The sequence below is a fragment of the Vreelandella salicampi genome (assembly GCF_013415105.1).
In the GTDB taxonomy this organism is placed as follows: Bacteria; Pseudomonadota; Gammaproteobacteria; order Pseudomonadales; family Halomonadaceae; genus Vreelandella; species Vreelandella salicampi.
The window spans coordinates 1-230,686 of the sequence record NZ_JACCDF010000003.1; the positions used below are offsets into that span (position 1 = coordinate 1).

General features: G+C 56.3%; 201 protein-coding genes, 1 tRNA gene and 1 pseudogene (1 of these 203 cut by a window edge). 88 read left to right on the forward strand and 115 right to left on the reverse strand.

The window, feature by feature from the left end; translation table 11 throughout:
* Positions 1–137 precede the first annotated feature (137 nt).
* A complete protein-coding gene (locus tag HZS81_RS05130) occupies positions 138–815 on the forward strand; it encodes an MFS transporter (protein ID WP_338401820.1) in 678 nt (225 codons plus the stop codon).
* Between the two features lie 290 nt (positions 816–1,105).
* Positions 1,106–2,104 (forward strand): virulence RhuM family protein/type II toxin-antitoxin system death-on-curing family toxin, encoded by a 999-nt coding sequence (locus HZS81_RS05135; RefSeq protein ID WP_179929493.1) that lies wholly within the window; start codon positions 1,106–1,108, stop codon positions 2,102–2,104.
* Between the two features lie 180 nt (positions 2,105–2,284).
* On the opposite strand, the gene HZS81_RS05140 is transcribed toward HZS81_RS05135, so the two are convergent.
* The 4 genes from HZS81_RS05140 to HZS81_RS05155 form a co-directional block, all read right to left on the reverse strand.
* A complete protein-coding gene (locus HZS81_RS05140) occupies positions 2,285–2,575 on the reverse strand; it encodes a DUF1330 domain-containing protein (protein WP_179929495.1) in 291 nt (96 codons plus the stop codon).
* Between the two features lie 112 nt (positions 2,576–2,687).
* Positions 2,688–3,209, reverse strand: a complete 522-nt coding sequence (locus HZS81_RS05145; protein WP_241697382.1) for a cupin — start codon at positions 3,207–3,209, stop codon at positions 2,688–2,690.
* A gap of 85 nt (positions 3,210–3,294) precedes the next feature.
* A complete protein-coding gene (locus tag HZS81_RS05150; protein ID WP_179929496.1) occupies positions 3,295–3,927 on the reverse strand; it encodes an HNH endonuclease family protein in 633 nt (210 codons plus the stop codon).
* Positions 3,911–5,287 (reverse strand): AAA family ATPase, encoded by a 1,377-nt coding sequence (locus HZS81_RS05155; protein ID WP_206679536.1) that lies wholly within the window; start codon positions 5,285–5,287, stop codon positions 3,911–3,913. Before HZS81_RS05155 ends, HZS81_RS05150 begins: the two co-directional genes overlap by 17 nt.
* Positions 5,288–5,711: 424 nt before the next feature.
* On the opposite strand from HZS81_RS05155, the gene HZS81_RS05160 reads away from it, so the two are divergent.
* Positions 5,712–6,458 carry a tRNA-uridine aminocarboxypropyltransferase gene (locus HZS81_RS05160; protein ID WP_179929497.1) on the forward strand — a complete coding sequence of 249 codons (747 nt, stop codon included), beginning with the start codon at positions 5,712–5,714 and terminating at the stop codon, positions 6,456–6,458.
* Here the strand turns inward: HZS81_RS05160 and HZS81_RS05165 are convergent.
* From HZS81_RS05165 to def, 8 genes are all read right to left on the reverse strand, one after another.
* The gene (locus tag HZS81_RS05165; RefSeq protein ID WP_179929498.1) at positions 6,435–7,331 is read right to left on the reverse strand and encodes an EamA family transporter; all 897 of its coding nucleotides are present in this window, start codon (positions 7,329–7,331) and stop codon (positions 6,435–6,437) included. The genes HZS81_RS05160 and HZS81_RS05165 overlap by 24 nt on opposite strands.
* The gene (locus HZS81_RS05170) at positions 7,328–8,560 is read right to left on the reverse strand and encodes a TraB/GumN family protein (protein WP_179929499.1); all 1,233 of its coding nucleotides are present in this window, start codon (positions 8,558–8,560) and stop codon (positions 7,328–7,330) included. The genes HZS81_RS05165 and HZS81_RS05170 overlap by 4 nt, the downstream gene beginning before the upstream one ends.
* A 45-nt stretch (positions 8,561–8,605) precedes the next feature.
* Positions 8,606–10,054: a TrkH family potassium uptake protein gene (locus HZS81_RS05175; protein WP_179929500.1), complete on the reverse strand. Its 1,449-nt coding sequence runs from the start codon at positions 10,052–10,054 to the stop codon at positions 8,606–8,608.
* 13 nt (positions 10,055–10,067) lie between these two features.
* A complete protein-coding gene (trkA, locus tag HZS81_RS05180) occupies positions 10,068–11,441 on the reverse strand; it encodes a Trk system potassium transporter TrkA (RefSeq protein WP_179929501.1) in 1,374 nt (457 codons plus the stop codon).
* 94 nt (positions 11,442–11,535) lie between these two features.
* The gene (locus HZS81_RS05185; protein WP_179929502.1) at positions 11,536–11,742 is read right to left on the reverse strand and encodes a dodecin; all 207 of its coding nucleotides are present in this window, start codon (positions 11,740–11,742) and stop codon (positions 11,536–11,538) included.
* A gap of 54 nt (positions 11,743–11,796) precedes the next feature.
* Positions 11,797–13,134, reverse strand: a complete 1,338-nt coding sequence (rsmB, locus tag HZS81_RS05190) for a 16S rRNA (cytosine(967)-C(5))-methyltransferase RsmB (protein ID WP_179929503.1) — start codon at positions 13,132–13,134, stop codon at positions 11,797–11,799.
* The gene (gene fmt / locus HZS81_RS05195; RefSeq protein WP_179929504.1) at positions 13,131–14,123 is read right to left on the reverse strand and encodes a methionyl-tRNA formyltransferase; all 993 of its coding nucleotides are present in this window, start codon (positions 14,121–14,123) and stop codon (positions 13,131–13,133) included. Before fmt ends, rsmB begins: the two co-directional genes overlap by 4 nt.
* Positions 14,124–14,126: 3 nt before the next feature.
* Positions 14,127–14,639, reverse strand: a complete 513-nt coding sequence (gene def, locus HZS81_RS05200) for a peptide deformylase (protein WP_179929505.1) — start codon at positions 14,637–14,639, stop codon at positions 14,127–14,129.
* 153 nt (positions 14,640–14,792) lie between these two features.
* On the opposite strand from def, the gene HZS81_RS05205 reads away from it, so the two are divergent.
* The 5 genes from HZS81_RS05205 (at position 14,793) to aroE (ending at position 19,591) form a co-directional block, all read left to right on the forward strand.
* Entirely contained in the window at positions 14,793–15,896 is a 1,104-nt protein-coding gene (locus HZS81_RS05205) for a LysM peptidoglycan-binding domain-containing protein (RefSeq protein WP_179929506.1), read from the forward strand.
* A gap of 56 nt (positions 15,897–15,952) precedes the next feature.
* A complete protein-coding gene (dprA, locus tag HZS81_RS05210; RefSeq protein ID WP_179929507.1) occupies positions 15,953–17,068 on the forward strand; it encodes a DNA-processing protein DprA in 1,116 nt (371 codons plus the stop codon).
* Positions 17,069–17,116: 48 nt separating this feature from the next.
* Positions 17,117–17,683 carry an L-threonylcarbamoyladenylate synthase type 1 TsaC gene (tsaC, locus tag HZS81_RS05215; RefSeq protein ID WP_179929508.1) on the forward strand — a complete coding sequence of 189 codons (567 nt, stop codon included), beginning with the start codon at positions 17,117–17,119 and terminating at the stop codon, positions 17,681–17,683.
* A 132-nt stretch (positions 17,684–17,815) separates the two neighbouring features.
* Complete coding sequence (hemF, locus tag HZS81_RS05220; RefSeq protein WP_179929509.1) at positions 17,816–18,748, forward strand: oxygen-dependent coproporphyrinogen oxidase; 933 nt, start codon at positions 17,816–17,818, stop codon at positions 18,746–18,748.
* 24 nt (positions 18,749–18,772) lie between these two features.
* On the forward strand, positions 18,773–19,591 hold the full coding sequence (gene aroE / locus HZS81_RS05225; protein WP_179929510.1) for a shikimate dehydrogenase: 819 nt from the start codon (positions 18,773–18,775) through the stop codon (positions 19,589–19,591).
* Positions 19,592–19,601: 10 nt separating this feature from the next.
* Here the strand turns inward: aroE and HZS81_RS05230 are convergent, their stop codons facing one another.
* Both HZS81_RS05230 and HZS81_RS05235 read right to left on the reverse strand, forming a co-directional pair.
* The gene (locus tag HZS81_RS05230) at positions 19,602–19,859 is read right to left on the reverse strand and encodes a hypothetical protein (protein ID WP_179929511.1); all 258 of its coding nucleotides are present in this window, start codon (positions 19,857–19,859) and stop codon (positions 19,602–19,604) included.
* 57 nt (positions 19,860–19,916) lie between these two features.
* Positions 19,917–20,720 (reverse strand): M48 family metallopeptidase, encoded by an 804-nt coding sequence (locus tag HZS81_RS05235; RefSeq protein WP_179929512.1) that lies wholly within the window; start codon positions 20,718–20,720, stop codon positions 19,917–19,919.
* 127 nt (positions 20,721–20,847) lie between these two features.
* On the opposite strand from HZS81_RS05235, the gene HZS81_RS05240 reads away from it, so the two are divergent.
* The gene (locus HZS81_RS05240; protein ID WP_179929513.1) at positions 20,848–21,717 is read left to right on the forward strand and encodes an ATP-binding protein; all 870 of its coding nucleotides are present in this window, start codon (positions 20,848–20,850) and stop codon (positions 21,715–21,717) included.
* Positions 21,718–21,735: 18 nt separating this feature from the next.
* Here HZS81_RS05240 and der read toward each other — a convergent pair whose 3' ends face one another.
* The 14 genes from der to trmJ form a co-directional block, all read right to left on the reverse strand.
* Entirely contained in the window at positions 21,736–23,181 is a 1,446-nt protein-coding gene (gene der / locus HZS81_RS05245; RefSeq protein ID WP_241697383.1) for a ribosome biogenesis GTPase Der, read from the reverse strand.
* Positions 23,178–24,344 carry an outer membrane protein assembly factor BamB gene (gene bamB, locus HZS81_RS05250; protein ID WP_179929514.1) on the reverse strand — a complete coding sequence of 389 codons (1,167 nt, stop codon included), beginning with the start codon at positions 24,342–24,344 and terminating at the stop codon, positions 23,178–23,180. Before bamB ends, der begins: the two co-directional genes overlap by 4 nt.
* The gene (locus tag HZS81_RS05255) at positions 24,341–25,000 is read right to left on the reverse strand and encodes a tetratricopeptide repeat protein (RefSeq protein ID WP_179929515.1); all 660 of its coding nucleotides are present in this window, start codon (positions 24,998–25,000) and stop codon (positions 24,341–24,343) included. The genes bamB and HZS81_RS05255 overlap by 4 nt, the downstream gene beginning before the upstream one ends.
* A 72-nt stretch (positions 25,001–25,072) precedes the next feature.
* Positions 25,073–26,389: a histidine--tRNA ligase gene (gene hisS, locus HZS81_RS05260; RefSeq protein WP_179929516.1), complete on the reverse strand. Its 1,317-nt coding sequence runs from the start codon at positions 26,387–26,389 to the stop codon at positions 25,073–25,075.
* A 72-nt stretch (positions 26,390–26,461) separates the two neighbouring features.
* A complete protein-coding gene (gene ispG, locus HZS81_RS05265) occupies positions 26,462–27,577 on the reverse strand; it encodes a flavodoxin-dependent (E)-4-hydroxy-3-methylbut-2-enyl-diphosphate synthase (protein ID WP_179929517.1) in 1,116 nt (371 codons plus the stop codon).
* Positions 27,578–27,585: 8 nt separating this feature from the next.
* Positions 27,586–28,641, reverse strand: a complete 1,056-nt coding sequence (locus HZS81_RS05270) for a RodZ domain-containing protein (protein ID WP_179929518.1) — start codon at positions 28,639–28,641, stop codon at positions 27,586–27,588.
* A gap of 74 nt (positions 28,642–28,715) precedes the next feature.
* Positions 28,716–29,411 carry a type IV pilus biogenesis/stability protein PilW gene (pilW, locus tag HZS81_RS05275; protein WP_241697384.1) on the reverse strand — a complete coding sequence of 232 codons (696 nt, stop codon included), beginning with the start codon at positions 29,409–29,411 and terminating at the stop codon, positions 28,716–28,718.
* Between the two features lie 135 nt (positions 29,412–29,546).
* Complete coding sequence (gene rlmN, locus HZS81_RS05280) at positions 29,547–30,710, reverse strand: dual-specificity RNA methyltransferase RlmN (RefSeq protein WP_179929520.1); 1,164 nt, start codon at positions 30,708–30,710, stop codon at positions 29,547–29,549.
* Between the two features lie 128 nt (positions 30,711–30,838).
* Positions 30,839–31,264 (reverse strand): nucleoside-diphosphate kinase, encoded by a 426-nt coding sequence (gene ndk / locus HZS81_RS05285; protein ID WP_179929521.1) that lies wholly within the window; start codon positions 31,262–31,264, stop codon positions 30,839–30,841.
* Between the two features lie 187 nt (positions 31,265–31,451).
* On the reverse strand, positions 31,452–31,778 hold the full coding sequence (locus HZS81_RS05290) for a HesB/IscA family protein (RefSeq protein ID WP_179929522.1): 327 nt from the start codon (positions 31,776–31,778) through the stop codon (positions 31,452–31,454).
* A 29-nt stretch (positions 31,779–31,807) separates the two neighbouring features.
* A complete protein-coding gene (locus HZS81_RS05295; RefSeq protein WP_179929523.1) occupies positions 31,808–32,968 on the reverse strand; it encodes a cysteine desulfurase family protein in 1,161 nt (386 codons plus the stop codon).
* Positions 32,969–33,000: 32 nt separating this feature from the next.
* Entirely contained in the window at positions 33,001–33,471 is a 471-nt protein-coding gene (locus HZS81_RS05300) for a Fe-S cluster assembly transcription factor (protein WP_179929524.1), read from the reverse strand.
* A 76-nt stretch (positions 33,472–33,547) separates the two neighbouring features.
* Positions 33,548–34,420, reverse strand: a complete 873-nt coding sequence (cysE, locus tag HZS81_RS05305; protein ID WP_179929525.1) for a serine O-acetyltransferase — start codon at positions 34,418–34,420, stop codon at positions 33,548–33,550.
* A gap of 134 nt (positions 34,421–34,554) precedes the next feature.
* The gene (gene trmJ, locus HZS81_RS05310; RefSeq protein WP_179929526.1) at positions 34,555–35,304 is read right to left on the reverse strand and encodes a tRNA (cytosine(32)/uridine(32)-2'-O)-methyltransferase TrmJ; all 750 of its coding nucleotides are present in this window, start codon (positions 35,302–35,304) and stop codon (positions 34,555–34,557) included.
* Between the two features lie 233 nt (positions 35,305–35,537).
* On the opposite strand from trmJ, the gene HZS81_RS05315 reads away from it, so the two are divergent.
* Positions 35,538–36,332 (forward strand): inositol monophosphatase family protein, encoded by a 795-nt coding sequence (locus tag HZS81_RS05315; RefSeq protein WP_179929527.1) that lies wholly within the window; start codon positions 35,538–35,540, stop codon positions 36,330–36,332.
* Between the two features lie 538 nt (positions 36,333–36,870).
* Here the strand turns inward: HZS81_RS05315 and secF are convergent.
* From secF to queA, 5 genes are all read right to left on the reverse strand, one after another.
* Positions 36,871–37,797 (reverse strand): protein translocase subunit SecF, encoded by a 927-nt coding sequence (gene secF, locus HZS81_RS05320; RefSeq protein ID WP_179929528.1) that lies wholly within the window; start codon positions 37,795–37,797, stop codon positions 36,871–36,873.
* 31 nt (positions 37,798–37,828) lie between these two features.
* Positions 37,829–39,685 (reverse strand): protein translocase subunit SecD, encoded by a 1,857-nt coding sequence (secD, locus tag HZS81_RS05325; RefSeq protein WP_179929690.1) that lies wholly within the window; start codon positions 39,683–39,685, stop codon positions 37,829–37,831.
* Positions 39,686–39,846: 161 nt separating this feature from the next.
* Positions 39,847–40,173 (reverse strand): preprotein translocase subunit YajC, encoded by a 327-nt coding sequence (yajC, locus tag HZS81_RS05330; protein WP_179929529.1) that lies wholly within the window; start codon positions 40,171–40,173, stop codon positions 39,847–39,849.
* An 87-nt stretch (positions 40,174–40,260) separates the two neighbouring features.
* The gene (gene tgt / locus HZS81_RS05335) at positions 40,261–41,379 is read right to left on the reverse strand and encodes a tRNA guanosine(34) transglycosylase Tgt (protein ID WP_194249294.1); all 1,119 of its coding nucleotides are present in this window, start codon (positions 41,377–41,379) and stop codon (positions 40,261–40,263) included.
* A 34-nt stretch (positions 41,380–41,413) separates the two neighbouring features.
* Positions 41,414–42,460, reverse strand: coding sequence for a tRNA preQ1(34) S-adenosylmethionine ribosyltransferase-isomerase QueA (queA, locus tag HZS81_RS05340; protein WP_179929531.1), 1,047 nt, complete (start codon positions 42,458–42,460; stop codon positions 41,414–41,416).
* Positions 42,461–42,697: 237 nt separating this feature from the next.
* Between queA and HZS81_RS05345 the strand changes: the two genes are divergently transcribed.
* Positions 42,698–48,973: a hypothetical protein gene (locus HZS81_RS05345; protein ID WP_179929532.1), complete on the forward strand. Its 6,276-nt coding sequence runs from the start codon at positions 42,698–42,700 to the stop codon at positions 48,971–48,973.
* 31 nt (positions 48,974–49,004) lie between these two features.
* Entirely contained in the window at positions 49,005–49,364 is a 360-nt protein-coding gene (locus HZS81_RS05350; protein ID WP_179929533.1) for a RidA family protein, read from the forward strand.
* 18 nt (positions 49,365–49,382) lie between these two features.
* On the opposite strand, the gene HZS81_RS05355 is transcribed toward HZS81_RS05350, so the two are convergent.
* Genes HZS81_RS05355 through HZS81_RS05370 form a run of 4 tightly spaced genes read right to left on the reverse strand, consistent with a single transcriptional unit; the run spans position 49,383 to position 56,040 of the window.
* Positions 49,383–50,252 (reverse strand): MurR/RpiR family transcriptional regulator, encoded by an 870-nt coding sequence (locus HZS81_RS05355; RefSeq protein ID WP_179929534.1) that lies wholly within the window; start codon positions 50,250–50,252, stop codon positions 49,383–49,385.
* Positions 50,252–52,024, reverse strand: a complete 1,773-nt coding sequence (locus tag HZS81_RS05360; RefSeq protein WP_179929535.1) for a GGDEF/EAL domain-containing response regulator — start codon at positions 52,022–52,024, stop codon at positions 50,252–50,254. Before HZS81_RS05360 ends, HZS81_RS05355 begins: the two co-directional genes overlap by 1 nt.
* Positions 52,024–54,627, reverse strand: coding sequence for an ATP-binding protein (locus tag HZS81_RS05365; RefSeq protein ID WP_179929536.1), 2,604 nt, complete (start codon positions 54,625–54,627; stop codon positions 52,024–52,026). The genes HZS81_RS05360 and HZS81_RS05365 overlap by 1 nt, the downstream gene beginning before the upstream one ends.
* Positions 54,628–54,675: 48 nt before the next feature.
* Positions 54,676–56,040 carry an aldehyde dehydrogenase family protein gene (locus HZS81_RS05370; RefSeq protein WP_179929537.1) on the reverse strand — a complete coding sequence of 455 codons (1,365 nt, stop codon included), beginning with the start codon at positions 56,038–56,040 and terminating at the stop codon, positions 54,676–54,678.
* A gap of 90 nt (positions 56,041–56,130) precedes the next feature.
* On the opposite strand from HZS81_RS05370, the gene HZS81_RS05375 reads away from it, so the two are divergent.
* From HZS81_RS05375 to lpxL, 12 genes are all read left to right on the forward strand, one after another.
* The gene (locus tag HZS81_RS05375) at positions 56,131–57,327 is read left to right on the forward strand and encodes a GNAT family N-acetyltransferase (protein WP_179929538.1); all 1,197 of its coding nucleotides are present in this window, start codon (positions 56,131–56,133) and stop codon (positions 57,325–57,327) included.
* A 92-nt stretch (positions 57,328–57,419) separates the two neighbouring features.
* A complete protein-coding gene (gene ftsB, locus HZS81_RS05380) occupies positions 57,420–57,806 on the forward strand; it encodes a cell division protein FtsB (RefSeq protein ID WP_338401813.1) in 387 nt (128 codons plus the stop codon).
* Positions 57,803–58,489 carry a 2-C-methyl-D-erythritol 4-phosphate cytidylyltransferase gene (ispD, locus tag HZS81_RS05385; RefSeq protein WP_179929540.1) on the forward strand — a complete coding sequence of 229 codons (687 nt, stop codon included), beginning with the start codon at positions 57,803–57,805 and terminating at the stop codon, positions 58,487–58,489. Before ftsB ends, ispD begins: the two co-directional genes overlap by 4 nt.
* Before the next feature lie 69 nt (positions 58,490–58,558).
* Positions 58,559–59,041 (forward strand): 2-C-methyl-D-erythritol 2,4-cyclodiphosphate synthase, encoded by a 483-nt coding sequence (gene ispF, locus HZS81_RS05390; protein WP_179929541.1) that lies wholly within the window; start codon positions 58,559–58,561, stop codon positions 59,039–59,041.
* A complete protein-coding gene (truD, locus tag HZS81_RS05395; RefSeq protein ID WP_179929542.1) occupies positions 59,038–60,087 on the forward strand; it encodes a tRNA pseudouridine(13) synthase TruD in 1,050 nt (349 codons plus the stop codon). The genes ispF and truD overlap by 4 nt, the downstream gene beginning before the upstream one ends.
* Positions 60,088–60,104: 17 nt before the next feature.
* Positions 60,105–60,851, forward strand: coding sequence for a 5'/3'-nucleotidase SurE (gene surE / locus HZS81_RS05400; RefSeq protein WP_179929691.1), 747 nt, complete (start codon positions 60,105–60,107; stop codon positions 60,849–60,851).
* Positions 60,838–61,515 (forward strand): protein-L-isoaspartate(D-aspartate) O-methyltransferase, encoded by a 678-nt coding sequence (locus tag HZS81_RS05405; RefSeq protein WP_179929543.1) that lies wholly within the window; start codon positions 60,838–60,840, stop codon positions 61,513–61,515. Before surE ends, HZS81_RS05405 begins: the two co-directional genes overlap by 14 nt.
* Entirely contained in the window at positions 61,512–62,477 is a 966-nt protein-coding gene (locus tag HZS81_RS05410; protein ID WP_179929544.1) for a DUF368 domain-containing protein, read from the forward strand. The genes HZS81_RS05405 and HZS81_RS05410 overlap by 4 nt, the downstream gene beginning before the upstream one ends.
* A 7-nt stretch (positions 62,478–62,484) precedes the next feature.
* Positions 62,485–63,522, forward strand: coding sequence for a peptidoglycan DD-metalloendopeptidase family protein (locus tag HZS81_RS05415; protein ID WP_179929545.1), 1,038 nt, complete (start codon positions 62,485–62,487; stop codon positions 63,520–63,522).
* 103 nt (positions 63,523–63,625) lie between these two features.
* Positions 63,626–64,603, forward strand: coding sequence for an RNA polymerase sigma factor RpoS (gene rpoS, locus HZS81_RS05420; RefSeq protein ID WP_179929546.1), 978 nt, complete (start codon positions 63,626–63,628; stop codon positions 64,601–64,603).
* Between the two features lie 32 nt (positions 64,604–64,635).
* Positions 64,636–65,745: an alanine racemase gene (alr, locus tag HZS81_RS05425; protein WP_179929547.1), complete on the forward strand. Its 1,110-nt coding sequence runs from the start codon at positions 64,636–64,638 to the stop codon at positions 65,743–65,745.
* A gap of 58 nt (positions 65,746–65,803) precedes the next feature.
* On the forward strand, positions 65,804–66,718 hold the full coding sequence (gene lpxL, locus HZS81_RS05430; RefSeq protein WP_179929548.1) for an LpxL/LpxP family Kdo(2)-lipid IV(A) lauroyl/palmitoleoyl acyltransferase: 915 nt from the start codon (positions 65,804–65,806) through the stop codon (positions 66,716–66,718).
* 85 nt (positions 66,719–66,803) lie between these two features.
* Here the strand turns inward: lpxL and speD are convergent, their stop codons facing one another.
* From speD to HZS81_RS05450, 4 genes are all read right to left on the reverse strand, one after another.
* Complete coding sequence (gene speD / locus HZS81_RS05435) at positions 66,804–67,598, reverse strand: adenosylmethionine decarboxylase (RefSeq protein ID WP_179929549.1); 795 nt, start codon at positions 67,596–67,598, stop codon at positions 66,804–66,806.
* A 164-nt stretch (positions 67,599–67,762) separates the two neighbouring features.
* A complete protein-coding gene (locus HZS81_RS05440) occupies positions 67,763–68,182 on the reverse strand; it encodes an OsmC family protein (protein WP_179929550.1) in 420 nt (139 codons plus the stop codon).
* Between the two features lie 93 nt (positions 68,183–68,275).
* Entirely contained in the window at positions 68,276–68,935 is a 660-nt protein-coding gene (murU, locus tag HZS81_RS05445; RefSeq protein ID WP_179929551.1) for an N-acetylmuramate alpha-1-phosphate uridylyltransferase MurU, read from the reverse strand.
* Positions 68,932–69,957 (reverse strand): aminoglycoside phosphotransferase family protein, encoded by a 1,026-nt coding sequence (locus HZS81_RS05450; protein WP_179929552.1) that lies wholly within the window; start codon positions 69,955–69,957, stop codon positions 68,932–68,934. The genes murU and HZS81_RS05450 overlap by 4 nt, the downstream gene beginning before the upstream one ends.
* A gap of 70 nt (positions 69,958–70,027) precedes the next feature.
* Between HZS81_RS05450 and HZS81_RS05455 the strand changes: the two genes are divergently transcribed.
* Genes HZS81_RS05455 through HZS81_RS05485 form a run of 7 tightly spaced genes read left to right on the forward strand, consistent with a single transcriptional unit; the run spans position 70,028 to position 77,832 of the window.
* Entirely contained in the window at positions 70,028–72,475 is a 2,448-nt protein-coding gene (locus HZS81_RS05455; protein WP_179929553.1) for an LPS-assembly protein LptD, read from the forward strand.
* A gap of 44 nt (positions 72,476–72,519) precedes the next feature.
* The gene (locus tag HZS81_RS05460; protein ID WP_179929554.1) at positions 72,520–73,545 is read left to right on the forward strand and encodes a peptidylprolyl isomerase; all 1,026 of its coding nucleotides are present in this window, start codon (positions 72,520–72,522) and stop codon (positions 73,543–73,545) included.
* A complete protein-coding gene (gene pdxA, locus HZS81_RS05465) occupies positions 73,545–74,621 on the forward strand; it encodes a 4-hydroxythreonine-4-phosphate dehydrogenase PdxA (protein WP_179929555.1) in 1,077 nt (358 codons plus the stop codon). Before HZS81_RS05460 ends, pdxA begins: the two co-directional genes overlap by 1 nt.
* Positions 74,622–74,638: 17 nt before the next feature.
* Complete coding sequence (gene rsmA / locus HZS81_RS05470; RefSeq protein ID WP_179929556.1) at positions 74,639–75,454, forward strand: 16S rRNA (adenine(1518)-N(6)/adenine(1519)-N(6))-dimethyltransferase RsmA; 816 nt, start codon at positions 74,639–74,641, stop codon at positions 75,452–75,454.
* Positions 75,451–75,828, forward strand: a complete 378-nt coding sequence (gene apaG / locus HZS81_RS05475; protein WP_179929557.1) for a Co2+/Mg2+ efflux protein ApaG — start codon at positions 75,451–75,453, stop codon at positions 75,826–75,828. The genes rsmA and apaG overlap by 4 nt, the downstream gene beginning before the upstream one ends.
* 46 nt (positions 75,829–75,874) lie before the next feature.
* Positions 75,875–76,690, forward strand: a complete 816-nt coding sequence (locus tag HZS81_RS05480) for a symmetrical bis(5'-nucleosyl)-tetraphosphatase (RefSeq protein ID WP_179929558.1) — start codon at positions 75,875–75,877, stop codon at positions 76,688–76,690.
* Positions 76,687–77,832, forward strand: a complete 1,146-nt coding sequence (locus HZS81_RS05485) for a tRNA nucleotidyltransferase/poly(A) polymerase-related protein (RefSeq protein WP_179929559.1) — start codon at positions 76,687–76,689, stop codon at positions 77,830–77,832. Before HZS81_RS05480 ends, HZS81_RS05485 begins: the two co-directional genes overlap by 4 nt.
* A gap of 21 nt (positions 77,833–77,853) precedes the next feature.
* On the opposite strand, the gene folK is transcribed toward HZS81_RS05485, so the two are convergent.
* The gene (gene folK / locus HZS81_RS05490; RefSeq protein WP_179929560.1) at positions 77,854–78,396 is read right to left on the reverse strand and encodes a 2-amino-4-hydroxy-6-hydroxymethyldihydropteridine diphosphokinase; all 543 of its coding nucleotides are present in this window, start codon (positions 78,394–78,396) and stop codon (positions 77,854–77,856) included.
* Positions 78,396–78,764: a dihydroneopterin aldolase gene (gene folB, locus HZS81_RS05495; protein ID WP_179929561.1), complete on the reverse strand. Its 369-nt coding sequence runs from the start codon at positions 78,762–78,764 to the stop codon at positions 78,396–78,398. The genes folK and folB overlap by 1 nt, the downstream gene beginning before the upstream one ends.
* Before the next feature lie 111 nt (positions 78,765–78,875).
* On the opposite strand from folB, the gene plsY reads away from it, so the two are divergent.
* Complete coding sequence (gene plsY / locus HZS81_RS05500) at positions 78,876–79,451, forward strand: glycerol-3-phosphate 1-O-acyltransferase PlsY (protein ID WP_179929562.1); 576 nt, start codon at positions 78,876–78,878, stop codon at positions 79,449–79,451.
* On the opposite strand, the gene tsaD is transcribed toward plsY, so the two are convergent.
* Complete coding sequence (tsaD, locus tag HZS81_RS05505) at positions 79,435–80,499, reverse strand: tRNA (adenosine(37)-N6)-threonylcarbamoyltransferase complex transferase subunit TsaD (protein ID WP_179929563.1); 1,065 nt, start codon at positions 80,497–80,499, stop codon at positions 79,435–79,437. The two genes, plsY and tsaD, sit on opposite strands and share 17 nt — an antisense overlap.
* A gap of 245 nt (positions 80,500–80,744) precedes the next feature.
* Here tsaD and rpsU point away from each other — a divergent pair, with 245 nt between their 5' ends.
* The 3 genes from rpsU to rpoD all read left to right on the forward strand — a co-directional run bounded on the left by rpsU (position 80,745) and on the right by rpoD (position 84,991).
* Positions 80,745–80,960, forward strand: coding sequence for a 30S ribosomal protein S21 (gene rpsU / locus HZS81_RS05510; protein ID WP_160419605.1), 216 nt, complete (start codon positions 80,745–80,747; stop codon positions 80,958–80,960).
* A gap of 102 nt (positions 80,961–81,062) precedes the next feature.
* On the forward strand, positions 81,063–82,901 hold the full coding sequence (gene dnaG / locus HZS81_RS05515; RefSeq protein WP_179929564.1) for a DNA primase: 1,839 nt from the start codon (positions 81,063–81,065) through the stop codon (positions 82,899–82,901).
* Between the two features lie 239 nt (positions 82,902–83,140).
* Positions 83,141–84,991: an RNA polymerase sigma factor RpoD gene (rpoD, locus tag HZS81_RS05520; RefSeq protein WP_179929565.1), complete on the forward strand. Its 1,851-nt coding sequence runs from the start codon at positions 83,141–83,143 to the stop codon at positions 84,989–84,991.
* Positions 84,992–85,091: 100 nt separating this feature from the next.
* Here the strand turns inward: rpoD and HZS81_RS05525 are convergent, their stop codons facing one another.
* Positions 85,092–85,745 carry a hypothetical protein gene (locus HZS81_RS05525; protein ID WP_179929566.1) on the reverse strand — a complete coding sequence of 218 codons (654 nt, stop codon included), beginning with the start codon at positions 85,743–85,745 and terminating at the stop codon, positions 85,092–85,094.
* A 143-nt stretch (positions 85,746–85,888) separates the two neighbouring features.
* Between HZS81_RS05525 and HZS81_RS05530 the strand changes: the two genes are divergently transcribed.
* From HZS81_RS05530 to mtgA, 4 genes are all read left to right on the forward strand, one after another.
* Positions 85,889–87,256, forward strand: a complete 1,368-nt coding sequence (locus HZS81_RS05530) for an L-serine ammonia-lyase (protein ID WP_179929567.1) — start codon at positions 85,889–85,891, stop codon at positions 87,254–87,256.
* 90 nt (positions 87,257–87,346) lie between these two features.
* Positions 87,347–88,456, forward strand: a complete 1,110-nt coding sequence (locus tag HZS81_RS05535) for an S-(hydroxymethyl)glutathione dehydrogenase/class III alcohol dehydrogenase (protein ID WP_179929568.1) — start codon at positions 87,347–87,349, stop codon at positions 88,454–88,456.
* Between the two features lie 111 nt (positions 88,457–88,567).
* On the forward strand, positions 88,568–89,422 hold the full coding sequence (fghA, locus tag HZS81_RS05540) for an S-formylglutathione hydrolase (RefSeq protein WP_179929569.1): 855 nt from the start codon (positions 88,568–88,570) through the stop codon (positions 89,420–89,422).
* Positions 89,423–89,469: 47 nt separating this feature from the next.
* A complete protein-coding gene (gene mtgA, locus HZS81_RS05545; protein ID WP_179929570.1) occupies positions 89,470–90,195 on the forward strand; it encodes a monofunctional biosynthetic peptidoglycan transglycosylase in 726 nt (241 codons plus the stop codon).
* A 20-nt stretch (positions 90,196–90,215) separates the two neighbouring features.
* Here mtgA and HZS81_RS05550 read toward each other — a convergent pair whose 3' ends face one another.
* Together HZS81_RS05550 and HZS81_RS05555 are read right to left on the reverse strand one after the other, a co-directional pair.
* Entirely contained in the window at positions 90,216–90,989 is a 774-nt protein-coding gene (locus tag HZS81_RS05550; protein WP_479683526.1) for an EAL domain-containing protein, read from the reverse strand.
* 21 nt (positions 90,990–91,010) lie between these two features.
* Positions 91,011–91,964 carry a DMT family transporter gene (locus HZS81_RS05555; protein WP_179929571.1) on the reverse strand — a complete coding sequence of 318 codons (954 nt, stop codon included), beginning with the start codon at positions 91,962–91,964 and terminating at the stop codon, positions 91,011–91,013.
* Positions 91,965–92,141: 177 nt separating this feature from the next.
* On the opposite strand from HZS81_RS05555, the gene HZS81_RS05560 reads away from it, so the two are divergent.
* The 3 genes from HZS81_RS05560 (at position 92,142) to HZS81_RS05570 (ending at position 95,376) form a co-directional block, all read left to right on the forward strand.
* Positions 92,142–92,531, forward strand: coding sequence for a DUF4168 domain-containing protein (locus HZS81_RS05560; protein ID WP_179929572.1), 390 nt, complete (start codon positions 92,142–92,144; stop codon positions 92,529–92,531).
* Between the two features lie 200 nt (positions 92,532–92,731).
* A complete protein-coding gene (locus HZS81_RS05565) occupies positions 92,732–94,645 on the forward strand; it encodes a DUF294 nucleotidyltransferase-like domain-containing protein (protein ID WP_179929573.1) in 1,914 nt (637 codons plus the stop codon).
* Entirely contained in the window at positions 94,645–95,376 is a 732-nt protein-coding gene (locus HZS81_RS05570) for a 3'-5' exonuclease (protein ID WP_179929574.1), read from the forward strand. Before HZS81_RS05565 ends, HZS81_RS05570 begins: the two co-directional genes overlap by 1 nt.
* A gap of 141 nt (positions 95,377–95,517) precedes the next feature.
* Here HZS81_RS05570 and HZS81_RS05575 read toward each other — a convergent pair whose 3' ends face one another.
* The 9 genes from HZS81_RS05575 to HZS81_RS05615 all read right to left on the reverse strand — a co-directional run bounded on the left by HZS81_RS05575 (position 95,518) and on the right by HZS81_RS05615 (position 106,454).
* Positions 95,518–97,185 carry a BCCT family transporter gene (locus tag HZS81_RS05575; protein WP_338401814.1) on the reverse strand — a complete coding sequence of 556 codons (1,668 nt, stop codon included), beginning with the start codon at positions 97,183–97,185 and terminating at the stop codon, positions 95,518–95,520.
* A gap of 96 nt (positions 97,186–97,281) precedes the next feature.
* Complete coding sequence (locus tag HZS81_RS05580; protein ID WP_179929575.1) at positions 97,282–97,701, reverse strand: universal stress protein; 420 nt, start codon at positions 97,699–97,701, stop codon at positions 97,282–97,284.
* A 90-nt stretch (positions 97,702–97,791) separates the two neighbouring features.
* Positions 97,792–98,670: a glycine betaine ABC transporter substrate-binding protein gene (locus tag HZS81_RS05585; RefSeq protein ID WP_179929576.1), complete on the reverse strand. Its 879-nt coding sequence runs from the start codon at positions 98,668–98,670 to the stop codon at positions 97,792–97,794.
* A 192-nt stretch (positions 98,671–98,862) separates the two neighbouring features.
* Positions 98,863–99,696: an ABC transporter permease gene (locus HZS81_RS05590; RefSeq protein WP_179929577.1), complete on the reverse strand. Its 834-nt coding sequence runs from the start codon at positions 99,694–99,696 to the stop codon at positions 98,863–98,865.
* Positions 99,696–100,898, reverse strand: coding sequence for a quaternary amine ABC transporter ATP-binding protein (locus HZS81_RS05595; RefSeq protein ID WP_179929578.1), 1,203 nt, complete (start codon positions 100,896–100,898; stop codon positions 99,696–99,698). The genes HZS81_RS05590 and HZS81_RS05595 overlap by 1 nt, the downstream gene beginning before the upstream one ends.
* Before the next feature lie 249 nt (positions 100,899–101,147).
* The gene (locus HZS81_RS05600) at positions 101,148–102,314 is read right to left on the reverse strand and encodes a PQQ-dependent sugar dehydrogenase (protein WP_179929579.1); all 1,167 of its coding nucleotides are present in this window, start codon (positions 102,312–102,314) and stop codon (positions 101,148–101,150) included.
* A 43-nt stretch (positions 102,315–102,357) separates the two neighbouring features.
* Complete coding sequence (locus HZS81_RS05605; RefSeq protein ID WP_179929580.1) at positions 102,358–103,233, reverse strand: AEC family transporter; 876 nt, start codon at positions 103,231–103,233, stop codon at positions 102,358–102,360.
* Between the two features lie 65 nt (positions 103,234–103,298).
* Positions 103,299–104,267, reverse strand: a complete 969-nt coding sequence (locus HZS81_RS05610) for a LysR family transcriptional regulator (protein WP_179929581.1) — start codon at positions 104,265–104,267, stop codon at positions 103,299–103,301.
* Between the two features lie 153 nt (positions 104,268–104,420).
* Positions 104,421–106,454, reverse strand: coding sequence for a TonB-dependent receptor domain-containing protein (locus tag HZS81_RS05615; protein ID WP_179929582.1), 2,034 nt, complete (start codon positions 106,452–106,454; stop codon positions 104,421–104,423).
* 254 nt (positions 106,455–106,708) lie between these two features.
* Between HZS81_RS05615 and HZS81_RS05620 the strand changes: the two genes are divergently transcribed.
* From HZS81_RS05620 to HZS81_RS05650, 7 genes are all read left to right on the forward strand, one after another.
* Positions 106,709–107,635 (forward strand): ABC transporter substrate-binding protein, encoded by a 927-nt coding sequence (locus tag HZS81_RS05620; protein ID WP_179929583.1) that lies wholly within the window; start codon positions 106,709–106,711, stop codon positions 107,633–107,635.
* Positions 107,636–107,667: 32 nt separating this feature from the next.
* A complete protein-coding gene (locus HZS81_RS05625) occupies positions 107,668–108,636 on the forward strand; it encodes a FecCD family ABC transporter permease (RefSeq protein WP_179929694.1) in 969 nt (322 codons plus the stop codon).
* A gap of 15 nt (positions 108,637–108,651) precedes the next feature.
* Positions 108,652–109,767, forward strand: coding sequence for a FecCD family ABC transporter permease (locus HZS81_RS05630; RefSeq protein ID WP_179929584.1), 1,116 nt, complete (start codon positions 108,652–108,654; stop codon positions 109,765–109,767).
* A complete protein-coding gene (locus HZS81_RS05635; RefSeq protein ID WP_179929585.1) occupies positions 109,764–110,567 on the forward strand; it encodes an ABC transporter ATP-binding protein in 804 nt (267 codons plus the stop codon). Before HZS81_RS05630 ends, HZS81_RS05635 begins: the two co-directional genes overlap by 4 nt.
* Before the next feature lie 115 nt (positions 110,568–110,682).
* Positions 110,683–112,428: an ABC transporter ATP-binding protein gene (locus HZS81_RS05640; RefSeq protein WP_179929695.1), complete on the forward strand. Its 1,746-nt coding sequence runs from the start codon at positions 110,683–110,685 to the stop codon at positions 112,426–112,428.
* A gap of 129 nt (positions 112,429–112,557) precedes the next feature.
* Positions 112,558–113,340 (forward strand): tellurite resistance TerB family protein, encoded by a 783-nt coding sequence (locus HZS81_RS05645; protein WP_179929586.1) that lies wholly within the window; start codon positions 112,558–112,560, stop codon positions 113,338–113,340.
* Positions 113,340–113,819: a phosphatidylglycerophosphatase A family protein gene (locus HZS81_RS05650; protein WP_179929587.1), complete on the forward strand. Its 480-nt coding sequence runs from the start codon at positions 113,340–113,342 to the stop codon at positions 113,817–113,819. The genes HZS81_RS05645 and HZS81_RS05650 overlap by 1 nt, the downstream gene beginning before the upstream one ends.
* Before the next feature lie 98 nt (positions 113,820–113,917).
* Here the strand turns inward: HZS81_RS05650 and HZS81_RS05655 are convergent, their stop codons facing one another.
* The 4 genes from HZS81_RS05655 to HZS81_RS05670 all read right to left on the reverse strand — a co-directional run bounded on the left by HZS81_RS05655 (position 113,918) and on the right by HZS81_RS05670 (position 119,013).
* Positions 113,918–115,300 carry an NAD-dependent succinate-semialdehyde dehydrogenase gene (locus tag HZS81_RS05655; protein ID WP_179929588.1) on the reverse strand — a complete coding sequence of 461 codons (1,383 nt, stop codon included), beginning with the start codon at positions 115,298–115,300 and terminating at the stop codon, positions 113,918–113,920.
* A 219-nt stretch (positions 115,301–115,519) separates the two neighbouring features.
* On the reverse strand, positions 115,520–116,158 hold the full coding sequence (gene msrA / locus HZS81_RS05660; protein WP_179929589.1) for a peptide-methionine (S)-S-oxide reductase MsrA: 639 nt from the start codon (positions 116,156–116,158) through the stop codon (positions 115,520–115,522).
* 123 nt (positions 116,159–116,281) lie between these two features.
* Positions 116,282–118,009, reverse strand: a complete 1,728-nt coding sequence (locus HZS81_RS05665) for a methyl-accepting chemotaxis protein (RefSeq protein ID WP_179929590.1) — start codon at positions 118,007–118,009, stop codon at positions 116,282–116,284.
* A gap of 95 nt (positions 118,010–118,104) precedes the next feature.
* Positions 118,105–119,013, reverse strand: coding sequence for a LysR family transcriptional regulator (locus HZS81_RS05670; RefSeq protein ID WP_179929591.1), 909 nt, complete (start codon positions 119,011–119,013; stop codon positions 118,105–118,107).
* Positions 119,014–119,151: 138 nt separating this feature from the next.
* Here HZS81_RS05670 and HZS81_RS05675 point away from each other — a divergent pair, with 138 nt between their 5' ends.
* The 8 genes from HZS81_RS05675 to HZS81_RS05710 all read left to right on the forward strand — a co-directional run bounded on the left by HZS81_RS05675 (position 119,152) and on the right by HZS81_RS05710 (position 127,879).
* Positions 119,152–120,675, forward strand: coding sequence for a CoA-acylating methylmalonate-semialdehyde dehydrogenase (locus HZS81_RS05675; RefSeq protein ID WP_179929592.1), 1,524 nt, complete (start codon positions 119,152–119,154; stop codon positions 120,673–120,675).
* A 26-nt stretch (positions 120,676–120,701) separates the two neighbouring features.
* Entirely contained in the window at positions 120,702–122,348 is a 1,647-nt protein-coding gene (locus tag HZS81_RS05680; RefSeq protein ID WP_179929593.1) for a GMC family oxidoreductase N-terminal domain-containing protein, read from the forward strand.
* 337 nt (positions 122,349–122,685) lie between these two features.
* Positions 122,686–122,889, forward strand: coding sequence for a cold-shock protein (locus tag HZS81_RS05685; protein WP_009101184.1), 204 nt, complete (start codon positions 122,686–122,688; stop codon positions 122,887–122,889).
* A gap of 346 nt (positions 122,890–123,235) precedes the next feature.
* A complete protein-coding gene (locus tag HZS81_RS05690; RefSeq protein WP_179929594.1) occupies positions 123,236–125,005 on the forward strand; it encodes an SLC13 family permease in 1,770 nt (589 codons plus the stop codon).
* Between the two features lie 69 nt (positions 125,006–125,074).
* Entirely contained in the window at positions 125,075–125,743 is a 669-nt protein-coding gene (locus tag HZS81_RS05695) for an alpha/beta hydrolase (RefSeq protein ID WP_179929595.1), read from the forward strand.
* 80 nt (positions 125,744–125,823) lie between these two features.
* Entirely contained in the window at positions 125,824–127,026 is a 1,203-nt protein-coding gene (trpB, locus tag HZS81_RS05700; protein ID WP_179929596.1) for a tryptophan synthase subunit beta, read from the forward strand.
* Between the two features lie 75 nt (positions 127,027–127,101).
* Positions 127,102–127,178, forward strand: a tRNA-Ile gene (locus HZS81_RS05705).
* A gap of 218 nt (positions 127,179–127,396) precedes the next feature.
* Positions 127,397–127,879: a nucleoside deaminase gene (locus tag HZS81_RS05710; protein WP_179929597.1), complete on the forward strand. Its 483-nt coding sequence runs from the start codon at positions 127,397–127,399 to the stop codon at positions 127,877–127,879.
* A gap of 5 nt (positions 127,880–127,884) precedes the next feature.
* Here the strand turns inward: HZS81_RS05710 and HZS81_RS05715 are convergent, their stop codons facing one another.
* The gene (locus tag HZS81_RS05715) at positions 127,885–128,259 is read right to left on the reverse strand and encodes a septal ring lytic transglycosylase RlpA family protein (protein ID WP_179929598.1); all 375 of its coding nucleotides are present in this window, start codon (positions 128,257–128,259) and stop codon (positions 127,885–127,887) included.
* Positions 128,260–128,440: 181 nt separating this feature from the next.
* Here HZS81_RS05715 and HZS81_RS05720 point away from each other — a divergent pair, with 181 nt between their 5' ends.
* Positions 128,441–128,998 carry a cytochrome b gene (locus HZS81_RS05720; protein ID WP_179929599.1) on the forward strand — a complete coding sequence of 186 codons (558 nt, stop codon included), beginning with the start codon at positions 128,441–128,443 and terminating at the stop codon, positions 128,996–128,998.
* Between the two features lie 414 nt (positions 128,999–129,412).
* Here the strand turns inward: HZS81_RS05720 and HZS81_RS05725 are convergent, their stop codons facing one another.
* The 3 genes from HZS81_RS05725 to HZS81_RS05735 all read right to left on the reverse strand — a co-directional run bounded on the left by HZS81_RS05725 (position 129,413) and on the right by HZS81_RS05735 (position 134,497).
* Entirely contained in the window at positions 129,413–130,855 is a 1,443-nt protein-coding gene (locus tag HZS81_RS05725) for an NAD(P)(+) transhydrogenase (Re/Si-specific) subunit beta (protein ID WP_179929600.1), read from the reverse strand.
* Between the two features lie 16 nt (positions 130,856–130,871).
* Positions 130,872–132,443, reverse strand: coding sequence for a Re/Si-specific NAD(P)(+) transhydrogenase subunit alpha (locus HZS81_RS05730; protein ID WP_179929601.1), 1,572 nt, complete (start codon positions 132,441–132,443; stop codon positions 130,872–130,874).
* Positions 132,444–132,646: 203 nt separating this feature from the next.
* Positions 132,647–134,497 carry an ABC transporter ATP-binding protein gene (locus HZS81_RS05735; RefSeq protein ID WP_179929602.1) on the reverse strand — a complete coding sequence of 617 codons (1,851 nt, stop codon included), beginning with the start codon at positions 134,495–134,497 and terminating at the stop codon, positions 132,647–132,649.
* Positions 134,498–134,741: 244 nt separating this feature from the next.
* On the opposite strand from HZS81_RS05735, the gene HZS81_RS05740 reads away from it, so the two are divergent.
* Positions 134,742–135,302, forward strand: a complete 561-nt coding sequence (locus tag HZS81_RS05740; RefSeq protein ID WP_179929696.1) for a DUF1415 domain-containing protein — start codon at positions 134,742–134,744, stop codon at positions 135,300–135,302.
* A 19-nt stretch (positions 135,303–135,321) separates the two neighbouring features.
* On the opposite strand, the gene HZS81_RS05745 is transcribed toward HZS81_RS05740, so the two are convergent.
* Together HZS81_RS05745 and HZS81_RS05750 are read right to left on the reverse strand one after the other, a co-directional pair.
* The gene (locus tag HZS81_RS05745; protein WP_338401815.1) at positions 135,322–135,837 is read right to left on the reverse strand and encodes a GNAT family N-acetyltransferase; all 516 of its coding nucleotides are present in this window, start codon (positions 135,835–135,837) and stop codon (positions 135,322–135,324) included.
* The gene (locus HZS81_RS05750) at positions 135,834–136,826 is read right to left on the reverse strand and encodes an LLM class flavin-dependent oxidoreductase (RefSeq protein WP_179929603.1); all 993 of its coding nucleotides are present in this window, start codon (positions 136,824–136,826) and stop codon (positions 135,834–135,836) included. Before HZS81_RS05750 ends, HZS81_RS05745 begins: the two co-directional genes overlap by 4 nt.
* Positions 136,827–137,219: 393 nt before the next feature.
* On the opposite strand from HZS81_RS05750, the gene HZS81_RS05755 reads away from it, so the two are divergent.
* Positions 137,220–138,914, forward strand: a complete 1,695-nt coding sequence (locus HZS81_RS05755) for a methyl-accepting chemotaxis protein (RefSeq protein WP_338401816.1) — start codon at positions 137,220–137,222, stop codon at positions 138,912–138,914.
* A 113-nt stretch (positions 138,915–139,027) separates the two neighbouring features.
* On the opposite strand, the gene HZS81_RS05760 is transcribed toward HZS81_RS05755, so the two are convergent.
* Positions 139,028–139,747 (reverse strand): murein L,D-transpeptidase catalytic domain family protein, encoded by a 720-nt coding sequence (locus HZS81_RS05760; RefSeq protein WP_179929605.1) that lies wholly within the window; start codon positions 139,745–139,747, stop codon positions 139,028–139,030.
* Between the two features lie 94 nt (positions 139,748–139,841).
* On the opposite strand from HZS81_RS05760, the gene HZS81_RS05765 reads away from it, so the two are divergent.
* Entirely contained in the window at positions 139,842–141,521 is a 1,680-nt protein-coding gene (locus HZS81_RS05765; protein ID WP_241697386.1) for a L,D-transpeptidase family protein, read from the forward strand.
* Between the two features lie 142 nt (positions 141,522–141,663).
* On the opposite strand, the gene HZS81_RS05770 is transcribed toward HZS81_RS05765, so the two are convergent.
* Positions 141,664–143,364 carry a peptidoglycan DD-metalloendopeptidase family protein gene (locus tag HZS81_RS05770; RefSeq protein ID WP_179929606.1) on the reverse strand — a complete coding sequence of 567 codons (1,701 nt, stop codon included), beginning with the start codon at positions 143,362–143,364 and terminating at the stop codon, positions 141,664–141,666.
* A 238-nt stretch (positions 143,365–143,602) separates the two neighbouring features.
* A complete protein-coding gene (locus HZS81_RS05775) occupies positions 143,603–144,460 on the reverse strand; it encodes a pirin family protein (RefSeq protein ID WP_179929607.1) in 858 nt (285 codons plus the stop codon).
* Between the two features lie 158 nt (positions 144,461–144,618).
* Here HZS81_RS05775 and HZS81_RS05780 point away from each other — a divergent pair, with 158 nt between their 5' ends.
* Positions 144,619–145,539 carry a LysR family transcriptional regulator gene (locus HZS81_RS05780; protein WP_179929608.1) on the forward strand — a complete coding sequence of 307 codons (921 nt, stop codon included), beginning with the start codon at positions 144,619–144,621 and terminating at the stop codon, positions 145,537–145,539.
* 74 nt (positions 145,540–145,613) lie between these two features.
* Positions 145,614–146,612 (forward strand): glutathione S-transferase family protein, encoded by a 999-nt coding sequence (locus tag HZS81_RS05785; protein ID WP_179929609.1) that lies wholly within the window; start codon positions 145,614–145,616, stop codon positions 146,610–146,612.
* Between the two features lie 94 nt (positions 146,613–146,706).
* On the opposite strand, the gene HZS81_RS05790 is transcribed toward HZS81_RS05785, so the two are convergent.
* Complete coding sequence (locus HZS81_RS05790) at positions 146,707–147,204, reverse strand: PRC-barrel domain-containing protein (RefSeq protein ID WP_179929610.1); 498 nt, start codon at positions 147,202–147,204, stop codon at positions 146,707–146,709.
* 145 nt (positions 147,205–147,349) lie between these two features.
* The gene (locus HZS81_RS05795; RefSeq protein ID WP_179929611.1) at positions 147,350–147,547 is read right to left on the reverse strand and encodes a CsbD family protein; all 198 of its coding nucleotides are present in this window, start codon (positions 147,545–147,547) and stop codon (positions 147,350–147,352) included.
* A 559-nt stretch (positions 147,548–148,106) separates the two neighbouring features.
* Here HZS81_RS05795 and HZS81_RS05800 point away from each other — a divergent pair.
* Together HZS81_RS05800 and nfi are read left to right on the forward strand one after the other, a co-directional pair.
* The gene (locus HZS81_RS05800; RefSeq protein ID WP_179929612.1) at positions 148,107–149,810 is read left to right on the forward strand and encodes a DEAD/DEAH box helicase; all 1,704 of its coding nucleotides are present in this window, start codon (positions 148,107–148,109) and stop codon (positions 149,808–149,810) included.
* The gene (gene nfi, locus HZS81_RS05805; RefSeq protein ID WP_179929613.1) at positions 149,773–150,495 is read left to right on the forward strand and encodes a deoxyribonuclease V; all 723 of its coding nucleotides are present in this window, start codon (positions 149,773–149,775) and stop codon (positions 150,493–150,495) included. The genes HZS81_RS05800 and nfi overlap by 38 nt, the downstream gene beginning before the upstream one ends.
* A gap of 18 nt (positions 150,496–150,513) precedes the next feature.
* Here the strand turns inward: nfi and HZS81_RS05810 are convergent, their stop codons facing one another.
* Positions 150,514–151,248 (reverse strand): glutamine amidotransferase, encoded by a 735-nt coding sequence (locus tag HZS81_RS05810; RefSeq protein ID WP_179929614.1) that lies wholly within the window; start codon positions 151,246–151,248, stop codon positions 150,514–150,516.
* A 114-nt stretch (positions 151,249–151,362) separates the two neighbouring features.
* On the opposite strand from HZS81_RS05810, the gene tpx reads away from it, so the two are divergent.
* Complete coding sequence (tpx, locus tag HZS81_RS05815; protein WP_179929615.1) at positions 151,363–151,863, forward strand: thiol peroxidase; 501 nt, start codon at positions 151,363–151,365, stop codon at positions 151,861–151,863.
* 7 nt (positions 151,864–151,870) lie between these two features.
* Here the strand turns inward: tpx and HZS81_RS05820 are convergent, their stop codons facing one another.
* Positions 151,871–152,551, reverse strand: a complete 681-nt coding sequence (locus tag HZS81_RS05820; RefSeq protein ID WP_179929616.1) for a gamma-glutamyl-gamma-aminobutyrate hydrolase family protein — start codon at positions 152,549–152,551, stop codon at positions 151,871–151,873.
* 128 nt (positions 152,552–152,679) lie between these two features.
* A complete protein-coding gene (locus tag HZS81_RS05825) occupies positions 152,680–153,693 on the reverse strand; it encodes an amidoligase family protein (protein WP_179929617.1) in 1,014 nt (337 codons plus the stop codon).
* Between the two features lie 157 nt (positions 153,694–153,850).
* Between HZS81_RS05825 and HZS81_RS05830 the strand changes: the two genes are divergently transcribed.
* Positions 153,851–156,139, forward strand: a complete 2,289-nt coding sequence (locus tag HZS81_RS05830) for a mechanosensitive ion channel family protein (RefSeq protein ID WP_179929699.1) — start codon at positions 153,851–153,853, stop codon at positions 156,137–156,139.
* Here HZS81_RS05830 and HZS81_RS05835 read toward each other — a convergent pair.
* Together HZS81_RS05835 and HZS81_RS05840 are read right to left on the reverse strand one after the other, a co-directional pair.
* Positions 156,056–156,487, reverse strand: a complete 432-nt coding sequence (locus HZS81_RS05835; RefSeq protein WP_179929618.1) for a hypothetical protein — start codon at positions 156,485–156,487, stop codon at positions 156,056–156,058. The genes HZS81_RS05830 and HZS81_RS05835 overlap by 84 nt on opposite strands.
* 38 nt (positions 156,488–156,525) lie before the next feature.
* Positions 156,526–157,503, reverse strand: coding sequence for a J domain-containing protein (locus tag HZS81_RS05840; RefSeq protein ID WP_179929619.1), 978 nt, complete (start codon positions 157,501–157,503; stop codon positions 156,526–156,528).
* A 257-nt stretch (positions 157,504–157,760) separates the two neighbouring features.
* Here HZS81_RS05840 and HZS81_RS05845 point away from each other — a divergent pair, with 257 nt between their 5' ends.
* From HZS81_RS05845 to rloA3, 6 genes are all read left to right on the forward strand, one after another.
* Positions 157,761–158,450 (forward strand): CBS domain-containing protein, encoded by a 690-nt coding sequence (locus HZS81_RS05845; RefSeq protein ID WP_179929620.1) that lies wholly within the window; start codon positions 157,761–157,763, stop codon positions 158,448–158,450.
* A 165-nt stretch (positions 158,451–158,615) separates the two neighbouring features.
* Positions 158,616–158,780 carry a DUF2256 domain-containing protein gene (locus HZS81_RS05850; RefSeq protein WP_179929621.1) on the forward strand — a complete coding sequence of 55 codons (165 nt, stop codon included), beginning with the start codon at positions 158,616–158,618 and terminating at the stop codon, positions 158,778–158,780.
* Positions 158,780–160,192 (forward strand): DASH family cryptochrome, encoded by a 1,413-nt coding sequence (locus HZS81_RS05855; RefSeq protein ID WP_179929700.1) that lies wholly within the window; start codon positions 158,780–158,782, stop codon positions 160,190–160,192. Before HZS81_RS05850 ends, HZS81_RS05855 begins: the two co-directional genes overlap by 1 nt.
* Before the next feature lie 20 nt (positions 160,193–160,212).
* Positions 160,213–160,701, forward strand: a complete 489-nt coding sequence (locus HZS81_RS05860; RefSeq protein ID WP_338401817.1) for a DUF3429 domain-containing protein — start codon at positions 160,213–160,215, stop codon at positions 160,699–160,701.
* A gap of 63 nt (positions 160,702–160,764) precedes the next feature.
* Entirely contained in the window at positions 160,765–162,015 is a 1,251-nt protein-coding gene (locus tag HZS81_RS05865; protein ID WP_179929622.1) for a lytic murein transglycosylase, read from the forward strand.
* Between the two features lie 23 nt (positions 162,016–162,038).
* Positions 162,039–162,632, forward strand: a complete 594-nt coding sequence (rloA3, locus tag HZS81_RS05870; RefSeq protein WP_241697387.1) for a retropepsin-like aspartic peptidase RloA3 — start codon at positions 162,039–162,041, stop codon at positions 162,630–162,632.
* Between the two features lie 14 nt (positions 162,633–162,646).
* On the opposite strand, the gene HZS81_RS05875 is transcribed toward rloA3, so the two are convergent.
* Complete coding sequence (locus HZS81_RS05875; protein ID WP_179929623.1) at positions 162,647–163,360, reverse strand: 16S rRNA (uracil(1498)-N(3))-methyltransferase; 714 nt, start codon at positions 163,358–163,360, stop codon at positions 162,647–162,649.
* A 128-nt stretch (positions 163,361–163,488) separates the two neighbouring features.
* Between HZS81_RS05875 and phaR the strand changes: the two genes are divergently transcribed.
* The 5 genes from phaR (at position 163,489) to HZS81_RS05900 (ending at position 167,229) form a co-directional block, all read left to right on the forward strand.
* On the forward strand, positions 163,489–164,016 hold the full coding sequence (gene phaR, locus HZS81_RS05880; RefSeq protein ID WP_179929624.1) for a polyhydroxyalkanoate synthesis repressor PhaR: 528 nt from the start codon (positions 163,489–163,491) through the stop codon (positions 164,014–164,016).
* Between the two features lie 96 nt (positions 164,017–164,112).
* Positions 164,113–165,408: a phosphoribosylamine--glycine ligase gene (gene purD, locus HZS81_RS05885; protein ID WP_179929625.1), complete on the forward strand. Its 1,296-nt coding sequence runs from the start codon at positions 164,113–164,115 to the stop codon at positions 165,406–165,408.
* 78 nt (positions 165,409–165,486) lie between these two features.
* The gene (locus tag HZS81_RS05890; RefSeq protein ID WP_179929626.1) at positions 165,487–165,951 is read left to right on the forward strand and encodes an acyl-CoA thioesterase; all 465 of its coding nucleotides are present in this window, start codon (positions 165,487–165,489) and stop codon (positions 165,949–165,951) included.
* Positions 165,951–166,823 (forward strand): phosphoribulokinase, encoded by an 873-nt coding sequence (locus tag HZS81_RS05895; RefSeq protein ID WP_179929627.1) that lies wholly within the window; start codon positions 165,951–165,953, stop codon positions 166,821–166,823. Before HZS81_RS05890 ends, HZS81_RS05895 begins: the two co-directional genes overlap by 1 nt.
* A gap of 64 nt (positions 166,824–166,887) precedes the next feature.
* The gene (locus tag HZS81_RS05900) at positions 166,888–167,229 is read left to right on the forward strand and encodes a histidine triad nucleotide-binding protein (RefSeq protein ID WP_179929628.1); all 342 of its coding nucleotides are present in this window, start codon (positions 166,888–166,890) and stop codon (positions 167,227–167,229) included.
* Between the two features lie 116 nt (positions 167,230–167,345).
* Here the strand turns inward: HZS81_RS05900 and ettA are convergent, their stop codons facing one another.
* From ettA to HZS81_RS05920, 4 genes are all read right to left on the reverse strand, one after another.
* Positions 167,346–169,007 (reverse strand): energy-dependent translational throttle protein EttA, encoded by a 1,662-nt coding sequence (gene ettA, locus HZS81_RS05905; RefSeq protein ID WP_179929629.1) that lies wholly within the window; start codon positions 169,005–169,007, stop codon positions 167,346–167,348.
* A gap of 153 nt (positions 169,008–169,160) precedes the next feature.
* Positions 169,161–169,400: a PA3496 family putative envelope integrity protein gene (locus HZS81_RS05910; RefSeq protein WP_179929630.1), complete on the reverse strand. Its 240-nt coding sequence runs from the start codon at positions 169,398–169,400 to the stop codon at positions 169,161–169,163.
* A 151-nt stretch (positions 169,401–169,551) separates the two neighbouring features.
* Positions 169,552–169,989, reverse strand: coding sequence for a PAS domain S-box protein (locus HZS81_RS05915; RefSeq protein ID WP_179929631.1), 438 nt, complete (start codon positions 169,987–169,989; stop codon positions 169,552–169,554).
* Between the two features lie 177 nt (positions 169,990–170,166).
* Positions 170,167–171,480 (reverse strand): MFS transporter, encoded by a 1,314-nt coding sequence (locus HZS81_RS05920; RefSeq protein ID WP_179929632.1) that lies wholly within the window; start codon positions 171,478–171,480, stop codon positions 170,167–170,169.
* Between the two features lie 150 nt (positions 171,481–171,630).
* Between HZS81_RS05920 and HZS81_RS05925 the strand changes: the two genes are divergently transcribed.
* Positions 171,631–172,506 carry a DMT family transporter gene (locus HZS81_RS05925; protein ID WP_179929633.1) on the forward strand — a complete coding sequence of 292 codons (876 nt, stop codon included), beginning with the start codon at positions 171,631–171,633 and terminating at the stop codon, positions 172,504–172,506.
* Between the two features lie 162 nt (positions 172,507–172,668).
* On the opposite strand, the gene HZS81_RS05930 is transcribed toward HZS81_RS05925, so the two are convergent.
* Positions 172,669–173,280, reverse strand: coding sequence for an arylesterase (locus tag HZS81_RS05930; RefSeq protein ID WP_241697395.1), 612 nt, complete (start codon positions 173,278–173,280; stop codon positions 172,669–172,671).
* Positions 173,281–173,362: 82 nt separating this feature from the next.
* Here HZS81_RS05930 and HZS81_RS05935 point away from each other — a divergent pair, with 82 nt between their 5' ends.
* The 6 genes from HZS81_RS05935 (at position 173,363) to glyA (ending at position 180,420) form a co-directional block, all read left to right on the forward strand.
* Positions 173,363–174,115, forward strand: a complete 753-nt coding sequence (locus tag HZS81_RS05935) for an ABC transporter ATP-binding protein (protein ID WP_179929635.1) — start codon at positions 173,363–173,365, stop codon at positions 174,113–174,115.
* Positions 174,112–176,694, forward strand: a complete 2,583-nt coding sequence (locus HZS81_RS05940; RefSeq protein ID WP_179929636.1) for an ABC transporter permease — start codon at positions 174,112–174,114, stop codon at positions 176,692–176,694. The genes HZS81_RS05935 and HZS81_RS05940 overlap by 4 nt, the downstream gene beginning before the upstream one ends.
* A gap of 91 nt (positions 176,695–176,785) precedes the next feature.
* On the forward strand, positions 176,786–178,213 hold the full coding sequence (locus tag HZS81_RS05945; RefSeq protein ID WP_179929637.1) for a polyphosphate:AMP phosphotransferase: 1,428 nt from the start codon (positions 176,786–176,788) through the stop codon (positions 178,211–178,213).
* Between the two features lie 33 nt (positions 178,214–178,246).
* Positions 178,247–178,546: a nucleotidyltransferase domain-containing protein gene (locus tag HZS81_RS18265; RefSeq protein WP_179929638.1), complete on the forward strand. Its 300-nt coding sequence runs from the start codon at positions 178,247–178,249 to the stop codon at positions 178,544–178,546.
* Between the two features lie 29 nt (positions 178,547–178,575).
* A complete protein-coding gene (locus HZS81_RS05955) occupies positions 178,576–179,049 on the forward strand; it encodes a hypothetical protein (protein ID WP_179929639.1) in 474 nt (157 codons plus the stop codon).
* A gap of 105 nt (positions 179,050–179,154) precedes the next feature.
* Positions 179,155–180,420, forward strand: coding sequence for a serine hydroxymethyltransferase (gene glyA / locus HZS81_RS05960; protein WP_179929640.1), 1,266 nt, complete (start codon positions 179,155–179,157; stop codon positions 180,418–180,420).
* Between the two features lie 249 nt (positions 180,421–180,669).
* Here the strand turns inward: glyA and HZS81_RS05965 are convergent, their stop codons facing one another.
* From HZS81_RS05965 to HZS81_RS06020, 12 genes are all read right to left on the reverse strand, one after another.
* The gene (locus tag HZS81_RS05965) at positions 180,670–181,935 is read right to left on the reverse strand and encodes a glycosyltransferase (RefSeq protein WP_338401818.1); all 1,266 of its coding nucleotides are present in this window, start codon (positions 181,933–181,935) and stop codon (positions 180,670–180,672) included.
* Positions 181,936–182,157: 222 nt separating this feature from the next.
* Positions 182,158–182,979: a SapC family protein gene (locus HZS81_RS05970; RefSeq protein ID WP_179929641.1), complete on the reverse strand. Its 822-nt coding sequence runs from the start codon at positions 182,977–182,979 to the stop codon at positions 182,158–182,160.
* A gap of 36 nt (positions 182,980–183,015) precedes the next feature.
* Entirely contained in the window at positions 183,016–183,552 is a 537-nt protein-coding gene (gene rfbC / locus HZS81_RS05975; RefSeq protein ID WP_179929642.1) for a dTDP-4-dehydrorhamnose 3,5-epimerase, read from the reverse strand.
* A 22-nt stretch (positions 183,553–183,574) separates the two neighbouring features.
* Positions 183,575–184,456: a glucose-1-phosphate thymidylyltransferase RfbA gene (rfbA, locus tag HZS81_RS05980; protein ID WP_179929643.1), complete on the reverse strand. Its 882-nt coding sequence runs from the start codon at positions 184,454–184,456 to the stop codon at positions 183,575–183,577.
* A 102-nt stretch (positions 184,457–184,558) separates the two neighbouring features.
* Positions 184,559–185,251: an ATPase gene (locus HZS81_RS05985; RefSeq protein ID WP_179929644.1), complete on the reverse strand. Its 693-nt coding sequence runs from the start codon at positions 185,249–185,251 to the stop codon at positions 184,559–184,561.
* Between the two features lie 453 nt (positions 185,252–185,704).
* Positions 185,705–186,598 carry a dTDP-4-dehydrorhamnose reductase gene (gene rfbD / locus HZS81_RS05990; RefSeq protein WP_179929645.1) on the reverse strand — a complete coding sequence of 298 codons (894 nt, stop codon included), beginning with the start codon at positions 186,596–186,598 and terminating at the stop codon, positions 185,705–185,707.
* Positions 186,595–187,647, reverse strand: coding sequence for a dTDP-glucose 4,6-dehydratase (rfbB, locus tag HZS81_RS05995; RefSeq protein ID WP_179929646.1), 1,053 nt, complete (start codon positions 187,645–187,647; stop codon positions 186,595–186,597). Before rfbB ends, rfbD begins: the two co-directional genes overlap by 4 nt.
* 236 nt (positions 187,648–187,883) lie before the next feature.
* Positions 187,884–189,317 carry a mannose-1-phosphate guanylyltransferase/mannose-6-phosphate isomerase gene (locus tag HZS81_RS06000; protein WP_179929647.1) on the reverse strand — a complete coding sequence of 478 codons (1,434 nt, stop codon included), beginning with the start codon at positions 189,315–189,317 and terminating at the stop codon, positions 187,884–187,886.
* A gap of 92 nt (positions 189,318–189,409) precedes the next feature.
* The gene (locus HZS81_RS06005) at positions 189,410–190,723 is read right to left on the reverse strand and encodes a coiled-coil domain-containing protein (protein WP_179929648.1); all 1,314 of its coding nucleotides are present in this window, start codon (positions 190,721–190,723) and stop codon (positions 189,410–189,412) included.
* Between the two features lie 22 nt (positions 190,724–190,745).
* A complete protein-coding gene (locus tag HZS81_RS06010) occupies positions 190,746–193,742 on the reverse strand; it encodes a glycosyltransferase (protein ID WP_179929649.1) in 2,997 nt (998 codons plus the stop codon).
* Between the two features lie 57 nt (positions 193,743–193,799).
* Positions 193,800–195,662, reverse strand: a complete 1,863-nt coding sequence (gene glmS, locus HZS81_RS06015) for a glutamine--fructose-6-phosphate transaminase (isomerizing) (RefSeq protein ID WP_179929650.1) — start codon at positions 195,660–195,662, stop codon at positions 193,800–193,802.
* A 338-nt stretch (positions 195,663–196,000) separates the two neighbouring features.
* Positions 196,001–199,237 carry a heparinase II/III domain-containing protein gene (locus HZS81_RS06020; protein ID WP_179929651.1) on the reverse strand — a complete coding sequence of 1,079 codons (3,237 nt, stop codon included), beginning with the start codon at positions 199,235–199,237 and terminating at the stop codon, positions 196,001–196,003.
* Positions 199,238–199,292: 55 nt separating this feature from the next.
* Here HZS81_RS06020 and HZS81_RS18270 point away from each other — a divergent pair.
* Positions 199,293–199,636: pseudogene (locus HZS81_RS18270) on the forward strand (IS5/IS1182 family transposase); the annotation flags it as partial.
* Between the two features lie 184 nt (positions 199,637–199,820).
* Here the strand turns inward: HZS81_RS18270 and galE are convergent.
* The 12 genes from galE to HZS81_RS06085 form a co-directional block, all read right to left on the reverse strand.
* Positions 199,821–200,849: a UDP-glucose 4-epimerase GalE gene (gene galE, locus HZS81_RS06030; RefSeq protein WP_179929652.1), complete on the reverse strand. Its 1,029-nt coding sequence runs from the start codon at positions 200,847–200,849 to the stop codon at positions 199,821–199,823.
* A gap of 106 nt (positions 200,850–200,955) precedes the next feature.
* Positions 200,956–202,605: a hypothetical protein gene (locus HZS81_RS06035; RefSeq protein WP_179929653.1), complete on the reverse strand. Its 1,650-nt coding sequence runs from the start codon at positions 202,603–202,605 to the stop codon at positions 200,956–200,958.
* 57 nt (positions 202,606–202,662) lie between these two features.
* A complete protein-coding gene (locus HZS81_RS06040) occupies positions 202,663–203,658 on the reverse strand; it encodes a glycosyltransferase family protein (RefSeq protein ID WP_179929654.1) in 996 nt (331 codons plus the stop codon).
* 55 nt (positions 203,659–203,713) lie between these two features.
* Entirely contained in the window at positions 203,714–207,448 is a 3,735-nt protein-coding gene (locus HZS81_RS06045) for a glycosyltransferase (RefSeq protein WP_179929655.1), read from the reverse strand.
* A gap of 94 nt (positions 207,449–207,542) precedes the next feature.
* Positions 207,543–208,823, reverse strand: coding sequence for a UDP-N-acetyl-D-mannosamine dehydrogenase (gene wecC / locus HZS81_RS06050; RefSeq protein ID WP_179929656.1), 1,281 nt, complete (start codon positions 208,821–208,823; stop codon positions 207,543–207,545).
* 19 nt (positions 208,824–208,842) lie between these two features.
* On the reverse strand, positions 208,843–209,958 hold the full coding sequence (gene wecB / locus HZS81_RS06055; protein ID WP_179929657.1) for a non-hydrolyzing UDP-N-acetylglucosamine 2-epimerase: 1,116 nt from the start codon (positions 209,956–209,958) through the stop codon (positions 208,843–208,845).
* 20 nt (positions 209,959–209,978) lie between these two features.
* Positions 209,979–210,281 carry a hypothetical protein gene (locus tag HZS81_RS06060; protein WP_179929658.1) on the reverse strand — a complete coding sequence of 101 codons (303 nt, stop codon included), beginning with the start codon at positions 210,279–210,281 and terminating at the stop codon, positions 209,979–209,981.
* Between the two features lie 103 nt (positions 210,282–210,384).
* Positions 210,385–211,092 carry a hypothetical protein gene (locus tag HZS81_RS06065; protein WP_179929659.1) on the reverse strand — a complete coding sequence of 236 codons (708 nt, stop codon included), beginning with the start codon at positions 211,090–211,092 and terminating at the stop codon, positions 210,385–210,387.
* A complete protein-coding gene (locus tag HZS81_RS06070; protein WP_179929660.1) occupies positions 211,092–212,132 on the reverse strand; it encodes an AAA family ATPase in 1,041 nt (346 codons plus the stop codon). Before HZS81_RS06070 ends, HZS81_RS06065 begins: the two co-directional genes overlap by 1 nt.
* Positions 212,126–213,235 carry a DUF262 domain-containing protein gene (locus tag HZS81_RS06075; RefSeq protein WP_206679538.1) on the reverse strand — a complete coding sequence of 370 codons (1,110 nt, stop codon included), beginning with the start codon at positions 213,233–213,235 and terminating at the stop codon, positions 212,126–212,128. Before HZS81_RS06075 ends, HZS81_RS06070 begins: the two co-directional genes overlap by 7 nt.
* Before the next feature lie 113 nt (positions 213,236–213,348).
* A complete protein-coding gene (locus HZS81_RS06080; protein WP_179929661.1) occupies positions 213,349–216,006 on the reverse strand; it encodes a coiled-coil domain-containing protein in 2,658 nt (885 codons plus the stop codon).
* A complete protein-coding gene (locus HZS81_RS06085) occupies positions 216,003–217,052 on the reverse strand; it encodes a tetratricopeptide repeat protein (protein WP_179929662.1) in 1,050 nt (349 codons plus the stop codon). The genes HZS81_RS06080 and HZS81_RS06085 overlap by 4 nt, the downstream gene beginning before the upstream one ends.
* Positions 217,053–217,670: 618 nt before the next feature.
* On the opposite strand from HZS81_RS06085, the gene HZS81_RS06090 reads away from it, so the two are divergent.
* Complete coding sequence (locus tag HZS81_RS06090) at positions 217,671–217,931, forward strand: hypothetical protein (protein WP_179929663.1); 261 nt, start codon at positions 217,671–217,673, stop codon at positions 217,929–217,931.
* A 150-nt stretch (positions 217,932–218,081) separates the two neighbouring features.
* On the opposite strand, the gene HZS81_RS06095 is transcribed toward HZS81_RS06090, so the two are convergent.
* The 9 genes from HZS81_RS06095 to rfaH all read right to left on the reverse strand — a co-directional run bounded on the left by HZS81_RS06095 (position 218,082) and on the right by rfaH (position 230,403).
* Positions 218,082–218,366 carry a GIY-YIG nuclease family protein gene (locus HZS81_RS06095; RefSeq protein ID WP_179929664.1) on the reverse strand — a complete coding sequence of 95 codons (285 nt, stop codon included), beginning with the start codon at positions 218,364–218,366 and terminating at the stop codon, positions 218,082–218,084.
* 472 nt (positions 218,367–218,838) lie between these two features.
* The gene (locus HZS81_RS18005; protein ID WP_179929665.1) at positions 218,839–219,768 is read right to left on the reverse strand and encodes a hypothetical protein; all 930 of its coding nucleotides are present in this window, start codon (positions 219,766–219,768) and stop codon (positions 218,839–218,841) included.
* A 169-nt stretch (positions 219,769–219,937) separates the two neighbouring features.
* Positions 219,938–221,506: an AAA family ATPase gene (locus HZS81_RS06105; RefSeq protein WP_179929666.1), complete on the reverse strand. Its 1,569-nt coding sequence runs from the start codon at positions 221,504–221,506 to the stop codon at positions 219,938–219,940.
* Positions 221,507–221,618: 112 nt separating this feature from the next.
* Complete coding sequence (locus tag HZS81_RS06110; protein ID WP_206679539.1) at positions 221,619–222,221, reverse strand: class I SAM-dependent methyltransferase; 603 nt, start codon at positions 222,219–222,221, stop codon at positions 221,619–221,621.
* A 160-nt stretch (positions 222,222–222,381) separates the two neighbouring features.
* On the reverse strand, positions 222,382–224,838 hold the full coding sequence (locus HZS81_RS06115) for a glycosyltransferase family 2 protein (RefSeq protein WP_179929667.1): 2,457 nt from the start codon (positions 224,836–224,838) through the stop codon (positions 222,382–222,384).
* Positions 224,835–227,168 carry a glycosyltransferase gene (locus HZS81_RS06120; protein WP_179929668.1) on the reverse strand — a complete coding sequence of 778 codons (2,334 nt, stop codon included), beginning with the start codon at positions 227,166–227,168 and terminating at the stop codon, positions 224,835–224,837. The genes HZS81_RS06115 and HZS81_RS06120 overlap by 4 nt, the downstream gene beginning before the upstream one ends.
* A 242-nt stretch (positions 227,169–227,410) precedes the next feature.
* Positions 227,411–228,505, reverse strand: a complete 1,095-nt coding sequence (locus HZS81_RS06125) for a calcium-binding protein (protein WP_179929669.1) — start codon at positions 228,503–228,505, stop codon at positions 227,411–227,413.
* Between the two features lie 172 nt (positions 228,506–228,677).
* Positions 228,678–229,631 carry a hypothetical protein gene (locus HZS81_RS06130; protein WP_179929670.1) on the reverse strand — a complete coding sequence of 318 codons (954 nt, stop codon included), beginning with the start codon at positions 229,629–229,631 and terminating at the stop codon, positions 228,678–228,680.
* 247 nt (positions 229,632–229,878) lie between these two features.
* Entirely contained in the window at positions 229,879–230,403 is a 525-nt protein-coding gene (gene rfaH / locus HZS81_RS06135) for a transcription/translation regulatory transformer protein RfaH (RefSeq protein ID WP_179929671.1), read from the reverse strand.
* 183 nt (positions 230,404–230,586) lie between these two features.
* On the opposite strand from rfaH, the gene HZS81_RS06140 reads away from it, so the two are divergent.
* Positions 230,587–230,686: the beginning of a type I secretion system permease/ATPase gene (locus tag HZS81_RS06140; protein WP_179929672.1), read on the forward strand. The gene runs 1,661 nt beyond the window's last position; only the first 100 of its 1,761 coding nucleotides appear in the window; it begins with the start codon at positions 230,587–230,589; its stop codon lies off the right edge, out of view.

The following is a 230,686-nucleotide window of genomic DNA, read 5'->3' on the forward strand; positions in this document are numbered from 1 at the left end:
AGCGCCACACTTGGGCATTAATCCGTGTGTCATCACGCCATCGATACGGCTGTTGAAGACTGAAGCCGGCAACCAACGGCTCCAAAACGCTCAATCGACACTCTCATGAATGAGGCAGGTTAACCCTAATCACATTGTTGGTGATATGTTTGCTGCTGAATGAGAGGCACTCGGCGGTTAGAACGGTAACTGATTATAATATTAAGCCGAATAGTACATTTGCAGATGTCTTTATTAACTTAAAAGGGTTCGTGAAGAATAAGAAATTTTGGGTGATAGCGCTAGCATTCGGGATGTGTGGCGCCACTACAAATGGCTTGATGTGGAGTAGTTTTACGCCGGCAGCAACGTTAGAGGGGATATCGGTAGCGGACGCATCTTATTTGCTTTTGATAGTAGGCCTTTTAAATATTCCGGGTACGATTGGGGCAGGGTGGCTTTCAGATAGAGTCAATAAACAAGCATTGCTAGCGGTTATCTTCTTTTTACGTGGCGCGAGTTTGATTTGGCTGCCTTTTATTTTATCGCAACCCGTTGGGTGGGAGTTGATAGCCTTTGCCGTCGTGTTTGGTGTATTTGATGTTGCAACGGTTCCTCCGGTGATTAATTTGTGCAACCAGATATTTGGTGATCAAGGGCCTTCGGCTTTTAGCTGGATCAACGTGGCTCATCAGGTAGGCGCTGGGTTGGTTGCTTTTTTAGGCGGGTTGATAGCCTTTATGACGGGATCATATTTTGTGTTGTGGTTTATTGCAGGCGGGATTTGTTTCATTGCCGCTGTTATTGTACTTAGCCCCTATCATAGCGAGAAGTAATGCCGTTTTACGTATCTTGTGCGCGCGGACAATAGCATTTTGAAAGCTGGCCATGCCGCTGTTGGTGCCATTTCTGCATGTTGCCTACTGTCGTCGAGTGCTGATGTCGGCTAAATAGACCTGCCTTTGATCCCGCGTCGCCACTCACGATTTAAGCGATAGATGTTGAGGGCAATAATTTTTGGATAAATTTACTGTATTGGTATACAGTTTATGGGAAGATTATATTTATCTAATTAAGGAGTTGCGCTAGCGATGCGTTGGCCGCAACAAAATGGAGGCAGCAGTCGATGAAGGATCAACAAATACAGATATTCACCAGCGAAGACGGCCAAGCACAGCTGGAAGTGGCGCTGGAACAAGACACTGTTTGGTTGAGTCAGGCACAGATGGCAGAGCTTTTCGGCAAAGATCTGCGAACGGTTAACGAGCATATTGGCAACGTGTTCGCAGAGGGAGAGCTGGAGAGAGAAGGAACTATCCGGAAATTCCGGATAGTTCGCCAGGAGGGTAAGCGTCAGGTTCAGCGGGAAATAGACCACTACAATTTAGACGCCATCATCTCGGTTGGCTACCGAGTGAAATCTCAGCGTGGTGTACAGTTCCGCAAGTGGGCGACTCGCGTTCTGAAAGATCATCTGGTGCAAGGGTTTACCCTGAACCAACGTCGGCTAACCGAGCGTGGTATCGAGTTTGAGCAGGCGGTGAAGCTGCTCAGCCAAACTCTTACCAATCAAGGGTTGGTATCTAACGAAGGCGAGGCCGTCGCTCGCGTTATCAGCGATTACGCACGTTCCTGGAGCTTGTTGCAGGGCTATGATGAACAGCAGTTAGCCGAGCTAAACATCAAGCAGCCTGATATGCATTCGTTGGAGGTGGAAGAGGCGTTGAAGGCGATTGGTGAGTTAAAACAGACGTTAATCGCCAAAGGCGAGGCAACCGAGTTGTTCGGTCAGGTGCGGGGTGACGGACTGACATCGGCCCTGGCCACCATTGAACAGGGCTTTGGCGACGAGCTGTTTTACCCGAACGTGGCCACCCGTGCTGCGCATTTGCTTTATTTTGTGATCAAAAACCACCCTCTGGCTGATGGAAACAAGCGCTGCGGGTCGTTTCTGTTTCTTTGGTACCTGCGCCGCAATGCGGGGTTACTGGCCCGACCCGTTGAGCAATTGATCAACGACAATACCTTAGTGGCACTGGCGCTGCTGGTCGCAGAAAGCCAGCCTGATCAGAAGGCGCTGATGATTCGGCTGATCGAGCATTTTATACTGCTTAAAGAAAAATGAAGCTGAAGCGACTGAGGCAGCGCTGTGATCCAATTTCATGCCACGCAGAAGCTGAATACACGCTTTTAACTCTGAATAGTGATGGCCAGTTGTGTGACGCCACGCAGCGAGTGGCAGAGCGGGTTTGGCAACTAGCGAGGGGGACGTGGCTCTATGAGCCGAATATTTCAAATAATCGGCTCATTCAATCCCATCCACGATAAACACGCGGTAGTCGGCCCCCTGGAAGCGGTGCTGGCGGGCTTCCTGGTAGGCGGGGCTTTGGTACCAGGCGCGGGCGGCGGCCATATCGGGGAAGCGTAAAATCACCGCGCCTTCCATGGCGCTGCCTTCGAGCACTTTAACATCGCCGTAGAACGCGAGCGGTTCAGGGTCGTGACCTTCGCGAGCGGCTTTCGCCTTTTCGCTGTAGCGCTCCATCTCGTCAGTGTCGTGGGTGTGTTCTTTGATCATCACCACATAGGCGGTCATAGGGCTTTCCTTCGGTGTGAGAGTTGGAGGGTGGGACAGGTCGGCTTAGGCCGTAGTTCCTAGCTGCGTGTAGGTCTTTTGATAAGTCCGTTTATCGGCTGGATCAGCGTCATTACGGCGTTGGCGCCCACAGGGTTGTCAGCGAGCCGCCTACCGGGTCGCTTTCGGGCATCGCCACGCTATTCACGCGCGCCAGCGCCGATTCCAGCTCTGCCGGGTCGCCGCGCTCTATCGCCGGCTGTTGGCCGGGCGGGTAGGCGCCTACCATGCAGAAATCATCGTCCGCTTCCAGGCTGGCATGCCCAACGCCTGCGGGCAGCACCAGAACATCGCCTGCGCAAAGCATCAGTTCGCGCCCGTTAGGGCCACCCAGCCTTGCGCGGGCTTGCCCGCGGAAGATGCCCAATGCTTCATGGGCGGTGGAGTGGAAGTGGTCGAAGTCATACAGGTGGTAGCGCCACGCCGGCGGCCAGCCATGGCGCTTGAACATGGCTTCGAAGGTGGCGGCACACTCCTCTGGGTCACGAGTGTCGATAACGTCCCGGTAGAACAACACTGGCAGTGGGGAGTTGGGGTAGCCGGTCGTGTCATCACTGTCTAAATGGAGCGTTTCGGGCTGCTCGATACTCATCATGGCCTCCAAATGCTGGGTTTAGCTAACCTTATCTTGACCGAGGGTTCTCTCCTAAATCGCCAAGGTAGCTTTGACCATGAAATCTTCATGCTGCAATCCATTGCCTAAGCACATTCACAACAACAGGCGCATAGGGCTCTAATCGGTCATCTTTAGGTAGGGAGAGGTCGTTAATCAGCATGTTAAGTAAGTCGTCATCTTCTAGCCCTGCTTCGGGGTCAACACCATTCTCTAATAACAAGCTGTGAGCGAGGTATTTTCGCTTTTCTACCAAGCGTTTGTTATTTCGCTCATGGTCGCCGAGGTTGAGCACATCTATAGTGTTTTTTGCGCGCTCAGTTAGGCCGTTTACTCGCCCGCTGAGCATAAACTGAAGCTCGGTTTCGCACTCATCCATCAGCGGCGTGAGTGGCAGTGGTTGTGAGCCGTGTGCGTCGTCGCACTGATAGGGTGTAGTGCAACTGGCTACAATATTGTTGAAATCCAGGCTTTTGTTAGCGGCTTTGTCACGTGCTTCCACGTGTTCGTTCATGGTATCAGCAGTGGTGCCGCTGATTGTTTGGCAACAGTACGCACATAAATAATGCTGCTCGTGTGTACACGCTTCACGTATTGCCTGGCGTTCAGAATTGGTTAGCTGCTGATAACGTCCACTTGGGTTGGCGCGCTTCCACACTGTTAGCGGTGTAGGCTCGTTCCCTTTAATGATTTTTCTCATGCCGCAGTTCCTGTTTGCGTAAGAGTAGTTTGGCTTTGCTTAGCTCCAGGTTGCTTGAAGGCAAAATGTGCGCTAATTCGCTTAACAGGGTGCGCGCTTTATTCAGTTCACCGCGTTGAATACTATCCAGAGCGTTATTCAATTGCTCAGCAATCTCTGCGTTGCGGATATGAGTATCCATCACATCTAGTAAAACGGTATTGGCATCCTGACCATATTGAGAAGGAATCATGGTGATTTCGCCGTCGCTCAACGAGTAGATAAGCGCATCCTTGCACTCGCTAATAACCAGGGGCGAATGGGTAGTGAGTACAAATTGACAGTTAGGGAAAGTGTTCATTAATTGCTGGATGATACGACGCTGCCAAGAAGGGTGCAGGTGCATATCCACCTCATCAATCAATACAATGCCATCGCCTTGCAAAGGGTTGTCCATGTCTGGGTTCATCATTGCTAAACGGCGTGCAATGTCGCCGACTAAGGCGATTAGTGATTTTTCACCTTGGGATAGCTGCGAAACATTCAACGTTTTTCCATCTTTATCAATCGACATGTGTAAACGGGGTTTGCGGCGAACGCGCAGGTTCGAAAAATCTGGCATAAAGCTGGCGATTGCTGTGCGTACAGCCGTTAGTTGGCGATCCTTGGAAGAAACTTTCATATCTTGCAGCATGTTCCAGATATCTGACCCTTTACCTGCACTTTTTAGTAAAGTGTCGAGCGTCTCCTCTGGGAGCCCAGTTTCATTCTCGCTGTCTTCTCGCTCACGAAACCATTCAAAAAAGCGACGAAAGTCAACGCCTTGATTGAGCGAGTTATCGTAGCCGTCAAGCTGTAGAAAGCTGTGTTTGCTTTTGATTTTTAAAGGGATATCTAAAACAACCCGTTCTACTGGGTAAAAAGCAACCAAGGGTAAGCCGATATCTTCTTGTGCTGTTAGTCGGCGGCGGTAGTGCTCGGCAAGTCGCGTAGCATCTTGCAGGTTAGAACTGGCGCTTGCCTTTTTGCCCTTGGCGGTTTTGGTCAGCGTCCAGTGATAAAGATGATCACTGATATCGGCATCGGCGTTGCCGAACTGTCCTTGATCGTCGAATACCGCAATATCAATTGATGCCGATACTTGTCCATTAAGAATAGCGTCTTCAGGGATAGGGCTGCCGCTGCCTTTCTCACTACGCAGACGGGCTACAAACCAGCTCAGGCTGGTGGCTAGAGCCATCAGCACCGAGGTCTTTCCCGCGCCGTTGTTACCGATAAATACAGTTACGTTACCGCTAGACAGCTGTGAAGGAGTAAGGTCTGCTTCCAGCTGCTGGAAATGGCCTAGGTTGCTGATTCTAAAACGTTGAATATCCATCATTGGCCTCTTGTTTGCGGCTACCAGCTGTCAGGTTAGCCCTACGTTTCTCCATCAACAACTGCTGCATCAGGGCTTTTGTCTACTGTTGAGTTCATTCTACCAAACCCCAATTAGTACTTCGCTATTCCTTGAGCCGGATACAAGCCGTAATCGGCTCATAATATGATCTGAAAAGCGGGAGATCGTCTCTGTGTGGCAAGCGCAACCTGTATGAGACGAATCAGCCCTGCGGTCTACGCTATATGTAGTGCACCTGCAACATCTTCAAAGAGGAAGGTCAGGGCGAGGAGGCAACTACTAAGGATTTCTCGGTAGTTCGTCAGGAAAGTAAACGCGGGGTACGTCATCGGATTCAGCTAGACCGGCTCGCTTCTTGAACGCTGCTTGCATTATACTCGCGGGTTTTTCCGATCTGGGAGCGTAGATGCCTTCGCCACTCGATAACCATACCCCCGCCGAGATTGACCCGGCCACAGGGCATCCGCGGCGTGAGTTTAAGGCGCGGGGGAGTTTTGTTGAGCGCTGTGAAGGGTGCAATTTACCGGTGCTGAACTGCCTCTGCCCGTATAAAGTCACTGCCGAAAGCGAGGCACAGGTGTGGCTTTTGACCCATCGGATTGAGCATTACAAGCCGACCAATACCGGGCGTTTGATTGGCGATGTGCTGGCGCAAACGGAGGTGTTTACCTGGCACCGCACCGAGCCGGATGCGCGCTTGCTCGCGCTGCTCGCGGATGAGCGCTTTGCGCCGTTTGTGGTTTTCCCCGATGACCAACCCGACTACGCCGACCGCGTGGTATCGATTGACGCCGTGACGCAGGCAAAAGCCAGCGGTAAAACGCCAGTCTATATTCTCATTGATGGCACGTGGCGCCAAGCGCGGCGGATTTTTCGCAAAAGCCCTTACCTGGATGCGCTGCCGGTGCTGCCGCTTCGCACCGAACGGGAAACCCGTTATCGGCTCCGTAAACCGGCATCGAAAGCACATTTATGCACCGCTGAAGTTGCCGCCGAGCTGCTGCGCCAAGGGGGTGATGTTGATGCTGCCGATGTGCTTGATGATTACTTCGATGCGTTTAACGCAAGCTATGCTGCAAGCCGTAAGTACCATAAGATCAAAACGCCAACGGATGCCATGCAGCGTTTGTTAGCGCGGCAGCCAACGCAATAATACCTTACGTACCCAGTACCAGCGGTTGATGAGCAACGCGGTGAAAATCAGCCCGCAGCCGAGTAGCTGCAAAAGCGTCATGCTCTCGCCAAACCAGACGGCCGCCAAAAGCGCGGTCCATACCGCTTCGAGCATTAATATGACCGCCGCATGGCTCGGCGATGTCATCCCCTGGGCTTTCACCTGAAGAAAAAAGCGCAATGAGCTGGCGATCAGTGCGCTGGCTAAAAACCAGCCAATAATTGCCGGCGAAAGCGCTAGCGGCTCGTGTTCGAACAACAGGGAAAGCGTCGTCAGTACCACGCCCACCACCAGCAGTTGTAACGTGGTGAGCGGAAGGGCGGGAAGGTGGCGCACAACGCGGGTGTTAACGTTGATCAGTAGGGCAAACAGTAGTGCCGAGCAGACCATAAAAAGCTGGCTGGGCTCAATGCGAAAACCGGCGTTGAGCGATAGCAACGCAAAGCCACATAGCGCGATGGGCAGCGCGATCCATGTCGTGCGCGGCGGTTGGTCGCCAAACAGCAAGCGTGCCACCACCGGCACCAGCAAAATCCCCAGGCTATTGATGAAAGCGCTTTCGCCTAGGTGATCAGAGTATTCAAGACCCATTACCCAAAAGGCAATGGCGCCGCTGAACAACAGCCCGACCGCTGCGCCGCGGTATAGCTGCCGCGCCGGTAAACGGCGCAGTGCCGGCCAAGCAAAGCAGGCTAGCACCGCACTCGCGAGCAAAAAACGCGTGCCGATAAACCACAGCGGTGGCATGCCCGCAAGGGCTTCTTTAGAGAAAATCCAGCCTGCGGCGGCCACCAGCGTGACCAGTAGCAAAAGCGCATCCGCTTGCCACGGGGAGCGTGCCAAGGTGTTCACGACGCGCTGCCAAACAGTGCCCCGGCGATTCTAAACCCGGCAATCCAGGTGCCGGCAGCGGAGCCGAGGGTGGCAAGCATGAACACTAACAAGGTGCGCGAGACGCGGTTTTTCCACCAGCCTTTAAGGTGCGCAACATCGTGGCGCAGGGTCGAGAAATCGCGCACTTTCGGTTTGCGCATAAAGAGCTCGACCCCGGCGGCGACAAAGCCCGCGCCGATGGTGGGGTTGAGCGAGGTAAGCGGCGCAGCGAAAAAGGTCGCGATTACGGTGACCGGGTGGGCAAGTGCCGCGATGGTGGCTGCAGCGGAAAGTACACCGTTGATTAAAAACCACTCCAACACCAGTTGCCAGCCAAGCTCGGTATTGCGCGAAAAGCCAATCGCAAAGCCGATGAGTACCAGCGCGGTAATCGCCCACGGCAGCATTTTCCATAGTTTAGAGGGCGGTGGTGAGGCCTCTAGCGATGCAAGCTCAGCGGTAGGCGACTCAGGTAGCGGTGCTTCTAAATGCTCGCCAGTGCCTTTTAAGTGCCCGGCGCCAAGGATCACGAGTACGTGCTGGTAACGCCCGGGTGGCGTGTCTTCGGCCAGGCGCAGCGCCATGTAGCGGTCACGCTCACGGATCAGCGGGGTGTAGAGCGCCTCTGACTCAGCGGCAAACTCGCTAAAGGTGGCTTCAAGAATATCGCCTTCTTTGAGCTTTTCGATATCTTCCTGGGCAACGTCTTGGCGCGACAGCACGCTACCCAAAAGCCCGGAAAAGAGCGAAAAACGCTGCCACCAAGGCACGTTGCGGTAGATGCGTTTAAGTGTGATGCCGACATCGCGGTCAATCAGCACCAGCGGCAAGTCGAGGCGTTTGGCCTCTTCTACGGCGGCGCGCATTTCGGCGCCCGGCTGAATACCGGACTGCTCGGCAATGCGCTGCTGAAAAGCCCCAAGGGCTAAGCTTGCGGCGACCATGCCGGCCTTGCCCTGTTTGAACACCTGAAATAAATCTTGCTCGCCCATGGCATCAGGGTTGGCCATGCTGTGGTGGCGGGCATCGCAGAGCTCAATGGCCACGGCATCAAATTCACCGGTATCAATGAGTTTGCGCACATCGTCGGCGCTTTCAGCAGAGACGTGAGCGGTACCCAGCAGGGTATAGCGCGTATCCCCAATGGTGAAGGTTTTGAGCGGCCCGCTGGTGGCGGGAAGCGCGGAGGCGGTATCAGTTAGGCTCATTCAGCACTCGATAAAAAACATAATGAAAACGGGGCGAAAATGCGTTTAGCGGCGCCAGAAGGCGGGCGTAAACAGCACTAAGATCGTGAAAATTTCTAACCGGCCAAGCAGCATGGCCACCACTAAAATCCACTTGGCAAGCGTGGGCATATCGCCGTAGTGGCCACTGGCTTCGCCGAGTGCTGGGCCGAGGTTATTTAGCGCGGAGCCAACGGTGGACCAGGCAGTCACCTGATCCACCCCGGTCGCCATAACGCCGACCAGCATCAAAAAGAACAGCATGACGTAGGCCGAGAAAAATCCCCATACCGCCTGAGCAATGCCATCCGGTACACTGACTTTGCCCACTTTGACGGCGATGACGGCGTTAGGGTGGATCAAGCGCATAACCTCACGCATGCCCTGCTTCATGATCAAAATTATGCGGATGACCTTCATCCCGCCGCCGGTGGAGCCCGAACAGCCGCCGACAAAAGCGGCAACAAAAAGTAGAAACGGCAGCGCCCCGGGCCAGACGGAAAAATCGGCGACGGCAAAGCCTGCCGTGGTAGCCACGGAGACGACCTCAAACAGCCCGTGGCGCAGGCCGAGCTGAGTATCATACGTATCCGTCAACCACAGGGAAATCACGGTCACGGTGGTTAGCCCGAGTAAAAACAGCATTAAAAAACGGGCTTCGGGATCTTGGAAGTAATGGGTTAAGCGCTTCTCGCGCCAAGCGACGAAATGCAGGCTGAAACTGAACGCCGAAATTAACATAAAGCCGACGCAAATAAGCTCGATGGCGGCGTTGTCAAAGTGGCCGATGCTGGCGTCATAGGTGGAAAATCCGCCAATGGCGACGGTAGAGAAACTGTGCCCCAACGCATCGAACCAATTCATGCCCGCGAGCATATAAGCCACGAAGCAGGTGAGCGTCAGCGAAGCGTAGATGTACCACAGCGCTTTGGCGGTCTCGGTAATGCGCGGGGTGAGCTTGGAGTCTTTTAGCGGGCCTGGAATTTCGGTGCGATAGAGTGCCATGCCGCCCACGCCGAGTGTGGGCAAAATCGCCACGGCCAATACCACAATCCCCATGCCGCCCAGCCACTGCAGCTGCTGACGATAGTAGAGAATCGACTCAGGCAAGAAATCGATACCGGTAATCACCGTGGCCCCGGTCGTGGTGAGCCCCGAAAACGACTCAAAGACGGCATCGGTCAGCGATAAGGCGTCGGCGCCAAATAGCATCAGCGGCAACGAGCCGAATAGCGCCAGCACCGTCCAGAACATCGCCGCGATGATAAAGCCGTCGCGAATGCGCAGCTCTTTGCGCTCATGGCGGTTGGGCAGAAAGAGCAACAGACCCGTTAGCACGGTAATCGCGATGCCGATCAAAAAGGCATGCCACGCGCCGTCACGAAACCACAGTGAGATCAGAATGGGCGGCATCATGGTCAGGCTGAATAGCATCAGCAGCAGCCCTAATATACGCAGAATTACCCGCAGGCTCATTTACCTCGACTCCTTAGAAGAAGGTCAGCCCGACCTGGAACAGCCGCTCCACGTCGCGTATACGGCGCTTGTCGATGACAAACAGAATGATGTGATCGCCAGACACCACCTCCACGTTGTCGTGGGCAATGAGCACTTCTTTACCGCGCACGATAGCGCCGATGGTGGTGCCTTCGGGGAGATCAATCTCACCGATGGTGCGGCCCACCACTTTCGACGACTGTTTGTCGCCGTGGGCGATAGCTTCTATCGCTTCCGCCGCGCCCCGTCGCAACGAGTGAACGTTGACGATATCGCCCCGGCGCACGTGGGTCAGTAGGCTGCCGATGGTGGCCTGCTGGGGCGAGATGGCAATATCGATATCGCCCCCTTGAACGAGATCGACGTAAGCGGCGTTATTGATCAACGTGAGGACTTTTTTCGCCCCGAGACGTTTGGCCAAAAGCGACGACATGATGTTGACCTCGTCGTCGTTGGTCAGCGCACAAAAGATATCGCAATCTTCGATGTTCTCTTCTTCAAGCAGTCGCTTGCTGGTGGCGCTGCCGTGGAGCACAACGGTACGGTCGAGCCGCTCGGAGAGGTGGGTACAGCGCTCAAGGCTATGCTCGATGATTTTGACCTGATGGCTGTGTTCAAGATGTTCGGCAAGGCGCTCGCCAATATTACCGCCACCGGCGATTACCACCCGTCGGAAGTCGCGTTCGACACGCCGAAGCTCGCTCATTACTGCGCGAATATCGCGCCGCGCCGCGATAAAGAAGACTTCATCATCGGCTTCAATCACCGTGTCGCCACGCGGGATGATCGGCCGGTCGCGGCGGTAGATCGCGGCGACGCGGGTATCGACGTTGGGCATGTGGCGGCGCAAAAAGGCCAAGTCTTGCCCTACCAGCGGGCCGCCGTAGAAAGCTTTGACCGCCACTAACTGAACGAGGCCCCCGGCAAATTCGAGTACCTGCAGCGCCCCTGGGTGCTCAATGAGACGGCGCACGTGGTCGGTCACCACTTGCTCGGGGCTAATCAACACATCAATCGGAATCGCTTCGTGGGCGAATAGCCCCTTGCGGGTTAGATAGGCGGTAGAGCGCACCCGGGCAATTTTGGTCGGGGTGCGAAACAGCGTATGCGCCACTTGGCAGGCGATCATGTTGATTTCATCGGCGCTGGTCACCGCGATCAACATATCGGCGTCTTCGCATCCCGCTTGGCGTAACACCATGGGGTAGGAAGCCGCGCCCGTCACGGTGCGAATATCGAGTTTGGTGTGTAACTCGCGCAGCTTATTGGCGTTGGTGTCGACCACGGTGATGTCGTTTTCTTCTCGCGCGAGGTGTTCTGCCAACGTGCCGCCGACCTGGCCGGCGCCGAGAATGATGATTTTCATCAGATTGCCGTCCCCGTTAGTGCGCAAACGCTGCGCTGCAATAGAAAGCGGCGGCTAGTGTAAACCAGCCGCCGCTAAAAAGCAGGGTAGGGCGTTATTCCAGCGTGAAGCCGACCTTCACCGTCACCTGCCAGTGGGCAACGCGGCCATCCTCGATGTGGCCGCGGGTGTCGACCATCTCAAACCAACGCATGTTCTTGACCGACTCGGCGGCTTTGCCAATGGCGTTTTGAACCGCGTCTTCCATGCTCTTCTCTGAGGAACCGGTTAGCTCAATATGCTTATAAGTATGATGTGTCATATGTCGCTCCTTCGTGGTCTTTAATGAGTTGATCCGTCATGAAAAGTCGCCGCTTTACTTAGCGGTACGCTTTTCCAGTCTGGCATAAAAAAAGCCGTCGTGGCTGTTGGGTTGCGGGAAAAGTTGCCGGCCAGCGCCGCTTTTCTCCCCCCAGGCGACACCCGTTGGCGTGGTGACATGGGCATCGGACGTACGTTGCAAAAATGCCTCGATCTGGTCGGCATTCTCTTCGGGGAGCACCGAACACGTGGCATAGAGCAGTGTGCCCCCTTCGTTCAGAAGCGGCCAGAGGTTATTTAAGAGTCGCGTCTGAAGCTTAGCCAGCTGTTTAATATCCTCTTTGCGGCGCAACTTTTTGATATCCGGGTGGCGGCGAATCACGCCGGTGCCCGAGCACGGCGCATCAAGCAAAATGGCGTCAAAGGTGGTGCCCTGCCACCAATCACGGGTAGTGGCGTCGCCGTGGCGCAGCTCGGCCTCAAGCCCAAGGCGCGTTAGCGTGTCCTCGACCCGAGCGAGGCGTTGGTTGTCGCTATCCAAGGCGGTCAGAGCAATATCAAACTGCTCCAGAAGATGTGCGGTCTTGCCGCCGGGGGCGCAGCAGGCGTCAAGCACGTGGGCGCCGGGGCGCGGCGCGATGGCAGGGCCCAACAGTGCCGCAGAAAGCTGCGCGGCTTCATCCTGCACGCTGACCAAACCCTCGGCAAAACCGGGAAGGGCGCTGACGTCGCAGGGCGTGTCCAAGGTGATACCGTCGGGTGCGTGGGTGCAGAGATGAGCGTCTAACCCTTGTGACGCGAGTTGGGCTAAATAGGCTTCGCGATCATTGTGATGCTGATTGACACGCAGTGTCATCGGGCCGGGTTGGTTATTGGCCTCGGCGATATCGCGCCAGTGGTCGGGCCACGCCTCGCGCAGCGCGGTCAACAGCCACGGCGGGTGCTCCAGCGCAATATAAGGGTCGCGGTCGACGCGGGCTTGCAGGGCGCCGGCTTCGCGCTGCAGGCGGCGCAGGCAGCCGTTGAGCACACGCGTCGCCCACTCTTTGCCGATCAGCCGCGCCGCGCCGGCGGTTTCCCCCACTGCCGCATGCGCCGGAATGCGCATATAAAGCAGTTGATAAATCCCCAGTAGCAGCAGAGCCTGAATGTCCATATCACGTTTTTTGAACGGCTGTTTCAGTAGCTCATTGGCGAGCGCTTCTAAACGCGGTAGGCGGCGACAGGTGCCGTAGCAGAGCTCTTTGAGCAGCGCGCGATCACGGGTAATAACGCTATGTTCATCCAGCCCGGCGAGCGAGCCTTTGTCGCTGAGTACCGGTGTGAGCGCGCGGGCGGCGGCGGCGCGAACTTCCTGGCCGCTGCCGGTTTGGGGGCTGCGCGGTGAGTTCATCGAGCGTCTCCTTGCGGCGTGGTGCCAAGAACGTTACCCAGTACGCTGCCAGGGGCTAAGCGCGTATGGCGGGCATTGAGCAGATCCCGCACCGCCATCGCTTTGCCGCCGGGGAGCTGTGCGTTTTGCACTTGCAGCACCTCGTCGCCGTGTGCGCCGCAGGCAATACGCAGGCAGTCGCGCCCTGGCGCTAGCAGCGTACCGGGGGTGGCTGGGGGAAAAGAACCCGCTTCGGCACTCGCCATCAATAAACGCAGGCGCTCATCGCCCAGCGCACACCAGGCCACCGGCCAGGGGTTGAAGGCGCGGATTTTCGCCGCCAGCGCCGCTGCTGGCTGGGAGAAATCAAGTTCCGCCTCGGCTTTGGAAAGCTTGGCCGCGTAGGTCACGCCTTCTGCCGGCTGCGATTGGGCTTGTGCCCGGCCGGCGGCCATGGCATCCAGTGTGTCAATCAGCGTGGTGGCGCCAAGCTCGGCAAGTGTATCGTGTAATTCACCGCCGGTGGTGGTGGGCGTAATCGGCGTGCGCGCTTCACGCAGCACCGCGCCGGTATCAAGCCCCGCGTCCATCTGCATGATGGCAACGCCCGACTCACGATCCCCCGCTTCGATAGCGCGCTGAAGCGGTGCCGCACCGCGCCAGCGCGGCAAGAGCGAGGCGTGAACGTTGACACAGCCCAAACGCGGAATATCCAGCACCGCCTGGGGCAGCAGTAACCCATACGCGACGACGACCATGACGTCGGCGTCTAGCGCGGCTAGCTCCGCCTGAGCATCAGCACTTTTTAATGATGCAGGCTGGTAGACGGGCAAATCGCGCTCGAGGGCTCGCTTTTTTACCGGGCTGGGGGTGAGCTTACGACCGCGACCGGCAGGGCGGTCGGGCTGGGTGTAAACCCCCACCACTTCATGCTCGCTGGCTAAAAGTGCCCCTAAGCTTGCGGCAGCGAAGTCCGGCGTGCCGGCAAAAACAACGCGCAGTGATGACATGCGTTAAGCGTCCTGCTCCAGTTTGTGGCGTTTCTGCATCTTCTTGAGTACGCGATTACGTTTGAGCGGCGAGAGGTAATCGACAAACAGCACGCCTTCCAGATGGTCGAACTCGTGCTGAATGCAGTGCGAGAGCAGGCCATCGGCTTCAAGCTCATAGGGTTCGCCGTTACGGTCGAGCGCGTTGAGCTTCACTTTTAAATAGCGCGGCACTTCGGCGTAGTACTCGGGGATCGACAGGCAGCCTTCGGAAAGCGGCTCTTTTTCCTCGCCAAGCGGTGTATAGCTTGGGTTAATTAACACCAGCGGTTGGCCGCTTTCGTCGCTGACATCCATCACCACCACGCGGCGGTGAACATCGACTTGGGTGGCGGCAAGGCCGATGCCGCGGGCGTCGTACATGGTTTCGAGCATGTCATCGACAAGCTGGCGAACCTCATCATCGACGTTTTCAACCGGCGCGGCTTTCGTGCGCAGCCGCTCGTCGGGGTATTCTAAAATCGGAAGTTTAGCCATGGCGTTGCAAGTACCGTTATGCTGAATCTATAAAGCGAACAAGGCCGACGCGTTGGACGCATGGCCTATGTTCATTGTTACCGTTCATTATATCATGCTAGCAAGCGCTTGAGCATTGGGCGCCAACGGCAGGCAAGTCAAACGGGAGAGCGCATGGCAAGGGATGACAACGCGGGGCAGCGACGCTCCCGCTGGGCATGGCAAAAACGGGGCGCCGTGGCGCTCTTTAGTGTATTACTTGTTAGTGTTTTACTCGCCGCACCGGTAAGTGCCTGGGAACGTCTGCGCGACGATGCCCCCGAGCGTTACACGGTACAGACGGGGGATACGCTTTGGGATATCGCCGCGAGATTTCTGCACGCACCTTGGCAGTGGCCCGAGCTATGGCGTGAAAACCCGCAGATCGATAACCCGCACCGTATCTACCCCGGCGATGAATTGACGCTGCGCGATTGCCTAGGCGAGCCGTGTATCCGGCTTGAGCGCGGCCAGCATGTGGTCAAACTCTCTCCTGACGTACGCACGCTGCCCCATCGCGAGGCGATTGAGCCGCTGCCGCGCGACGCGGTTGAGGCGTTTTTACGCCAGCACCGGATTGTCGATAGCGCCGAGGCGCTTAACGAGCTTGCCTATGTGGTCGCCGGTGACGATAAGCGCCTGATCAGCGGCGCGGGGGATATGATCTATGCGCGCCAAACCGATCATGCGCGCGACGAAAGCGCAATGGTGCGCGGCGAATCGCTGGGCATCTATCGCCAGGGTGAGCCCTATGCGGGGGCCGACGGTGACGTGCTGGGGCTTGAATTGATCAGCGTGGGAGAGGCGGTACTGGTGCGCCGCGAAGACGACATTGCCCAGTTAGAGGTGCGCCGTGCCGAACAGGAAGTGCGCAATAATGACATTGTGCTGCCGCTGGAATCGCCCTTTTCGGATGCCCCCTTTATGCCCCGCGCGCCGCGTAACGAGGTGAGCGGCTCGATTCTCGCCGTGCCCGGCGGCGTGCGCTTTATCGGCCGGTTGCAGGTTGTGGCGATTGACCTGGGGACCCAAGACGGCATGCAGCCGGGGCATGTGCTGCGTGTCGATCAGCAAGGGGAGCGCGTGAACGATCCGCGCACCCAAGAGGTGTTACAACTGCCCGCAGAAGAGGCCGGGGCACTGATGATATTTAAGCCCTATGATCACGTCAGCTATGCCCTAGTGATGGAGGCCTCCCGCGTGCTGGCGGTGGGTGATCGCGTGAGAACCCCGCGCTAGGCGCAAACGTCGCCTATCAAGGATCGTATAAAAGGTTCTTAAAAAAGGAGAGTGTGATGGATGCCAAGGAGTGGTTGGTACTCAGTGCGTTACCGGGGCTAGGAGCACAGCGTATCGCGAAGCTCGCCGAACAAAGCCCCGAATGGCCGCACGGCTGGCTTGCATTGCTGCCACCGCAGGCGGCGTCTGAGCTGCGCTTGTGGCTCGATCACCCTGCGCGCAGCCCGCTACAAAATGTGGTGGAAGACAACCTTGCCTGGGAGGCCGCCGCCTCACATCGCGCATTGCTCTACCGCGGCCACCCCGCTTGGCCTGCGCTTTTAAACGAAATCGCCGACCCGCCGCCGGTTGTGTGGGCGCAAGGGGATTTGCAGGCGCTTGCGTTGCCGGGGCTTGCGATGGTGGGGACGCGGCGGCCGACGTCAGAAGGGGCGGCCAACGCGCAAGCATTCGCCCGCGATTTTGCCCGTCGCGGCTGGTGTGTGGTGAGCGGGATGGCATTGGGGATTGATGCGCTGGCGCAGCGGGCGGCGCTTGACGCTGGTGGGGCGAGTATCGCGGTGCTCGCCTGCGGCATTGATGTGATTTACCCGGCCCGCCACCGTGATTTGTATCAGCGCTTAAGCCAAACGCCCGGGGGCTTGGTGCTAGCCGAACACCCGCTGGGCACGGCCGCTCGACCGGCGTATTTTCCCCGGCGTAACCGTATTGTCACCGGCCTTTCATTAGGCACTTTGGTGGTCGAAGCCGCCGAGAAGAGTGGCTCGCTGGTGAGCGCGCGTTTAGCGCTTGAGCAGGGCCGCGAGCTTTTTGCCATCCCCAGCTCCATCCATAACCTTCAAGCCCACGGCTGCCTGCAACTACTGCGAACGGGGGCAACACTTGCCCGCAGTAGTCGCGATATTCTTGATGAGTTGCAGCACTGGGCAGAAACGTTTATTCCGCCGACGCTCGATGAACCCACCGCCGCGCCGCGTGTGGAAACGCCTCGCAATGAGCCGTTGCCGGATACGTTGCTAACCGTCCTCTCCGAGGTGCCGACGCCCATCGATACCCTGGTGCAGCAGGCGGCCATTTCGGTCAGCGAGTGCCAACAGCGGCTTTTAATGCTCGAGCTAGAAGGCTTTGTGGCGCAGCAAACGGGTGGTTGGGTGCGTTTGCCGAGGGCGTGATACGATGAATTCCATCAGCTTGTTAACGCGACACCGCTAGGAGCTCCTATGCCGAAAACCCCTGACGTCGCTGACCTTGCGCCTGCGGTTTCCGCTCTGCGCGAGGGGCACGTAATTGCCTGCCCCACCGAAGCGGTTTGGGGGCTGAGCTGTGACCCAGATAACGACGAAGCCCTGACCCACTTGATGCGCATGAAAGCCCGCGACCCAGCGAAAGGGGTGATTCTGGTCGCCGGTAGCATTACCCAGCTTCAGCCTTGGCTTGCAGGCTTGCCGCTTGAGCTGCACGCGCCACTGGTATCTAGCTGGCCGGGGCCTAATACGTGGCTCGTACCGGATAATGGCCGCAGCCACGCGCTGGTGCGCGGCGCCCATAGCCGTGTTGCCCTGCGGGTGACCGATCATCCGGTGGTGCGCGCGCTATGCGAGGCGTTTGGTGGGCCTCTAGTGTCGACCTCTGCCAACCGTGCCGGCGAGCCATCCGCGATGAGCCGCGACGAAGTCAGCGCCATTTTTGGCAGCGAGCTTGGCGCGGTGGTGGCGGGCGAACTAGGCGGTGATCCGCGTCCCAGCACTATCCGTGATGTGGTGAGCGGCCAGGTGCTGCGCCAATGAGTATGCTGTAAGCGCGAACGCTCGCAACATTCTCATAACACTCTCTCATGTAACACTCTCTCATGTAACACTCTCGCGACATTCTGTAATAACGCTATCCACTGCAATTGATAATAACGCCAGGAGCAACCCGTGGCTCACGAGCACCTTGAAGATGTAAAACGCTACCTTCTCGACCTGCAGGATCGCCTTTGCGACGGCTTGGCCGAAGCCGATGGCGGTGCCAGCTTTAAAGAAGAAAGCTGGACGCGCGAAGAGGGCGGTGGCGGTCGCTCTCGGGTTATTGAAAACGGCGCCGTGTTTGAAAAGGGCGGGGTCAACTACTCCCACGTTTTTGGTGCCACGCTTCCGCCCTCGGCCACCGCCGCGCGTCCTGAGCTTGCCGGGCGCAGCTTTCACGCCGTGGGCGTTTCCTGGGTATTGCACCCGGAAAATCCCCACGTACCCACCAGCCACGGCAACGTGCGGTTTTTTATTGCCGAAAAAGAGGGCGAAGCGCCGGTGTGGTGGTTTGGCGGCGGCTTCGATCTCACCCCGTTCTACCCGGTGATGGAAGATGTGGTGCATTGGCATCGCGTGGCGAAAGCCGCGTGTCAGCCGTTTGGCGATGATATTTATCCGCGCTACAAAGCCTGGTGCGATGACTATTTCTATCTTAAGCACCGCGACGAAACCCGTGGTGTTGGCGGGCTGTTCTTCGATGACCTCAATGCGGGCGGGTTTGAGCAATGCTTTGCTTTCCAGCGGGCGGTAGGCGATAGTTTTTTGGATGCCTATGTGCCGATCATTAATCGCCGCAAAAATGACCCCTGGGGCGAGCGGGAGCGGGATTTTCAGCTCTATCGTCGTGGACGTTATGTCGAATTCAATTTGGTGTGGGACCGTGGCACGCTGTTTGGTCTGCAAAGCGGCGGGCGCACCGAGTCGATTTTAATGTCGTTGCCACCGCTCGTTCGCTGGGAATATGGCTATACGCCCGAGCCGGGAAGCCCAGAGGCGCGCCTTACCGACGAGTTTTTGCGCCCCCGTGACTGGCTAGGTGTGTCTAGCCCAGACGACGCTTGATGGTTACACAATAGGAGCCGACACATGACGGACCGCTACGCGGTATTAGGAAACCCGGTGACGCACTCGAAGTCGCCGCTGATTCACGCTGAGTTTGCCCACCAAACCGGTGAGGCAATGGACTACACCGCCATTGAGGCACCGGATGAGGGCTTTGCCAGTGCTTGGCAGCAGTTCGCGGCGGAAGGTGGGCGTGGGGCCAATGTCACCGTGCCGTTTAAAGAAGACGCCTTTGCGTTGTGCGACACGGTAAGCCACCGCGCTAAACGCGCTAAAGCGGTGAATACGTTGATTCTCGGCGGTAACGGGCGCCTTTATGGCGACAATACCGACGGCGTCGGGTTGGCGCGTGATTTGGCCTATCATCGCGTCGTGCTCAAAGATAAACGGGTGCTTATTGTGGGCGCCGGAGGTGCTGTACGTGGCGCGCTAGAACCGCTTTTGGCCGAGACGCCGAGCGAAGTCGTCATTGCCAATCGCACAGCGGAAAAAGCCAGTGTGCTGGCTAGCGACTTCGCTGACCTGGGCAACATCTCAGGCGGCGGGTTTGACGCGATTGAAGGCGAGTTTGACCTGGTGATTAACGGCACCAGCGCCAGTTTGGCAGGGGATTTGCCGCCGCTGCCGGAGGGCCTATTTGCCAAGGGCGCCTGGGCCTACGACATGATGTACGATGTCGAGCCGACGGTGTTTCTGCAGTGGGCCGGCCCGCGTGGCGCGAGGCTTTTGGATGGCCTTGGCATGCTCGTCGAGCAGGCCGCCGAGTCGTTTTTCCTCTGGCGCAACGTTCGCCCTAACACCGTTCCGGTACGCGAAACGCTACGCCAATCGCTGAACTATTAAATTCCTCTATCTACCGCCGCTTTTGGTAAAGGCCAACTATACAAAGCACAAGCCCTAGTACGGAGACCAGCATGCCGCCGTTGACCAGAAGTGGCATACGCTCAACCCAAGGCACGAACGGCTGGGGTGTGTCGCGGCACACGCTGGCAAGATAGTTCCAGTGGCCGCCGTCAAGCTGGCAGGCGCGCACATCATTGAGCTCCCAGAAGAAGACGCCCATCAGCACAACAAGCGGCAGTATCAACAACAGTAAACCTAATCGAATCATAACGTCTCACATGCTCATTAGTATCAGGGGCTTAAAAGTGCCAGGGACGTGGGAGTATCAGGGGCGCGGGCAGTTGGGCGTGCGGCCTTGGCTTTGCGCTTGCTGGTAGGTTGCAAGCGCCTGCTGCATATTGGCATCAAGGCCGTCAACGCGCTGGCCGTGGCTTGGGTGGGTCGACATCCAGGCGGGCGGCTTACCTCCGCCAGTGGCGCGCTGCATATTCTCCCACACGTTGATGCTGGCGCGCGGGTCAAAACCTGCCCGGGCCATAAGTTCAAGACCGATGACGTCCGCTTCGCTCTCGTGGCGGCGTGAGAAGGGCAGAATGATGCCGTATTCAGCCCCCATGCCTAAAAGCCCCATTAACTGCTGACCTCCCGGCGTTTGCATGCCGGAGGTGCTGGAAATGACCGAAAGACCCATTTGCGTCGCGCTTTGTGTAGAGGCGCGTTCATTCGCGTGATTGGATAGCACGTGGGCAATTTCGTGGCCGATGACCGAGGCCAGCTGATCTTGGTTGGTAGCGACATCGAGCATACCGCTGTTCACGCCCATATAGCCCCCCGGTAGCGCGAATGCGTTGGGTTGCTCGGACTCAAATACACGAATTTGCCAATCGACTTGACGCTGCTCGGCAGGGAGCTCGGCAATAATCGCCGTGGCGATACATTGGGCATAGCGCTGGGTCGCCGCATCCGCCGCAGGAAGGTCTTGCTGGTACTGGCTGAATGCTTGTTGCCCCATTTGGTTGAGCTGGTCTTCCGAGAGCAGCAAAAGCTGGGAGCGCCCGGTAGGCGAGGTGGCACAAGCGGTGAGCGAAGCGCATAGCAAAGTGATAGTGAGCAGGCGAAGCCAACGCATAGGGAGCTTCCTTATTAACGAAAAGAGGTTTATGTACGCAAGATAGCCATTATCCTGAATCTTATCTGGCTATCATAGCGCGATGATGACGTGGAATAGCCCCTTTCCCTAAAGAAAAGAGATATGTATGGATGCTGAACTCACCCGCCGCTTATCGCAACTGCTTGATCGCGTAGAGCACTGGCTACCGCCGGTGCCGGAACAGGTCGATTGGAACAACCACGTCGCCGCTTTGTGGCAGCGGCATCCGCTAGGCGGGCGCCTAGTGCCAGTGGCGCCGCGTGATGCGCTGACGCTGGATGATCTACTCGGCATTGAGCGTCAAAAGCTGGCGCTGGTGGATAATACTCAGGCGTTTTTGCAAGGCTACCCGGCTAACCACGCATTGCTATGGGGCTCCCGGGGGAGTGGCAAGTCGTCGTTGATGCGGGCGCTTTTGAATTCCCTATCAGACGATGGACTGCGTATGATCCAAGTCGACCGCCACGATTTGGCAAGCCTGCCGATGTTAGTTGAAGAGCTGCGCGCGGTCCCGCAGCGGTTTATCGTCTACTGCGACGATCTCTCGTTTGAAGGCCACGATGACGCTTACAAAGCGCTCAAGAGCGTGCTCGATGGTGCGCTAACCGGGCCGCCAGAGAACGTGCTGCTCTACGCGACCTCCAATCGCCGCCATTTGCTGCCGGAATCCATGGACGATAACGCAGGCTCCCGCCTAGTGGGCAATGAGCTCCACCACGGCGATGCGGTCGAAGAAAAGATCTCGCTTTCTGATCGTTTCGGGCTGTGGCTAGGGTTTCATCCCTTCGATCAAGATGTGTACTTGGAGGCGTGTTGTCACTGGATTTCGCAGCTCGGCGACCCCAAAGATTGGAACGCCGAGTCGCGCGCAGAGGCCATTCGGTTTGCCACGCTGCGCGGTGGGCGAAGCGGGCGTGCCGCTTGGCAGTTTGCCACCCAGTGGGTGGGGCGCAAGCGCCTTCACGGCAAACGGTAACTCAAGCAGTTAAAAGGCTTAGCGACGGCTTTTGCGCGCCTCTTTGGTGCGGTTAAGCTCGCGCTTTTTGGCTTTTTCTTTGTCGCTTGCCCCTGCCATGTTGTCGTAGGGGTTGTCGCCTGAGCGGAACTCAAAGCGCATTGGCGTGCCGCGCACTTTTAGCACCTTGCGGAAGGTGTTGATCAAATAGCGGCGGTAGGCATCCGGCAGCGATTCCGTCTGGTTGCCGTGCACGACGATAATCGGCGGGTTGCTGCCGCCTTGGTGCGCCATACGCAACTTGATACGGCGCCCGTGCACCATGGGCGGCGCATGCTGGCTCACGGCATCTTGCAGCAGCGTGGTCAGCCGGTTGGTCGACCAGTGGGCGTTAGCGGCGTTGAACGCACGCTCGATCGAGGGGTAAAGATCGCCCACTGCGGTGCCGTGTAGCGCTGAGATAAAGTGCATCTCGGCGTAGTCGGCAAAGCCCAAACGGCGCTTGATGTCTGCGCGCATTTTTTCTTTGGCTTCACTCTCAAGGCCGTCCCACTTATTGACCGCCAGCACTAGCGCGCGGCCGGTGGTGAGGACGTAGTCCAGCAGGTGCAGGTCTTGCTCAACGAGCCCGCTGCGGGCATCGAGTACCATCACTGCGACATGGCACTCTTTGATCGCATCAAGCGTCTTGATGATTGAGAACTTTTCGGCAATCTCGCTGACGTTCTTGCGCCGCCGTACGCCAGCGGTATCCACTAGCACATAAGGCTTGCCACGGCGCTCGAAGGGGATTTCGATGGCATCGCGGGTGGTGCCAGCTTCGTCAAACACCACCACGCGGTCTTCCCCTAACAGACGGTTGACCAGCGTCGACTTGCCCACGTTGGGGCGGCCGATCACGCCAATACGAATGCCTTTAGTGCCGGTATCGGCAGGGATGCTCTCATCGCGCTCGGGAAAGGGCGCGAGCACAGTATCAATCAGCGTGGAGACGTTGCGCCCGTGCGCGGCGGCAATGGGCCACGGATCGCCTAGGCCCAGCGTCCAGAAGTCGGCCATGGCCGAGTGCTCTTCCAAACCATCGGTTTTATTCACCACCAGCCAGGTTTTCTTCTGGTTGACGCGCAAGTGGTTGGCGATGGCTTCATCGGCGACGTTAAGCCCGGCGCGGGCATCGACCATAAACAGTACGATATCGGCTTCGTCAATCGCAGCGAGCGACTGCTCGGCCATGGCCGCATCGATACCTTCTTCATCGCCGCTAATACCGCCGGTGTCGATCACCGTATACGCTTTGCCGCCGAGCATGCCGTTGCCGTATTTGCGATCACGCGTCAGGCCGGGGAAGTCGGCTACCAGCGCATCGCGGGAGCGGGTTAAGCGGTTAAACAAGGTCGACTTGCCCACGTTGGGGCGGCCGACTAACGCAATGACCGGCGTACTTGAACTTGAAGACGTATTTAACGACATAGCGTCCAGCGTCATGGAGAAATTACCAACGTTTCTAGATGGCCATTATTGGCCTGAACATGAATCGTGCCGCCTTCGGTCACGGGGCGAACGCTAATGCCGGCGCTATCCACGCGTGTCCGGCCGACGATCTCGCCATCGCGGGCGTTGAGTAGGTGTAGATACCCTTCCTCATCGCCAAACACTAGGCGGCCATCGGCGAAGGCGGGTGCGGTAATCCAGCGACCTTCGAGGGCCTCGTTGCGCCACACTTCGCGGCCGCTTTCGGCATCGAGCGCCACCACGTGGCTGGCATCGGTGGCGACAAAAAGATAATCCCCTACCAATACCGGGGTGTAGCGGCTGGAAAGATCGCGCGCCCACAAGACTTCACCGCGGGTGGCTTCCAGCGCCATAACGCGGCCATTGTAGCTGGTGACAAACAGGCGGCCGTCTTGCGTCAGTACCGGCTGCCCGGTGAGGTCTACCAAGCGGTCTACTTCGCTGCGCCCGCTGGGAATGGCCACTTGCTGATCCCACAACGGCTGGCCATTGCGGTTATCGAGCGTGGTTAAACGGCCATTGGCAAAGCCGGCAAAGGTCACCGGGTCAATGGTCAGTGGAGTGCCGGTGCCGCGCAGGGTTAATCTCGGCAGCGAACTGCTATACACCCAGTGCTCTTCGCCGCTGCGGCGGTCAAGGGCGGTGACGTGGCCATCGGTGCTTTGTACAATTAGCCACTCTCGGTTGGCTTGCGGCGCGGCAAGCACTTCGCTGGAAACGCGTGTGCGCCAGTCGACGCTGCCGTCTTGCTGATCAAGTGCTAGCACTTCGCCGTTGCGCGTGCCCACATAAAGCGCGTCGGCAATGGCGGTTAACCCGCTGGAAATCGGGCTTTCCAGTTCCACACGCCATTGGCGTTCACCGTTTTCGGCATCGAAGGCTTCCACGGTGCCTTCGGCATCGGCGGCAAACAGAATGTCGCCATCACGGGCCGGGGCGATGGGGTAGCGGGCGCGCCCGAACCCATCGCCCACGGTGGTGCTCCACTGCGCCTCCAGCGTAGAGGTTTCGTCAAAGGAGGTGAGCTCCTTGGGCGTATAGACCGGCTCACCTTTGCTGGCACAGCCGGCGAGTAGACTGATGGCGACAGCGCCTAGCGTTAGGCGCATATGCTGCGAAAAACGGACCGTCATCATAGTGCTCCCTCGTCGGTGCCGAGGTCATTCAGCTTAAGCTGAACGCCGTAAAGCGGTTGGTTCTGTTCTTGAGCAAGCGTCAGCGCCTGTTGCCACGCCTCGCGCGCTTGGGCTTGTTGCCCAAGCGCCATATGGGCATCGCCACGGACATTTGCTTGTTGCGCGGCAAGGGCATCGGTAATCGGCTCGTCAAGCAGTTCAAGCGCCTGCTCGGGGTCATCGCTTGCAACGGCCAGACGCGCCAGGCGCAACCAGGCGAGGCTTTGCACATAGCGGCGCGAGGAGCTTCCTGCGACGCTTTCGAGTGCCGCTTTGGCACCCTCTAGGTCGTCTTGCTGCACGGCTAGGCGTGCCTCGAGTAATTTGGCCAGCTCGGCGTAAAGCGTATCGGCATGGTTGTCGGTGATATCGTCGACCAGCGAGCGTGCTTCACTCAGCGTGGCGTCATCCAGCGCGTTACCTGCGGTCAGATTCACCAGCTGCTGATAGCGCACGGAGGCGGCTTCGGCTTGGTTGTCTTGATAATTCTGCCAAGCATTCCAGCCAAACACCCCCGCTGCCGCAAGGGCCACACCGGCAATCAGCGAGGTGCCGTTCTCTTTCCACCAGCGCTTAATCGCGTCTAGCTGCTCTTCTTCAGTTTTCAGCTCCGCCACGGGCGGCCTCCTTATATACGTTCAATGCGCGTTTATATGCTCACCACGGGGGAATGACGTCGCGCAGAGCATTTACCGCGTCGGTGATACGTCGAGTAATTGACGTAGCGTCGCGGCGAGCTCCAACTGGGTGACGCGCTGCTGTTCGCGATCATCGCGCAGGAATTTCAACGTGACCTGCTGCGCTTGCTGTTCATCTTCGCCGAGTAACAGCGCATAGGGTGCGCCGCTTTTATCGGCCTTTTTCATGCGGCTTTTGAAGCTGCCGCCGCCGCAGTGTAGCTGCAGGCGCAGTTCAGGTAATGCGTCTCTAAGCTGTTCCGCCAGAGTTAACGCCGTGGCGGTGGTGCTGGCATCCATCGGCACGAGATAAACATCGCAGCCGCCGAGCGCTTCGTCAGGAAACAACTCTAACGTTTCCAGTAGCAAAATCAGCCGCTCAATGCCCAGAGCAAAACCTACCGCCGGGGTCGGCTTACCGCCTAGCTGCTCGACCAGACCGTCGTAACGGCCGCCAGCGCACACCGTGCCTTGGCTACCGAGTGCGGTGGTGGTCCACTCGAATACCGTGCGGCTGTAGTAGTCCAGCCCGCGTACCAGGCGCGGATTGACGACGTACTTAATGCCCGCGGCATCGAGCATCGCTTTTAGCTGCTCGAAGTGCTCGCGCGATTCGGCGTCGAGGTGGTCCATGAGCTGTGGTGCGCCGTCGAGCATCTCGGCCATGGCGGGATTCTTGGAATCCAGAATGCGCAGTGGGTTGGTGGTTAGCCGGCGCTTGGAATCTTCGTCTAATACGTCGCGGTGCTGTTCAAAGTAGGCCACGAGCGTGTCGCGATAGGCGCTGCGTGCTTCGCTTGAGCCTAACGAATTGAGTTCGAGCGTCACGTGCTCGGCAAGCCCTAGCTCCTGCCACAAACGAGCGGAAAGCAAGATGACCTCGGCGTCGATATCCGGGCCGTCAAAGCCGTAGGTTTCCACCCCGACCTGATGAAACTGGCGGTAGCGGCCTTTTTGCGGACGCTCATGGCGAAACATCGGCCCCTGGTACCAAAGCCGCTGGGTTTGGTTGTGCAGAAGGCCGTGTTCCATCGCTGCCCGCACACAGCTGGCCGTGCCTTCGGGGCGCAGGGTGAGGCTGTCGCCGTTGCGGTCGTCGAAGGTGTACATCTCTTTTTCGACGATATCGGTCACTTCGCCAATCGAGCGGGCAAACAGAGCTGTTTGCTCAACAATCGGGGTGCGGATCTCGTCAAAACCGTAGCGCGTCATCAGCGCACGTACTTTAGCCTCAAAATACTGCCAGCGGGCACTTTCGCTGGGCAAAAGGTCGTTCATCCCGCGAATGGCTTGGATTTTTTTCGCAGGTTTAGCAGCGGACTGGCTCAATGAAAGCTCCTTTTTAGGTGCGCTTTTTCAGTACGTCTGTTGAATCGCGGCACGTGTGCTGGGTGCCCGCGTTCAGACGCTGCGGGCAATCGTATCTTTTTCGCGCTGCTCTTTTTCTTCGACCTTCTCGCGAATCAAACGCTCAAGGTCATCGACCAGATGGTCGTTGCGCAGCTTGCTGGCGGGCTTGCCGTCGATATACACCAAGTTGGCCGGCGAGCCGCCAGTGAGGCCGATGTCAGTCTCTTTGGCTTCGCCAGGGCCGTTGACCACGCAGCCAATCACGGAAACATCCAGCGGCGTCATCACATCTTCCAGACGTTCTTCGAGCTGGTTCATGGTGTCGATAACGTCGAAGTTCTGGCGCGAGCAGCTGGGGCAGGCGATAAAGTTGATGCCTTTGGCGCGCAGCTTGAGGCTTTTGAGCATATCAAAGCCGACTTTGATCTCTTCCACCGGGTCGGCGGCGAGCGATACGCGGATGGTATCGCCAATGCCATCCATCAATAGCATCCCAAGGCCAATCGACGACTTCACCGTGCCCGAGCGCAAACCGCCGGCTTCGGTGATGCCTAAGTGCAGCGGTTGCTCGATGCGGCTCGCAAGGTCGCGGTAGGCGCCCACGGCCATGAACACATCGCTTGCCTTAACGCTGACCTTGAAATCGGGGAAATCAAGACGTTCTAGGTGGTCGATATGGCGCATAGCGGATTCGACCAGCGCGGCGGGCGTGGGCTCGCCGTATTTTTTCTGTAGGTCTTTCTCAAGCGAGCCGGCGTTGACGCCGATGCGAATCGGAATGCCGTTATCACGGGCCGCGCTCACCACGGCGCGCACACGATCTTCACGGCCGATATTGCCGGGGTTGATGCGCAGGCAATCGACGCCTAAATCGGCGACGCGTAGGGCGATTTTGTAGTCGAAGTGGATATCCGCTACCAGTGGGACATCGACCTCGCGTTTGATCTTGCCAAAGGCTTCGGCCGCGTCCATGTCAGGCACCGAAACACGCACAATATCGGCACCGGCGGTTTCCAGGCGACGAATTTGCGCCACCGTGGCCGCCACGTCACAGGTGTCGGTGTTGGTCATGCTCTGCACGGAGATGGGGGCATCGCCGCCGACCGCGACGTTGCCAACGTGAATTTGGCGCGAAATACGGCGTTTGATCGGAGAAGGGGCGTGCATACGGCGGATCACTCTCCCAAGGTGAAGCGGGCAACATTGTTGGCGCCAGCGCGCTCTTCAAGGTCGACGATGTCGCCTTGATAGCGCAGCTCAACGCCGGTGGCGTTGCCCACGGTTAAACGAAAGGGCGGCTCACCTTCGACACTCGCGCTCGTGCCGGGTTCTTGAAGGCCGACTAAAACGCGCTGATTATTGGCGTCGAAAATTTCGGTCCAAGACTGTTGGTTGAAGGTGAGCTCAAGCGTGTTAGGCACGTTGCCAGCGCTGGCGTCATCGGCGCTATCTTCAGCGAGGACTTCCTCGTCCGACGCCTGCGGCTCTTCAAGCGCAGGCTCAACGGATTCATTTTGGTTGAGTGACGCCGCATTACCAGGCGTTTCGGTTGCCGTCGGCTCGCTGACGCCAGCGGCGGTGCTTTCTGCCAAGGTACTTTCTGGAACGGTACTTTCTGGCACGGTACTCTCTAACGCAGTATCTTCTAGCGCAGTGCTTTCTTCCACAGCACTCTCTTGCCCAGTAGTTCCTTGCCCTTGCCCAGTACTTCCATTTTCTTGAAAACTGCTGTTTTGCACAGCGCTTTCTGGCGTGGTCATTTCGGACAGAGCGTCGTTTTGTGTGGGTTCCTCTATCCCCGGCGGGGCACTACCGCCGCGGCTTTGCCACCACATCACTGTCACGGTAATCAGCCCCGCAATAATCAACAGCGTTACCAGCTTAAACAACAGCGCACCCATGCGGGAGGGCGGTTTGGAGGCGGAGACGGGCGTGATGGTGCGCTCGGCCTCTAACGAACCATGTCGCTCTTTATACGCCTCTAGCACTGGCGATTCATCAATGCCTAGATATCTGGCGTAGGCGCGTAGATAGCCACGGCGATAGGTGGCGATGGGGATTTCGTCGTAGTTGCCGCGCTCAAGTCCATCTATCACGGCGGGACGCAGATGTAAGGCGTCAGCCGCTTCTTGAAGCGATAGCCCTAACTGTTCGCGTTGAGACTTAAGCTGCTCCCCTGGGGAGGGGGTACGTGGTTCATCGTGTAGCTCTTTTGTGTATGTGTCGCTCATGGCTGAGCATCCTTCATTGAAAACGGGTGATCAGGGCAGCAATAACATTAACGTAGCGCACTACCATGGTGTGCTTAATTTAACTGACCCAGCTGGCGCTGATAATCGGCGGCCTTATCAAACTCACCGCGCGCATTGGCGATTTCAACCGCCAACTCAAGCGCTTCGCGATTGGGCGCTGCCAGCTGCATAAACGTTTGCAGTGGCGGCCAAGCTTGGGAAATATTGCCCTGTGAAAACGCTAACTCGGCTAATAAAAAATAACTGCGTGCGTGTCGCGGGTCGATCTGCTGAGCGCGCTCAAAACTCTCGCGCGCACGTTGTGTCTCTCCTAGCGCGGTATAACACTGGCCCAAATTGGTAAATAGCTGTGCCCGGCGTGCATATTGCGCATCTCCTGAGGCTTGCTCAAGCTGTTCACAGGCGCGCGGGTAATCGGCCTGCTGATAAAGAAAGGCGGCGTAGTTATTACGCGCCTGGGTGAAATTGGGGGCGGCATCTAGCGCTTTTTGAAAGTGCTTGTCGGCGAGCGCTGCTTCTCCTTGCTGCTGGTAAACCAGCGCCAGCGCTTGGAGTGCTTCAGGGTGCTCGGGGTCAATCTCTAAGGCGTGGTCGAGCGCGCTAAGTGCACGCGTTAGGTTCTCGCGTTCTAAATAGGCTACCCCAAGCTGGGTGTAAGCATTGACCGCCTCGGGCTGGTTCTCTGAGGAGGTTTCGCTTAACGATGCACAGCCAGCTAGCCATAGTGTGCTGACGATTACGGTCAGCATCGGTGCCCTTAACGGGCGGTTTGGCCGGCGGCGACTGATCATCGAGATCCTCAAAGGCAGCGTTAATAAAAAACCGTGTCCATCAAAGCGCCGTGGCCGACGTAAGTCAAGCCAACAGCGTAAGGCGAAGTCTATTTAGTCGGCGTCAAGCTGGATCGATTGGATATAGCGCGCACTACGCTTGGTGCGGTCTTTTACTCGTCCCACTAACTGGCCGCAGGCGGCATCGATATCGTCGCCGCGGGTCGTGCGTATCGGCGCGGAGTAGCCGAGCTCAAAAAGCCAATCCTGAAAGCGCACGCACTGGTTGCGCGATGGCTTTTCATAGCCGGAATGCGGGAACGGGTTAAACGGAATCAGGTTGATCTTGCAGGGCAGCTCGTTGAGCAGTGTGGCCAGTTCTTCGGCGTGGCGCTGCTGATCGTTGACGTCTTTAATCAGCGTGTACTCGATGGTCACATTGCGCCTAGCATCGCTTTTTGCCAGGTAACGGTGGCAGGCATCAAGCAGGCTGCGAATGTTGTACTTACGGTTGAGCGGCACGAGCTCGTTGCGCAGCTCGTCATTGGCGGCGTGCAGCGAGACCGCCAAGCTCACATCGAGCTCGTCGCCGAGTTTGTCGAGCATCGGCACCACCCCAGAGGTAGAAAGCGTCACTCGGCGCTTGGAGAGCCCGTAACCGTCATCGTCGAGCATCAGCTTCATCGCCGGCACGACGTTGTCGTAATTCAGTAGTGGTTCGCCCATGCCCATCATCACCACGTTAGTGACCGGACGGTTGGCGGTATCCCGGCGTGGGCCGACACTGCGTTGCGCCACCCATACCTGGCCGATAATTTCGGCGGCGGTCAGGTTGCGCTGAAAGCCCTGCTTGCCGGTGGAGCAAAAACTACAGTCCAACGAACAGCCGACTTGAGACGACACGCAAAGGGTGCGGCGCTTGCCATTATCCGCCGGGATCAGCACGGTTTCCACGTAGCTGCCGTCTTCCACCTCGAGCACCCATTTTTGTGTGCCGTCGTTGGAAGTGCCTTCATACACAACTCCCGGCCCGCGAACCTCAGCGACGCGGGCGAGTTTTTCGCGCAGCGCCTTGGAGAGATTGGTCATGGCCGAGAAGTCATCAATCCCCTCAAGGTGAATCCACTTCATCACCTGGCTGGCACGAAACTTCTTTTCGCCAATGGAGAGAAAAAACGCCTCCATCTGCTCGCGAGACATGCCTAGCAGATTTTCGCGCTCAGGCGTGGCGGAGGCCAAAGGTGCAGCGGGCGTATGTTGGACAACGGTGGTGGTCATGGCGGTCAGCGTTTAGGAAAGAGGCGGGAGTGGGGAGCCCGCGTAAATGGCCGGCAACAGACAAAGTGGCAGCGCAGGCCCGGCCCATAAAGTAAAGAGCGGGGGACCTGCGCCGCGAGCCAGCGCGTTTAGCGCGGGCAGATTTCGTCGTTACTGAAGAAGTAGCTAATTTCGCGCTCGGCGCTTTCCGGCGAGTCAGAGCCGTGAACGGCGTTGGCGTCGATAGTTTCGGCAAAGTCAGCGCGGATGGTGCCGGGCTCGGCGTCTTTCGGGTTGGTCGCGCCCATTAGATCGCGGTTTTTAGCGATGGCGTTCTCGCCTTCGAGCACTTGAACCACAACCGGGCCTGAGGTCATAAAACCCACTAGGTCGTTAAAGAACGGACGCTCTTTATGCTCGGCGTAGAAGCCACCGGCTTTGTCGTTGTCGAGGTGCAGCATTTTGGCAGCCACGACCTTGAGGCCGGCCTTTTCAAAGCGGGCGATAATCTCGCCAATCGCGTTTTTGGCTACGGCATCGGGCTTGATGATAGAAAGCGTACGTTCGGTCGCCATGTTGCACTCCTAGTGATGAATAAAAACAGCGGTATGAAACCGGTTGATAACAGAAACTGCCGCCCTGGTAGGCCAGGGCGGCACAGGAAAATGAGTCAGCAGCTTGGCTGAGTGGGAGCGATTATAGCGCTTCCCAGCGGCAATGAATACGGGTGTCTTGCACGGTGGGTATCCGCTGCCTTTTGCGCTACACCGTGAAGCTTTCGCCGCAGCCGCACTCATCTTTAATGTTGGGGTTGTTAAACCGGAAGTAGCGATTGAGCCCTTCGTTGACGTAGTCGACTTCGCTGCCATCGAGCATGTCGAGGGCTTCTTGATCGACGAAGACCTTGACGCCGTGCTCTTCAAAGCTCACGTCGCCCTCGTGGGTTTCATCGGCAAAGTCGAGCACATAGCTGTAGCCTGAGCAGCCGCTCGGCTTAACCGAAACGCGCAGGCCGAGACCCTGGCCGCGCTCGTCAAGTACGTGATGAATCTGCTTGGCGGCAGCGGGGGTAATATTGAGCGTTGCCATAAGGCACCTCCTAAAAAATCGTTCGCTGATTAGCGCAGGCCGGTGACCGCGTGGTGAAGTACGTGCAGTGCATGGTCGATGTCGCCGTCGCGGGTATAGCGACCGAAGCTAAAGCGCAGCGAGGCGAGAGCGAGCCGACGCGGCACACCGACGCCGAGTAATACATATGACGGGTCAACGCTTGCCGAGTTGCACGCTGACCCGGTAGAAACCGCAATATCGCGCAGTGCCATTAAAAGCGCTTCGCCATCCACACCATCGAAGGCGACGTTGAGAATATTGGGTACGGCATTGTCCGGTGGTGAATTGAGATACACCCCACCCAACGTTTCCAGACCGGCAAGAAAGCGCTGTCTGAGTGCGGTAATATGCGTCTGTTCGGCGGTGGCTTGCTCGCGCATCAAGGTAAACGCTTCGCCCATGCCGGCGATCTGGTGGGTAGGTAATGTGCCCGAGCGCATGCCACGTTCGTGGCCACCGCCGTGGATTAGCGCCTCGACGCGAATATCCGGGTGGCGTTTAACAAAAAGCGCGCCGACGCCTTTGGGGCCGTAAACTTTGTGCCCCGAGAGCGACATTAGATCAACCTGCTGGGCGGCCACGTCTAAATCGATGCGTCCAACCGCCTGGGCCGCGTCGGTGTGAAACGCCGCGCCAAATTCGTGCGCGACAGCGGCAAGAGCGGCGATGTCGTTGATACTGCCAAGCTCGTTATGCACCGCCATTAGCGATACCAGCGCGGTGTCATCGCGCATCGCCTCGCGCAGCTGATCCGGTTGAATGCGACCATCGCGCCCTGGAGTGAGCCAAGTCACCTCAAAGCCTTCTGTTTCTAGCGCTTTGGCAGTATCGACCACGGCTTTGTGCTCGATGGTCGAGGTCACTAAGTGCATGCCACGCTCGCGGTTCGCGCGCATAAAGCCTGTGAGCGCGAGGTTATCCGCCTCGGTGGCGCCGCTGGTCCAGACGATTTCGCGCGGGTCGGCGTTAATGCTATCGGCCACCTGCCGACGCGCTTGCTCAACTGCCTGCTCCGCTTGCCAGCCCAGCATGTGGCTGCGCGACGCTGGGTTGGCAAATAGCTGATCAACGGTCAAATAGCGCTGCATCACACTGACCACGCGTTCATCCACCGGCGTGGTGGCAGCGTAATCGAGATAAATCGGCAGTGAAGGCGTCGTTTGGGGCATGTTCAGTTCACGGTTAGGGTTGACGGCATGCGTTAGGTTACGTTGAGTGTCGATATACTGGCGTCGGCGCGTGCTTGCTGGCGCGTCGCTACCTTGCGCACGTCGCCACGCTGCATCAGCTGCTCAAGGTTGACGTCATCGAGGAACTGACGAATCTGCCCTGACAGCTCGCACCACAAGTGGTGGGTTAAACAGGTATCGCCCTCTTGGCAATCGGAAAGCCCTTGGCAGCGAGTCGCATCGACGGTTTCGTTAACCGCGTCAATCACCCGCGATACGCTGATCTCGCTGGGGGGTTGGGCGAGCAAATAGCCGCCGCCCGGGCCGCGCACACTTTTCACCAGCCCCGCACGACGTAAGCGCGCAAACAGCTGTTCAAGATAAGAGAGCGAAATCCCTTGGCGTTGGGAAATATCGCCGAGGCTCGTGGGGCTTGCGTTAGCATTGAGCGCCAGATCAAGCATGGCGGTAACGGCGTAGCGGCCTTTGGTCGTCAAACGCATGGCGGCACCTCAACGCTGTCACGCAGCGTACTTGCGGCAAATGTTCCGCCATTATGGGAAAGCCCGACTGCTTTGGTCAACCTTTGCTCGAAGGGGGCGGTGTTTTTACGCTGTCATCAGCGCTTGTGCTAGTGGCGCTGCGGTTGCCAACGCCGGGGCAGCCGGTATCCGCTTCATCGAGTATTTCGGCGAAATCCTCGTTGCGTAGCTCGGGTAAGCGACTCTCGCGGTAGCTGGCATCCAGCTTGGAAAGCGTCGAGCACATGCGCTCGATGCGCTCATCCACCGCGTGCATGTGATCGAGCATGGCCTGCATGGAACGCGCGACCGGGTCGGGCATATCTTGGCTAACGCCGTAGGCATCAAAGCCGAATTTCTCGCGGATCGCCTCGCGCCGCGCCGGGTCGATATCCAGCGCTTCTTCGCTATCCGGGTCGGCGCGCTTGACGATTTTGCCCGGGATGCCCACCACGGTCGCGCCAGCGGGCACTTCTTTGGTCACTACCGCATTGGAGCCAATCTTGGCGCCGGTGCCAACGGTGAATGGGCCGAGAATCTTGGCACCGGCACCGACGATCACGCCATCGCCCAGCGTGGGGTGGCGCTTGCCCTTGTTCCAGCTGGTGCCGCCGAGCGTGACACCTTGGTAGAGCGTGACATCATCGCCGACTTCGGCGGTCTCGCCGATCACCACGCCCATACCGTGATCGATGAAAAAGCGCCGGCCGATGTGCGCGCCGGGGTGAATCTCAATACCGGTCAGCCAGCGCGCCAGCGACGAGATGGTCTTGGCCAGCCACTTGAGGTTGCGACGCCACAGCCAGCTGCCCAAGCGGTGGGCGAGTAGGGCGTGCAGGCCGGGGTAGTTGGTCAGCACTTCGAGAAAATTGCGTGCCGCCGGGTCGCGGTCAAATACGCTGTTAATGTCTTCGCGTAGGCGTTGGAACATGGGAGCGTCCTGTGAAACGGTCAGGCCCGGTATCGAATACCGAATCGTAGTGAATAGCGTATGTTGGGGGCAGGGCGGGCGCCATTCAAGCGCTAGCGCTTATCTAGCCGCACTCGGGCTTCTCTGGTGAGCGACTATTTCTCTGACCGGGTTATCTTTTTCTCCGTCGCGCTCAAAATGCCGCGCAGAATATTAAGCTCCATCTGTTCGGGGCGTGCGCGCAGATACAGCCGCCGCAGGCGCGCCATCAGCTGGCGCGGCTTGTCGGGGTCGTGAAAATCAACGGCGACCAAGGTGCGTTCAAGGTGCGAAAAGTAGCGCTCCAGATCGGCGTGAGAGGCGAGTTCGCTGTCGTTTTCTTCCGCTGCTGACGTTGTGGCCGGCGCGCTTTCAAGCCACGCCAGGCGACACTCGTAAGCAATGACCTGCACGGCGGCGGCGAGGTTTAGCGAGCTAAAATCCGCGTTGGTGGGGATGTGTACGTGGGCGTGGCAGCGCTGAAGCTCGGCGTTGGTCAACCCGCTATCCTCGCGGCCAAACACCAACGCTACGCGGGCGTTATCGTGCTGGCACTCGTCGGGTAAACGTGCGGCCAGCTCTCGCGGCGAGACCATCGGCCACGGCAGCGTGCGCGAGCGGGCGCTTGCGCCTACGGCGAGCGTGCAATCGGCGACGGCGTCTTCCAGGGTAGGGTGAAGCGTTGCCTGGTGTAGCAAATGATCCGCACCTGACGCGCGCGAGATACTCTCCTGGGTGATCGCCTCGCAGCGCGGCGCGACCAACGCAAGGTCGCTTAACCCCATGTTGTGCATGGCACGGGTGACGGCACCAATATTGCCCGGATGGCTCGTTCCAATCAGAACGATGCGAAGACGCTCAAGCATAGAAAAGTCCGGTAAGGCTCACAGAAGAAACGATTATCGCATCGGGGTGGCGTTTGGCCGGCGCCCGATGGCGGTCAAATATGGCGATGAAGTGTAGCACGACGTAGGTGCGGCGTAGAAAGCGCATAGCGACTTGGGTTGGCCTTTGCTAGAATAGCGCACCTAATAGGTGGCGAACGCCACTCGATGATTTACCCCGTTCTTTAACATCATCTTCCACACAAGGTCCGTTCATGAATCCGATGGTCCAGTTTACGCTGCGCGCTGCGCGCAGCGGCGTTGAACACTTTCTCCGCATCCGAGAGCGCATTGAAAATGCGTACGACGAAGTCAATCTTGAGCGCTTACTCGACGAGGCGGCACGCAAGGCCGAGGCAACGGTGGTTCAGCAGCTTGAGCGCGGCTACCCGCATCACGGCTTAGTCGGCCGCTATACCGATCATAAAGCTGGTGAAGGGGAAGGCGAAGAGACCGTGTGGAAGATCGAGCCGCTGCACGGTTACTCCAATTTAGCCGTGGCGGGTAAAGGGTTTGCCTTTTCTGTGGTGTGCTTGGTTAAGGGGCGCCCCGAACACGCGGTGATCATTGCGCCGTTTGCTGATGACGAATATATCGCCAGCCGCGGGCGCGGCGCTCAGTACAACGGCAAACGCATGCGTGTTAGCAAATCAACCGCGGTTCCCGGTACACGGATGGCGATGAGCCTGCCGGAAAGTGAGCTACGCCAGCGCCATCTCCCGACATATTTAACGCTGATGCAGCAACTGGCTCCGCAGCTCGATACACTAGTGGCGACGGGTAGCGGCTTGTTAGATATTTGTGAAATAGCCACCGGGCGCGTGGACAGCGGTTTTGTGCTGGGTCTGGAAGAGCAGGATATGCATGTCGGTACCTTGCTGCTCAAAGAGACCGGCGCGCTGATGGGGACTCCCACCGGGCAGCCGACGATCAAAGTCGAAGGCCAACTGATGGCGGCCGGCCCGCGCCTTTACAAGGCGCTGATGAAGCAGCTAGCGCCGCACCTGTAGCCTCCAAACTTCAATTCGCCCGATGAATCGGGCTCCTACAATTGGTTGCATCCGGTGGGGGATAATTCGCCCGATGAATCGGGCTCCTACAATTGGTTGCATCTGGTGGGGGATAATTCGCCCGATGAATGGGGCTCCTACAATTGGTTGCATCCGGTGGGGGATAATTCGCCCGATGAATCGGGCTCCTACAATTGGTTGCATCCGGTGAGGGATAATTCGCCCGATGAATGGGGCTCCTACAATTGGTTGCATCTGGTGGGGGATAATTCGCCCGATGAATGGGGCTCCTACAATTGGTTGCATCCGGTGAGGGATAATTCGCCCGATGAATGGGGCTCCTACAATTGGTTGCATCCGGTGAGGGATAATTCGCCCGATGAATTGGGCCCCTGCAGCCGTTGTATCTGGTAGGAGCGCAATTCATTGCGCGATTGCGGTGTTAAATAAAACGCCCCGCTGGCATCACTGCCAGCGGGGCGTTTTTGTTGGTGCAGAAGTTTTTGCAAAGAGTTTTGTTGAGACAATAATCGCCTGTTTAGGGCAGCTCTTCTTCCTCTTCGTCGATCTCTTTGCGCGAGGGGATTAAGTCTTCGCGCGTGAGCTTCAGCGGTAGCAAAAGCGCCCCAGAGATATAGATCGACGAGAACGTACCCACTACGATGCCGACTAACAGCGCAATAGCGAAGTTCTCGATCATATCCCCACCGAGAAAGAGTAGCGCCAGTAACACCAGAAGCGTTGTGCCGGAGGTGGCTAGCGTACGCGAAAGCGTGGTGTTGATCGCTTCGTTAAAAATCTGCGTCATATCATCGATTTGCGAGGTGCGAATTTGCTCGCGAATACGGTCATAGACCACAATCGTATCGTTTAGCGAATAGCCGATGACTGCGAGAATCGCCGCTAGCACGGTGAGATCGAAATCAATGCTGAACAGGGCGAAAACGCCGATAACGATAATCACATCGTGCAGTAGGGCCAAGAGCGCGCCGATGGCGAACTTGTACTGAAAGCGAAAAGCGACGTAAAGCATCACCACACCCAGCGCTACGAGCATCCCCATGCCGCTTTGATCGCGCAGCTGATCACCTACTTGGGCGCCGACAAATTCGGCGCGCACAAGATCAACGCTTGTGCCCTGATCGCGTAGCAGGCCGACAACTCGCTCGCCTACTTCGGGGTCAAACGCTTGCTGCAAGCGAATGAGTACTTCCGTCGAGGCGCCAAAGGTTTGTACGGCGACATCGCGAAAGCCTCGTTCTTCAAGCAGTTGGCGAATGGCGTCAAGCGATGGTGCGCTACCATAGCGCACTTCGATGAGTGTGCCGCCGGTGAAATCCAGGCCTAAATTAAGCTGTTGGAAGATCAGGGCGCCAATCGCGACTAACAGCAGTACGCCGGACACGATAAAGGCGAGCTTGCGTCGCCCCATAAAATCAATTTGCCGGTCTGTGATCGGTTTCATTTTCACCTCGTAATGTCTGGGCTGAGCGGGATTAAATCCACAGCTTTTTGACCGGTTTGCTGCCGTAGGTCAGGTTGACCATGGCGCGTGTGACCAGCAGCGCGGTGAACATGGAGGTCAAGATGCCGATAGACAGCGTGACGGCAAAGCCTTTGACCGGCCCGGTGCCAATCGAAAACAGAATCACCGCCACCAAAAGCGTGGTGATATTGGCATCCACGATAGAGGTGAGGGCGCGCTCGTAGCCGGCATGGATGGCTTGCTGGATAGACAGCCCGTTGCGTAGCTCTTCGCGTATGCGCTCAAAAATCAGCACGTTGGCATCCACTGCCATACCCAGCGTTAGCACAATGCCGGCAATGCCGGGCAGCGTGAGCGTGGCGCCAAGCATCGACATTACCGCGACCAGCAGCGTTAAGTTAAACGCCAGGGCGACATTGGCGAATACGCCAAAGACCTTGTAGCGCACCAGCATAAAGAGCACGACCAGCAATAGGCCAATTTGCACCGACATGATGCCGCGCTCGATATTCTCCTGGCCAAGGCTTGGGCCGATGGTGCGCTCTTGCGCAAAGTAGATCGGTGCGGCAAGGGAGCCTGAACGCAGCAGCAACGCAAGCTCCGAGGCTTCCGTCGGGGAATCCAGCCCGGTAATGCGGAAACTGTTGCCCAGCGCGCTCTGAATAGTGGCGAGGCTGATAATGCCGCGTTCCACATAGGGTTCGCGGACGGTGGTCTCTTCACCGGTTTCCGGGTCGGTCACGGTGCGCTCTTCGCTTTTGTGCTCAATAAACAGCACCGCCATATTGCGACCGATATTGGTGCGCGTAGCGCGGTTCATCAGCGTGCCGCCGGTGCCGTCCAGGTCAATATTGACCTGCGAGCGACCGTTTTCGTCAAAACTGTGGTTGGCGCTGGAGACGCTGTCGCCGGTGATAATCACGTCACGCATTAGCTCAGCGCTGCGCGAGGGCTCATTGCGAAAGGGGAAGCTTTCGGTTTCGTTCTCGGGCGTGTTGGGGCGTGCCTCAAGGCGAAATTCTAAGTTCGCGGTGGCGCCCACAATGCGCTTAGCGGCCGTGGTGTCCTGAACCCCGGGGAGCTCGACCACAATCTGGTTGGGCCCTTGGCGCTGGACGAGCGGCTCAGCAACGCCTAACTCGTTGACGCGGTTGCGTAGCGTGGTGAGGTTTTGATTGATGGCGTAATCTTGAATTTCATTGACTGATTCATCGGTCAGCGTCATTTCCAAGCTTGCGCCACGGCCCTCGCCTTCGCTTTGGTAGTCAAAATCGGGGAATTCGCGGCTAATCAGGCTACGAGCACTATCGCGATCTTCAGCGTCAATAAACTCAAGCGAAACACTGCGCTGTTCAATTTCAGTGTTGCGGTAGCGAATACGCTCGTCACGCAAAAGCTCGCGCATGGCGCTGGCGTTCACTTCCAAGCGCTGAGTGAGCGCAGCCTCCATGTCGACTTCAAGCAAAAAGTGCACCCCACCGCGCAAATCAAGGCCGAGCGTCATCGGCGATGCTGAGAACGCTTGTAGCCAGCCCGGTGTGGCTTCGGCAAGGTTGAGCGCAACGGTCACGTCGTTACCGAGCGTCTCGCTAATAATATCGCGCGCGCGAAGCTGGTCGTCGTCATCTTGCAGACGAATGAGCCACTGACTCCCCGTTTTTTCAACGGCTTTCACTGCGATGTTGTTGTCAGCTAACGTTCTTTCCACACGCTCGATATCGCGTTGCGCAACAGCGATATCGTTTTGCGCGCTGCTGATTTGAACGGCGGGATCTTCAGGAAATAGGTTAGGAAGTGAGTAGATCAGACCAGCCACCAAAATGACCAGTATTATCAGGTACTTCCACAGGGGATAACGGTTGAGCATGCAGGCCCTGCCTTCAACGTCAAACGGAATGCCGTGTATCGCGGGTGCGAGACACGGCATAGTTCACCATCTTTTAGCGCTCACCATCTTTTAGACGATGACACCCCTGCCGGGGTGGCTGGCGCTAGCTCGTCAGGCACTGGCCGGCAGGGTGGATGAGCTTAGATGGACTTGATGGTGCCCTTGGGCAGCACGGCGGCAACGGCGTTCTTTTGCACGTTAACTTCGGTGCCGTCAGCCACTTCCATGCTCAGGAACTCATCGCTGACCTTGGTGACACGGCCGACTAAGCCGCCGCCAATCACGATCTCATCGCCTTTTTCCAGGTTGCTGATGAGCTGTTTATGCTGCTTGGCGCGCTTGGACTGCGGGCGCCACAAAAGGAAGTAGAAAATCGCCACGAAGCCGACCAGCATCACAATTTGAGCGATACCGCCGCCAGCAGCCGCCTCTTGGGCGTGGGCGGGAGAGATGAAAAAATCCAGCATTGAGTGAACTCCTAGTTAACAACGCGTTGATGGCTAAGGTTGAGTGGAACGTGTTAATCAAGCGGCCAGCCAGAAGGCTGGCAGCGATTAATTCGGGGCGGGAGGCACTGGTAGACCGCGCTGAGCGTAGAAGCCTTCCACAAAGGTCGTCAATGTACCCGCTTCGATAGCTGTGCGCAAATCCGCCATGACACGCTGGTAGTAGCGCAAGTTGTGCACGGTATTGAGCATCGAGCCGAGCATCTCATTGCAGCGGTCAAGGTGATGCAAGTAGCCGCGCGAGAAGTGCTGGCAGGTGTAGCAATCGCAGCCTTCCTCAAGCGGGCGGGTATCATAGCGGTGCTTGGCGTTGCGAATTTTGACCGTGCCCTCGGCGGTGAACAAGTGGCCGTTTCTGGCGTTGCGGGTCGGCATCACGCAGTCGAACATATCTACCCCGCGGCGCACGCCTTCGACCAAGTCTTCCGGCTTGCCCACGCCCATGAGGTAGCGTGGGGTATCGTCGGGCATCCAAGAGGGGAGGTAATCCAGCGTTTTGATCATCTCTTCTTTCGGCTCGCCGACCGATAGCCCGCCAATCGCGAGGCCGTCAAAGCCAATATCTAATAGGCCTTTGAGCGAGCGCTCGCGCAGTTCCGGGTGCATGCCGCCCTGGATAATGCCGAACAGCGCCGAAGGCGAGTCGCCATGCGCCTCGCGCGAGCGCTTGGCCCAACGTAGCGAGAGCTCCATGGATTTTTCGGCTTCCGCGAAGGTTGCCGGGTAAGGCGTGCACTCGTCGAAGATCATGACCACATCAGAGCCGAGGGCGCGCTGTACCGCCATGGATTCTTCCGGCCCCATAAAGACCTTGGCGCCGTCGACGGGGGAGCGAAAGTGCACGCCTTCTTCGGTGATTTTACGCATCTCGCCGAGCGAGAAGACTTGGAAGCCGCCCGAGTCGGTCAAGATGGGCTTATCCCACTGCGCAAAGTCGTGCAAGTCGCCGTGGGCTTCGATGACATCGGTGCCGGGGCGCAGCCACAGGTGGAAGGTATTGCCGAGAATGATCTCCGCGCCGATCTCTTCAACCGCCGCCGGGGTCATTCCTTTAACGGTGCCGTAGGTGCCCACTGGCATAAACGCCGGCGTCTCGACCGTGCCGCGGGGAAAGTGAAGGCGCCCACGGCGGGCACGACCGTCATCGGCTAAGCGCTCAAAGCGCATAAAGCATTCGTTTCGCATCAAAATAACTCGTTAATTAGCGCGTGAGCAGCATCGCGTCGCCGTAGCTGAAAAACGCATAGCGCTCTCTCACGGCGGCGCGGTAAGCGTGCATGATGTTCTCATAACCGACAAAGGCGGAGACCAGCATTAACAGCGTCGATTCCGGCAGATGGAAGTTGGTAATCAAGGCGTCGACGCAGCGCCACTGATAGCCGGGGTAGATGAAGATATCGGTATCGCCACTGAAGGGCGCAATCGAGCCATCAGCGTTCTTGCAATCAGCGCGTGGTGCGCAGGCGCTCTCCAAGCAGCGCACGCTGGTGGTGCCCACCGCGACGACACGCTTGCCCGCCTGTTGCGCGGCGCGCACTTTTTGGCATGCCGCCTCGGTGACGTCGATCCATTCGCTGTGCATGTGATGTTCGCGAATATCGTCCGCGCGCACTGGCTGAAAGGTGCCGGCACCGACGTGCAGCGTGACATAAGCGCTGTCGATGCCTTTTTCCGCCAGCGCATCGAGCAGCGGCTGATCAAAGTGAAGCCCCGCTGTAGGGGCGGCCACGGCGCCATCGCGGCGGGCGTAGACAGTCTGATAGCGCTCGCGGTCGCTGAGCTCATCTTCGCGGGTAATATACGGCGGCAGCGGCATGTGGCCGTGCTTTTCTAGCAGTGCAATCATCGGCGTTTCGCCGAGAAAACGCAGCTCAAACAGCGCATCGCGGCGGCCTTCGACCACAGCGTGGATATCGCCCTCGAAAATCAGCTCGGTGCCCGGCTTAGGGGATTTGCTCGAGCGCAGGTGGGCTAGGCCACGATGAGCGTCTAACGGGCGTTCCAAGAGCATTTCCACCTTGCCGCCGCTGGCCTTGTGGCCGTGCAGGCGCGCGGGGATCACGCGGGTGTCGTTAAACACCAACAGGTCCCCCGGCTCGAGAATCTCGAGTAAATCCGTGAAACGACGGTGCTCCAGATGACCGTCGTGGCCATCCACACACAGCAAACGGCAGTCGCTGCGCTGCTCGGACGGATAGCGAGCAATCAGCTCTTCGGGTAGCTCATAGGCAAAATCGGCACGCTGCATGAAACGGCTCTTATCGGTGGCCAAACAGGCGGCATAGGATAGCGCTTCACGGCAATAAAGTCAGTCTAACAAGCCGTCGAGGAATCCGCTCTTTATAAGCGACGGCTTAGATAAAGTTGGCTTAAGAAAGGCGTGAGTTTGGTGCTGCTGAGTTAAGAGCAGAGCGATGTTTACCGCTACTGTCTATGAAAAACGTCCTGGGAAGCCACTTCGTGGTATGAAATAATTAGTAAAATTGTGTGTAAATCATTCGCTCAGCCCACTTTTATATTCTATCTCATTGATTTTAAAAGTTTAGGTGCTTTGCTGCTGAATGGAGGACGTTTCATGGTATCCGTCGCAAAAATGCTTGAGAAGTTAACTTGCCCAGGTGTGCTGAAGGGACATTGGTTGCCTGGGGTAAGAGTAAGTCGACGGGGTGAGCCGTTGTTGGATGAAGCGTATCCGGCCATTAAGCGCATTGACGTACCTGCAGACCCATATCAGAGAGAGCAATTTGTACGCCACTGGATGAAAAAGAATCAGCGGGCAATAAAAGCGGGTGGTTTGGGCAGCACGTTGGTACTTCCTTTATTAGCCCAAACGGCCAGTGCTAATGAGCCAAAAGTTCCGGTACAGGATGTGCTTGGTGTTGAGCAAGTGGTTCGCCAGCCTAACGGCAGTATTACGTTATTAATGCAAAATGGCGCATCAGTCGATATTGCTGCTGCTTATATCGCTTTGGAGGACAGTGAAGTAGTAGCGGATCTCCAGGCACTTTTGGAATCTCTAGGAAGCCAGAGCGGGGCCCACGTTCCGCTTAATTTTTTGCCACAAGTGGAAACATGGCAAATATTGCCCGATGGCAATGTAGAAATTGTCCAGCCTGATGGTCAGCGACGCACATTAAATGGCGACGATGTATTACAGCAAGGCGATAGTGCACACATAAGCCCTAGCCAGGCATTGCAATATGGTATTGCAGCGCCTGAAGACTTTTCTGACCTGCTGATAGAACAAACCGAGTCGTTTGACGTTAATGCATCACCTACCTCGGTTGAAGGAAGTGAAGCGGCCGCAAGTGCTTCTAGCGGTTGGGGAGTGTCGCCGTGGGTGTATGTTGGTGGTGGCGCGCTCGCGTTAGGTGCTGCTGCTGGTGGTGGAGGTGGCGGCGGAGGTGGGGACGGTGGGGATTCCGGTCCATCGACAATTAGCGGCTATGTGATTGATGGCCCTATTCGCGATGCTATTGTGACGCGCGAAGTTAATGGCAACGAAAGGACAACCAACGACGACGGCTTTTTTAGCGGCTTACAGGGTAGTGGCGGTTTAATTGCCACAGGCGGGGTTGATATTGCCACAGGCCTTGGTTTCACAGGTACACTGCGCGCGCCTGAAGACTCAACTGTCATTACGCCGCTCACCACGCTGATGGTTGCTAGTGGCGAAGAAGACCCTGAGGCCGCTGAAGCGGTCATCCTCTCTGCACTGGGGCTGGATGAATCTATTGACCTCCGTAACACCAATCCCCTAGATGCAGACGACTCCAATGAAGCGTTGTTGGTGGCAGGGGTTAAAGTTGCCAGCCTTCTCTCGATGGCTCAAGAGGCGGGCATAGAGGCTGACAGCGTACTTGCCAACCTATACGCGGCGATGGGAAATGCTTATGGCGATGGCAGTCGGGTTGAAAACACCGACATGGCGGAGCTGCTTGGCAAACCTTCTATTACCGGGCAAGTAAAAGAAGCGCTTGATGCCATTGATAAAGCAGGCGAGTCATTCAATGTTAGCGCCTATCGGCAAGGTCAAAATAACCCTTTAAGTGAGCAGCAACGCAATACACAAGACCCGGATAGCGATATTTCTGACACGATAGATGCCCGTGCGGATATTCCTTATCTGACGTTACAAGAAGCGCTGGCGCTGGTCGAAGAAGATGCATTGCCCTCAGAGTATTTAATCGACCCTAACGAGGCCTTAGATGGCGGGACTCTTGGCTTGACCGATGCGGAAAATCAATTGGCAATGGTCAAGGCTGTTTTAGCGGGTGATTATGATGTTGAGACGTCACCTATCGCACGTGAGGATATTTATAATTGGTCAATTCGCGCTGAGGCAGAAGATGTGCTGGTTAGTGGCGGCTTGGGAAGTCCTGAAGTAGAGGGTGCTACGAGTGTCACCTTGACGAATCCAACGATCCGCCCGGATCAATTTGCCGATCTCAAAACGTTGGATAACTTTGAATTAGGCGACACCGTTGTGCCTTACACGCTGGAAGAGGCACTAGAAACCGATGAAATGCCCAGCAATTACACGTTGGATGCGGGTACCCCATTCCCTGCTGGCGATTTGACGGTGCGTGCAGCTGCTGAGTTAATTGATGAAACCCGACAGTTGCTCGACTTAGCGCAGAATACAGGCGCTGATGGCCTAACCCGCGATCAACTGCTTGATTGGCACATTGCTGATAGTTTGGCCAATATCCAGGGTGAGTCTCCGGCGCGAGCCCAAATCAATGAAGCTGAAAGTATTCGCGTTACGGAATCAATTATTACCCCAGCAGAGTTTGTGCAGTTAAGTGCGCTAGATAATTTTGTACTGGGAACTACTGAAGTTGATTACACGCTTTCCCAAGCGTTAGACGCTGACCCATTGGCTAGCAATTACATTATCGATCTTGATGACATTTATGATGCGGGTGACGTAACGGTAACCACAGCCGCAGCTGAATATAATGATGTCATAAGTATTTTGGATGGGGCTAATAACCAGCCGCCGCTAACTCTTTTTAAATGGCACGTTAGCGATAGTGCTGACGCTATTATTCCCGCTATTGATCAGCCTCATGTAACTGAGGCAGACCAGGTATCGGCCCGCAATCGTGTGATTGGCTCTGGCCAGTTTGAACAGCTTGAGATGCTGAATAATTTTGAGCTAGGCGAAACCATTGTTCGTTACACGCTCGAAAACGCAGTTAATGCGGACACTATCGCTGAAAATTACGAGGTCGATACGGATATCCTTTTTGAACCAGGCAATGTCAGTGTTGAAGTGGCGCGAACCACATTAGCGGACGTTGAGAGTATTTTAGGTGGCGCGCTTAACCCACAAACGCCCGATGCCGATGCGCTGTTCAACTGGACCGTAGTGGATACTGCAGAGACAATTCTTGAGGCGCTGGAGGACGGCAATGTGCCGCATCTGACGGGTGCTGAAGCGGTGAACGTCGATAATGACATCATTACCATTGAGCAGTTTGAAACGTTGAGTGGAGCAGCGTTTAACTACGTTCGCATCGATGAACAGGTTGAGTACACCCTGGATAATGCTATCTCGATTATCGACGACGGCGATGGCCCACTTGTTGATAACTACGTGATCGACCTGGATATAGCTTTTGATAAGGTGTGGTCGGTTAGTCAGGGAGAAAGCTACTTCGCCATTATTGATGGGGCTGAAAACAAGAATGATTTGCTCGCGAGTGAATCGGTGGTTTGGCAAATTGAAGATAGCATTGACAACTTGCTGGCTGGCATCAGCAATGTTGATCTTGGCGATAGTGAGTATGACGATGACGCCATTCTGAATGCCGAAACGGTACGTGCCACCAGTGGGGACATTTTACAGACGGAGTATGAAACGCTGCTCGCTGAAGTGGGCGATGCGCTACGTCTTGATGCTAGTGCCACTGTCAGTAAAACCACAGTCAACTACGCTAATTTGGAAGCCGCGGTAGAGGCGCAAGCAGGTGATCGGCTAGCGCCCGCTGATTTTTACACCATTACCACTAATGCCACGTATGAAAACCCGAATGGCCCTCTGAGCGTCGCTGACGCTCGAACAGAAATAGAAACCATCAAGAGCATATTAAGCGGATCGACGAACCGAGAGCCGGCGGATTTTGAAGAGTTGTATGACTGGGGTCTCACCGATTCAGCCGCAAATATACTCGATGCTATTAATAGCCAGACCGACCTGCCAGAGGTGCTCCAAGAGGCGGGTACTATTTTTGCCGCCAATGGTGGCGATGAGGGAGATATTCTCGCGGAAGAGTACGATGCCCTGGTCGCCGCATTGGGTAAAGAAGGATTTGAATACAACGAAGTCGAGTATACGCTCGCTTATGTATTTGATAGCGACAGCCAACCCCCAGCCTTCGCCACGCTAGGCGATCTAGCTGAACGCTACTTCTTTAGTGAAGACGTTTTCAATATCAACGAAGCGTTAGGTGAGACCGAAACCATTACGGTGGCTGAGTCAGAAGCTTACTATAACGCTGTAGAGCAACTACGCGACGGAAACACCGATACAGCGTTAGCTGTTACCGATATCTATGAGTGGAATATTGTCGATAGCGCTGAGGAATTTGTTACCGCGTATAATGGTAACAACAGCCAGCATCCTGCCCATATTAGCGATGCCAGCCTTGTAGAAATCAACGATACAACCACTATCACGTTTGATCAGTATGAAGTGCTGGAGAAGATTCCTGGCTTCCAGATCCAGGAGTATACGCTCGAAGAAGCGGTGAATATCTCTCTCGATGCTAATAGGGATCTGGCGACTAACTTTATTATTGATACTCAGAGCGACTACCGGGCACAAGACCTTTCGGTGACAGATGCTGAAACATATAGAAATACTGTCAATCTTCTGATCGGAGACACCGCTAGAAATTCTCAACTGGACAGTGCAGGTCTAGAGACATTATATAGCTGGACGATTGAGGATAGTGCTACGGCTATTCTAGATAGCCACGGTAACCATCCAGGATACATCACTGACGCTGATGAGGTTTCAGTAGATGATGACTCGATATCGCTAAGCGAGTTTGGGGACTTAGACAAGTTGGAAAGTTTCACGCTGGCAGAAACTCCGGTCCGTTTAACGTTTAACGAAAACCGTAGTACGCTGGAAAGTATTGAATCGCTGGGACTGTTGGATAACTATAATATTATGCCTGATGACCCCGTTACCAGCTTTATGCGGGCAAGTGTCTCTGAGGCAAAAGAGCGTTACCAGCAGACTCTGGAAGTTGTCAACGGAGCCCAAAACAGTAATGTCTATAGTGTAGAAGACTTGCAAAAATGGCAAATCACCAATGCTCAGCCAGAGGCAGTCTATACAGCACGTAACGAGTCATGGGTGACAGGGGCAAACAGTATCACGCTAGCGTTGAACGTTGGGGATACGTTAACCCCTGAGCAGTATGAGGCGTTCGTCACGTTGGGTCTAACGTTAGACGAGGTTGTGGTTAGCTATACACTTGAAGGCGCTTATAGTTCGGTAGAAGAAGGAGTGGCATTGCCTGGCGGTAGTGAGTCGCGTCCCGGTAGTTATCAAATAGACGCCGCTACCGACTACAACGCGGGCGTATTCAACAGCGTTTTAGGCGCCCAGGAACTGTTGAATGATATCGACGTTATTTTAGCAAATGCGGCAAACGCTGGGGAATTAGATCGTGATGGGCTGCTGGCTTGGGAAGTCGAGGATACACCCGGTGAATTGATAGCGGAACTGACCACCGCCGCCGTAGTTGATGCGAGTAGCGTGCGTGTGAGTACCGATGTGATCGATTATCAAGACTTTGAAACACTGAGTGGACTGGATAACTTTGATGCGACTAGCGTGACCGTATCGTATCCCTTGGATGAGCTTGTGCAGCGCTTTTTGAGTGGGGAGCAAATTCCCGAAACATATGCCCTGAATGAAGATGAAGCAGCGTTTTTCGATGCGGGTCCCTTGAGCGCACAAGCAGCCAAGCGGCTGTATGATACGGCCACTAGTCTTATTGAAGGTGAAGGCTCGCAAAACAGTGAGGTAGCGTTCTCAGAACTTGCTTCTTGGACGGTTCGAGATAGTTATGAAAATATTTACCGTTTTGTAACAGATGACCAACCTGCAGACTTTCTCATCGACGATGCTGCTAGTATCGTGGTGACAGATGATGTGTTAAGTCCAGGTGAAGAGTCTGAACTGACTATAGCCTTTGACTTGAATGGATATACATATACCCACAATTCCACAGCGGAACCTGCTGGCAGCATTGCCGACCTTTCTCGCAGCGTGACGCTTGATGGCAACCCAGAAGTCGGCAGCCCGGCAGAAGACTTTGCTTACTTCCATACGGGGGTGCTTAATCAGGGCGGTGATCAGTTATTTATAGAGCTCACCACAGACGGATTTGACGCTTTGCGAGGCGATGGTACTGGCTTCGCTATCGAAGATAGCGCTGATACGGCTGTTCAGGCTTTGGGCACGAACGTTGCCTTTGCCGTCTTTACCACCGCTGAATTCACCGGCACGGATACCACTTGGCTGGATCAAATAGGGCTTGAGAATGGCGAAGTGGCCTACCTGCTGGCAGGTAACGGAGAGACGACTGATATAGACGATGACGCTCAGCTTTACCGTGTTGAGGAGACGGCAGCAGGTGAACTGACTACTCAAAAGCTGGCAGATTTCGAGAGCATCGCACTCGATAACTTCACCGCAGAGAATTGGAACACTAGCTACGATAACCAAACGGGCTAGTTACCGTATTTCAATCAAATAAGGAAAAACGATGTCTATCCAGCGTCACGATACCAAAGCCCGCATGAGCCGCGCGGTCATTCATCAAGGCGTTGCTTACCTGTGCGGCCAAGTGGCCGGGCCGGAGGCGCGTCACGGCGATATTACCGAGCAAACCCACAGCATGTTGGCCCGCGTGGAGGCGCTATTAAAAGAGATTGGCGCGAGCCGCGAGCAGCTATTAACCGCGACGATTTACCTGAAAGATGGCAGTGATGTTGCCGCCATGAATGAAGTATGGGATGCCTGGGTGCCCGAAGGCTATGCGCCGGCACGCACCTGCGTGTGTGCGCCGATGCCCGCCGACGAGCTCAAGGTGGAAATTACCGTGACGGCGGCGGTGGGTGAATAAGCGGCTGCATGCGATTTTTTAGGATTTTTCGGACTTTTTCTCGGCGGGGAAGCGGGTGTCGCGCAAGCTATCTTTGATTTTTTTTAGGTGCGGCAAAAAGTCTTCACCGCGGCGCAGGGTCACACCAGTCGCTAGGGCGTCGATCAGCGTGAGCTGAATCATTCGCGAGGTCATCGGCATGTAATGGTCGGTGTCTTCGGGCGTGGCGACGTCTAGCGTAGCGGTGCATTCAAACGCCAGCGGTGAGCCGGGCGCGGTGATTCCCAGTACCACCGCGCCCGATTCGCGCGCCAGGCGAGCGATATCGACCAGCTCCCGGGTACGCCCGGTGTAGGAGATAACGACTACTACATCGCCGGTGTGGCAGGCGGCGGCCACCATGCGCTGTACGAGCACGTCGACATACGCCATCACCGGTAAGTTGAAGCGGAAAAACTTGTGCTGGGCGTCTTGGGCCACCGCCCCGGAGGCGCCTAGGCCAAAAAAATGGATCTGCTTGGCTTGAATCAGGTAATCGACCATTCGCTCAACGGCGTCGGCATCCACCGTGCGGCGGGCGTCATCGAGCGCGGCGATGGTGGCGCCGAAAATCTTCTGGGTGTACAGGCTGGCGTCGTCATTCGGCTCGACCGCACGGGTGACGTACGGCGTACCGCCGGCGAGGCTTTGTGCCAGTTTGATTTTGAAATCGGGAAAGCCTTTAGCGCTGAAGCTGCGGCAAAAACGGTTAACGGTGGGCTCACTGACGCTGGCGGCTTGCGCGAGGCTGGCAATGCTCAAACTGGTGGCGGCGCCCGGGTCAGCCAAAATGACGTTGGCGACCTTGCGTTCCGAGCGGTTGAGCTCTTCCAAGCGTTGGCGTAAGCGGTCAAGCAGGTCGTGGGCCATTACGTATCTCCGTGCGTCAAGGGATGGTGGTGTGGGGTGGTTGCCTGGGGTACCCAGTGGGCGCACCAATGAGCAAAGTCAGCCGCCGGGAGCGGGCGAGAGTAAAAATAGCCCTGCGCCATCTCGCAGCCAATTGAGCGTAAATACGCGGCCTGAGCGGCAGTTTCGATGCCTTCTGCTACGACATCGCAGTCCACAGCGTGGGCCAACTGGGTGATCGTGCGGGCCAGTTCGCGGTCGGTGTCGCTTTCTTCCAGATCCATCACAAAGGCGCGGTCGATCTTGAGCGTGGAGATAGGCAGCGTTTTTAAGTAAGCAAGCGAGGAGTGTCCGGTGCCAAAATCGTCGATCGCCACGCTAATGCCAGCTTCAATCAACTGAGCAAGCTGGTGGCGTGCGTTGGCGATGTCGCGCATTAATCCGGATTCGGTGACTTCAATACTGATCAAGCGGTGCGGCACACGGTGTTCGGCCATGCGTGCGAGCAGCATGTGGGCAAAGTGTGGGCGCGCAAGCTGGCGAGTCGCGACGTTCACGGCGATATGAAAGTCGTCGCTGATCCAAGGTCTATGCTGCCAGGCGGCCGCTTGGAGGATGGACTGCTCAAGCACCCATTCACCGATGGCGAGAATGTCGCCGCTGGCCTCGGCCAAAGGAATAAAAAGCCCCGGCGAAAGGTGGCCCATCTCCGGGTGTTTCCAACGCAGCAGCGCCTCGGCACCGGTAATGCGCAGTTCTTTTAGCGAAAGTTTGGGCTGGAACACCAGCGACATTTCGCCCCGGTCGGTGGCGCCGCGCAAGGCGTTTTGTACGTTCAGGCGGTGGCGCTGCTGCGCTTCCAAGGTTTCGGAATAACACTGCACGCGCAGGCCTTCGCTGTGAGGCAGCGAAATCGAGGCCATGTGAACCAGACGTTCCCCTTCAAAATAGCCGTTTGCCCAGCTGATGCCGATGCGCGCGCTGATATTGAGCAGCAAGTCATCCAAATCCTGATCGTGATCGAAGCAGGCTAGCAGGCGCGAGGCCAGGGCATTTAACGTGTCTGGCTCGCTCTCGGGGGAAAGCAGCAGCAGCTCGCTCCCCCCCCAGAGCCCCAAGGTGTGCGTGTCGTCAAGCTGGGCTAAAAGCGTTTGACCGAGTTGGCGCAGCAGCTTTTCGGCGACGCTATAGCCATGGAGGCGTACCACATCGTCTAGCCCATCGAGGGCGATAAACAAAAGCCCGGCACCATGGCCGCTAATCGAAGCTTCGCGTAGTGCTTGAGTTAGGCCGCGACGGTTGGGAAGTTGGGTAATGGGGTCGGTGCGCGATTGGCGGTCGAGCTCGCGGGTGCGTTTTTCCACCATGCGTTCCAGCGTTTCCGCTTGTTGGTCGCGCACGTAGTAGCGGTGCTCGACACTGAGCGTGTTGCGAATGCGCTGCAGCACTTCATCGTGCTTAAACGGTTTGGTGAGGAAGTCACGCACGCCCATAGCAAGCGCTCGGCGGCGGGTAGCATCGTCGATTTGAGCCGTGAGAATGATGATCGGCGGAGTCTGTTCCGCGAAGTGCTCGCGCAGCTGCTCCATTAAGGCATAGCCGTCGAGGTGCGGCATACGGATATCCAAAAGGAGTAAGTCCGGCAGCTGTTCTTGGCAATAATCCAGCACCTGGCGCGGGTCGCTAATGCCTTGCACACGGCCAAAGCCGTGTTCATCGAGCAGGTCAAGCATCAGCTCGACATTGACCGGGTTATCGTCGACCACCAAAAGATGTTTGTTGGCTACGTTCATTAGGCGCTCCCTCGCGGCTGGGTGTGACGCTGCAGCGTATTAAGCAGTTTATCAATTTCCAGGGGCTTCGTAAGATAGTCATCAAAGCCCGTCGCTAGGCCGCTTTTAATCTCGTTGGGCATGGCGTTGGCCGAAAGAGCGATAATCGGCAGATGCTTCAGCTGCAAGTCATTACGAATGACCTCTAGTGCTTGGTAGCCATCCATGCCGGGAAGGTGAATATCCATTAGCACCATGTCGGGTAGCCGGCTGCGCATTATTTCTAAGCCAATTTCGGCACTGGGTGCGGTATGAAGCGCCACATCATCGACGTCGTCAATAATGTCTTCCATCAACCGCTGATTGGCCGGGTTGTCTTCAATGTATAGCAGCGTGTGCTGTTTGGGTGGTGTTCGGTAGGGTTCATGCTCAATATGTGGGTGCTTGGGCGCAGCACTCATGTCGCTCGTAGTTGGGAGGGTAAACCAGAATGTGGCACCTTGGTTGGGCGAACTTTCCACGTCGATTTCTCCGCCCATACGCTCCACCAATTCGCGGGTGATGGCAAGCCCGATGCCCGTGCCTTCAATGGTGCCGTTTTCGGCATCGAGCCGGTTAAACGGCTCAAACAGCTCGTGTTGGCGCTCTAAGTCAACGCCGGGGCCAGTATCCGTAATGCTCAAGCGCAGCATGTTGCCCTGCGCTTGTGCGCTTATCTCAACGCGCCCGTTGGCACGGTTGTATTTAATGGCGTTAGAGATCAGGTTCAGCAGTACCTGTTTGGTGCGGGTGTAATCGGCTGATACGCGCCACTCTTCGGGCATATTGCAGCGCACAAGCGTGATGCCGGCCGCATCGGCGTTAGCTTCTAGCGCATCGCAAGCATCTTGAACCACGCGTTGCACATGAATGGGCTCAATCGAAAGCGGCAATCTTCCCGCCTCAATTTTGGCTAAATCTAACACTTCGTTGATCAAGCTCAGCAGATGTTGGCCGCTTTTTTCAATTTGATTGACCTGGCGTAGCTGCTTGTCGTTGAGGGGGTGACGTTTGCCGCTGGCGAGGATTTGCGCAAACCCTAAAATGGAGTTGAGCGGGGTGCGTAGCTCGTGGCTCATGGAGGACAGGAAGTCGCTTTTGGCGCGGTTAGCCTTTTCGGCCTGGTCGCGTGCCTGCGCGAGTTCGCTCATGACGTGCTCGCGTTCGGCCATCTGGCGGTAGAGATTAATCAGTAGTGCGCAGGTGTCGGTAAACGGCTGCAGCCAGTCGAGTAACTCTTGGTTGAGCATCTGTTGGCTATTGGCAATGGCGAACATGCCGATCAGTTTGCCCGAACTAAAAATGGGGACGCCGAGGTAGTTATTAATCGGAGGGTGGCCGGGGGGGAAGCCGCCGCGCAGCCGGTGATGATAAAGGTCATCGGTCATGATTACTTCACCGTGTGCAAAGACGCGGCCGAGCAGCGTATTAGGGTTGGTGAGCATCATATCGCCACGGCGTAATCGCTCCATTAACCCGCGCGATTCTTCATTCCACGATAGGTCGGTAATGGCGTGAATTTTTAAGATACTGTTAGCGTCGGTTGGCAGCACTTCCCCAATCAGTGAGTAGTCACTGTCGGTGAGGGTGCGTAACGCTTCCATTAAAAAGGTCCAAAGCCGCTCTCCTGACATCAGCGCCTGATAATCGGTAATGCCTTGATGGAGCACTTTGAGCAGGCTCTGCTCTTTATGCATGCGCTTGTGGGTGGCATAGATGTCGGTTAAATCGGTGAGCACGCCGAGAAACTCATCTACTTTGCCATGATCATCGTGGATGGCGTTAATGGCTAAATGTACGGGAATCCGGTGGCCATCTTTGTGCTGTGCTTCCACCTCGCGCCCCTTGCCGACGACCTTGGGGCTACCGCCAGCGAGGTAGCGGTTAATGTAGGCATCGTGGTCCCGGGCGATTTCCGGCGGGGTGAGGATCGCAACGTTTTGGCCGATGAGCTGCTCTTTGGTGTAGCCCAAAAAATCGACGGTTGCGGTGTTAACCGCAATGATGGTGCCGGCGCGGTCAATTCGCACTTTGGCAACGGCGCTTGACGAGAAAAGGGCCTCATAGCGTTTGGCGGTGCGGGCGAGATCGGCGCTGATTTTTTGCTGGCGCAGTAGCTCTTCCGCCTGGCCTGCCAGGCTTTCGAGCAAGCATAAATCGCGCGCTGAAAACTCGCGCGGCTGGTAGTCTAACAGGCAAAGTGTTCCGACAGGCAGGCCGTCGGTTGGGCGCAGCGGGATGCCGGCATAAAAACGGATATGGGGCGACGATTCGACCTGCGGGTGATCGGCAACGCGCGCGTCTTTAAGGGCATCGTGAATAACCAGCGGTGCATTATCGGCCACGGCGTGGGCGCAAAACGATAAGTCGCGCGGGGTTTCTTGAGCATCGACGCCCAAGTGCGTTTTAAACCACTGTCGGTCTTCATCCACCAGCGACACGAGGGCGATGGGAACGTCAAATAGCTCGCGGGCAAACTCAGCCAGGCGGTCAAACGCCTGCTCAGCGGGAGTGTCGAGCACGTGAAGGTCACGCAGCGCCTGAAGGCGCTGGGCTTCATTATCGGGTGTGTCGGGCACTTGCATAAGCCCTCCATAGCAAAGAGTCAGGCAGGTGGCTGCGAGTCGCAAGGCTTAGTAGCCGAGCAGTTTGAGCAGCCATCGCCGGTAAGGGGGGCGAATGAGTGCGGTGGGAGCGCGATTTGCCTGGTAAAACACGCTACGTTGGTGGCTGAAGCGCTCAAAACCATGGCGGCCGTGGTAGGCGCCATGACCGCTGTCGCCGACCCCGCCAAACGGCAGTCCCGGTACGGCATGGTGCAAAAGCGTTTCGTTGAACACCAGCGCGCCGGAGCGCGTTTCGTCCGTTAGGCGACGCTGCAATGCGGTGTTGCGGGTAAAAGCGTAAAGCACGAGCGGGTGAGGGCGCGCGGTAATATAGCCAATAGCGGCGTCGATGTCTTTCACACTTAATACTGGCAACGCGCGGCCAAAAATTTCTTCTTGCATCAGCGCAAGGTCTTGGTTGGGGTCAACGACCAGCGCCGGGGCGTGTTCGCCCGGGTCAATCACGCGACAGCCGTGGTTGTGCGCCTCTTTCAGCAGCTCAGTGCTGCGAGCCGCGTGGCGCGCATTAAGCGGTGTCGTCATGTCGTGCTCATCCGGGCGCTGCTTGGCGATGGCCTCGCTGAGGGCGTGGATCAACGCGTCCAGGTGACGACCTTCGACTAGCACGTAGTCCGGGGCGATACAGGTTTGCCCGCCGTTGAAGCCCTTGCCGAAAATGATCGATTCAGCGGCAGCGTCAAGATCGGCATCATCGGCGACGATGACCGGCGATTTACCGCCAAGCTCGAGCGTGGTGGGCGTTAAGTTAGCGGCCGCGGCCTTGGCAACCTGCCGCCCTACGGCGGTGGAGCCGGTGAATAGCAGGTGATCAAACGCTAACGCGCTGAAAGCCTGGGCAATGTCGGCGTCGCCTTGAATCACGTAAAGCTCTTCCGGGTCGAAGTAGTGTGACACAAGATCGGCCAGGAGCTGACTGGTCGCCGGGGTGTGCTCGCTGGGTTTGAGCATCACGCGGTTGCCTGCGGCGATGGCGTCGATGGCGGGCATCAGCGCCAAACTCCAGGGGTAGTTCCACGGCGAAAGAATCCCCACTACCCCCAGTGGCTGCGGGGCGATGCGTGCTCGCGCGGGGAGCAGCCGCCACGAAACGCTCGACCGATGCGGGCGCATCCAGCCTTTGAGTTTACGCCGGGCGTATTGCGCGGCATGAATCACCGCGCTGGTTTCCGCCAAGCGGATTTCGCTCTCGCTACGCTGGCCGAAGTCTTGGATAATCGCGTCGATAATCTCGTTCTGATGGCGCTTGGTCATGCGCGCTAAACGCCGAAGCCGGTCACGGCGTGTGGCAAGGCTCGGGAACGGCGCCTGATCGGCGGCTTGGCGCTGAGTGTCAAAGCCGAGTTGAAGTTGGCGGTGAAGGTCGTGCGACATCGGCGCGTCTCCAGGTGAATCCCGTCGGGCATTCCGCTAGTGTATACGGTTCGCGGCGCTGTTCGTATCTTACTAAATTTTGGAGGTGCTATGCCCTCACCGACGCTTTCGTCCGGTTCATCGCCGCTTGTGTGTACTATTCTACCTGGGATTGCGCGCGTGGCCGCAAGTCAATGGGATCGATTGGTCGATCCCGATCAGCCGTTTTTGCGCCATGCGTATCTTCACGCGCTAGAAGCGAGTGGTTCGGTGAGTGTGGCGACTGGCTGGGAGCCAGCGCATCTCGCCGTGTGGCAAGGGCAAGATCTGGTGGGGGCTTTGCCGCTTTATCGCAAGCACCATTCGTATGGCGAATACGTCTTCGATTGGACCTTTGCCGACGCTTTGGAGCGCGCCGGTGGGCGTTACTACCCGAAAGCGCTGAGCGCGATCCCTTATACGCCGGTGCCGGGGCCGCGCACGTTGATGACTTCCGAAAGCGACGAAGCCGAGGTGCGCCAAGCGTTGGCGCAAGGCTTGTGGCAGCTGTGTGATGACGAGGCGCTTTCAAGTTGGCACCTTTTGTTCAGCGCGCTCGACGATGTGGCGGCCTGGCAGGCACTTTACCCCGAGCTCATCGCCCGCGAGGGGGTGCAATTTCAGTGGCGCGATGGGGGGCTAGATGGCCCGGGCTTTGGCGATTTCGACGGCTTTCTCGCGACGCTTACCGCCAAGCGGCGCAAAATGATCAAACGCGAACGGCGTATCGTGACCGATCAGGGTATTACCTTGCACCGCCTGGAAGGCGAGGCCATTACCTCCGAGGCGCTGGCGCATTTCTACCGCTGCTACACCAATACCTACCACGAGCGCGGCCGACCGCCGTATCTTAACCGCGACTTTTTCCAACGCATAAAACGCACCATGCCCGAATCGCTATTGCTGGTGCAGGCACGCTTGGACGATCGCCCGGTCGCCGCCGCGCTCTATTTTCGCGGTACGCAGAGCCTTTATGGGCGCTACTGGGGCAGCGAGGTACTCGCCGATTGCCTGCATTTTGAAGCCTGTTACTACCAGGGGATCGAATACTGTTTGGAGCAGGGGCTGACGCTTTTCGACCCCGGCACCCAGGGCGAGCATAAGCTGGTGCGCGGCTTTCACCCGCAGCCGCTTCGCTCGCTGCACTATTTTGCTCACCCTGGGCTTGCTGCCGGGGTTGCCCGGTTCTGCGAGGAAGAAGCTCAACACATGGCGGCTTACCGCCACGCGGCAAGCGAGGCACTGCCGTTTCGGCGTGAGGGTAAATAGCCCGAAAAGCGCCGGGCGGCTCGCTGCGTTAAGTGCTTGGTGGCATAATGCGGCGCAGTGTTTTTCTCCACATTTTTTCAGTAGGCGGTGCGGTGAGTAGCGAAGCGAACGGTAACGCGACAAGTGGCTGGCCTTTTAGGAAGTGGCTCGCGCTGGGGCTGTTTCTGCTGCTGTTATTGCTGCAGTATCAACTCTGGTGGGGAACCGGTGGCTGGTTCGATCTGCAGGCGGTGGAAAAGCGGGTGGCCGCTCAGGAGGCGGAGAATGCGCCGATGCGCGACCGCAATGCTCGGCTCGCCGCTGAGGTTACCGATCTCAAGCAGGGGCTGGATGCGATTGAAGAGCGTGCGCGCAGCGACATGGGCATGGTGCGCGCGGATGAGCAGTTTTTCTGGGTGCCGGGCGTGGCGATTGAGCCGCAGTTGATCGAAATCAACGCCGGTCTCGTCGCCCCTCCGGCACAAAAGGTCAGCGAATGAGCGCCACCACTTGGCTGATTGTGCCCGCGGCTGGTCAGGGTAAGCGCATGGGGGCGGCACTGCCCAAGCAGTATCTCACGCTTGCGGGCGCGCCGATTCTCGCCGTCACCTTGGCGCGCCTGCACGCGGCACTACCGCACGCGCGTTTAGTGCTGTGTCTGGATGAGCAGGATCGCTGGTTTGACCCCGCATGGGTGCCGTTTGCCCACTGGCAGCGTGTCTCGGGCGGGGCCGAACGCATGGATAGCGTGTTGAATGCGCTGCAAGCGATTGATGCCACTGGTGATGACGTGGTGCTGGTACACGACGTGGCGCGCCCCTGCGTAAGTACGGCAGATGTGTGCGCGCTTGAACAGGCCGCCACGCAGCACGCCAGCGGGGCGCTGTTGGCAATGCCGGTGGCGGATACCATGAAGCGCGAAAGTGACGGTGCCAGCGCGCGCACCGAGCCCCGCGATGGCTTGTGGCACGCGCTGACCCCACAAGGGTTTCGCTATGCGCTGCTGTGCCAGGCGCTCGTTCACGCCCGCGAGCACGACACCCTGGTCACCGATGAAGCCTCCGCGGTCGAGGCCATAGGTCATACGCCCAAACTGGTAAGCGGCCGGCGTGACAACCTGAAAGTCACTCACCCAGACGATTTAGCGCTGGCGGCGGCGATTTTGGCCGCGCAGCGCGAGTAGAGCCGCGCGTGAATGCGCTGTCTTTGATGCGCTTTTTTATATGTGATCGATAACGAAAAGGAGTGTTGGATGCGCATCGGCCACGGCTTTGATGTTCACCGTTTTGGCCCCGGCGAGCATGTCATGATCGGCGGAGTTAAATTGCCTTTTACTCACGGCTTTGTGGCTCACTCCGATGGCGATGTGCTGCTTCACGCGCTGTGCGATGCACTGCTCGGCGCCTGTGCGTTAGGCGATATCGGCCGCCACTTCCCCGATACTGATGAAACTTGGAAAGGCGCGGATAGCCGCGACCTGCTGCGCCGGGTATGGGCGCTGGTGCAGGATGCCGGTTGGGACGTGGAGAATCTGGATGCCACGATCATGGCGCAGGCGCCGAAAATGGCGCCGCATATTGAGTCCATGCGCGAGATCATTGCTGGCGATTTAGCGCTGTCGCTTTCCCAAGTCAACGTTAAAGCCACCACCACCGAGCGCCTTGGGTTTACCGGCCGAGGGGAAGGCATTGCGGCTGAAGCCGTGGTGCTGCTCACGCCGCGGGGCAACCCATGAGCGAGCTTCCCGTTTGGGCGCGCACGCTGGACGCTGCGTTTGGGCCGCCGTTGCCGGGGCAATATCGCGCCGCGCCTGAAGATTTTATCGTCGAGGAGCAGCTTGATTTCACTCCCGAAGCCCACGGCGAGCACCTGTGGCTTTATATCGAAAAACGCAACCAGACAACCTTGGACGTGGTGAAGCAGCTTGCGCGGCTGAGCGACGTCACGCCAAGAGACATTGGTTACTCAGGAATGAAAGACCGTGTGGCGGTGACCCGGCAGTGGCTGAGTGTGCACTTGCCGGGGCGCGATGCGCCGGTTGACCTCACCGAGCGTTTAGCCGCCGTGGACGTGCGTGTCTTGGCGCAGGCGCGCCATCCGCGTAAGTTAAAGCGCGGCGTGCATCGTACTAACCGTTTCACCCTACGCCTTAGCGGCGCGGTGGTGGAAAGTGATAGCTTCACCGCACGCTGGGAGGCGCTTTGCCATCACGGTGTGCCGAACTACTTTGGCCCGCAGCGCTTTGGCCCGGGCGGTCGTAACCTCGTCCGCGCTGAGGCCGTATTGGCGCGCGGCTGGCGCAAACGTGATGATCGTCAAGGAATGCTGCTTTCCAGCGCGCGCAGTTTTTTGTTCAATGAGCTTTTGAGCGCGCGGATTAAGGCGGGTAGCTGGAACAAACCGCTGGCCGGTGACACGCTGATGCTGGACGGCACGCAGAGTGTATTTCGCCCCGATCAGGTCGATTCAACGTTAGAAGCTCGCGCCGAGGCTTTAGACATTCACCCCACGGGCATTTTGTGGGGCGTGGGCTACGCGCCGGACGAATCCGCCGCGCAGCGACTTGAAACGGCGCTTTCCGAGCGTCATCCGGCGCTGTGTGACGGACTTTCGCGTAGCGGTGTTAAACCAGCGCGTCGCGCGTTGCGAATGCGCTTGGGCGAGCCTGAATGGCAGGTTGAGGAGGACAGTTTCGTGCTGCGTTTTTCATTACCGCGCGGCGGTTTTGCTACTGCGGTGCTTAGCGAGTTGATGGCGCACCCTGACTTTGCCAGCGGTTAAACATAAGGAGATAAATGATGCGGCGACTGCTGCTTTCCAACGACGACGGCGTTCATGCGCCCGGCCTGCGCGCGCTGTATGAGGCGCTGACGGCGCACGCGAAAGTGCGTGTAGTGGCGCCGGATCGCGACCGTAGCGGGGCAAGTAATTCGCTGACACTGTCCCGCCCGCTACGCCTGAGCGCGTTGGATAATGGGTTTTACAGCGTCGATGGCACGCCGGCCGATTGCGTTTACCTCGGCGTCAATGGGGTTTGGGATGAGATGCCCGACTTGGTTATCTCGGGAATCAATCACGGCAGCAATCTTGGCGATGACGTGCTTTATTCCGGTACCGTAGCCGCCGCCATGGAGGGGCGCAACTTAGGCATGACAGCGATTGCCATGTCGCTTTGCGGTGAGCGCTACTTTGAGACCGCCGCGAAAATGGCCGCCACCCTCGTCGGCGCGGCGGATCAACTCTCGCTACCCCCACGTACGTTATTGAATGTTAACGTGCCGGATGTGCCCTGGGAGCAAGTTCGCGGTGTGCGGGTCACGCGTCTCGGCTTTCGCGGCCCGGCGGCCAAACCGCTCGCCACCGAAGACCCTAGGGGCCGCACGCGTTATTGGATCGCCGCGGTGGGGGAGAATGCCGATGATGGCGAAGATACGGATTTTGCCGCCGTGGAGGCGGGTTTTGTCTCCATCACGCCGCTGCAGACCGATTTAACCCGCCACCCAGCGCGTGGCGATGTGCAGGATTGGTTGGATGCTTTTGCCTAAGTTATCTCCCACAGAGTTGCGCGGACGCGGCATGACCTCGCAGCGCACGCGTGACCGGATGGTCGAGCGTATGGCGCATCAGGGCATTCGCGATGAGCGGGTGTTGGCGGTGATGGCCAACGCGCCACGGCATCTGTTTGTCGATGAGGCGCTAGCCCACCGCGCCTACGAAGATACGTCGTTGCCCATTGGCTTTGGGCAGACACTCTCGCAACCGCTGACCGTGGCGCGCATGACGGAGCTGACGCTTCGTGAGGCGCCGCGTCGCGTATTGGAACTCGGCACCGGTTCGGGGTATCAAACGTTAATTCTTTCACGCTTAGTGCCTGAACTCTATTCACTTGAGCGTATTTATGCCTTACACCAGCGCGCCGCTCAGCGGCTTAGGCGGTTGGACGCAAAAGCGCGTCTTGCGGTAGCAGATGGCAGTAGCGGTTGGCCACATGCGGCCCCCTTTGATGTCATTTTGCTCACCGCCTGCGCTCAGGCGCTTCCGCCGACGCTGCTAGAACAGCTAAGCGATGGCGGTGTGCTGATTGCACCGCTGGAAGAAGCCGACGGTACCCAGTGGCTCACGCAGGTGCGACGGGTCGGGCAAGATTACGACAAGCGCCGGCTAGAGCCGGTGCGGTTTGTTCCCCTGTTGCAAGGAGTGGTGGATTGAAGCGTCAAACATTGGGCATCTTTTTTAAAGGCGCCGGGATGGGCGCCGCTGACGCGGTGCCTGGAGTGTCAGGCGGGACGATTGCGTTCGTCACCGGCATTTATGAGGAGCTGATTTACACCATTAGCCAATTTGGTCCGAGTGCCTGGGGAGCTTTTCGCCAAGAGGGGGTAAAAGGGGTATGGCGCCATCTGAATCTGGTCTTTTTGCTGCCCTTGCTGCTAGGGGTCGCGGTCAGTTTGTTCAGCGTGGCACACTTGGCAGTTTGGCTGATGGAGGCGCACCCGCTGCTGCTTAATGGCTTCTTTTTTGGGCTCGTTGCCGCCTCGGCACTGGTGGTGCACCAGGCGCATCGTCATTGGAAGCTCTGGTACGTGCTGCCGTTGATCGTGGGGCTTGTGATTGCTAAGGCATTGCCGGGACTGATGCCGCTTGTGCTGATGCTGGGTAACGAAGCGCTGATCGTGGCGGTGGCTGGCGCGATTGCGATTAGCGCAATGATACTTCCCGGTGTGTCGGGTAGCTTCTTGCTTCTCACCATGGGGCTTTATGGCACGATTATGCAGGCGATACGCGGGTTTGATATGACCGTGATCGCAATTTTTGCGGCTGGCTGCGCCGTTGGTCTTGCGCTCTTCTCGCGTCTTTTGTCGTGGCTCTTGCGCCGCCATCATGGTGCCACCATGCAGTTGCTATTAGGCTTTATTATCGGTTCGTTGCCGGTTCTCTGGCCTTGGCGCGAGCTGGTAAGCTATCAACTAGGCCCCAATGGGCAGATGATCCCGTTGGCGCATCGTTACCTGATGCCGGATGATTACGCGGTACTGATCGGCGGCTCCGCTCAGGTTTGGGGAGTTATCGCTCTCATGCTAGTGGGGGCGGCGTTGGTTGTCGCACTCAATCGCCACGCCTCAGGCTCAAACACGTCACGCGGCGCTCACCTCAGCGCTGAAAAGGAGTAAGAATTGCATGCGTAAGGTTTTGATGATGTCGGCACTTGCCCTGGCCGTTGCTGGCTGTGCCAATCAGCAAGGCGCTGGCCCGCAAGTACGTGACTTAAGCGACGCGCGTCGGGCAGTCGAAAGCACCCCGCAATATACCGTCGAGGCGGGCGATACGCTCTATGGTATTGCGTGGGAACACGACATGGATTACCGCGACCTTGCTGCGCTTAATGATATTGCACCGCCTTACAACATTTACCCCGGCCAATCCATTCAACTGCGCGAAGGCCAGACCAGTGGCGCCCCTGAGCGCGATAGCGATTCGCGCGGTTCGCAGGGGGCGGTTGCCACCGGGTTAGGCGCAAGTAGTGCTGACGTCGCGCCTGAAGAGCAAGAAATGGATTGGCTTTTGCCGGATGAGTCGGCCATTGAGCGCAATCAGCGCATTACGGCAGAGCGCGAAGCGGATGAAGCCGCTGAAAGCGATACTGTAGCGCAAACCGAACAGACATCGGCTACTGAGACAAAGCCCGACGTAGGCGCGCAAGCAGCTTCCCAATCTGAACCAGAACCAGAACCAGAACCAGAACCAGAACCGCAAACCGCTGAAACCGAGCCGGAACCAGCTGCCGCACCTAGCCAAGCACCGAGTACGGATCGCAGTGATAGAACCTACACCCCCGCCGAAACGATCGACTGGCAATGGCCGGTTGAGGGCGATGTGGTTAGCACCTTTGGCGAAGGACAAAGTATAACTGCCGGGATTGATATCGCAGGGGAAAAGGGGCAACCTGTCAAAGCTGCAGGGCCTGGGATTGTGGTCTATGCCGGCAGCGGAGTTCGCGGGTATGGCAACTTGGTGCTTCTCAAGCACAACGACGCGTTTCTTACCGCCTATGCGCATAACGATAGCCTTAGCGTAAGCGAAAATGACGTGGTGAAAGCGGGCGAAACGATTGCCACGATGGGCGATAGCGACGCTGAGGACGTAAGGCTGCATTTTGAGGTGCGTCAGGATGGCCAACCTCAAGATCCCCTGAAGTTTCTGCCATCACGTAATTAAATCGACGCCTCAATAATGATAAAAGCAAACACAACAGCGGCGCACATAACGTTCTTGGCGTTCAGTTAGCAGAACAAAAGGCGAGATAACGGGGGTGGGGACGATGAGTATGCTGGAACGAGAACTACAGGAAGTAGATCTTAGTGATGCGGAAGAAGCGCTAAGCGAGATAGACAGCGAAGCGGCAGCTGCCGAAGAAGAAGCGTTTGAAAAAGCGCTCGGACGCGAAGGCCGCCAGCAGCAGCAAAGCCTGGATGCCACGCAGATCTATCTCAATGAAATTGGCTTCTCGCCGCTTTTAACGCCCGAAGAAGAGGTCCACTACGGTCGCTTAGCGCGTAAAGGTGACCCGCTTGGACGCTCGCGGATGATTGAGTCCAACCTGCGTCTGGTGGTAAAGATCGCTCGCCGTTACCTTAACCGTGGCTTGACGCTTCTGGATTTGATCGAAGAGGGCAACTTAGGCCTCATTCGTGCCGTGGAGAAATTTGACCCTGAGCGCGGCTTTCGCTTTTCGACGTACGCCACTTGGTGGATCCGGCAAACGATCGAACGGGCGTTGATGAACCAGACCCGCACGATTCGCTTACCGATTCACGTGGTCAAAGAGCTCAATATCTACCTGCGGGCCGCGCGGGAGTTGACGCAAAAATTCGACCATGAAGCCACGCCCGAAGAGATCGCCGACCATCTGGATAAACCGGTTGAAACGGTTAAAAAAATGCTCGGGCTCAATGAGCGTGTTTCCTCGGTCGACTACCCAGTCGGCGGCGATAGCGATAAACCTCTGATCGATACCTTGACCGATGACGACGACCACGGCCCTGAAGCCTCATTGGTGGATGGCGATGTCAAAGAACACGTTGACGAGTGGCTGGGCGAGTTGACCGAAAAGCAGCGCGAAGTGGTCGTACGCCGCTTTGGTTTACGTGGCCATGAAGCCGCTACCCTGGAAGAGGTCGGGGCGGAAATCGGCCTTACTCGTGAGCGTGTGCGCCAAATTCAAGTGGAAGCCTTAAAGAAGCTGCGGCGCGTATTGGAAAAGCAAGGCCTTTCACTGGAAGCCATTTTTGAAAGCTAATTTTAACCCACCGATGATAAGCGAGACCACGCATGCGCCCGTTGGTAGCTCATATCGACCTGGACGCACTGCGTCATAACTATCGGCTCGCCTGTTCCTGTGCGCCCCAAAGTCAGGCGGTTGCGGTAATTAAAGCCGATGCGTACGGCCACGGGGCGGTAGCCTGTGCAAAAGCGCTTGAAGGCGACGTTCTTGAAAAAAAAGCACCGGCCTTTGCCGTTGCTTGTATCGAAGAAGCGATGGCACTGCGTGACGCGGGGGTTCAAACGCCGATTGTGCTGCTCGAAGGTATTTTCTCCGCCGATGAACTCTCTTATGTGGATAAACACCGGCTATGGATGTCGATTCACAGCCGGTGGCAGCTCGAAGCCCTGCAGGCGTTTACGCCGAGCGCGCCCATACCCGTTTGGCTGAAAGTCGACTCCGGCATGCACCGACTGGGGTTTGCCCCCGAGCAGGCGGCAAGCGTATGGCGCAAGCTAGAGGCCATGCCAGAGGCCGGTGCACTGCACTTGATGAGCCACTTTGCGACGGCTGATGCCACGGATAGCGCTTATTTTTCTCAGCAAATGGCCATATTGGAAGCACTTGCCGCCGAGCTTAACGCGCCGCTTTGTTTAGCCAACTCGCCGGCAACACTGGCTCGCCCAGAAGCTCACGGCGCTTGGCACCGCCCCGGCGTCATGCTCTACGGCAGTGATCCGCTGGAAGCCCCCAATAAACTCACGCGCCAACTGCAACCGGTGATGACACTGCGCTCAGAGATTATCTCCCTGCGCGAGATCGAAGCGGGTGAGCCGGTTGGTTACGGCGGGCGTTGGCACGCGCCGCGTCGTTCGCGCATTGCGGTGGTCGCGGCAGGCTACGGCGACGGCTATGACCGCCATGCCGTTGACGGCACGCCGGTGCTGGTGAATGGTAAGCGCGCCGCACTTGCTGGCAAGGTCTCAATGGATATGCTTACCGTGGATGTTACGGATATCCCCGATGCGGCCATCGGCAGCGAGGTCGTGCTCTGGGGCAAAGCGCAAAACGGCGAAGTGCTATCAATCGATGAGGTCGCGCGCTGCTGCGACACCATCAGCTATACCCTACTCACCGGTGTGTTGCCGCGTGTGCCTCGGCGCTATGATGGCGTTTAAATCGGGCATGTCAACGTCACTGAGTCATCCTTTCACACTCAAAGATGAATGAAACCGCATGGCGAAATCGCGCTACCCCAATTCTTTTGCCCATCCCCGTTACTGGCCGACATGGCTTGCCATTGGCGCTATGTATGTGGCGGCTTGGTTGCCGTGGCGGGTTAAACTGTGGCTGGGGAAAGGCATTGGTTTGGCGGCCTGGCGCTTGGCCAAACGGCGCCGGCACATTACCGAAACCAACGTGGCGCTCTGTTTTCCTGACAAAAGTGCTGACGCGCAGCGCCGCCTGGTGAAGGAAACGTTCATTGCCAACGGCATTGGGCTGCTGGAAACCGCGGCGGTTTGGTGCCGTGATGCCGAAGACTTTCGCCACCGGGTGGCGTGTGTCGGCGAGGAGCACCTCGCTCGCGCCGAGGCGCAAGGTAAAGGCGTACTGATTATCGGTGTGCACTTTTCGGCGCTGGACCTGGGTGGCGCGCTGCATTCACTGTTTTTTTCCGCCGATGCGGTATACCGGCCGCACAATAATCCGCTGTTTGACCGCTTTATGATGCGTGCACGTAAGCGTAATTTTGGTCAATTGATCGACCGATACGACTTACGTACCGCCGTGCGGCGGATAAAGGCGGGGCGCTCGGTTTGGTACTCTCCGGATCAAGATTTTGGCCGTGATGCCAGCGTATTCGCGCCTTTCTTCGGCCAGCAGGCCGCGACCATCAAGCTAACGGCAAAAATCGCGCGCTTAACCGGCGCCCCTGTCGTGCTGCTGATGTTCCACCGCAACCCGGATAACCGCACTTATACGTTCGAGTGGCTGCCCGCTCTGGAGGGCTATCCTAGCGGTGACGATGTCACCGATGCCACGCGCGTTAACGCCATCATCGAGCGGGCGATTCTTACCCATCCCGAGCAATACCTATGGCTTCATCGGCGGTTTAAAACCCGACCCGAAGGCGAAGCGAAGATTTATTGAACACTTGCCCGAAAAACAAACCGGGCCTGCATATGCAGGCCCGGTTTTTCCCATATATTTAGCCGTAATGTAGTTAGCGATAATGCTAATCCAAATTGCGCGAGTAGAAAATTTCGAGCATCTCTTTGCGCAGGCGGTTTTCGATATCGCGGGCTTCTTCGAAGGTGATGTCACGCTGTGAGATGCCGAACAGGTAATTATCCAGATCGAAATCCTTCAGCAGCATTTTGGTGTGGAACATATTCTCTTGGTACACGTTCACATCAATCATTTGATACTGCTGCTTAGTATCGTCGGCGAGATAATCCTGGATCGAGGTGATCTCGTGATCAATGAAGAGCTTTTTGCCGTCAACGTCACGGGTAAAGCCGCGCACCCGGTAATCCATGGTGACAATATCGGAATCGAAGCTGTGAATCAGGTAGTTTAGCGCCTTGAGTGGGCTGATATGGCCGCAAGTCGACACATCGATATCCAACCGGAAAGTGCTAATACCGTTATCTGGGTGCGATTCAGGATAGCTATGCACGGTCACATGACTTTTGTCCAGATGCGCGACCACGGTTTCCGGTAGCGGACCAGGGCCAGGCTCGGTTTGGCCAGGATCGACCTCGTCGAGCTCGTGCTCAGCAATAAGGATCGTTACGCTCGCGCCATGAGGCTCATAGTCCTGGCGGGAAATATTGAGCACATGAGCGCCAATAATGTTGGTCACGTCCTTGAGAATCTGGGTCAGGCGCTCCGCATTGTAGAGCTCATCGATATAATCGATGTAAGCAGCTCGCTGCTCTTCGGTTTTGGCGTAACAGATATCGTAAATATTGAAGCTCAAAGAGCTGGTCAGGTTGTTAAACCCGTGGAGTCGGAGATTATCTGACACGTCCGAACCTCCCTATGGCGGATGAAGACACCCCGACGAGCCAGCGCCGGAACCAAGTCCACTTGCATGAGTGGAAAAGCCGTTGAATACAAGCGCGCGTATTATGCCCGGCTGAAGGCAGCGATGCATCTGACCGGGCCATTTTTTTCGTTGCTTGGGTACGGCTACGCTTCAACGATTTCAAACGTGTGGGTGATCTCAACGCCACCCTGGCCGAGCATGATTGAGGCGCTGCAGTATTTATCCGCAGAGAGCTCGACGGCGCGCTGCACCTGTTTCTCTTTGAGCCCGCGGCCTGAAATCACAAAGTGAACGTGAATCTTGGTAAAGACGGACGGCACGCTGTCGGCGCGCTCGGCGTCAAGCTCTGCCACGCAGTCGGTCACATCGGCGCGTGCTTTATCGAGAATATTGAGAATATCAAACGCGGTGCACCCGCCCATACCCATTAGCAGCATTTCCATCGGGCGTGGACCGGTGTTGCGTCCGCCGTGCTCGGCTGGGCCATCGATCACGACGCTGTGCCCGCTGCCGGATTCCGTCACAAATTGGCGACCATCGGTCCATTTAACCCGTGCTTTCACGTTTCTCTCCTGTCTTGTCGGTCTTGCGTTTGGCTGACGGTACGTATATGGCATGCAGCATAACATTTAATCGCTTTTGTGCGGTCAACTTGGCTAGACGTTATCGCGAAGCGCGCGATCAAGCGCTTTAAGCCGTTCGGGTGTCCCCACGTCCACCCATTGGCCGCGAAAGCGCTCGCCGCTGACGCGGCCTTCTGTGATCGCCGCTTTGAGCAGCGGCGCCAGCGCGAAAGCGCCGGGCGCATGCTCGGCGACAAGCGCCGGGGCAATCACGCTCAGACCCGAGAAGGTGAGCTTAGGCTCCCCGAGAACGCGGCCGCCGCTCAGTGTAAAGTCGCCTTTTGGATGATGCTCAGGGTTGTCCACGAGCATAAGATGGGCAAGATCACCGTCTTCTAACGCAAGTTGGCTTGGCAGCGTCTCGCACCACACATCGCCATTAACCAACAAAAAGGGCGCCTCGCCAAGGAGCGGCAGCGCCTTTCGAATACCACCTCCGGTTTCAAGCGGGGTTTCCTCGCGGCTGAAATGCAGGCGTAACCCAAACGCTTGGCCGTCGCCGAGGGCCTGCATAATCTGCTCACCACGGTAGCTAACGTTGATGACGATATCCACAAAGCCAGCACGCTTTAAGCGCTCCAGGTGGTGCACAATCAGCGGTTTTCCCGCCACTGTTAACAGCGGCTTGGGGCAGGTGTCGGTGAGCGGGCGCATCCGTTTGCCGAGCCCGGCGGCCAGAATCATCGCTTTCATTTGGGCCGCTCCTGAGCGTCGAGCGTGGCGAGTTTTTGTGTGATCGCCGGGCGCAGCGTCTGGCCGAGCCAATCGGCAAAGTTGGCGTGCTCTGGGAGCGCGGCGAGGCTGTCTTCCAAATGCACGAGAAAATCGGGCAAGCGTTCGAGATACCCACGTTTGCCGTCGCGAAGGGTGAGGCGGCAGAAAATCCCCAGTACTTTCAGCGAACGCTGAGCGGCCATGGCGTGGCTCTGACGTAGGAAGGTCGCTTCGTCCGTAGCGCTTGATAACCGGCCATCGTTGCGCGCCTGGCGGTAAACATCGGCCATAAAGCCGTCAAATTCATTTTGGCAAAAGCGCCAGTAGCGCCCGCGGAGGAGTGAAATCGCATCGTAGCTTAACGGCCCTGCCACGGCATCTTGAAAATCGATCATGTAAAGCTGGCCCTGATGCGGCATCAGGTTCATGGCATCAAAATCGCGGTGGACGGTGACCGCCGGCTGCGAGAGCGCTTGCTCAATTAGCGCGGCGCGAAGGGCATGCCAGCTCTCCGGCTCCGGCAGGCCAAGCCAAGCGCGCAAGTGCCACTCGGGGAATAAATCGAGCTCGCGGCCAAGTAGCGTTTCATCAAAGGCAAGTAGGGCAGCCGGATTGGCGCGATTTTGCAGCGCCCCAATCAACTCAAGCGCGTCACGGGTGTGGTCGTGAACGGCATCGGTGTCGGTGAACAGCGTTTGCAGCGGGGTTTCACCGAGATCATCCAGCAATAAAAAGCCGGCATTCAGGTCAGCGGCGTGAACACGCGGCACGGGCAGCCCCGCCGCTCGCCATTGGCGCGCTATGGTGACAAACGGCGTAGAGTCTTCTTGGTCGGGTGGGGCGTCCATCACTACCTGCGTCTCGCCGCTTGGCAGCGTGAGGCGAAAATAGCGCCGAAAGCTCGCGTCGCCGCCAGCGGGCGCGAGGTGTATGTGGTGGGGTGTGAGGCCGTGTTGTGTCGCGGCCCAGGTCAAAAGAGCGTTTATCCGGGATGATGACATGCAAGCTCCTGGCTGGTCGGGCATGATGCGAGCTGTATAATACCGATTCTCGATGCCAAGGATAACGAACATGGGCAAGCGATTTTTGCGTACCGCGCCGCTAACGCTCGCCGGCGGCCTGCTTGCGGGGGCCTCAAGTGCCGCGATTGCCCAGAGCGAGCCGCTGCCAGCCCAGGCGCTGGACTGGCAAGCCTGGGAGCAAGGCGAAGCAGCGAGCCGGGTGTGTCGCGGGCGCTATGTGATGCCGGGCTACCGCCTGCCGGTTGGTGATGACCCGCGCGAGCTGCAGGTGGAAACCAGCGAATCCGACTACGCGGCGGATGGCGAAGCGATCCTGCGCGGTGACGTTGTGTTGCGCCGCGGGGACACGGAGCTTGAAGCCGAGTATCTTCACATACCGGCCAGTCGAGAACGGGTCGATGCCGAAGGTGCGTTTGCGCTACGCGATGGTCGCGCGCTTTTGCGCGGGTCTGAGGCGACGATGTCGCTGGTGGAGGATCGTGGAGAGGTGAGCAACAGCCACTACGTGCTTTACGAAGAGCGCGTGCGCGGCCAGGCCGAGCGCTTAGAGCAAGTGGGTGACGCGCAGTATCGCCTGCGAGACGCGAGTTTTACCACCTGCGAACCCGGCGAAAGCACCTGGCAACTGATTAGCGGCGATATCCGCCTAGATCAAGCCAGCGGTTTTGGCACGGCGCGCAACGCGCGTTTGCAAATCCACGACGTACCGGTGTTTTACTGGCCGTGGTTACGCTTTCCCATCGATGATCGCCGCCATACCGGTTTGCTCTCGCCAGCGATCAGTTTCTCCAGCGACCAGCTGGATTACACGCAGCCCTTCTACTGGAATATCGCTCCCAATCACGATGCCACCGTTACCCCACGTTGGATCAGCGACCGCGGCCTGCTACTTGGCGGCGAGTATCGCTACCTGATGGAGCGTCATGGCAGTGGTAGTCTTGAAGGGGCGTGGCTGAATAGCGATAACGGCGGCTCCGGCGGTGATGAAGGGCGCTACCAAGGCGAAAACCGCTGGTATTTTGACGCCGAGCATCAAGGTCGCGTTAACAACCGCAGCAAGTATCAGCTACGTTATGGTGCGGCAAGTGACGGACGCTATTTTGATGATTTTGGCAACGAATTTGGTTCCAATGATCGCTACGGTATGGAGCGCTTGGCCCAGGTGGGTTATCAAGGCGAGCGCTGGCGTTTGGATGCCCGTGCCCAAGGCTATCAGCGCCTGGATGACCCCTTAAGCGACAGCGATAAACCTTTCTACCGCTTGCCCAGCTTGACCGCCCAAGCGCGCTGGCAGCAGGAGAGCGGCCTCTACAGCGAATGGAACAGCAACGCTACCTACTTCTGGCGCGATGTGGATGAAACCATGGTGCCCGAGCGTGAAGCGGCTACCGGTGGTCGTATCCACTTAGCACCAGCGCTGGGGTGGCGCTTTGAGCGCCCGTGGGGCTACTTGGAGCCGCGTACCGAGCTTTGGAACACCGCCTACGCATTGGATTACGGCAACCGCGAAACGACGTTGGATCAATCGCCTGATCGCAGCGTCGCGATCAGCTCCCTCGATGGCGGACTTGTCTTTGAGCGTGAGCTGGATCTTGGCGAGCGCAACTATCGTCAGACGCTAGAGCCACGCGTGAATTATGCGTTTGTTCCGCGCACCAACCAGGTGGATTTGCCCGAGTTCGACAGCCGCGAGCGTGCCTTCACATGGGGGCAACTGTGGTCGGCAAAGCGGTTCTCGGGTACTGATCGGGTGGGCGATTTAAACCGCCTCTCGCTGGGCGTGCAGTCGCGGCTGTTGGAAAGCGAGTCGGGCCAAGAACGTGTGCGCGTCGGTGTCGGGCAAAGCCTCTATTTCGCGGATCGCCGCGTGGGGATCGACGGCGATGACAGTACTTTGCCCGAACGTGCAAGTGCCCATAACGATGTCAATCCAGAAAGCTATTACCAGGCTACTCGGGAGCGCTCACCATGGGTCACGCGGCTTGACTGGCAAATTAATGACCGCTGGAGCACCGGCGCCGAGTGGCTTTACGATGACCAGCGCGAGCTAACCGAGCGCTCAAGTGTCGATCTTGCCTACCGTCATCCGCGTGGTCACGTGGTGAACCTTGGCTACCGCTGGGAGATCGAAGGCTTTGACCCTAGCCTCGTGCCCGGCGATGACAGCTACCGGCGCTACGCGCGAGAAGAATGGGATGTATCGCTTGCGTGGAAGGCGAGCCCGCAGATTGATTTGATCGGCCGTTACCTTCACGATCAAACCAATGAGCGCCCGCTGGAGCAGCTTTATGGCGTGCAGTGGAACGATTGCTGTTATGGCGTTCAGCTCGTGTGGCGCCAGTGGCTGGATGACAACGATACGGCGCGTGTCGGGGACGACTTTAACGACCGCGGCCTGTTCTTACGCTTTGTTTTCCGGGGGCTTGGCGGGGTTGGCCAAGAGGCGGACAGCTACTTTGAACGCACCATTCCTGGCTATCGCCCAACATCGCTCTAAGCGTTGGCAGGCGATGAGACAGGGTAATTAAAAGAGACGTTTTCATGATGATGAGAAAGATGTTGCTAGGCCGCGCTAAGCACCGCGCGTTAAGTAGTGCGTTAGTGCTTTGCATGGGCGCTGGTGTCGGCCTTAAGGCTGAATCGGTTGAGGCACAATCGCAACCGTTAGGCGAGCGCCAAATGCTTGACCGGATTGTGGCGGTGGTGAATGACGGCGCGATTATGCAAAGTGAGTTAGAAGACCGCCTTGATCGCCTCATGAACCAGATGGAAGCGCAAGACAGTACGCCGCCTCCGCGGGAGCAGCTTGAAGAGCAGGTGCTTGAACGCATGGTGGTGGAGGAGATTCAGCTGCAAATGGCGCGTGACGCCAACTTAAGCGTTGACGACACCGAGCTTAATCGCCAAGTGCGAAGCATCGCTGAGTCTAATGGTATGTCGCTTGAAGCCTTTGCTGACCGTCTTGAAGAGGACGGCATGACCCTTGCTCAAGTGCGCGAAGACGTGCGCCGTGAATTATTAATGCGCCAAGTGCAGCAGCGTCAAATTGGGCAGCGGGTTTCTGTCAGCGAGCGCGACGTTGAGCGTTTCTTAAGCCAGCAGCCGTCGACCTCAGGTGATACCTCGGTCATCGAAGAAACCCGCGCCCGGCATATTTTGGTGGAACTCAACCCCACGCGTAACGAAGAGCAGGCCCGCGCGCGTGCCGAACAAGCGCGTGAACGCGTCATGCAGGGCGAAGACTTCGCCACCGTGGCACGCGAAATGAGCGACGATAGCGGTAGTGCGCTAAACGGCGGCTCGCTAGGCTGGGTACGCCCGGGGCAGACCGTGCCGGCGTTTGAAGAGGTGATGCGCGAGCTTTCGCCCAACCAAGTCTCCGAACCTGTGCGCTCGCAATTTGGGTATCACGTGATCGAAGTCTTGGAGCGTCGTCGTGAAGACGTCACCGACGAGGCGCGCCGCGAACAGGTACGCCAAGCGATTTTTCAGCGCCGCGCCAATGAAGAGGTGAACGCTTGGCAGCGGGAAATTCGCTCACAGGCGTTCGTGGATATTCGCCTCTAATGCCACAACGTGAGGCGCTGTCACCTCTTTTACCGGTGGCCATCACTACCGGCGAGCCGGCGGGTATTGGCCCGGAGCTGACCCTCATGCTCGCCGAACGCGGTGAACTGCCACCGCACAGCGTCGCCGTGGGGGATATCACGCTGCTGGCTGAGCGCGCCGAGCTATTGGGGCTGAAGGTTGAATTGGCGGCTTGTCAGCCTGGCGAGCCTTTGCCGGAAGGCCCCAGTGTGCTCCCCGTGTGGCCGGTGGCCCTTGACACCCCGAGCCAGCCGGGCGTGCTGAACGCGGCCAATGCCGCCTATGTGCTGGCGACGCTTGCGGCGGCAGTGCACGCCTGTCAAAACGGCCATGCGGCGGCGATGACCACCGCGCCGCTGCATAAAGGTGTGATCATCGACGGAGGCTATCCCACCTTTACCGGCCATACCGAATGGCTGCGCGACGCTTGTGGCGCAGAAGAGGTGGTGATGATGCTGGCCACCGATAGCGCACTGCACGCCCAAGTGTCAGGCTGGCAGGGGCCCGCTGATCTTCGCGTGGCGCTTCTTACCACGCATTTGCCGCTGCGTGCGGTTGCTGATGCCGTGACGCCAACGCGGCTTGTCCGTATCAGCCGAATTCTGGCGGCGGATCTGACCCGTCAGTTCGGTATTGCCAAGCCGCGTATCGCCGTGTGCGGGTTAAATCCTCACGCCGGAGAAGACGGCCACCTCGGTCGTGAAGAGTTGGACATTATCTCTCCTACCCTAGAGGCGCTGCGTGCACAGGGGCTGGATGTGCGCGGCCCCTACCCAGCGGATACGCTTTTCACCCCGCGCCACCTGGCGGAGGTGGACGCTGTGCTCGCCATGTATCACGACCAGGGCTTGGCGGTGCTCAAGTACGCCGGTTTCGGCAATGCCGCTAATATGACGTTAGGGCTACCGTTGGTGCGCACCTCGGTGGATCACGGCACGGCGCTCGATCTGGCTGGCACCGGCAAAGCCTCGCCGGCGAGTCTTGCCGTGGCGATTCGGCTGGCGCGTCATCTTGCCGACCAACGTGCTGCCACCTGTACGACTTCTCATCTTTGACCCAGGAATTTCGCTTCATGTCTCACGTGCCGCAACACCGCGCTCGAAAACGCTTTGGGCAGAACTTTCTTCGCGACCCCGGCATTATCGGACGCATTATTCGCGCTATCGGCCCGCGCGACGGTGACCGCCTCGTTGAGATTGGCCCCGGGCAAGGGGCGCTGACCGAACCGCTTATAGAGGAAACGGGCAAACTGGAAGTCATCGAGCTTGACCGCGACTTAATCCCTGGGCTGCGGGTGCAGTTTTTTAATTATCCTGAGTTTGTTATTCACGAAGGTGACGCGTTGGCGTTTGATTTCGCCGCGCTGAAGGGTGACGGCCCGGCACTGCGCGTGGTGGGCAACCTGCCTTATAACATCTCGACGCCGCTGATTGTGCATTTGCTCGAAGCTGAAGACGCCGTGGCGGATATGCACTTCATGCTGCAAAAAGAAGTGGTCGAGCGTTTGGCCGCCGAGCCGGGTGGCCCCGATTGGGGGCGGTTATCGGTGATGGCGCAGTACTACTGCCAGGTGGAACAGCTTTTCATCGTGCCGCCGGAAGCGTTCGTGCCGCGCCCGAAAGTGGACTCGGCGATCGTGCGCTTAACGCCTCACGCGACGCTTCCGCACACCGCGCACGATACGACGCTACTGTTTGCCTTGGTTAAACAGGCCTTCGGTCAGCGGCGCAAGACGCTGCGCAATAACCTCAAAGGTCGCGTGGACGCCGATACGCTGGAAGTGCTCGGTATTGATCCCGGCCGTCGCCCGCAAACCCTAACGGTGGAGGAGTTTGTGCGCATTGCTAACCGCGTCGCCACAGACGACTCAGGGGAGGATAAAACGTGAGCGAATTACCCATTCACGTTGCTATCACCGTGGACTACAGCGCCCAGGAATCCAGTGTCGCGGAAGCGCGCCACGTGTTCAGCTACCGCGTCACGATTGAAAACAACAGCCCGCACAGCGTTCAGTTACTCGCGCGCTACTGGAAAATCACCCAAGGCAGCGGCGCCTGCCAAGAGGTGCGCGGCAAGGGCGTGGTCGGGCAGCAACCGCTGATTGGCCCGGGGCAGCGTTTTCGCTACACCAGCCGGGCCATTTTGCAAACGCCCGTCGGCACCATGGAAGGCGCGTATACGCTGCTGGATACCTCGACGCAGCGCGCCTTTGATGTGAGCGTGGCGCCATTTAGCTTGGCGGCGCCCTTGGCGATTCATTAATGACGATGCAATAAACACTGCACAAAACGACCTCAGGGAGTTGTCAATGAACACTTACGTGATCGGCGATCTCCACGGCTGCCACGCGGAGTTCGTTGCGCTGCTGGAAAAGCTCGCCTTCAATCCGGAGCGTGACCGGCTTTGGCTAGTGGGTGATTTAGTCAACCGCGGCCCCGGCTCGCTGGCGTGCTTGCGTGAAGCGCAACAACTCGACGCTCGCTGTGTGCTGGGTAATCACGACTTCCACTTGCTGGTGGCGGCTCGTGGAGGCGGCAAACTGCGCAAGAACGACACGCTGGAAGAGATATTAAGCGCGCCTGATCGCGAGGCGCTGCTTGACTGGTTGCAGCAGCAGCCGCTCACCGTGCGCGAGGATGACACACTAATGGTGCACGCGGGCATCCTGCCGTCGTGGTCGCTGGCGCAAGCGCAGGCGCTGGGCGGCGAGGTGCAAGCCGCGCTGCAAGGCGAAGCGTCGGGTGCTTTTTTGCGGGAGCTTTTTGGTAATCAGCCGGATCGCTGGCGGGAAGACTTAGCCGGGATGGATCGGCTTCGCTGCATCGTCAACGTGATGGCGCGCATGCGCTTTATCGCCGCCGACGAGCAGCTGGACTTTGCCGCCAAGCAAGGGCTCGACAGCGCCCCCGAGGGATTCGCGCCGTGGTTTCAGTACCCCCGCGCCGACCAAGCGCGGCTGTTGTTTGGCCATTGGGCCGCGCTTTTGGGCCATACGCCAGAAGCCGCGATCCAGGTCCACGCGCTGGATACCGGCTGCGCTTGGGGCGGAGCGCTCACCGCACTGACGCTCGAAACCGGTGAGCTAACGTCAATACCCAGCCAACGTGCGGAACGCAAGCCATGAGCGCAACGCGCCAGCAAGATTCGTGGCGAGATCCTTTGCTAAAAGGGCTTGAGGTTTACCGCGTCGGCGGCGCAGTACGCGATGCGTTGCTGGGTTGGCCGGTCTATGACAACGATTGGGTGGTGGTTGGCGCCACGCCAGAAATGATGCGCGCACGCGGCTTCAAGCCGGTAGGGCGCGATTTTCCCGTTTTTCTGCACCCGGATACCGCTGAGGAGTATGCGCTGGCGCGCACCGAGCGTAAGGCAGGGCACGGCTATGGCGGCTTTGAGGTGCACGCAAGCCCTGATGTCACGCTGGAAGAGGACTTGCAGCGCCGCGATTTAACCATCAATGCCATGGCCGAAGCGCCAAACGGCGCTATTATCGACCCTTACGACGGGCGCCGGGATATCGAGGCGCGCGTGCTGCGCCATGTATCCAATGCGTTCAGCGAAGACCCGCTTCGCGTACTGCGCACCGCCCGATTTCTGGCGCGCTACGCCGAGCGTGGTTTTTGTATCGCGGATGAAACCCAAACGCTAATGACGCAAGTGAGTGCCAGCGGCGAGCTCGAGCACTTGGCCGCCGAACGGGTCTGGGTGGAGAGCGAGAAAGCGTTGGGTGAACCGGTACCCGAAGCGTATTTCCAAGCGCTAAAGGCGTGCGGAGCACTTGATGTGTGGTTTGCCGAACTCGCAGGTAGTGCCTTCGACGCAGGTTTGGCGGCCATGGCAGTGGTGCCCACACACGGCGCGACGCAGCCGCACTGGCGTTATGCGCGGCTGGTGTCAGCGCTTGATGACGATCAGCGCGAAGCACTCGCCGCGCGGCTCAAACTGCCCAAAGAGGTCACGCAGCTGGCTGCTCATAGCGCGCTCACCCAGCAATTTTTATCGGATGCACTAACGCCTGACGCGACGCTTAACTGGCTGGCGCGACTGGACGGCTGGCGCAGGCCTGAGCAAGTGGAAACCCAGTTGGCGCTGGTGAAAGTGCTGTCGCCATCACAAGAGGCAATGCTGCGCCAAGCGTGGCAGCAGGCGGCCGCCGTTAGCCCCAAAGCGCTGGTGGACGCAGGCTATCAAGGCGCAGAAATTGGCAAGGCGCTGGATCAAGAGCGCCTGGTTGCCATTAAGCGAGTGTTATCGGAAGGGGCGTAACATATAGGCGCTTAGGTGGCGCTAGCGCGCAGCGGTAAGCGCGACGGGGTCAGCCTGGGAGATTAAACGTCCGCGCCAGGTGAAATCCACCGGCCATAGTCGCTGCGCGCCGAGATCAAAACGCTGCCACAAGGTGGTGTAAAGCGTGCCACACGTTGGGTGCGCCTCATCGGGCAAAAGCTCAGCGAGCGGCTGTAATACAAAAGCGTTGCGCGTGATTTCGTCGCGGGGAAGCGTCACACCTTCAATGACCCCACAGAAGGCACCAATGGTCAACAGGTCGATATCCAGCGCGCGAGGGCTAAATTTGGGTGTGTCTGGGCGACGGCCGTGCTCGGCTTCCAAGCGTTTGGCCCATGCTTGCAATTCACCCGGCGAGGCGTTGCTTTCAAACGCCACCACCAGATTGTAAAAGTTGCGGCTGTCATCAAAACCGACCGGTTCGCTCTCAAATACCCGTGAGATATCAAGTGCGCCAAAGCGTGCCGTTAGGGCATCCAAGCAGAGGCGAATATGGCGAGCGGGCTCAATATTGCTGCCCAGGCTGACGGTCACTTGTTGCATCACACGTTCTCTTTCGGCAGGGTGCCGCGGCGAATGGTCAGCCCGACGCTGCGCGCATGGGGCACCGCCCCCGGTTTGCGCACGGTAAGCTCAAGCCAAGTGAGGGGGAACTCATGGCGTAGGGTTTCGGCAAGACGCTCAGCGAAGGTTTCGACCAGCGCGAACCGGTGTTCGCGGGCAAAATGCTGAATGCGTTGGCAGATCGCGGCATAATCCAGGGTGAGGCGTAAATCATCGCTGGCAGCCGCTGGACGAATGTCGGTGGTCAACACCAGATCAAGGCTAAGTGACTGTAAAATGGTGCGCTCCCACTCATACACGCCGATCACGGTGTCGACGTCGAGCGCTTCGATAAAGATGCGATCCATAAACCTTCCCCTGCGATAAGCCGGGAATTGTACTTGAGCCGGCCGGGAAACGACAGTCGCCCGCCGCTAAAATCCGCATGCGGAGGGTAGGGTTAAGAAGGAGAAAGCGCCATGCTGTGGGTCATCGTGGGCTACCTAAGTGGCAGCTGGCTGTCATCACTGAGTGTTTGCCGGTTGGCCAGTGTAGCAGACCCGCGTGGGCGTGGTTCTTGTAACCCGGGGTTTTCCAATGTGTTGCGCCTTTACGGGCCGAAACTTGCCGGTCTCACGCTGCTACTGGATGCCGCCAAGGGCATGCCGGCGGTGCTCGGCGCAAAAGCGTTGGGCTACCCGGTATGGCTCCAGGGCCTGGTTGGGCTTGCGGTATTGCTTGGTCACAGCTACCCGCTATGGCACGGCTTTCGCGGAGGCAAAGCGGTGGCGAGCGCTTTTGGCGTATTGCTGGTATTGACCCCTGGTGTTGCGCTGATCAGCGCGGCGGTGTGGGCGCTTTGCGCATGGCAACTGAGAATGGCCGCGCTGGCCTCGCTTCTCAGTGCGCTAACCGCGCCGCTTATGTGTATCTGGCTTGATCCAGCGTATGTGCCAGTGGTGGGCGCGTTTAGCTTGATGGTGCTGGCACGTCATTGGGCTAGCCTGCGGCATATTCGGCGCGGGGAAGAAGCGCGCTTTAAACGTCGGCGCTGAGAGCGGTGTCGGGCGTGCTGAGTTGATCCAGCGGCCAGCGCGGCGTGGCCTGCATTTGTCCTTCAGCGTCGGATTCGCCCGCAGCCAAGCGTTGAGCGCCGACGTAAGCAATCATGGCGCCGTTGTCGGTGCAAAAACGCCCGCGCGGGTAGTAGGCGCGCGCGTTACGTTTTTTACACTCGACGGCCAAGCGCTCGCGCAGGCGTGTGTTGGCGCTGACACCGCCGGCCATGACGATACGTTTAAGGCCGGTTTGATCCAGCGCGCGGCGGCACTTGATCACTAGAGTATCCGCCACGGCTTCTTCAAAGGCGCGGGCCACATCAGCGCGGGCTTGCTCGTCGAGCGTGCCGCTGGCCTCTAACTCGCGAATCGCGGTCAGTGTATGGGTTTTTAAGCCGGAGAAGCTGAAATCCAGCCCTGGGCGGTCGGTCATCGGGCGGGGGAAGCGAAAACGCTTCGGGTCGCCTTGTTCCGCCAAGCGGGCCACGTGCGGGCCACCTGGGTAGGGCAAGCCGAGCATTTTGGCGGCTTTATCGAAGGCTTCGCCGGCGGCGTCGTCGACCGATTCCCCCAGTAGCTGGTAACGGCCGATCCCTTCTACCGCCACGAGTTGGGTGTGCCCGCCGGAGACCAAAAGCGCTACAAATGGAAATGCAGGCGGCTCGCTTTCCAGCATCGGCGCGAGCAGATGGCCTTCCATATGGTGCACGCCGAGTACCGGAATATCTAGCGCTCGCGCCATCCCGTGCGCCGTCGCCGCGCCCACCATCAGCGCTCCCACAAGGCCAGGTCCGGCGGTATAGGCGATGCCGTCAAGGTCTTGGCGCGTTAACGGGGCCTCGCGTAATACCTGCTCCACCAGCGGCAAAAGCTTGCGCGTGTGGTCGCGGGAGGCAAGTTCTGGGACGACGCCACCATACTCGGTGTGCATGGCAATTTGGCTATATAGCGCATCGGCAAGGAGCCCATCGCCGCCTGGGTAAGCGGTATCATAGATGGCAACGCCGGTTTCATCGCAGGACGTTTCGATGCCCAGTACGCGCATAATGAGACTCCCAGAGCGAGATTGTAATCATCAAAGGAGGCGATTCTAGCAGCTTACGGCTCGTTTGTGCGGCGTGCTGCGTGTGAAAATGCCGGTAATGGTTTGCAAAGAGAGCACTCCACTAATAGAATATCGTGCGCTGTAAACAGGGTCGTGCACGGTAAGCGTTCAAAGCGCTTTCCATACTGGATTCATCGTGTACGTACTATCCGAACTCAAGACTCCTTAAGGTAGGTGAGTGCTTAATGCCTTCTGTAAAAGTACGTGATAACGAGCCGTTTGACGTCGCCTTGCGTCGCTTCAAGCGTTCTTGCGAAAAAGCCGGCGTTCTGTCTGAAGTACGTCGTCGTGAGAATTATGAAAAGCCGACTGCAGAGCGCAAGCGCAAAGCGGCAGCTGCCGTAAAACGTCACGCGAAGAAGATTCAGCGTGAACAAAAGCGCTTCGAACGCCTCTATTGATCCGTACCGGGGGAGCCTTGTGTCAGTGGCTCTTCTAGAAGGATGCCAAGCGGCTGCCCAAGGGTAGCCGCTTGTTTTTCGTATTGGTGGGGCTTTTCCCGTATGGCCGGCCAGATTCCCCAGACGTTTATCGATGACCTACTTGGCCGCGTTGACGTGGTCGAGGTGGTGGGCGAGCGCGTCCAGCTCAAAAAGTCCGGGCGCAACTACTCCGGTCTTTGCCCTTTTCATCAAGAGAAAACGCCATCGTTTACGGTGAGTGCCGACAAGCAGTTTTACCACTGCTTTGGTTGTGGAGCGCACGGCAATGCGCTGCGTTTTTTGATGGAGTACGACAAGTTGCCCTTTCCTGAAGCGGTTGAGCAACTTGCCGGGCGCATGGGGGTAGAGGTGCCGCGGGAGGGTGTGGACGACCCGCGCGAGCGCGAGCGGGAAAAAAAGCGCAAACAAGGGGTTAACCTTTTAGAATTAGCTGCAAGCTTCTATCGTGAAAGGTTGGTCATGCAAGAAGGGCAAGCCGCTCAGCACTATTTAGCGGATCGCGGCCTGTCGCCCGAGGTGATCAAAACCTACGGTGTGGGTTACGCCCCCTCAAATTGGGAAGCGCTTAAGCAGCATCTTAGCGAGCGAGGGGTGAGCGAAGCGGTGCAGGTGGAGTATGGCCTGCTGATTCACCGTGAAGACTCAGGGCGCAGCTATGACCGTTTTCGCGACCGAGTGATGTTTCCGATCCGCGACTTGCGCGGGCGTACCATTGCGTTTGGCGGGCGAGTGCTCGGTGATGGTAAGCCGAAGTATTTAAACTCTCCCGAGACGCCGGTGTTTCATAAAGGCCGCGAGCTTTACGGCCTTTATGAAGCGCGCCAGGCGCCTGAAAAGCTCGAGCAGCTGGTGATGGTGGAAGGTTATATGGATGTCGTGGCGCTCGCGCAATTCGGCATCCATAACGCGGTGGCTACGCTTGGCACGGCAACCACCGAAGATCACCTCAAGCGACTATTTCGTTTGGTTAATCGCGTGGTGTTCTGTTTTGACGGTGACCGCGCCGGGCGACAGGCCGCAAGCCGCGCGTTAGAAACGGCGCTGCCACAGATGATCGATGGTCGCGAGGCACGCTTTCTGTTTTTGCCTGAAGGCGATGACCCCGATGACTTGGTACGCCGGGAAGGCGCGCAGGCGTTCAAGGATCGCGTCACCTGCGCCATGCCGCTTTCGGAGTTTCTGTTTGAGCAGGCGTCTCAAGGGCGCGATTTGAACAGCGTCGAAGGGCGTGAGCGTTTTGCCAGTCACGTGCTGACGGCGTTGAACCACGTGCCGGAAGGCATGCTCAAATCGCTGCTGCTGGAAGAGCTGGCAAAACGCAGCGGTTTGCGCGAAGCGCAGTTGGAAGCTTTGCTAGAAAAGCGTGCGGCCAAAACGTCTGCCATGTCCGATGGGGGGCAGCCGCAAGCGAGTGAGTTTGTTCAAGAAGTGGCGATGGCGCCAGAGTCCGTCGGAGATGATGCGCCGCGCCGCGCTGGCGTGCTTTCGCCGGTGGCGCGGGTGCTGCAGCTGTTGGTTCACGAGCCGCGTTTGGTGGAGGTTGTAGACGAGCCACTGGATTGGCTGCCGGATAACGCTGACGGCAAATTGTGCTGCGAATTAATTGCGCTGCTTAAGGCGGGGCGTTATCGCAGCCCGCAAGTGCTATTGGCCCACTTTCAGGGCAGCCAGCAAGGCAAGACGCTGGCTGAGCTCGCTCGGCGTGAGCTCTTGATTCCGAAGTCGGCCAGAGAAGAAGAGCTAAAGGGCATGATGTCGCACTTGCAGCAACGGCAGCGCAAGCGCTCGCCAGAGCAGGAGTACGAGGCGTTGATCGCCCGTGAGCGCTCCGGGCAAAAACTCGATAGCACGCAGCGCGCACGCCTAGCCCGATTAGTGGTTGAGCTCGCTCAGCGCTGAGCTGAAAAAGAGGTAGTTGGGAAGGCAAAGAGGTAGTCGGGGTTGAATTTTTGCAACTTACCTCAAGATAATGGTCAGTCACCAAAAATGGCCGAACCAAACAAGCTAACACACCTGAATGACAGCGAAAATACACAAACTGGAAAGACTCGTGCCGTTCGCGCTATACTGTTCGGCTTATTAGGTTTTCTCATCAGCGCTTCAGGTGCTTCATTCTTCTTCGTCGAGATAGGGTTTCTATGGCTGGAAATGCGCAGCAGCAGTCACGTCTGAAGGAGTTGATCGCGCGCGGCAAGGAACAGGGCTACCTGACCTATGCCGAGGTCAACGACCATCTACCCGAGGATATCGCCGACCCGGATCAAGTGGAAGACATCATTGGCATGATCAACGACATGGGTATTAGTGTCGTTGAGGAAGCGCCAGATGAAGACACTTTGATGATGTCGGATCAATCCACGGACGAGTCCGCTGCGGAAGAGGCCGTCGCGGCCCTCGCCGCCGTGGAAAGCGATGTCGGCCGCACTACCGACCCGGTGCGCATGTACATGCGCGAAATGGGCACGGTAGAGCTTTTGACACGTGAAGGCGAGATTGAAATCGCCAAGCGAATCGAAGAGGGCACCCGCGAGGTTATGTCTGCGCTGGCGTATTTGCCAGGTGCGGTTAACTCTATTCTCGATGCCTATGACGCCACGCAAGATGAGGAAGCGCCGGGGCGACTGTCAGATTTGTTCTCTGGCTTTATCGACCCTGATGAGGGCATCCCCGGTGTGGCTGAAGCCGAAGTGCCGGAGCCAGAGCCTGAAGCAGAGGTTGACGACGACGCTGAGGAAGGCGACGAGGATGAAGACGACGATTCCACGGCGAATGAAGGCGGCCCCGACCCGGAAGAAGCTCGTGCGCGTTTCGAACAGATTCGTGAGCAAAATGCCGCGGTAAACGCAGCGCTTGAAAAGCATGGCCGCCGTAGCCCGGAAGTGAAGGCAGAGCAGAAGCGCTTAGCCGAATTCTTTTCACCCATTAAGCTCGTGCCCAAGCACTTTGAACGCTTGGTGGGCCAGATTCGTATTAGCGTTGAGCAAGTGCGCGCGCAAGAAAAAGCCATCATGCAGCTGTGCGTGAAAAAGGCCAAAGTGCCACGCAAAACCTTCATCAAGGCATTTCCCGGCAATGAGTCGCGCAAGGCGTGGTTGAATGAGTTTCAAGAAGGCTTTCCCAAGTACGCTGACCGTTTGGAGCCGCTACGCGCTGATATTGCGCGTTCTCAGCGCAAAATTGCCTTCGAAGAAAACATGGTGCAACTCAGTGTTGGTGAGCTAAAAGAGGTCAACCGCAAGCTCTCCATTGGTGAGGCGAAAGCTCGCCGCGCTAAGAAGGAAATGGTCGAGGCTAACCTGCGCTTGGTCATCTCGATTGCCAAGAAGTACACCAACCGCGGTTTGCAGTTCTTGGATTTAATCCAGGAAGGCAACATCGGCTTAATGAAAGCGGTCGATAAGTTTGAATACCGTCGTGGCTATAAATTTTCTACCTATGCGACTTGGTGGATTCGTCAGGCGATTACGCGCTCCATTGCCGACCAAGCGCGCACGATCCGTATTCCGGTTCACATGATCGAAACGATCAACAAGCTCAACCGTGTATCGCGCCAGATGCTTCAGGAAATGGGTCGCGAGCCGACGCCGGAAGAGCTTGGCGAGCGCTTGGAAATGCCAGAAGATAAAGTGCGCAAGGTGTTGAAGATCGCCAAAGAGCCGATCTCGATGGAAACGCCGATTGGTGACGATGATGACTCGCATCTAGGCGATTTCATCGAAGACAGTACGATGCTGTTGCCTGTCGATATGGCCACCGGTGAAGGTCTGATTGAAGCCACACGCAACGTCCTTGGTGGCCTCACTGCAAGAGAAGCCAAAGTGTTACGGATGCGTTTCGGTATCGATATGAATACCGACCACACGCTGGAAGAAGTGGGTAAACAGTTTGACGTCACGCGTGAGCGAATCCGTCAGATCGAAGCGAAAGCATTGCGTAAGCTTCGCCACCCGAGCCGCTCGGAGCCGTTGCGCTCGTTCCTCGACGAGTGAATGCTGTAAGTAGTGAGTGGTAAAGAAACAGCAAAAAGCCCGCCGTTCTCAGAACGGTGGGCTTTTTGCTATAGGTAGCTGTAGGTAGTGGTTGCTGTGTTTAAGCGGGTATCTGTCGGGCCTGATAAATGCGCCGGGCAAGGAGCACGAGTTCGACCATCGCGAACAAGATAATACTGTAGCCCAAAAGCTCGGTGACTTCTTCTGCCATACTTTTTACATTGCTCACATAGTTCTCTTGCATCACGGTTCGCCAGAATGCTTGACGTCCGTAAAGGCGTGAAAAAATATAGGTGGTAAGAAAACCGGCGGTAAATAATCCCAACGAGACTGTATTGCTATAGTGGGTGAACTCGGTAAGAAAATATCGCCGCTGAATCACTACCCAGGTAATCGAGGGGATAACGATCAGCGCGACCAAGACTTTCCACGTGTTTTCTGCCACGTAAGTATCGAGAAAATGGTCTTGTTCTCGCACCAGCGAGGCGGCAAGAAAGGCCAGTAGCAGCAACGTCACGTTGGGCCAAACGTGCAACACGTGGCGAACATAAATCAGTAGCAAACACGCGGTGAAGAGCACTAATGTCTGCGTGAACTCCGTAAAGCCAAGCTCCGAGAAGCGAACAGACGGCAGGTATTGCGCTTCCCAATATGCGCCTTGGGCAATCAAGCCTATCAATAGGGTATAGATAACAACGCGAACAAAAAGCGAGCGAAAAGCAATCGGCCAAGCGGGGTCTAGATGGGTCTTCATGGCATCCTTGAGCGGTAAAGCGTCGCGCGAAAGCCTCATGGCTCGCGTGATAACGTGGCAAGTAACATACGTGCGTGAATGCTTATTGTATCGTCACTTTTTTTAGTTCGCACGCAAATAAAAACACGAAATAGGGAGCGGTCATGGCCATTAGCGTATTTGATTTGTTTCGTATGGGGATTGGGCCGTCAAGCTCACACACGGTCGGGCCAATGCGCGCTGCTCGCGATTTCGTGCTGTCACTGGGAGAGGCGCCTGTCACACGCGTTGACGTTACCCTACGCGGTTCGCTTGCCGCCACGGGGAAAGGTCATGGCACTGACCGCGCTGTGGTGATGGGGTTGCTGGGCGAAGCACCAGAAACGCTTAACCCCGACGGCATTGACGCCCGCTTGCAAGCGCTTGATAGCGGCGCACCGCTTGACCTCCCTAATGGTCAGGCTGTTGCGTTCTCGATGCATGAGCATATTACCTGGGATGACACGTGCCTGCCGTTTCACCCCAATGCCTTACAACTTGTCGCGCTCAGTGGCGAGCGGGAAGTGGCGTGCAATACCTACTATTCGCTGGGTGGCGGGTTCTATATTGATCAGGCTCAAGCGGATGCGGGAGACGTCGGGGAGGACGCCTCATCGCTTCGCTACCCGTTTGATACCGCCGCTGAGCTTCTTACCCAGTGTCGGGCGCACGGCTTGAGCATCAGCCAATTGATGCTTGAAAACGAAAAAGCCTGGCGTGATAAAGCGTCTATACACCGCGAGTTACTCACTATTTGGACCGCGATGCGCGAAAGCATCAATAATGGCCTACACGCCCGCGGCCATTTGCCCGGCGGGTTGAACGTACGCCGTCGAGCATATGAGCTGCATCAGCGGCTGTTGCACCCGGCTGAGAACGAGCGCTTAATCGTATCGACCTTTTCAGCAATGGACTGGGTCAATCTCTTTGCTTTGGCCGTGAATGAAGAGAACGCCGCAGGTCGACGCATGGTCACAGCGCCCACCAATGGCGCGGCGGGGATCGTGCCAGCGGTGCTGGCGTACTACTTAAAATTTGAGCCTGATGCCACCGATAGCGATGTGGTGAATTTCCTGCTGACGGCGGGGGCCGTGGGCATTTTATGCAAAAAGAATGCATCGATCTCCGGCGCTGAAGTGGGCTGCCAGGGGGAGGTGGGGTCTGCCTGCGCGATGGCCGCGGCGGGGTTAGCCGAAGTGCTTGGCGGTACGCCCGCCCAGGTAGAGAACGCCGCCGAGATTGGGTTGGAGCACAACTTGGGCCTCACCTGCGACCCGATAGGCGGGCTTGTGCAGGTGCCGTGCATTGAGCGTAATGCGATTGCCTCGGTCAAGGCGATCAACGCCGCGCGCATGGCGCTCAACGGTGACGGCGAGCACTTTGTCTCGCTGGATAAGGTAATTCGCACTATGCGCGATACCGGTCGCGATATGCAGGATAAGTACAAAGAGACGTCAAAAGGCGGTCTGGCAGTGAACGCTATTGAGTGTTGATGTATCACGTTTGTACGCATTTGGTTTATCCCACCGGCCCGACTGGCCTACACTAGCGCGAGTTATTCCCTGAACGACTTGGAGATGATAATGAAATCACGTGCTGCCGTTGCACTAGAAGCGGGTAAACCGCTCGAACTCACCGAGATCGATGTGGAAGGCCCGAAAGCGGGGGAAGTTCTGGTCAAAATGGCGGCCACCAGTGTCTGCCATACTGACGCTTTTACCCTCTCTGGCGCTGACCCGGAAGGCAACTTTCCCGCTGTGCTAGGTCATGAAGGCGCCGGTGTGGTTCAGGAAGTGGGCGAAGGTGTGGCCAGCGTGAAGCCGGGTGACCATGTGATTCCGCTATACACCGCCGAATGCGGCAAGTGTAAGTTTTGTTTGTCGGGCAAAACCAACCTGTGTGGCGCCGTGCGTGCGACTCAAGGCAAAGGCGTGATGCCCGATGGCACCTCGCGTTTCTCGCTCGATGGCCAAAAGCTACATCACTACATGGGTACCTCGACCTTCAGCGAATACACTGTGCTGCCGGAGGTCTCGCTCGCCGTGGTCTCAAAAGAGGCACCGATGGATAAAATCTGCCTGCTCGGCTGCGGTGTCACGACCGGCATTGGGGCGGTGCTGAACACAGCGAAAGTTGAGCCGGGGGCGACTGTCGCGATATTTGGCTTGGGCGCGATTGGCCTGGCGGTCATTCAGGGGGCGGCGATGGCGAAAGCCTCGCGGATTATCGCCATCGATGTGAACCCCGATAAATTCGAGCTGGCCAAGCAGTTCGGCGCCACTGACTTCGTCAACCCCAAGGATTACAGCGACCCGATCCAGCAAGTGATCGTTGACTTGACCGACGGTGGTGTTGATTACTCCTTTGAGTGCATCGGCAATGTCAACGTGATGCGCTCGGCGCTTGAGTGCTGCCACAAAGGCTGGGGTGAATCGATTATCATCGGCGTAGCCGGTGCAGGTGAAGAAATCTCCACCCGTCCGTTCCAGCTGGTGACCGGCCGCGTGTGGAAAGGCTCTGCCTTTGGCGGTGTGAAAGGGCGCACTGAGCTGCCCGGTTATGTCGAGCAGTATATGAACGGTGAGATCAATATCGACGATTTCATCACCCACGATATGCCGTTTGAGAACATCAACGAAGCGTTTGATCTGCTCCATGCGGGCAAGAGCATCCGCACTGTACTGCACTATTAAACTGACGCTTTTTGAAAGCGGTGCGCGACGGGTTGGCCCGTCGCGCGTGAGTGTTTGAACGCATCCGTTTTAAGAATCCGCTTTTACAAGCCCGTTACCAGGAGTCAGCCCATGAGCATGAGTGAAACGTTAGAACTGGTCTCGGCCAACCGCAGTTTTGGCGGCTGGCACAAACGCTATCGCCACTACTCGCGGGCGCTGGATTGCGACATGGTTTTTGCCGTGTATTTACCGCCTCAAGCCGAAAACGAGCGCGTGCCGCTACTCTGGTGGCTCTCGGGGTTGACCTGCAACGATGAGAACTTCATGCAAAAAGCCGGTGCCCATCGCATGGCGGCTGAGCTAGGCGTGGCGATTATTTGCCCCGACACCAGCCCTCGTGGGACGGACCTGTCCGGTGAGCATGACAGCTATGATTTAGGCTCGGGGGCGGGCTTTTATGTGAACGCCACGCAGGCGCCCTGGAAGTCGCACTACCGCATGTACGATTACATCGTTGAAGAGCTACCCTCCGTGGTGCGTCAGCACTTCCCGGTTAACGGCCGCGAATCGATCAGCGGGCATTCGATGGGGGGGCACGGCGCGTTGATTCTGGCGTTGCGCCACCCTGGGCGTTTTCGCTCGGTGTCGGCTTTTTCACCGGTGGTTAATCCAATGGAGTGCCCCTGGGGGCAGAAAGCGTTTAGCGCGTATTTGGGCGACGATGTGTCGCGCTGGCGCCAGTACGATGCTTGCGAACTGGTGGCTAACGGCGCCTCGCGCCAGCGTTTGTTTATCGATCAGGGCGAGGCCGATCAGTTCCTTGAAGAGCAGCTCAAACCGGAGCGCTTAGAAGCGGTGTGCGAAGCGCATGACCATCCGCTGACGCTACGTCGACAATCGGGCTACGATCATAGCTACTTCTTTATTGCCTCGTTCATTGACGATCACCTGCGCTATCACGCCGAGCATTTGCATAAGCGCTAAGTCGTATTAATACGGATTAGTGGATGATTAAAACGTAGGGAGCACACATGTTGAAACGAGCGCTGCGCCGATTGGTGGGTAGGCTATGGCGCTGGCTATGGCGTGGTGCTCTGGCGTTTGCGCTGCTCTCGGTGGTATTCGTGCTGCTATTTCGCGTCGTGCCGCCACCAGGGTCGATGGTGATGGTCGAACGCAAAGTGCAAAGCTGGATCGCCAGCGAACCGATTCGCCTGCAGCGCGAGTGGCGCGCCTGGGACGATATGGCCTCTGTGGCCAAGCTGGCGGTAATCGCGTCGGAAGATCAGCGTTTTCCTGACCATTACGGTTTTGATCTGGTTGAACTCAAGCGTGCGGTCGAAGGTTGGTTTGCGGGCGGGCGGCTGCGCGGCGCAAGTACGTTAAGCCAGCAAACGGCCAAAAACGTATTTCTCTGGAGTGGGCGTAGCTGGGTGCGTAAGGGGTTGGAGATGTGGTTTACGCTGTTGATCGAACTGGCCTGGGACAAACAGCGCATTCTTGAGGTGTATCTTAACGTAGCCGAGTGGGATAAGGGTATTTTCGGGCTGGAAGCGGCCGCCCAGCACTACTTTGGTGTCTCCGCCAGTGCGCTCAACGAGCGTCAAGCGAGTCTTTTAGCCGCCATTCTTCCGAACCCGCTCAATCGCAGTGCGTCAGTACCGAGTGCCCAAGTAGAACAACGCAGCCAGTGGATTCGCCAGCAAATGCGCAACTTGGGCGGCGTGCACTACCTTGAGCGTATTGCCAAACCTTAAGCAGCCGTTACCTATCAGCACTAATCGTATAGTGTGTCGTCAACCTTCGCTAATGCCTCAAGGCTCGGGCGCGCAAAGTAAAAGCCTTGCTGTAACGGAAGGCCCAGTGCTAACAAGCAGCGCGACTCTTCCCGCGTTTCTACACCTTCGGCTACCAGTGTGACGTTAAGCTCTTCGGCAAGTGTTACGACACTGCTGAGGATAGCTTGTCGGCGCGTGTCGCTATCGCACCCCATGACAAGCTCGCGGTCAATTTTTAGCGAGTCGGGACGTAGGTCAGTGAGTAGATCAAGATTGGCGTAGCCGTTGCCAAAATCGTCCAACGAAGTGGTGAATCCCATCGCGCGATAGCTATCGATAATGTTGCGCATGTGCGCGCGATCTTTTACCCGCTCGGTTTCGGTAATCTCAAAGTTGAGCCGTTCAGTGGGCCAGCCGACCCGCTTCGATGTTTCCAGCGTGGCTTGAATACACGCCTCGGGTTCATACACCGCATTGGGTAAAAAGTTGATCGAGAGGCGCTCTTGCATATCGAGTTCACTGGCAAGCTCGATAGCTTTAATGCGGCACTCTTGGTCAAAGCGGTACATTAAGTCATCGGTGACTTGCGACAAAATACTGCCGGCGGATTCCCCTTTTGGGCCACGCACCAGCGCTTCGTAGTAAATAATACGGCGCTTAGTTACATCGACAATCGGCTGAAACGCCATCGTAAAGGCGAACGGCACGGGGCTATCGCAGCGGTTGCAAAGACCGTTAACCCGCGCGCAGTGATGGTTCGTTGAGCTATTCATATAAGCCTTAATCTACCCATATCATGATGCTTTAGCATTATTTTGCGCTGTTTTGACTACCAATACCACGCCAACAATCGCAATGGCCATCCCTAGGAGGCCTAACCAGGGTAAGCGTTCGTCGAAGAGCCACCACGCCTGTAGCGCGGTAACCGGAGGCACTAAGTAAAACAGGCTGGCGACCCGCGACGCCTCACCCTTTTTAATCAGTGCCATAAGTAACAAGATAGCGGCGATTGACAAAATGAGCACGAGCCAGCCTAGCGTCAAAATAAACGTAGGGGTCCAGTTGACCTGGCGTGTTTCCAGCAGCAGGGCACCACTACCCAGTAACAGCGCTGCCGCCATGTACTGAATCGCCGTACCCGGTAAGAGCGGCATGCGCGTGCAGAAACGCTTTTGGTAAAGTGTACCAATCGATATCCCCAGCAGCGCAGCGGCAACACTGGCAAGCGCCCCGAGGCCAAAGCCGTCAAAAAGTGATTCTGTCGGGTCGAGCTTACTACCCAGAACTAAGCTAATCCCCACAAGCCCTAATGCCAGCCCTAACCATTGCCGTTTAGTTAGCGTTTCCCCCAGTAGAGGGCCAGCGCAGGCAGCGGTTAAAAGCGGTTGAAGCCCGACTAGCAGTGATGCAAGCCCTGCGGGCATGCCTAAATAAATGCCGTAAAAAACACCGCCTAAATAGGTGCCGTGAACCAAGCAGCCCGTCACAGCAATATGCCCCCAGAGTGCAGGAGACGTAGGCCAAGGCACGCGCATGGCCATGACAAGCGGCAAAAGCAGCAGCAGCGTGCAAATAAAACGGATAAACAAAAACGTAAACGGCTCGGCATAGGGCAAGCCGAATTTTGCTCCGATAAAGCCCGTACTCCATAGCAGCACAAACACGATGGGCATCGCGGCAAGCCCCAGTTCACCCGGTGTTGCATGGCGCAGCGAGTCGGCAAAGCGCGTCAGAGATGTATTGGCCATAAGGGTCCTTTTTGTTGCTGGTATTTATCGGTGGGCGGTTTTACTCACCGTCTTTACATAGATTTATTACAATCTGGTACTTAAAAACTTGAACCTGTGCCGAAATGAGTTATCACACAAGGCACACTCATAACGCACCTGTTCAACAACGTGCTTTTTCACAACCAAGAGGTATCTATGCAACGTTTGACGGCTCTATTTTCTGCAGCTCTGCTAGCAACTGGCTTGATGGCAACCACGGCTCAGGCTCAGCAGTCTGATGATCCTGCACAAGATTCAATGACAACCCAGCAAGCACCGGCGCAGGACTTCTCAAACGATCAACTCCAGCAGTTTGCTGACGCCTCAAAAGAGATCGCGGTCGTTTCTCAAGAATATACCCAGCGTTTGCAGTCAGCAGAAGGTGAGCAAGCGCAACAAGAGGTGCGTTCTGAGGCCAACGACAAAATGATCGAAATCGTTGAAGATAGCGGCCTAGACGTCGATACCTTTAATGCGATTGGTCAAGCCATTCAGCAAGATCCTGAAATGATGCAGCGTGTTCAGGAAATGGCAGAGCAGTCGTAATATCGGCTGTACCCTGGCAGATTTTGCAGTCTGCCAGATTTCGCTTAAATAGCGAATCCCATCAGCGCGGCTAGTGCCGCCTAAAAGCCCGGCTCCGTTTTAAAGGGGGTCGGGCTTTTTGCGGCGTGTGCTTTACGTTTTTAAGTAGGCCTTCCAAACTGAGCGGTATGACGACAATGGTCCATTTGTAAGGAGAGCGCATGGACGTGGAACTTCTGGAAATTCGCCAGCACATGAGTCATTTTCCGCCGTTTGACGCGCTGTCGGACGAGCTGCTTGATGCCATTGCGGAAAATATTGAAGTGCGCTACTTCAAAACCGGCAGCGACATTTTGCTTCTAAACGAGAAGGTTCATGAGCTGTGCTATATCCGCAGCGGTGCCGTAGAAGTGTATCGCCGCCAGGGGGAGCTCTATAACCGGTTGGGCGAAGGCGATATTTTTGGTCACTTTAGTTTGCTACGTGATCACCGTGTACGTTTTCCGGCCAAAGCCATCGAAGATACGCTAATCTACTTCATTCCTGAGGGGATATTTCAGCGGCTGTGTGAAGAAGATGACCATTTTGCTGACTTTGTTGAGCTTGAAAGGCCACGGCTAGAAAGCATTGCCGAGGACCAGAAAAAATCCAATGACATGATGGTTACGCGGATTCGCAAACTGCTCTCACGCTACCCCGTCATGGTGGACATCACTACGACCGTGCAGGAAGCTGCTCAGCAGATGAGCAAAGCCCAGGCATCAGCGCTTTTAGTGTTAAAACGTGGTGCTGACGAGCCGCGCTATAGCTTTAAGGATAGCGAGGGTGAGACGTGGCAGATGTATGGCATCATGACCGATACTGATTTCCGTACAGGCGTCGTAGCGAAAGGGCTTGACCCTTCAACGCCCATTGAACAAGTGATTACACCGCGACTGATCACCGTGCAGTCGGATGTGTCGATATACGAAGCGATGCTGATCATGTTGCGCAATAACGTCCACCACCTGCCGGTGCTCTATCGCCAGCGTCCCGTGGGGGTGGTGCACCTGTCAGATATTATCCGCTACGAAACCCATAGCGGTTTATATTTGGTCAGCAACATCTTCAACCAATCGAGCGTGGAAGGTTTGGCGCGCTTAGCGCCTGATGTTCGGGCTGCTTTTGTGCGGATGGTCCAGGAGGGAGCGAACTCACAGATGGTGGGCAGTGCGCTTTCCACTATCGGTCGAAGTTACACCCGCCGGTTATTAGAGCTTGCCGAAGAGTCGCTCGGCCCGCCGCCCGTACCCTATTGCTATATGGTCAACGGTTCGATGGCGCGTAACGAACAAACCATTGTCACCGATCAGGATAACGCCCTTGTGCTCTCGGATGCGTTCGATCCCGAGCAGCATGATGACTACTTTTACCAGTTGGCCAAATTTGTTAGCGATGGATTAGACGCCTGCGGTTATACCTACTGCAAGGGCGACGTGATGGCGACCAATACCAAGTGGCGCCAGCCACTTAAGGTGTGGAAGCACTATTTCCACGACTGGATGACTAACCCTACGCCGGAAAAATTACTGCATAGCTCGATTTTCTTCGATCTCGACAGTGTCTACGGCGAGGACGTGTATATTGAGGAGCTGCAGGACCTCATTGCCACCCAAGCGCCCAAGTCACTGCTATTTCTCGCCGCGCTGGGCCGCAATGCACTTAATCGTACGCCGCCGCTCGGCGTATTCCGCACGTTTGTAATGGAGCAAAGTGGCAAGCATAACAACTCTATTAACCTGAAACGTCGCGGTACCGCCCCCATGGTAGATCTTATCCGCGTTCACGCGCTCGCGTGCGGTTCCAAAGCGCAAAACTCGTTTGAGCGACTGCAGGCCATCAATAATACACAGCTGCTTGCCAGCGGGGTGAGCAATAAGCTGAGCTACGCGCTTGAGTTTTTATGTCTTTCGCGCATTCGTCACCAGATGATTGATCTGCAAGAGGAGCGCAACCCGGATAATAATATTGAGCCTGAGAACGTGGAGAGTCATGAACGTCACGGGTTGAAAGATGCCTTCCAAGTGCTGAGTAATGCGCAAAAATTCCTCAAGTTCCGTTACCCAATGCCGGCTAACCGGCAGGGGCGGCGCTAATGGTTGGCATTCGGCCGAGGAAAAAAATGACTCAGGCGGATTGGAACGCCTATATGCAACAGCGTGCCAAGGTAGCCAATGATCCCGAAATAGCACGCTTTTGTAACACACAGTTGCCCGCCGCTGATACGCCCATCGGCGAAGTGCCGATGGTGGCACTGGATATGGAAACGACCGGGCTTGATGAACGCAGCCATGCGATTGTGAGCATCGGTATGGTGCCTTTTACGCTGGATCGCATCAAGTTATCTGAGCGCCGCTACTGGGTGGTGAAGCCCCCAAGCCTGCGTCCGCTCTCGGCGTCTTCCGTGACGTATCATCATATTACCCATTCGAAAATTGCCCATGCACCGGACTTGGACGAGATACTAGCGCCAATGTTGGAAATGCTAGCCGGGCGATTGGTGGTGGTGCACTTTCGTAATATTGAACGGCCGTTTCTGGACGCCGCGGTAAAAGCCAGGCGCGGTGAGGGCGTGTTGTTCCCGATGATTGATACCATGTCGCTCGAAGCGCGTTTGTATCGCCAGTCGCTGTGGGCGCGCTTTCGCCGCTGGGTAGGACGCCCACCGGTTTCGATCCGGTTAAACGCTAGCCGTGAGCGCTACGGGCTACCGGTTTATCAAGGCCACCATGCCTTGGTCGATGCCCTCGCCACGGCTGAGTTATTGCAGGCGCAAATTGCCACCCACTACGATGCCAACACGCCACTACGCGCGTTTTGGTGTTAATGCATGACGATGTACGGCGAAAGCGGTAAACCTGAGAAGCGATAAAATAAATAAGCACAAAAAAGGGCAGCCCGAAGGCTGCCCTAGTTATTCACGCTATTCGTTATTGAGGTGATTCGTTATTGAGCTTTCCGCGTGGCTCTATTTGGTCCGCGGCTCGCTCATCAACCCCTTGACGATGCCGTAGCAGCCTACCAACAGCACCAGAGTGAAGGGTAGCCCGGTGGTGAGGGCAGCCGTCTGCAGGGCTTCGAGGCCGCCGCCGAGCAGCAGCGCGATGGCAAGGGCCCCCTCGATCAGCGCCCAGAAGATACGCTGGGGCTTGGGAGCGTCCACCTTGCCGCCGGCGGTAATCGAATCGATCACCAGCGAACCGGAGTCCGATGAGGTGATGAAGAACACAATCACCAGCACGATACCGACAAACGACGTGATGGCTGATAACGGTAGGTACTCCAGCATGGTGAACAGCTGCAGTTCCAGAGCTGCGTCTTGCACTTCGGTGATGCCTTCATTTACTACTTGTTCAATGGCAGTGGTACCGAAGGCAGTCATCCACACCACCGAGGCCATAGACGGCACGAGCAGCACCGAGATCAGGAACTCACGAACGGTACGGCCGCGGCTGACGCGGGCAATGAACATACCGACGAAAGGTGACCAGGCAATCCACCAGGCCCAGTAGAAGGCCGTCCAGCCTTGGCTGAAGTTAGCGTCTTCACGGCCGAACGGCATGGAGAGCGCCGGTAGGTGGGTGACGTAGCCGATCAGATTATCGGCCACGCCAGTAGCGATCATCAGTGTCGGACCCACGGCAATCACGAACAGCAGCAGCAAAGCAGCGAGCACCATGTTCAACTGGGAGAGGCGCTGCACGCCTTTGTCGACGCCGAGCATGATCGAGCCCAGGGCAACGATAGTAATCCCCAGTATCAGTAGCACCAGCGTGGTGTCGCCGTCAGGAATGCCGAATAAGTAATTAAGGCCTCCAGCCGCCTGGGTGGCGCCGATGCCTAGCGAGGTGGTCAAGCCAAACAGGGTGGCGAACACCGCCAGGATGTCGATCACGTGTCCCGGCCAGCCCCAAATACGCTCACCCAGAATTGGGTAGAAGATCGAGCGCATGGTCAGCGGTAAGCCTTTGTTAAAGGCAAAAATCGCCAGAGATAGGCCGACGATGGCGTAGGCGCCCCACGGGTGAAAGCCCCAGTGGAAGATGGTGGCGGCCATGCTCAGATCGATGGCGCCGGCCTGGTCCCCTGCGGCAGCACCCAGCGGAGCCCAGTCGGTACGAATACCGTCTTCACCAGCGCTAATGCCACCCATCGCGGTACCGTAGTGAGTAAGCGGCTCTGATACGCCATAAAACATCAGTCCGATGCCCATGCCAGCGGCAAACAGCATCGAGAACCAGCCCAGGTAGCCGAAGTCCGGTTTGGCATCGGCCCCCCCAATACGCACCTTACCCATTGGAGTGAAGATCAACACAATCGCGAGCAGTACGAAAACGTTAGCCCCGAGCAGGAAAAACCAACCCAGATTGGTGGTTAGGAAGCTAAACATGCTGTTGAAGATCGGTTCCATCTGATCCTGCAGGGCCAGCGTCAGGATCACGAACAACAGGATCACGATCGATGAGAAAATGAAGACCTTGCCGTGCAGGTCAACGTCTATCCCCATTGGGGAAGCGGTAATGTTGTCCTGACCGATCACGTAATCGGTATCAATTAAGTTTGCCGCGCCTTCCGGCGCTGGAATACCCTCTGACGATGGCGCATCGTCCTCGGGTCGTTGTGTATTCTTTTCCACGAGATATCTCCGTAGCGCGATAAGTTTACATTGCCTTTGTTGGCGCAATGGTCAATTCAAAGCGTGCGCCGTTAAACGCAAGTCGCAAAACACGAGTTAATGCGGTCTTACCAAGAAAACAGAGGCATCTGTATGGGAGGCGACTTTGCCACCGTGGGCGGGCATCACCGCGTCTAGCTTCTTGGGCAAGTGAGTGGCCATGATGATTAAATCTGCACCAAGCTCGTCAATAGCTTTTATCAGGATGTCGTCAAGATTCGCCACCGGGTCTGTTGAGCCATACGCCTTGGCCGTCACAGGTTGCCCATGCACGCTATGGCGCTTTTGTGCGAACGCGTCGAGTTTTTGCTCGTACTCATTCGGGGTGCGCGCAACGCTATTGGGAGTGTTGGAGGTGACGCCAACGTAGGTGATCTTGGCGTCATAGTGCTTGGCCATATCGGCAACAACATCGAGAGATGGCTCCAGCACGTCGATGTGTGCCAAATCAATAGGCACCATAATGTGCTTAAACATGCAAAACTCCTTAGCTGTTTTAGGCGATGATCCTTTCCCTAAAACGGCCACACGCAGAGTGTGGCCGCTTAACCGTATATTTAACGGGTTTTACGATTCGCCGTTAACCCACTCGTCGACGAGATCTTGGTTATCTTCAACCCACTGCTTGGCATTTTCGTAAGGATCTGCGCCGTCTTCCTGGTTCATGAGCATAACTTCGCCCATATGTTCAGGCGTCCACTCAAACGCGTCTAGGATGGCGTAGGCTTCCGGCATATCCTCTTCCAAACCTTCGCGCACCACGGTATGAATCTGTTCGGCGCCACCGTAGACGTTTTTGGGATCTTCAAGGTATTTCAGATCCCAACGGGCAAATTTCCAGTGCGGTGTCCAGCCGGTCACGACAACGTCTTCTTCGTTCTGGATCGCGCTTGCCAGCGCCGCTGTCATGGTGGCACCGCTACCGCTGCGCAGGGCTAGGTCAAGGTCATAGGTATCCACTACCTCTTCGGTGAGCCCCATCAGGCCTGCACCTGGATCGATACCGATGATCTCGCCATTGAAGCTATCAGCGTTATCGTTAAGCTCTGCAATCGAGTCAACATCGCTGTATTCAGGAACCACAAGACCCAGTTTGGTGCCGTCCAGGTTAGCGCCTAAGTCTACGATATCGCCGCCAAGGCGCTCCATGTAGTCGGCGTGTGTGGTGGGCAGCCATGCCGCGACGATAGCGTCGGCATCACCGGTCGCTAGGGCTTGGAACATTGCCGCCGCGGATAGCGATGTCAGGTCAACGTCATAGCCTTCCTGCTCAAGTACGGCAGCGATGACGTTGGTGGAGGCAACCTCGGATGACCACTCGACATACGCCAAGTTAATAGTGTCGTGGTCGTCTGCCTGGACAGCGCTGCCGGCAGCGAGGCCAGCACCGGCCACTAGGGCAAGCGAGGCTAAACGTACGTGGCGATTTAATGTGTGCTTTTTCATTCGGTGATCCTTCTTTTGGTTGATCGTCATAAGCGTTACAAAATAACGCTAAGTAAGCAATTCAAAGGTGACTGATTGCACATGACCTAACTAGCATGGTTGTGAAAAAGCCCCTAATCAAGGGGCTTTTCTCACGGACTTTTTCAAAGCACGTTCTCAATGCGGCAAAAACGCGAGTGAAAAGGGAACATATTACTTGGCACGTGTGCGGCGCAGTGACTGTGTCAGGCGGTCTAGCAGCATGGCCAAAATGACCACGGCGATGCCGGCCTCAAAGCCGTCACCAGGGCGCAAGCGCTGAATGGCGCGCCAGACTTCACTGCCCAGACCGTCGGCGCCGATCATCGCTGCAATAACGACCATCGAGAGCGCTAGCATGATGGTTTGGTTGACCCCTGCCATGACGGTTGGCAGTGATAGCGGCAGTTGCACCTTGAAGAGTTTTTGACCACGGGTGGAGCCGTAAGCATCAGCGGCTTCAATCAGCTCTACCGGTACCTGACGAATGCCTAGAGCGGTAAAGCGAATGGCCGGCGGCATGGAGAAAATCACCGTAGCAAAAATTGCCGATACCGAGCCAATACCGAAAAAGGGAATCGCCGGGATCAAGTAAACAAACGCGGGCATGGTCTGCATAAAATCAAGAATCGGCATGACCCCACGATAGAGCCGCTCAGAGAGCGCTGCCCCAATACCAACCGGGATCGCAATGATGATGGCGACGAGCGTGGCGATGACCACCAGCGTCAGCGTTTCGATCATAGGGTTCCAAAGCCCCAGGTTCCAAATCAGCGCCAGCCCAGCCACTGCGCCGATTGCGAGGCGATACGACGAGGCACGCCAGCACAACACGGCAATAAGCGCCATTAACGCCCATTCAGGCAGCCACATCAGGCCATCGTTTAATACTTCAATGCCAGTTTGGGTAACGCGTGAGATAGCCCGGGTGACGACCGAGTATTCACTGGTGAGCCAGTTTAGGCCGCCTTCAATCCAGGCGCCCAGTGGGATGCGTGTGATTTCCATTATTGATCTCCTGCGCGTGCCAATTCGCCTAAGACGGCGCCTTTAACCACGACGCCCAGTAGCCGCTGGTCTTCATCGACCACAGCGATGGGGAAGCTTTTGTCGCTAAACATCGCGAATAAGTTTTGTAGCGGCTCATCCGGCGTTACGCGGCGAAAATCTTGCGTCAAGTAATTCGCGATACCTTCGGCGCCATCCTCGATGGCTTGGCTGGCCGCATCCACTTCCAAAAGACCCTTTAGCTTGCGGTCGTTATCGGTCACGTAGATGGAATCCATGGTGTGATCGCGCATTTTACGTAATGCCGTGCGCGGGCCATCGCCGACACGCGCAGTAGAGCGCACTTTGCGCATAGCGTTTTCAGCGGTAAGAATACGCGACATGTCGACGCCTTCGATAAAGCGGCGTACGTAATCATCAGCAGGCTTGGTGAGGATCTCCTCAGGCGTACCAATTTGCACAATCTCGCCGTCTTTCAGTAGCACGATACGGTCGCCAATGCTCAGCGCTTCGTCCAAATCGTGGGTGATGAAGACCGTGGTCTTCTTCGTTCTTGCCTGCAGCTCTATGAGCTCTTGCTGCATATCTTTACGGATGAGCGGGTCGAGAGCCGAAAAGGCTTCATCCATAAGCAACACGCTGGCGTCGTTGGCCAACGCGCGTGCGAGCCCCACACGCTGCTGCATACCGCCCGATAGTTGGTCGGGATAAGCGTCCTCCCAACCGTCGAGCCCCACTTGGGTGAGCGAATCTTGAGCGATTTTTTTCCGCTCGGCTTTATCGACACCACGGATTTCTAAGCCAAACTCAGCGTTTTGCTGCACCGTCCGGTGGGGGAAAAGGGCAAAGTTCTGAAATACCATTGAAAAATGGCGGCGGCGGCACTCTAGTAGCGCTTTCTCGCTTAATGCGGGAATATTTTCGCCGTCAATGATGATCTCACCTTCGGTGGTGTCAATCAGGCGGTTGAGGCAGCGAATCAGTGTCGATTTGCCAGAGCCCGAGAGTCCCATGATCACTAAAAGTTCGCCTTCATAGACATCGAAGTTGATGTTAGAAAGGCCGAGGGTTAACCCTGTTTTGTCAAAAATTTCCGGGCGCTTAAGACCTTGGTTGCGTAGCTCCAGCCCCTTTTTGGGGTTTTTGCCGAAAACTTTGCTTAAGCCGCTCACCTGAATTTTGACGTTACGTGTCTCGTCCATCGGCTATGCCTTTGTTAATAGAAAAAATAGCCATGCCTTGATCGATGAACAGCCGATAAGCCGCAAATAATCGATGCTAGTCTTGTCCAAGACTAGCGCCGAATGATCAATTCATCATAAATAAAAGAGGCATGAAGTCTGTTTAAATTATTACCTTCAATTATACATAAGTGATGGCAAACTTCCACAAGGTGCCATGTGTGTCTACTATACCAGCTCACTATGCGCTATTGATGAAGCTATTAGCGTTTACTTAGCCTGCGGCTTTAAACGGTAAAGCGCTGCTGGGCTCTCATCGGTGAGTAAATAAATGCCACCCTTCGGTGATTGGTGCACATCACGGATCCGCCCAAGTTGCCCTTCAAGTAATACTTCTTCCTGGGTAACTTTTTGCCCCTCCAGCGCCAAGCGAATTAGCGTTTCACTGCCAAGCCCGCCGGCGAGCAGTTGCCCTTGCCAGGGCGCGAAGTCGTTGCTGGTGACTTCGGCTAAACCGGACGGTGCAAAACGGCCGGTAAAGACATAAACGGGGTCGACCATACCTGGAAGGGTATTCGCGCCAATCGGTTCATTGGTGGCGTAATCGTTGCCTCGGCTAACTTCCGGCCAACCATAGTTTTTACCCGGCTGCAGGTAGTTGAGCTCATCCCCGGTACGTGGGCCGTGTTCGGTGGCCCACGGCTCACCGTTTTCGCGTACGATCATGCCCTGAATATTGCGATTGCCCTGGGTGTAAATCTCATCGAGTGTATTGGTGTCATCAATAAATGGGTTGTCGTCCGGAACGTCGCCAGTGGCGGTTAAACGTAGCGTGGAGCCGGCGTGGTCGTCGCTCGCTTGGGCGCGGCTTGGGTCGCGGCCACGGTCCCCAATGCTCATCAGCAGCGTGCCATCAGGTAGCCAAGCAAGACGAGAGCCGTAGTGACGGCCGGGAGAGGAAGCACGGTCTTGTTCAAATACAAGCTCAATATCGGTGAGGGTCTCGCCTTGCCATTTGCCCCGCGAAAGCGCCGTGCGGGTGAGTTGACCGTCTGGCTTGCTCCAGGTGAAGTAAACCCAGTCATGCTCGCCGCCTGCTTCACCAAAACGCGGGTGAAGTGATACGTCTAGCAGGCCTCCCTGGCCGTGCGTGCTGACGTCGGGCAAGCCGGGTAGCGTTTGTTTATCGCCGTTTTCTGTGATGAGGATTAAGTTGCCGCTACGTTCGCTGACGAGATAGCGCCCATCAGGCAAACGTGTCACCGCCCACGGATGTTCAAGGTTGTTAGCCACGCGTTCTATACGAAACGTCAGGTGTTCGCTTTCAATCGTCGCTACCGGCTCGCTAGCGATCGCGTGGCTGATGACGTGCGAGTGGCTTATGAACAGTATGGCAGCCGAGGTGATAAGGGAGCGGATTAAGGCGCGGGGCAGCATCACATTCTCCTATCAAGCGTCATGGCATGCCTTTCAGCGTAGTTTACATCAAAAGCGCTAGCAGAATCGGCAGGTAAATGAGTGCCAGCAGGGTCGAGCAAAAGACGAGGCTCGCCACGTAAGCCGGCTCGCGGCCCGATTTCTGAGCAAACAGGTAGTTGAACACCGCAACCGGCATGCTCATTTGTAGCACCAAAATACTCTGTGCCATTGGCGGAAGGCCAAGCGTCTGGCCGATAAACCAAGCGACGGTTGCGGCAAGGGGTATCCGCACGAGGCTGAAACCAACGCCCGAGCGCAGGCTTCTCACCTGGATGCTAGCAAGCGATACGCCGAGGGTGATCAGCATCAGCGGCACGGTAAAACCGGACATTAAATCCACGCTGTTGGCGAGCCACAGCGGGAGCGAGGTGTCGGTGAGCAATAGCGCCATGGCGATAACAATAGCGTAAACCGTGGGGGTTTTGGCTAAAGCTTTGAGAGGATTGCCTCGGCTTGCGAGAATGGTGCCAAGGGTGAACTGAAAAAGTGAGACGGTAACCATCACGGTAATACCGTAGGCAAATCCCGCGCTGCCAAACGCGTAAAGCACCACGGGCAAGCCCATATTACCGGTGTTGGGATACATCATCGGCGCCAACAACACACGCCAGTCGCGACGCAACAGTTTGGCGACAAAAAACGTCGCCGCCGCCATGCAGATAATCACCAGCGCGGTGGCCAGCATGGTGCGCCCGAAGGTGCTGGCGTCAATTTCCGCGCCGCTTAGGGAGGCCAGCACGAGTGCTGGCGTGCCGATGTTAAATACCAAACGCGTGACAAAATCGACCGGGTAAGGGTGGCCTAAACGCACCCAGGTAAAGCCCAGCCCAGCACCGGCGAGAACAGGCGCCATGACGGCAAAGAGTTCAGCAAGCATGGCGCCTCCAAGCGCGGTCAAAAGCGGGAAAAGAGAATGACGAAGTGCGCTATTCTGCTGATGCCCTAGTGCTGATGCAACAATGTTGGCGTAACTGCTGAAGTGCTTGGTACGGGAGATGAGGGTGTGGCATAACCGCTTTGCCAGTCGCGCGGCGTAGCATCGCGCAGCATGTTGAGCAGCGCTGAGACTTTGCGTGGCTGCTGGCCATAGGCATACACCAACGTGACCGGTAGCGCGTCCGGCTGCCAGTCCGGTAGGCAGCAAACGAGTTCCCCCGGATGCGCGGCCTCGCGCTTTGCTGCCAGCCAGTCGGGCATTAGGCCAATGCCTCGCCCACGTGCGATCGCATCGGCATGCAGCGCCAGTTGGTTGACGCGGTAACGCGTCGGGGGTGGAGAGAAATGGTAGCTGCCGTAGTCACGGTGGTGAAACTCAAGCCCGGCCTGCGTATCACCGAGCAGATCGATCCAGTCGTGTTGGACCAACTCACGGGGGTGAGTGAGCTCAGGGCGTTTGGCTAGATAGCTCGGCGCGGCATAGAGATGGCGTGTAAGCCAACCCAAGCGCTCTTGGCGCAATGGTGTCTCAGGAAGGGGACCTAGCCAGAGTGTTACCTGATGGGCATCCGGTGTGTCGGGCGGTGCATCGCAGGTGCGCAGCGTCACTGAGATGCCGGGGTGTTGATCCATAAAACGATACACCAAGCGGCCTAGCCAGCCGCGTACCAAGCCGCTGTGAGTATGTACCTCCAGCTCACCGCTGACCTCATGGCGGAGTGTATCCAGCGCATTTTGGCTCTGTTCAGCTAAGTTCAACATTTGCCGACAGTAGCGATGAAACAGCTCACCGGCCTCGGTGGGGATCAGCCGGTTAGCTTGACGGCGGAGTAGCGGCTGCCCCACGTTCTGTTCCAACTGGGCAATACGCCGGCTCAGTGTGGATTTCGCCAGCCCCAGTTGACGCGCACTCTGGGTCAAGCTGCCACTAGTCATCACGTCGGCAAACGCGTTGAGTTCGTCAAAATCGTGCATAGGGAATCGCTCATCCAGAAAACGCGAATGATTATATGCTAGCTAACGAATTAAATAAAAATAATTCGTATTTATAAAGATGTATCAACAAAAAGCCCCGGCGGGTGCCGGGGCGATATATAGGTGGATAAAACGCTTTGTGAATGCAAAGTGTCAGAAGTCGACGGTTAAGCCCAAGTTGACTTGGCGGCCATCAAGCACAACGCCGTAATCGTCATTTGTAACTTCCTTATCGGTGATGTTGTAAAGCCCGGCCTTAACGCGCGCATTTTTGTTAAGACTATAAACGAGGCCCGCATCGACGAATCCATAGCCTGGCGTGCCATCTTCAACACTGCGGCGTCCCAAGTAGTCGCTGGTTTCGCCGCGATAGTTGCCCTGTAGCCAAAGGTTAAGGTCCCGCGTTGTCTGCCAGTCGAGGTTAACGTTGACCATATGCTCGGGAATTTTGTTGAGCGGCTCGCCGGCAAACTCGCCTGATTTTTGCTCGGATTGCGTGTAGGTATAGCTAGAGCTGAGACGTACTGAAGGAGTTACGTCATAATCTGCCGTCAGCTCGATACCTTGCATTTCTGCTTTGTCAATGTTTTCACGCGTACTGAGGAATAGGTAGTCATTACCGCCGTAGGCGCACTGCCATGTCGAAGGGTCGTTACGGTCGCCGCCTAGATCACAGAGACCATCTTCAGCAATTTTGTCTTCGAACTGTGTATGGAAGAGCATCATGCTAGCGCTGAGAGTGCGATCCACACTGTTGAAGACAAAGCCGGTTTCATAGTTGGTGCTGGTTTCCGGTTCAAGGTCCGTGTTGCCAATGATCAGCGCACGGGGATGGGGGGCGGGAGAGCCGCGACCGCCGGTACCCCGACCGAACCCTTCGGTGGCATCAGATAAGCCAGGCTGTACATAGCCCGTTGAAACACCGCCTTTTAGTGTCCATTGGGGGGTTACATGATAGTTGGCGTAGACGCGCGGCGATAGGTGGCCACCAAATAGCTCGTCGTCGTTGTAGCGCAAGCCGGTGGTGACATTAAGGTCGTCGGTTACGCCCCATTCGATTTCAGCAAACGCGGCGGCAATCCAGCGGTCAACGCTGCGCACGGCGCCAGGAATGTTAGAGGTCAGTAGGCCATTGGTCTCATCCACTAACTGCTCATCTTTATATTGAGCGCCCAGGGTCACCACGTGGTTGCCCCAGAAGTGTGTTGCCTGGGTGTTGTAGGTGGTCACTTCCTCCTCTTTGTCTGCTGTCTGGACACGGTCGGACACGTCGTGCTGGATATAGCTATCAACTATCCAACTGCCGTAAGTACCCTTATGCCCTAAGGTATAGACATCTTTATCGAAGCGGTATGTTGTACTTTCGTTTTCGCTCGGAATGCTAACGCCAGATGTGTGGCTATACTCCTTGGTGGAAGACGTGTACCCCAAAGTAAATGTGTTCTGTTCATCCGGTGTTAGGGTGAACTCGGCTCCTCCTTGGCGTGTATCGCTCTCGGGCTGGCTTTCTGCGTTGTCGTCACTACCGATATAGCCGCTTTCTTCGTTACCTACCCAGCTGCCGTGAACCTTTACACCCAATAACCCCTCGATTAGTGGGCCGCTGGTGTAGAAGCTGACCTGTTGGCCATCGTTATTGATATCATTGAGCGAGTGGGTGTACTCGGTCGTGACAGAGCCTGACCACTCCTCAGTCCCCTTCTTGGTGATGATATTGACTACGCCGCCGAGCGCCTGAGAGCCGTAAAGCGACGACATCGGGCCGCGAATCACCTCCACCCGTTCAATCATAGAGATCGGTGGCAGGCCAATCTGCTTGCCTTCGTCGTTGCCGTTGGTGTTGACGGAGCGACCGGCAGAAATAGGGCGGCCATCGACTAAGTAAAGCGTATAGCTGCTGTCCATTCCACGGATGCTGATATCTTGTGAGCCGCCGCCTCCCGTGACGTAGACGCCGGGAATATTGTCCATGGCATCGACAATACTGGAGTAGGATTTTTTGTTGAGTTCTTCACCGCTAATAGTCGAAATACTCGCAGGCGCATCGGAAATCACCTGCTCATAGCCCGCTGCGGTGACGACGATAGGGTCAAGTGATGCATCATCCTGCGCGAAGGCGGTTGCCGCGAGGGTGAAAGAGGCCATTCCAACCGCACTAGCCAGGGCACAACGTGAAAAACGAGGCATAATTTATCCCGTGTCAGACAGTTAAATCTTAATAAGATTGATTATTGATTACAGGGGTGATTTTAAAGAGAACTATTCTCAAATACGAGGCAATCAATCAGAACGGGGTGTTGCATATTTTGCAACCTCTTCGCCCGCGCATATGACCTGAGAAAGCGTTGCGTAACGTGGAACGTGGTATTCGCTGTAATGTGGATGCAAGTGCTTCTGATAATCGTTATTATCTTTGCCAGATTCAACAACGAGGATATCTGATGCGGGCTGCAGCGTTACGCAATGGCATGGTGGGACTACTACTCAGTGGGTTATTGGTGAGCGCCGCCCAGGCGCGCACGCTCGATACCGCCTATGGCGAGGTAGAGGTGACGGGCACGCCGGAGCGTGTGGTCACACTTTATGAGGGCGCGCTGGATGCCTCGCTTGCCGCGGGCGTCACGCCTCTGGGCGCGGTAACCACCCGCGGCGGCGATAACGTCGCCGAGTACGTGGAAGCGCATTTGGGTGATGAGCGGCCCGCCATCATGGGTGTGGTGCGCGAAATCAACATTGAGGCCGTGCTTGAACAGCGCCCGGATTTGATCCTGGCGCCTGCTCGGCTCTCCGAAGAGCAGTATCAGCTGCTTTCGCAAATTGCGCCCACTGTAGTGCCGCCCACTCAGTCGATTGCCCCGGATAACTGGAAAGCCGAAGCGCGCCTGTACGGCGACGCGCTGAATCGCCAGGACGCCATCGAAGACGCCATCAGCGCCGTTGACCAGCGCGCCGCGGAATTAGCGAGCGCTCTGGACACGGCTGGAGTAGGCGGCACGGCCTTTGTGGTGCGCTGGATGCCGGGCGGGCCGATGGTCATGTCGAAGAACCTGTTCGCCGCCGGGTTGGTCGCTCAAGTGGGCTTAAAGGTGGAAGACGCCGGGCTTGTGGGCGAGCGCGGCGTGCATAGCGATATTTTAAGCCTTGAAAACCTCTCCCAGGTGGATGGCGACTGGCTGTTCCTGGCGACGCTCAATGAAGACGGCCAGGAGGCCCTGGCATCGGCTAAGCAAAGCAGCGCCTTTACCCGGCTTGACGTGGTTCAGCGCGAGCAGGTGGTGCCGGTGAACGGCCAGCTATGGACCAGCGCGAACGGCCCGCTGGCCGCGCTGGCGATTCTTGACGATATCGAAGCCGCCCTGTTGCCGTGATGGCGTTGAGTGTGGCTCACCAACGAACGCAGATGACGTTACTGCTCACCGCCCTTGTGGCGGTGAGTCTCGTTAGCCTGCTGATTGGCGCCGGTAGCGTCGGCCCGCTGCGTGCCCTGGCGGTGCTGGGCGGCGGTCATGACAGCGACGCTAGTTTCGTGGTCTGGCAACTGCGCGCGCCGCGCACCGTGATCGGCATTATTGTTGGCATGGCGCTTGGGGTGGCGGGGGCGCTGCTGCAGGCGGTGTCGCGTAACCCGCTCGCCGAACCCGGTCTACTTGGGGTAAGCGCCGGCGCCGCTTTTGCGGTGGCGCTGACGCTGGTCATGGGCGCCAGTGCGGCCACCCTGCGTATTTCGGTGGCCCAAATGGGCGCGTTGCTCGGCTGCATTTGCGTGTTGAGCGTTACCCGGGTGCGCGGCGTGGGCAGCGACCCGGTGCGGCTGGTGTTGGCAGGCGCGGCGTTTTCCGGACTGCTCGGCTCGCTCACCTCGCTGATGCTGCTGTTTGATCAGCGCGCGGCGGATGAAATCCGCTTCTGGGTGATTGGCAGCCTTGCCGGACGTCGCCTCGATGATGTGGTGGCGATGCTGCCCAGCATGCTGGTCGCGGCGGTGGCGGTGGTGTTTATCGCGCGCCCGCTGGCGGCGTTGGCATTGGGCGAGCGGGCGGCCTCCGGGCTGGGCCATCACCCTGGGTTGATCCGTTGGTTGGTCGTGGCCTGCGTGGCCCTGCTGGTGGGCGCTGCCACGGCGATCGCCGGGCCGATTGCTTTTGTCGGCTTGGTAGTGCCGTTTGCCGCCCGGGCGCTGGCGGGGCCGGATATTCGCCGCACGCTGTGGTTCTGCCTGCCGATCGGCCCGTTGATGGTGCTCACGGCGGATATCATTGCCCGTGTGGCGGTGGCGCCCTCGGAGTTACCCATTGGCGTACTGACCGCATTATGCGGCGCTCCCGTGCTGGTTGCCGTGGTGCGCGCCCGGCGGCTCCCGACTTTGTAATCTTTGGCGACTTCCATGAAATCGAGCGCAAGTGATCTTCCTACATCGGCCTTTGTGCCTGAGCGCCGCTCGCAGTCGATAGCGGCGCCGCCGGGCTACTGGCGTATTGCCTGGATTTCCCCGCGCGGTAATGCCTGCAGCTTGCTGATCGAGCGTCGGGGTGTTGCCGTCAGCGCGGGTCTTGGCGTCGCGCTGGTATGCGCCTGCGTGCTTTATTTGAGTCTGGGCAGCATGGCGCTGGCCCCGAGCGCGGTCCTCCCGGCGCTGTTTGGGCGGGGCGAGATGATCAGCGTGTTTACCGTTCAAGAACTGCGCCTGCCCCGGCTGGTGGCTGCCTGCTTGACCGGCGCTGCCTTTGCGCTCGCCGGGGTGCTGATGCAAACCCTGGCGCGCAACCGGCTCGCCACGCCGGGGATTATCGGTATCGATAACGGTGCTACCGCCTTTGCTGTGGCCTCGGTGGTGGGCATGGGCGTCTCGCTGGCGCCACCGGCCATGGCGCTGGCGGGGGCGGCCACGGCCGCCGCGCTGACCTTTGGCCTGGTGGCGGGCGGCGGCACCCAAGGCTATCGCTTTATCGTCGCGGGGATAGGCGTGGGCGCGGTGTTTGGCGCGGTTACGCAACTGATGCTGGCGCGGGTGGCGATCGATACCGCCAACGCCGCTTATCCCTGGACCGTCGGGTCGCTCAATGCCCGCCCCGGCGACGCGGTAGGCTTGCTTGCCGTTGGGCTAGGAGTGGGCGTGATCGCCGCTTTCATCGTCGCGCGCCCGCTATCGCTGATGCGCTTTAAAGACGCCACTGCTTACGGGCTGGGCGTTAACGTCAAAGCGCGCCGCTTTCAGGTGCTGATGCTTTCGGTGGTATTGACCGCGCTGGCGGTCGCCGTGGCCGGGCCTGTTGGCATGGTCGGGCTGATCGGCCCGGAAATCGCCCGCTCGCTTTCCAGTTCACGCCAGGTGCCACTTGTGGCATCGCTGCTAGCAGGGGCGCTGGTGATGGTGCTGGCGGATCTCGCCGGGCGCACCTTGCTGGCGCCGATTGAAATTCCCGTCGGCATCGTGACCGCCGTGATCGGCGGCCCCTGGTTATTATGGATACTAATGCGACCGCAACGGAGCCATGCATGACGCCTGCTGAACCATCCCCTACGCTTACCACCGAGTCGCTCGCCCTGAGCTATGGCCCCCGGCGCGTCATCGACTCGCTGGGTGTCAGCCTGCCCAGCGGCCAGGTAACCGCGATTGTCGGCCCCAACGGCTGCGGCAAATCCACGCTGCTGTCGGGCCTTGCCCGGCTGCACAAACCGGAAAGCGGGGCGGTGTTGCTGAACGGCGCGGACATTCAGAACCTGCCCGCCCGGACGCTGGCGACCCAGCTGGCGCTGCTGCCCCAAGAGGCCGTCGCGCCGGAAGGGCTGACCGTCAGCGAGCTGATTCGTTTTGGCCGCCAGCCCCACCAGGGCTGGCTGCGCCAGTGGTCGGCGGAAGATCAGCGCGTGGTCGAGCACGCGCTTGCCGCCGCCGGGCTTGAAGCCTTGGCCGAGCGTCCGCTGGAAGCGCTCTCCGGTGGGCAGCGACAACGGGCGTGGATCGCCATGACCATCGCCCAGCAAACGCCGCTGTTACTGCTCGATGAGCCGACGTCCGCGTTGGACCTGGGCCATCAGATCGAGGTGTTCGAACTGGTGCGCCATCTGGCTTGCCATGGCCGTACCGTGGTGATGGTGCTCCATGATCTAGCCAGTGCCTGCCGCTACGCGGATCATCTGATCGCCCTTTGCGACGGGCAGATCGTCGCCCAGGGTGCGCCCGCCGAGGTGGTGACGCCCGAGCTGGTGCGGACGCTGTATCAGGTCGACTGCACGCTGATGATCGACCCCGATACCGGCAGCCCATTGCTGGCCAATGTACGCCGCGCCAGTCCCTAAGTCATATGTGGAAAGTGTTAGGATAGGCTGCAATATTCGATCGCAAATAATTCAGTAAGGAATACGCGTGGCCTCTTCTACGACACGTTCTCAGAATCAGAGCTTCCAGGCCTTGATGCGCCTTTTGCGCTACGCCAAGGGTTATCGGCGGCGGATCATCGCTGCGAGCGTGTGCTCCATCATCAACAAGCTGTTTGATATCGCTCCCGAGATTCTCATCGGCGTGGCGATCGACGTGGTGGTCAACCAGGAACAGAGCTTTGTGGCACGGTTAGGCTTTGAGACGCCCCAAGAGCAGATCACCATTCTCGCCGTGCTGACGTTCTTTATCTGGGCGGGTGAGTCGCTGTTCGAGTACCTGTTCCAGGTGTTGTGGCGCAATCTCGCCCAACGGCTGCAGGCGGATATGCGCCAGGACGCCTACGAACACGCCCAGCGGCTGGATATGGCGTTTTTTGAGTCGAAAAGCTCCGGCCAGTTGGTCGCCACCATGAACGACGACGTCAACCAGCTGGAGCGGTTTTTAGACGGCGGCGCCAACGCGCTGATTCAAGTGGGCGTGACCGTGGTGGCCGTAGGCGCGGTGTTCTTCGTGCTCTCGCCGCTGATCGCGCTGCTGGCGTTTACGCCCATTCCGCTGATCATCTGGGGCGCGTTTTACTTCCAACGCAAGGCCGGGCCGCTCTACAGCGATGTGCGCGAAAAGGTCGGCGACCTGGGCAGCCGGCTTTCCAATAACCTGAGCGGCATTGCCACCATCAAGAGCTTTACCAGCGAAGACCGCGAAGCCGAGCGCCTGCGCGACGCCAGCGAAGCCTACGTTGACGCCAACCGCCGGGCGATCCAGGTGAGCTCCGCGTTTATTCCCGTCATCCGTATGGCGATTCTGGCGGGCTTTTTGGCCACTTTTACTGTCGGGGGCATGATGGCGCTCAACGGCAATTTGAACGTGGGCGCATACGGCGTGCTGGTGTTTTTAACCCAACGCCTGCTGTGGCCACTGACCGGCCTAGCCCAGGTGATTGATCTGTTCGAGCGCGCCATGGCGAGCACCAAGCGGATCCTCGACCTGCTGGAAGAGCCGATTACCGTGAAGGATGACAGCACCACGCCCCTGGCCCAGCCGGTTAAGGGCGAGGTGCGCTTTGAGTCGGTGAGTTTTCACTACGCCGCCAGCCACGTCGGCGTCGATGGGATAGAACTTCATGCCCCAGCGGGGCATACGCTGGCGCTGGTCGGCGCTACCGGCTCGGGTAAGTCTACGCTGGTCAAGTTGCTGCTGCGCTTTTACGACCCGGAAAGCGGGCGCGTGCTGGTCGATGGCCAGCCGGTGCGTGACGTTAGCATGCACTCAATTCGCCAGGCGATTGGGCTGGTCAGCCAGGACGTTTACCTGTTCGAGGGCAGCATTCGCGACAACATTGCTTACGGCAAGCCCCATGCCGATGATGCGGCGATTATCGACGCCGCCAAAACCGCCGAAGCGTGGAGCTTTATCGAGACGTTGCCCCAGGGGCTGGATACCCCGGTGGGCGAGCGCGGTGTGCGGCTTTCAGGCGGCCAGCGTCAGCGGCTTTCGCTGGCCCGGGCGCTACTGAAAGACCCACCGATTCTGGTGCTGGATGAGGCCACCAGCGCGGTGGACAACGAAACCGAAGCGGCCATTCAGCGCTCGCTGAAACGCATCGCCCACGGGCGCACGGTAATTATGATTGCACACCGGCTATCCACCATCGTGCACGCCGATGAAATCGTGGTGATCGAAAAAGGCCGGGTGGCCGAGCGCGGTACTCACTCAAGCCTACTCGATGCAAACGGCCACTATGCCGCCCAGTGGCGGGTACAAACCGGCGCCGCGTAATGCGTGGTTAGGATCTTGTGTCACGCGCATTGGCGTCGCATATTAGGCATACTTTAGCGGCACAAAAATGTGCCCCGCGAGCTCAATAGACGGGAGCAAAACGGCGTTGTCCAAACGGGGAGGCATGACATGAATGCAAGCAAAATTCTTCAGCAGTTGATGCAACAGGCCGGCGGGAGCCAGAAGGGCAGCGGCGTCGATGTTCAAGGGATGCTGAGTGGTCTCTCGAAACAGTTCGGCGGCGGCAGTCAGGAGCCGAGCCGCCAACAAAACACAGGCGGTTCCAGTAGCGGTTTTGATATGAAAAGCCTGCTCGGCGGTGGGGCGATGGGGCTACTCGTCGGCTCTAAGCGTGGGCGCAAGCTAGGCGGTAAGGCGCTAAAATACGGCGCGATTGCCGGGGTGGGGGTGCTGGCGTGGAAAGCGTGGCAGAACTCTCAACAAAACTCTCAACAAAGCTCGCAACAAAATTCTCAACAAGGCTCCCAGCAGATAAGCGGCCAGCAGGCGCAGGACGCAAACGAAGGCGAGCGAGTTGAAGTGCTTAGCGGTGAGTTTCAGGAGCGGCGTAGCTTAGAACTTCTGCAAGCGATGATTATGGCCGCCCGTGCTGACGGGCATATCGACGAACAAGAACAAGTGCTGATTACCCAGCAGATTGACGCGCTAGGCGCCGATCAGGAAATGCACCGTTGGGTCGAGCAGCAGCTTCAAGCGCCGTTGGATGCAAACGTGCTGGCGCGTGAGGCGGATTCGCCCCAGGCTGCCCGTGAGATGTACTTGGTCAGCGTGGCCGTCATTGACGAGCAAAACCCGATGGAGCGAGCATGGCTTGACCAACTGGCAAAGGCGCTGAACCTCTCGCCTGACGTGGCTGCCGAGCTTGAGCACCACGCGCAGCAGGCAGGCTAATGCTGGACACGATGAATTTTTGGTTGGCCTCCGGCTTTGGGCTGGGGCTTTCGCCCGTCGCGCCGGGGACGGTGGGATCGCTGCTGGGGATTCCGCTGGCGTGGTGGTTGTTGAGCCGCCCGCTGGTTCAGCAAAGCACCATCATGGCGGTTCTGCTGGCCGTTGCGGTGCCGGTTTGCCATGCAGCTGCGCAGCACTATGCCGGGTTAGATCATGGCAGCATTGTCGCTGATGAGTATCTAGCGTTCCCGCTGGCGGTAATTGGGTTGCAGGTGGCGCGTCATCCACTGGTACTGGCGCTGGCATTCGTTGTTTACCGCTTCTTCGATTCGATAAAGCCGCCACCGATTCATCTAGCCGAGTATGTTCATGGCGGTTTCGGCATTGTGTTGGATGATGTTATCGCGGCGATAGTGACGTGGTTGGTAATGGCGATTGGGCTAACGCTATGGCAGCGCCGAGCCTCTGAACAACATTGAAATGCATAAAAATACGAGAAACGAAAAAAGCGCCGCTAGCCTGATGAAACGCTAGCGGCGCTATTATTTTAAGCTCACGCTTTTGAGCGTTTACCGCATTATTCTTGAACCACAATCACCGACTTAACGTTGACAAATTCAAGCATGCCGAAACCGCCGTGCTCACGTCCGTAGCCGGAGTCTTTGACCCCGCCAAAAGGCATTTCCGGGGTCGCAACACCAAAGCCGTTAATAAACACCATGCCGGTATCGAAATACTTGCTGGCTATCTCCGTGGCACGTTTCACGTCTTTGGATATAATGCCGCCACCAAGCCCATAGCGGCTGTCGTTGGCGATACGCATGGCGTCTTCATCGTCTTTAGCGCGAATCAGCGCTGCCACAGGGCCAAACAGCTCATCATCGTAGGCGGGTTGGCCGGGTGTTACGTTATCCAGCACAGTGACCGGATAAAAGGCACCTTTGCCTTCCGGCATCTCACCGCCGCAAAGCACGTTAGCGCCTTTGCTAACGCTCTCTTTTACTTGATCGTGCAGGCCGTCACGCAGGTCGACTCGCGCCATGGGGCCAAGGTCGCTATCGGGAGCATTGGGGTCGCCCGCTTTTAACGCCTTCATTTTTGCCACAAAGCGTTCTTTAAACGCTTCGTAGTTGGCATCGGTCACCACAAAACGCTTGGCGGCGACACAGGTTTGACCGCCATTGAATACCCGGCCTTTTACACACGTGTCGACGGCGACATCCAAGTCGGCGTCGTCCAGTACCAGAAAAGCATCATTGGAACCGAGCTCTAATACGGTTTTCTTCAAATGTTCAGCGGCTTTGGTCGCCACTTTACGTCCTGCGCCGTCGCTACCGGTGAGGGTGACGCCACGCACGGCTTTGTGAGCAATCACTTCATCGGAAACATCGTGGGATATAATCAGCGCGCGGAAAACATTCTCCGGTAGGCCGGCTTCACGGTAAATTTTTTCAAGTAGCAGTCCGCTGCCAGTCACGATTTCAGCATGTTTTAGCAGAACGCTGTTGCCCGCCATAATGTTGGCGATGGAGTAACGCACCACTTGGTAAGCAGGGAAATTCCACGGCTGAATGCCGTAAATGACCCCCATGGGTGAGTACGTCACGATCCCGCGCTCACCGTTGCTGGGGTTGCGCTCCTCATCGGCCAGCTTGGTGGGGCCGTGCTCAGCGGTGTAGTCGCAAATACCCACACATAAATCGACCTCCTGGCGGGCTTCCTCGGGCAGTTTGCCCATCTCTTTTACCATCAATTCGGTGAGCGCTTCTTTGTGTTCATTAAGTGCCTGACCGATGGCTTTGACTACCTTGGCGCGGTGCTCTAGTGGCTTGTGCCGCCAATCAAGAAACGCCTCATGACTTGCCTCGACCACCTGCTTTGCCTGGCTGGAATCCATCAGCGTGTAGTGGGTAAGCGCTTCGCCGGTGGTGGGGTTTACGGTCGTAATACTGTTGCTCATAAGATCTCCTATCTTTAGATCAACGGTGAAATAAGGCGTGGGTCAAAGCCTTTGAGTGCAGATATCAACCGGTAATAGTCGACCGGTCTATTTATCCTTGCCTTCCACTTTAGTAGAAAAAGGGAGATTTTTCACGAATAAATGGTTAGCGCCTTAATTAAGACGCTAACCATGGGCCTGTATTAAAAGCGTGCCATGATTATTCGTTCGGCCGCCGCGTTATTCGTAGGTTGGGCCGCCCGCTTCTTCACCCCACACTTCCTCTAGGCGACCATCACGGCCGCAGCTGAAGCGGTAGAACTTGTAGCGCACTGGATTTTTCTCGTAGTAGTTCTGGTGGTATTCCTCAGCCGGCCAGAAGGTATCCGCAGAAACGATCTCGGTGGCAATATCGCGTCCAAAGCGGTCTTCCATTTCGGCTTTGCTCGCTTCGGCAAGTTCACGCTGTTCATCGTTGTCATAGAAGATCGCCGAACGGTACTGGTTGCCCACATCGCAAAACTGTCGGCCTTCGGCGAACGGGTCAATGTTGCGCCAGAAAATGGTTAACAGCTGTTCGTAGCTGATCTGTTCGGGATCGTATTCAATTTTCACCGCTTCGGCGTGGCCGGTATCGCCGTCGGTGATTTCCTCATAGGTGGGGTTATCTAATTCGCCGCCAATGTAGCCTGAGAGGGTGGCGCTGACGCCAGGCTGGCGGTCATAGGGTGGCTCCATGCACCAAAAGCAGCCGCCGGCAAAAATAGCCTGGGCGCTTGTACCTGCATCGATGTTGGTGTCGGCGGCAAGAGGAAGACTCAGGCTGCCTGCCGCGGCAACCATAAGCGTCAGGGGGCGAAAACCTGTCAAAAGCGACATAAACACTCCAAGCGTTGTATGAGTCCAAAAGAGACTCACCTGTAGAAGGTTTTATCGTTGACAGGTTCCCATTTTTTATTCTTCTTTTATATAGTGCTTAACTTTTGTAGAGGATATGTAGGGTTACGCTGGCATTAGCGTGCGGCGCTCAGACTCTTCGAGCACGAAAGTACCAATGAGGCTTTTAAGCTGCTCTGCTTGCTGGCGCATGTCGAACGCTGTTGTCGAAGAGCGCTCTACCATGCTGACGTTCTGCTGAGTCATGGCGTCCATGTCGCCGACCGCTTGGTTCACCTCATCGATGCCGCTACTTTGCTCCTGAGCGCCGGCGCTGATTTCGGCAATCACATCGGCTACCTGCATAACGCTAGTCACGATATGGCGCATGGTGTCGCCCGCCTCACTAACGATGGTTTTGCCGTGGCGCGAGCGCTCAACCGAGGTGTCAATCAGGGAGCGAATCTCTTTCGCTGCATCGCTTGAGCGGGATGCGAGTTGTCGGACTTCCTGCGCGACAACGGCAAACCCTCGCCCGTGCTCGCCCGCGCGAGCTGCTTCTACCGAGGCGTTGAGTGCCAGGATATTGGTTTGGAAGGCAATCGAATCGATCATGCTGATGATATCGCCGATCTGCGCGGAAGCGTCATCGATCTCTACCATCGTATGTTCCACTTGGCGCATAGTGTCATCGCCACGTCGCGCTACGTTAGCCGTCTCTGAGGCGAGCTGGTTGGCCTTCTGGGCATTATCGGCGCTATGGGAGACGGTGGAGGTGATCTCCTCCATGGCTGAGGAGGTCTGCTGCAAGTTGGCAGCAGACTGATCGGTGCGCGCGGCAAGTTCTTCACTGCTCTGGGCGATCTCGTTGGAGGCTTGGTAGACGCTTTCAGCGCTTTGCCGCACGGTGAGCAGTGTCTCGCGGATGCGCGTCATAAACGCATTGAACTGATCGGCAAGGTGGCCAATTTCATCGTCGCTGGTCACGCTTAGTTTACGGGTTAAATCGCCACGTCCGTCGGCCACTTCGGCAGCGATCTCCTCCATAGCTGAGGCAGTACGTTGAATTTGTCCGACGATGCGCCGGGTCACCCAGACGGTAATCGCGGCAATCACACAGAAAAGTAGCAGCGATGCGCCGATAATCTTGGTCAGCGTCTGGCGCAGATCGGCTGCGGCAGCGGCTTCAATGTGGGCCATTTCGGCGTTGATATCGGTCATATAAACCCCGGCGCCGATTACCCAATCCCATTCGGGTATCAGCATGGCGTAGGAGTACTTGGCTTCGGTGTCGCCGGTGGCGGGGTTAGGCCAGTGGTACTGATAAATGCCGCCACCGTCTTGTGCGGTTTCAATCAGGCGGCGAATAAAGGGCCGGCCTTCGGCATCTGTTGCGTTCATCATCGATTGCCCTTCCTGCTCGGGCACCGCCGATTGCACCAGCATGGTGCCATCGGTATCGAGGGTAAAAATGTAGTTGCCATTCTCAAAACGCAGTTCGCGCAAGCGCTCGCGGGCCTCAGTTTGGCGCGCACGTAGGCTGCCACTGCCTTCAACTAACGAGTCAATTGATGAGGCCGCCATCTCAACGATATTGGCTACGCTTTCGGTGCGCGACTCAATCAGCATTTCCTGTTGCTGGGCTAGCTGGGCGCGGTTATCTTTGGTGCGCTCAAACGCTTCCGCACCCACGAGCCCCACACAGGCGATTAATAGCGGGGTCAGTACCAGCAGCAAAATTTTGCTTTGCAGGCTGAGACGTTGCAAAAGTGTAAAACGGCGAGTTGGGGCGTTGTATTGAGCGGACGTGCGGTTTTGTGTGTCGCCTGGCGAAAGGGACAAAAGCTGCGACATAGTAAGTTTTCCTTAACGTTGTCGTTTTTGTTGGCATAAATTGACCCTTCATTTAAGCGTAAATTGCGTCGCAGTACGTTGATATAGATCAAGGTTCACGCCAGGCGCAAGGGCCATACTTCGTCTAAGGTGCCAAGTGCTGCGTGGAGCGCGGGTTCGTCTTCGCGCCCGCGCAGCCAGATAAAGCTGAGGGCGCAGGGAAGGTGTATATCGCGTGCGACGGCAAGGCCACTTTCCTGGCGTTCGGTCATAGCGAGGGCGTCTCGCGCTAAACTTAAGCCTACCCCTGCGCGCACTAAATCCAGCATGCAAGCTTCTTGATCGACCTGGGCGACGCGGTTTGGCGTGGCGCCGCTGTCACGTAGTGCCTTATTGAGTAGCCGGTGGTGAACGGAGTCTTGCGGGGTAACAATCCACGGCAGCGTGGCCAGTATTTCCCACCGGGTATCGTTCAAGCGTGATTCCCAGCCGGGTGGGGCCACGACGTGGTAGTGAAAATGGGTGAGTTCACGAAAGGCCAGCGCCTTGTGTTGTAGGCCTGGGCCTTCCCCGGGTGGGGCGAGATAAAAGCCAACATCGAGATCGCCGCGCTCAACGCACTCCAACACGCTGCCGCTCATGCCGTGGTGGAGCTCCGTTTCCAACTTAGGCGCGCCCTGCATTAAGCGGCGAAGAAAGTCCCCCAAACGAATAAATTCCGGATCAACGATAGTGCCGATTTTCAACTGCCCCCGCACCGTGGTGTGCAGCTGACGTGCGGTTTGCTCAAAAGCTTGAGCACTTGCCAAAGCGTTTTCAGCGGCTGGCAGGAGGGTGTGACCGTCAGGGGTTAATGCCAGCCCCTGTGGCCGACGGTGGAAGAGCGTTAGCCCTAAACGTTGCTGAAGTTGCTTTAACTTTAGGCTAACGGCCGGCTGAGTTAGGTGGAGCTGTGCTGCCGCCTGCGAGACACTGCCCGTTCGTGCGACGGCCACAAAAGCCCGCAACGTCGCATACTCTTGCAAAGGGAGCTCCTTTTGCCGTTGTGGTATTTGAAAATCTTATATCTTGGTTAAAAAAGACTCAATTGATCGGCGGATAAAGCGCGCTAAGCTAGCGTTAAGCGTTTATTGAGTTTTATTCTTTTTATAATAGGTATCCCCATGACCCGCACGGCAAATCCAAACGCAATTCCGCATTACATCAATGGCCAGACGGCGTCGGGTGAGTCCGGCTTGTCTCAGGCGGTGTTCAACCCGGCCACCGGGCAAGTGACTGGCAAGGTGTCTCTGGCGTCACTGCAGGACGTGAATACGGCCGTCAACGCCGCGCAAGCCGCGTTTTCCGCCTGGGCGGATACCCCTCCGATTCGCCGTGCACGGGTGATGTTTCGCTTTTTGGAGCTTTTAAATGCGCATAAGGACGACGTTGCCGAGGCGATCACCAAAGAGCACGGCAAGGTCTTTACCGATGCTCAGGGCGAGGTGGCGCGTGGCATCGATATCGTCGAGTTTGCCTGCGGTATTCCGCAGCTTCTAAAGGGCGACTATACCGAACAAGTGGGCACGGGCATTGATAACTGGACCATGCGTCAGCCGCTGGGCGTCGTAGCGGGTATTACGCCGTTTAATTTCCCGGCCATGGTGCCGATGTGGATGTTCCCGGTCGCCATTGCCACCGGCAATACCTTTATTCTCAAGCCAAGCCCATTGGACCCAAGTGCATCGCTTTTGATCGCCGACCTGCTCAAGAAAGCCGGGCTGCCGGATGGCGTGTTTAACGTGTTGCAGGGTGATAAAGAGAGCGTTGAAGCGCTGATTGACCACCCCGAGGTGAAGGCACTCTCCTTTGTCGGCTCCACGCCGATTGCCAACCTGATTTACGAGCGTGGCGCCAAGCACGGCAAGCGCGTGCAGGCACTGGGCGGGGCGAAAAACCACATGGTGGTGATGCCGGATGCCAACCAGGATAAAGCCGTCGATGCACTCATCGGCGCGGCCTATGGCTCTGCTGGTGAGCGCTGCATGGCCATCAGCGTGGCGGTGCTTGTCGGCGATGTGGCAGACAAAATTGTGCCGCGCCTGGCAGAGCGCGCTAAAGCGCTGAAAGTGAAAGATGGTATGCAGCTGGATGCGGAAATGGGGCCGATTGTGACTCGCCAAGCGCACGAGCGGATTACCGGCTATATCAACAAAGGTGAAGAAGAAGGCGCCGAGTTGGTAGTAGATGGCCGCACATTCGATGCCTCGCAAACCGGCGAAGGCTGCGGTGATGGCTTCTGGATGGGTGGTACGCTGTTTGACCATGTGACCTCGGAGATGACGATCTACAAAGAAGAGATCTTCGGCCCGGTCCTCGTCTGCGTGCGTGTGCCGGATGTCGCCACCGCCATTGGGTTAATCAACGACCATGAATTTGGCAATGGGGTGAGCTGCTTCACCGAAAGCGGCAACGTGGCCCGCGAGTTTGGCCGTCGCATCCAGGTGGGTATGGTGGGCATTAACGTCCCCATTCCGGTGCCGATGGCGTGGCACGGTTTCGGCGGTTGGAAGCGCTCGCTGTTTGGTGATATGCACGCTTACGGCGAAGAAGGTGTACGCTTTTACACCAAGCAAAAATCCATCATGCAGCGCTGGTCAGATACGATTGATGCCGGTGCTGAGTTTGCCATGCCGACGCATAAATAAAATAAGGCTGGCCGGGAGAGCATGCCGTGGCGGAACACACATTTGACTATATCGTCGTGGGAGCAGGCACCGCCGGGTGCCTGCTGGCCAATCGACTGAGTGCCGACCCGGCGAATCGGGTCTTGCTGATCGAAGCGGGTGGGCCGGATACCTATCACTGGATTCACATTCCGGTGGGGTATCTCTACTGCATCAACAACCCGCGTACCGATTGGCGCTTTCGCACCGAGCCGGACAAAGGCCTTAACGGCCGTTCGCTGATCTACCCACGTGGTAAGACATTGGGTGGCTGCTCAAGCATCAATGGCATGCTTTACCTGCGCGGCCAGGCGCGAGATTACGATCAATGGGCCGAGGCGACGGGCGACGACGCCTGGCGCTGGGAAAATTGCCTGCCCGATTTCATTAAGCACGAAGACCATTGCCGCTTGGACGCCGGCGGCGACGCTGACGATGAGCACCGTCACTACCACGGCCACGGCGGCGAGTGGCGCATCGAAAAGCAGCGCTTGAGCTGGCAGGTGCTGGACGACTTTGCGGAGGCGGCGGTGCAAGCGGGTATTCCGCGCACCAAGGACTTCAATCGTGGCGATAACGAAGGCGTCGATTACTTCGAGGTCAATCAGCGCGGCGGTTGGCGCTGGAGTACGTCCAAAGCGTTTTTAAGGCCCGCAAAAAAGCGTCCAAACCTCACTATTTGGCACTCAACCCACGTCAACCGGTTGTTGTTTGAGCGCGAGACCGGCTCGCCACGCTGTGTAGGGGCGGAGCTTACGCGAGGCGGCGAAACGCTGACGGTCACCGCGAATAAAGAGGTCGTGTTAAGCGCAGGAACCATTGGGTCACCGCAGATTTTGCAGCTCTCCGGCATTGGCCCAAAGGATTTGTTGGCCGAACACGATATTGACGTGGTAGCGGAGCTCCCTGGCGTGGGTGAAAACTTGCAGGATCATTTGCAAATCCGCTCGGTCTATAAAGTAAAGGGCGCTAAAACGCTCAATACGATGGCCAATTCGCTGATGGGCAAAGCCAAGATTGGACTGGAGTACGCCCTAAAGCGCACCGGCCCGATGAGCATGGCACCGTCGCAGCTGTGTATTTTTACCCGCAGCTCGGATGAATATGAGCACGCCAATATTGAATACCATGTTCAGCCGTTAAGTTTGGATGCGTTCGGCCAGCCGCTGCATGACTTCCCGGCAATTACCGCGAGTGTTTGTAACTTAAACCCCACAAGCCGCGGCACAGTGCGTATCAAAAGCCGCGACCCCAAAGCGGCGCCGGCGATTGTGCCCAACTACCTGAGCACGCCGGAGGATCGCAAGGTGGCGGCGGATTCACTGCGGGTGACGCGCAAGATTGCCGAGCAGGACGCCTTTGCTAGATATCAGCCGGAAGAGTTTAAGCCAGGGCTTGAGTACCAAACCGACGACGAGCTGGCCAAACTGGCCGGTGATATCGGCACGACGATCTTTCATCCGGTGGGGACGACAAAAATGGGGAACGACGATGATCCGATGGCAGTGGTAGACTCAAAGCTTAACGTGCGCGGTGTAAAAAGCTTGCGCGTGGTGGATGCTGGTATCATGCCGACGATCACCAGCGGTAATACGAATTCGCCGACGTTAATGATCGCTGAGAAGGCGGCAGGCTGGATGCTAGGCTTTGTCTGAAAAGTCGGCGAGCGAAGGCCAGACAAGGCAAAAATCGGCGAAAAGACGGAGTTTACGTAGTGTAAATGAGTACTTTGAGCCGATTTTTAACGCCGTATGGTCGAGCGCAGCCAGTTTTCAGACAGAGCCTAGCGGTGTCATCGCCCTGACATATTTTTAAAGGATAGTGTTGACGTGCGCAGCACTTAAGCGCATGATAAGCGCAGTAGGTTAGCAAGTCGAACGATGTCAGCAGTATCAAAACGCTTAGCGTTGAGTCTGGTGAAGGTTTCTTGTTCTACCCACTGCAACTCGGGTATTACCCGGCTCTAAATACGCTAAATCGAGGATTTCGATCATGGCAACTGGTACTGTAAAGTGGTTCAACGACACTAAAGGCTTCGGCTTCATTTCTCCTGACGACAATGGCGACGACCTGTTCGCACATTTCTCCGAGATTCAAGCTGACGGTTTTAAAACTCTGCAAGACGGCCAGAAGGTTTCCTTCGACGTCACCCAGGGTAAAAAAGGCCTTCAGGCTTCCAACATCAAAGTTCTATAATTAGAACCCATGATGTTTGCTGCTAGCCCCTAATGCTAGCATGCTAAAAAAACCCCGCTAAATGCGGGGTTTTTTGTTTTTGTATTTATCAATACACATGTCTCATGTTCTACACCTCACACCTCACACCTCACACCTCACACCTCACACCTCACACCTCACACCTCACACCTCACACCTCACACCTCACACCTCACACCTCACACCTCACACCTCACCAGATTTATATTATTTTGATCTTACTGTGTTTCTAAAAATAACTTTTTAGAATATCCGTAACGCGGCACAATAGCCCATGTTTTTCGTTACGTCTTTTTATTAAGCTTTCTACTAAGGACGCGGGGCTATGTCGCTGGATGCTTGGATTGCGGTTGGGGTAGTGCTCACTATCTTCCCGCTAATGACGCTGTCGCGTCTTGGCCCCGATATTATTCTGCTGGGTGCGGTAGTGGTGTTGATGACCCTGGGCGTTATCGATCCGCAGCAGGCGCTAGGCGGTTTTTCAAATAGCGGCCTGTTTACCGTCGCGTTTATGTACGTTTTAGTGGCCAGCATCCGTGAAACCGGCGGCATCGATCTGATCATTCGCTATGTCTTAGGCCGGCCTACCGGGGAGCGGGGCGCGCTTGTGCGCCTACTGTTGCCAGTCGCCTCGTTAAGCGGCTTTCTTAATAACACGCCGGTAGTAGCGACCTACATTCCAGCGGTGATGAGCTGGAGTCGTCGGCTACGGCTCTCTCCGCAGCGGCTTTTGATGCCGCTGAGCTTCGCGTCGATTCTCGGCGGGACGATTACCCTATTCGGTACCAGCACTAACTTGGTGGTGCATGGATTACTGGTCGAGCGCTACCCCGACCTTGCCATGGGGCTGTTTGATTTGGCCTGGGTGGGTGTTCCTGTCGCAGTCATTGGGCTTAGTTATTTGATCTTATTGGGGCCGCGCCTGTTGCCTTCCCGGGATGGCATGGCAAAAGCATTTGCCAACCCCCGCGAGTTCACCATTGAAATGGAAGTCGACCCTGCGGGGGTGCTGGTTGACCGCACGGTAGAAGAAGCGGGTCTGCGCCATTTACAGGAGCTATTTCTGGTCGAAATTGAGCGTGCCGGTAACGTGGTTAGCGTGGTGGGGCCAGGGGAGCGGCTAAAAGCAGGCGACCGGTTAGTGTTTGCGGGCACCTCAGATGCAGCCGTTGAGCTACAGCAGATACGCGGTTTGATTCCTTCCCATGATGGCGCTTCCAGTCTAGAAAAAGAGTTTAAGGAGCGCCGGCTGGTAGAGGCGGTGGTATCCAATCAGTGTCAATTTATCGGCCAGAGCATCCGCGATGGGCACTTTAGAACCCTGTATGGCGCCGCCGTGTTGGCTGTTTGCCGTGGCGGTGAGCGAGTGACAGGCAACCTGGGGCAGGTGCGTTTACAGCCTGCCGATGTGCTGTTGTTGGAAGCGCGCCCGCCGTTTATCGAACGTCACCGCCAATCGAAAGACTTTCTGCTGATCAGCGAGCTTAACGGCGCAGCGCGCCCGGTACACGAGAAAGCGCCGCTGGCCTGGGCGATTCTGTTGGGCGCCGTATTGCTGGCTGCAGTCGGCGTATTGAGTATGCTAAACGCTGCCATGCTGGGAGCGTCGCTTTCGTTGTTAGCCGGCTGCTGCAGCGTGGGGGCTGCCAAGCGCGGGCTAGATACCCAGGTGCTACTGACCATTGCCGCTTCGTTTGGCGTAGGCGCGGCGCTGCAAAGTTCTGGAGCTGCCGATGAAATCGCTGGGGAAATCCTTTCTCTGGTGGCTGGCAGCCCGCTGCTACTGCTAATTGGCACTTACTGCGTCGTGGCAGTGCTTACAGAGCTAGTCACTAATAATGCCGCCGCGGTGATCATCTTTCCGGTGGTCATGGCGGCAGCGGAAAGCCTGGGCGTTAATCCGATGCCCTATGTGGTGACGGTGATGTTTGCGGCCTCGGCAAGCTTTCTCACCCCGATTGGTTATCAAACCAACTTAATGGTGCACGGCCCTGGTGGCTACGGCATCGGCGACTTTTTGCGCGTTGGCGCTGGTTTGAACCTACTGACCGGCGCGATTGCCTTGACGCTTATTCCGTTGATTTGGCCGTTTTAAGCTGGCAATGTCTCGCCGTCAACGTTGCTTTGCGCTAGGGTGTCGCTTTTATGTGTAAGGAAGATGCTGATGAGTGAATCAGGCGAACTGATAATTGAACCGAAGAGTGGCCAACCAGCCGATGCCTGCGTTTTTATTCTTCATGGTTTAGGGGCTGATGGCCACGACTTTGAACCGCTAGTGCCGGCGCTCGCACTGCCGGAAAACGCTAACGTGCGTTTCATTATGCCTCATGCCCCGCGCTTACCCGTCACCGTCAACGGCGGGATGATCATTCCCGCTTGGTACGATATTTTAGCCATGGACTTAGGGCGCCGGGTGGATGAAGTGCAGCTGAAAAAGTCGGCCGAGCGTATTCAGGCGCTGATGGAAGAGCAGATCGATCAAGGCATCGATAGCCGTCGGATTATCATGGCAGGCTTCTCTCAGGGCGGCGCTGTCGCCTATCACGCGGCGCTCTCTTTTTCGCAGCCGTTGGGCGGGCTTTTGGCGATGTCGACTTACTTTGCCACCGCTGACAGCATCGAGCTCGCCGAGGTGAATCGCTCCATTCCCATTGAGGTGCATCACGGCAACTTTGACCCCGTCGTGCCAGAAACACTCGGGCGTGCGGGGTTTGATAAGGTCAAAGCGCTTGGCTATCCGGCCGATTATCGCCAGTATTCCATGGCGCATGCGCTTTGCCCTCAGCAAGTGCAAGACATCGGTAAATGGTTAAGCGAACGCTTGGCACCGTAGGCCTCGCCCAAGGTCGTCTCGACAGCGCTGAGACGGCCGGGCAAACTGCTTTAAGATTTTGTTTGCCTTAAGGAAATGCGATGAGTCACTCCCCCTTTGTTAATCTTCCTGACGCGCAGGGCTACTTTGGCCGCTTTGGCGGACAGCACATCCCGCCTGAACTTAAGGCGGTAATGGATGATATCGATGCTGCCTACGAGGAGATTCGCCATCGCGAGGACTTTCAGCAGGAGCTGGCTGAGCTTTTGGCCGACTACGTCGGTCGGCCCAGTCCGATTTTTCATGCTCGGCGACTTTCCACGAAGCTTGGCGGCGCGCAGATTCACCTTAAGCGCGAAGACTTAAACCACACCGGTGCCCATAAGATCAATCACTGCCTGGGCGAGGCGCTACTGGCCAAGTTCATGGGTAAGACCAAGGTGATTGCCGAGACCGGTGCTGGCCAGCACGGCGTGGCCCTGGCGACCGCCTGTGCGCTGGTAGGCATTCCCTGCGAGATCCACATGGGCCAGGTGGACATCGAGAAAGAGCACCCTAATGTGACCAAGATGAAGATTCTTGGTTGCAAGCTGGTGCCCGTGACGCGGGGTATAGCAACGCTCAAGGATGCAGTAGACAGTGCTTTTGAGGAGTATCTTAAGGATCCGCAGCAGTTCATCTATGCCATTGGCTCGGTGGTAGGGCCGCATCCTTTCCCCAAGATGGTACGCGATTTCCAGTCGGTCATCGGCCGCGAGGCACGCCATCAGTTCCTTGAACGTCATGGCTGTCTTCCTGACCATGTCACTGCTTGTGTAGGCGGTGGCTCCAACGCTATTGGGATGTTCACCGCCTTTCTTGATGACGCAAGCGTTCATCTGGTGGGTGTGGAGCCGGCGGGCGAAGGGCTCGACACAAAACGTCACTCCGCCACGCTGACGCTGGGTAAGCCTGGTGAGATTCACGGCATGGCTTGCTACGTGCTGGAAGACGATGCTGGTAACGTCATGCCGGTACATTCGATTGCATCGGGCCTTGATTACCCCGGTGTAGGGCCGCAGCACAGCTACCTCAAGGAGGTCGGTCGAGTCGACTACCAAAGTGCGACCGACGCAGAGTGCTTGGACGCCTTTCTCATGCTTTCGCGGGTCGAAGGCATCATTCCCGCGCTGGAAAGCGCACATGCCGTTGCTTGGGCTCTGCGCGAGGCACCGAAGCTACCAGCAGACCAGCATATTCTGGTGAATCTCTCTGGCCGAGGTGATAAAGACGCCGACTACGTTGCCCATCATCTCGGGCTATAACGAAATCTACCAAGGCGGATAGTGAATAGGGGCTAGCCTCGCTATCCGTCTTTCGCTATCATACTCGCGCTTTACGGGCCCATAGCTCAGTTGGTTAGAGCAGAGAACTCATAATTCTTTGGTCGCTGGTTCGAGTCCAGCTGGGCCCACCATCTTTCCCTCGGAATATCCCTTCTTCCCCAATCCCACTGGTTTTTTCGCCTTTTCTGCTTCATTTTGTGTGGCAACGTTGCCTTTTGCTTTTATTATCACTTGCCTTAACAAGTACGTCCTTTACAGGCGTGGTAGGCATCTTTGCGTCAATTTCAGGGGCTCGTATCACGGGCCGATTCGCACTAAAGTAAAGCGGTATCTTACTAAGGGGCGGGCGATGATTGCTGAACATGAAATGCCGTATCTGAAGCGCTGTGTGGTGTTGGCAGAGGAGGCGCTGAATGCGGGGGACGAGCCGTTTGGTAGCGTGCTGGTGAGCCGCGATGGCGAGGTGTTAGCGGAAGATCGAAACCGTATCGCGGGTGGAGATGCGACCCGGCACCCTGAGTTTGCACTGGCGCGTTGGGCGGCGGCAAACATGACACCAAGAGCGCGCGCTGAGGCGACGGTTTACACTTCAGGTGAGCACTGCCCAATGTGTGCGGCGGCGCATGGCTGGGTCGGGCTTGGACGGATTGTTTATGTCAGCTCATCCGCGCAGCTAAGCGAATGGTTGCAGGAGTTCGGCGTAGGGCCACCTCCGGTGGCAACGCTTCCCATTGAACAAGTCGTGCCGGGACTTGCGGTGGAAGGGCCCGTATTAGCGCTGGCGGAGACGATGAAAGCGCTTCATAAGCGCTGCCATCAGAGGGCGGTATAAACCGCTTAATTCAACTGAGTCACTAGAACCGGCGCGACGCCGCGTTTCAGCATGTCCAATTGGCGCGCTGCGCGTTTGGAAAGGTCAATAATCCGGCCTTGCACGTAAGGGCCGCGGTCGTTGATGATCACTTCCACTGCTTGTCCGGTATCTGGCCGTGTGACGAGTACTTTGGTGCCGAAAGGCAAACTCGGGTGAGCCGCTGTTAAGGCTTGCTGGTTGAAAGTTTCGCCGCTGGCGGTAGTGGCGCCTTGGAAGCGGTCGCTGTAATAGGAGGCTTTGCCTTTCTGGGTGACATCATCCGCATAAGCGGTATTGAGACCGCCAAGTAGCAGAACGATAAAACACAGCAATGGGGTGAAGCGTTTGAAATCTACCATGGAGATTCCTCATGGTGTTTCTTGCGTTGAGCACAGGCATCAATTAGATGCCATGCAGGGTGATAGATGATAACGGCTGGGAAAATGCTGGGCAAGAAATATCAAGATCGGCGATTTTAGCAGCAGAATTGCCTAAACTAAGTTTTCATCAATTGACGAGGCGAGTGCCAAGGAGTCTTTCATGCATGAATTGGACCATTATATTTATCCGCATCGAGTGCTGCATTGGCTAGTAGCTTTGGGCGTTTTATTCTCACTGGCAAGCGGGCTTACGCTGGGCTTTCTGGGATTTGAGCGGGCGGTTGCGCTAATCGGTGAAACGTTGACGAATGCGCTTTATACGGCGCATAAAACGCTGGGTATCACGTTACTGTTATTGATGACTCTGCGCATTATTACCCGGCTGGCATTTGTCGTGCCGGATCACGATCCGCCGTTAAACACCTTTGAGCGCCTCGTCAGCACGAGCGTTCATCACCTGCTTTATTTGGCACTAGTGGTGATGCCCATGCTCGGTGCGTTGGCCACGGCAACGGGCGGCTTTCCCGTACAGTTTTTCTATTGGACGCTGCCAAGCGTGGTCGGCGAAAACAAAGCGCTCTCAGAAACGTTGTTTCTTTGGCATGAGCGCGTTGGCTGGTTGCTTATCGTGCTGATTACCCTTCATGTTATCGGCGCGTTATATCACTGGTGGATCAAGCGCGATAACGTGATGAAGCGAATGAGCTTGTTTGATTGAACGACTAGCTTACTGACGAAAAACGTAAGCATTAGATAACGCTTACTTGACTGAATGGAAAGGGTTTTCACATAAATAAAAAGCCGGGCGTTTGCCCGGCTTGGTTACTTTTTTACATCTAATGCCGTAGGTTATTTATCGCAGTAAACGCTAAAAGCCTCGACAAAATCGCGTTGCCACTGTGCTTGATGTAGCCAAGCACGCAGCACTTCGCAATCATACAGGGGGTAGTGTGTCATGGTTGGCATTCCTCCTTTGGGACTGCCCTACCAGTGTAGCTGAGTTTTGTTGCAGTGCAGCATGGTATTATTTCATTCCCGCGCTTTTTGTCATGCAAACGCGTCGTGAGGAACTAAAACGCCCCCAATGTTGGGGGCGTTATGACGTGCCGTTGGGTTCGTTGGTCCCGTTGGTTTAGTCGATTTGCGGTAGTAGTGACTCGATGCTGCCTTTAGCATCGCCGTAGAACATCCGGGTGTTCTCCTTGAAGAACAGCGGGTTCTCGATGCCCGAGTAGCCGGTACCTTGGCCGCGTTTACACACGAATACCTGCTTGGCTTCCCACACTTTCAATACCGGCATGCCGGCGATGGGGCTATTGGGATCGTCTTCTGCAGCCGGGTTGACGATATCGTTGGAACCGATAACGATCACCACATCGGTAGAAGCGAGATCGTCGTTGATTTCGTCCATTTCCAGCACGATATCGTAGGGCACTTTGGCTTCGGCCAGCAGCACGTTCATGTGCCCAGGGAGACGACCTGCCACCGGGTGAATACCAAAACGCACGTTCTTGCCCGATGCACGTAGCTTGCGGGTTAGCTCGCTGACGGCGTTCTGCGCCTGAGCGACCGCCATGCCGTAGCCCGGTACGATCACCACGCTGTCAGCATCGTTAAGCGCACTGGCTACGCCACCGGCGTCGATGGCAATCTGCTCGCCCTCAATCTCCGCCGCCGGGCCTTGGCTGCCACCGAAACCGCCGAGGATGACGCTGACGAAGTTGCGGTTCATCGCTTTACACATGATGTAAGAGAGAATCGCACCCGAGGAGCCGACCAGCGCACCGGTCACGATCAAGAGATCGTTGGAGAGCGTGAAACCGATGGCTGCCGCCGCCCAGCCTGAGTAGCTGTTGAGCATCGATACCACCACCGGCATATCGGCGCCGCCAATGCCCATGATCAGGTGATAGCCGATGAAGAACGCCAGCAGCGCGATCAGCAAGAGCGTCCAGAAACCGGCGCCGCTAATGTAAAGAATCGCCAGCAGTAGCGAAAGCGCTGCGGCGCCCGCGTTGAGCGCATGGCCGCCGGGTAGCTGCTTAGCCTTGCCGTCTACCTTGCCCGCTAGCTTGCCGAAGGCTACGACCGAGCCGGTGAAGGTCACCGCGCCGATGAACACACCCAGCACTACCTCGATCTGCAAAAACATCAGCTCGTCTGGCGCTTTGGTGGCTACCAGGGCCGCAAAGGCAGAGAACTGCTCGGTACCGGCTTCAACCGCGCGAGCCGCCATAACGCGGCGACGCTCCAAGTCGGCGCTCCAGCCGACGAACACGGCGGCTAGGCCGACAAAGCTGTGCAGTGCGGCAACGAGTTGCGGCATTTCGGTCATATCGACCTTTTTCGCCACATAAACACCAATACCTGCACCGATGACCATCATCGGGATCATCCAGCCATAAGCGCCAATACCAGGGCCGAAGGCAGTGAAAAAGACCCCGACGGCCATACCGACGATGCCGTACCACACCGCCCGTTTGGCTTTTTCTTGATTGCTCAACCCCCCTAGGGAGAGGATGAACAGAACACTTGCCGCGATTGCCGCGGCAGACACGAATCCTTGACTTAGCATGGGTTGCCTCCGCGGTTTAAGATTTTTGGAACATGGCCAGCATACGGCGAGTGACCAAAAAGCCACCGACAATATTGATCGTCGCGATCAGCACTGAAATGGACGCCATCAGCGTCACAACCCCGCTACCGGAGCCGATCTGCAGTACCGCGCCTAGGATGATGATCCCAGAAATGGCGTTAGTCACCGCCATCAGTGGTGTATGCAACGAGTGGCTGACGTTCCAGATCACCTGGAAGCCGACGAAGCAGGCGAGCGCAAAAACGATAAAGTGCTGCATGAAAGACGCTGGAGCGACTTGACCGAGTAGCAGCATGATTGCGCCGCCGACACCGAGAAGCGTGGCCTGGCGCTTGGTTTGCGCTTTGAACGTCGCAAGCTCGGCGGCTTTTTTCTCCTCCGGCGTTGGCTCTTTTTCCTTGGGTTTGGGCTTCGCTGCCGCGATGGCCTTCACCTTGGGCGGCGGCGGTGGGAAGGTGATTTCACCTTGGTGGGTCACCGTGGCGCCACGAATGACATCGTCTTCCATGTCATGCACGATCTGGCCGTCTTTTTCCGGCGTAAGATCCGTAAGCATGTGGCGGACGTTAGTGGCGTAAAGTAGCGAAGCTTGCGTTGCCATGCGCGAGGGGAAGTCGGTGTAGCCAACCACCACGACGCCATTGTCGCTCACCACCCGCTCATCGGGCTTGGTTAAATCGCAGTTGCCGCCTTTTTCAGCGGCCAAATCGATAATCACCGAGCCCGGCTTCATGGCCTTGACCATATCCTCGAGCCACAGTTTGGGCGCGGGCTTGCCGGGAATCAGCGCGGTGGTGATAACGATATCGATATCGGGGGCTTGCTCGCGGAAGCACTCAAGCTGCTTTTCGCGAAATTCTGGGCTAGAGGGCGAGGCGTAACCACCGGTTTCGGCACCGTCCTGGCTGTCCTCAAAGTCGAGAAACAAGAACTCAGCGCCCATGGATTCGATCTGCTCGGCGACTTCCGGGCGCACGTCAAAGGCGCGTACCACCGCACCGAGACTGGTGGCGGTGCCAATGGCGGAAAGCCCGGCAACACCTGCGCCAATCACCAGCACTTTAGCCGGTGGCACTTTACCGGCGGCCGTGACCTGGCCGGTAAAAAAGCGCCCAAAGTTGTTACCGGCTTCTATCACCGAGCGGTAACCGGCGATGTTGGCCATGGAGGAAAGCGCGTCCATCTTCTGAGCGCGGGAAATACGCGGCACCATGTCCATCGCCATCACGGTGGCGCCTTGGGCTTTGCACTTTTCTAGCAGCGCCTCGTTCTGCCCTGGCCAGAAAAAACTGATCAGCGTTTGCCCTTCGCGCAGATGCTGGGTTTCGGCATCGCTGGGTTCGCGGACTTTGATCACGGTATCGACCGTTTGCCAAAGTGACTCGGCGCCTTCCACGACGCTTACACCGGCATCGCGATACGCCTGATCATCAAAGCCAGCAAGCGTCCCGGCACCGGCTTCGATAAAGCAGTCGTGCCCTAGCTTTTGCAGTTGCAGCGCGCTTTCTGGGGTTAGCGCGACACGCGCTTCACCCTTGGCGAGCTCTTTAGGTGCACCAATTTTCACGTTGGATCTCCCTTAGTTGCGGTTATTGGTGTTCTGCTAACGAATATCCGATCAGCTATACCTGACTCTACCACTGTGCACAACTGTCAACATCTATGCACCATTGCCAAGCATTAATGGTAAAGCTTTTTTTACTGATCGTTTTGTAGATAGTTTTTGAGATAGTTTTTGAGATGGTTTTTTAGATAGTTTTGTAGATAGTTTTACTGATAGCCTTTGGCTTGCAAACGAAAGAGCGTGGCGTAGCGGCCGTTTTGCGCTAACAATGCGTCGTGCGTGCCGTGCTCGATGATCCGCCCTTGACCAATCACCACAATATGCTCGGCGCTTCTGACCGTTGAGAAACGGTGAGAGATCAATATGGTCATTTTGTTGCGGCTATGTTCGCGAAAGCGGGCAAAGACTTCTGCTTCGGCGGCGGCGTCCATGGCGGCAGTGGGCTCATCCAGCACCAGGATATCGGCGTTTTCGCGCATGTAGGCACGAGAGAGGGCGATTTTCTGCCACTGGCCACCGGAAAGCTCCTGCCCGTTTTTGAACCAGCGTCCCAGCTGGGTGCGATAACCACTTGTCATGTGGTCGATAAAGCCATCGGCCATGCCGTGGTGGGCGGCGCGCTGCCAGCGTTGTTCATCGTTAAAGGCGTGCGTATCGCCCACCCCAAGGTTTTCTCCTACTTGCAGCTGGTAGCGTACAAAGTCTTGAAAAATCACCCCGGTTCGCTCGCGTAGCGCCGTCGCATCCCAGTCGCGGAGGTCACTGCCGTCCAGCAAAATACGCCCTTGCGTTGGGTGGTAAAGACGGGTCAAAAGTTTGATCAGTGTGGTTTTGCCCGAGCCGTTTTCCCCCACCAGGGCGAGGCTTTGCCCTGGTTTGAGATGCAAGGAAATATCGTGCAAAACCGCTTGACCGCCGGGGTAGGCGAAACTCACGCTTTCAAAGCGTAGACCGTCGCCGGGCACTTCGCCTTGGGTTAACGCGCCGTGTTCTACGTCGGTGGGCTGTTCAAGGTATTCGTATAAATTGGAGAGATAAAGATTATCTTCGTACATGCCGCTGATGGCGGTAAGGCTTGCCGAAAGCGCGGCTTGCCCTTGCTTGAACACCATCAAATACATGGTCATCTGCCCCAGCGTTAGCGCCCCGGTGATGGTTTCCACCACTACCCAACCGTAGGCGCCGTAGAAGGTCAGCGTGCCGAGCAGACCTAGGACAAACCCCCAGCTTTCACGGCGTAGGGTCAGACGCCGTTCCTCGCTAAAAAGGCGCGTGAAAATGTCCCGGTAACGCTGTAAAAAGAGTGGCTCCAAACCGAATAGCTTGACCTCTTTGATGCTGTCTTCGCGGGCGAGCACGGTTTCCAGGTACATTTGCATGCGCGTTTGCGGCGAGCGCCAACGAAATAACCGAAACGCATCGCCGGAAAACTTAGCCTCGGAGATAAATACGGGCAGCGCGCCCGCGATAAGAATCAACAGCGCCCAGGGCGAAAACTGCACCAAGAGTACGCCAAAGCTTGCCAGCGAAATGGCGTTTTGCAGCAGGCTAAAGGTTTTATTCACCAGCCCCAGCGGGCGTGTGGAAGCTTCCCGGCGTGCGCGGGTGAGCTTGTCGTATAGCTCGGAATCCTCAAACTGGCCAAGCGAGAGCGTGCCGGCTTTTTCCAGAATCATCACGTTGACTTTCTGCCCCAGCAACGCACGCAGCAGCGACTGCTGCGCCGAGAGGCCGCGCTGGGCCAGCGCAATCAGTGCGATGATGCCGCCCTCCAGCGCGACCCAGCCGAGCACCGGCGTAATCGTTAGCCATAGATCGGGTTCGTCCGCGGCCTGGTAGGTCTCCATAGCGCTGACCACGCCGTCGACGATCAACTGGCCGACCCAAGTCGCCACGGCGGGGAGTACGCCTGCCACCAAGGTACACAGTGCTAGGCCCAGCATCATCGCGGGAGACGTTTGCCACACGAGTGAAAGCGCGCGGCGGCTATAGCGAAATACGCCGAAAAAACCGCTTAGCGGGTTGGACGGCGGTGGATAAGGAGCGGCACGAGACATAAAAGAGGGAAGAGCCTAAAGGAAGTCGAGAAAGAAAGCGCTATGATGCGCGAGTTGGGTGCTAACTGCCAGGCCCACACCGGTGGGGGGGCAAGGCCGCTTTCAAGCGGGCACTTTTTAATAGAACATGTTTTACCCGAAAGAGGTCTTCATGCAGCACGGGGATAACACGGCGAACGCAAACACTTCGGTTGATAGCGAGAATTCGGTTGATAGAGAGAGTTTAGTGGAGAGTGAGAATTTGATGGATAGAGACGGCGCGGTGAAAGCGCAAACGCTTCACTGGGTGCGAGATTTTATCGTGGCCCACACCATTTGCCCGTTTGCTCAGCGCGAAGTCGAGCGTGACAGCGTACGTATCGAGGTTGTGCGCTCAAAAAAGATGGCGGTTGCACTTGAGGAGCTAATGGCGGAGATGGCGTGGCTCGACGAGCACGAGCAGGCCGAAACCTCGCTACTGGTTTTCCCCACGCTGTTTCGCGACTTCGAGCATTACCTGGATTTTGTCGATCTTGCCGAGTCGCTGATGGTGGAGCAGGGGTATGAAGGGATTTATCAGCTCGCTACCTTCCATCCGGATTACTGCTTTGCCGATGCTGAACCGGAGGACGTGGCAAACTACACCAACCGTTCGCCCTACCCGATGCTGCATCTTCTGCGCGAGGCGAGCCTAGAGAAGGCCATCGCCGCGTACGGCGATACCGAGCAAATTCCCGAGCGTAATATCGCCTACCTAGAGGCGATGGGTAGTGATGCCGCAGAAGCGATTCTGGCGGGCTGCATGCGTGAAGAAAGGCAAACATAATGCCTTATAAAATAGTGCCTTAGCGCATCAGCGCTTTGTGCATCACATGGGTATCCACCAGCCCTTGCTGTGGGTGGCGAAACGCCTCGGGTACAGTGCCGACGATACGAAACCCAAGGCGCTGCCAGAGTGCCACGGCCACCGTGTTGGTCGCCACCACGGCGTTAAACTGCATGGCGAGAAAACCGCTTGCCTTCGCCTGGGTTTGTGAGTGCTCGCACATCTTGCGGGCCACGCCTTGCCCGCGTGCAGCAGGGGCAACCATGTAGCCGCAGTTGCAAACATGATCGCCCGGCCCTGCGGCATTGGCTTTCAGGTAGTAACTGCCTAACAGCGTGCCGCTTGCATCTTTTGCCACCCAGGTCGCAAGCGGGGCTTGGCACCAGAGGCGGTAGGCATCATCAAAGCCAATCGCTGGGTCGATGGTGTAGGTTTGTGCCGACGTCACAATCTCTTGAAACACCGGCCAGAAAGCGGCGAAGTCTTTCTCGCTCATGGGGTGGAAGGTGATATCTGTTGCTGGCGTTGTCGTCACCGCGCCACCTCCGTGACAATTTCATAACTGCGCAGGCGGTCGGCGTGATCGTAAAAGTCGCTATTGATCATCAGCTCGTCCGCGCCGGTGCGGGCTTGGATCTCTTCCAGCCCGGCTTTAACGCTCTCAGGCCCACCGATGACTGCCGCGCCAAGAAACTGATCCACTTGGGCGCGCTCCATCGGTGTCCAATCCAGCTGCTCGACCGGGGGGAGCGATTGCGTGCGTTGGCCTCGAATCATATTCAAAAACTTTTGTTGAGCCGTCGTGGCTAGATAGTGCGCCATGGCATCGCTTTCTGCGGCCATGACTGGCAATCCGACCATCGCATAGGGGCGTTCTAAGTGCTCGGAAGGGCGGAAATTGTCGCGGTAAAGGCGCAGCGCTTCAAACAAATAACCAGGGGCAAACTGCGCGGCAAAGGCAAACGGCAAGCCTAATTGCGCGGCGAGCTGGGCGCTATAACCGCTGGAACCCAAAAGCCAGATGGGCACATGCGTATTCTGCCCGGGAATCGCTGTGACGCGCTGATTGGGCTCGGGCGTGCCCAAGTAACGACGCAGTTCTGCTAGCTGATCCGGGAAGTCATCCGCGCCGCTCTCAAGACGGCGGCGCAGCGCGCGCATGGTCAAACCATCAGAGCCGGGTGCGCGCCCTAGACCGAGATCGATTCGGCCGGGGTAGAGGGTTTCCAGCGTGCCAAACTGCTCGGCAATCACTAGCGGGGCGTGGTTGGGCAACATGATGCCGCCGCTGCCCACGCGAAGCGTCGAGGTGTTGCTGGCAATGTGGCCGATTAATAGGGAGGTGGCGGCGCTGGCAATGCCTTCAATGTTGTGGTGTTCGGCCAGCCAAAAGCGCGTGAAGCCCAGCTTTTCCGTGAGTTGGGCGAGTGAGACGCTATTGGCGAAGGTTTCTGCGGCGCTGCCGCCTTGGCGGATCGGGGCGAGATCCAAAACGGAGAGCGCCGTGGTGGCGAGTTGACTCATGCGGCACCTTATTAAATGGGGTCAGGGACGTGTCGTTGCGCAAAATGTTAGCACGCTTGTTAAAGACACGTTATGCGGCCGACGTAAGCGGATTGCAAGGCGTGTCGCGTGAGCCGAACGACGTAAGCTGAGAGGGGGATAAAATCGCCAAACTTTGATCCTAGACAAAGGGCTACATTGATCCCCGGCGATGGGTATGTAATCGTCGCTACGCGAATAATTACATGCGCGCCAAACGTTTGGTCGCGACAAGGCTCATGCTGCAGCGTCCTCATCACTAAAGTGATGTAATGGGCAAGGCTCTCCAACGCTTATATAGGTGGTATAACAAGAATGGCTGATCAACAGGGATCCCGGTTTAACATTAGTTTGCAGACCAAAATGGTTTTTTTGGTGCTTTTACCTATGCTGGTGCTGGCGGTGGTTTTATTTGCGCTCGAAATGCGCAGTTCCGCCGAGCGGATTCAGGAAACCCTTGATGAGCAGCGCGAGGTGCTCGTCGAAGAGCGTGAAAATACCGTGCGTTTCTTAGTCGAGTCGGCACGCAATGCGGTATCGCATTTAGTCGATAACCCCGCGTTAAGCGAAGAGGAAGCGCAAGCGCGCGCTCAGGAAATTTTGCAAAACTTTCGCTTTGGTAATGATAACTATGTGTTTGCTTTTGAGTTCGACGGCACGGCGATTGCGTTAGCCGCCGCGCCTGATCGCATCGGCACGAGCATGTCAGGTATAACCGATAGTGAAGGCAATGCTTTTGTGGATGATTTGATCGACCGTGCCCGCAATGGTAACGACAGCTTCTATGACTATCAGTGGATTAATCCGGCCAATGGCGAAACCGAAGCCAAACACTCGATGGCGATTCCCATTCCTGAGTGGGATTGGATGATCGGCACAGGGATTTACCTAAGCGATATTGATCAAGGATTGGCCGAAGTGGAAGCCTTGGCATGGTCCGAGTTCCGCAGCGGTCTAGTGATTAAAACGATTGTTACGGTTTTGATCCTGGTCGGCGTGGGGTTTGTCGCCACTTACCTGGTGCACCGCGCATTGCGCCCGGTTCGCCGTGCGGCGGCTGCGATGCATGATGTAGCGACTGGCGAAGCGGACTTGACCCAACGCCTCGCCGTCGAATCCAACGATGAAGTGGGGAATCTGGCCCGCCAGTTCAATGCGTTTATCGAGCGTATGCAGCTCACGCTACAAGACGTTCACCGCACATCGCGCTCGGTCCTTCAGGCATCGCTGGATATCGATAGCGGCACCAATGAGCTGGCCACACGTACCGAGCAGTCGGCGTCCAACTTGCAGCAGACCTCCTCGTCGATGGAGGAAATTACCTCCACAGTGCAGCACACCACGCAATCCGCCGAGCAAGCTTCACAGCTCTCACAAAGTGCCGTTGACGTTGCGCGCCGCGGCAGCGACGCCATGGAGCGGGTGGAAAGCACCATGGGCACGATTAATGATTCCGCCACGCAAATTGGCGATATCATTACCATGATCGATTCGATCGCCTTCCAAACCAATATTCTGGCCCTCAATGCCTCCGTTGAGGCGGCACGCGCCGGCGAGCACGGGCGTGGGTTTGCCGTGGTGGCGGAAGAAGTTCGCAAACTTGCGAGCCGTTCAAGCGAGGCCTCAAGCGAAATTCGTGAGCTGATTGATGGCTCGATGAAGAATACGCGTGAGGGCACGGAGCTGGTGCGTGAAGCGGGCTCTACCATGCAGGAAATCATGGAAAGCGTGACGCGGGTAACCGATGTGATCGCCGAAATTAGCGCGGGTGCCCGTGAGCAGAGCGCCGGTATTGGCGAAATCAACACCGCCGTGGCCGAAATGGACTCAATGACCCAGCAGAATTCGTCGATGGTGCAAGAAAGCTCATCGGCCGCGCAGAGCCTGCGCGAAGGGGCCGAGCACCTGTCGCATCTGCTGGAAGCCTTCGTGCTGGGTGAGTCCTCTAACGCGCCGGCGTTGGAGCGCCCGTCCAGTGCCTTGCCCGCGAGCAATGCGCCAAAGCGCCCGTCGCCATCGCGTACGCCAGCTAAGTCAACGGCTGATCACGACGATTGGGAAGAGTTTTGAGGGAAAACCCTTATAGCACTTTTTCAAAAACGAGTACTTCTGAAAAAACGCGCATTGCTAAAAAGTGTTAAGAAGTTCGATAACCGCCGCCTGGCTTGCCAGGCGGCGGTTTTTTAGCGTTGGGCAAGTTGTGTATCGGTGTCGCAGTTTAAAAACGTCGATGTCGCTAGCCACTCGGGGTCGGGATAATAAGCGAACACGTACTGCTCTTCTTTGAGGCTATTAATCAGCGGATAGGTGACGTCAGCGCGGACGGCTGGGCAGCCGTGGCTGCGACCCAAGCGACCGGTTTGGTCAATAAAATCCTCGCTAACGTAATCGGCCCCGTGAATCACGATGGCGCGCTCATAGGCAAGGTCGTTGACCTGAGGTTCTAGGCCATCCAAGCGTAGCGAATAGCCGTTGCGGCCGTAGTAGCTGTTCTTGGTGCGAAACAGCCCCAAGCTCGTTTGGTGGCTGTTGGGCGTATTGGAAAAGGCTTCGGCTAACGCATCGCCAGAGCCCTGGCCGTGGGAGACCAGCTCTTCGAAAAGCAGCTTATGCTGGTGTAGGTCAAAGACCCACATCCGTTGCTCGCTAGAGGGCAGCGAGTAATCGATTACTGCAAGGCGCTCAGCATTTGGGTCGGCGCAAGAGAGGGCTTCTGCCGCCATGCGTAATGCCTCAGGAGTGGCTTGGGGAGCAAGCTGCTTGAGTTGATGATGAAGGGGTGAGGTCTGCAATGGCGGTGTGGCGGCAATGTTGGCAAAGAAATTCGCGGCGTGAAGTGGTAACGTAACTAAACTGAGAGGCAACGTAAGCAGTAATGCTGACGCTTTCAAACGAAGCACCATAGAGGTCATCCTGATTAAGAGTAAAGGGTACAAGCAGTCAAAGGGCGCGGCATCGTTACCGTCAATGCCGCTATCGTAACGCAAGGAGAGGGCGATGCACGAGGTTCACCGACGACAACGATCAACGCTTGAGCGGCATGGATGGCCATTAGCGGCGTGTTTGGCACTGATGCTTGCGGCGGTGGCCCCGGCAAACGCGCAGCAGGCGTCGGAGCAAAACCTACAAGCGGCGCTGAAAGAGCAGCTGTCGAGCCAAAAAGAGCACGACGATCTTGCGCTGGCGCAAACCGATGAAGGCTTACCGGTTACGCGTTTTTATCAGCACCTGGGCCAAGCGCTCGCCTGGCAGGAACTTGCGCGGGTCGAATCGTTGGTGGCGGCCCTTCAAGGATTAGAGGATGACGGCCTCACGCCGTCTCATTATGGCGCCGACCAACTAGAAGCTAACTATCAGCGCAGCCAAGCCCAAGGAACGGCGGCTCAAGTGGCGTTTGATATCACCGCCACGCGCGCGCTGTTAAAAGCCTTGGAGCATCTGCAAAACGGCAAGCTGAACCCGCGTGAGGTAACGCCGCGGTGGGACGCGCCACCGCGGTTGCAAGCGTTACCGGTGGCAGCTATTGCCCAAGCCGTTGTCAGTGATGAGATGGCGAACGCCTTTGCTCAGGCGCGACCTGCGTTGCCTTACTATCAACCCTTACGTGAGGCGTTGTCTGCGTATCGTGGTTTGGCCACGCAAAATAGTGCGCCCTTTTTTCCTTCGCGTGAGGCGCCGTTGCGGCCCGGCGAGCACCACGCTGATGTGATGACGCTGCGTCAGCGGCTGACTTATTGGGGAGAGGCAGGGCTTCTCTCAGGAAGCCCGGAAGCGTACCCGCTCGTGGATATTGAACAGCGAGATCTGCGCCGCTTTGACCGTGAACTTGAAAACGCAGTAAAACGCTTTCAGCGCCGCCATCTTCTTCATACGGATGGCGTGGTGGGAAGCAAAACCCGCGAAGCGCTGAATGCCTCCATTGCTATGCGGGTAGCGCAGTTGCGCGTCAACCTTGAGCGGGGCCGTTGGATGGCGCCTACGCTGTCGCGCGAGCCACATGTATGGGTCGATATCGCCGGCTACCGTATGGCGTATGTGCGCCCAAATGGGGAGCGCTGGTCATCGCGGGTGGTGGTAGGCTCATCGCGGCGCGAAACCCCGGTTATTCATTCGCAGATTACGCGTCTCACGGTGAACCCATCCTGGACGCTTCCGCCTACGATCATGCGGGAGGATATGTTGCCACAGTTGCGGCAAAACCCAGCTTACTTGGCTGATCGCGGGATCAACGTGATTAACTATAGCGGTGAGGTGTTGAATGCCAGTGACATTGATTGGCAGTCGCCAGGTAACATCATGCTGCGCCAGCCGCCGGGGGCTACCAATCCGCTGGGGCGGGTCGTGGTGCGCTTCCCGAACAATGAAATGATTTATCTGCACGATACCCCCGCGCAAGGGCTTTTTGGACGTGATCAGCGGGCGCTGAGTTCGGGGTGTGTGCGCGTGGAAGGGGTGCATCAATTAGCGCGAATGCTCCTGGAAGATACCGGTAGCCGCTATCAGCTGGAAGCATTGATCAATACGTCGCGCAGCGATATTAACGTCAATCTGCCACAGCATATTCCGGTGGCGCTGCATTACGTCACCGCCTGGCCGGATGACGAAGGAAATGTCACATTTCGAGAGGATATTTACCGGCGCGATGCACGCGTGCTCAATGCGCTAAACCAACGTTAGTTTTTTGTGCCGAATGCCGCTGTAAAACTAATTGTCTTAACGCAAAATCGTCTTAACGCAAATAAGCCGCTTAACGAGATCTCTACGTTAAGCGGCTTATTGTTTTAAGTAAACCTAGCTCTAGGTTAGGCCGGTTTTGTACTTAGTCCTGATTTTCCACTGGGTTGCGTTGGTAAGACGCCACGTTGACGGTGCCTGTTTCTCCGCTCTCTAGCGCTGCCAGCATCGGGGCTGCTTGGCGCTTGAAAGCGATAAGCGTATCGCCGCTTAGGCTCGTGTTTTCGGGGAGATCAACCTTCATGGCGTTAACTGGGGCGTTATTTACATGCACTTCGTAATGCAGGTGGGGGCCGGTACTGCGCCCGGAGTTGCCGGATAGGGCAATGCGATCACCCATTTCTACCCGCTGACCACGGCTAACCAGCGGCTTTGAAAGGTGCAGGTAGCGTGTGCGATAACCATTATCGTGACGAATCACCACATAGCGCCCCGCCGCATAGTGGTTTTCAACGCGTTCCACACGGCCGTTTGCGGGGGCCGTAATGGGGGAGCCAATCGGCATGGCGAAATCGGTACCATTATGCGGGCTAATTCTCCCCGTGACCGGATGTTTGCGGCGGGGGTTGTAGTTAGAGCTTAAGCGATAACGGCCTTCAAAAGGGTAACGCGAAAAAGCGGGGTCTAGGCTCTTGCCTTCAGCGGTGTAGAACTTATCGTCGGTGGCGTTACGCACGACGGTTAAATTCATACGCTCGCCTTCATAGCGCACAGCCAAAACGCGCGAGTCGAGTGTTTCACCTTCAATCATGTCCGACTCGACCAGCACTTGAAACGTGTCGTCACGGCGGCTGTCACGGCGAAAGTCGAGCTTTTTCTCTAGTAAGCGTGTGAGCTCCGTCACCGCGCCGCTATTTAACCCCGTCGCCTGGGCAGAACGCGCAAAGCTGCCGCTGATGCTGCCCGCGTATAGTCGCTGCACCGGTTCACCCTGACGCTCAATGGGGGTAACGGCATACTGTGCTTCTTGATCTTCCCCACGCTCGACTAATACCCCTTCACGGGTGTTTTTCATCATGCGCAGTGAAAGCAGGCGGCCATCTTCGTCGAGCTGGTAGTCAAAGCTCTGACCGGCACGCCAGTGGGTTAGAAGGCGTGCGTTGGGCAATTTGTCGAGTAGCGTTAAAACTTCGCTATAGCCCAAGCCGAGCTTGTTTTGCGCGAGCACTGCAAACGTGTCGCCAGATTCGACAAGGTGGGTTTGCCACTCAGGAACATACGGCTCCTCAGCGGCGAGCTCCAAATCGAAGTAGGAAACGTCATCAAAAAGCTCGATGCCGTAATCTTCATATGATGTGGCATCGGCAATATTTGTGTCATTGTCGGCCTCTAACATGCCGTTGCTTAGCGTCCCCACGACCACCGCGATATGTAAAACCCCGTCATCAATCATGCGATTATCGGGCGTAGTGGAGGGTCGGGGGGCGCTTGAAGAAGCCTCAGAGGCAGTCGCGGTAATCGTCGAAGCGCTATCGGCCTTATCAAGGTCGACCACTTCCATCGCTTGCAGGTTACTAAGCGGAATATGGTGGCGGGTCGCATCTAACGCGCGGGACGCTTTGCCAATCGCACTGGCCATGGTCGTGCGCTCTTCCTGCAAGGAAGGAACACCGGGAGACGAGTCACTGGGAAGCGGGACATATACGCTCTCAACCGGCGTGTTTGATGCATTATGACTTTGATACGTTGTGACTAATTTTTGTGTGCCCAGCACCGTGACCATTGTAGCCACTGGTAATAACAATAACTTGTGTGTGCGGGGCAGCGAATGAAGGATTCGCAACATGGGTGAATAGACCGCCAAAAGTAATGAATAAAAAATGACTAAAAATGTAGTTAGTGGCGAAACCTTACCCCATGAAGCAAGAGGTGCATAGACTGTACGCGCATACACAAAACGCTCTTGATGCCCCTGGTGGCGCCCTTTTGCACCAAACTATTATTTTCAAACGCTGTTTGTTAACACAACTTGCCCAATTCTTGACTCAATACCACAAAAAAATCTTTTTAAGCGGCCATAAAGATCAATGTATAGCGGGTAAATGGGTGAACGTTCCATCCCGGTAATCGCGTAACGCTTGATCTAGCTCATGTCGTGTATTCATGACAAAAGGTCCATAGTGAGCGATCGGCTCATGATGCGGCTCACCTGCTAGCAGAAGTGCTTGGGCGCCGTTGGCTGTCTTGAGCGTAAGGATCTCGCCCGCGCTGAAGCGAATCAGCTCGCCCGCGCGAGCCGCTTCGCCTGCACAGGTGAGCTCACCGCGAAAGACATAAGCACATAGCGTCGTCGCGGTTTGTGTCAGTTCGATTTCTCCGTTAGCGGCAAGCGTAAGGTGACTCACGCCGCCGTGCCCGGCGAGCGCATCGAGCGGACCGCTAATGCACTCTCCCGCTAATGTCTGCCAATGGCCGCCTAAGGCAACCAGGGTGCCGCTAGCTGTTGTCAGCGTAGGCATTTCGACATGGCGAACATCGCGGTAGGTCGGCGTGCTCATCTTCTCTTTGGCAGGCAAGTTGAGCCATAACTGAAAGGCAAGCAGGCCGTTTTCGTCGGTAAGGGGCATTTCGGAATGTACCATGCCACGCCCGGTATGCATCCATTGGGCGTCGCCAGGGTGAATCGTACTGCGATGGCCGAGGTGGTCCTCGTGGGTTAAACCGCCGTGGATGACATACGTTAGCGTTTGAATGCCGCGGTGCGGGTGCGGCGGAAACCCTCCGATATGGGCATCATCAGTGTCTGCGGCAAGCTCATCAAGCATCAAAAAGGGGTCTATGCCGCCGCCAAATTCATGAATGCGCTTTATCTTGACGCCATCGCCGTCTTGGCTGGGGTGTGCGGGAATGCGACGATCAATGGTGCGCTGTCGTGAGTTCATGAAGCCTCCAAGAGGTGTTACTTACGCCATCCGCCTTTGGTGCGGATAGCGATTAATTCGGTGGAATGTAGGTATCATTGACGGTTTCCTGGCATTCTAGTGAGGTTTTTTCGAAAATTAAGCGCATAGTTTTGCTCTAATGCATCGAGGAAATCGAAATGTCACGTGTCACCCTTGCCCAGTGGCAAATGTTAGCCGCCGTGGTGGACCACGGTGGCTTTGCCCGCGCGGCAGAAGCCATACATAAGAGCCCCTCAACGCTCAATCACGCCGTCCATAAGTTGGAAGAGCAGCTCGGCGTGCAGGTGTTGGAGCCTGTCGGGCGGCAGGTGCGCCTCACCGAGGCAGGTGAATTATTGTTGCGCCGCGCCCGCCAACTTATTGAGAGTGCGGCCTCGCTTGAAGATGTCGCCTCCAGGCTCGCCTCGGGGCTTGAGGCGGAAGTGGTCGTGGCAATTGACCAGACTTTCCCCGAAGCGGCACAGGCAAAAGCGCTGGAGGCGTTTTCCACCACCTATCCGCAGGTGCGCGTCCAGCTTCATGAAAGTGTGCTCAATGGCGGGATCGAAATGCTCTACGACGGACGAGCCGATCTTGTTGTTTCCGGCCTTGAGGCTCAGGGGTTTTTGGGCGAGCCGCTGGTGACCGTGCGTTTTATCGCAGTCGCTCATCCGCAGCACGCGCTGCATCAGCTCGGCCGGGCGCTGGATTTACGCGATCTGGCGCAATATCGTCAGCTGGTGGTGCGGGATTCAGCGCTGCGCCAATCGACTAATTCTGGTTGGCTAAAAGCCGAACAGCGCTGGACGGTAAGTCACCTAAACACGTCGCTGGATATGGTCAAGCGCGGCCTAGGATTTGCCTGGCTACCCGAAACGCGCATTGCCGATGAGCTTGCCAGTGGCGAACTGAAGCCATTGCCGCTGACCGCAGGCGGTGTGCGCGAAGTGCCCATTCAACTGATTTTTCGCGACCGTGACCGTGCTGGCCCCGCCGCTCATGCTATGGCCGCTGCGTTTAAACAGGCGGTTACCGCGTGCGCATCGGACGATTCGAAAGCATCGAACGCTGCACCGTAAAACATCCGCTTGAGGCTTAGGTGCCTGGGCGTATGCTGGAAGCATCAATGGCTTACGCTGACAGGAGGCGCCTTATGGGCTTATTAGTAAACGGTGAGTGGCATGATCAGTGGTACGACACCAAAAAGCACGGCGGTGAATTTGTGCGCGAATCTGCGCAGCTGCGTGATTGGGTCGGAGCCGATGCACCTGACGGGGTTTTATCGCACCCGGCTGAAGCCGACCGCTATCACCTCTATGTCTCGCTGGCGTGCCCTTGGGCGCACCGCATACTTATCATGCGCAAACTCAAGGGGCTTGAGTCGCTGATGGGTGTGTCTCACGTTAGTCCCTTGATGCTGGGCCAAGGCTGGACTTACGACGAGGATGAAGGTTCAAGCGGTGATCCCGTCAACGGCGTTACCTATCATCGCGAGCTTTATACCCTAACCGATCCGCACTACACCGGTCGTGTCACGGTACCGGTGCTGTGGGATAAAAAGCGCTGCGCCATCGTCAACAATGAGTCGGCGGATCTGCTGCGTATTCTCAACGGCGCGTTTGATGAGCTAACCGGCAACCGGTTGGATTTCTACCCGCAAGATCTGCGCGAGGAGATCGATGCCGTCAACGCGGATGTATACGACCACATCAACAATGGCGTATACAAGTCAGGGTTCGCGACAGAGCAAAGCGTCTATGAAAAGCACGTGCATGCGCTTTTTGAATCGCTTGAACGGATGGAAAAACGCTTAAGTCAGCAGCGCTATCTGGCCGGTGAATGGCTGACCGAGGCGGATATTCGTCTCTTTACCACGCTGGTGCGTTTTGACGCGGTTTACCACGGCCACTTTAAGTGCAACCTTAAGCGGATCGAAGACTTCCCGAACCTAGCGAACTACTTGCGCGAGCTTTATCAGTGGCCGGGGGTAGCCGAAACGGTCAATATGGATCACATCCAACACCACTACTATTACAGCCACGATACCATCAACCCCACGCGCATCGTGCCCGCCGGGCCGCTGTTAAATTTCAATCGCCCCCATGACCGCGAGCGTTTACCAGGGCAGGGCGTGCGACACAAAAGTAAATGACCGATTAGATACGCAAAAGCCACCGCGTAGGTGGCTTTTTTCAGCGTGCTCTTTAGGTTCGCATCATGCTCGTTTAGCTTAAAGAAAACAGCTTTTACTCTTGATTAACACCTTCGTCAGAGTCAAAGGCATCGCGGGTATATTGCCACGCGCTTTCGAGTTCTTGCTCAGTCGTTTCCCAGGCATCGCGTGCGTTGACTTTGGTCTGTTCCCACCAGTCGCGATTATAAGTAGGAAATGATTTCACTTCCTCCTCAGATGCACTGATCAGAATACGGTGTTCAGTATCGTTACCGTCCGTATCGGTTTCGAGACGGAAGTAATCCGAATCGACGACGATTTCACGGCCGCCTAGCCCTAATACAGCACCACTTTCGACAACGATAGAGCTGACCTTCATGTCTTCATTCAACAAAATATCTTCGACGTCGCCAATATCTTCGTTGGTGTCGCCTTCGAGATAGACATCCGCGTCCATAATGTCGTCAGCGGAGTACATACCTTGTGGCTCGCTGGAAGCCGCATTGGCATGAAAAGCAACACCGCAAAGTAGGGCTGCACTAACAGCAGTTGTCATGATTGATTTACGCATAGCACCTCTCCTTGTCGCTACAAACTCAATACGCATTGGCATGCGATAACGCTCAATGTGTTGTGCAAAACGTGTTGTATTGAGGAATCTGGAAATGGGAGTATAAAAGCAATGAGTTGTTACTGTGGGTGATTATTATGAGGCGTTATTGTTCATCTGCCCACTTGTCGGCTTTACGCTCAGCTTCTTCTTTCGCCAAGCCGTATTTTTGCTGCAACTTACCCACTAGCTGATCGCGTTTACCGCCGATTTGATCCAATTCATCGTCGGTAAGCTCACCCCAGCTAGCGCGTGCTTTGCCTTTCATTTCAGTCCATCGACCTTCTATTTGATCCCAGTTCATCGAATCACTCCTTTAGGTACCTTGAAATTGATAAGGCACATTTCAGGCTAGTTCAAATATGGCACGCTGCCAATCGCACCTTCGAAAAATACGCATGGAAAAACTGGTCAGGCGTTAGCAGCGATGTTAGTATGCGCCTTCCTCGCATGTGTTGACCCCTCCATCATGACGAATGTTTGAGCCAAAGCGCTTGAGCTAGCGCAGAGCCTTCCCCTGATTGGGAGCTCATTGTTGTGTGAAGATGGCGCGCCGCTTACCAAGCCTTGAGGCTTGTTCGAAAAGCCGGCGCAGAAGGTCGCCACAGCGGTTAGCCCGCGATTGCGGTCTTAGCCCTAATGCTAGGTGCGACCGGCGTCTCCGACTCACTTTGACGCATTCCGCCAAAAACGGAAGCGGTGACTGATTACATATCGTCTATTGGCAAATAGCCTTTTGCACATGTTTTTTTACACATGGTTTTGTAAATCGCTTATAGCATGTTGACTTATGTGAGTCATCGAGTCAGAGACGCTTTTGATGTTTTTTGCCGTGACGACCACGGCCTACCAAGGTGTGATTAATGACCTCGACTTCTGTCGCCTCGCCGAGCTTCGGCGAACTGGCTCTATTGCCTGCCGTTTTGTCTGCTGTTGAAACACAGGGCTACGAAACTCCCTCGCCGATCCAAGCGCAGACGATTCCTGCGCTGCTGGAAGGACGCGATATGCTGGGCCAAGCCCAAACCGGCACCGGCAAAACCGCAGCGTTTGCATTACCGTTACTGTCACGTTTAGAACTGACGCGCCGCGAACCTCAGGTGCTGGTCATGGCACCGACTCGCGAGCTTGCTCAGCAGGTTGCCGCCTCGTTCAGCAAGTACGGACAAAACCTCAAAGGCCTTGAAGTCGCCACTCTGTGTGGTGGTCAAGAGTATCGTGAACAGCTCGGCTCGCTAAAGCGTGGCGCACAAGTCGTGGTGGGTACCCCAGGCCGTGTGATCGATCACCTGGACCGCGGTAGCTTGAAGCTTGATGGTCTCTCAGCACTAGTGCTGGACGAAGCCGACGAAATGCTGCGCATGGGCTTTATCGACGACGTGAAACGCGTGGTTGCCGATACCCCTAAAGATGCACAGCGCGTGTTCTTCTCGGCCACGTTGCCGCCGGAAATCGAGCGCATCGTTAACCGTTATTTAGTCGATCCGGTGAAGGTGGCGATTGAGTCGGGCACCACGACTGGCGAGAACATCGAACAGCGTATTGTGCGCGTCGACGGTGGCGCTAAACTTGAAGCTCTGTCGCGTATTCTCGAAGTGGAGCCGGTCGATGGGGCCATCGTCTTTGTGCGTACCCGCGCCGCCTGCACCACGCTAGTGGAACAACTGACGGCACGTGGCGTGAATGCGGCAGGCCTTTCCGGTGATCTCGACCAGAGCCTGCGTGAGCGCACGATCCAGCGCTTAAAACGCGGCAAAGTCGATGTGCTGATCGCCACCGACGTTGCCGCTCGTGGTCTAGACGTGTCGCGTATTACACACGTTATCAACTACGATCTGCCCCAGGATGCCGAAGCTTATACCCACCGCATCGGCCGTACTGGTCGTGCCGGGCGCAGTGGTATCGCAATTACCTTTGCCGGTTTCCGTGAAGGTCGCAAAGTCGGCTGGATGGAGCAGGCAACCGGTCAGAAAATGACCGAAATGCCGCTGCCGGATGAATCCGCTATTCGCGCCCATCGTGATGAAGTCTTCCATCATCGCGTCATCGCCTCCTTGACCAAGGGTGCAGAAGAGCAGCGTGCGCTGATTGAACGTCTGATCGAAGAGGGTTACGACCCGATTGAGCTGACCTGTGCGTTTGCCGCCATGGCCCGCGCTGACGAAGCACCGATCGGTCGCCTGCAGGCGCCGCGTAAAGAGAAGCCCTCGCGTGATGGCGGCGGCAAGCCGGCTGGCCGTCGTGAGCGTAGTAGCGCTCCGAGCGAAGGCATGACCCGCTATCGCGTTTCTGTCGGCCATAAAGATGGTGTTAAGCCCGGCCAGCTGGTTGGCGCACTGGCAAACGAAGGGGGTATCGAAGGCGCACGTATCGGCCGTATCGATATTCGCAACGCCTTCTCCGTCGTTGAGTTACCCAACGGCTTGCCAAGCTCGATTCTGGCCAAGATGTCGCGTGCCCGTGTCGGCGGTCGTCCGTTGGAAATTAGCGAAGACAGTGCCCCAGATCGCGCGCCGCGTCGCCGTCAAGATGGCGAAGCGCCCGTACGCCGCCGTGAGCGTGCGTGATCGGCTAGCGATCGAGCACGCCTGGGATCTCGCGCCTGAAAAGGCGCGAGCCCTGCAGTCCTGTTTGGCACAGCGCGTCATCTGTGCCGACCCTATCGGCCCCGTCGAGCATATCGCCGGGGTCGATATTGGTTTTGAGGCCGGTGGCGACATCACCCGCGCCGCCGTGGTGGTGCTGAAGTGGTCGCCCGAAGGGCCGCCTTTTCAGGTGGTCGAGCAGGTGGTACACCGCGAGCCGACGCGCATGGCGTATGTCCCCGGTCTGCTCTCATTTCGCGAAGTCCCGGCGGCGTTGGGTGCCTTTGCCAAACTACAAACCCCACCACAGCTTGTGATGGTCGATGGCCAGGGTATTGCCCACCCGCGGCGTCTGGGCGTGGCGTCTCACCTGGGGTTGTGGTTGGATCTCCCTACCATTGGGGTAGCCAAATCACGACTATGTGGCACGCACGGTAACGTGGGCGAGCAACGCGGTGATTGGACGCCGCTCGAACATCAGGGCGAGCGTATCGGTGCTGTACTGCGCTCCCGCGTTAACGTCAAACCGATCTATATCTCACCCGGCCACCGCCTCAGTTTTGAAACGGCGTTGGACTGGGTCATGCGCTGTTTGCACCGCACGAAACTGCCCGAGCCGACCCGGCTCGCGGATCGTCTCGCCTCCCGGCGCGGGCCTATCGTCTGAACGCTTTTCTGAGTGGCCTTACAGGTGCGCGATAAAACGCGCGAGCAGCTGCGTCGCCTCCGGTGTCTCGGTAACCCCTGCTTGCAACGCGTGAACGTCTTGCCCTTGTTGTGCTAACGCGTCGCGCTGATGGGCTAAATACGCCTGCATCACCGGCGGGGTAAACTCCGGATGAAACTGCACGCTCCACTGACGCGGCCCGTAGCGTAGCGCCTGGTATGTATCGTGGGCATTGGTTGCCAACACCGTAGCGTCCGGTGGTGGGGTAAGAACCGACTGCGCGTGGGTCAAATGGGCAGAAAACGTGTTGGGCAGTTGGCCGAACAGCGCGTCTTCTGTTCCTGCTTGCGTCAGATGTACGGGGTAAGTACCGGACTCGCGACCTGCTGGATGGTAGTCGCTAACCCCACCAAAGGCCGCCGCCATCAGCTGATGGCCGTAGCAAACGCCTAGCATCGGCACATTGGCGGAAAGCGCCTCGCGCAGCCACGGCTTGAGCTTCTCGCTCCAGGGTTCGGCGTTGCTGACCATGCTGTGCGAGCCGGTAATCACGATACCGGCAAGCGTTGCTGCATCGGGAAGCTTATGGCCGCGTGGCGCGTCAATAATCTCAAGTGCCATGCCTACTGGCACTGCCGGGTGTAGTTCCTTAACAAAAAGTGCTTCAAAATCGCCATGGCGAGCCACTACATCGGGGAAGGCATCGCCGGTTTTGATGATCACGATATATTTGGCAGATGAGTCAGAGGGCATCGGATGTCCTTCTCGGGCGTTAGGGGGTGTCAGGCTGCTATATTCGCTTTAGCAGTCGTTTGGCTGTTAAGATTGTAAATGATAATTTTTCCCATGACGAAAGAGGATCGAACCATGCCACAAGTGACTCGCGCGGGTGAACCGATGGAAGTGGCCGGCACACTGCCGGCGGTGGGCGAGAAAGCCCCGGCATTGACGCTGACCAACGTTGAGCTAAAAGACGTAACGCTTGACGATTATGCTGGCAAGCGCAAAGTGATGAATATTGTGCCGAGTGTTGATACGCCCACGTGCGCTACGTCTGCTCGGCGTTTTAACGAGGTGGCTTCGGAGTTGCCCGATACCGTGGTGCTGGTGATCTCGGCCGACTTACCCTTCGCGGCGCTGCGCTTTTGCGGTGCGGAAGGCTTGGACGATGTCGAGACACTCTCGACGTTTCGTCACCCGGAATTCCGCGAAGCCTGGGGCGTGGCGTTCAAGAATAACCCGATGGAAGGGCTCTGCGCTCGCGCGGTGGTCGTGCTTGATGCCGATAATCGTGTACTGCATAGCGAGCTGGTCAGTGAGATCAAAAACGAGCCGGACTACGATGCCGCCCTTGCCGCATTAAAATAGGCGGCGTTTAGTCGTGCTTGCTTAAATGGCGTTTGGCCGCTCTCACTAAAGCGTTGATGAGGCGCTGTTGGGGGCGGTTGAAAATGAGCCATTCAGGATGCCATTGCACACCGATTAAGAAGTCGTGGTTTCTCGACTCAATTCCCTGCACCAGCCCGTCTCGGTCGCGCGCCACAATATCGACGCCTTCACCGGCGTGATTTACCGCTTGATGGTGAAGACTGTTGACGCGGCACCACGTTACTCCCAAAAAACGATGCAGCTTGCTATCTCCTACGATATCCACGGTCTTGCGTGGCAATACCGTGCGCCGCTGTTTTAGCCCTTCGTGGGTGGTGTAAATATCGGGATCCAGCGTCCCGCCAAGGTGTATGTTGATTAGCTGCGCGCCGCGGCAAATGCCCAATACAGGCGTTTGTTGGGGAATAAAACGCTCTAATAGGGTTAATTCCAGCTCATCGCGCTCGGGATCGACGCGCACATCAAACTGTACTTCAGCATCGTAAAGGTGTGCTTGAATGTCGTCCCCGCCGCCGATGATTAAACCATCGAGGCGATCCGGGCGTGGGCGAGATGGGGAGAGCCGAACCGGGCGGCCGCCGTGTCGCCAAACGGCAAACCAGTCGAACCACCAAGCCAGGCGGCTTTTACGGTCAGACGTTGTAATTCCAATCAATGGGCGTGGCATCCAGCGGCACTCTCTATATGTTCAGGCAATATGTTCAGGCGATAGAACCGTTCTATAAAACCTGTCTGTGATTGCAGTCTGAAAGAACGGTCTATCTGGTCTATTTTCGAGCGTGTTGAGGGGAGCCATTATTGGCGCCGGCGTTGCCACCAACGGCGGATATGCTCCGGCCAGCGAATATAAAAAGGCCGATTTTGCTCACTGATGTACGCTGCACAGCGTTTGGCCAGTTTATCGCGGTCTGCGGCGAGTTCTTCAACGTCGACCCAGCGGTTCCATTCTGTCACGGCGCCCCAATCCGGCTCGGAGAGCTGCGCGTTAGGCAAGCGGTAGTGGAACGTGGGGCGCGGTTTGGTGAGCTTGCTGTGCAGCAATTTATGCGGGTGATCTGGGTAGATGTGAGCAAACAGCGGCAGCATATCCAGTTCACGGTTACGTGTGGGGTTGTCGTGTAAGTAGTCGTCGATCAAGGTCTTAAGATCAGGTTGATAAGACGCGGCGAAAATCTTGAGCGCATACTCTTTGGGGAAGGGGTTGGCGTGGGGCAGCACTTCGCGCGTGATGTCGACGTTAATCTCTTCGCGCAGCCAAGGGGCGAGCAACAGATAAGCGCGTAGCATCGAAAGCAGGTAGTCAGCGTCGAGCGCGGCGGCTTCCGGGTTTAAGTGCAGGCCAAAGCCGTAAAGTAGGCTGGCATCCGTGCCTTTGGCACCGTGCTCACGCAGGGCCTCGAAAAGCTCGTCAAGCTCGGGCAACGCATCCCACGGCACCGGCGGAAAAACAATCTCGGTGGGTACCAGGCCGGTCACCATATCGCCGATCAGTTCGCGGGTTTTTTGGTGAAATTCCACACGCATCTGATGCTGGTGGCGCGCCCATTCCGTATCGAGAAAAGCGCTATCATCCAAGATTTTGCTATCCGGGTGAGCATACTGGGTATCGAGCTCAATACTGAAATCACCCCAGCGCGTGTCTTTGACCTGTAGCCGATGAGGGCTGACAACGTTAAGCTCACCGCCGAACACGTCACTGACAAGCTGCGCCGTATCGCGGGGCGGCAAGCCGGCAAATTCAATCTCAACACCGACACGGCGGGTCTGGCCGTCAGCATTGACCTCGGCGGGAGGAGTTTTCAGCGCCATCTCGACATCCTGTGAGGTGAACAAATGAGGCACTCAGCCTATCATAGACGGGCGCAGGGCGGTGAACGCCGCCACGACGAGGAACGTCAAGAGTGAGGAGAGTTACGTGCGACAGCACACAACGGCAGTTAATGTGGCTGCCACCCTTAGGCGGGGCATGGTCGGAATACTGCTTTTTTTCTGCCTGCTCGTCCCGCAAGCCTATGCGCAGTTGGTCTCGATACCCGGGCTCAATAGCGGTGAAGAGCAAAGCGAGGATGTCAGCAACGAATCATTTCAGCAATCGTTGGACGATGTGGTCACGATGCTGGAAAACGAGCAGCAGCGCGAACAGCTTTTACAGTCGTTAAAAGAACTGCAAACAGCGAGCGCGGCAACGGCAGATGAGGGCGTTGTGCGCCAAGGCCTGTTAGGGGCATTGGCAGACACGCTTACCGATATTGGCGAGCAGGCACAAGGCGGCGATTCACCTGCCAACCAGTGGTCGCAACAAATCGACCGTGGGGTTGAAGGGCTAAAAGCCATCAGCCGTAGCGTCAGCCGGACGGAGTTAATTCGCACGGCGGTAGATGGTGCTGTCCTCGCAGTGATTTGGATTGTGTTATTGGTGGTGATGATTGCCTTGGGGCGTTTAGTTGCTACCCGCCAGGGTTGGCCGCAGGATTTGCCACGAGACCCGCCTGGCTGGCTGCTCGCCGTACATTTTTTACGCCGCATGCTCCCCTGGGTCCTATCGTTTGCCATTGTTTTAGGGCTGGGGCAGCTGCTGCCACACAGCCCAGGGCGGGCTTTGGTACAAGTCATCGCTTACGTTTGCGTTTGCGGGCGTGCGCTCTCCGTTGCCTTTGAAACCGTTGTCGCGTTCTTTAGTCGCGGCCACCGGTTTACCGCCGTGCGCCTACTACAGTTGCGCGGATTGCGCTCACTCTTTGTGATTGGTGCGCTGATTGCGCTTGGCGATGCCGTCAACTCTAACCGATTAGTCACAATGCTGGGGGATGAGCTTTCCGGGCTCGTATCGGTACTCGCCAACATCATCGCCGCGCTGATTTCAGTACGTTTCATCATCAAGTTTAAGCGGCCCATCCGCCATTTGATTTGCAATCGCCCGTATCGTCAACGCCGCGATGCGAGTACCACGGTAGAGCTTAGTCGGGCGCTGGGCGGACTGTGGCACATCCCGGCACTATTGCTGGTGGTGGGGTCGTTATTGGCGATTTTTATCACCGCTGGCGATGTGGGGACGGCACTGGCGCGCTCCATTGTTTCCGCTAGCTTGTTGGTACTGACGCTGGTGGTAACGGGCCTTTTGCGTCGTCATGCCGAACGGATGAATAAGCGTCGCCGTCGCCGCCGCCATCGCCACAGCGAATACCGTATGCGGTTGGAGCGCTTTGCTTTTGTGCTGGCGCATATCTGCGCGTGGGGGGTCTTTGCTGAGCTCTTTATGCAGGTATGGGGTGGGTCACTTTTTGGCCTTGGCCAGCAAGCGGTCACGAGCGCGCCTATCGGAAAGGCGCTTTTGAGCCTGGGGGCAACGATACTACTGGCCTGGCTGGTGTGGATTTTTGCCGACACGGCGATTCAACGTGCGCTCATTACATCATCCCGCTCGCGCGGGCGACGCGTTAATAAGGCCCGGGCGCAGACCATCACGCCGATGATTCGCAACGTTATGTTTGTCACTATTTTGATTATCGCCGGGATTGTGGGGCTGGCGAATCTGGGGGTTAACGTCACTCCGCTGCTTGCCGGTGCCGGTGTGATTGGTTTGGCGCTCGGTTTTGGGGCGCAAACCTTAGTTCAGGATTTGATTACCGGTATTTTTATTCTGATCGAAGACTCGCTGGCGGTGGATGATTTCGTCGAGATCAACAACCACATGGGGACGGTCGAGGGGTTAACGCTGCGCACGGTACGGCTGCGTGATCTTGATGGTGTCGTCCATATCATTACTTTTAGTCGCATCGAATCGATTCACAATATGTCGCGGCAATTCGGCATTGCGTTGATGAAGATTCGGATTCCGTTCGATATGGCAATCGACGCGGCGACGACGCTGATGCAAGAAACCGCCCAATCGCTGCGTCAGGACCCGATGATGCGTCACCATATCTGGTCGCCGCTGGAGATGCAGGGTATCGACGCTTTTGAAGAAGGCTGCCCGATTTTGCGTATGCGCTTTCGTACCGCACCGGAAATGCAGTGGGACGTCGCACGGGCGTTTAATTTGCTGTTGAAACAACGCATGGAAGAGCAAGTAATCGACCTGGGCGTGCCGCGTTTGAGCGTCAACATGGAGGCGCGCTCCGAGCCTTCAAACGACGCGCAAAAAGATGAGAAAGCGGCGGGCGATACTGCCTTAAGCCGCCCACAAGCGCATACACAGGGCGACCCCCGCGGCGAGTCCCGCACAAGCGCCAATCCCGAAGGTGGCAATGAATAGCCATGTGCCGCGAAAGCGCCGCCAGCGGTTGTACAGCGTGACGGCGTGGCTGACCCGGTCGACGAGCTCATCATGGCGTGAAATCGCGTTGTCCGGCGGTAACGAGAAGTCGTTGGCCACGCTGCCTTGCCAGTGGGCTGCGTGGGTTAGCCCCAGGCGTGAACGCAAGCGGCCAATATCGCTCACTGTCGCGTGCACACTATCATAGGCGTCGCGACGCTCTGGTAGCATGAGTACCGCGTCGGCATCTTGTTTTAAGGCGTTGTGCTGGCACGCTTCAATGGCGCTTTGCAGCGCCTGTGGCGTGGCATTGGGCGATAGCGCTAGGCGCTGATACAAGTCACGCATAGGTAAATTAGGTACCCGTGGCTGTCGTTAAGCGGCATTTATCGATAGGTTTGCATCAGGTAATCATACGCATTTTTGATGCGTTGAAAACGAGCTGAAGCTAACGCCACTTGCTGCTCGCTCTCAGAGAAGAAGCGGTCAGGGTGATGCAGTTGCGCCATACGTCGGTAGGCACGGCGAATGTCGCTGCGGTTAGCACCCTGGGTAAGTCCCAGTACCGCAAGCGCCCGCGATGTTCGATCCGGCGGCGCATGAGGGCGCTGTTTGTATTGTTTATAGCGCTGTTCATGGTGTTGGTGGCGTTGATCATCGCGGTGGCGCTGCTGTGAGTCTTGTTGCTTTTGCTGGCGGCGGTGGGCTTTTTCCTGCTGAGCACGCTCACGCTTGGCTCTCGCTTTTTCCTCACGCTCCTGGCGGCGGCGTTGTTTTTCCTGCTCGCGTTCTTGGCGCTGCGCTTGCTGTTGTCGCTCGGCTTCTTCGGCGCGTGCTTGGGCCTGCTCTTTTTCTGCGGCTTCTTGTGCCTTGCGCTCGTAATACTGCGGATCGTGACGCCGCCAGTAAGCCTCGGTGCTAATATCTTCCGGCCCCTTTAGCGCTTCGCCGGTGAGTTCTTTAAACAGCGTGCTGAGCGTCTCGGGCGTCACCCCTAAAAGGTCGGCAAGAAAGCGTAATATATAATGGTTTGCCAATGAGAGCGTGCCGTCGTCGGTCGCCAAGGCAATCGCCTGATGCATAATACTTAGGCTACGCTCTTGCGTGCACTCTTTGCGCAGTACCTCTGAGGCAAGCTGAATCGCCTGTAAATCTTGGCTTTGGGCGATATCCATCACCGAGCCTAATTCATGGCCGTGGCGAAATTGCGCGGTTACTTGGGCGAGACGCCGGCGTCGTTGGCCATCGGTAATCGGCTGGCGGTTAACCAGTACCCACGCCAGCAGCAGCAACGTTGCCGTATCCACTTGGCTGCGGCTTTGGAGCAGCACCAGCTCAAAAGGGGAAAAACGGGCAATCGACATTCCCAGGCTCCAAAGCAATGGGGTAAATAGCAGGCAATGTTCGCTTTACACGCGGCAGATGGCAAGCCTCACGCGCCCAATGTCCTACGTCAGTCGACGCGGTCAACGTTAATTTCTCGGGAAGTCGATCCATTGCGTAGTATATGCTCCAAGTCAACGTGGCTTGTATTGCATGACTCGGACATGGAAACTCACCTAAGAGACAGCTACGCTTCAAACAAAAGCGCTTTTATCAAGATCAAGCGAAGGAGAGCTACATGCAAGCTGCCGATATTATGACCCATGATGTAATTAGCGTTGGGCCGGATGACGAGGTCAATGCGATTGCTAAACTGTTGCTGACCCACCGCATTAGCGCGGTGCCCGTTGTGGATGACGATCAGAAAGTGATCGGCATTGTTTCAGAAGGCGATCTAATGCGTCGTGTCAAAAACGAGGGCGGCGAAGAGCGCTCTTGGTGGCTTTCCCTGTTTGCCGGGCAAAAAGACCCGGGGGAGTACATTAAATCGCATGGACGTAAGGCCAGCGAGGTGATGACGCCCAACCCGTTCACCATTGATGAAAGTACACCGCTGCACAAAATTGCGCGCCTACTTGAGAAACATCGTATTAAACGCGCTCCTGTGGTGAGCGGCGACAAGCTGGTCGGTATTGTTAGCCGTGCTAACTTACTTCAAGGCTTGGCAAGCGCTGAGGTTACTAACGCTGAAGCCCCGAGCAATGATCGCGCCATTCGCGAGGCCATACTCAAAGAGGTCGATGACAATACCGGTGTCCGTGTAGCGGGCATCAGTATCATCGTTAGCGAGGGTGTGGCGGAACTTTGGGGCTTGGTCGAATCTAACGAGCAGAAAAAAGCCGTCCAGGTTGCTGCGGAAAACACGCCCGGTGTCACCCAGGTCGAAAATAACCTGGGGTTGGTGCCCAAAGGCGTAGGCGGCTATTAACGTTAGCCATCGCGTAATACCCATTTAGTGATCAAGCCGCCGATAAATTCGGCGGTTTTTTATTAGTGCTGAAGCAATATTCCTATACAGTATTGTCATAATTCGGGGTGATATCGTACAATAATTGTACGTAATGATTTTGCACCCACCTAACGTGACGATGCCATGCGACGCAAAGCTGACCTACCGGAAAAAACGTGCGCACATTGTAAGCGCTCGTTTACCTGGCGTAAAAAGTGGGCGCGCTGTTGGAACAATGTACGCTACTGTAGTGAGCGCTGCCGCCGTTCAGCCAAGCCGTTTCGCCGGGCTGAAGAGGCGCGCGCATGATAACGCCTACCCTAGATATTATCTGGCTGCACAATGAGCTACGTGTGGCGGATAACCCGCTCTTGCACTTTGAAAAGCGCCCCGAGCAGCTTCTGTGTGTTTATGTGTTGGATCAGCGTTGGCTGCAAGCCCCTTTTCCCGGAGAAGCGTCTCCTCGTATAGGGCCGGCACGTCTGCGTTTTTTATGGCAAAGCTTGATGGAGCTGCGGGGCGAATTGCTGCGTCGTGGCAGCGATCTTCTCGTACGCATCGGCTCGCCCGTTGAAGAAGTATCCACTTTAGCGCGGCAATTAGATGCCCGGTGCGTCCGTGTGGCGGATCAAGCTGGCGCCGATGAAATCGCCGATATAAAAGCCCTCAAGGCCGAACTTCCTGAAAGCGTAGAGCTAGAGGTGGTTGAGAGCGGCGTATTAATCGACCTTGAGTCCTTGCCGTTTTCCCCTGAGGCACTACCCAGCAGTTTTTCTGCTTTCCGGCGCAGCGTGGAGGCACACTGTACGCTTAATAAGCCGCTGCCGGCTCCTGTGACGCTACCCTCTTGGCCTGAGGCATCACGAGGCTTCCCCGCGTTGCAAAAAGTCTGCGATATTACCGCCGTATGGCAGCCCGATGAGCGCCAAGGGCTGGCCTATACCGGCGGGGAAACGGCAGGTTTAGAACGCCTTGAGGATTATGTCTGGGAGCGACACGGCCCTGCGTCTTACAAACAAACCCGCAACGGTTTACTCGGATCAAGCTTTTCTACGCGTCTCTCGCCTTGGTTGGCGCACGGCTGTATTTCGCCCAGCCAGGTGCATCAGGAAGTGAAAGCCTGGGAAGCCAAGCATGGCAGCGGTGAGTCAAGTTATTGGATTACTTTTGAGTTGCTCTGGCGCGAGTATTTCCACCGCGCAGCACAACTTGAAGGCGCGGCTATGTTCGGCACACGCGAGCTGCCTAAGCCCTGCGCGCATTTCAATGCCTGGCGTGAAGGAAACACCGGCTTACCCTTTGTTGATGCCGCCATGCTTGAGCTGCGCCTGACAGGATGGATATCGAATCGCGTGCGTCAAAACGTAGCGAGCTTTCTGGTGAAGGATTTAGGCGTTGATTGGCGCTTAGGGGCTGCGTGGTTTGAACACTGTTTGGTCGATTACGATGTGGCCAGCAATTGGGGCAATTGGCGCTATATCGCAGGTGTGGGCCGCGACCCGCGCCAGGAGCGTTATTTCAACGTGCTCAAACAAGCCGGCCACTACGACCCCAAAGGCTATTATGTTGCCAATTGGCTGCCGGAACTCCGCGCGTTACCCTGTGATCTAGCGCGCCAACAACCCTGGCGCGTGCTGCCTGATTCGTTTTCACCCCCCGTGGTGGAACCCAGCGCCTGGCAGCGTTGGCTAGTTGATCATACAGGTGCGACTCACACCTAAGCGCATAAGGAGAGCCAATTGTGACCTCACCGAAAGAAAAAAACACGCTGCACAGCTGTGGTAAAACGGCTTGGCTCCTTGGCTTGGCGGGTCTGTTGCCTTTTGGGTTATCTCTCGGGCTGGCCTTTTGGGGGCCGATGGTGTGGCAAGTCAACGCAGTGTATGGCTTTCTCTACTATGGCGCGGTGATTTTATCCTTCTTAGGTGGCGCTCACTGGGGAGCGGTGATTCAGCGAGCCGACCACCAGCGCCATCCAGGGGATATTCGTCGTTTGCTCATGGCGATGGTGCCAAGCCTGATCGCGTGGCCGGCGTTGATGTTCAATCCCGTGACCGGTGTGTGGGTAATAATGATAGGTTTTGTATTGGTGTGGGCGTATGACTTAAGCCGTGAAGGGCGTCTAGGCTGGCCGGGTTGGTACCTGTTACTGCGCTCGGTGCTAACCGTTGCCGTTGTACTCGCCCACATCGGCATGATTACACGGTTAGGAAGCAGTGCTTGGGGCTAGCGTTTGAGGTGATTGTGAGTGATCATCGTGACCATGCTATGAATCTCCCAAGGAACACACTTTATGCCTCTACTCATCCCGCGCGGCATGCTCGTGGGTTCTCTTTTGAGCCTGACATTCGTTGGGCTACCTGCAAGCGCTGACAGCGACGGTCAGAACCTCATGGCCGAGGTGGATACGCAAGTGGCGGAAGACGTTCACTACGCCGATTTTCGCGCATGGCGGGAAGATTTTCGCCTCTACGCAGCCTCGCAGGGCATTAGTGAACGCACGCTAACACAAGCGTTAGACAACGCGCGTTACCGCGAACGCGTGATCGAGCTTGATCGCTACCAACCCGAATTCGTGCGCCCTATCTGGGAATATTTAGATACTGCCGTCTCCAGCATGCGAGTCAGCAACGGGCGTGAAAAACTGGCCGATCATCGCGATACAGCTGAGCAAATGCAGCAGCGCTACGGCGTCCCTGCCGAGATCATCGTGGCTATTTGGGGTATCGAGAGCAATTACGGCAGCAACTTTGGCAGCTTCTCGGCTCTCGATGCCTTTGCCACCCTAGCGTACGACGGGCGCCGGCGCGACTTCGCCCGCGGTGAGCTTCTTGCCGCACTGCGCATTATTGACAGCGGCGACATCCCCGCCGATGAGATGATCGGCTCCTGGGCGGGCGCCATGGGACACACGCAGTTTCTTCCTTCAAGCTTTGAAGCATACGCCGTCGATGGTGACGGCGATGGCCGACGCGATATTTGGGGCAGCATTGCCGACGTGATGGCCTCCACTGCCAACTATCTCGCCAAGGCTGGCTGGCAGCCAGGCCAGACATGGGGCACTGAGGTGAATCTGCCGGATGATTTCGACTACGCCCAAACCGAGCGTCGCAGCCGCGCTGCCTGGGCGGCTCAGGGCGTGCGTGCGGTTAGCGGTGAGCTCCCCGATTTTGACAGTGCCGCTGTCATCGTACCTGCCGGTGCGGACGGCCCGGCGTTTATGGTCGGGCCGAATTTTCGTGCCATTTTGCGCTACAACAATGCCACCAGTTACGCCCTGGCGGTTGGCACGCTCAGCGATGCGATTGCCGGTCGCGCCGACATCCAGCAAAGTTGGCCCCGTGAGCAGGCGCCGCTCACGCGCGATGATGTGCGCGAATTGCAGCGCCGACTGAATGCCGCCGGTTACAACGTCGGGGGCGCTGACGGCATTATGGGGCCGAACACCCGTCGCGGCCTGCGTGAATTTCAGCGTGATCAAGGCCTGACGCCGGACGGCTTTGCCACGCAGGCACTTTTAGCCCGATTGAAAAATAGCGAATGAGACACATTTCCAGGAGACATAGTATGCGCCGTGTTGCGCTAAAGCGCTTTTTGACGACGAATTTTCTGATGAAGAGCTTAGCGCTGACTGCGTTTTGGGTCGCGATCAGTGCGGCTCAGGCTAAGGAGTCACCGCAAGCGTCAGACGCGGACCGCGTTTTCGGCTGGGTAGAAAATGCGGTCCTTGAGCCTTGGGGCATCCAGGTGAAAGCCAAGTTAGATAGCGGAGCGCTGACCTCATCGCTCGATGCCCGCGATATCGAAACCTTCGAGCGAGAAGGCGAAGAGTGGGTGCGCTTTCGCCTCAAGCTGGAGAATCTAAGCAGCGGCGACGTGTTTAGCGACGTGATCGAGCGCCCCCTGTACCGCGATCTAAGGTTACGAGGCGCCGGAGGCGTCGACGAGCGCCCAGTGGTCCTCATCGATGTGTGCATTGGCGATACCATCTACGAAGAGCAGTTTAGCTTGCGTGACCGCGGTGATATGAATTACCCGTTGCTTCTCGGGCGCCGTACCATTAGCCACTTAGGGGTACTCGATGTGCGCGAAACGTTCTTACATGAAACGCCTGAGTGCAATGACGATACGCCGGTCGTTCCCCACGAATCTGACGATTAAAGTCGGCTAGCCGCCTAAAAGAGGCGGGCTAGCAGCGCCGTCACGGCGGTTTCGACCCGTAGAATGCGAGGGCCAAGGTGCATGCCCTCGCAGCCCGCCCCAAGCAGCCTTTCTACCTCCCAATCAATAAAACCGCCTTCCGGGCCGATCAATAACAACGTCGGCGACGTAATGCCGCACGGGCAGGCGTTCGCCATACCAGGGTGGGCGAGCAGCCCGCGGCGTTCGGTGAGAAGTGTAGGCAGCACGTCTTCGACAAAAGGGCGAAACCCTTTACGCAGCGTCACCGTGGGCAGCACGGTATCTTTGGCTTGCTCAAGGCCGAGAATGAGATGTTGATGAATTTTCTCAGGCATAAGCTCTGGCGACTGCCAATAGCTTTTTTCCACGCGTTTGGTGTGCAACAGCGTGATGTCTTTAACGCCTAAGGCCGTGACGTGTTCTAGGGTGCGGGCCAGCATGCGCGGGCGCGGGAGGGCCAGCACTAAATGTACCGGCAGCGCCGCGGGGGGTGGGGTGTCTAGCGCATCCAGGGTAAAGCTTGCGTGTTCGCTATCCAGCGCGGTCAGCGTTGCCGTGCCCATTAGCCCACCTTCCAGCCCCACCGTCAGGCGAGTGCCAGGTTCCGCGCGGTGAACCTTTTTCAAGTGGCGTAAACGCCGTGGGTCGCGAATAATCACACGGTTTTGCGTGCTCGTGTCCTGCGGGTCTAATAAAATCAAATTCATGTGGTAGTTGTGCTCTACTAGGGCGTGGTGGCTAATGGGTCGCGCGCTGCGCTTGCATGGCAGCGCAGGGCAGGCACAATAGCGGTCAAGAGAATAACAGCTTTTTTCGTGTTTTAAGGAGAGTCGCCGTGCGCGTGATTCGTAAGTATGCCAATCGCCGATTGTACGATACGCAGCAAAGTCGCTATGTCACATTAGAAGATTTGCGCAAGCTTATTTTAGACGAAGCGCCTTTCCGGGTGGAGGAGGCCAAAAGCGGCGAAGACATCACCCGCACGATTCTGCTTTCGATCATTATCGAGCAGGAGCAAGCCGATAGTGAGGCGGAGGTTTTCTCCAACGATCTGCTCGCCAAGCTTATTCGCGTGTATGACATGTCCTCGCCGCTGCCGCTGGCGCGATACCTAGAGCAGGGCACACAGCTGATGATGGAGCAACAACAACGCATGCAGGATCAGTGGCAGAAAGCGATGCGCCACACGCCCATGGAGTTCATGCGGGAGCTGGCCGAGGAGAATATGCGCTTCTGGCAAAAGACCTTTAACCAGACAGGCCTCCCCTTCGACGAAGAAGGCAAAACCGATAAAAGCGAAAAAAGCGAAAAAAGCGAGAAACTCGACGCACCCGAAAAACCCGACGATAAGTCCGGTAGCTAGCACCGCGGCGTTTAAGCAGCGCTATGGCATAATGCGTATCACCCACGTGATACGTAGGTCCCATCCAGTAAAAGCCTACCCAGTGAAAGGAAAAGCATGAAGGTTTTGATGATTGGCGGCGGTGGCCGCGAGCACGCGTTAGCGTGGAAACTGGCGCAATCAGAGCAGGTTGAAGAAGTGCTGGTGGCACCGGGTAACGCCGGCACCGCGAATGAACCGAAGCTAACCAACGTAGACGTTGCCGCCACCGACCTTGATGGCCTGGTAGCGCTCGCCGCCCAAGCACAGGTGGGGTTAACGGTGGTGGGGCCGGAAGCACCGCTGGTGGAAGGCGTGGTTGACCGTTTTCAGGCGGCGGGGCTTACCATCTTTGGTCCCACACAAGCCGCCGCGCAGTTGGAAGGCTCTAAATCTTTCACCAAAGACTTTCTTGCCCGCCATCAGATACCTACCGCTGACTATCAAACCTTTACCGCGGTTGAGCCCGCGCTTGCCTACCTGCACGAGAAAGGCGCGCCGATTGTGATCAAGGCCGATGGCCTCGCGGCGGGCAAGGGCGTGATCGTGGCGATGACCGAGGCTGAAGCCGAAGCCGCTATTCGCGACATGCTCGAAGCCAACGCCTTTGGCGATGCCGGGGCGCGGGTGGTGGTTGAGGAGTTCTTGGACGGCGAAGAGGCGAGCTTTATCGTCATGGTGGACGGTGAAAACGTGGTGCCCATGGCCACAAGCCAAGACCACAAACGCGCCTATGACGGCGACAGCGGGCCCAATACCGGCGGCATGGGCGCTTACTCGCCCGCGCCAGTGGTCACGCCTGAAGTCGACGCACGCATTATGGAGCAGGTGATTTTGCCCACCGTGCGCGGCATGGCCGAAGAGGGCAACGCGTACACGGGCTTTCTCTATGCAGGGCTGATGATCGACACCGTGGGTAATCCCAAAGTGATCGAGTACAACTGCCGTTTTGGTGACCCGGAAACCCAGCCGATCATGCTGCGTTTAACCTCGGACCTGGCCGAGCTTTGCCTCGCTGGTGCACAAGGCAAGCTGGCGGGGAAAGCCTGCGAGTGGGATCGTCGCCCCGCCGTTGGCGTGGTGATGGCCTCCGGCGGCTACCCGGAAAGCTACCGCAAAGGCGATGTGATTGACGGTATCGATGCCGCCGAAAAGCGTGGTTGTAAGGTCTTCCATGCGGGCACGGCGCTTTCCAAAGCGGGTGACGTGACTACCGCCGGCGGGCGTGTACTGTGCGTGACCGCACTGGGGGAGAGCGTGTCGGAGGCGCAGCAGCAAGCGTATCAAGGTGTTAGCGCGATTCACTGGGATGGCGCTGAATATCGACGCGATATTGGCTACCGCGCGATTGCACGGGAGCAAGCACGCGATTAAGGTCGTGTCAGACATTAAAACCGGGTTATTAAATATGAGCGGTTTGGTGCCGAGCATAACCAACGAAAGGAAGCCGCTATGGAGCGTGTAAAGCTCGACTTTCCCGATGAGGCGCTAATTCACCGTCACCCGCTTGCGGTGCGGGTGACCGATATGAATTACGGCCGCCATCTCGGGCACGATGCACTGGTTTCGCTTTTGCACGAAGCACGCTTGCAGGCATTGTTAGCGCTGGATCTGCCCGAGTGGGATCTTGCCGGCTACCCTAGCGTGGTGGCGGATCTCGCCGTGCAGTACCAAAGCGAGGCGCACTGCCCTGAAATGCTGCTGGTCGAAACCGCTGTGCCGATGCCAGAGGGCAAGGCGCTGACGGTTTACCACCGCGTTCTCAAGCGCGATCTCAAAGACAGGGGCGACCAAGTGGTGGCGACCGCGCGGCTCAATTTGCTATTGATCGACCCAGCGCAAGGGCGCCCAGTCGCCGTACCCGACGCGGTGACGCAGGCGCTTGCCCGCGCCCAAACCAAGGTGAGTGAGCGCTAATGTCTCGTGAGTATCCCATCATTGCCGTGACTGGCTCGTCCGGTGCCGGTACGACCACAGTGCGGCGCAGTTTTGAGCGCATGTTTCAACGGGAAGACGTGCACGCGGCGATGGTGGATGGGGATGCATTTCACCGCTATACCCGCAGTGAGCTGCACCGCATGTTCCGCGAGGAGCCCGAGCGCAAAGATGAGCTCTCGCACTTCGCGGTCGAGGCCAACCTGCTCGACCGGCTCGAAGGGCTTTTTATCGAGTACGGCGAGCACGGCACCGGGCAGTTTCGCCACTACATCCACGCCGAAGACAAGCAGAAGATCGAAGCCGGCTATCAGGTAGGGACGTTTACCGAGTGGCAGTCGCTGCCTTGCGGTACGGATTTGCTCTTCTACGAAGGCCTGCACGGTGGCTTGGTGACGCCCGATTTCGATATTGCCCGCCATGTGGATTTGTTAATCGGGGTAGCGCCCACCATGAACCTGGAGTGGATTCAAAAAATCGACCGCGACACCAAGATGCGCGGCTACTCCCAGGAAGCGGTGATCGATACCATTTTGGGTCGTATGGACGACTACGTGCGCTATATTCAGCCGCAGTTTTCGCGCACGCATATCAATTTTCAGCGCGTGCCGACGGTGGATACCTCCAACCCCTTTGAGGTGCAGGACATCCCCACCGATTCCGAGTCGTTCGTGGTGATCCGCTTTCGCGACCCGTCCACTGTCGACTTCCCATGGTTATTGGCGATGATCCAGGATGCGTTTATGTCGCGTCCGCATACGCTGGTGGTGCCAGGTTCGCGGATGTCGTTGGCGATGGAGCTGATTCTGGCGCCGCTCGTGCGTCACTTGCTCGCTCAGCGACGCTTTCGCTAAGCTGGGCATTCGCGTTGATAAATTAACTAAGCCATGTGAAAGATAACAACCTGAGGAGCGTGCCATGGAGTGTTTGTTCTGCAAGATCATCAACCGCGAGATCCCCTCGGATATCGTCTATGAAGATGATGACGTGCTGGCGTTTAACGACATCAACCCGCAAGCGCCCACGCATATGCTCATCATTCCCAAAAAACATATCGCCACATTGAACGATATCGAGGAAGGGGATCTGACCACTGTCGGCCGGTTGCAGCATACCGCAGCCCAATTAGCCAAAGAGAAAGGCTTTGCCGACGATGGCTACCGCGTGGTGATGAACTGTAACGAAATGGGCGGTCAAACGGTTTACCATATCCACATGCACTTGATGGGCGGGCGCGCATTTACCTGGCCGGCAGGGTGAAAGGCGAAGCAGCACAGAAGCCTCGCATCCTGAGCTTGTCGGAGGGTGACACTCAATAAGAAGGGGCGACCATGTAGGTGGTCGCCCCTTCTTGTTACCGCACGCAGCAGTGGCGCTTACGCATCAATGCGCTTGTACTTCATCCGCTTGGGCGTGTCGTTGCCGACGCGCTTTTTGTGATCTTCTTCGTATTCGGTGTAGTTACCTTCGAAGAACTCGACGTGCGAATCGCCTTCAAAGGCGAGAATGTGTGTCGCGATACGGTCGAGGAACCAACGATCATGCGAGATCACCATGGCGCAGCCGGGGAAGGCCAAAAGCGCTTCTTCCAATGCGCGCAGGGTTTCGATATCCAGATCGTTAGAGGGCTCATCGAGCAGCAGTACGTTGGCGCCCTGTTTGAGCGTTTGCGCTAGCTGCAAGCGGCCACGTTCACCGCCGGAGAGCTCATCCAAGCGCTTCTGCTGATCGTTACCCTTAAAGTTAAAACGACCCACGTAGGCCCGCGAGGCGACTTCATAGCCGTTGATATTAAGAATATCCTGGCCGTCGGAGACTGCCTCCCACACGGTTTGCTTGTCGTCTAACGCGTCGCGCAGCTGCTCAACGTAGGCGATATCAACGGTTTCACCGACGACGACTTCGCCTGCATCGGGCTGCTCTTTGCCAGTGATCAGCTTGAACATCGTCGATTTACCCGCGCCGTTACCGCCGACGATCCCGACAATCGCCCCCGGCGGTACGGTGAAGGAAAGGTCTTCGTAAAGCAGCTTGTCGTCAAAGCGTTTGGTCACGTTGTGAAACTCGATGACCTTGTCGCCAAGCCGCGGGCCGGGTGGAATGTAAATTTCGTTGGTCTCGTTGCGCTTTTGGAAATCGCCGGACTGCATTTCTTCAAAGCGATTGAGGCGTGCTTTGCTTTTCGCCTGGCGCCCCTTCGCGTTCGAGCGCACCCACTCAAGCTCCTGCTTGATCGCCTTCTGGCGCGAAGCCTCCTGCTTGGCCTCCTGGCCTAGACGCTGCTCTTTCTGCTCAAGCCACTGCGAGTAGTTGCCCTCGAATGGAATACCCTGGCCACGGTCGAGCTCGAGAATCCAGCCCGCCACGTTGTCGAGGAAGTAGCGGTCGTGGGTGATCGCCACCACGGTGCCGTTATAATCGTGGAGAAAGCGCTCAAGCCACGCCACCGACTCGGCGTCGAGGTGGTTGGTCGGCTCGTCGAGCAGCAGCATATCCGGGCTGGATAGCAGCAGGCGGCAAAGAGCCACGCGGCGGCGCTCACCCCCGGAGAGATTGCCGACTTTGGCTTCCCATGGCGGTAAGCGCAGTGCCTCACCAGCTACCTCAAGCTTGCGCTCGATATTGTGTGCATCGGCGGCTTCGATGATGTCCTCAAGGCGCGCCTGCTCAGAGGCAAGCGCGTCGAAATCCGCATCCGGCTCGGCGTAAGCCACGTAAACCGCATCGAGTTTTTCCTGGGCCTCTTTAAGCGCCCCTAATGCCTCCTCGACGGTGTCGCGCACATTTTTCTCGTCGTCGAGTTCCGGCTCCTGGGAAAGGTAGCCGACGTTGATGCCTGGCATCGCACGAGCTTCACCTTCAAACTCTGTATCGACACCGGCCATAATGCGCAACAGTGTGGATTTACCCGCCCCGTTTAAACCCAACACGCCGATTTTGGCGCCAGGGAAAAACGACAGCGAGATATCTTTGAGAATTTGTTTCTTGGGCGGCACGATTTTGCCGACCCGGTTCATGGTGAAAACGTATTGCGCCATGGAAATCCGATAAGTTGGTAAACGAAATAGCAACGTGCTTGAAACACAACGTGCTTAAAACACGATGATCAGGCACATGATGATAGTGCCGAGCGCCCGGAAAGGCCAGCATTGTGGGTAGACGCGCAGTTTATCAAGCGAGAGAGGTCACGCTTACTCATCCGCCCAGTCGTCGGCGATGGCCCGGCGTAGGCGGCGCTCTTCCAACAGTGCCTCGACGCGGCGTCTGGCGCGAAGCGTATCGCTTTTGCTGGGGCGGCGGCTGCCATAGAAGTGGTCGTTAACCGCATCATCATTAACGGTATCGCTGCTGTCCGCGTCATTGTTATCAAAGTCAGCGGCGTTGCCGTCACGGTGGGAATATATATCACGACTTAAGGGGTCACGGCTCATGTTGAGGCCCTCCAACCCAGGCCGGTTAACCGGCGATATACGATTTCACGACGCATCAGCGTATGAAATACCTAGCGCATTAGCGCATAGCCGCTATATAGCGCTAGTCAGGCTGAAGTTCAAGCTTTCATGGTTTTTTTATTCGATGTTTTCATTCACCGCTTTTCGGTTGTTTTTGTAGCGACTCCAGCGCTTGCAAGGCTTCCACTCGATCAGTCACGTCTTTTTGCACGCCGATGTAGTACATCAGATGGTCGGCCTCGTCGTACACTGGTGTGATCGAAAGCTCGTTCCAGAACATCGTGCCGTCTTTGCGGTAGTTGCGCAGCACCTCGCGCGAAGGGCGACCGTCTTTAAGCGCCTTACGAATCGTCTGTAAGGCATCCTGATCGCGGTCGTCATTTTGTAAAAAACGACAATCGCGATAGAGAATTTCATCGGCACTATAGCCGGTTAAGCGCTCAAACCCTTTGTTGACGTAAATAAGAATATTCTCATCGCCTTCCTGTTCGGCAACCACAATGCCATCTTCGGAAGCGTCAACAATACGTTCTAGCAACTCCGGGCTGATCAAGGGAGATCGTTTCATTAAAGGTTCCTATTGCAGCTCCAGTCCTTTCCGAAGGCCATTGATTGTGCGCTATGGCCAAGCGGCATTTCTGTTTGCGTTATCTTTGAGCGTCTTAGCCTACATCTTGGCGAGCCCAGCCGCGCTTTGCAATCGCCGTGTTTAATGCACGGTGTTTTAGCGGGTGCCGGCACGGCGTTATTCCACCTCAGGCAGCTGCTGAGCGCTTAGCATAGCGCCAAGTGCCGTCACCGCAAGCACGATAAGTAATGCACTGCTGCCTAACCATTGGGCCAAGGCCCCCAGTACGCCACCCACCACCAACATTAAAATACCGGTCAGGGTGTTAGACAGCGCGACATAAAGTGCGCGATTGTCCTGGGTGGCCATGTCCACGAGATAGGTTTTGCGCCCTAAGCGCACGCCATGATGAATAATCACTAAAAGTCCGTAAACCAGCGCATAAGGCCAGATTTGCTGGGTCCAGCTGCCCGGCAGCCATACAAGTAGCGCACCGAGCAGGCAACACACGGCAGTACCTATCGCCGCATCACGCATGACCTGGCGGCTGGAGGCATCGGCACGCTTGCCCCATACGGGGCTTGCGACCATGGCAGCGACGCCGGAAATAATCACCAAAAGGCCTAGGCCGCCGAGTTCCGAACCGCTTTGCTGCTGCCCAAGTAGGGCAATGTACGGCAGGGCCAGCGCGCTTGAGAGCAAAAGCGCCCGGGAGACGTTAAAGTGCAAAAAGGTGCGGTCCTCTTTTAACAGCGAGAACCCCAGTTTGATGCTGTCCCAGGCGTTTTCGCCGCCTTCCACCGCGCCGGGTGTCTCGCTAATCCGCGAGGCGCACCAGGCATTCAACGCCCAGCCCGCCGCCGCAACGCTCAGGAGTATGGCTAACGCCAGCTCGCCCGGACGGTCGTTGAATAGCATCAGCACCGCGCCAGCCAGCAGCGTAGCGCCCCCGGCGACGCTGCCGCTCCATCCCATCAGCGTGCCACGGCGTTTTTTGGCGATGGTTTTGCCCATCACGTCTTTGGTGGCAATGGATGACAACCCACGTGCTAGCGACAAACACACCAGCGCGGCTAGCACCAAGGCCCCGCCGAGCGCGCCGCTGCCCATTAAAGCCAAAAGCGCGAGGGCGAGGGCAGCAAGGGCTTGGAGTAAACCGCCGGCAACCCATACCCCTTTGCGTTGCGGCTTCATGCGGATAAACCCAGCAACAAAGATCTGCGGAAGCAGAGCGCCGGATTCGCGAATCGGCACCAACAGCCCCACCATCCATACCGGGGCGCCGATAATCCCCATCAACCACGGCAACACTAAACGCGCACTGGAAAGCTCATCAGCGAGCTTATTGCCTAATGACGCCCACAGGTGGCGCATAAAATTTTGCGGCTGATCCTCGCAAGCGCTCTCGGGGATGTCGTCGCACATGCGGCTGTTTTCATCCCCGGTCAGCCACTCATAAACCTGGGTTTGGGAAATCTCCGGCGCTGCCATTACACCTCCGCGGCTGGTATGTTGTTGCGCGTAATAGACCCTAGTTTTACCAAGGAGCGCCCAGATGTCACGTCTCAGTGCGAAACAGGTAAGTGTAAAACAAGCGCGTGCGAAGCAAATAAGTGCGAAGCTAATAAGCGCGAGGCAAAAATGACGCAAGATCAGCGCGCCATTCTCTATGGGGTAGGCGCCGTGGCGCTGTGGTCGACGGTCGCCACGGCCTTCAAAGTCGCGCTCGCCTGGATGAGCCCGCTGGAGTTGATGTGGCTCGCCTCACTGGTCTCCTGGGCGCTGATGGGGGCGCTGGTGATCAAGCGTGGCCATTTAACGCAAGCGCTCAACCAAGGCTGGCGCACGGCAGCCTGGGCCGGGCTGATGAACCCGGTGGCCTATTACCTGGTGCTATTTGCCGCCTACGACCGCCTGCCCGGCCAAGAGGCCATGGCACTCAATTACACCTGGGCACTGGCGATGGCGTTTTTAGCGGTCCCCATTCTCGGCCATCGCTTAACCCGCGTGGATATTGTCGCCGGGCTGATTGCTTACGCGGGGGTATGGGTGATCGCCACGCGCGGCGCGGTGTTTGATGTGGCCTTTGCCGACCCGTTGGGGGTGATATTTGCGCTGGTATCGACGCTGTTATGGGCGCTTTATTGGCTGCTCAATGCCAAAGACAAGCGTGAGCCGCTGGTGGGGCAGTGGCAGAACTTTAGCGTCGGCCTGCCGGTGCTCACGGTTTTGCTACTTCTGGGGCCAGGATTGAATTGGCACGGTTGGCCCGCTTTGGGCGCGGGTGTTTACGTCGGCCTATTCGAAATGGGCGTGGCGTTTATTCTCTGGCAGCTCGCGGTGCATAAGGTCTCACGCACGGCCAAGGTGTCGAACTTGATCTTTCTCTCGCCGCCGGTTTCGCTTTTGCTTTTGCACGTGGTTGTCGGCGAGCCGATTTTGCCTTCGACGCTGGTCGGCTTGGTGTTGATCCTCGCAGGGTTAGGCGTACAGCAGCGCCAGAAAGCCAGCGCCTGAGGCGACATTGGTTGTTAAGTTAGGCTTGGTCTGAAAAGTCGGCGAGCGAAGGCCAGACAAGGCAGAAATCAGCGAAAAGACGGAGTTTACGTAGTGTAAATGAGTACTTTGAGCCGATTTTTAACGCCGTATGGTCGAGCGCAGCCAGTTTTCAGACAGAGCCTAATCGGCGGCGAGGTGAGAAGCGTGCCCTTTGAGCATCGGCGCAAGCGCAGGCCAGACGTTTTCCAGAATCATCGGTTGTGCGTCGGCGGTGGGATGAATGTCGTCGTCCTGCATTAAATCATCGTCAAGCGCCACGCCTTCGAGTAAAAAGGGTACCAGCGGCACGTCATACGTATCGGCAAGCCGAGTGAAAACGCGCTTGAAGGCGTCGCGGTAGGCTTGGCCATAGTTGGGGGGAATATCAATCCCCAGCAGCAGTACCTTGGCGCCGGCCGCCTGGCTCTGTTCAATCATCTGGGCGAGATTGGCCTGCATCTGCTGCGGCGAGAGGCCGCGCAGGCCATCGTTGCCGCCGAGTTCGAGCAGAACCAGCGCGGGGCTGTGCTGTCTGAGTAGCTCCGGAAAACGCTGAGCACCGCCGCTGGTGGTTTCACCGCTGATGCTGGCGTTGATGACCTCGGCATCATCGCCCAATCGCTCTTCCAGTAGTGTCACCCAGCCTGCGTCGCGTTCGATGTTATAGGCAGCGCTTAAGCTGTCACCCATCACCAGCACGGTGGGGCGCTCGTCAGCGCTGAGCACATTTGGCAGGATGAGCGCGACGAGCATCAAAAGCCAAGCCGTTTTGTGTGCCAGCCATTGATCGCCATGCCAATTTACGTCACGCCAACCTACAGGGATGCTTCGCTTCATGTCCGATTCCTCTTCTTCATACGTCTCTGCTCCGTACGCCCATGCGTCTAGCGCCCCCAGTGTGCTCAAGGCGCAGTCGCTGTGTAAGAGTGTCACTAGCGGCGAGCGTTCCCTCACCATCTTACACGAGCTTTCGCTCGACGTAGCGGCGGGTGAGAGCGTGGCGATTTTGGGCAAAAGCGGGTCGGGCAAATCGACACTGCTAGGACTGCTCGCCGGGCTGGATACCCCCACCGACGGCGAGCTGACGCTGTTCGGCAAGCAGCTTAGTCGCTTGGATGAAGACGGTCGCGCCGCGCTTAGAGCCGGGCGCGTGGGGTTTGTGTTTCAAAACTTTCAACTCTTGCCCTCGCTCTCGGCGCTGGAAAACGTGCTTTTACCGCTAGAGATCTCGCCACGTGTGGGGGAATCCCAAACCGCGCAAGAGTGGCTTGCCCGCGTGGGGCTGGGTGAGCGCACCTCCCACTTGCCCAAGCAGCTTTCCGGTGGCGAACAGCAGCGCGTCGCCATTGCGCGCGCCTTCGTGACCGACCCGGAGCTGGTGTTTGCCGATGAGCCCACTGGCAACCTCGACCCCGACACCGGCGCGCAGGTAATTGATCTGCTGTTTTCGCTGAACCAAGAAGCGGGTACCACGCTGATTCTGGTTACCCACGACCACGCGCTGGCGCGGCGCTGTAACCGCTGCCTGCGGCTGGAAAACGGCCGTTTGACGCCGTTTACGCCCGAGTCACTCGGGGAGGACGCATGAGCCAGCACGCTTATCACCACAATGCCCGCCTCGCCTGGCGCAGTTTGAAGCGTGATTTACGCGCCGCCGACGTGCGTGCGCTTTTCATCGCACTGGTGTTGGCTGTGGCAGCATCCACCATGATCGCGTTTTTTCTTGATCGTTTAGAGCGCGGGCTTGAGCGCCAGGCCAGCCAATTGCTCGGCGGCGATGTGGTGCTAGAACAGCGCGATCCCTTCGCGCCGGAGCTCCGCCGTGAGCTTGAAGATGCCGGTTTTACCCTGAGCGATCAGGTCGACTTGGTGTCGATGATCAGCCGGGGCGAGCGGTTCCAGCCCGCCAGCGTCAAAGCGGTCGATGATGTCTACCCGCACTATGGCGTCTCGCGGGTGGAGCGCGGCAACGGCACGGAGGAACTTGCCTCCGGCCCACCGCGCGGGGAAGCCTGGGCCGACCCGCGCTTGGCAGAGCTGATTGACCTTGAAATTGGCGACAGCATTCAGGTAGGCCAAGCCGAGTTTAAGGTGAGCGGCTTTATCGAGCGCGAGGCGGATCAATCCGCCGGCTTTGGCAGCTTCAACCCGCGCTTGATGGTGCATACCGACGACTTGGAAGCGACGGGCTTGGTACAAGAGGGCTCGCGGGTGGAATTTGAAATTCTCGCCGCCGGCCCGCCCGAAGCGTTAGAGCGCGTCGAGCCGCTATTGGCGGAGTTACGCCAGCGTGGCGTGGAAGTGCGCGATATCCGCCAAGACCGCCCGCAGCTGGGTAACGCGCTGGAACGCGCGGAGAGTTATCTGGGCATCGCGGGGCTCGCCGCCGTGCTGTTAGCCGGCGTGGCGGTGGCGATGTCGACCCGGCGCTACGTCGAGCGCCATTTGGATACCGCCGCGCTGCTGCGCTGCTTCGGCGCTAGCCAGCAGCAATTGGTAGAAATCTTCGCCTTGCAGCTATTGGGCTTGGCGCTGGTAGCGGCGCTGATTGGCGCGCTGTTGGGCTTGGTTGGGCAGGCGGCGCTGCTGGCGCTGTTGGTGAATTTTCTGCCCATGACGCTCCCCCCGCCTGGGGTAATGCCGCTTTTCTTAGGCGTGCTCACGGCGCTGGCGGTGTTAGTGGGTTTTGCCGGGCCGACGCTTCTGCGTATCAAGCGTGTGAGCGCCCTGAAAGTGCTGCGCCGCGAGCTCGACCCCATGCCTCCCGCCGCTTGGTTAGTGGTGAGCGTGGCGGCGCTGGTATTCGGCGGGCTGCTATGGCTCTACTCCGGTAGCCTGCCATTAGCGCTGGCGCTATTGGTTGGCGGCGCCGTCTTGCTCGCCGTGCTGTGGGGCCTTAGCACGCTATTGTTAAACGGCGTGCTGGCCATCGTGCAACGCTTGAGCGGACGAGGCGAGTGGTCCAAGGCGCTGCGTTTGGGCGGGCGCCAGCTGGCGCGTCGGCGTCAGGCAGGGCTTGGGCAGTTGCTGGCGTTCTCGGTGACGTTTTTCGCCATGGCGATGATGGTGCTGGTGCGCGGCGACCTGCTCACGGCCTGGCAGGCGCAGCTGCCGGAGAACACGCCGAACTACTTCGCGATTAATATCCAGCCCGATGAACGCGACCCGTTCGAAGCCGCTGTCGACCCGCATGTTGAGGAGAAAAGCACGCTTTACCCCATGGTGCGCGGGCGCATTACCGCGATTAACGGTGACGACCCCCGCGAAGCAGTACCGGCCGATGCGCGCGGCGATAACTCCCTGCGTCGCGAGTTAAACCTCACCTGGCAAGCCGAGGTGCCCGAAGGCAATGAAGTGGTGGCGGGGGAATGGTTTGATGTCGACGCCAACGCCGTTCGCGAGACCAGCGACTGGATGAGTGCGGTAGACGCTACGCCGCAAACCTCCCCAGTGCCGATCTCGATGGAAGACGGCTTGGCCGAGCGTTTGGGGTTAACGCTAGGGGATTCGCTGACCTTCAGCGTCGGAAATGACGATATCACCACCCACATCACCAGCCTTCGCAGCCTGAATTGGGATAGCTTCAAACCCAACTTCTTTGTGATTTTCCCGCCCGACGTGCTGGAGTCATTTGCTCACAGCTACATCACCGCGTTTTATCTGCCAGACGACGCGCAAGGGCTGACACGCGAGCTGGTGCAGGACTTCCCTGGAGTGACGCTACTCAACGTGGACGCCATCTTAGGCCAAGTGCGCGATGTGCTAACCCAAGTAACGCGGGCGGTGGAGCTGATTCTCGTACTGGTGTTACTTGCCGGCATCAGCGTGCTCTATGCCGCGCTCACCGCCAGCCGCCCCGTTCGCGCCCACGAGAGCGGGTTGCTGCGCGTATTTGGCGCTGGCAACCGCATGATCTCGCGCATTCAAGGCGCGGAGTACGCGCTGCTCGGTTTCGCCAGCGGGCTGATGGGCGCGGCGCTGGTCGAAATCGCCACCGGCGCGCTCTACATCACGGTGCTGGATCTGGCGCCAAGGTTGCACCTTGGGCTTTGGATCCTACTGCCGCTCGGTGGAGCGCTGCTGATCGGTTTAATCGGTCACGCGCTATCCCACAGCCTACGCCGCCAAGCCCCCGCCGCGAGCTTAGGGCTGTTGGGGGAGGCGTGAAGGCATGATGTTCATCAACGCTTTGCTAGCAAACACCCCGTAACATGGTGTGATTGCCGACAATGTGAAAAGACAACGAGAAAGGATGCACATGACCGATCATGAGGAAAAAGCCCGTCGTTATGCGCTGCTAAAAGCCCAGCTAGCGATGGCGAAGCACCAGGATAAAGCCGTGGTACTGGTGATAGCCGGGCACGCCGCGACGTACAAAAGCTTGCTGGTGAACCAGCTGAATCATTGGTTAGAAAACCGCCAAACGGAAGTACACGCGCTGGCCCCCAGCGAAGAAGACCGCCTGCGCCCTTATTGGTGGCGCTACTGGCGGCGCGTGCCGGCGCGGGGGCGTGTGGGCGTTTTCGTTCACGGCTGGTACGGCGATGCGCTGTTCGCGCGCGCCGAGCATCGTATTCAAGCTGGCGCGTTTGATGATCGCTTAAAAGAAATCAACACCTTTGAGGCTATGCTCGCCCATGAGGGCGTGGTGGTCATTAAAGTTTGGCTGGATATCGACGCCGCACAGCAAGCCAAACGCCTGCATGCGATGAAGGCAGACCCCGCCCAGGCGTGGCAAATCAACGAGCGCCATTGGCAGCGCCACGCCCAGCACGTGGCGATTGATCATCATGCGAAAACCTTGCGCGGGGCCACTCACGCGCCGCATGCACCTTGGCATTGCATTGTCAGCGAATCGCCGGATCAACAGCTGCGCGACATCACAGCGCTATTGCAGGATGCGCTTACCCAACCTCCTTCGCTGCCGACTCAGCCCGACCCAAACCGCGCGCAAACAGATGCCCCCACGCTTAACCGTTCGAAAAACGAAGACAAGAAACCCTCGAAAAGTGACTACCTGGAAGCGCTCACCGCAGCACAAGCGCGGCTGGCCTATAACCATCGCCGCTGCCAAGAGCGCGGCATTCCGGTGGTGCTGGCGTTTGAAGGTCACGACGCCGCAGGCAAAGGCGGCAGTATCCACCGCGTCACCTCCGCGTTGGATGCGCGTTTTTATCGCGTTCACAGCATCGCCGCCCCCAGCGATGAAGAGCGCCTGCAGCCTTGGCTTTGGCGCTTTTGGCGCCGGCTGCCGCAAGACGGCCGGGTAGCGATTTTCGACCGCACCTGGTATGGGCGCGTACTCGTCGAGCGTGTGGAAGGTTTCGCCGAGGAGCAGGAGTGGCGACGCGCCTACCGTGAAATCAACCACTTTGAAGCGCAGTTATTGACGCACGGTGCCGTGGTGGGCAAGTTCTTCCTCGCCATCAGTAAAGAAGAGCAGCTAAAACGCTTTAAAGCCCGCGCGAATACGCCGCATAAACAGCACAAACTCACCGATGAAGACTGGCGCAACCGCAAGCGGTGGAGCGAATACCAAAGCGCCATCAACGACATGCTGGCGCATACCCACACCCCCGGCGCCCCCTGGCATTTGGTCAACACCGACCACAAACGCTGCGCCCGGCTTGCCGTGCTTGACCATGTCAACCACCTTCTAGAGAGTCGACTGGAAAATGCGTCATAATAAGTTCGTGTTTTTGCAGAGGTGGGCTAATTTATGAGATTGAGCCAAACATATCAGCAGCGCATAAAAGCGTTAACGCAAGAGATTTTCGGGCCTGAAGCGCACATCAAAGTTTTTGGTTCTCGAGTCAATGACGAAGCAAAAGGGGGCGATTTAGATCTTTTGGTCATCACCCCGCTGCCGGTAGGGCGGCCGGCTGTGATGGCATCTAGACTCGCAGTGAAAGTATCTCGCCTGCTAGAGGGCCGAAAAGTGGACGTGCTAATTGACTCACCTTCGCTTGAACGCAAGCCAATTCATGAAACGGCTAACCAGCAGGGGGTCTCCCTTTGAGCTTTCGTGAGGCTTCTCAAGCGGAAAGGTTGGCATTTTTGGCCCGGGTGGCAAAAAAAGAGGCTAACTATCTTGAGCTTACAAGCACGCGCGTGTTTGGTGGTGTAGCGCAAGTTTCTCGGGGGCTTGTTGCCGAATGGGTAGGCGATATTGAGGCTGCGGAGCGTCTTGATGCGTTTGTCGCACGGTTTGGTCGTCTGCAAGATACCGTTGGAGATAAGTTGTTGCCTCAACTGCTGACGTTTGTTGGAGAGTCGGTGGGCCCAGCGGCGGATAATTTAGACAAAGCGGAAAAATTTGGCTGGATAGATAATGCCGATGACTGGTTGCTTTATCGCAAACTAAGAAACCAGATGGTGCATGATTACATCGAAGACCTTGATGTTCTAGCTGACGCGTTAGAAGCAGGACGTGCCTTCACCCACCCACTGATAGAGATGGCGCTGCGTATGGCGAAGGAAGCAGACAACCGTCTTCATGAACCCCATTCATCGCGATCCTGAGCAAGAGGCGATGAAACCCGGCGCGGGCTGCGTTATCATGACGCTCCTGTTTTTTTCTGGATCGACGTTTCCCCGATCGACCCTTCGCTACGAGGTTCACCGCCGATGTTCAGCCGCGACATGACAATTGCCGGATTCGATGATGTGCTGTTTGATGCCATGCAGAAAGAAGTGGAGCGCCAAGAAGCCCACATCGAACTGATCGCGTCCGAAAACTACGCCAGCCCGCGCGTACTGGAAGCCCAAGGCAGCCAGTTAACCAATAAATACGCCGAAGGCTACCCCGGTAAGCGCTACTACGGCGGTTGCGAATTCGTCGATATCGCCGAAAATCTCGCCATTGAGTACGCCAAAGAGCTGTTCGGCGCGACCTACGTCAACGTGCAGCCGCACTCCGGCTCCCAAGCCAACAGTGCCGTCTTCCAGGCGCTGGTCAAGCCCGGCGACACCATCCTCGGCATGAGCCTCGACGCTGGTGGTCACCTGACCCACGGCGCCAAGCCCAACTTTTCCGGCAAGCACTACAACGCCATTCAGTACGGCTTGAACGATCAAGAACTGATCGACTACGACCAGGTGGCCGAGCTTGCCCGCGAGCACCAGCCGAAGATGATCATTGCCGGCTTCTCCGCCTATTCGCAAATCGTCGATTGGGCCAAGTTCCGCGAAATCGCCGACGAAGTGGGCGCTTACTTGCTGGTCGATATGGCCCACATTTCCGGCTTAGTCGCTGCAGGCGTTTACCCATCCCCCTTGCCCCACGCCCACGTGGTTACTTCTACCACGCACAAAACCTTGCGCGGCCCGCGCAGCGGCGTGATTCTCTCTGCCGAAGGCAACGCGGACATCGAGAAAAAGCTGCAGTCCGCGGTATTCCCTGGCGGCCAGGGCGGCCCGTTGATGCACGTGATTGCCGCCAAAGCCATCTGCTTTAAAGAAGCCATGGCACCGGAATTTAAAACCTACCAGCAGCAGGTGGTCAAAAACGCCCAAGCCATGGCCAAGGTGTTTATGGATCGCGGCTACGATATCGTCTCTGGTGGCACCGAAGATCATCTCTTCCTGCTCTCGCTGATCAAGCAGGGCGTCACCGGTAAAGACGCCGATGCCGCTTTAGGTCGTGCGCACATCACCGTTAACAAAAACGCCGTGCCCAACGACCCGCAAAGCCCGTTTGTTACCTCAGGCCTGCGTATCGGCACCCCCGCTGTGACCACCCGCGGCTTTGGTGAAGAAGAATGCGCCAACCTCGCTGGCTGGATCTGCGACATCCTCGATGTGCTCGCCAATGGCGATGACACTAGCGCTATCGAAGCCGAAGTGAAGGGCAAAGCGGCTGAGGTCTGTGCGCGCTTCCCTGTTTATAAATAACCGCACGATAGCTTGGTAGGAGCGCAAGTTATTGCGCAAATAGGGCGCCGCAAGGCGCCCTTGGTATTTTAGAGGTGATAATCGATCTCATTTCTTCCTGAGCTTGTTGAAGGGTGTGTCAGTGTCGGCACAATACCCTGGACCCTTCAACAAGCTCAGGGTGATCGGGTGGCACTACCTGTAATAGACTTAGGAAAACTTAGGGCGAGTGGGGCTCAGCGAGCGACTGTGTCTGTGCAAAAGTGAGTGTCACAAAAGCTCCTTAATCAGTGCCAGCTGTTGCGGAAAACAGACGGTCTTGAGATCGTAATGCTCAACAATGTGCTGGCGAGCCCGTTGACCAACTTGCTGCATTTTTTCAGGGTTTTTCAGCGCAAAAGATACTTGCTCGACTAATCCCTCGTGAACAAAGAAATCAACCAAGAGGCCATTGTCATCGTGTGTGATGACTTCTCTAACCGGTGCCGTATCAGAGCCAATCACCGGTGCACCGCAGCTCATGGCCTCTAACAATGACCAAGAAAGCACGAAGGGGTAAGTCAGATAGACATGCGCACGGCTTAACTGCATCAACCCAATTAGGGTTTGATGAGGCACCCGACCTAAAAAGTGCACACGTCGAGGGTCAAGCGCTTCGCGTACTTCGTCGAGAAAGTACTGCTTCCAGTTGCCAGCGGCAGGCGGGGCACCATAACTGACGCCATCCCCTCCCACAATAAGCACATGCGCGTTAGGGTGTTTCCGGAGTAATGCTGGCAGGGCGCGCATAAACACGTGGTAACCGCGGTAAGGCTCCAAATCACGGTTGAAGAAGGTCACGACTTCGTCTTGACGGGTAAGGGTGAGCCCCTCGCCTAAGGTGACAGTGATGTCTGCGTTAGGTACGAAGCGTTGGGTATCAATGCCTTCATGGACGACACGCAGCTTGTCGTGATAGCGGTGCGGGTGTGTATCGCGTTGGAACCGCGTAGGACACACGCCAAGATCCACTTCCTCTAGCATCCACAATGGCCAAAGGTTTTTTAATCGTACCTTGGTCCGCAGTGCTTCCTCGGGCGGGAATTCCGGGTCGAAGTCCAGATCAAGCCCTCTGGCATGGTAATAAAACTCAAACCAACCGAGTATACGGCTACTAGGAAAGATATCGCGTAGGTTGAGCATGTCTCCCCACCCGGTATGGCCAATGATGAGATCGGGTATCCACTCCTCGTCACACCATGCGTTAAGCACCGCTGCGGCGGAGCGCCCGCGAATAATTTTGCTATCCAGCGGTTGCACCCAAGGATCCAAACCTTGCGGATGGCCACGCAGGTAAGAAACATGAACGGTCTCAATGGGAGACGTTTTCGCAGCCGATGAAAAGCTTATTGCCCTAACGTCTGCTCCCTGCGCCTGTAAAGCGGGCGCTAAATGCTGAAATTGACCCGGAAAGTTAGGGTGCATAAACAGCACCCGCATATTTCGAAATAAGTCCAACACGATGTCCTTAATCGGATTTATAGCGGTAGTGCTCATCGCCGCCAGCGCCGATAAGCTAACCGTAATATACCGGCTAGTGCCCAAACCAGGACACTACCCGCAACGATATAGACGAGCCCTTGTCGCCACCCTTCCAACTGGGAGGCTGTTTGCGCGATCACATTGGCGGAAAATAGCGCGAAGAAACGCAGTAACAAAAATTGCGGGGTAGGCAGGCGTTTCCAAAGCACATTACATATCCAGTGTGAGAAACATGGGCTATTCGCCGAAGTCGAACACGTTTTCGTCGTCTTCCTCGTCCAGCAATGCTTCGATATTGGTTTTTTCGGCCAAGTGTTTCTGCCACTCCGTATGTAAGCGATACCGTCGCCCGACGTGCTGCAAACGTTGCTCAGAAAAGAGTTGTGCATAAGCAAGTGACATGGCACCCGACGCCGTTAATGCCTTGATGGTCTCAGCCGGTAACGCTTTTAGCGCTGTCTCATTCACACGATGTAGCCCTCTGACCGGTTGGGTCGTGGCCGCATCGTTGAGATCGTCGTTGTGGCTGAGGTGGACTTGCCAAGGTTCAATAAGCCCTGCGGCATTGAGTTCCTCTACACGTTTCAACGTCAAACGCCGGTTTTTCTCAAACGCCTCCAATAATGCCTGCGTCTTCTTCAAGCTGTCGCTGGGCTCTCCATTATCGGAAAAAAGGCGTGCTGTCTTGTCATCTGCTTGGTTTAAAAAACACCCTTGCGATGTATCGACGCAAAGCGCTGTCTGCTCAGTGGTCTCGATCGCCATCATACGGAAAGGGTAAGCCCGGTAAAACGCCGGAATATACTGGCCAAGCCAGCGGCCATCCGGCGCCACATAAACGTTCAACCCCGGCTGTAGTGACTGAACGGCCACGAGCTGAAACGGGGCGTGCTCGTCGGCATGCACAAAGGCAAGGGGCATGTTGGTGAGCAAATGGGATAGCTCGGCCATCACCACCGGCGCCACAACGTCTTGAGCGGCGAAAAAATAACGCGAGGGGCGTTTCCAGCCGGCATCACGGTGAGCGACGGGGCTAACGGGTATGTAATTCAAGGGCATCCTTGGCTCCAGGTTTAAAAACTACTGCATCCAATGTCACAACCGGGCGCCTGAAAGTGGGGGAGCCTGGCGGTCCTTTGTGGAAAGTATGGGTGCCACATCAATTGGCCAATCAATGCCGATGGTCGGATCGTTCCATATAATACTGCCCTCATCTTCAGGAGCATAATAAGCGGTGCATTTGTACTGGAATTCCGCTTCCTCGCTGGTGACATAAAAACCATGAGCGAAACCCGGCGGCACCCACAGTATCTGCTTGTTGGCATCGCTTAGTAGCGTTCCCACCCAGCGGCCAAAAGTGGGGCTGTTCTTGCGTATATCCACGGCGACGTCGAACACTTCGCCACGGGTTACGCGGATCAGTTTGCCCTGTGGTTGCGTCACCTGGTAATGGAGACCGCGCAGAATGCCTTTTTTTGATTTGCTATGGTTGTCTTGTACAAGAGTATAAGGGCCACAATGCGTTTCGAATTCGCTTTGGCGAAACGTTTCCATAAAGAAGCCACGTTCATCACCGAAGACGTTTGGTGTGAACATTATGACGTCAGGAATGGCTAATGGCTGTACCTGCATGCGTTTTGTCCTCAGCGTATTTTTAATAAATCGTTTCGCGCAGGAGCCCAAGCAGGTACTGCCCGTAGCCATTTTTTGCCATGGGGGTGGCGAGGGCTTCCAACGCCGCGTTGTCGATCCAACCCTTGCGCCAGGCCACTTCTTCCGGGGCCGCTATTTTCAATCCCTGACGTTGTTCGATCGTTTGAATAAACTGGCTAGCTTCCAGCATGCTTTCATGCGTACCGGTATCCAGCCAGGCATAGCCCCGGCCCATTACTTCTACCTTTAAGGCCTCGCGTTCCAGGTACAGCCGATTGAGGTCGGTGATTTCCAATTCACCGCGAGGAGAAGGGCGCACCTGCTTGGCCAATTCCACGACGTTTTCATCGTAAAAATACAAGCCGGTGACGGCATAACGTGATTTTGGCTGAGTGGGTTTCTCTTCCAGGCTCAATACCCGGCCCTGGGCATCGAACTCGGCCACACCATAGCGTTGGGGGTCATTAACCGCATAAGCAAACACACTCGCGCCTTCACGCTGGGCATCGGCGTTTTTTAGTAGGGCCACGAAGTCATGGCCATAGAAAATGTTGTCGCCCAGTACCAGGGCACAGGGCGATCCGTTCAAAAACTGCTCGCCAATCAGAAACGCCTGGGCCAAGCCATCGGGAGAGGGCTGCACGGCGTATTCCAACTGGATGCCCCATTGACTGCCATCGCCCAACAGCTGTTCAAAGCGGGGCGTATCCTGAGGGGTAGAGATGATCAAAATTTCACGAATACCCGCCAAAAGCAGCGTACACAGCGGGTAATAAATCATCGGCTTGTCGTAGATGGGTAATAGCTGCTTGGAAATGGACAGGGTGGCGGGGTATAAGCGTGTGCCGGAACCGCCGGCGAGGATAATGCCTTTGCGGGACATCAAGGTTCCTTATCGTTAGACAATGAAAAGCATATAGATATGAAGGACAATCTCGAACTTGCGTTGGTATGCTGTGTCGTTAATGAGTGCAGCGATGAAGGGCTAAAGTGACGCTAGCCTAACCTTGGAGCGAGACCATTTATCCAAAATTGCCTCTACAAACCAAGAAGCGTCAACTTGTTTGAACTCCTTTTCGTAAATATCTAGGAAGCCGTCGGGGGTAATCTCGGCAAAGTGAATGTGTTCTTGACCGGAATTATCGAAGAAATATACGCGCTTGCATCTCTTCGACATACTAAACAGCATCTCCAAACTCTTTTTGTAGCGGCTGAGGATTTTATTTGCTGGAACATCGTGCCCGCCAGCCATAACACGCCCTTCAACACGTTTCTGATTAATTAGAGGGTCACTCGTGCAAATATAATAAAGGTAGCTTTCAAACCCTGCACTGTTTGCTTGATCGACGAAATCTAGGTGGCTTTCATGACTCATCACAGATTCATACGTCAGGGAAAGTTGTGCCTCCAACCACTCACTGCGCAGACCAACCGCAATACGTTGCGCTAAAATAGTGGCAAACGTAGAGTCAAATTGCTCAATTTTATCGTCAAAAAGCGGCGCATTAATTTCAAGCATGTTGGCGGTTGCTTGGAATACCTGGGAAAAAGGTACGTATTTTGCAATGTCGTCAGGATTAATATATTGCCCTAAAGGCACGTTTTGACTAATTAAATAGCGAGCCAGTGTTGTCTTACCTGAGCCATTAGGTCCAGCGATCAAACGGAGTCTTGGCATAAGTAGGCTCGCAGATCAAACGGCTTTTGGGGTGTCACTGCCTTTATCACCCTTTCCTTTTTATCGGCACCGACTTCTACGATGTTGCCATTTTTCACATAAACCACTGGCACACCACGCTCAAGCTGCTTTTTTATTGCACCGTGTGATGCTCTGCGCGCGTAGTCCTGTAGCTTACGGGTGTCCTCCATTGGGTCTTTGCGCTCATGCTTCCGTATACGGATAGGCGTTTTAACCGTCATATCACTTACCCCCGATCAGTTGGTTGACCTGCTCGTGTAGCAAAGGTATTACCCAAGAATAGCATGTCGCGACGCCACATTGTCACTCCTGCTGGGGCAGGGAACCAGCACAATCAAGCCCGCATCCATGCCACCTTAACTCTTCCTATCTCTTCTTGACCCACATCAGATAGCTTCACTTCACTCGCGACGCCACCGTTGGCAGCCTGTGTCATTGCGAGGAGCGCAGCGACGAAGCAATCTGTTCTTCCAAGCTGAGTGCCAGCTGTTGTTGCCAGTGAGGTAATCGCACGTCTAGCGCCTGCTCCAGCTTTGCGAGCGCAAGGCGTGAATTAAGCGGCCGCTTTGCGGGGGTGGGGTAGTCCGCCGTAGGGGTCGCGCTGACGTGCTCAGGCGCAATGGTGAGTGGTTCACCGCGTGCGCGTGCCTGCCGGAAAATCTCGCAGGCAAAGCCGTGCCAGCTGGTTTCTCCGCGAGGGGCGAGGTGGTACAACCCGCTGTCAATGTTGCGCGTAAGTGCTCGCTGTGTGACTAACGCAATCAAGCGGGCCGGGGTCGGCGCGCCTATCTGGTCGTTCACTACGCTCAGTGACTCCCGCTCACGGCCCAGGCGCAACATGGTATGCATAAAATTACGGCCACGCGCACTGTAGACCCAGCTGGTACGAAAAATAAGGTGTCGGCAGCCACTCGCCTGGATGGCGTGGTCGCCTGCGAGTTTTGTACAGCCATAAACATTAATCGGTGCGGGCGTGTCAGTCTCACGCCAAGGGGCTTCGCCGTTACCAGCGTAAACATAGTCGCTTGAATAATGGACTAACGTAGCCGCGTGTGTAGCGGCAAATGTGGCCAGCTGGGCGGGTAGCTCACTATTTAAACGTTTTGCCAGCCGTGTCTCTTTTTCAGCGTGGTCGACCGCTGTGTAAGCGGCGGCGTTCACTATCAGCCCAGGCGAGTAGTCGTTCAGCCATGCGTCAACAGCGGCGGCATCGGTGAGATCCAGCTCCCGACGGCCAGGGGCGTGAACCTCTCCTGACAGGCACAGTTGGCGCTGCAATTCGAAGCCGACTTGCCCAGTACCACCGAGTAACAGGATATGGCTCATGCTGGGCTTTCCTGCTGTTCGCGATAGCGTCCATCCATCACCGCCGCTACCCACTGCGGGTTTTGCAGATACCACTGCACGGTTTTGCGCAGCCCTGTTTCAAAGGTTTCCCGTGGTTTCCAGCCCAGTGTCTCAGCGATTTTGCCTGCATCGATGGCATAGCGCCTATCGTGCCCGGGGCGGTCGGTGACATGGGTGATCAAAGACGCATAAGAGCATCCATTGGCTTGGGGGGCCAGCTCATCGAGCAGGGTGCATACTGCATGCACGATCTCCAGGTTAGGCTTTTCATTCCAGCCGCCAACGTTATAGACCTCGCCAGGTGTGCCCGCTTCCAATACTCGGCAAATGGCTCGGCAGTGGTCTTCCACGTACAACCAATCGCGCACCTGTTGCCCATCACCGTATATCGGCAGTGGCTTACCCGCTAGCGCGTGGGTGATCAATAAAGGAATCAGCTTTTCCGTAAACTGAAACGGCCCATAGTTGTTGGAGCAATTGGTGGTAAGCACCGGCAAGCCATAAGTGTGATGATAGGCCCGCACCAAGTGGTCGCTGGCCGCTTTGCTGGCGGAGTAGGGGCTATTGGGTGCATAAGCCGTGGTTTCAGTGAACGCTGGGTCTTGTGGCCCAAGAGTCCCGTACACCTCGTCAGTGGACACATGCAAGAAACGAAACGCGCTTTGCTCCGCCGTGGGCAGGGCTTGCCAATACCCACGCGCTGCCTCCAATAAATTGAAGGTGCCGTTTACATTGGTGTGGATGAACGCCTGCGGCCCATGAATGGAGCGGTCTACGTGCGATTCCGCCGCAAAATGCACAATGGCGCGTGGCTTCAGTTCCGCCAGCAAGCGGGGCAGCAACGTGGCATCGGTAATATCGCCATGCACAAACCGATACTGCGGATTGCCTTCCACCCCCTGTAGGTTGGCCAGATTACCGGCGTAAGTGAGTGCGTCCAGATTCGTAACTGACTCATCACTCTGCGCGCACCACTGCAAAACAAAATTGGCGCCGATAAACCCGGCACCGCCAGTGACTAATATCATTGTGTTTCCAAAGTATATGTTTGCTGCCTAGTGGCCCCATACCACAAAAGATGGGTTGAGCTTTTCGCTCGGCGTGGCTAAGCGGCTCGCCTTGCCCTTAATTCTTCGACAAGCTCAGGTTGACCAGTGCAAGGGGCAAGCTCAGGGGCTTAAATGTCCCTATAACGTATCAGCAACAAGGAGGTGTTCAATCCCGGTTTCCTGTTGCTGGATACGAGTTGCTTGGATCGCTTGCGTTATGTATCCGGCGCGCGCCCATACCCGTCTTCCAAACGGACGATATCGTCTTCGCCCAGATAGCTGCCGGATTGCACTTCGATGAGTTGCAGCGGTACTTTGCCGGGGTTTTCTAACCGGTGGGTTTCGCCCATGGGAATGTACGTGGATTCATTTTCGCGCAGCAAAAACGTGCGATCACCGCAGGTGACTTTGGCGGTGCCGCTGGCCACGATCCAGTGCTCGGCGCGGTGGTAGTGCATTTGCAGCGATAACTGGGCGCCAGGTTTCACGGTAATGCGTTTGACCTGGTGACGTTCGCCCAAATCGATGCCGCGGTAACACCCCCAGGGGCGATGTACCGTGGTGTGGATATTGTGCTCGTCGCGGCCTTCGGCTTTGAGTTTTTCCACCAGTTTCTTAACGTCTTGCGCGCTGTGGCGATTCGCCACCAATACCGCGTCGTCCGTGGAAACAACGATCACGTCATCCAAACCGGTTATCGCCACCATGCCATGATCGGCATGCACATAGCTGTTGCGGGTATTGTGGAGCAACACATCGCCATGGGAGGCGTTGCCGTTGCCATCCTTGGGCTGAATGTCCCACAAAGCGGACCAGGCTCCCAGGTCGCTCCATCCCATTTCCACGGGGACGACGGCGGCATTGCGGGTTTTTTCCATCACCGCGTAATCGATAGAGTCGGACGGTGAGGCGGCAAAGGCTTCCGCGTCCAAGCGGCAAAACGTGAGGTCATCCTGACTGTTGACCAGGGCGCCTTGGGCCGCTTGCACCATCTCGGGGTGGGTTTTTTCCAGCTCTTCCAGGTAGGCCTTTGCGGTAAACAGAAAGATACCGCTGTTCCAAAGGTAGTTGCCTTCCTCAAGGTAGTGCTTGGCGGTGGCTTCATCGGGTTTTTCCACAAACCGGGCCACGCGGTGCACGCTTTCCAGCCCCTCCCAAGCGTCGTTGTGTTGAATATAGCCATAGCCGGTTTCAGGAGCGCTCGGCGTGATACCAAACGTGACAAGCGCGCCTTGCTGCGCTGCCTGCGCTGCCTGCTCGATTGCCTGATGAAAAGCGGCGACGTCTTGAATGACGTGATCCGACGGGAGCACAAGCAGCAGAGTGTCTGGAGCTTGCTTGGAGACGTGCAATGCGGCAATGGCGACAGCAGGTGCTGTGTTGCGTCCCACAGGCTCTAACATAATCGCATCGGGTTCGCTGGCAATTTGGCGCAGCTGCTCGGCGACGATAAAGCGATGCTCTTCGTTGCAAATCAAAAGTGGTGCCGCAAAGCCCTTGCCGCTGACCCGTTGTACGGTGGCCTGGAGCATGCTGCTATCACCTGCCAAGGGTAAAAACTGCTTGGGATACCCCGCCCGCGACATGGGCCAAAGCCGGCTGCCAGAGCCGCCAGAGAGAATAACGGGCGTGATAGAAAATGACGTCATATATAGTTGCTCGGTTCAATCAAAAAAGTCTAAAAGACACAAATTATAGGAAAGGATACCCGACGACAGCAGTACCAGGTAGCCTACCGCCCCTATGCGGTGCCGTGAACCTGAGCAGCCATTTTGCTGATGACATGCCGAGCCCGGTGCAACGTGGCTTCGCTCGCCTTGATGCCGTTCTGGAATTCCTGGTTGGCCAGGTAATAACGTTCGAGTTCTTCCTGCACCTGATGCAGTTGAGCGAGCAGCAGGTCGTTCTCTTCGGCAAGTCCCGTTTGCTCGGCTTCGGAATCCGCCAAGGCTTTACGGCTAGCTTCCAAGGATTGGGTTAGCTCGGCCTGTCGGGTGTTTGCCTGGGTAAGCGCCTGGCTGGATTGGGCTTGCTGTTGTTCCTGGTGAAGCTTCAATTTCTGGTGTTCAGCTTTCAAGGCGGCATGGGCCGTTTCGGCTTGCTTGTGGGCCTGTCGGCTTTTTTCAAGTTCCGTGGAAAGCTCGGCCTGTTTGGCTTTGGCCTGCTCCAATTTCTGGGTGAGGGCGGTGATACGCTGCGTGTGTTCATCAAGCTGTATCTTGGCGCTTTCCTGGTGAGCTTTACCGTCCAGAAACTGCTTTTCGAGTTCTTCCTGCACCTGATGCAGTTGAGCGAGCAGCAGGTCGCTCTCCTCGCTCAATTCCTGCTTTTCTACCTTTGCAGCCGCCAATGCCTGATCGCGCTCTTGACCCATCTCTGACAATTGGGACTTGGTTTCCGCAAGCTGAGACCTGGTTTCCGCCAATCGGGATTCAAGGGTGGCCAGCTGCGCTTGAGCTTCCGGTAAACGGCGTGCCTGTTTGAGCTGGTCAAGCAACGCATGAAAGGCAGCGGGCTGGGGGGTGGGCAGTTGAGCACGAAATTCAGGTTCGCCTTCGGGCAGCCAGGCGGCGGCTTCTAGCATTTCATACAGCTCCCACGCTTTGGGAGCAGCTTGAGCGAATAAACCGGGCAAGGCGACATTAGACGTGGAAGCGCTGTCGTCGGCACGATTTTCAGGGGGGGAAGATTGCTCAACGTCCTCTGCAATTGTGGGTATTCCCAGCGCCTGGGGAAGTTCGGCCATCGGCGCCCGGTCGGCATTCACCAGCCACAACCGCCCGCGCAAATGGCGCCGCATGGCCAGCACATCGCGCTGCTGGTGCTGCCACTCGGCTAATGCCGCCTCGCTTGCGCCTTCTGCGTCTAGCACCTCTTGCCAGGGCGCACGGTAGAACCAGACCCAAACGGCGTCTTCATCCGCCTGCGCATGGTGATGAAGAGCTTGCTCACAAAACGTAGCAAAGGGCTGGCACTCAACGGTGCTTTGCGAGGCGAATGCCGCACGCCACTGACGGTAGGCCGCTTCACCCAGGCCGGACACGAACACTTGCATAAAGAATCTTCCAAATAAAAGGTTAGGAAACGGAATCGATGGAGCCACTGTGAGCCTGCAGCGACGCGGTAATGGAGGCCAGCAATGGGGTATATACCTGCTGCAAGGCCTGAACATAACGCCTGGGCCTGAAGGTTTCCACGGCTCGTTGGCGGGCCGCTAGGCCCATGGCATGCTGTGTTTCAGGCTGATTGACCAGCTGTTGAATGGCATCTGCCACGGCCCGGGTATCGCCGAAGGGTACCAGGTAACCGGTTTGGGCATTGACGACGAGTTCAGGCAGCGCCCCCCAGTGATAGGCGATGACCGGGCGGGCGGCGGTCATTGCTTCCAGCACCGTGCGCCCGAACGATTCCTGAACGTGAGAAAGACTGACCACCGCATCCAGCGTCGCCAAGGCGGTTTCAGGCGATTCGATATAGCCTTCGAAAACAAGATTATCGGGTAACTCGCCCGCCGCCCGGCGAAGGCGCAATGCTTCAAGCTCTGGGGTTTGCGGCCCGTATAGCACGCAATGCACCGGGCGCTTAAGTTCACCGGAGGCCGCTGCAGTTGCCAAATGCTCGGCGAGAGCGGCCAAATCCCCTAGCCCCTTGTTGGCTTGATTGTTACTTAGCAACCCCACCCGGTAGGGCGCCGCTCGGGCGAGTGGCTCCGCCGCGTTGTATTGAACCGGTGGCGGCAAGCTCAACAAGACATTCATATCCAGGGTGTTATGCACTACCTGAACCGGAACGCCTGGGGTGTCGGGACTCTGCAGGGCATGAAAGAAATCCGCCACCACCTGTGAATTGGCCACCACCACATCCGCCAGGGCTAGGGCGCGGCGACCGATGGTTTCTGCACTGGCTTCCAGGCGCTGGCATAGCGCCGAATCATGGGCGGGCAGTTCATGAGCGTGGATCACCAGCGGCACCCCGGCCATGTTGGCGGCATGGCAAGGGGCATCCTGTACCAGCGTATTCACATGCACGGCATCGACGTGATAACGCTCGATGATTTCCAGCACATGCGCAATGGCCTGGGGGCAACTGGCTTGGCCCTGGCGCCACCAGTGATAAGGCACCACAGCCACCCCCTGTACATAAGACTGCAGGGCGGCCAGGTAAGCCACGCTATGCGCAGCAGGCAGCAGCACCAGGACGTTGTATTCCATGGCCTCCAGCGCCCGGGCGGTATCGATCAAGCAGCGTTCAGCGCCGAATGGCTGGGCCGGTGCCTGGTGCCCGCACAGCAGTACTGTGGGGCGTGATGGCATAACTGGCTGCCGACCAGGAAACACCGGGTGCGGCTCTAACCCTTGCGCGTGCCCATGGCGCAGGAAATGCGCTAATGGATTGGTCATTTTCGCTTGCTGCAGCTGCCTGGCATAACGCAAGGCATAACCGCTGGTGCTGAAATGCGGCCCGGGGTCGCGGCCTTCCATGGCGCCATGGTCAAGAAAATGCGCCAAGGGGTCGATCTTTGCGTCTTGCAGGTCGGTGTAGTGCGTGAGGTACCAGGCGGCATCCCAGTAGTCGCTTTGCTGGATCAGGTCTTCCAACGGCCCATGAGCGGCGCTTTCGGCCCCCCGGCACATCAAGCGCGGCGCCGGAAACGGGCGCTCTTGAGGGTGCGCCGCCAGAAAGGCATCGCGGGGGTGGCGAAAGCCGGCATGCCAGCGTTTTGCGGCATCCGCGTAGTGCTGGCGCAAGCCGTGAAACATGGTGAGCAGGTGGGTGTCGCTTTGCTGGGTCAAGGAGCCGGCTTCCTGGCGACCTATGGCCAAGGGCACGCCCGGCAATACATCCACCAGCGCCTCTGCACCGTACACAGCCAACAAACGGTTGTGGAACTCGGTATCCGCCGCCACGCTTACGTTGTCCCAAAAACCCAGGGTCTCGCTTACCTGGCGACGAATCATCAAGGACGAAATATTGCGGTATATCCAGCCCTGCTCCATGCACCAGTGGGTAAAGTGCAGCGCCTGGGTAGCGCGCACCCAATGGGAAAAGCAGCCAGCCGCTTCAGGTTGCTTAATCAGCGCCAAGGCTTGGTATTCCAGCTTCTGAGGGTGGGACCAGTCATCGCTATCGTGGGTGGTGATGAAATCACCCGTGGCATGGGCCAGGGCGGTATTGCGCGCGGCATAAGCGCCCTGGTTGCGCGCATGGCTCAGCACGGTGACTTTCAGCCCAGTCCGGGGCGGGTCAGCCGCCAACTCGCGTTTCACCACCGCCAGGGTGGCATCGCTACTGGCATCGTCTACCAGTAGCAGCTCCAGGTTGGGCCAGGTTTGCGCCAACAGGCCGCGCAAGGCAGTCGCGATGCTGGCCTCGGCGTTATACATCGGCACCATGACCGAAACACGCGGGCAAGGCGATGGCGCCGTTTCACTGAGAGGTTGCGCGACCGAGCTGAGCGAATCGAACTCCCACACAGGATAAACTTGCTCGGAAGAGTTACCCCACAGGCGTACCGCTGTCAAACCATGCTGACTAAACAGCCGGTTAAGGGTTTGCTGGCGGTGGGTAATGTTTGCCGACCCCAGGCTTGCCATGCCCAAAAAATTACAGCGCGCCAAGGGAATGTCCGGGCAGTTGGGAAAACGTTCGACCAGGCCGTGAAGATAAAGCGCGGCCTGGTTCAAATCACCGGTTTGAATGGCGGCTTCCACGCCCATAAGCCACGGCCCGGCATGGCCGGGTAGAGCATGCTCCAGACTATGAAAGCGCTGCAAGGCTTCCGCGCAACTCTGCCATTGAGCGGTTTGCGCGTACCAACGGCACAGCGCCCAGCTGGCATAGGCCTGCTCCAGCGGTGTGCCCTGTTGCTGTGTGGAGCGCAAACGGCGCAGCATGGGGCTAGCCAAACCCCGCCACAGGTAGTGTTCATGCACCTGGCTTTGCAATAGGCGCGGATAACGCCCTTCCCCCCAGCCATGGCGGCCAAAGTGCTCCCACGGATCAATACCCGCCGCCGCCACATCGGGGTATTGCTGCAGGTACCAGGCGGGGTCGAATTCAGTTGGGTCAATCATGAAAAGCCATGGTTTTTTGGCGGAATATGAAGTTAGAAGTTGAAAGGATAGGTGTGCTCACTCCACCGTCACGCTCTTGGCCAGGTTGCGTGGTTTATCCACATCCGTGCCCTTCACCAACGCCACATGATAGGCCAGCAGCTGCTGGGCCACCACGTGCAGCACTGGGGAAAGCACGCCGTAATGTTCCGGCATGGTGAGCACATTGATGCCTGGGCTTTCTTTTACCTGGCTGCAGCCATCGGCGAACACGTACAGTTGGCCGCCACGGGCGCTGACCTCCTGCATGTTCGCTTTCAGCTTCTCCAGCAGCTCGTCGTTGGGGGCGATGACCACCACCGGCATCTCGGCATCCACCAAGGCGAGCGGCCCATGCTTCAATTCCCCGGCGGGGTACGCCTCGGCGTGAATATAGGAAATTTCCTTGAGTTTGAGCGCGCCTTCCAAGGCAATGGGGTAATGGCGCCCGCGGCCCAGGAAGAGCGCGTGTTGCTTATCGGCAAACTGTTTTGCCCAAGCTTCAATTTGTGGCTCCAGGGCGAGCACCTTCTCCACGGCGATAGGTAAATGGCGCAGCTCGTCCAGGTAAGCGGTTTCACCGGCGGCAGCTAAGGTTCCCTTGAGGCGGCCAAGGATCAGCGTCAGTAAAAATAGCGCGCTGAGTTGCGTGCTGAACGCCTTGGTGGAAGCAACGCCAATTTCCGGGCCGGCGCGAGTGATAAAACGAAGCGCGGTTTCACGCACGATGGCGGATTCCGGTACGTTACAAATCGCCAACGTATGGTGATGGCCCAGTGCCTTGGCGTGATGCAGGGCGGCCAGGGTATCGGCGGTTTCCCCGGATTGGGAAATCACCACCACCAGCTGCTTGGGGTTGGGTATTGATGCGCGGTAGCGGTATTCGCTGGCGATCTCCACGTTGCACGGCACGCCCGCCACCTGCTCCATCCAATACTTTGCCGTCATGCCTGCGTAGCTGGAAGTACCGCAGGCAATGATCAATATTGAGTCCACCTGAGCGAGCACCCCTGCGGCATCGGCACCGAAGATGCCCGGCTGCAAGTTGGCCGCCCCGCCGAGCATCTCCAGGGTGTTGCCCAGCGCCTGGGGCTGCTCGAAGATCTCTTTCTGCATGTAGTGGCGGTAGTCGCCCAGTTCCACCGCATCGGCGGAAAGGCGGGAGGTGACCACCTCCCGCTTCACGGGTTCGCCCGCACCATTAACCAGTTCAATGGCGTTAGCGGTCAGCCGCGCCACGTCGCCGTTTTCCAAGTAGACCATGCGCCGGGTGACCGAGAGCAGGGCAGAGGCATCAGAGGCGGCATAGTGGCCATGTTCCCCAACCCCCAGCATTAACGGCGAGCCTTCACGGGCCACCACTAGGCACGGTTCATTTTCACTGCCTGGCTCTTCCTCGCTCACCACGGCCAGCGCAAAGGCCCCTTTTAAATGCTTAACCGCACACTGCACGGCAGAAAAGAGGTTTTCCGCTGGCTCGCCTAGTTGGCCCTTAAAGCAAGCCTGAATTAAATGGGCGATGGTTTCTGTGTCGGTATCGGAGGTGAAGGCATACCCCAGCCCCTGCAACTGCTCACGCAGGGCTTCGTAGTTTTCAATAATGCCGTTGTGCACCACGGCTAAACCACCTGATATATGTGGGTGGGCGTTACGCTCTGCTGGCACGCCGTGGGTAGCCCAACGGGTGTGGGCAATGCCCACACGCCCCGCCACGCCCTGTTCGGCCACGCGGCTTTCCAGCTCTGAAACGCGCCCCTTGGCCCGCGCCCGGCACAGCGCTCCATGCTCATTTAAGACCGCTAACCCAGCGGAGTCGTAACCGCGATACTCAAGAGTTTGCAGGCCAGAAAGAAGAAAAGGTGTACATTCCATTGCGCCCACAGCGCCAACAATTCCGCACATAAAAATTCCAATAAGGTAATAACCCACCCCGTGCCATTACAAGGGGGCAGTGATTCGTGTTATTGCGAGAAGCTTGCCCTGTGTCATTGCGAGGAGGCACGACGAAGCAATCCTAACCCTGCGGTGGCACCCAACCTCAACCCCAGATCGCCGCGCTTCGCTCGCGATGACACCGTGGCCGGGCAATGTGCCCGCCCCGTGTCATTGCGAGGAGTGCAACGACGAAGCAATCTCAAGCCAGCGGCGGCACTTAACCCCAACCCCAGATCGCCGCGCTTCGCTCGCGATGACACCGTGGCCGAATTGTGTCATTGCGAGGAGCCTGCGACGAAGCAATCTCATGCCTTCTCGTCAGGCAACGAAAAATCCAGCCCCAACGCACGCTCAGGGTGTGGCTCATCAATTACTTGCGGCAAAGCAAGCGAAGCCGCTGAAGCAGTAGGGCGCGTTAACCGGCCCAAACCCTTCTCCAACGAGTAATACTCAAGCGCAAAACCGTGGTCCTTGGCCCAGCGCTCGCAAATGTCTTTCTCTTCCTGGCGGATGGTATCGTCTATCCACACTTCAGCGTTCGGGGAGAGCTTATCAGCCAAGGCAGGCAGGGCAGGGTAGCGGCTAAACAAACAGGTAGCCCCCGGCGGGCCATCCACCCAGAGTAGATCCACGTTTTCGACATCTTTCAGAAGCGATGGCGGATACCAGCGGGAAGGCTTTTCGGCATCCTCGGGGTTAAGGTGGGCGCCTTTCCATGGCGCTAAATCGCCAATGCGTAGATCTACCCAGCCCTGCAGCTGCTCCGCTTCTAGCGTGCTAAGCGTTTGCAGGCCGTAGTAGTTACTATGCTCAATAGAAATCAGCTTGCCAGTGCCGTTCTGGCGTAAGGCATCTGTAATTACCAGTGTGGAAGCGCCGCTGCCGAATTCGACAATAATGCTGGGATGAGTGGCCATGATGTGTGAGTGCAGGCGTAGCAACACATCCGGTGAGGTTGCCCAGCCACGCAGTGGGGGCAATTGGCCCTTAATGGCTAACCGGCGCTGAAGCCAGGAGAGACTTTCTAGCTGACTGTAGAGGCGGTTTTGGATAGTGATCACGTCCTTAGTGAACTTGCTTGCGTTGTCTTTGCTCGCTTGCAGCAGCGTCTTTTCTAGCGACTTCAGCTCGGCTGTAATGATTTCCATGGCATTCTCATTACTAGATTCTGGCATGGTGGACGTCTCTACCGTTATAGGGTACGTGTCGAAAGGCAAGCTAACGGCAGAGAATTTCTTGTCCGTTGACTTGGAAGATTGTGCAAAGCCACGCACTTGAACGGACTTACCCGCTTCATCAGACATAAGAGTAAACGTATGGGTAGCGGCGGCTTCGTACCAGCGCACTTGAGTTTTCTGACCCTCCACCAGCAGGTAGAAGGCATATTCGACGTTACCTTCTATTGCCCCTGGCAACAGCTCACAACGACCGGTCACTCGGTTGGCTGCCACCTCGGCATAGACGCGCAGTGGAATACTGCAAATGGCTTGCTTTTCGCTTGGCGTTAGGATGCGCTCAATCACATCAGCATCTGTCGTGTAACCACCCGCCCGACTGGCCGATAAAGTAACGATGTCGTCAACCCTAATGGCCGGGATAGGAAGCATCCGTCTACGGCCCGATGACTGGAAGGTGTCACTTGGCGCGCCGTTAATGCTCAGGCTAACTTGCCAGCCGTTATTGGTCGCCGGAGCTAAGAGCTCATCACCGTGCCGTATCGAGACTTGTAACTGATCGCGGTGAATAGCCACGTCAAGCGATGGAGGTGCTAATACCTCAGGAAGCAGGTCCACTAAGTTTAAGCGTATTTCTCCAACATACGCCTTTGTACCCGTTGCTTGAAGATCAGGTGGACTATCTGAAAAGGAAAAGCTCCACCAGTGATGGGTGAGCGAAGATGGTTGAGTCACTTGCAAGGTGCAAGGCCCACGCGAGCCACGCAGGCGGTGTTGATGGGCTAAGCTTAATGGTTGCTGACCGGATTGAATCCACAGGGTTTGATAGGTCGCGTCTTGGTAGAGCGAAACGGCGCCTTTCTGCTCGCCCCAAAACGCCTCGGCATCGCCATGCCAGTGATAGGCCACCGTGGACTCTGGCGCGGCCACGACCGTATCGCAAACCACCACTTGTTCATGGCCCAGGCGCCATATTGCGCGGGTAGCGATTTCAACCTTCGCTTCGGCGGGGTAGCAAGCGGAAAGGTCTACCACCGCATAGGCGCTCTGTTCCCCATGTCCACCTGAGTAAAGGAGGGATGCGGCTTTACTTGTCTGAGCAAGGCCATTGACAACCGGTGTGTTATGCGCCTCTGGACCAAGGGTAAACTCACGCTCCGAGGTCTTGAGGTACTGCTGGTAGCCGGGGTCGGTGATCCACCAGTGGCCCGCATGACCGATAAGCAAGGACCCACTATCTGCCTGAACATGGTTCATTGGCGAGCAGCACAGTGACATCACCACGCTGATATCGTCATTCCCCAGCCCGGTGGCCAGTGTCAACGCGGCGGTGCTTTGCTGAACGGGAGAGATAGCAAGCTCATATCCACTGTCAGCGTTATCCGCTAAGGCCCGCTTTAGCTGCGCTCGTATCCATAGTGCATCGGCTCGCAGCCGTTCCACTGGTACAGCGTCTAACAGGGCTTCTCGTGAAGGGCTGAACGCCCATTGCTGAAGGCGAGCTAATGCCGACCACACAAACGGCATTTCTAGCGGCTCCACATCGCCAATCTCCGCCGATTTCCACACCTGACCAGGGCAAGCTAAACCTCGCGCTTGCTGCTCCAGGTCGAGCATTGCTGGATGAAGTATTATCCCTTGTCTAACCGCTTTAGGCTGAGTGCTTAACCAACCCAATGCAAAGTTGTAGAGGTAGCCATCGTAGGAGATGCCTTCGGTCAAACCCTCGTGATAAAGCGCCAATCGTGCTTGATACAAATGCAAGAAACGTGAAGAAAGCCGTTTACACTCAGGATGCTCAATTGTCTCTGCTGCGTTGGCTAACGCCGCCTGAGCAATCAAGGGAATGTTGTGCAAATACTGGTGGGGTGTGGGCTTAGTAAGTAAATCTTCAGTCGAAGCCAATTCCTGTAAGGCTACGGGTACTAGTGGTATGCCTTCCTCCACCGCACGCTGCAGTGCGTCACGTAACGCCTGCTGCGTAGGCTCGGGTAGCCATTGCCATTCTTGCAATGCTGTGGTCATCAGCTGCACCGCATGACCATAGGGCAGGCCAAGCTTATCCGTCACCGTATAGCGCGGCCATTGCGCCAGTGCCTCTAAATCTCTCACACACTGCTCACGCGCCGCTAGATCACTCAAAAACGTAGCGGCCCCACTCAGGGCATAAAGGCGCTCTTCGAGCGCCCACAAGCACCAGATTTGCCATGGATAGACTTGAGGAAAGCCCCGAACCTGAATATCCAGCTCAGGTAGCTCCGTCACCGGCAAGGGAAGCGACCAGCGCCGACGAATGCGGTAGCAGGTGAAGTTTATGAATTTACTGAGTATATGGCGCCCAGCGCGCTGCGAGAGCTGGTATTCCAAATTATATTTCCTATTGAGCCAAAGTCTTACCTGCTAACACCCTCTCTCACACCCAAGCACGGCGGATGTCATCATGGCTAGCCAGCTCGTTCGGGACGGTAACAAGCGGGTATACGGGTATACCGGCTTGTGGACGTACCTTGACGAAGAGAAAGAGGACCCAGACTCCCATTGCTGCCTTGCCGCCAAGCGCGGTGCGATCAAAAAGATGAACGATAGTCTCATGAAGACGTTGCTGCTGGCGTTCGAAAAGGCCAAGGCCAGCATCCATTTCATGTCATCAAGAATCTCTTTGGCTAACGGAAGGTGTGCTACAAGGGATCGCCCATGAACCAGACACAGATGTCCAGCCTGTTTGGACTCGGTAACCTGGTGATAGCGAGACGACGATGCGAGTGACGTGTTGATAGGAGTAGTGTGTCTTAAATCTGGCCTAGTAGCCGGATAGTTCGTTTGCCAGGGAAAAGGCTACCCGTGGTGGTCAGAAATTAACCACTGAGACGCGAGGTTTGCTGCGCTGAGCGCTAACGTCCTTCGGTACCTGTTTGATCAGCGGTCACTTAATTAAAGGTTATTTGAATAACTATTCATTTGTCTTATAGCCTTCAGGGTTTTGACATTGCCAACGCCAAGCATCCGCCATCATCGTGTCGATGCCTCGCATGGCCTGCCAACCCAACTCACGTCTTGCCTTGCTCGGGTCAGCCCAACACTGGGCGATATCGCCCAGACGGCGTGGGCCAATAGAAAAAGGAACGGTGCGACCTGATGCACACTCAAATGCACGCACAGCCTCCAACACTGAGTAACCTTGGCCTGTACCTAGGTTCCAAACGCTGAGACCAGCACGTCTCTCTAAGGCCTTGAGGGCAAGCAAGTGTCCTTGAGCCAAGTCAACCACATGAATATAGTCACGCACACCTGTGCCATCTTTTGTGGGGTAATCACCACCAAACACTGGCAAGAAATCACGCTTACCGATAGCTACCTGGCTAATATAGGGAAATAAGTTATTAGGCGTCCCCATGGAGTCTTCACCAATCATCCCACTTTCATGGGCTCCAACCGGGTTAAAATATCGCATAAGTGCGCACGCCCAGCGGGAATCAGAAGCAGAAATGTCACGTAACATCTCTTCTACTATCAGCTTTGAACGGCCATATGGATTTGTGGGAGAAGCAGTAGGTGAATCCTCACTAATTGGCATTTCCTCGGGCTCTCCATATACAGTAGCCGAGGAACTGAAAACCAAGTTAAAAACACCTGCTGATGCCATTGCCTCGCAAAGGTTTATACTACCCACCACATTATTATTGTAGTAAGATAATGGTTTCTCGCAACTCTCTCCTACTGCTTTAAGACCGGCAAAGTGAAGTACAGCAGTAATTTTATTTTCGAGAAAAATTTTGTCCAGCAAGTCTCGATCACGGATATCTCCTTCATAAAACTTAGGCGCTTTACCGCAAATTTTTTCAACGCGCCTAAGTGATTCAAATGTGCTGTTAATAAGGCTATCCAACACTACCACTTCATAACCTGCCTGCAGTAGACACAATGTTGTATGGGAGCCAATATAGCCAGTACCACCGGTAACAAAAACTAAGCTATTCATTTTACGTCTACCTAAAAAGAAGTCTTAATATACTCAAAGAAAAAAGCTTGTTGATTAGCCTTAAATGAAAATTATAAAAAAATGCGGAACGCAAGCGTCCACAAAATCAGGTGTGAGACCAAGCACCTGAATAAAAGTAGTCAGCTAAAAGAAAGTTACAAAGGATTTCTTGGTGCTGCCGATAAGGCCAAGTAAATTGGAGATTTCTCAGATAGGCTAGTTCAGGAAAATCACGGAAAAAAGTATCGAACAACTTATTATTAAGAATTTCAGCACTTGTCGAAGTCTTGTCTGAATCACCCAAAGCATCCCAATGAGAAAGGTCAGGAGCAATCGAATGCTCGCGCTGAATCTGCTCAACCTTTCTAGCTGAGAAACTATAGCCATCAAAACAATTTATTTCAGGAACCCAATCAAATTCTCTGTAACGTGGAATTCTTCTTCCTTCATAAGGAAACAAGCCAAAATCTAATCCTGCAATTGAGCAAATCAGATCTACACATGTAGCCCCCTCCTTATTTTCAAGGTCTGAATAAGGTGATTGCTCTGACACAGTAATAGCGACTGGGTCGTAAAGGATATTAAAACTGCTATCGTGAACGTTATCCGCAGCAGAATGCATACCAAAATGGGACGGACCTCGATTATTCAAATAAAATAATTGATTAACTGCTCTTTTTGAAGTTTTATATCGCCCACATTCCAAATTGTAGGTCCAGAACGGCATAGAATACTCGTTAGCTACCTTGTAGGCGCGCTCAGGCAATGCGTCAATATGAGGAAACTTTATAATAGAACCATCTTCTGGAGAAATATATGCTGAAGGAAGCTTATGTCCAATATACTCTCCAAAATAGCCACTTAATTTGCAGCCTTTAATATCAATAGGTTCATCATAGTTCATATATCCGCCATACGTGTGGAGCTTTATTCCATTGAGATCATCAATCATCTTTATTCTATATGCAGCATTGCGAATCCCAGACCCAAAAAATCTTATCTTGCTAGTTTTCCTCAAACCAAACTTATCTGCAAGATCCTCAAAACATAGTCTATCTTGAGAGTCCAGGCCAAAACTATAGTAAAAAATATTATCGTAATTCTTAAAAGCGGCTGCTACAATTCTACAATCTAAACCCCCGGAGAGTTGGCACTCTATGTATTCAAAGCTTTCCGATATGATTTTGGCTCGCTTTTTTATATTATCTGCCAAAGTTTCTAAAGCCTCACTGTAATCAAGATCTTTTCTTGAAAGAATGTTTGTTTTATGTATGGTTAATCCTGGTCTCGAATTTTGAAATTGACTACCAATCTGAAGATTGTCAAATTGAAGCATTTTGACGCTTTTAACAGGAGTCATGCCTCTTAGTGGAGCCTCGTAAATAAGTGAATCAAATAAGTAGTCAATATTGTATTTATCATAATAAAGCTTAGAAAGGTTAGATAACTTGTTCGATAATGCAAAAATACCATTCTGCTCGACATAGAAAACAGGGTACTGTACTAATGGATCAATTAAGACATCAATGATTCCATCTTGTAAGCCAATACATACAAACAAGCCTGATAGTTTCCAGTGATTTCTTTTTATATAGTCAAACTCAGTTTTAGAAATATATCTATTTTTTAGTATGCCATCATCAGTAAAGCAATGACCGTAAATAATATATTTATTTTCAAGATTTTTCTCAGGTTTTTCAGCTCTCCAATCGTTAGTGATAAGAAAATCTTTTTGGTTTAAGTAAGATTTAAACATAAAGAACCTTAAAAACAGATAATTAAAATATTAAATTAAAGTCGCGGTGAGTGTTGGTTAAAAAATCAGTTCAATTAATTGCTTGCAAACTTTCTCAAACTCATAAACTCCTGATAAGTTATTTCTTATATTTGATGATAATGAATGATAAGCGCACTCAGACTTGAAAGAAAGTACGTACTCAGACATTTCATCAACAGTTTCGAAAACAGGATTACCATATAGTTGACTGGCGCCATCCCAGTTTCGAATCACAGGGACACAGCCGGAAGCTACCCCTTCAGCAACAGATTGATGAGAGCCTTCAATATCGCTCATTGATAGGATAACACCAATACTTTCATACCAAGTTGCGACATCATCAGATTCCTCTTCAAATATAATGCTCCCATCTTTGACTAAGTTCTGGTAGCGTTCAAAAGTTTTATTATACCAGTTCACTTGACCAGGTCGATTTTGCATCCACGTATAATCATTAGGCGCACCACCCTTCAAAGACAAGCTATATCTAGAGTCCACACTCTTGAGATGCTTTAACAACTCAAAAGCTAAGTCGACCCTTTTTAACGCAGGAACGATACCCAGCATACCAATTTGAAATTGAGGAGAAGATGAATATTTTCCACTACCTATCTTTCGACTTGGAACGTAGTTAGGTACAAAAAAAACCTTTCCGTACAGCTCTGGATACAGTTGTATGACTCGGTTTTTTATAGCTGGAGAGATAACAATTAAAGCATCAACATTTTGCCATAAGATTTTATCTAGATACCGTGATTTCAAAACTCGAAGCTCTTGAGCGTGCAACCTCACAACCAAGCGTTTTCCAAATGGTTTAACCCTTGAAAAATGTACAGCGTTGCCAAGACTCCATTCACAGAAAATGACATCGCAAATGTCAACTAAACTTGAGTTTACACAGTTTTCAGGTAGAGCGTGGCCCCTATAGGAGATTACTTGTGGCCACCCAATTGGCTGATAGTGGGAAAGATAAGTCACAAAATCACATATAAATTTAAGATCATGTCCAACGAAAAGAACTTTTTTATTCATTAGGTAGAAAACTCGCGAATGTAACAAAAAGTCTTAATAAGTTTAAGTGGATTAACTAATTTATCTCATTTATATTTTTAATGAACAAGTTAAAGCATTCAATTTCTTCCACAACATCTTCTACTAGAATGCAATAAGAAGACTCATGTACAGGAATCTCAATTTTTTTATGTTGACATGAGATTTTTATAAAAGCATTTGTAAGTACATGGTCAAATTCTATGAAAATTCTATGAAAATATTTATTTACTCTTTCCACATAATGAATATTGTACTCAAAAAGATCCCAACCGAATTTTTCAGATATTTCTCTTTGAGACCTGCCAGAACCAGTCAAGCTGGTTGCTACATCACATATAGCTAGATTTGGAACGGACACGTAACACTCATCGTTAAACTTGTCCGTCACAGGCCACATAGCTATGTCAGATGGATCAACTAACTTCGACCATTCCTCTAATAATAACTCTAGTGCAACTGCGTCGAACGCAACAGCAAATGTGCCTGTAGTTTGATTCGGTCGGTAATAGAACCCTGAAGAAATATAGTTTACATCAGAATTCCATTTTCCCGCCCCAAGATAAAAAATTTTGAAGTCTTTAGGGTGCCTCTGAAAGTATAGCGAAAAGAAATCTTTATGAAGTAAGATATCCGCTTCAAATATCAAAATTTTCTTATATCCATTTTTCAAAGCATCCTTAGCGACGCTTATGAAACTAGCAAGGTGCCCCATAGCACCTATAGTCAACCTCTTTCGTTTTGCTCGACGCTCCCAGTTGGTAGCAAAAGGTTGTTTAGAGTAGTGTTCAAATTCATCTTTTAACTCAATTCGCCCATCAACGCCTTTGAAATAGTTGATTTTTAATCCGTTATTTTTTGAAAGAAACTCCAGTTTTCTTTTTTCTGACTCATTTATATATATACCATAGATATTATCATATTGGTTAGAAAAAAAGCTTTTCTCCCACCCCCTTTTATTAGGAATATCTACACCATAGTTTCTGGCGATATTAAGAACGTGCCATTCTAAGCTAAAATTACTTAGTAAGTAATTATTTTTATATCTAGTTTTATGAACTGATAAACGCTTAACTGAATGGAAGATTTTTTTGTCCAAGTCTTCTATTGATTCAATAAAGAACTGGTAATCTTTACCCAGTATTTTCTCATGTAAATCAGTTCTAAAACAAATTACGTTACACCCTGAAGATAGGCAGTCTAGCATTTTAGTCGAAACTTGGGTCGAGTTTTGCTCATTAGGCTCCCATAAGCTGAACGACAAATCGCTACTTTCAAGTATTTCATCACATCTTTCTTGGGAAACTTTTTCCTCAACAGATACGCAGCAAATCGACCTTAATTTGTCTACCAAGGATACAACTTCAGATCTTTCTTTTGCATCTTCGTAAAAAATTTTACCAATAGCAATGTTTACTTCAATATTAAAATTGAACTTATGCAACATGTTGATAAGTGAACTTAAAAGGTTGTAACTATAACACTCAGATCGAAGCGTGCCTATATAGCTAACTACAACTTTTTTGTTTCTTTTTTTTATGATTTTTTTATTTTTTGGAAAATTTATCAGTGGTGGAATGAGAATATTTTTTTTGTCGCCTATCAACTTTATAGTTTTATTCCGAAGCTCTTCCGTCTGGAATGCTAACTCACCAACGGAGCGAAAGATAGCTAAGTCCTCTTCGCTGGGATTTTTAGTTAATGGGCAATAATAACATATTTTCGAAGCGTATCTTTTGTCAAACCAAATATTGCGCTGCCCCCAGCCTCGAACAAAAATAGTATCAAAATCTAACTCTTGATCTAACCGATAGATCTCCTCCCTTACTGATTCAGAATCACAAAATAAAAGGTTTAAATTTTTTTGGTTTTTTATTCGCGATTTGAAATTGTCTCCTGTTTTTTGAACACTAAGCAAATAAACTTCCTCAAAAACCTGAGAATAAATATTTGCAATGTTAGCAATAAAAACACTGGATCCATCAATTGTGGAAAGGCCCAGATTTGTAAAAATCAACGCCTTTGACTTTTTTTTGATCAACGCTTTTTCAGAGACAGCGACTTGAGTTGGCGGAATAGCCTGTACTTTAATATTACGGACTATGATCTCTTCTCCGCTTTGGTGATTAAATGTACACAGACCAAGCGAGATTTGAGTTATGTCTGCGGGCACTACGAACTTATGCTGCTTAAGTACTTTCCCTCTAGTTGGTACCAGATAAATAAAATATGAGCTAAAGTGCTCTGATTTGGAAAGTTTTCCCAGGGGCTGATCAATACGGTTACCGCTGGCATCCTTCCCTTGCAGCAACAATACAGCCTTACGATTCTGTCCTTCGCGGATATTGCGATATTCTACCTCTGCAGAAATTGATATGTAGCGCTCTTCAGTTACATCAAAGTTAAGCCATGTCGGCTCTTTAGGCTGAAGCGTGATCGGCTCAATGTGTTTAAGCAGAAGTTCCAGGGCAACTTCTTGCCTAGATGGATTCGTTTTGACTTGTTCGGTTGTGCTTAGCCCACTCTCTTCCCCATTCAGCACCTTGACTATCAACTCGGTGCGCGCTGAAAACAGCAGCTCGGTACTTATTTTCGATGCTGGCAGCTTCAGTGCCTTCTGAAGGGCTTGCGCTAGGCTCCCCACTTTCCCCGCCTCAAAACTCACCACACCGTTATGCTGTTGCGCGTATTCCACCAGCGGCACCACATCAGAAACCACCAGCCGCTTGCCATAGGCCAAGGCTTCGGCTGCTTTCATGGGCGGCACCAACTCACACACCGGCAGCTTTTTACGCGGGATAACAACCGCATCTATCAGCGCGTAGTAATCCGCCACGTGGGCATGGGGCACGCGGCCTACCTGAATTAGCCAAGGTTGATTCGTGAACGTCTTATTGCCAGTTGTTACTTCAGTAATCAGTTGGTCATCGCCTACCAGCAGCAGCTTGAGTTTTTCGCCCTTTTGCACCAATTGGGTGCAGGCTTCGAGCAGCACATCCAGACCTTCATAGGCGCTGAAGCTGCCCACGTAGCCAATAACTTTTTCGTTTTCCTGAATGCCCAGTTGCTGCTTGAGCGTTGGGTCGGCTGGCTTGTTTTTAGGAAGCTCGCTCACGCCGTTGGGCACTATCTCAATACGGTTGGCGTCTATGCCGCGATTGACCAGCTCGTCCAACATCGGCTGGTTGAGTGTGAACACCTTGCGCGCTTGCTTGGCGACAAAGGCATCGCGCTCGGCTTCTTGCTTGAACGCCGGTGTATTGGCATAACCCGGTTCGCGGGCATCGCGGGAAAGCTCCCAAAAGCCGCGCACTTCATTGTAGAAGGGCAGGCCCAAGCGCTTGGCGGCAATCCATGCCGGCAAGCCAACCATCCAGTTAGACGCAGCCAGCACCACTGCCGGGCGATAAACCTGGAAGAGTTCGATGAAACGCGCCACGTTTGCTTCCAGCTGAGCGCGTTCACCGTTGGGGGCTTGGCCGTTTTTCCAGCGGCTGTGGATATAGCGCACGCTGTTGACCGTTACTTCCGGGGTGATATCGCTTTTGACTCCCACTAGCTCCCAAGGTCGGCCGGGGCGCACAAAGCACAGCGTTTCAAAACCGTGCTGGTTGAGCGCCTGAGCAATGCCTTGTGTGCGTATGGCGTAGCCGTTGCTGGCGTAGCTTTGCCCGTGGCTCACCACGTAAGCTACGCGCCCTTCAATAGGCTGAGCGATGGGGGCGGCGGGTTGATCGGCAAGCTGGGTAGCAAGGTGGAGAAGTTCGTCCATGGGTATCCGGTGTTCTGAGGTGATGGATGGAAGCCGCAGGCGCCTTCGGCGCCATTCGCCCGGCGGAGCCGGCCTCCCACAAAGGGCGGTGGTTCTAGCCGAGTAGGCCAACGGCATCGATGATGCTTTGTTTGGCCCTTACGGCATCAGCCTGAGCAATGAAGCTCTTGTGCTTGACCAGCACACAGACGACATCGGCCTGAGCCAGGGCTTCGTCCAGAGTGGCGAGTTCAACCTGGGGTTGGTCGAGGGAGTTAGGCAGCACCTGGATATTGGGTTCCACCACCTGCACCCGGCAGCCCAATTCGGCGATCTGCTGGGCGATACCCAGGGCAGGACTTTCGCGTAGGTCGTCGATGTTTGGCTTAAAGGCTAACCCTAAGCAGGCCACGGTGAGGTCGCTGCGGCGCGAATGAGGGTATTCACGGTGGTAGTGCTCCAGAGCGCCGTTTACTCGCTGCAGCACCCATTGGGGCTTGGCGTCGTTGACTTCACGGGCGGCACGAATGATTTTGGCTTGCGCCGGGCAGGCATCCACAATGAACCAGGGGTCCACGGCGATGCAGTGGCCGCCTACGCCCGCCCCTGGGGTCAGAATATTGACCCGAGGGTGACGGTTGGCCAGGGCGATCAGCTCCCAGACATTGATATCGAGCTCGTGACAAATGGTGGACAGCTCATTGGCGAAAGCAATGTTTACATCGCGAAAGCTATTTTCGGTGAGCTTGGCCATTTCGGCCGTGCGTGCGGTGGTTAGAACGCATTCGCCTTCGACCACCATCTGGTAGAGCGCACAGGCTACTTCAGCACACCTTGGCGTCATACCACCGATCACCCGGTCGTTTTCTACCAGTTCACGAATCACATGGCCGGGCAGCACGCGTTCTGGGCAATGCGCAATACGGATATCCGACGCTTCACCATGGGTTTGCGGGAAGGTGAGGTCCGGCCTTGCTTCGGCCAGCCAGGCAGCCAACTGTTCGGTGGCGCCTATTGGAGAGGTGGATTCCAGTACCACCAGGTTTCCTGCCTGCAGTATTGGTGCGATGGATTTTGCAGCGGCTTCAATGTAGCTCAGGTCGGCCTTATGGTTCTGGCCGTTTTCATCGGTGTGAAAAGGCGTGGGTACTGCCACCATGAAGGCGTCCGCAGGCTCCGGTTTCGTCGTGGCGCGAAGATAACCTTCCGTGACAGCTGCATGCACTACAATATCTAGTTCAGGCTCTACGATATGAATTTGGCCGCCATTGATGGTATCAACAGTTTTCTGGTCAATGTCGACTCCAATAACCTGCTTTCTACGTGAAGCAAAAACAGCAGCGGTTGGCAGGCCGATATAACCTAGCCCGATCATGGAGATAGTGTTGAATAGCATGATGTTTTTCCGAGGATGATTAGCGGGCGAGAGCATCGCGGATGCGTTGGCAAGCCTTGCCGTCACCGTAGGGGTTGTGGGCGTAGCTCATGGCGTTGTAAGACTCTTCATCCGTTAGCAGGCGGTTGAGTTCATTTGTAATGGTGGCTACATCAGTGCCTACCAACTTTACGGTACCGGCTGAAACGGCTTCGGGACGCTCAGTGGTATCGCGCATAACTAATACAGGCTTACCCAGAGAAGGCGCTTCTTCCTGGATGCCCCCAGAGTCGGTGAGAATGATATGGGCGCGGTTCATCAGGTAAACGAACGGCAGATAGTCTTGCGGCTCGATCAGGTGGACGTTGTCAACTTCGGCCAATAAGCGGTTAACCGGCTCACGCACGTTGGGATTTAAGTGAACGGGATAGAGAATTTGCGTATCAGGGTGGGATTGCGCGGTTTCTCTCAGTGCTTGGCAAATACGTTCAAAACCACCACCAAAACTTTCGCGTCGGTGACCTGTCACGAGTATCAATCGCTTTTTTTCATCCAACATAGGAAAGCGAGCGGCAAGTTCAGTTGCCAGTGATTGGTCACTGTCGAACTTTCTTGTAACGTCAAGCAGCGCATCAATCACCGTGTTGCCGGTGACGTGAATGTTGCTTGAACTTACACCCTCGTTTAGTAAATTTTGTTGAGAGATTTCCGTGGGTGCAAAGTGTACCGACGCTAATGCGCCGGTTAGCTTACGGTTGCCTTCCTCTGGCCAAGGAGAGTAGAGGTTGCCCGTACGTAAGCCTGCCTCTACATGACCAACGGCTATTTGTTGGTAATAGCATGCTAGCGAGGTGGCAAAGGTGGTGGCAGTATCACCGTGTACCAATACGATATCGGGTTTGAACTCTTCCAGTACTGGTTTAAGACCTTGCAGGATGCCACACGTTACATCGTTAAGATCTTGGCCTGGTTTCATGATGTCCAGGTCATACTCTGGTGTTAACTCAAATAGCGAGAGTACTTGATCAAGCATTTCCCGGTGTTGAGCGGTAACGCATACGCGGGCTTCAAAGCGCTCATCCGTGGCAAGATGCAGCGCAAGCGGGGCCATCTTGATAGCCTCGGGTCGTGTTCCGAACACAGTGAGAACTTTCATGGTGCTTCCCTTCGTTAACATTAACACTTATCTATCAGTTGATATTCCAGCTCTTGGCAGCGGTTGTAGTAGTGTTCTAAAAGCTGCTGAGTATCTGATAGCTGTTGGCTGATGGCATCGTTGCTTAACCTTGGTTGAGGGGTTAGAGCGGCGTTAATTTTTTTAGGGCGACCTTTTGCGAGCGCTTTTTCACACACCGCTACGTTGGCGGCAAATAATTGTGAGCCATACTGGTTAGCTGCTTCTTGATAAAGTGCTTTAGCGCTTCGGTAATCGCCTTTTTTAAAAGCACTATTGGCACGCTGTACAAGTAAGTTAGCCATGGTGTGTTCCTTTACGTTGGTGCTTTCCAGTTGGGAGTTTTCTGGGGCCGCTGCTCTGAGATTGCTTCATCGCAGGCTTCTTGCAATGACACTGGAGGGCGATTCAGGCTTTTTTCTGGCGCACCAGCAGGGTGCATTCTTTGCTTGTATCAAACAGGTAGTCGATACCGCTGGTGATCACGATTTCGACGCTGTTATCAATAAGTAAGTAGCGGTCGTGAACGTTTGCGTAACGTGGGTCGGTATTTTCTTTCACTTTCCACTCGGCACAAATCTGCTTAATCGAGCTGGCGGCATCTTGCGGTAACTTGTTGAAAAACAGCGTGAGCGCTTTACGTGGAAATAACTGAAAAAACGGAGTGACGCTTTTTCGGCCTGATGGTGAAAACAGATAGGGATCAATTACGGTGACCGTTTTGGCATCCGCCAGTAGCGCTGTTAGCCACTCATGGGCTTTGGCTCTGGCTTCCCCGGGCTTTAAGGTCATCACAAATTCGCTATTGATGCTGTCTCCACTCACGGCGGTGGCTGGGTAGTGCGTTTGGTTGCCGCTGAGCAATAACTTATAACGGGTGCGCGGAGCCAGCTCCTGCGGTGTTTGCGTGACGAGGCCCTGGCTCGCCAGTTGCTGAAATAGGATATTATCGTCTACACCGATGGCTTTCAGCTGTTCGACGCTGGTGATGTGCGGCGGGTGGTAAAGTCGTAGTAAATTTTGAATGATGGCTGTGCTGGTTTCGCTAAGTGCACCCCTTTTAAAGTCATGGAAGGCTTTCAATAGCTCATCTTCCATGGCTAAGGTGTAGTCCATCAACCTATCTCCAGCAGTTCGCTTAAGGTGGAGTCGAAAAAGCCGGTGGGAAAGTTCACCGCTTGGCGATCTTCATCACAGAAATGCCCACTAGGCAGTATGCCTAGCGTGATGAAGGGTTCTGCTACGCTGGGTTTGTAATACAGTGCCACATCCGTTGGTTTTAACTGTTGCTTGTAGACTTCATAGCGAACGCGGTTGATCAGGTGTTCGCAGTGGGTTTCCACCACTAGCTGTACCCCCCGTGCGGCCAAGAATGCCAGCAACACACCAAGGCGAGATTGCGCGCCTGGATGAAGGTGAATCTCGGGGTTTTCGATCAATAATAGGTGCCCAGGTTTGGCGGTTAGGCACATGATCAAGAGCTTTAACAAGTAGCTATTGCCCGCGCCGGTGTTCAGCGGTGAAACCTCACCAAGGTCACCCATGGTAAAGCTCAGCTTGACGCTGGTGCTGGTGACTTTTTGGGTTCTGGGTTCGCAGGTGACATCGGTAATGTAACTGAGCCACCAAGCCAGTTGCGCTTTTAGCGTTTGCGCCGATGCTTCGGGCTTTACCAATGCTTCATGAAGGGGTTTGTCTTTATGCAGCTCAAAATGCCCGATGGCATACTGCCCATGCTGACCAATGGGTAGCGCCTTGTTGAGCGAGGCTAGTTCTTCCGGGCCGCTGCGGTCGGCTGAGAGGTAAAACAGGGTTTCTTCGTAACTTAGATCCATGCCTGGGTCGTGAATCACGCTGGCCCCGGTTTCCTTGATCCAGGCGTGCAAGGTTTCAGCCTTATCGTTGGTCAGGCATATCTGTACTTCTCTGGCTTCCGCTGTGCGGCATAGCACCTCTTCCAGCTGCACATAAGGCTTTATCACATCGCTTAAATACGCCAGATTGTTCTGCGGCTTGCTCCCCAAGGCCACTAACATGGCTTGTAACAGCGTCGATTTGCCGGACGCATTGGTACCGGACACCAGCGTTAGCGGGGCGAGAGCAAAGCGTTGCGCTTCAATGCATTTGAAGGCGTTAATCTCGATATCTGTCAGCATGCAAGTGAGTCCTTGAGCCTTTCGACGTGAGCAAAGCGGTATTCAACGCTAGTGGTGCCATCCACGCGGTTGCGGAAGTAGTCACCGACATCAAATTCACTTTTCAAGCGACCGATGTGTTCGGCAAGCATGTCATCGTTAACCTGCCGGGGTGTCAGCAGGGCAAAGAAGTAGGCCAAGCTTTCAAATAGCGCCATATTGATTGGGCGGCGGTGCGTATTCTTGATGGGGAAACGGAACGCGTCCTCGCCGAGTGTTTCATAGGCATTTGCCATTGCGGTGTCGAATATCTGGGTAAGTTGCTGGTGCTTGGCGGTATCGGCTTGGTTCAAGTAACGCATGGCGAACGCAAGCAGTTCGTCCAGGTTGCTTTTATACGTGAAAGCGATTTGTCCGGTTCTCAGCAGATAAAAGGCGAGAAAACGTAAAATAACGTATTGGTCGCGCATTCTTTTTGGCTGGATGCTTTTGCCCGTTGCCTGCTTGAACGAAGGCAGTTGGCTGAGCGATTTCAATAATTGGGTAGCAGGGCCGGCGTAGAGCGCATTGCGCATTTCCTGATTATTTAACTGTGTGCCGCCACGATTGACGCGGTCGAAAATGTCGTATTTCACCCGTTCGGGGGTGGGGGGTTCGATTACATAGACCAGCAGTTGGTAGCGTTCCAGTTTGCTTCGATATAAAGGGGGCAGGTCTTTAAACCGATACCCGTTGAAGCCGGGCAGCATGCCTAGATTTTCCAAGGCGAACTTGCCATTCATGAAGTCAATGATGGCACTGGTGCGCTGCCTGCCATCCACCATTTGTTTGATGCCCTGTTCATTCTCGAATACATAGATGACGGGAATAGGTATACCCATCAACAGGCTTTCGATCAGCTCTCGTTTTTGTTCGTTTTTCCATACGTTGTTGCGCTGAAAGGCTGGTGCTAGTACTAGCTCTTGTGTCTCTTCGATCATGCGCTTGACTTCAAAGACACTATATTGATCACGGCTAACCTTGATCACCGCATCCGGGTAAATTTCTTCGGAATGCGGCTCAAGGCCTGCTTCATCCTCAAGGCCCTCAAACGAAGCTTCATTCATCAAGGCACCCTTTTTCATTGCGTATCAACATTTGAGCAACGACCACTTTTCGGTAAACAGCCATTTTTCGGTGAATAACCTGCCAAGCAGCATTATGGTGTGACTTGGCTTTGTTCACAAACGGTGGCGGGTTACCCCTCTATCCGCAGCCCAATTGCCGTGGGTATATGCAGCCACTCAACCTCACGCTGGCGGGCGTTTAGTAGCGTTTCCCACTCGGCTTTTAACTCGCTTTCTTGGGCGTAGCTTGCGCCTTCCACCACTACATCCAGCGTTTGAGTCGGCAAGTGTTGCAATAGTTGTGGCAAGGCGGCGATGCGGCTGTGGTTGGCTTCGGCCAATGCGTTGCCCACGATCACCAGTACCTTGGCATCTTCTTCCAGCCATTGGTTAAGGCGTTGCAGAGTGGTCTCGCAGGCGTAAAACAGCGCCCCTTGAGTGCCAGCTTCCACCCAGGGCGCGTGTACTACGCTCACAGCCTCTTGACTGTGGTTGGCGGCTAACCGCTGTTTCAGGGTTTTGCAGATACTTTTTTTGTGGGCCAGGCTGATCACGGCTTGGGGCAGGTCGTCCTGTGATGGGGCGACAAACTGCTGTACGTCTTTGCCATTTTTCGCTTGGCTTTGGGCCGTTAAACGCGGCTGATGGCGACCTTCATTGATTACCGCTTGGGCTAACAGTTCGGTAATAGGGGTGCTGCCTAGAACTACCATCACATCGTAACGCTGGGTGTCGCGGCGCTCTAATAATGCTATGGCGAAGTTGGGTGCAAACTCGGTGCTAATAGGCCGCTGGCCGTGGTGCAGGTAGTGGGTAAGCGCTTGTTCATCACGCTGCTGCCGGGCGCTGCGGGTCACGTGCTGGCCGAGTGCATTGCTGGTTTGCTGAATGTAGCTGCGCTGCTCGCCAAAGAGTTGATCTAGTTTGCTTTCTAGAGAGCTGAAACGTTCTTCGGTGTTGTGCAGGCTGTTTTCTTTGCTGGCTAGCTGCTGGGTGAGTGCTTCTATTTGTTTGTTGGCCTCTTCCAGGGCTTGAGATTGCTTCGTCGCTTCGCTCTTTGCAATGACACCGGCCTCTTGCTCGCTTTTTGCGGTGGCTCGAGCTTCTTCTAGTTGCTGGTCGCGCTCAGCGAGCTGTTTGGCTTTTTCTTCAAGAGCTTTTTTATGTTCGTCGCCCTGTTTCTTGGCGGCATCTAGCGCTTGGTTAGATTGGTCGCGCTCCTGCGTACGCTGAGCCAACTGCTCTTTAGCGGCGTTAAGCGCTTTGTCTTTTCCGCTCAGCTGCTCATCGCGCTCACTTAGCTGCTTAGATTTTTCATCCAGCGATTTTTTATGTTCTTCACTCTGCTTGCGAGCGGCGTCACGCTCTTGGGTGCGCTGCTTAAACTGCTCGTCGCGTTCGGCAAGTTGCTTTTGAGCGTTTTCCAAGGCTTGAGCGTGTTGTGTCGCTTCGTCCTGTGCGGTGGCTTGGGCTTCTTCGAGTTGCTTATCGCGTTCGGCTAGCTGTTTGGCTTTTTCTTCAAGAGCTTTTTTATGTTCGCCGTCCTGTTTCTTGGCAGCATCTAGCGCTTGTTTGGCTTGGTCACGTTCTTGGGTACGCTGGGCTAGTTGTTCATTGGCAGCGTTAAGCGCTTTGTCTTTTTCACTCAGCTGCTCAATGCGCTCACTTAACAGCTTAGATTTTTCTTCCAGTGACTTTTTGTGTTCTTCGCTCTGCTTGCGGGCAGCGTCGCGCTCTTGGGTGCGCTGCTTAAACTGCTCATCGTGTTCGGCTAGCTGCTTTTGAGCGTTTTCCAAGGCTTGAGCGTGTTGTGTCGCTTCGTCGTGTGCGTTGGCACGGGCTTCTTCGAGTTGCTTGTCACACTCGGTGAGCTGTTTGGTTTTTTCGTCTAGCGCTTTCTTCGTGTCATCGGTTTGCTTACGGGCAACATCGCGTTCTTGAGTGCGCTCTTGCAACTCAGCATCCGTTTCCCGCAGGGCGGTTGCCGCTTCGTTTAGCTGCTGGGCGTTATCCTTCAGCAGCGTTTCATACTCGGTAATCTTGTCGTTCAGTGACTCGAGCCGTTTGGCTTGTTCTTGCTGCTCGGTGGTGAGCTTAGCGTTGGCACTCGCGAGTGCATCGCGTTCTTTAATGAGCGTGAGCCGCTCGATCACGGCGGGTTGGCGCTGGTAGAGCCGCGTTACGGTGGGGTAAACGGCGCTGTCGTCTTCCAGTACGCGGGCGTAGCCCAACTGGGTAAGGGTGGTATCCAGGGTGGCGCTGTCCACGTCGTTTTCGTACAGCGCTTCTTCTGCCGTGCTGACGATGATCCAGCTGAACGCTTGAATCACTTCACTGGCGGTGGCACAGAGCAGTGCATGCCCTTGGCCGGGGGCGTTGAGCACCAGGGTGTGTGTGGCACTGGGGTCTAGTGCTGTTTGGCTCAGCCAGGTTTCCAGGCGTTGGGCAGCAACGGTTTCCGTACTGTGTTCACGCACGTTGGGCAAGAAATCCTGCAAGGCACTGGGCGCCTGGGTGCTGCTGTAGTGGGGCAGCGTGAGCACGTGCAGCGTGGCGTTTTGTTGCGCTTCGGGGGTAATGGCGCCTTCGAACACGCTTTCCTGGGCATGCCCTTGGGTGCGTTGGCTTAACGATTTGGCTTGCTGAGGATGGGCTTCGGCCAGGTGAAGGTATTCGCTGTGTAGCTCGCGCCATTGGGGTAGCTGGCTGCCATCGCCCGCGCCGATGATAAAGGTATGGCCAAGGGGGGCGCTGCTGTGGGTATGTAGGTGTTGGAGTAGGGTGTTCATGGGCGGGGCGACTCGGTTAACTGGGTGTCTACGTGGTCGAGCAGGGCGTTTAGCACGCGTTCTTGGCGCTGAAATGTATGCAGGACGTCTTGGCCGGGCAGCGGTTCGTCGTCTTCCGGCACGGGGTGCAATAGATGACCGAGAAGCTCGGCGGCTTCTTGCTCATCCGGGTGGGCCAGCAGGCGCTCAACCAGTAGGTGCGTGGCAGCTTGAGTGTCGCCTTGTTCGACCAGGGCGTTGACGCGGTCGGGTAATCCGACGCGCTGCAGGTTACGTAACCGTGCGCTGGCTTGGGCCTGGGCTTGAGAGGCCTCCGGTGCAAGGCTGAGCGCTTGTTGAACGGCGCTTTCGGCTTCGCTGTAGCGGCCTAATTGTTGCAGGGCATTAGCGAGCCCTAAATGCGGCCAGGGGTACTCCGGGGCGGCTTCCACGGCGTGCTGGTAACTGGTTAGGGCATCGTTGGGTTGCGCTTGCAGCAGGTGCAGTTCGCCTTGCTTACAGTGGCTTAAACCGTGTAGCCCGGTGGCCTCGGCAACGGCATTCCAGGCGTTGTGGGCCTCTTCCACGTGGTCGGTCTCATGTAACACGCAGCTGAGCCGGTAGGCGTTAAGCAGGCTTTCGGCACGTTCTCGGGTAAGGTTCGGCGCTTGGCGCAGGTGCTCAATCAACCACTGCTGGCCCGCTTCGCGACTCATCAGGTCAAAAGCAAAACGGCGCGTGGCGGGGCCGAAGGTGTGGGTGCCTTGCAGCGGTTGGCCGGTGGTGGCTTCATAGGCGGTGAGTGTGTGTTCTTCACCATCATAAAGGCTGTAGGCGATTGCCAGCTTGAACTGATGGAGACCATCGCCAATACCGGCCGGGACGAGGTCTTCACGATGGTGATCCGCTATCCCGTAGCCGGCAAGTTCGCCGCGCTCATCGATGAGCTCCACCGCCAGCCGCTGTTGGGGCTGCTGCGGAGAAAAGGCCCAGCCGTAGGCGGTTTCTTCATGAATGGCATCGAAGTTGCCGATCACGCTCGGCGTGGTGGTGTTGGCTGTGTTCATGGTGGCTCTGATTGGTCGGGTGCTAAATGGCTGGGTTTGGTGTTGCTGCTGGCTGAGATTGCTTCGTCGCGGGCTCCTCGCAATGACACATGAAATGGCCTAGGTGTCATCGCGAGCGAAGCGCGGCGATCTGGTTTTGGTGTTGCAGTGTCATTGCGAACGCAGTGAAGCAATCTGGTTTTTGGTGCCGCCGCTGGCCTGAGATTGCTTCGTCGTGCCTCCTCGCAATGACACGGGGGCCAAGGCTACTCGACATGACACATGAACTGGCCTGGGTGTCATCGCGAGCGAAGCGTGGCGATCTGGTTTTTGGTGCCGCCGCTAGCTTGAGATTGCTTCGTCGCAGGCTCCTCGCAATGACACGGGGTGGGCTCGGTGCCGCTGCTAGCTGAGATTGCTTCGTCGTGCCTCCTCGCAATGACACGGGGGCCAAGGCTACTCGACATGACACATGAACTGGCCTGGGTGTCATCGCGAGCGAAGCGTGGCGATCTGGTTTTTGGTGTTGCAGTGTCATTGCGAACGTAGTGAAGCAATCTGGTTTTTGGTGTTGCCGCTGGTGTGAGATTGCTTCGTCGCGGGCTCCTCGCAATGACACGGGGGCCGAGGCTACTCGACATGGCACATGAATCGGCCTGGGTGTCATCGCGAGCGAAGCGCGGCGATCTGGTTTTGGTGTTGCAGTGTCATTGCGAACGTAGTGAAGCAATCTGGTTTTTTGCCGCCGCTGGCTTTAGATTGCTTCGTCGCAGGCTCCTCGCAATGACACATGAAATGGCCTGGGTGTCATCGCGAGCGAAGCGCGGCGATCTGGTTTTGGTGTTGCAGTGTCATTGCGAACGTAGTGAAGCAATCTGGTTTTTTGCCGCCGCTGGCTGAGATTGCTTCGTCGTGCCTCCTCGCAATGACACAGGTTGGGATCGGTGCCGCCGCTGGTATGGATTGCTTCGTCGCGGGCTCCTCGCAATGACACGGGAGCCGTGGCTACTCGACATGGCACATGAATCGGCCTGGGTGTCATTGCGGGGCTTAAATTTCTATTTCATGCCAGCCTGGGTTGGTGGCTTCGATTAAGGCTATTTTCTTTGCTCTTGAGCCGCTTTTGATCTGCTTTTCTCGCAGTATGGCGGCTTCGATGCAGGTTGACGCTTCAAACCAAACGAGTTTGTGACACTTGTACTTACTGGCGAAACCCGGCGTTAGCGCGTTTTTATGTTCGTATAAACGGCGCTGTAGGTCGTTGGTGACGCCTGTGTAGAGCACCTTGTTGGTGCGGTTTGTCAGTATGTAAATGTAGTAGTCGCGGCTTTGCATGGTGATGTGGCTGCGTCAGGCTTGAGATTGCTTCGTCGCGGGCTCCTCGCAATGACACGGGGTGTGGGATTGGTGCCGCCGCTGGCTTGAGATTGCTTCGTCGCAGGCTCCTCGCAATGACACGGGTTGGGTTTGGTGGCATTGCCTTGGTGTGTCATTGCGAACGCAGTGAAGCAATCTGGTTTTTGGTGCCGCCGCTGGCCTGAGATTGCTTCGTCGTGCCTCCTCGCAATGACACATGAATCGGCCTGGGTGCCATCGCGAGCGGAGCGCGGCGATCTGGTTTTTGGTGTTGCTGCTGGCCTGAGATTGCTTCGTCGTTCCTCCTCGCAATGAGACGGGTTGGGTTTGGTGGCATTGCCTTGGTGTGTCATTGCGAACGCAATGAAGCAATCTGGTTTTTTGCCGCCGCTGGCTGAGATTGCTTCGTCGTGCCTCCCCGCAATGACACGGATTCCAGTAGAGGTTGTCTTTATGCGAGGAGTTCAGTGAGGCTGTTGGCGTTTAGAATCTGGGTCAGCCAGTGGGTGAGCTGTTCGTCCGTTGCCTGTTGCAGCTTTATTTCTGCCCATTCGGGAAGCTCACCAAACTTCAGCTTTAATTGGAGACGAAGCGCACCTTCAATGCCTTCGTGGAGCCCTTTTTGCATTCCTTGCTGCATGCCTTGTTGCATTCCTTGCTGCATGCCTTCGTTGCGGAGCCTGTCTGCTAATCCGGCCATGTGGCGTTCCTCCTGCGGGTAGCGTGTTTGGTAGGCCTGCCTTTCATCGTCACTTAAGTTGCTATAGATATCGACAAAGTCTATGTATTTTAGTTGCTTTTCCACGTCTTGCTCTAGAGTCAGCAGGCCTTGGATCGCCTTTGCGTAAACGTCGATTTTTTCCGCTTCGTGCCAGTGCATATTGGGGAGGTTAAGCCGCGCTACTAAATTGTCGCTATTCATGAACTGTGTGGCAGGCAGGTGGTCAAGCTGGGTTTGCAGGTAATGAAACTGTAGGTAGCTATGGCGTTCGCTTTTAATATGCAGGCTATCCGTTAGGTGCTGATGCCCGTGCAGGAAGATCACTACGGGAACCACTCTATGAGTATTGAATAGCTCGCTGAGGTGCAGTGTGTAGTGGGCCAGGCGATGAATGGAAAAGCGCTTGGGATTCGTCTCTTCCTCCAGCATGAACAGCAACGCTTCGCGGCGGCCATCCGGCCATTCCACCAGCAGTGGAACATCGAGTTCGTGAAAGCGATCCCCTAGGCGCTCTTTTAACTGCTCTTGCCGAATGGGGGTGATCTGCGCTTCTGCGTCGATCTCGGCGGCTTCTTCCGCAGCAAAAAACGTTAGTGCCTCGCGCGGGTAGTCCAGAATGAGGTTCTTGAAGTTCTGGTCATGACTGATGGGTTTGCTCATGCTGTTGCTCTTGCGCTGGCTTGAGATTGCTTCGTCGTGCCTCCTCGCAATGACACGGGCCGAGACTCACGCAATGACAAGAGGCTTCAGCCACCAAACCTCGCCCGTTGAGGCGGCCTCCCACCAGAAACCAGGTGCCGTGCCAGGTAGGGGCGTGCGTCTGTCACCGTTATAGCGTCTCGACTTCAAACGCGACGATTTGGCGCTTCTGGCTGGAAAATTCTACGCCCATCAGGTGAATGGGCTTGCCGGAAGCGCGGTGTTTGTCGGCGTAGCCTTTGTGTTTGATCTGCGCCAGGGCGTTGCCTTCGGGCAGTTGCTCTACCACCTTGAATTCAAAAAGGTAAATATGCCCGTTAACCTCCATGCTCATATCCACTTTGCCGTGGTGGCTGGCGTCTTCCACCGCTATATCCAAGCCTAATGCCGCAAAGTGGCTATAAAATACGCTCGCGTAATGGCCTTCGTAGCGGGCGACGGGGTTATTGCGGTACCAGTCGTGCGGTAGCCCGGCATACAGCGCCTTTAGATGAGCCTCCAGCGCGGCAAGGTCGTGGCGCTGGAAAATATCAAATAATGCGATCTGGTGGGTTTGGGCCTCGCTTGCGCTGATACCCAGTACCGGTAGCAGTAAATCATTGAGGCTGCTTTCTACCTCGCGGTTCGGAAACCCCAGGGTATAGAGGCGATAGCCCAGCATGGGCTCCTGCATGCCTTTGATCGTGATATAGCCGGTTTGGAACAGCAGCCCTTCGGTGGTCATGTCATCTACATCGAAGCGTCCAAGCAGCTGTGCCTTCGCTTGTAAGGTGTCAAGGCGGGGCGTAAATACGCCGCGTTGCTTGAGTATTTCTACCAAAAACGTGGGCGTGGCGGACTCAAACCAGTAAGGGCCGAACTCACGCTTCTGGAACAGCAGTAGTACATCAAAGGGATTATAGACGGCATCGACGGTTGGGTTGCCCCAGCGGTAGCCGTTGTACCATTGTTTGATTTTACGGCGGTCCAGCCCCGGTAGCTCTGGGGCGAATATGCTGTCGATGTCTGCATCGGTATAGCCGCAAATCGTCGCAAAGGGGGCATCCAGGGTAATGTCGTTGAGATTATTCAAACCCGAAAACAAGCTTACCTTGCTGAACTTGGAAACTCCGGTGAGCAACACGAAATGCAGGTGCGGGTCAGCCTCTTTGAGCACGCTGTAAAGGTTCTTCAGGCCTTCGCGCAGTTCGCGGGCGTGCTCCGGCGCGGTGATGTTATCCAGAATGGGTTTGTCGTATTCGTCAATCAGCACCACGACACGCTGGCCGCTGTGCTGGTGGGCCGCACGGATAAGGGCTGAAAATTCGCCGGGAATATCGGTTTTATGGTGGTGCGTAATGCCGAGCTGTTCTCGTTGAACGCGTAGCTGCTCGCGAATGCGTTCATCCAGTGCTTCACGGCTGGTCATCACGCCATCGGCAAAACTTATCCGCACCACCGGGTAGCGCTGTTGCCAGTCCCACTTGTCATGAATATATAACCCTTCGAACAACGCCTCGCGACCTTCGAACAGGCAACGTAACGTATCCAGCAGCAGGCTTTTGCCAAACCGGCGCGGCCGCGAGAGAAAGTAGTATTTGTTCTGGTTGACCAGGCGCTCGATATGCGGGGTTTTATCGACGTAGTAGTAGCCGCCTTCGCGGATATCCGAAAATGTCTGAATCCCCACGGGGAGCTTGCGGCGGTTGGCGTTGGGCACGGTTGGCCTCCGGCAACAAGACAACAATGAATAAAGGCAGTCTACCACGCCACCAACCCCTCGCGCGGCTTACGCGCCTACCCACCATGAATCATAGGGCGCGGACTCAGGCTCACCCCTTTTGCGCATAGCCCCAAAGGTTGTAGTGGGCATCGGCGGTGACGCGTACTTCGTGAAAGCCGGCGTTGAGCAAGGCGGTGCTTAGGCTGTGTTTATCGAAGCCGCATTTGTGTGCCATGTAGGTGTTGCCGCGCTCAACCGATGCCTGGTGGCCGTAGAGCATATCCAGCGGGGTAATCGGCCCCACCGGGGAGCGGTAGATCTCTTCGCTGAGCTTGCCTTGGGCGATGAGCTTTGCGACCTGCTGTAAATCCGGCAGGGTGATGAGCAAAAAGCCGCCTGGGCGAATCACACGGTGCATCTCTTGCAGGGCCACGGTGGTTTCGTGCAGGTACAGATGCTCGATGTTATGCGACGAGTAGACGGCATCGATGCTGCCGGTTTGCACGGCGGAGAGGTCGGTTAAATCAGCGATGATATCGGGCTTTACCGCCGGATTGATATCCAGGCGAATTTGTTGCCAATCGTCCTGCTGAAAACACTCCGGCAGCCGCTCGGGGCCGGCACTGCCGCAACCGACGTTGAGAAAGCGCTTGTGCGTCTGGGGGTTGAGCTCGGGTTGCAGAACGGAGAGGTCCGCCGCGGTCATGGTCATGGGGAATCCTTGGCATCTGTAAAAAGCGTTTAGGCACGCTACCGCCAGGCAAAACCTTTTTTAGGTCTCGCTTAAGCGTGGCTTCGCGGTAGCCGTGGGCGCTTCCTTGCGCCGTTGTGTTGATCGCGCCCATAAATAGGCGCTTTTATCGCTAGGCGTTTTATACCGGCAGTTGGTTGCTGCGCGCGATACGCCCTAGCTCGTGTTCGGTGCTTGTTTCGCCGGCCGTGTGGCTAAGCTCGCGCGGCGGCAGTGCCAGCCCGGTGAAGGGCGGCGTGTAAACATCCAACGCCAAGTTAGGGTTGTACGCAGGGTCATGGAGCAGGGCGTTGCTCCAGCGTTCGCGTAGCTTGGCCATTTCGCGCTGGGCGCGGGCGGCTTTTTCCGGCGCTTCGTCTTTGCCGCGCGTGGCGGATTCCGCGTGAATGAGCCGGGCCTCCGGCGTCCAGAGGATGCTTAGCCCCCGGCGGCGTAGTTTGAGGCATAGATCCACGTCGTTGAAGTTCACCGCGAAGTCGCGCGCACTGAGCCCGCCAACGGCGTGGTAATCGGCCTTACGCATCAATAGACACGCAGCGGTCACCATGCTGAACCGCTGGGTGACGTGGTTCATGCCCAAATAACCCGCGTCCTCTGCGTGCCAGTGATTGCCCACGTGGCCGGCCAAGCCGCCGTACTGGCCGCCGATCACGCCGCCGTGCTGCACCATGCCGTTGGGCCAGAGCAGTTTAGCACCCACGGCCCCCACACCGTCGCGCATGAGGTGCGCAGCCATGGCACAGAGCCACTCGGGGTGCAGTGCTTCAATGTCGTTATTGACCAGGGCGATCAGTTCGCTCTCGCACTGCTCAACGGCGGCGTTATTGATGGCGGCGTAATTGAAGGGGTGCGGGTAATCCAGCACGCGCGTATGTAGCTTCCCACGCCCAAGCGGCTGCGGCGCTTGCGTGCGCAGGGTCTCAAAATACGCCAACGTGTCGGGCTGCCGAGAGTGGTTATTCACCACCATCAGCGTCACGTTTCCTGGGTAATCAGTGTGCTCGGCAATGGTCTCGATACAGCGTTTGAGCAGTGCCAGTGCATCACGCGTTGGCACGATCAAGGTGATATCCGGCCAGGTATCGAGCGTTCGGCTAACGCGATAGAGCGTGGGGTACTGCGGATTCACCCGTAGCGTTGCATTGGGCGCGGTGCGCTCAAGCCGGGCTTGTAGGCGCTGGGCCTGTGCCTCGCTGGCGGTGGGCCAGGGAGTGGCCCGATGGCGGGCGATACGCGGCAGATGAAGCACGCTGCTTTCCGGGTGGCCCGCGTGGTGCAACGCTTCAATCGCGGCGTGGCTGAAATCTTCCGGGTGAGTCGCCGGATGCTCGGCGTCTTTCAACAACGAGCTGCGCACCAGGCACAGGCCACCGCCAAGTAGGTCTTGTGCCCATTGGCGCTCCGGGTCCCAGGCGGGGAGCAGAGCGGGCTGTCGGGGCTGATCGGCTTGTTCCGCAGGTATATCAAAATCGGTATAGAGAATCTGCGCCTCATACTGCGCCTTCATGGCTTGCCAGGCCAACTGTGCGGCAGCGGTATCGAGGGTGTCGTCGCCGTGGAGCTGAGTGATGATCTCGCACTGGCCCGCGAGCTCCTCTACCACGGCGCGGTAGCGATCGGGGTCTTGCTGTGTGGCGTGGTCCACTACTCGGTGTACCAGCGTGACGCCGGGCATCTTTGGCAGCGTCGAGGGCGCATTGTCGAGCCATAGAATGCCCAGTGCTGAATCCTGTTTGCCACGTTGCAAAGCGGGTAGGGCGTGCGCGCCTTTCATCGCGGGCTTGGAATAAAAAGCCTCGTGCCATTGCGGGTATTGGCCCATGCCGGCGGCGCGGGGGAGCCAGCGCTCGTAACGGCTGAGTTGCTGTTTCAGCAGTGTCTTGGTGTGGTCAGGTAGCTGGGGCGCCAGAGTCAAGACCCAATCCACCAAGCCGTTTGGCCACTCCTGGACCGTTACTGGGCTACCATCGAGTTCGCGGCCCTGATCATCCAGCACATAGAGCCTGTGCCGCTGCCCGTCGGCCAGCCATAGCGGCAGGTTCAATACAAACGCGCCCTGCACACGTTGATCGTGGTAATCGAGCCAGTGTTGCGGCGTGGCCTCTGCGATCTGCCGGCCTTGGTACATCACGCGGACCTGAAGCGGTTTTTGCGGCGCGCTGGGCTCTACGAGTTGGCCCCGCAACACAAGCCCCGGTTGCCACTCGACGCGGCCGCTTTCGCTTTCGTGTGCTTGGCTGAGCGCGGGCAGGTGCGTTTGGTCGAGTGCCACGTTGGGCGCGTTAGCGGGCGCAAGCGTTAGCGTACCGGCCATATCGCGCTGTGCGTCATCGAGCACGATATGAAAGCCATACAGGCCGTCGCCGGGGGCATGGTCGTGGAAGTGATTGGAATAGGCGAGCGCCACGGGCTCCCCTAAGTGGTAAAGGGCGATGACGAAGCGCTGTTCTGGCGTGGCCTCATCGTATACCCAACCTTCGATGACCGGGCCACTGACGCGCGTGATCGCACCGCGTAGGGTGTGGCCCTTCGCGTTAATAGCGCTATCGCCAAGCTGAGGGGGCATCGGTGTCGTCATGCGGTGGCTCCCACCCGGGGTTGTGTGGCCTCAGCCGGTATGGCGATGATCGGCAGGGAACGCTGTGCGGTTAACCAAGCCAGGTCTGCCTGGGTGGCGGCGTCATCATCCAGTGCTAACGCCCCGGCGAGTGGCAGGTGTTCGATCAGTAATTGGGTACGCGTTTCATCACCGTGATGCGATAAGGGCGCGTAAAATAATCGCCCGCTGCTGGCCAACGGATGGTGCGCGGGCAGCGGGCGTGTGTGCAATACCCTAAGCGTTGATTGCTCGCGCTCTAACGCGGCCACCCAGCGGATAAACGTGGGGTGGTTAAGGCTCTCGGGTTCACCAAGGGCAATCACCAAGCCCTGGGTAAGCGGCGTGCTAGGGGGTGTCGGGCGTGGCAAACCAGGGCTGTGCGCGTTTTGTGTGGGTAGCTCGGGAAGCGCTGACGATAACCAAGCTTGCAGAGAGCTGGTGGTCGCGGCGAAGTGGTGGACGCCGAGGGCCTGTAGATCCTGTAAAAGCGTTTGGCGCTCAGCGGGCAGGTGATAGCGAAGCCGCCAAGCGTGCGGTGCGCTGCCTTCAAGGATCAACTGGCCAGAGGTCCGCGCCATGGACACCCCACGGGAGCGGCTATCCCGCTGTGCCTGCGCCAGTGACGGCCAGACATTGAGTACCCCATCGGCGGATGCCGGGTGCCATAAAGCGGCATGAGGCTGCTGATAGAGCCAGTGGCGTATAACGCGCTCCCGCCCGGGGCGCATGGGGTCCTGTTGCAGGCAGGTGTCAAAGGCCGGGCTGCTTTCCGGGTAGCGCGCGTTAATAATTTGTAGGTTCTGTTTCACACGCAGGCGTTTTTCGTCGCCAAACGAGATACCGCCCTGGTGGGCCACCACGACATCGAGCGCCCCTTGGTGCTGCCAGCCCCGCGCTTCGGCGCGATAACACCAGTCCGACTCTTCGCCATAGCCACGTGTGAGGGTGGGGTCTAGGCCGCCGAGCTCGGCAAGCGCGTCGTGACGCAGATAAAGGCAGAAGCCACACCCGGTGTGTATCGCGACGCTCTGGTCTTCTTTTTCACCGTTGGCAAGCTGAGCGGCGTGATCTAACCGGGCGAGCTGGGTGGGCGTCAGGGCCTCGGCAGGGTTGCAGGGGCCAAGCAGGCTCATTAGCTCGCCGTTGTTGGTCAGTGGCGTGACGGACGCTGTGGTAGGCATTTGGTATGCTGTCTCGCGGAGGCGGTCCACCCAGTTGCCGTGAACCAGGGTATCGGCATTGAGCAGAATGACATCATGGCCACAAGATTGCGTGAGCCCGAGGTTGACGGTGTCGATAAACCCGCGGTTGATGGGCTGAAGATGAAGGATAAGGCGCTTTTGTTCAGCCAACAGGGTGAGCTGATCAACTAGCGCTGCGTCGGGGCTCGCGTCGTTCACCACCAGCAACTGAAAAGGCGTTTGATTGATGGCTTGGCTTGCCAGCACGCTGTGAAGGCAGGCCAGGGTTTCTTCATATCCGGCATACACCGGCACGAGGACAGTCACCGGCGCTGTATTTGATTCTTTGCCGCTTTGTCGCGTTTGCTTGCCTTTCAACACTGGTGGTGTGCTGGCCGATGTTTGCAGTGGGCTGCCCATCAGATCACGCGAGGGCTCGTTGGCTGACTGAGTCGCGCCAACGGAAATGGGCGTGTCGTTAAGGCCTTCCAAATCGAGGGTGAACCACCAAGCGTAATGATCACCCGCTGGGGTATGCAGCGTTTGAGCGCGTTTAAGGCCAATGCGGTGGCAGTGCTCGCCTTGTGTCAAGGTTAGTGTTGGTGAGGTTGAGGTTGCCGTTAGGCACCAGCCGCGTAGCTGCTCACCGTTAAGCCACGTGCCGCCGCAAAGTGGCCCCATGTGCGTGGTATAAGCACTTGCTAACGCCGCTAACACGGCGGGGGCACGCACGTGTGGTGCGTGGCGCTGTAGTAGCTCGGAAAGGACGTGCTTATCAGCTTGTGCCGGCCATTGAGCCACGACGGATTGCAGGTAGCGCTGCTCATGGGGGGCTTGCCGGTAGGCTTCTTGAGCAGCGGCAGCGCGCCCTTGCGGTGTGGGCAGCACCTGGCTTAACAAGGCCGGGGCTTGGGCATCATACGTGGTCAGCATCAAGCTCGTGAGGGCGGCTTGGGCTAATGTGGGGGTTTGCCCCTGAATGGCGATTAAACTAAGCCAACGTAAGGCGTCTTGACGAAGAGAGGGCTGAGACAGTGCACTTACCGCTGTATTTTGCGCACCGGCCAACTCACCTTGTTGGAGGTGCGCTTCTATCTGTTGGTGGAAGTGGTGAAACGAAGCGGACACAGCGGTATAGCACCTAGTTTAATGCGCATTGCTTCCCATCAGCCCTCAAACCAAGAGGCACGGATAGGAAGCAAAGCGGATAGTTTGGGCAATAAAGGGTGGGGGCTTGCGCCCCCACTTGAGCTTCCTTGCTCGTAAGTGAAATTCCCTTTTCGGCCACAAAACTGGCCATGGTTTTCGATACCTGTCGGTACGCTAACGGCACGTACCTTTTTGCTCTGGATTCAGAGCAAAAGGGTTGCTTACAGCAGGAAGTCCCAATCGTTGGCATCGACGTTTTGCGTGTCAAACTCGTCGGAGCTAACAAAGCTTGTGGCAATATCTTCCAAGGAAGCACCTTGTTCCGCCTGAGCGACCCAGTAGTCACGACCCGCTTCATCGATTTCTGTGGTAGCACGGCCCAGAACATCGGTGTAAAGCAGCTCAATGGCTGACTGAATACCTTCAGAGGTTTCAAGGTCTAGCGCGTCTAACTTGTTGCCCGCTTCGTCAGAGTTGATCATGCTGAGGGCAACTTGACCGAGCGAAGTACCTTCTTCGACGCGATCAGACCACCACTGCAGACCTTCCAGATCGGCTTGGCCTTCACCGTTGTTATCGCGTGCGTCGTTGAAGCTAAAGATCTGGTTGTAAAGCGTGGCAAGTGCTTGAACGTCACTGCTTTGCTCAACAGCTTGTGAGCCATCGTCAAAGGTCAGTGTTTCAACGTTTGTAACTTCGTTCACATCGCCGGTCTCGTTGTTGGTAACCATGGTCACGGCACCGTCTTGCTCGATGGTGTAATCCGCTTCGTTACCTGCGAACACCGCAACGTCATCACCGGCACCGCCGTAGATGGAGTCGTTGCCTTCACCCGCTTCAATGGCGTCGTTACCCGCACCGCCGGTGATAGAATCGTCGCCGCCACTAGCGGTGATGGTGTCGTTACCTGCGCCGCCTTCAACGGTAGTGTTTTCATCACCGCTGATGGTGAATACGTCGTCTTGATTACTGCCCAAAATGACGCGCTCAACGGTGTTGAAGTCTACTGTGTAGCCTTCATCTTCGTCAGCTTCAAAGCCTAACACCTGACCTTGGCCACCACGTCCAGACCCATCAACTTGCAACGGGTTGTCGGATGTGCCGCGCTGGCCCGAGGCGTTTCCAGCAATGAAGATGTCACTGTTGCTAGCACCGCTATTGAAATCACCAGCTGTTTGAGAGACTCCCGAAACGATAGGGTCATCGGTTTGTTGCAAAATACGGGAAACAGCGTCATCCAATAAGCTGTTTTTATTACCGTAAGCAGCTGTCACTGCTTGGACAGCCTCTTCGGGAGAGTTGTAATTTCCAGCCATAGTTTTCTACCTCAAAATTGAGTGTGATGGTTGTGTGCTATCAAGCCTTTGCTTGATAGATTGCACGGCCCGTTAATGACGTACCGAACAATTTCTAAAGACGTTTTGTGACGGCTGCGTGAAAATGTGTATGTGGAGAAGTTGCACATATATAGCATCGTAGGCAATAGGGTTAGCCTTGACGAATTTGAGTGAATTCTGGATCAAGCCAGCGTGAGCGGCTGCTGTGTCCTGCACGTTCATCAGCCACCGCTAGTTGCTGGGTGGCTGGCGGAGCCTTTGTTGTTTCAAGGCTAAGCCTGACTGCGACTAAGTGACTTCCTGCGCTGCCCGTAACGGCTTTTGGGGAGCCAAGCGGGCGTCGCGAGCCATCGGAAAATGCGGCTTCCCCTTTTAGCGTTAAATGGTCGGTGTTAGGACTGCTCAAGCAAATGGCCAATTGGGTAATGGGTGTAGCTTTCTGACGGGTACCAAAAAATTCATTGGCATTCACTTGCTGTGTCTTCTGACCAACTTTTCCACCGGCAATGAGCTGCACGCCTTGGGGGAGTTCTGCGCAATCAATCGCAAACCCTTCTAATCGGGCTTGGCTACTGGGATCTCCTAACCATTCTCCATCGTTTACGGTGATATCGCCTCTGCGCTCGATATGCCCCTTCAGGGTCAGGGGCAAGGCGATATCCACTTTCGTGGTGGTCTTTTTACGCTGTGTGCCCTGTTGCGCATTGTCTCGTTGCGAATGCTTCGATGACTGTGCTGATTTCAATGGTTGGGCAGGGTTTAGTGGCTCGATACGCCAATGGATATCGACTTTGCCGTCCAGCGGGCGTGGCGAATATTTGCTGGCGGCGAGTACCGCATCGCCGCCTTTGACGTTCACTAAGAGGTAGTCGCCTGGTGCCGCGAGCGTTTGGTGGGTAATGCCTTCAGGACAGATGAACTCAATTTCCCCCGCCATGCGAATGGGCGCTTGGCTTAGCGCCAAAGGGATATTGGCGCTAGCGGCCGAGCCCGCCCCGCCCTTTACTTTGCTACCAAGGTAGCGGACGGTGTACATGCCAGGTGAAAGAGTCTTGAGCGCTGTACGCACTAGAATGGCAGAGTTGAGATCAACGTTGGTTGACATGACACGCACCTAAAAGCGAACGGACAATAAAAAGACGACTAAATAACGACTAACTTTAACGTCATTAAAGAGAATTTACCATCTTGTTGGTGTCCTAAAAGTTGTTGATTACACACTGGAAACAATCTTAAGAAATCAAGGTGCAGAATTGTAAGAAATTGCTTACAAGTGGTGCAGGTGGCCTCTAAATAATCTGGCTTTATAACTTTTTGTTATCTTTTGTGTTTTTATGTGGTCTAGCTATTGGTTAACGTAAAAGGTGCGACAGCGGCACTTCTACTTCTTGAGGGCGGTTAAGCCACTGCAGTAAAATAATGGCGCGCTCCTCACCAGTGCGGGCGTGCTCTAGCTGCTGGTGGAAAGTGGCTGATTGCCCGGCGAAAGGCCCGCTTTCTACAGTGATCGCTTCACCAGGTTGAAAAGCTGGGTCTGAGGCTGTGGTGTCTCCACGCTGTTTTAATAGGGCTACGAGCTCATCGCTGATGACGGCGGGCTGGCTACCAAATGTCACAATACGGCCAACCCCGCGGGTAGAGCGAATGGGGCGCCAATTGCTATTAATTTGGTCAAGTTGAATAAATAAGTAATAAGGGAAGAGAGGTTCAGTGACCCATTCAAGCTTTCCTTTGCGCTTTTTGCGGCTTTTTAGTGTCGGGTGAAAAACGTTAAACCCCTGATGGGTAAGGTGCTCCTCCGCGCGAAAGGATTCACCTCCTTTACACTGTACAGCATACCAGCGTGCTTGCTCGGCATCGGGCTTGTTAGAAAACATATCAACTCAGTCGCATCGTCAAGCTATATAGGCATCATTTTGCGGCATCATACGTGTGTCCTTAGGTCCATTAAAGTGAGCGTTAAGTGTGTTTTTTCGACCTACCTCGTCCTGGGTGTTTCTGTTATCCTGCTGCGTCTCTATCCAAGCTTGACGTCTTAATTTTTCAACGGTGAACCCTTCATGGCAAAGCAACAGGAAGCAACGGATTTGCAGCGGGCGCTGAAGGCTTGCAAAGGTTCGTTTCTCTCGGTGGGCTTTTTCAGCATGTTTGTGAACCTGC

Coding starts and splice junctions, on each gene's coding strand:
- HZS81_RS05135 (WP_179929493.1), top strand. CDS start 1,106: ATGAAGGATCAACAAATACAGATATTCACCAGCGAAGACGGCCAAGCA.
- HZS81_RS05140 (WP_179929495.1), bottom strand. CDS start 2,575: ATGACCGCCTATGTGGTGATGATCAAAGAACACACCCACGACACTGAC.
- HZS81_RS05145 (WP_241697382.1), bottom strand. CDS start 3,209: ATGATGAGTATCGAGCAGCCCGAAACGCTCCATTTAGACAGTGATGAC.
- HZS81_RS05150 (WP_179929496.1), bottom strand. CDS start 3,927: ATGAGAAAAATCATTAAAGGGAACGAGCCTACACCGCTAACAGTGTGG.
- HZS81_RS05155 (WP_206679536.1), bottom strand. CDS start 5,287: ATGATGGATATTCAACGTTTTAGAATCAGCAACCTAGGCCATTTCCAG.
- HZS81_RS05160 (WP_179929497.1), top strand. CDS start 5,712: ATGCCTTCGCCACTCGATAACCATACCCCCGCCGAGATTGACCCGGCC.
- HZS81_RS05170 (WP_179929499.1), bottom strand. CDS start 8,560: ATGAGCCTAACTGATACCGCCTCCGCGCTTCCCGCCACCAGCGGGCCG.
- HZS81_RS05175 (WP_179929500.1), bottom strand. CDS start 10,054: ATGAGCCTGCGGGTAATTCTGCGTATATTAGGGCTGCTGCTGATGCTA.
- trkA (WP_179929501.1), bottom strand. CDS start 11,441: ATGAAAATCATCATTCTCGGCGCCGGCCAGGTCGGCGGCACGTTGGCA.
- HZS81_RS05185 (WP_179929502.1), bottom strand. CDS start 11,742: ATGACACATCATACTTATAAGCATATTGAGCTAACCGGTTCCTCAGAG.
- rsmB (WP_179929503.1), bottom strand. CDS start 13,134: ATGAACTCACCGCGCAGCCCCCAAACCGGCAGCGGCCAGGAAGTTCGC.
- fmt (WP_179929504.1), bottom strand. CDS start 14,123: ATGTCATCACTGCGCGTTGTTTTTGCCGGCACGCCGGACTTCGCTGCC.
- def (WP_179929505.1), bottom strand. CDS start 14,639: ATGGCTAAACTTCCGATTTTAGAATACCCCGACGAGCGGCTGCGCACG.
- HZS81_RS05205 (WP_179929506.1), top strand. CDS start 14,793: ATGGCAAGGGATGACAACGCGGGGCAGCGACGCTCCCGCTGGGCATGG.
- dprA (WP_179929507.1), top strand. CDS start 15,953: ATGGATGCCAAGGAGTGGTTGGTACTCAGTGCGTTACCGGGGCTAGGA.
- tsaC (WP_179929508.1), top strand. CDS start 17,117: ATGCCGAAAACCCCTGACGTCGCTGACCTTGCGCCTGCGGTTTCCGCT.
- aroE (WP_179929510.1), top strand. CDS start 18,773: ATGACGGACCGCTACGCGGTATTAGGAAACCCGGTGACGCACTCGAAG.
- HZS81_RS05230 (WP_179929511.1), bottom strand. CDS start 19,859: ATGATTCGATTAGGTTTACTGTTGTTGATACTGCCGCTTGTTGTGCTG.
- HZS81_RS05235 (WP_179929512.1), bottom strand. CDS start 20,720: ATGCGTTGGCTTCGCCTGCTCACTATCACTTTGCTATGCGCTTCGCTC.
- HZS81_RS05240 (WP_179929513.1), top strand. CDS start 20,848: ATGGATGCTGAACTCACCCGCCGCTTATCGCAACTGCTTGATCGCGTA.
- der (WP_241697383.1), bottom strand. CDS start 23,181: ATGACGCTGGACGCTATGTCGTTAAATACGTCTTCAAGTTCAAGTACG.
- bamB (WP_179929514.1), bottom strand. CDS start 24,344: ATGATGACGGTCCGTTTTTCGCAGCATATGCGCCTAACGCTAGGCGCT.
- ispG (WP_179929517.1), bottom strand. CDS start 27,577: ATGCACGCCCCTTCTCCGATCAAACGCCGTATTTCGCGCCAAATTCAC.
- HZS81_RS05270 (WP_179929518.1), bottom strand. CDS start 28,641: ATGAGCGACACATACACAAAAGAGCTACACGATGAACCACGTACCCCC.
- pilW (WP_241697384.1), bottom strand. CDS start 29,411: ATGCTGACCGTAATCGTCAGCACACTATGGCTAGCTGGCTGTGCATCG.
- rlmN (WP_179929520.1), bottom strand. CDS start 30,710: ATGACCACCACCGTTGTCCAACATACGCCCGCTGCACCTTTGGCCTCC.
- ndk (WP_179929521.1), bottom strand. CDS start 31,264: ATGGCGACCGAACGTACGCTTTCTATCATCAAGCCCGATGCCGTAGCC.
- HZS81_RS05290 (WP_179929522.1), bottom strand. CDS start 31,778: ATGGCAACGCTCAATATTACCCCCGCTGCCGCCAAGCAGATTCATCAC.
- HZS81_RS05295 (WP_179929523.1), bottom strand. CDS start 32,968: ATGCCCCAAACGACGCCTTCACTGCCGATTTATCTCGATTACGCTGCC.
- HZS81_RS05300 (WP_179929524.1), bottom strand. CDS start 33,471: ATGCGTTTGACGACCAAAGGCCGCTACGCCGTTACCGCCATGCTTGAT.
- cysE (WP_179929525.1), bottom strand. CDS start 34,420: ATGTTCCAACGCCTACGCGAAGACATTAACAGCGTATTTGACCGCGAC.
- trmJ (WP_179929526.1), bottom strand. CDS start 35,304: ATGCTTGAGCGTCTTCGCATCGTTCTGATTGGAACGAGCCATCCGGGC.
- HZS81_RS05315 (WP_179929527.1), top strand. CDS start 35,538: ATGAATCCGATGGTCCAGTTTACGCTGCGCGCTGCGCGCAGCGGCGTT.
- secF (WP_179929528.1), bottom strand. CDS start 37,797: ATGAAACCGATCACAGACCGGCAAATTGATTTTATGGGGCGACGCAAG.
- secD (WP_179929690.1), bottom strand. CDS start 39,685: ATGCTCAACCGTTATCCCCTGTGGAAGTACCTGATAATACTGGTCATT.
- yajC (WP_179929529.1), bottom strand. CDS start 40,173: ATGCTGGATTTTTTCATCTCTCCCGCCCACGCCCAAGAGGCGGCTGCT.
- tgt (WP_194249294.1), bottom strand. CDS start 41,379: ATGCGCTTTGAGCGCTTAGCCGATGACGGTCGTGCCCGCCGTGGGCGC.
- queA (WP_179929531.1), bottom strand. CDS start 42,460: ATGCAGCGTGCCGATTTTGCCTATGAGCTACCCGAAGAGCTGATTGCT.
- HZS81_RS05350 (WP_179929533.1), top strand. CDS start 49,005: ATGTCTATCCAGCGTCACGATACCAAAGCCCGCATGAGCCGCGCGGTC.
- HZS81_RS05355 (WP_179929534.1), bottom strand. CDS start 50,252: ATGGCCCACGACCTGCTTGACCGCTTACGCCAACGCTTGGAAGAGCTC.
- HZS81_RS05360 (WP_179929535.1), bottom strand. CDS start 52,024: ATGAACGTAGCCAACAAACATCTTTTGGTGGTCGACGATAACCCGGTC.
- HZS81_RS05365 (WP_179929536.1), bottom strand. CDS start 54,627: ATGCAAGTGCCCGACACACCCGATAATGAAGCCCAGCGCCTTCAGGCG.
- HZS81_RS05370 (WP_179929537.1), bottom strand. CDS start 56,040: ATGTCGCACGACCTTCACCGCCAACTTCAACTCGGCTTTGACACTCAG.
- HZS81_RS05375 (WP_179929538.1), top strand. CDS start 56,131: ATGCCCTCACCGACGCTTTCGTCCGGTTCATCGCCGCTTGTGTGTACT.
- ispD (WP_179929540.1), top strand. CDS start 57,803: ATGAGCGCCACCACTTGGCTGATTGTGCCCGCGGCTGGTCAGGGTAAG.
- ispF (WP_179929541.1), top strand. CDS start 58,559: ATGCGCATCGGCCACGGCTTTGATGTTCACCGTTTTGGCCCCGGCGAG.
- truD (WP_179929542.1), top strand. CDS start 59,038: ATGAGCGAGCTTCCCGTTTGGGCGCGCACGCTGGACGCTGCGTTTGGG.
- surE (WP_179929691.1), top strand. CDS start 60,105: ATGCGGCGACTGCTGCTTTCCAACGACGACGGCGTTCATGCGCCCGGC.
- HZS81_RS05405 (WP_179929543.1), top strand. CDS start 60,838: ATGCTTTTGCCTAAGTTATCTCCCACAGAGTTGCGCGGACGCGGCATG.
- HZS81_RS05415 (WP_179929545.1), top strand. CDS start 62,485: ATGCGTAAGGTTTTGATGATGTCGGCACTTGCCCTGGCCGTTGCTGGC.
- rpoS (WP_179929546.1), top strand. CDS start 63,626: ATGAGTATGCTGGAACGAGAACTACAGGAAGTAGATCTTAGTGATGCG.
- alr (WP_179929547.1), top strand. CDS start 64,636: ATGCGCCCGTTGGTAGCTCATATCGACCTGGACGCACTGCGTCATAAC.
- lpxL (WP_179929548.1), top strand. CDS start 65,804: ATGGCGAAATCGCGCTACCCCAATTCTTTTGCCCATCCCCGTTACTGG.
- murU (WP_179929551.1), bottom strand. CDS start 68,935: ATGAAAGCGATGATTCTGGCCGCCGGGCTCGGCAAACGGATGCGCCCG.
- HZS81_RS05450 (WP_179929552.1), bottom strand. CDS start 69,957: ATGTCATCATCCCGGATAAACGCTCTTTTGACCTGGGCCGCGACACAA.
- HZS81_RS05455 (WP_179929553.1), top strand. CDS start 70,028: ATGGGCAAGCGATTTTTGCGTACCGCGCCGCTAACGCTCGCCGGCGGC.
- HZS81_RS05460 (WP_179929554.1), top strand. CDS start 72,520: ATGATGATGAGAAAGATGTTGCTAGGCCGCGCTAAGCACCGCGCGTTA.
- pdxA (WP_179929555.1), top strand. CDS start 73,545: ATGCCACAACGTGAGGCGCTGTCACCTCTTTTACCGGTGGCCATCACT.
- rsmA (WP_179929556.1), top strand. CDS start 74,639: ATGTCTCACGTGCCGCAACACCGCGCTCGAAAACGCTTTGGGCAGAAC.
- HZS81_RS05480 (WP_179929558.1), top strand. CDS start 75,875: ATGAACACTTACGTGATCGGCGATCTCCACGGCTGCCACGCGGAGTTC.
- HZS81_RS05485 (WP_179929559.1), top strand. CDS start 76,687: ATGAGCGCAACGCGCCAGCAAGATTCGTGGCGAGATCCTTTGCTAAAA.
- folK (WP_179929560.1), bottom strand. CDS start 78,396: ATGCAACAAGTGACCGTCAGCCTGGGCAGCAATATTGAGCCCGCTCGC.
- folB (WP_179929561.1), bottom strand. CDS start 78,764: ATGGATCGCATCTTTATCGAAGCGCTCGACGTCGACACCGTGATCGGC.
- plsY (WP_179929562.1), top strand. CDS start 78,876: ATGCTGTGGGTCATCGTGGGCTACCTAAGTGGCAGCTGGCTGTCATCA.
- tsaD (WP_179929563.1), bottom strand. CDS start 80,499: ATGCGCGTACTGGGCATCGAAACGTCCTGCGATGAAACCGGCGTTGCC.
- rpsU (WP_160419605.1), top strand. CDS start 80,745: ATGCCTTCTGTAAAAGTACGTGATAACGAGCCGTTTGACGTCGCCTTG.
- dnaG (WP_179929564.1), top strand. CDS start 81,063: ATGGCCGGCCAGATTCCCCAGACGTTTATCGATGACCTACTTGGCCGC.
- rpoD (WP_179929565.1), top strand. CDS start 83,141: ATGGCTGGAAATGCGCAGCAGCAGTCACGTCTGAAGGAGTTGATCGCG.
- HZS81_RS05525 (WP_179929566.1), bottom strand. CDS start 85,745: ATGAAGACCCATCTAGACCCCGCTTGGCCGATTGCTTTTCGCTCGCTT.
- HZS81_RS05530 (WP_179929567.1), top strand. CDS start 85,889: ATGGCCATTAGCGTATTTGATTTGTTTCGTATGGGGATTGGGCCGTCA.
- HZS81_RS05535 (WP_179929568.1), top strand. CDS start 87,347: ATGAAATCACGTGCTGCCGTTGCACTAGAAGCGGGTAAACCGCTCGAA.
- fghA (WP_179929569.1), top strand. CDS start 88,568: ATGAGCATGAGTGAAACGTTAGAACTGGTCTCGGCCAACCGCAGTTTT.
- mtgA (WP_179929570.1), top strand. CDS start 89,470: ATGTTGAAACGAGCGCTGCGCCGATTGGTGGGTAGGCTATGGCGCTGG.
- HZS81_RS05550 (WP_479683526.1), bottom strand. CDS start 90,989: ATGAATAGCTCAACGAACCATCACTGCGCGCGGGTTAACGGTCTTTGC.
- HZS81_RS05555 (WP_179929571.1), bottom strand. CDS start 91,964: ATGGCCAATACATCTCTGACGCGCTTTGCCGACTCGCTGCGCCATGCA.
- HZS81_RS05560 (WP_179929572.1), top strand. CDS start 92,142: ATGCAACGTTTGACGGCTCTATTTTCTGCAGCTCTGCTAGCAACTGGC.
- HZS81_RS05565 (WP_179929573.1), top strand. CDS start 92,732: ATGGACGTGGAACTTCTGGAAATTCGCCAGCACATGAGTCATTTTCCG.
- HZS81_RS05570 (WP_179929574.1), top strand. CDS start 94,645: ATGGTTGGCATTCGGCCGAGGAAAAAAATGACTCAGGCGGATTGGAAC.
- HZS81_RS05580 (WP_179929575.1), bottom strand. CDS start 97,701: ATGTTTAAGCACATTATGGTGCCTATTGATTTGGCACACATCGACGTG.
- HZS81_RS05585 (WP_179929576.1), bottom strand. CDS start 98,670: ATGAAAAAGCACACATTAAATCGCCACGTACGTTTAGCCTCGCTTGCC.
- HZS81_RS05590 (WP_179929577.1), bottom strand. CDS start 99,696: ATGGAAATCACACGCATCCCACTGGGCGCCTGGATTGAAGGCGGCCTA.
- HZS81_RS05595 (WP_179929578.1), bottom strand. CDS start 100,898: ATGGACGAGACACGTAACGTCAAAATTCAGGTGAGCGGCTTAAGCAAA.
- HZS81_RS05600 (WP_179929579.1), bottom strand. CDS start 102,314: ATGCTGCCCCGCGCCTTAATCCGCTCCCTTATCACCTCGGCTGCCATA.
- HZS81_RS05605 (WP_179929580.1), bottom strand. CDS start 103,233: ATGCTTGCTGAACTCTTTGCCGTCATGGCGCCTGTTCTCGCCGGTGCT.
- HZS81_RS05610 (WP_179929581.1), bottom strand. CDS start 104,267: ATGCACGATTTTGACGAACTCAACGCGTTTGCCGACGTGATGACTAGT.
- HZS81_RS05615 (WP_179929582.1), bottom strand. CDS start 106,454: ATGCCTCGTTTTTCACGTTGTGCCCTGGCTAGTGCGGTTGGAATGGCC.
- HZS81_RS05620 (WP_179929583.1), top strand. CDS start 106,709: ATGCGGGCTGCAGCGTTACGCAATGGCATGGTGGGACTACTACTCAGT.
- HZS81_RS05625 (WP_179929694.1), top strand. CDS start 107,668: ATGACGTTACTGCTCACCGCCCTTGTGGCGGTGAGTCTCGTTAGCCTG.
- HZS81_RS05630 (WP_179929584.1), top strand. CDS start 108,652: ATGAAATCGAGCGCAAGTGATCTTCCTACATCGGCCTTTGTGCCTGAG.
- HZS81_RS05635 (WP_179929585.1), top strand. CDS start 109,764: ATGACGCCTGCTGAACCATCCCCTACGCTTACCACCGAGTCGCTCGCC.
- HZS81_RS05640 (WP_179929695.1), top strand. CDS start 110,683: ATGCGCCTTTTGCGCTACGCCAAGGGTTATCGGCGGCGGATCATCGCT.
- HZS81_RS05645 (WP_179929586.1), top strand. CDS start 112,558: ATGAATGCAAGCAAAATTCTTCAGCAGTTGATGCAACAGGCCGGCGGG.
- HZS81_RS05650 (WP_179929587.1), top strand. CDS start 113,340: ATGCTGGACACGATGAATTTTTGGTTGGCCTCCGGCTTTGGGCTGGGG.
- HZS81_RS05655 (WP_179929588.1), bottom strand. CDS start 115,300: ATGAGCAACAGTATTACGACCGTAAACCCCACCACCGGCGAAGCGCTT.
- msrA (WP_179929589.1), bottom strand. CDS start 116,158: ATGTCGCTTTTGACAGGTTTTCGCCCCCTGACGCTTATGGTTGCCGCG.
- HZS81_RS05665 (WP_179929590.1), bottom strand. CDS start 118,009: ATGTCGCAGCTTTTGTCCCTTTCGCCAGGCGACACACAAAACCGCACG.
- HZS81_RS05675 (WP_179929592.1), top strand. CDS start 119,152: ATGACCCGCACGGCAAATCCAAACGCAATTCCGCATTACATCAATGGC.
- HZS81_RS05685 (WP_009101184.1), top strand. CDS start 122,686: ATGGCAACTGGTACTGTAAAGTGGTTCAACGACACTAAAGGCTTCGGC.
- HZS81_RS05690 (WP_179929594.1), top strand. CDS start 123,236: ATGTCGCTGGATGCTTGGATTGCGGTTGGGGTAGTGCTCACTATCTTC.
- HZS81_RS05695 (WP_179929595.1), top strand. CDS start 125,075: ATGAGTGAATCAGGCGAACTGATAATTGAACCGAAGAGTGGCCAACCA.
- trpB (WP_179929596.1), top strand. CDS start 125,824: ATGAGTCACTCCCCCTTTGTTAATCTTCCTGACGCGCAGGGCTACTTT.
- HZS81_RS05710 (WP_179929597.1), top strand. CDS start 127,397: ATGATTGCTGAACATGAAATGCCGTATCTGAAGCGCTGTGTGGTGTTG.
- HZS81_RS05715 (WP_179929598.1), bottom strand. CDS start 128,259: ATGGTAGATTTCAAACGCTTCACCCCATTGCTGTGTTTTATCGTTCTG.
- HZS81_RS05720 (WP_179929599.1), top strand. CDS start 128,441: ATGCATGAATTGGACCATTATATTTATCCGCATCGAGTGCTGCATTGG.
- HZS81_RS05725 (WP_179929600.1), bottom strand. CDS start 130,855: ATGCTAAGTCAAGGATTCGTGTCTGCCGCGGCAATCGCGGCAAGTGTT.
- HZS81_RS05735 (WP_179929602.1), bottom strand. CDS start 134,497: ATGTCTCGTGCCGCTCCTTATCCACCGCCGTCCAACCCGCTAAGCGGT.
- HZS81_RS05740 (WP_179929696.1), top strand. CDS start 134,742: ATGGATAGAGACGGCGCGGTGAAAGCGCAAACGCTTCACTGGGTGCGA.
- HZS81_RS05750 (WP_179929603.1), bottom strand. CDS start 136,826: ATGAGTCAACTCGCCACCACGGCGCTCTCCGTTTTGGATCTCGCCCCG.
- HZS81_RS05760 (WP_179929605.1), bottom strand. CDS start 139,747: ATGGTGCTTCGTTTGAAAGCGTCAGCATTACTGCTTACGTTGCCTCTC.
- HZS81_RS05765 (WP_241697386.1), top strand. CDS start 139,842: ATGCACGAGGTTCACCGACGACAACGATCAACGCTTGAGCGGCATGGA.
- HZS81_RS05770 (WP_179929606.1), bottom strand. CDS start 143,364: ATGTTGCGAATCCTTCATTCGCTGCCCCGCACACACAAGTTATTGTTA.
- HZS81_RS05775 (WP_179929607.1), bottom strand. CDS start 144,460: ATGAACTCACGACAGCGCACCATTGATCGTCGCATTCCCGCACACCCC.
- HZS81_RS05780 (WP_179929608.1), top strand. CDS start 144,619: ATGTCACGTGTCACCCTTGCCCAGTGGCAAATGTTAGCCGCCGTGGTG.
- HZS81_RS05785 (WP_179929609.1), top strand. CDS start 145,614: ATGGGCTTATTAGTAAACGGTGAGTGGCATGATCAGTGGTACGACACC.
- HZS81_RS05790 (WP_179929610.1), bottom strand. CDS start 147,204: ATGCGTAAATCAATCATGACAACTGCTGTTAGTGCAGCCCTACTTTGC.
- HZS81_RS05795 (WP_179929611.1), bottom strand. CDS start 147,547: ATGAACTGGGATCAAATAGAAGGTCGATGGACTGAAATGAAAGGCAAA.
- HZS81_RS05800 (WP_179929612.1), top strand. CDS start 148,107: ATGACCTCGACTTCTGTCGCCTCGCCGAGCTTCGGCGAACTGGCTCTA.
- nfi (WP_179929613.1), top strand. CDS start 149,773: ATGGCGAAGCGCCCGTACGCCGCCGTGAGCGTGCGTGATCGGCTAGCG.
- HZS81_RS05810 (WP_179929614.1), bottom strand. CDS start 151,248: ATGCCCTCTGACTCATCTGCCAAATATATCGTGATCATCAAAACCGGC.
- tpx (WP_179929615.1), top strand. CDS start 151,363: ATGCCACAAGTGACTCGCGCGGGTGAACCGATGGAAGTGGCCGGCACA.
- HZS81_RS05820 (WP_179929616.1), bottom strand. CDS start 152,551: ATGCCACGCCCATTGATTGGAATTACAACGTCTGACCGTAAAAGCCGC.
- HZS81_RS05825 (WP_179929617.1), bottom strand. CDS start 153,693: ATGGCGCTGAAAACTCCTCCCGCCGAGGTCAATGCTGACGGCCAGACC.
- HZS81_RS05830 (WP_179929699.1), top strand. CDS start 153,851: ATGGTCGGAATACTGCTTTTTTTCTGCCTGCTCGTCCCGCAAGCCTAT.
- HZS81_RS05835 (WP_179929618.1), bottom strand. CDS start 156,487: ATGCGTGACTTGTATCAGCGCCTAGCGCTATCGCCCAATGCCACGCCA.
- HZS81_RS05840 (WP_179929619.1), bottom strand. CDS start 157,503: ATGTCGATTGCCCGTTTTTCCCCTTTTGAGCTGGTGCTGCTCCAAAGC.
- HZS81_RS05845 (WP_179929620.1), top strand. CDS start 157,761: ATGCAAGCTGCCGATATTATGACCCATGATGTAATTAGCGTTGGGCCG.
- HZS81_RS05850 (WP_179929621.1), top strand. CDS start 158,616: ATGCGACGCAAAGCTGACCTACCGGAAAAAACGTGCGCACATTGTAAG.
- HZS81_RS05865 (WP_179929622.1), top strand. CDS start 160,765: ATGCCTCTACTCATCCCGCGCGGCATGCTCGTGGGTTCTCTTTTGAGC.
- rloA3 (WP_241697387.1), top strand. CDS start 162,039: ATGCGCCGTGTTGCGCTAAAGCGCTTTTTGACGACGAATTTTCTGATG.
- HZS81_RS05875 (WP_179929623.1), bottom strand. CDS start 163,360: ATGAATTTGATTTTATTAGACCCGCAGGACACGAGCACGCAAAACCGT.
- purD (WP_179929625.1), top strand. CDS start 164,113: ATGAAGGTTTTGATGATTGGCGGCGGTGGCCGCGAGCACGCGTTAGCG.
- HZS81_RS05890 (WP_179929626.1), top strand. CDS start 165,487: ATGGAGCGTGTAAAGCTCGACTTTCCCGATGAGGCGCTAATTCACCGT.
- HZS81_RS05895 (WP_179929627.1), top strand. CDS start 165,951: ATGTCTCGTGAGTATCCCATCATTGCCGTGACTGGCTCGTCCGGTGCC.
- HZS81_RS05900 (WP_179929628.1), top strand. CDS start 166,888: ATGGAGTGTTTGTTCTGCAAGATCATCAACCGCGAGATCCCCTCGGAT.
- ettA (WP_179929629.1), bottom strand. CDS start 169,007: ATGGCGCAATACGTTTTCACCATGAACCGGGTCGGCAAAATCGTGCCG.
- HZS81_RS05910 (WP_179929630.1), bottom strand. CDS start 169,400: ATGAGCCGTGACCCCTTAAGTCGTGATATATATTCCCACCGTGACGGC.
- HZS81_RS05915 (WP_179929631.1), bottom strand. CDS start 169,989: ATGAAACGATCTCCCTTGATCAGCCCGGAGTTGCTAGAACGTATTGTT.
- HZS81_RS05920 (WP_179929632.1), bottom strand. CDS start 171,480: ATGGCAGCGCCGGAGATTTCCCAAACCCAGGTTTATGAGTGGCTGACC.
- HZS81_RS05925 (WP_179929633.1), top strand. CDS start 171,631: ATGACGCAAGATCAGCGCGCCATTCTCTATGGGGTAGGCGCCGTGGCG.
- HZS81_RS05930 (WP_241697395.1), bottom strand. CDS start 173,280: ATGCTCGTCGCGCTCATCCTGCCAAATGTGCTCAGCGCTGACGAGCGC.
- HZS81_RS05935 (WP_179929635.1), top strand. CDS start 173,363: ATGTCCGATTCCTCTTCTTCATACGTCTCTGCTCCGTACGCCCATGCG.
- HZS81_RS05940 (WP_179929636.1), top strand. CDS start 174,112: ATGAGCCAGCACGCTTATCACCACAATGCCCGCCTCGCCTGGCGCAGT.
- HZS81_RS05945 (WP_179929637.1), top strand. CDS start 176,786: ATGACCGATCATGAGGAAAAAGCCCGTCGTTATGCGCTGCTAAAAGCC.
- HZS81_RS18265 (WP_179929638.1), top strand. CDS start 178,247: ATGAGATTGAGCCAAACATATCAGCAGCGCATAAAAGCGTTAACGCAA.
- glyA (WP_179929640.1), top strand. CDS start 179,155: ATGTTCAGCCGCGACATGACAATTGCCGGATTCGATGATGTGCTGTTT.
- HZS81_RS05965 (WP_338401818.1), bottom strand. CDS start 181,935: ATGAGCACTACCGCTATAAATCCGATTAAGGACATCGTGTTGGACTTA.
- HZS81_RS05970 (WP_179929641.1), bottom strand. CDS start 182,979: ATGCCCTTGAATTACATACCCGTTAGCCCCGTCGCTCACCGTGATGCC.
- rfbC (WP_179929642.1), bottom strand. CDS start 183,552: ATGCAGGTACAGCCATTAGCCATTCCTGACGTCATAATGTTCACACCA.
- rfbA (WP_179929643.1), bottom strand. CDS start 184,456: ATGTCCCGCAAAGGCATTATCCTCGCCGGCGGTTCCGGCACACGCTTA.
- HZS81_RS05985 (WP_179929644.1), bottom strand. CDS start 185,251: ATGCCAAGACTCCGTTTGATCGCTGGACCTAATGGCTCAGGTAAGACA.
- rfbD (WP_179929645.1), bottom strand. CDS start 186,598: ATGAGCCATATCCTGTTACTCGGTGGTACTGGGCAAGTCGGCTTCGAA.
- rfbB (WP_179929646.1), bottom strand. CDS start 187,647: ATGATATTAGTCACTGGCGGTGCCGGGTTTATCGGCGCCAATTTTGTT.
- HZS81_RS06000 (WP_179929647.1), bottom strand. CDS start 189,317: ATGACGTCATTTTCTATCACGCCCGTTATTCTCTCTGGCGGCTCTGGC.
- HZS81_RS06005 (WP_179929648.1), bottom strand. CDS start 190,723: ATGCAAGTGTTCGTGTCCGGCCTGGGTGAAGCGGCCTACCGTCAGTGG.
- HZS81_RS06010 (WP_179929649.1), bottom strand. CDS start 193,742: ATGATTGACCCAACTGAATTCGACCCCGCCTGGTACCTGCAGCAATAC.
- glmS (WP_179929650.1), bottom strand. CDS start 195,662: ATGTGCGGAATTGTTGGCGCTGTGGGCGCAATGGAATGTACACCTTTT.
- galE (WP_179929652.1), bottom strand. CDS start 200,849: ATGAATAGCTTAGTTTTTGTTACCGGTGGTACTGGCTATATTGGCTCC.
- HZS81_RS06035 (WP_179929653.1), bottom strand. CDS start 202,605: ATGTTTAAATCTTACTTAAACCAAAAAGATTTTCTTATCACTAACGAT.
- HZS81_RS06040 (WP_179929654.1), bottom strand. CDS start 203,658: ATGAATAAAAAAGTTCTTTTCGTTGGACATGATCTTAAATTTATATGT.
- HZS81_RS06045 (WP_179929655.1), bottom strand. CDS start 207,448: ATGGACGAACTTCTCCACCTTGCTACCCAGCTTGCCGATCAACCCGCC.
- wecC (WP_179929656.1), bottom strand. CDS start 208,823: ATGCTATTCAACACTATCTCCATGATCGGGCTAGGTTATATCGGCCTG.
- wecB (WP_179929657.1), bottom strand. CDS start 209,958: ATGAAAGTTCTCACTGTGTTCGGAACACGACCCGAGGCTATCAAGATG.
- HZS81_RS06060 (WP_179929658.1), bottom strand. CDS start 210,281: ATGGCTAACTTACTTGTACAGCGTGCCAATAGTGCTTTTAAAAAAGGC.
- HZS81_RS06065 (WP_179929659.1), bottom strand. CDS start 211,092: ATGGACTACACCTTAGCCATGGAAGATGAGCTATTGAAAGCCTTCCAT.
- HZS81_RS06070 (WP_179929660.1), bottom strand. CDS start 212,132: ATGCTGACAGATATCGAGATTAACGCCTTCAAATGCATTGAAGCGCAA.
- HZS81_RS06075 (WP_206679538.1), bottom strand. CDS start 213,235: ATGAAAAAGGGTGCCTTGATGAATGAAGCTTCGTTTGAGGGCCTTGAG.
- HZS81_RS06080 (WP_179929661.1), bottom strand. CDS start 216,006: ATGAACACCCTACTCCAACACCTACATACCCACAGCAGCGCCCCCCTT.
- HZS81_RS06085 (WP_179929662.1), bottom strand. CDS start 217,052: ATGAACACAGCCAACACCACCACGCCGAGCGTGATCGGCAACTTCGAT.
- HZS81_RS06090 (WP_179929663.1), top strand. CDS start 217,671: ATGGCACATGAATCGGCCTGGGTGTCATCGCGAGCGAAGCGCGGCGAT.
- HZS81_RS06095 (WP_179929664.1), bottom strand. CDS start 218,366: ATGCAAAGCCGCGACTACTACATTTACATACTGACAAACCGCACCAAC.
- HZS81_RS18005 (WP_179929665.1), bottom strand. CDS start 219,768: ATGAGCAAACCCATCAGTCATGACCAGAACTTCAAGAACCTCATTCTG.
- HZS81_RS06110 (WP_206679539.1), bottom strand. CDS start 222,221: ATGACCATGACCGCGGCGGACCTCTCCGTTCTGCAACCCGAGCTCAAC.
- HZS81_RS06115 (WP_179929667.1), bottom strand. CDS start 224,838: ATGACGACACCGATGCCCCCTCAGCTTGGCGATAGCGCTATTAACGCG.
- HZS81_RS06125 (WP_179929669.1), bottom strand. CDS start 228,505: ATGGCTGGAAATTACAACTCTCCCGAAGAGGCTGTCCAAGCAGTGACA.
- HZS81_RS06130 (WP_179929670.1), bottom strand. CDS start 229,631: ATGTCAACCAACGTTGATCTCAACTCTGCCATTCTAGTGCGTACAGCG.
- rfaH (WP_179929671.1), bottom strand. CDS start 230,403: ATGTTTTCTAACAAGCCCGATGCCGAGCAAGCACGCTGGTATGCTGTA.